The 224648-nt window shown below is 66.5% G+C and carries 205 protein-coding genes, 1 tRNA gene, 1 other RNA gene, 1 pseudogene and 2 riboswitches (2 of these 210 only partly in view); of the genes and pseudogenes, 88 read left to right on the top strand and 120 right to left on the bottom strand.

The genetic code is table 11. The features are described from left to right. A protein-coding gene (locus LQK81_RS08140) for a phytanoyl-CoA dioxygenase family protein (protein WP_230805211.1) crosses the window boundary here: on the bottom strand, window positions 1-889 show its 5' portion. It extends 176 nt beyond the left edge of the window; only the first 889 of its 1065 coding nucleotides appear in the window; it begins with the start codon at window positions 887-889; the stop codon falls past the left edge of the window. A 456-nt stretch (window positions 890-1345) separates the two neighbouring features. Between LQK81_RS08140 and LQK81_RS08135 the strand changes: the two genes are divergently transcribed. Continuing rightward, window positions 1346-2356 carry a DUF2865 domain-containing protein gene (locus tag LQK81_RS08135; protein ID WP_230805209.1) on the top strand — a complete coding sequence of 337 codons (1011 nt, stop codon included), beginning with the start codon at window positions 1346-1348 and terminating at the stop codon, window positions 2354-2356. Between the two features lie 21 nt (window positions 2357-2377). On the opposite strand, the gene bluB is transcribed toward LQK81_RS08135, so the two are convergent. The 4 genes from bluB to LQK81_RS08115 all read right to left on the bottom strand — a co-directional run bounded on the left by bluB (window position 2378) and on the right by LQK81_RS08115 (window position 7614). Then, window positions 2378-3064 (bottom strand): 5,6-dimethylbenzimidazole synthase, encoded by a 687-nt coding sequence (gene bluB, locus LQK81_RS08130; RefSeq protein ID WP_230805208.1) that lies wholly within the window; start codon window positions 3062-3064, stop codon window positions 2378-2380. A 46-nt stretch (window positions 3065-3110) separates the two neighbouring features. Further along, a riboswitch (cobalamin riboswitch) is annotated at window positions 3111-3342 on the bottom strand. Window positions 3343-3431: 89 nt separating this feature from the next. Beyond that, on the bottom strand, window positions 3432-4931 hold the full coding sequence (locus LQK81_RS08125) for a diguanylate cyclase domain-containing protein (protein WP_230805204.1): 1500 nt from the start codon (window positions 4929-4931) through the stop codon (window positions 3432-3434). A gap of 176 nt (window positions 4932-5107) precedes the next feature. After that, the gene (locus tag LQK81_RS08120; RefSeq protein ID WP_230805192.1) at window positions 5108-5926 is read right to left on the bottom strand and encodes a TolB family protein; all 819 of its coding nucleotides are present in this window, start codon (window positions 5924-5926) and stop codon (window positions 5108-5110) included. A gap of 8 nt (window positions 5927-5934) precedes the next feature. Beyond that, window positions 5935-7614, bottom strand: coding sequence for an NAD+ synthase (locus LQK81_RS08115; protein WP_230805190.1), 1680 nt, complete (start codon window positions 7612-7614; stop codon window positions 5935-5937). A gap of 243 nt (window positions 7615-7857) precedes the next feature. Between LQK81_RS08115 and LQK81_RS08110 the strand changes: the two genes are divergently transcribed. Continuing rightward, window positions 7858-9786 carry an LTA synthase family protein gene (locus tag LQK81_RS08110; protein ID WP_230805188.1) on the top strand — a complete coding sequence of 643 codons (1929 nt, stop codon included), beginning with the start codon at window positions 7858-7860 and terminating at the stop codon, window positions 9784-9786. 145 nt (window positions 9787-9931) lie between these two features. Here LQK81_RS08110 and LQK81_RS08105 read toward each other — a convergent pair whose 3' ends face one another. The 10 genes from LQK81_RS08105 to LQK81_RS08060 form a co-directional block, all read right to left on the bottom strand. Further along, on the bottom strand, window positions 9932-10279 hold the full coding sequence (locus tag LQK81_RS08105; RefSeq protein ID WP_230805186.1) for an RcnB family protein: 348 nt from the start codon (window positions 10277-10279) through the stop codon (window positions 9932-9934). A 133-nt stretch (window positions 10280-10412) separates the two neighbouring features. Further along, window positions 10413-12032, bottom strand: a complete 1620-nt coding sequence (locus LQK81_RS08100) for a glycoside hydrolase family 43 protein (RefSeq protein ID WP_230805184.1) — start codon at window positions 12030-12032, stop codon at window positions 10413-10415. Between the two features lie 103 nt (window positions 12033-12135). Next, on the bottom strand, window positions 12136-13167 hold the full coding sequence (gene mgrA, locus LQK81_RS08095; protein WP_230805182.1) for an L-glyceraldehyde 3-phosphate reductase: 1032 nt from the start codon (window positions 13165-13167) through the stop codon (window positions 12136-12138). Between the two features lie 83 nt (window positions 13168-13250). Next, window positions 13251-14468, bottom strand: a complete 1218-nt coding sequence (locus LQK81_RS08090) for a Gfo/Idh/MocA family protein (protein WP_230805181.1) — start codon at window positions 14466-14468, stop codon at window positions 13251-13253. Between the two features lie 11 nt (window positions 14469-14479). After that, a complete protein-coding gene (locus LQK81_RS08085) occupies window positions 14480-15241 on the bottom strand; it encodes a sugar phosphate isomerase/epimerase family protein (RefSeq protein WP_230805179.1) in 762 nt (253 codons plus the stop codon). Between the two features lie 49 nt (window positions 15242-15290). Continuing rightward, complete coding sequence (locus LQK81_RS08080) at window positions 15291-17762, bottom strand: beta-mannosidase (protein WP_230805178.1); 2472 nt, start codon at window positions 17760-17762, stop codon at window positions 15291-15293. A 216-nt stretch (window positions 17763-17978) separates the two neighbouring features. Further along, window positions 17979-19067 (bottom strand): ABC transporter ATP-binding protein, encoded by a 1089-nt coding sequence (locus LQK81_RS08075; RefSeq protein WP_230805176.1) that lies wholly within the window; start codon window positions 19065-19067, stop codon window positions 17979-17981. A 4-nt stretch (window positions 19068-19071) separates the two neighbouring features. Next, window positions 19072-20013: a carbohydrate ABC transporter permease gene (locus LQK81_RS08070; protein ID WP_442967088.1), complete on the bottom strand. Its 942-nt coding sequence runs from the start codon at window positions 20011-20013 to the stop codon at window positions 19072-19074. Further along, complete coding sequence (locus LQK81_RS08065; protein WP_230805174.1) at window positions 20006-20935, bottom strand: carbohydrate ABC transporter permease; 930 nt, start codon at window positions 20933-20935, stop codon at window positions 20006-20008. Before LQK81_RS08065 ends, LQK81_RS08070 begins: the two co-directional genes overlap by 8 nt. Before the next feature lie 109 nt (window positions 20936-21044). Further along, a complete protein-coding gene (locus LQK81_RS08060; RefSeq protein WP_230805172.1) occupies window positions 21045-22280 on the bottom strand; it encodes an ABC transporter substrate-binding protein in 1236 nt (411 codons plus the stop codon). 409 nt (window positions 22281-22689) lie between these two features. On the opposite strand from LQK81_RS08060, the gene LQK81_RS08055 reads away from it, so the two are divergent. Beyond that, entirely contained in the window at window positions 22690-23724 is a 1035-nt protein-coding gene (locus LQK81_RS08055) for a LacI family transcriptional regulator (protein ID WP_230805170.1), read from the top strand. Window positions 23725-24005: 281 nt separating this feature from the next. On the opposite strand, the gene gndA is transcribed toward LQK81_RS08055, so the two are convergent. From gndA to ccoG, 5 genes are all read right to left on the bottom strand, one after another. Then, entirely contained in the window at window positions 24006-25442 is a 1437-nt protein-coding gene (gene gndA / locus LQK81_RS08050; protein ID WP_230805167.1) for an NADP-dependent phosphogluconate dehydrogenase, read from the bottom strand. 180 nt (window positions 25443-25622) lie between these two features. Beyond that, a complete protein-coding gene (gene ccoS, locus LQK81_RS08045) occupies window positions 25623-25799 on the bottom strand; it encodes a cbb3-type cytochrome oxidase assembly protein CcoS (protein ID WP_230805164.1) in 177 nt (58 codons plus the stop codon). Further along, the gene (locus LQK81_RS08040) at window positions 25796-28096 is read right to left on the bottom strand and encodes a heavy metal translocating P-type ATPase (protein ID WP_230805163.1); all 2301 of its coding nucleotides are present in this window, start codon (window positions 28094-28096) and stop codon (window positions 25796-25798) included. Before LQK81_RS08040 ends, ccoS (LQK81_RS08045) begins: the two co-directional genes overlap by 4 nt. Beyond that, window positions 28093-28596 carry a FixH family protein gene (locus LQK81_RS08035; protein WP_230805161.1) on the bottom strand — a complete coding sequence of 168 codons (504 nt, stop codon included), beginning with the start codon at window positions 28594-28596 and terminating at the stop codon, window positions 28093-28095. Before LQK81_RS08035 ends, LQK81_RS08040 begins: the two co-directional genes overlap by 4 nt. After that, entirely contained in the window at window positions 28593-30176 is a 1584-nt protein-coding gene (gene ccoG, locus LQK81_RS08030) for a cytochrome c oxidase accessory protein CcoG (RefSeq protein ID WP_230805158.1), read from the bottom strand. Before ccoG ends, LQK81_RS08035 begins: the two co-directional genes overlap by 4 nt. A gap of 138 nt (window positions 30177-30314) precedes the next feature. On the opposite strand from ccoG, the gene LQK81_RS08025 reads away from it, so the two are divergent. The 4 genes from LQK81_RS08025 to LQK81_RS08010 all read left to right on the top strand — a co-directional run bounded on the left by LQK81_RS08025 (window position 30315) and on the right by LQK81_RS08010 (window position 31773). Next, window positions 30315-30743 (top strand): SRPBCC family protein, encoded by a 429-nt coding sequence (locus LQK81_RS08025; protein WP_230805148.1) that lies wholly within the window; start codon window positions 30315-30317, stop codon window positions 30741-30743. Beyond that, window positions 30743-31099, top strand: coding sequence for a VOC family protein (locus tag LQK81_RS08020; RefSeq protein ID WP_230805146.1), 357 nt, complete (start codon window positions 30743-30745; stop codon window positions 31097-31099). The genes LQK81_RS08025 and LQK81_RS08020 overlap by 1 nt, the downstream gene beginning before the upstream one ends. A 69-nt stretch (window positions 31100-31168) precedes the next feature. Continuing rightward, window positions 31169-31363, top strand: a complete 195-nt coding sequence (locus LQK81_RS08015) for a hypothetical protein (RefSeq protein ID WP_230805144.1) — start codon at window positions 31169-31171, stop codon at window positions 31361-31363. A 2-nt stretch (window positions 31364-31365) separates the two neighbouring features. Continuing rightward, entirely contained in the window at window positions 31366-31773 is a 408-nt protein-coding gene (locus LQK81_RS08010) for a type II toxin-antitoxin system VapC family toxin (protein WP_230805142.1), read from the top strand. A gap of 14 nt (window positions 31774-31787) precedes the next feature. Here the strand turns inward: LQK81_RS08010 and ccoP (LQK81_RS08005) are convergent, their stop codons facing one another. Genes ccoP (LQK81_RS08005) through ccoN (LQK81_RS07990) form a run of 4 tightly spaced genes read right to left on the bottom strand, consistent with a single transcriptional unit; the run spans window position 31788 to window position 35227 of the window. Continuing rightward, on the bottom strand, window positions 31788-32666 hold the full coding sequence (gene ccoP / locus LQK81_RS08005; protein ID WP_230805140.1) for a cytochrome-c oxidase, cbb3-type subunit III: 879 nt from the start codon (window positions 32664-32666) through the stop codon (window positions 31788-31790). A 4-nt stretch (window positions 32667-32670) separates the two neighbouring features. Next, complete coding sequence (locus LQK81_RS08000) at window positions 32671-32823, bottom strand: cbb3-type cytochrome c oxidase subunit 3 (protein WP_183798153.1); 153 nt, start codon at window positions 32821-32823, stop codon at window positions 32671-32673. 12 nt (window positions 32824-32835) lie between these two features. Beyond that, window positions 32836-33567, bottom strand: coding sequence for a cytochrome-c oxidase, cbb3-type subunit II (ccoO, locus tag LQK81_RS07995; protein WP_230805138.1), 732 nt, complete (start codon window positions 33565-33567; stop codon window positions 32836-32838). A 13-nt stretch (window positions 33568-33580) separates the two neighbouring features. Continuing rightward, the gene (gene ccoN, locus LQK81_RS07990) at window positions 33581-35227 is read right to left on the bottom strand and encodes a cytochrome-c oxidase, cbb3-type subunit I (protein WP_230805136.1); all 1647 of its coding nucleotides are present in this window, start codon (window positions 35225-35227) and stop codon (window positions 33581-33583) included. 181 nt (window positions 35228-35408) lie between these two features. Between ccoN (LQK81_RS07990) and LQK81_RS07985 the strand changes: the two genes are divergently transcribed. Continuing rightward, a complete protein-coding gene (locus LQK81_RS07985; protein ID WP_230805134.1) occupies window positions 35409-35900 on the top strand; it encodes a hemerythrin domain-containing protein in 492 nt (163 codons plus the stop codon). Window positions 35901-35915: 15 nt separating this feature from the next. Here LQK81_RS07985 and LQK81_RS07980 read toward each other — a convergent pair whose 3' ends face one another. The 6 genes from LQK81_RS07980 to LQK81_RS07955 all read right to left on the bottom strand — a co-directional run bounded on the left by LQK81_RS07980 (window position 35916) and on the right by LQK81_RS07955 (window position 41569). Continuing rightward, on the bottom strand, window positions 35916-36860 hold the full coding sequence (locus tag LQK81_RS07980; RefSeq protein WP_230805132.1) for a lipid A biosynthesis lauroyl acyltransferase: 945 nt from the start codon (window positions 36858-36860) through the stop codon (window positions 35916-35918). A 5-nt stretch (window positions 36861-36865) separates the two neighbouring features. Next, a complete protein-coding gene (locus LQK81_RS07975) occupies window positions 36866-37894 on the bottom strand; it encodes a zinc-binding dehydrogenase (protein ID WP_230805130.1) in 1029 nt (342 codons plus the stop codon). A gap of 261 nt (window positions 37895-38155) precedes the next feature. Next, on the bottom strand, window positions 38156-39442 hold the full coding sequence (locus tag LQK81_RS07970) for a beta-ketoacyl-ACP synthase (RefSeq protein WP_230805129.1): 1287 nt from the start codon (window positions 39440-39442) through the stop codon (window positions 38156-38158). Window positions 39443-39454: 12 nt separating this feature from the next. Continuing rightward, window positions 39455-40657: a beta-ketoacyl-ACP synthase gene (locus LQK81_RS07965; protein WP_230805128.1), complete on the bottom strand. Its 1203-nt coding sequence runs from the start codon at window positions 40655-40657 to the stop codon at window positions 39455-39457. Then, entirely contained in the window at window positions 40654-41160 is a 507-nt protein-coding gene (locus LQK81_RS07960; protein WP_230805126.1) for a 3-hydroxyacyl-ACP dehydratase FabZ family protein, read from the bottom strand. The genes LQK81_RS07965 and LQK81_RS07960 overlap by 4 nt, the downstream gene beginning before the upstream one ends. 130 nt (window positions 41161-41290) lie before the next feature. After that, window positions 41291-41569, bottom strand: a complete 279-nt coding sequence (locus tag LQK81_RS07955; RefSeq protein WP_112599500.1) for an acyl carrier protein — start codon at window positions 41567-41569, stop codon at window positions 41291-41293. A gap of 334 nt (window positions 41570-41903) precedes the next feature. Between LQK81_RS07955 and LQK81_RS07950 the strand changes: the two genes are divergently transcribed. Next, window positions 41904-42629 carry a Crp/Fnr family transcriptional regulator gene (locus tag LQK81_RS07950; RefSeq protein WP_230805124.1) on the top strand — a complete coding sequence of 242 codons (726 nt, stop codon included), beginning with the start codon at window positions 41904-41906 and terminating at the stop codon, window positions 42627-42629. Between the two features lie 90 nt (window positions 42630-42719). Here LQK81_RS07950 and LQK81_RS07945 read toward each other — a convergent pair whose 3' ends face one another. Further along, window positions 42720-43475, bottom strand: a complete 756-nt coding sequence (locus LQK81_RS07945) for an SDR family NAD(P)-dependent oxidoreductase (RefSeq protein ID WP_230805122.1) — start codon at window positions 43473-43475, stop codon at window positions 42720-42722. Window positions 43476-43623: 148 nt separating this feature from the next. Between LQK81_RS07945 and LQK81_RS07940 the strand changes: the two genes are divergently transcribed. Continuing rightward, the gene (locus LQK81_RS07940) at window positions 43624-44238 is read left to right on the top strand and encodes a TetR/AcrR family transcriptional regulator (RefSeq protein WP_230805120.1); all 615 of its coding nucleotides are present in this window, start codon (window positions 43624-43626) and stop codon (window positions 44236-44238) included. A 267-nt stretch (window positions 44239-44505) separates the two neighbouring features. On the opposite strand, the gene cbiB is transcribed toward LQK81_RS07940, so the two are convergent. From cbiB to LQK81_RS07915, 5 genes are read right to left on the bottom strand one after another with little or no spacing between them, the layout of a single operon-like run. Then, complete coding sequence (gene cbiB / locus LQK81_RS07935) at window positions 44506-45486, bottom strand: adenosylcobinamide-phosphate synthase CbiB (RefSeq protein ID WP_230805118.1); 981 nt, start codon at window positions 45484-45486, stop codon at window positions 44506-44508. A gap of 16 nt (window positions 45487-45502) precedes the next feature. Then, on the bottom strand, window positions 45503-46555 hold the full coding sequence (gene cobD / locus LQK81_RS07930; RefSeq protein WP_230805116.1) for a threonine-phosphate decarboxylase CobD: 1053 nt from the start codon (window positions 46553-46555) through the stop codon (window positions 45503-45505). Then, a complete protein-coding gene (locus LQK81_RS07925) occupies window positions 46552-47859 on the bottom strand; it encodes a cobyrinate a,c-diamide synthase (RefSeq protein WP_230805105.1) in 1308 nt (435 codons plus the stop codon). The genes cobD and LQK81_RS07925 overlap by 4 nt, the downstream gene beginning before the upstream one ends. Further along, a complete protein-coding gene (gene cobA / locus LQK81_RS07920; RefSeq protein WP_230805103.1) occupies window positions 47856-48698 on the bottom strand; it encodes a uroporphyrinogen-III C-methyltransferase in 843 nt (280 codons plus the stop codon). Before cobA ends, LQK81_RS07925 begins: the two co-directional genes overlap by 4 nt. Beyond that, a complete protein-coding gene (locus LQK81_RS07915; RefSeq protein ID WP_230805101.1) occupies window positions 48698-49174 on the bottom strand; it encodes a cobalamin biosynthesis protein in 477 nt (158 codons plus the stop codon). The genes cobA and LQK81_RS07915 overlap by 1 nt, the downstream gene beginning before the upstream one ends. A gap of 381 nt (window positions 49175-49555) precedes the next feature. Between LQK81_RS07915 and LQK81_RS07910 the strand changes: the two genes are divergently transcribed. Next, complete coding sequence (locus LQK81_RS07910) at window positions 49556-50341, top strand: TSUP family transporter (protein WP_230805099.1); 786 nt, start codon at window positions 49556-49558, stop codon at window positions 50339-50341. A gap of 22 nt (window positions 50342-50363) precedes the next feature. On the opposite strand, the gene cobO is transcribed toward LQK81_RS07910, so the two are convergent. The 9 genes from cobO to LQK81_RS07865 all read right to left on the bottom strand — a co-directional run bounded on the left by cobO (window position 50364) and on the right by LQK81_RS07865 (window position 62389). Beyond that, window positions 50364-50975: a cob(I)yrinic acid a,c-diamide adenosyltransferase gene (gene cobO / locus LQK81_RS07905; protein WP_230805624.1), complete on the bottom strand. Its 612-nt coding sequence runs from the start codon at window positions 50973-50975 to the stop codon at window positions 50364-50366. Window positions 50976-51036: 61 nt separating this feature from the next. Then, entirely contained in the window at window positions 51037-51180 is a 144-nt protein-coding gene (locus LQK81_RS07900) for a GFA family protein (protein ID WP_230805097.1), read from the bottom strand. After that, the gene (gene cobN, locus LQK81_RS07895; protein WP_230805095.1) at window positions 51177-55532 is read right to left on the bottom strand and encodes a cobaltochelatase subunit CobN; all 4356 of its coding nucleotides are present in this window, start codon (window positions 55530-55532) and stop codon (window positions 51177-51179) included. The genes LQK81_RS07900 and cobN overlap by 4 nt, the downstream gene beginning before the upstream one ends. 299 nt (window positions 55533-55831) lie before the next feature. After that, complete coding sequence (gene cobW, locus LQK81_RS07890) at window positions 55832-56884, bottom strand: cobalamin biosynthesis protein CobW (RefSeq protein ID WP_230805093.1); 1053 nt, start codon at window positions 56882-56884, stop codon at window positions 55832-55834. A 4-nt stretch (window positions 56885-56888) separates the two neighbouring features. Beyond that, a complete protein-coding gene (cobU, locus tag LQK81_RS07885) occupies window positions 56889-57416 on the bottom strand; it encodes a bifunctional adenosylcobinamide kinase/adenosylcobinamide-phosphate guanylyltransferase (RefSeq protein WP_230805092.1) in 528 nt (175 codons plus the stop codon). Then, complete coding sequence (locus LQK81_RS07880) at window positions 57416-58216, bottom strand: CbtA family protein (RefSeq protein WP_230805090.1); 801 nt, start codon at window positions 58214-58216, stop codon at window positions 57416-57418. The genes cobU and LQK81_RS07880 overlap by 1 nt, the downstream gene beginning before the upstream one ends. A 12-nt stretch (window positions 58217-58228) precedes the next feature. Next, entirely contained in the window at window positions 58229-58405 is a 177-nt protein-coding gene (locus tag LQK81_RS07875) for a CbtB domain-containing protein (protein WP_230805088.1), read from the bottom strand. A gap of 44 nt (window positions 58406-58449) precedes the next feature. Next, window positions 58450-58766: riboswitch (cobalamin riboswitch) on the bottom strand. Window positions 58767-58864: 98 nt separating this feature from the next. Then, window positions 58865-60745 (bottom strand): peptidoglycan-binding domain-containing protein, encoded by a 1881-nt coding sequence (locus LQK81_RS07870; RefSeq protein ID WP_230805086.1) that lies wholly within the window; start codon window positions 60743-60745, stop codon window positions 58865-58867. 156 nt (window positions 60746-60901) lie between these two features. Beyond that, window positions 60902-62389 (bottom strand): cobyric acid synthase, encoded by a 1488-nt coding sequence (locus tag LQK81_RS07865; protein WP_230805083.1) that lies wholly within the window; start codon window positions 62387-62389, stop codon window positions 60902-60904. Window positions 62390-62616: 227 nt separating this feature from the next. Between LQK81_RS07865 and LQK81_RS07860 the strand changes: the two genes are divergently transcribed. The 6 genes from LQK81_RS07860 (at window position 62617) to LQK81_RS07835 (ending at window position 68602) form a co-directional block, all read left to right on the top strand. Then, window positions 62617-62760 carry a hypothetical protein gene (locus tag LQK81_RS07860; protein WP_230805081.1) on the top strand — a complete coding sequence of 48 codons (144 nt, stop codon included), beginning with the start codon at window positions 62617-62619 and terminating at the stop codon, window positions 62758-62760. A gap of 766 nt (window positions 62761-63526) precedes the next feature. Next, entirely contained in the window at window positions 63527-64525 is a 999-nt protein-coding gene (locus LQK81_RS07855; protein ID WP_230805079.1) for an ABC transporter substrate-binding protein, read from the top strand. Between the two features lie 264 nt (window positions 64526-64789). Next, complete coding sequence (locus tag LQK81_RS07850; RefSeq protein ID WP_230805077.1) at window positions 64790-65698, top strand: ABC transporter permease; 909 nt, start codon at window positions 64790-64792, stop codon at window positions 65696-65698. After that, window positions 65691-66740, top strand: coding sequence for a quaternary amine ABC transporter ATP-binding protein (locus LQK81_RS07845; RefSeq protein ID WP_230805075.1), 1050 nt, complete (start codon window positions 65691-65693; stop codon window positions 66738-66740). The genes LQK81_RS07850 and LQK81_RS07845 overlap by 8 nt, the downstream gene beginning before the upstream one ends. Before the next feature lie 331 nt (window positions 66741-67071). Further along, complete coding sequence (gene bmt, locus LQK81_RS07840; protein ID WP_230805073.1) at window positions 67072-68091, top strand: betaine--homocysteine S-methyltransferase; 1020 nt, start codon at window positions 67072-67074, stop codon at window positions 68089-68091. Between the two features lie 169 nt (window positions 68092-68260). After that, window positions 68261-68602 carry a hypothetical protein gene (locus LQK81_RS07835; RefSeq protein WP_230805071.1) on the top strand — a complete coding sequence of 114 codons (342 nt, stop codon included), beginning with the start codon at window positions 68261-68263 and terminating at the stop codon, window positions 68600-68602. Between the two features lie 38 nt (window positions 68603-68640). Here the strand turns inward: LQK81_RS07835 and LQK81_RS07830 are convergent, their stop codons facing one another. The 3 genes from LQK81_RS07830 to LQK81_RS07820 form a co-directional block, all read right to left on the bottom strand. After that, window positions 68641-69381, bottom strand: a complete 741-nt coding sequence (locus LQK81_RS07830) for a phosphodiester glycosidase family protein (RefSeq protein WP_230805069.1) — start codon at window positions 69379-69381, stop codon at window positions 68641-68643. Window positions 69382-69443: 62 nt separating this feature from the next. Continuing rightward, entirely contained in the window at window positions 69444-70139 is a 696-nt protein-coding gene (locus LQK81_RS07825; protein ID WP_230805067.1) for a ferredoxin, read from the bottom strand. Between the two features lie 107 nt (window positions 70140-70246). Continuing rightward, window positions 70247-71821: a trimethylamine methyltransferase family protein gene (locus LQK81_RS07820; RefSeq protein WP_230805065.1), complete on the bottom strand. Its 1575-nt coding sequence runs from the start codon at window positions 71819-71821 to the stop codon at window positions 70247-70249. Between the two features lie 305 nt (window positions 71822-72126). On the opposite strand from LQK81_RS07820, the gene LQK81_RS07815 reads away from it, so the two are divergent. After that, window positions 72127-72825: a corrinoid protein gene (locus LQK81_RS07815; RefSeq protein ID WP_230805063.1), complete on the top strand. Its 699-nt coding sequence runs from the start codon at window positions 72127-72129 to the stop codon at window positions 72823-72825. A gap of 68 nt (window positions 72826-72893) precedes the next feature. On the opposite strand, the gene LQK81_RS07810 is transcribed toward LQK81_RS07815, so the two are convergent. Then, window positions 72894-73052 carry an entericidin gene (locus LQK81_RS07810; protein WP_183798228.1) on the bottom strand — a complete coding sequence of 53 codons (159 nt, stop codon included), beginning with the start codon at window positions 73050-73052 and terminating at the stop codon, window positions 72894-72896. Between the two features lie 17 nt (window positions 73053-73069). Between LQK81_RS07810 and LQK81_RS07805 the strand changes: the two genes are divergently transcribed. The 9 genes from LQK81_RS07805 (at window position 73070) to LQK81_RS07765 (ending at window position 83405) form a co-directional block, all read left to right on the top strand. Then, window positions 73070-73729: a DUF1638 domain-containing protein gene (locus LQK81_RS07805; RefSeq protein ID WP_230805061.1), complete on the top strand. Its 660-nt coding sequence runs from the start codon at window positions 73070-73072 to the stop codon at window positions 73727-73729. A 136-nt stretch (window positions 73730-73865) separates the two neighbouring features. Then, complete coding sequence (locus tag LQK81_RS07800) at window positions 73866-74696, top strand: formyl transferase (protein WP_230805059.1); 831 nt, start codon at window positions 73866-73868, stop codon at window positions 74694-74696. Between the two features lie 179 nt (window positions 74697-74875). After that, window positions 74876-75178, top strand: a complete 303-nt coding sequence (locus LQK81_RS07795) for a virulence factor (RefSeq protein WP_230805057.1) — start codon at window positions 74876-74878, stop codon at window positions 75176-75178. Then, window positions 75171-75746, top strand: a complete 576-nt coding sequence (locus tag LQK81_RS07790) for a methylenetetrahydrofolate reductase C-terminal domain-containing protein (RefSeq protein WP_230805056.1) — start codon at window positions 75171-75173, stop codon at window positions 75744-75746. Before LQK81_RS07795 ends, LQK81_RS07790 begins: the two co-directional genes overlap by 8 nt. A gap of 3 nt (window positions 75747-75749) precedes the next feature. After that, the gene (locus tag LQK81_RS07785) at window positions 75750-76844 is read left to right on the top strand and encodes a methylenetetrahydrofolate reductase (protein ID WP_230805054.1); all 1095 of its coding nucleotides are present in this window, start codon (window positions 75750-75752) and stop codon (window positions 76842-76844) included. 85 nt (window positions 76845-76929) lie between these two features. Further along, on the top strand, window positions 76930-77892 hold the full coding sequence (locus tag LQK81_RS07780; protein WP_230805052.1) for a methyltetrahydrofolate cobalamin methyltransferase: 963 nt from the start codon (window positions 76930-76932) through the stop codon (window positions 77890-77892). A gap of 5 nt (window positions 77893-77897) precedes the next feature. Next, window positions 77898-78245, top strand: coding sequence for a hypothetical protein (locus LQK81_RS07775; RefSeq protein WP_230805051.1), 348 nt, complete (start codon window positions 77898-77900; stop codon window positions 78243-78245). A 196-nt stretch (window positions 78246-78441) separates the two neighbouring features. Then, window positions 78442-80478, top strand: coding sequence for an ASKHA domain-containing protein (locus tag LQK81_RS07770; protein WP_230805050.1), 2037 nt, complete (start codon window positions 78442-78444; stop codon window positions 80476-80478). Between the two features lie 182 nt (window positions 80479-80660). After that, entirely contained in the window at window positions 80661-83405 is a 2745-nt protein-coding gene (locus LQK81_RS07765; protein WP_230805049.1) for a cation-transporting P-type ATPase, read from the top strand. 9 nt (window positions 83406-83414) lie between these two features. Here LQK81_RS07765 and LQK81_RS07760 read toward each other — a convergent pair whose 3' ends face one another. Next, window positions 83415-84335: a LysR family transcriptional regulator gene (locus tag LQK81_RS07760; protein ID WP_230805048.1), complete on the bottom strand. Its 921-nt coding sequence runs from the start codon at window positions 84333-84335 to the stop codon at window positions 83415-83417. Window positions 84336-84451: 116 nt separating this feature from the next. On the opposite strand from LQK81_RS07760, the gene LQK81_RS07755 reads away from it, so the two are divergent. Beyond that, window positions 84452-84658: a hypothetical protein gene (locus LQK81_RS07755; RefSeq protein ID WP_230805047.1), complete on the top strand. Its 207-nt coding sequence runs from the start codon at window positions 84452-84454 to the stop codon at window positions 84656-84658. Between the two features lie 105 nt (window positions 84659-84763). Then, window positions 84764-84994: a hypothetical protein gene (locus LQK81_RS07750; RefSeq protein WP_230805046.1), complete on the top strand. Its 231-nt coding sequence runs from the start codon at window positions 84764-84766 to the stop codon at window positions 84992-84994. A 114-nt stretch (window positions 84995-85108) separates the two neighbouring features. Here the strand turns inward: LQK81_RS07750 and LQK81_RS07745 are convergent, their stop codons facing one another. Beyond that, complete coding sequence (locus LQK81_RS07745; RefSeq protein WP_230805045.1) at window positions 85109-85735, bottom strand: GNAT family N-acetyltransferase; 627 nt, start codon at window positions 85733-85735, stop codon at window positions 85109-85111. A 287-nt stretch (window positions 85736-86022) separates the two neighbouring features. On the opposite strand from LQK81_RS07745, the gene LQK81_RS07740 reads away from it, so the two are divergent. Continuing rightward, entirely contained in the window at window positions 86023-87036 is a 1014-nt protein-coding gene (locus tag LQK81_RS07740) for a GlxA family transcriptional regulator (protein WP_230805043.1), read from the top strand. A gap of 62 nt (window positions 87037-87098) precedes the next feature. Here LQK81_RS07740 and LQK81_RS07735 read toward each other — a convergent pair whose 3' ends face one another. The 6 genes from LQK81_RS07735 to LQK81_RS07710 form a co-directional block, all read right to left on the bottom strand. After that, window positions 87099-88421 (bottom strand): GGDEF domain-containing response regulator, encoded by a 1323-nt coding sequence (locus tag LQK81_RS07735; RefSeq protein ID WP_230805041.1) that lies wholly within the window; start codon window positions 88419-88421, stop codon window positions 87099-87101. A gap of 107 nt (window positions 88422-88528) precedes the next feature. Then, the gene (locus LQK81_RS07730) at window positions 88529-89356 is read right to left on the bottom strand and encodes a response regulator (protein ID WP_230805039.1); all 828 of its coding nucleotides are present in this window, start codon (window positions 89354-89356) and stop codon (window positions 88529-88531) included. A 326-nt stretch (window positions 89357-89682) separates the two neighbouring features. Further along, window positions 89683-89946: a hypothetical protein gene (locus tag LQK81_RS07725; protein ID WP_230805037.1), complete on the bottom strand. Its 264-nt coding sequence runs from the start codon at window positions 89944-89946 to the stop codon at window positions 89683-89685. A gap of 129 nt (window positions 89947-90075) precedes the next feature. Then, entirely contained in the window at window positions 90076-92577 is a 2502-nt protein-coding gene (locus LQK81_RS07720; RefSeq protein WP_230805035.1) for a mechanosensitive ion channel family protein, read from the bottom strand. Between the two features lie 153 nt (window positions 92578-92730). Continuing rightward, window positions 92731-93291: a DUF924 family protein gene (locus LQK81_RS07715; protein ID WP_230805033.1), complete on the bottom strand. Its 561-nt coding sequence runs from the start codon at window positions 93289-93291 to the stop codon at window positions 92731-92733. 127 nt (window positions 93292-93418) lie between these two features. Next, a complete protein-coding gene (locus tag LQK81_RS07710; protein ID WP_230805031.1) occupies window positions 93419-94909 on the bottom strand; it encodes a transglycosylase SLT domain-containing protein in 1491 nt (496 codons plus the stop codon). A 202-nt stretch (window positions 94910-95111) separates the two neighbouring features. Here LQK81_RS07710 and LQK81_RS07705 point away from each other — a divergent pair, with 202 nt between their 5' ends. Beyond that, window positions 95112-95549: an OsmC family protein gene (locus LQK81_RS07705; RefSeq protein WP_230805029.1), complete on the top strand. Its 438-nt coding sequence runs from the start codon at window positions 95112-95114 to the stop codon at window positions 95547-95549. 41 nt (window positions 95550-95590) lie between these two features. Here the strand turns inward: LQK81_RS07705 and LQK81_RS07700 are convergent, their stop codons facing one another. Further along, entirely contained in the window at window positions 95591-96163 is a 573-nt protein-coding gene (locus tag LQK81_RS07700; RefSeq protein ID WP_230805028.1) for a DUF1349 domain-containing protein, read from the bottom strand. Window positions 96164-96478: 315 nt separating this feature from the next. Here LQK81_RS07700 and ccoN (LQK81_RS07695) point away from each other — a divergent pair, with 315 nt between their 5' ends. The 7 genes from ccoN (LQK81_RS07695) to ccoS (LQK81_RS07665) are packed head-to-tail and all read left to right on the top strand — an operon-like array spanning window position 96479 to window position 101183. Further along, window positions 96479-98137, top strand: a complete 1659-nt coding sequence (ccoN, locus tag LQK81_RS07695) for a cytochrome-c oxidase, cbb3-type subunit I (protein WP_230805026.1) — start codon at window positions 96479-96481, stop codon at window positions 98135-98137. Window positions 98138-98140: 3 nt separating this feature from the next. After that, the gene (gene ccoO / locus LQK81_RS07690; protein WP_230805024.1) at window positions 98141-98872 is read left to right on the top strand and encodes a cytochrome-c oxidase, cbb3-type subunit II; all 732 of its coding nucleotides are present in this window, start codon (window positions 98141-98143) and stop codon (window positions 98870-98872) included. A gap of 4 nt (window positions 98873-98876) precedes the next feature. Then, entirely contained in the window at window positions 98877-99047 is a 171-nt protein-coding gene (locus tag LQK81_RS07685) for a cbb3-type cytochrome c oxidase subunit 3 (protein WP_230805022.1), read from the top strand. Next, complete coding sequence (ccoP, locus tag LQK81_RS07680; RefSeq protein WP_230805021.1) at window positions 99038-99940, top strand: cytochrome-c oxidase, cbb3-type subunit III; 903 nt, start codon at window positions 99038-99040, stop codon at window positions 99938-99940. The genes LQK81_RS07685 and ccoP (LQK81_RS07680) overlap by 10 nt, the downstream gene beginning before the upstream one ends. Continuing rightward, on the top strand, window positions 99937-100125 hold the full coding sequence (locus LQK81_RS07675) for a hypothetical protein (protein WP_230805019.1): 189 nt from the start codon (window positions 99937-99939) through the stop codon (window positions 100123-100125). Before ccoP (LQK81_RS07680) ends, LQK81_RS07675 begins: the two co-directional genes overlap by 4 nt. 40 nt (window positions 100126-100165) lie before the next feature. Further along, a complete protein-coding gene (locus LQK81_RS07670; RefSeq protein WP_230805017.1) occupies window positions 100166-100954 on the top strand; it encodes a DUF2189 domain-containing protein in 789 nt (262 codons plus the stop codon). 46 nt (window positions 100955-101000) lie between these two features. Next, window positions 101001-101183, top strand: a complete 183-nt coding sequence (ccoS, locus tag LQK81_RS07665; protein WP_230805015.1) for a cbb3-type cytochrome oxidase assembly protein CcoS — start codon at window positions 101001-101003, stop codon at window positions 101181-101183. Window positions 101184-101220: 37 nt separating this feature from the next. Here the strand turns inward: ccoS (LQK81_RS07665) and LQK81_RS07660 are convergent, their stop codons facing one another. The 3 genes from LQK81_RS07660 to LQK81_RS07650 form a co-directional block, all read right to left on the bottom strand. Then, window positions 101221-101877 carry a methionine ABC transporter permease gene (locus LQK81_RS07660; RefSeq protein WP_230805013.1) on the bottom strand — a complete coding sequence of 219 codons (657 nt, stop codon included), beginning with the start codon at window positions 101875-101877 and terminating at the stop codon, window positions 101221-101223. Then, window positions 101858-102958, bottom strand: a complete 1101-nt coding sequence (locus tag LQK81_RS07655) for a methionine ABC transporter ATP-binding protein (protein WP_230805011.1) — start codon at window positions 102956-102958, stop codon at window positions 101858-101860. The genes LQK81_RS07660 and LQK81_RS07655 overlap by 20 nt, the downstream gene beginning before the upstream one ends. 87 nt (window positions 102959-103045) lie before the next feature. Continuing rightward, window positions 103046-103897, bottom strand: a complete 852-nt coding sequence (locus LQK81_RS07650) for a MetQ/NlpA family ABC transporter substrate-binding protein (RefSeq protein ID WP_230805009.1) — start codon at window positions 103895-103897, stop codon at window positions 103046-103048. Window positions 103898-104281: 384 nt separating this feature from the next. Between LQK81_RS07650 and LQK81_RS07645 the strand changes: the two genes are divergently transcribed. Further along, window positions 104282-106075 (top strand): ABC transporter ATP-binding protein/permease, encoded by a 1794-nt coding sequence (locus tag LQK81_RS07645; RefSeq protein ID WP_230805007.1) that lies wholly within the window; start codon window positions 104282-104284, stop codon window positions 106073-106075. Window positions 106076-106102: 27 nt separating this feature from the next. On the opposite strand, the gene LQK81_RS07640 is transcribed toward LQK81_RS07645, so the two are convergent. After that, the gene (locus LQK81_RS07640) at window positions 106103-106564 is read right to left on the bottom strand and encodes an Lrp/AsnC family transcriptional regulator (protein WP_230805005.1); all 462 of its coding nucleotides are present in this window, start codon (window positions 106562-106564) and stop codon (window positions 106103-106105) included. Window positions 106565-106688: 124 nt separating this feature from the next. Here LQK81_RS07640 and alr point away from each other — a divergent pair, with 124 nt between their 5' ends. From alr to LQK81_RS07625, 3 genes are all read left to right on the top strand, one after another. Further along, window positions 106689-107825 carry an alanine racemase gene (alr, locus tag LQK81_RS07635; RefSeq protein WP_230805003.1) on the top strand — a complete coding sequence of 379 codons (1137 nt, stop codon included), beginning with the start codon at window positions 106689-106691 and terminating at the stop codon, window positions 107823-107825. 47 nt (window positions 107826-107872) lie between these two features. Beyond that, complete coding sequence (locus LQK81_RS07630; RefSeq protein WP_230805002.1) at window positions 107873-109123, top strand: D-amino acid dehydrogenase; 1251 nt, start codon at window positions 107873-107875, stop codon at window positions 109121-109123. Window positions 109124-109210: 87 nt separating this feature from the next. Beyond that, window positions 109211-109675, top strand: coding sequence for a hypothetical protein (locus tag LQK81_RS07625; RefSeq protein WP_230805001.1), 465 nt, complete (start codon window positions 109211-109213; stop codon window positions 109673-109675). Window positions 109676-109980: 305 nt separating this feature from the next. Here the strand turns inward: LQK81_RS07625 and LQK81_RS07620 are convergent, their stop codons facing one another. The 3 genes from LQK81_RS07620 to LQK81_RS07610 are packed head-to-tail and all read right to left on the bottom strand — an operon-like array spanning window position 109981 to window position 112067. Then, window positions 109981-110697, bottom strand: a complete 717-nt coding sequence (locus tag LQK81_RS07620; protein WP_230804999.1) for a DUF6065 family protein — start codon at window positions 110695-110697, stop codon at window positions 109981-109983. A 48-nt stretch (window positions 110698-110745) separates the two neighbouring features. Beyond that, window positions 110746-111528, bottom strand: coding sequence for a hypothetical protein (locus tag LQK81_RS07615; protein WP_230804997.1), 783 nt, complete (start codon window positions 111526-111528; stop codon window positions 110746-110748). Next, window positions 111525-112067: an RNA polymerase sigma factor gene (locus LQK81_RS07610; protein ID WP_230804996.1), complete on the bottom strand. Its 543-nt coding sequence runs from the start codon at window positions 112065-112067 to the stop codon at window positions 111525-111527. The genes LQK81_RS07615 and LQK81_RS07610 overlap by 4 nt, the downstream gene beginning before the upstream one ends. 105 nt (window positions 112068-112172) lie before the next feature. On the opposite strand from LQK81_RS07610, the gene LQK81_RS07605 reads away from it, so the two are divergent. Beyond that, window positions 112173-113567, top strand: coding sequence for a S8 family serine peptidase (locus tag LQK81_RS07605; protein ID WP_230804995.1), 1395 nt, complete (start codon window positions 112173-112175; stop codon window positions 113565-113567). Between the two features lie 95 nt (window positions 113568-113662). On the opposite strand, the gene LQK81_RS07600 is transcribed toward LQK81_RS07605, so the two are convergent. Both LQK81_RS07600 and LQK81_RS07595 read right to left on the bottom strand, forming a co-directional pair. Then, complete coding sequence (locus LQK81_RS07600) at window positions 113663-116857, bottom strand: efflux RND transporter permease subunit (protein ID WP_230804994.1); 3195 nt, start codon at window positions 116855-116857, stop codon at window positions 113663-113665. A gap of 3 nt (window positions 116858-116860) precedes the next feature. Further along, the gene (locus tag LQK81_RS07595; RefSeq protein WP_442967087.1) at window positions 116861-117985 is read right to left on the bottom strand and encodes an efflux RND transporter periplasmic adaptor subunit; all 1125 of its coding nucleotides are present in this window, start codon (window positions 117983-117985) and stop codon (window positions 116861-116863) included. Window positions 117986-118216: 231 nt separating this feature from the next. On the opposite strand from LQK81_RS07595, the gene LQK81_RS07590 reads away from it, so the two are divergent. Further along, entirely contained in the window at window positions 118217-118573 is a 357-nt protein-coding gene (locus tag LQK81_RS07590) for a YbaN family protein (RefSeq protein ID WP_230805620.1), read from the top strand. A gap of 94 nt (window positions 118574-118667) precedes the next feature. Next, window positions 118668-119855, top strand: coding sequence for an L-2-hydroxyglutarate oxidase (lhgO, locus tag LQK81_RS07585; RefSeq protein ID WP_230804993.1), 1188 nt, complete (start codon window positions 118668-118670; stop codon window positions 119853-119855). On the opposite strand, the gene LQK81_RS07580 is transcribed toward lhgO, so the two are convergent. Both LQK81_RS07580 and LQK81_RS07575 read right to left on the bottom strand, forming a co-directional pair. Continuing rightward, a complete protein-coding gene (locus LQK81_RS07580) occupies window positions 119856-121805 on the bottom strand; it encodes a pyrroloquinoline quinone-dependent dehydrogenase (RefSeq protein WP_230804992.1) in 1950 nt (649 codons plus the stop codon). It lies immediately after the preceding gene. A 29-nt stretch (window positions 121806-121834) separates the two neighbouring features. Then, window positions 121835-122197, bottom strand: a complete 363-nt coding sequence (locus LQK81_RS07575; protein WP_230804991.1) for a hypothetical protein — start codon at window positions 122195-122197, stop codon at window positions 121835-121837. Window positions 122198-122442: 245 nt separating this feature from the next. Here LQK81_RS07575 and LQK81_RS07570 point away from each other — a divergent pair, with 245 nt between their 5' ends. Both LQK81_RS07570 and LQK81_RS07565 read left to right on the top strand, forming a co-directional pair. After that, window positions 122443-123609 carry a calcium:proton antiporter gene (locus tag LQK81_RS07570; RefSeq protein WP_442967100.1) on the top strand — a complete coding sequence of 389 codons (1167 nt, stop codon included), beginning with the start codon at window positions 122443-122445 and terminating at the stop codon, window positions 123607-123609. 51 nt (window positions 123610-123660) lie between these two features. Further along, complete coding sequence (locus tag LQK81_RS07565; protein WP_230804990.1) at window positions 123661-124251, top strand: DedA family protein; 591 nt, start codon at window positions 123661-123663, stop codon at window positions 124249-124251. Between the two features lie 12 nt (window positions 124252-124263). Here the strand turns inward: LQK81_RS07565 and LQK81_RS07560 are convergent, their stop codons facing one another. From LQK81_RS07560 to LQK81_RS07545, 4 genes are all read right to left on the bottom strand, one after another. Further along, complete coding sequence (locus LQK81_RS07560; protein ID WP_230804988.1) at window positions 124264-125124, bottom strand: shikimate dehydrogenase; 861 nt, start codon at window positions 125122-125124, stop codon at window positions 124264-124266. A 59-nt stretch (window positions 125125-125183) separates the two neighbouring features. Beyond that, a complete protein-coding gene (locus LQK81_RS07555) occupies window positions 125184-126200 on the bottom strand; it encodes a TRAP transporter substrate-binding protein (RefSeq protein WP_230804986.1) in 1017 nt (338 codons plus the stop codon). Between the two features lie 75 nt (window positions 126201-126275). Beyond that, the gene (locus LQK81_RS07550) at window positions 126276-127556 is read right to left on the bottom strand and encodes a TRAP transporter large permease subunit (protein ID WP_230804984.1); all 1281 of its coding nucleotides are present in this window, start codon (window positions 127554-127556) and stop codon (window positions 126276-126278) included. A 10-nt stretch (window positions 127557-127566) separates the two neighbouring features. After that, entirely contained in the window at window positions 127567-128130 is a 564-nt protein-coding gene (locus tag LQK81_RS07545) for a TRAP transporter small permease (protein WP_230804983.1), read from the bottom strand. Window positions 128131-128396: 266 nt separating this feature from the next. Between LQK81_RS07545 and LQK81_RS07540 the strand changes: the two genes are divergently transcribed. Further along, window positions 128397-129044 carry a TetR/AcrR family transcriptional regulator gene (locus LQK81_RS07540; RefSeq protein WP_230804981.1) on the top strand — a complete coding sequence of 216 codons (648 nt, stop codon included), beginning with the start codon at window positions 128397-128399 and terminating at the stop codon, window positions 129042-129044. A gap of 88 nt (window positions 129045-129132) precedes the next feature. Here LQK81_RS07540 and LQK81_RS07535 read toward each other — a convergent pair whose 3' ends face one another. Continuing rightward, window positions 129133-130131 (bottom strand): ABC transporter permease, encoded by a 999-nt coding sequence (locus LQK81_RS07535; RefSeq protein ID WP_230804979.1) that lies wholly within the window; start codon window positions 130129-130131, stop codon window positions 129133-129135. A 49-nt stretch (window positions 130132-130180) separates the two neighbouring features. Next, window positions 130181-130969 (bottom strand): ATP-binding cassette domain-containing protein, encoded by a 789-nt coding sequence (locus tag LQK81_RS07530; protein WP_230804977.1) that lies wholly within the window; start codon window positions 130967-130969, stop codon window positions 130181-130183. A gap of 505 nt (window positions 130970-131474) precedes the next feature. On the opposite strand from LQK81_RS07530, the gene LQK81_RS07525 reads away from it, so the two are divergent. Both LQK81_RS07525 and LQK81_RS07520 read left to right on the top strand, forming a co-directional pair. Further along, complete coding sequence (locus LQK81_RS07525; protein ID WP_230804975.1) at window positions 131475-132467, top strand: substrate-binding domain-containing protein; 993 nt, start codon at window positions 131475-131477, stop codon at window positions 132465-132467. Between the two features lie 152 nt (window positions 132468-132619). Further along, window positions 132620-133510 carry an NAD-dependent epimerase/dehydratase family protein gene (locus tag LQK81_RS07520; RefSeq protein ID WP_230804973.1) on the top strand — a complete coding sequence of 297 codons (891 nt, stop codon included), beginning with the start codon at window positions 132620-132622 and terminating at the stop codon, window positions 133508-133510. A gap of 179 nt (window positions 133511-133689) precedes the next feature. Here LQK81_RS07520 and LQK81_RS07515 read toward each other — a convergent pair whose 3' ends face one another. Together LQK81_RS07515 and LQK81_RS26330 are read right to left on the bottom strand one after the other, a co-directional pair. After that, window positions 133690-134214, bottom strand: coding sequence for a BA14K family protein (locus LQK81_RS07515; RefSeq protein ID WP_230804971.1), 525 nt, complete (start codon window positions 134212-134214; stop codon window positions 133690-133692). Between the two features lie 152 nt (window positions 134215-134366). Beyond that, on the bottom strand, window positions 134367-135254 hold the full coding sequence (locus tag LQK81_RS26330; RefSeq protein WP_330166538.1) for a calcium-binding protein: 888 nt from the start codon (window positions 135252-135254) through the stop codon (window positions 134367-134369). A gap of 396 nt (window positions 135255-135650) precedes the next feature. Between LQK81_RS26330 and gltS the strand changes: the two genes are divergently transcribed. Both gltS and LQK81_RS07495 read left to right on the top strand, forming a co-directional pair. Continuing rightward, window positions 135651-136856, top strand: coding sequence for a sodium/glutamate symporter (gene gltS / locus LQK81_RS07500; protein ID WP_230804970.1), 1206 nt, complete (start codon window positions 135651-135653; stop codon window positions 136854-136856). 45 nt (window positions 136857-136901) lie between these two features. Beyond that, a complete protein-coding gene (locus LQK81_RS07495; RefSeq protein ID WP_230804967.1) occupies window positions 136902-137198 on the top strand; it encodes a DUF2934 domain-containing protein in 297 nt (98 codons plus the stop codon). Between the two features lie 71 nt (window positions 137199-137269). On the opposite strand, the gene LQK81_RS07490 is transcribed toward LQK81_RS07495, so the two are convergent. Together LQK81_RS07490 and LQK81_RS07485 are read right to left on the bottom strand one after the other, a co-directional pair. Further along, entirely contained in the window at window positions 137270-138436 is a 1167-nt protein-coding gene (locus tag LQK81_RS07490) for an N-acetylneuraminate epimerase (RefSeq protein WP_230804965.1), read from the bottom strand. A 57-nt stretch (window positions 138437-138493) separates the two neighbouring features. After that, window positions 138494-140032 carry a putative N-acetylmannosamine-6-phosphate 2-epimerase gene (locus tag LQK81_RS07485; RefSeq protein ID WP_230804963.1) on the bottom strand — a complete coding sequence of 513 codons (1539 nt, stop codon included), beginning with the start codon at window positions 140030-140032 and terminating at the stop codon, window positions 138494-138496. A 236-nt stretch (window positions 140033-140268) separates the two neighbouring features. On the opposite strand from LQK81_RS07485, the gene LQK81_RS07480 reads away from it, so the two are divergent. The 7 genes from LQK81_RS07480 to LQK81_RS07450 all read left to right on the top strand — a co-directional run bounded on the left by LQK81_RS07480 (window position 140269) and on the right by LQK81_RS07450 (window position 147452). Beyond that, window positions 140269-141000 carry a FadR/GntR family transcriptional regulator gene (locus LQK81_RS07480; RefSeq protein ID WP_230804961.1) on the top strand — a complete coding sequence of 244 codons (732 nt, stop codon included), beginning with the start codon at window positions 140269-140271 and terminating at the stop codon, window positions 140998-141000. Then, window positions 140997-142583 (top strand): ABC transporter substrate-binding protein, encoded by a 1587-nt coding sequence (locus LQK81_RS07475; RefSeq protein WP_230804959.1) that lies wholly within the window; start codon window positions 140997-140999, stop codon window positions 142581-142583. The genes LQK81_RS07480 and LQK81_RS07475 overlap by 4 nt, the downstream gene beginning before the upstream one ends. 88 nt (window positions 142584-142671) lie before the next feature. Continuing rightward, window positions 142672-143631, top strand: a complete 960-nt coding sequence (locus LQK81_RS07470) for an ABC transporter permease (RefSeq protein WP_230804957.1) — start codon at window positions 142672-142674, stop codon at window positions 143629-143631. A gap of 1 nt (window position 143632) precedes the next feature. Beyond that, window positions 143633-144511, top strand: a complete 879-nt coding sequence (locus LQK81_RS07465) for an ABC transporter permease (protein ID WP_230804955.1) — start codon at window positions 143633-143635, stop codon at window positions 144509-144511. A gap of 21 nt (window positions 144512-144532) precedes the next feature. Beyond that, complete coding sequence (locus LQK81_RS07460; protein ID WP_230804953.1) at window positions 144533-145450, top strand: dihydrodipicolinate synthase family protein; 918 nt, start codon at window positions 144533-144535, stop codon at window positions 145448-145450. A gap of 8 nt (window positions 145451-145458) precedes the next feature. Then, entirely contained in the window at window positions 145459-146475 is a 1017-nt protein-coding gene (locus tag LQK81_RS07455) for an ABC transporter ATP-binding protein (protein ID WP_230804951.1), read from the top strand. Further along, window positions 146472-147452, top strand: a complete 981-nt coding sequence (locus LQK81_RS07450) for an ABC transporter ATP-binding protein (RefSeq protein WP_230804950.1) — start codon at window positions 146472-146474, stop codon at window positions 147450-147452. The genes LQK81_RS07455 and LQK81_RS07450 overlap by 4 nt, the downstream gene beginning before the upstream one ends. Before the next feature lie 151 nt (window positions 147453-147603). Here LQK81_RS07450 and LQK81_RS07445 read toward each other — a convergent pair whose 3' ends face one another. After that, on the bottom strand, window positions 147604-148593 hold the full coding sequence (locus LQK81_RS07445) for a Gfo/Idh/MocA family protein (RefSeq protein ID WP_230804948.1): 990 nt from the start codon (window positions 148591-148593) through the stop codon (window positions 147604-147606). Between the two features lie 2 nt (window positions 148594-148595). Next, entirely contained in the window at window positions 148596-149576 is a 981-nt protein-coding gene (locus tag LQK81_RS07440; RefSeq protein ID WP_230804947.1) for a Gfo/Idh/MocA family protein, read from the bottom strand. Between the two features lie 386 nt (window positions 149577-149962). Here LQK81_RS07440 and LQK81_RS07435 point away from each other — a divergent pair, with 386 nt between their 5' ends. Next, window positions 149963-151024: a GlxA family transcriptional regulator gene (locus tag LQK81_RS07435; RefSeq protein WP_442967086.1), complete on the top strand. Its 1062-nt coding sequence runs from the start codon at window positions 149963-149965 to the stop codon at window positions 151022-151024. Between the two features lie 163 nt (window positions 151025-151187). On the opposite strand, the gene LQK81_RS07430 is transcribed toward LQK81_RS07435, so the two are convergent. The 4 genes from LQK81_RS07430 to LQK81_RS07415 all read right to left on the bottom strand — a co-directional run bounded on the left by LQK81_RS07430 (window position 151188) and on the right by LQK81_RS07415 (window position 154345). Then, window positions 151188-151263: transfer RNA gene (locus LQK81_RS07430), tRNA-Lys, on the bottom strand. 207 nt (window positions 151264-151470) lie between these two features. Beyond that, window positions 151471-152385, bottom strand: a complete 915-nt coding sequence (locus LQK81_RS07425; protein WP_230804945.1) for a PhzF family phenazine biosynthesis protein — start codon at window positions 152383-152385, stop codon at window positions 151471-151473. 113 nt (window positions 152386-152498) lie between these two features. Further along, a complete protein-coding gene (locus tag LQK81_RS07420) occupies window positions 152499-153242 on the bottom strand; it encodes an NUDIX hydrolase (protein ID WP_230804943.1) in 744 nt (247 codons plus the stop codon). After that, the gene (locus LQK81_RS07415; RefSeq protein ID WP_230804941.1) at window positions 153242-154345 is read right to left on the bottom strand and encodes an endonuclease/exonuclease/phosphatase family protein; all 1104 of its coding nucleotides are present in this window, start codon (window positions 154343-154345) and stop codon (window positions 153242-153244) included. The genes LQK81_RS07420 and LQK81_RS07415 overlap by 1 nt, the downstream gene beginning before the upstream one ends. Before the next feature lie 200 nt (window positions 154346-154545). Between LQK81_RS07415 and LQK81_RS07410 the strand changes: the two genes are divergently transcribed. After that, window positions 154546-156159, top strand: coding sequence for a hypothetical protein (locus LQK81_RS07410; RefSeq protein WP_230804939.1), 1614 nt, complete (start codon window positions 154546-154548; stop codon window positions 156157-156159). Window positions 156160-156186: 27 nt separating this feature from the next. On the opposite strand, the gene LQK81_RS07405 is transcribed toward LQK81_RS07410, so the two are convergent. From LQK81_RS07405 to LQK81_RS07380, 6 genes are all read right to left on the bottom strand, one after another. Continuing rightward, entirely contained in the window at window positions 156187-157212 is a 1026-nt protein-coding gene (locus tag LQK81_RS07405; RefSeq protein ID WP_230804937.1) for an ABC transporter ATP-binding protein, read from the bottom strand. Then, window positions 157200-158891, bottom strand: a complete 1692-nt coding sequence (locus tag LQK81_RS07400) for an ABC transporter permease (protein WP_230804935.1) — start codon at window positions 158889-158891, stop codon at window positions 157200-157202. Before LQK81_RS07400 ends, LQK81_RS07405 begins: the two co-directional genes overlap by 13 nt. 6 nt (window positions 158892-158897) lie before the next feature. After that, on the bottom strand, window positions 158898-159878 hold the full coding sequence (locus LQK81_RS07395) for an ABC transporter substrate-binding protein (RefSeq protein WP_230804933.1): 981 nt from the start codon (window positions 159876-159878) through the stop codon (window positions 158898-158900). A gap of 137 nt (window positions 159879-160015) precedes the next feature. Further along, the gene (locus LQK81_RS07390) at window positions 160016-161242 is read right to left on the bottom strand and encodes an aminotransferase-like domain-containing protein (protein ID WP_230804931.1); all 1227 of its coding nucleotides are present in this window, start codon (window positions 161240-161242) and stop codon (window positions 160016-160018) included. A 166-nt stretch (window positions 161243-161408) separates the two neighbouring features. Beyond that, a complete protein-coding gene (locus LQK81_RS07385) occupies window positions 161409-163967 on the bottom strand; it encodes a sensor domain-containing protein (RefSeq protein ID WP_230804929.1) in 2559 nt (852 codons plus the stop codon). 121 nt (window positions 163968-164088) lie between these two features. Continuing rightward, a complete protein-coding gene (locus LQK81_RS07380) occupies window positions 164089-164643 on the bottom strand; it encodes an alpha/beta hydrolase (RefSeq protein ID WP_230804928.1) in 555 nt (184 codons plus the stop codon). 182 nt (window positions 164644-164825) lie between these two features. Between LQK81_RS07380 and LQK81_RS07375 the strand changes: the two genes are divergently transcribed. Further along, entirely contained in the window at window positions 164826-165626 is an 801-nt protein-coding gene (locus LQK81_RS07375; RefSeq protein WP_230804927.1) for a DUF2189 domain-containing protein, read from the top strand. A gap of 629 nt (window positions 165627-166255) precedes the next feature. Here the strand turns inward: LQK81_RS07375 and LQK81_RS07370 are convergent. From LQK81_RS07370 to LQK81_RS07350, 5 genes are all read right to left on the bottom strand, one after another. After that, window positions 166256-166612, bottom strand: a complete 357-nt coding sequence (locus LQK81_RS07370; protein WP_230804926.1) for a hypothetical protein — start codon at window positions 166610-166612, stop codon at window positions 166256-166258. A 74-nt stretch (window positions 166613-166686) separates the two neighbouring features. Further along, a complete protein-coding gene (locus LQK81_RS07365) occupies window positions 166687-167340 on the bottom strand; it encodes a L,D-transpeptidase (protein WP_412178818.1) in 654 nt (217 codons plus the stop codon). A 41-nt stretch (window positions 167341-167381) separates the two neighbouring features. Beyond that, window positions 167382-168287: an ABC transporter substrate-binding protein gene (locus tag LQK81_RS07360; protein WP_269064786.1), complete on the bottom strand. Its 906-nt coding sequence runs from the start codon at window positions 168285-168287 to the stop codon at window positions 167382-167384. Window positions 168288-168647: 360 nt separating this feature from the next. Continuing rightward, entirely contained in the window at window positions 168648-169667 is a 1020-nt protein-coding gene (gene ilvC / locus LQK81_RS07355; protein ID WP_230804923.1) for a ketol-acid reductoisomerase, read from the bottom strand. Between the two features lie 45 nt (window positions 169668-169712). Continuing rightward, complete coding sequence (locus LQK81_RS07350; protein ID WP_230804922.1) at window positions 169713-170399, bottom strand: TetR/AcrR family transcriptional regulator C-terminal domain-containing protein; 687 nt, start codon at window positions 170397-170399, stop codon at window positions 169713-169715. 448 nt (window positions 170400-170847) lie between these two features. Between LQK81_RS07350 and LQK81_RS07345 the strand changes: the two genes are divergently transcribed. Both LQK81_RS07345 and LQK81_RS07340 read left to right on the top strand, forming a co-directional pair. Next, window positions 170848-171231, top strand: a complete 384-nt coding sequence (locus tag LQK81_RS07345; RefSeq protein ID WP_230804920.1) for a hypothetical protein — start codon at window positions 170848-170850, stop codon at window positions 171229-171231. A gap of 301 nt (window positions 171232-171532) precedes the next feature. Then, window positions 171533-171742 carry a cold-shock protein gene (locus LQK81_RS07340; RefSeq protein WP_230804918.1) on the top strand — a complete coding sequence of 70 codons (210 nt, stop codon included), beginning with the start codon at window positions 171533-171535 and terminating at the stop codon, window positions 171740-171742. Between the two features lie 111 nt (window positions 171743-171853). Here LQK81_RS07340 and LQK81_RS07335 read toward each other — a convergent pair whose 3' ends face one another. Next, on the bottom strand, window positions 171854-173176 hold the full coding sequence (locus LQK81_RS07335) for an NAD(P)/FAD-dependent oxidoreductase (protein ID WP_230804916.1): 1323 nt from the start codon (window positions 173174-173176) through the stop codon (window positions 171854-171856). Window positions 173177-173315: 139 nt separating this feature from the next. Next, window positions 173316-173732, bottom strand: a complete 417-nt coding sequence (locus tag LQK81_RS07330; RefSeq protein ID WP_230804914.1) for a winged helix-turn-helix transcriptional regulator — start codon at window positions 173730-173732, stop codon at window positions 173316-173318. Window positions 173733-173880: 148 nt separating this feature from the next. On the opposite strand from LQK81_RS07330, the gene LQK81_RS07325 reads away from it, so the two are divergent. Next, window positions 173881-174768 (top strand): SDR family oxidoreductase, encoded by an 888-nt coding sequence (locus LQK81_RS07325; RefSeq protein WP_230804912.1) that lies wholly within the window; start codon window positions 173881-173883, stop codon window positions 174766-174768. Window positions 174769-174837: 69 nt separating this feature from the next. Here the strand turns inward: LQK81_RS07325 and LQK81_RS07320 are convergent, their stop codons facing one another. After that, on the bottom strand, window positions 174838-175590 hold the full coding sequence (locus LQK81_RS07320) for a pyridoxine 5'-phosphate synthase (RefSeq protein ID WP_230804910.1): 753 nt from the start codon (window positions 175588-175590) through the stop codon (window positions 174838-174840). 272 nt (window positions 175591-175862) lie between these two features. Here LQK81_RS07320 and LQK81_RS07315 point away from each other — a divergent pair, with 272 nt between their 5' ends. After that, window positions 175863-176969, top strand: a complete 1107-nt coding sequence (locus tag LQK81_RS07315; protein ID WP_230804908.1) for a hypothetical protein — start codon at window positions 175863-175865, stop codon at window positions 176967-176969. A gap of 211 nt (window positions 176970-177180) precedes the next feature. After that, window positions 177181-177855: a MerR family transcriptional regulator gene (locus LQK81_RS07310; protein ID WP_230804906.1), complete on the top strand. Its 675-nt coding sequence runs from the start codon at window positions 177181-177183 to the stop codon at window positions 177853-177855. A gap of 50 nt (window positions 177856-177905) precedes the next feature. Here LQK81_RS07310 and LQK81_RS07305 read toward each other — a convergent pair whose 3' ends face one another. Next, window positions 177906-179033 carry an ATP-dependent DNA helicase gene (locus tag LQK81_RS07305; RefSeq protein WP_230804903.1) on the bottom strand — a complete coding sequence of 376 codons (1128 nt, stop codon included), beginning with the start codon at window positions 179031-179033 and terminating at the stop codon, window positions 177906-177908. Window positions 179034-179239: 206 nt separating this feature from the next. Here LQK81_RS07305 and LQK81_RS07300 point away from each other — a divergent pair, with 206 nt between their 5' ends. From LQK81_RS07300 to ligD, 3 genes are all read left to right on the top strand, one after another. Continuing rightward, entirely contained in the window at window positions 179240-180325 is a 1086-nt protein-coding gene (locus LQK81_RS07300) for an AbrB family transcriptional regulator (protein WP_442967085.1), read from the top strand. 157 nt (window positions 180326-180482) lie between these two features. Then, entirely contained in the window at window positions 180483-181373 is an 891-nt protein-coding gene (ku, locus tag LQK81_RS07295) for a non-homologous end joining protein Ku (RefSeq protein ID WP_230804899.1), read from the top strand. A gap of 3 nt (window positions 181374-181376) precedes the next feature. Then, the gene (ligD, locus tag LQK81_RS07290) at window positions 181377-183992 is read left to right on the top strand and encodes a DNA ligase D (protein ID WP_230804897.1); all 2616 of its coding nucleotides are present in this window, start codon (window positions 181377-181379) and stop codon (window positions 183990-183992) included. Between the two features lie 36 nt (window positions 183993-184028). On the opposite strand, the gene ku (LQK81_RS07285) is transcribed toward ligD, so the two are convergent. After that, window positions 184029-184838: a non-homologous end joining protein Ku gene (gene ku, locus LQK81_RS07285; RefSeq protein ID WP_230804896.1), complete on the bottom strand. Its 810-nt coding sequence runs from the start codon at window positions 184836-184838 to the stop codon at window positions 184029-184031. A 599-nt stretch (window positions 184839-185437) separates the two neighbouring features. On the opposite strand from ku (LQK81_RS07285), the pseudogene LQK81_RS07280 reads away from it, so the two are divergent. Then, window positions 185438-185701 (top strand): annotated as a pseudogene (locus LQK81_RS07280) (anti-sigma factor family protein); the annotation flags it as partial. Window positions 185702-185714: 13 nt separating this feature from the next. On the opposite strand, the gene LQK81_RS07275 reads toward LQK81_RS07280, so the two are convergent. Further along, window positions 185715-186308, bottom strand: a complete 594-nt coding sequence (locus tag LQK81_RS07275) for a LysE family translocator (RefSeq protein WP_230804894.1) — start codon at window positions 186306-186308, stop codon at window positions 185715-185717. Between the two features lie 121 nt (window positions 186309-186429). Between LQK81_RS07275 and LQK81_RS07270 the strand changes: the two genes are divergently transcribed. The 3 genes from LQK81_RS07270 (at window position 186430) to LQK81_RS07260 (ending at window position 189091) form a co-directional block, all read left to right on the top strand. Continuing rightward, window positions 186430-187275 (top strand): aldo/keto reductase, encoded by an 846-nt coding sequence (locus LQK81_RS07270; RefSeq protein ID WP_230804892.1) that lies wholly within the window; start codon window positions 186430-186432, stop codon window positions 187273-187275. A gap of 62 nt (window positions 187276-187337) precedes the next feature. Next, on the top strand, window positions 187338-188612 hold the full coding sequence (locus LQK81_RS07265) for a DoxX-like family protein (RefSeq protein WP_230804890.1): 1275 nt from the start codon (window positions 187338-187340) through the stop codon (window positions 188610-188612). Further along, window positions 188609-189091, top strand: coding sequence for a DUF2269 family protein (locus LQK81_RS07260; RefSeq protein ID WP_230804889.1), 483 nt, complete (start codon window positions 188609-188611; stop codon window positions 189089-189091). The genes LQK81_RS07265 and LQK81_RS07260 overlap by 4 nt, the downstream gene beginning before the upstream one ends. 9 nt (window positions 189092-189100) lie before the next feature. On the opposite strand, the gene ilvN is transcribed toward LQK81_RS07260, so the two are convergent. Beyond that, window positions 189101-189673, bottom strand: coding sequence for an acetolactate synthase small subunit (gene ilvN, locus LQK81_RS07255; RefSeq protein ID WP_230804886.1), 573 nt, complete (start codon window positions 189671-189673; stop codon window positions 189101-189103). A 22-nt stretch (window positions 189674-189695) separates the two neighbouring features. Beyond that, window positions 189696-191474: an acetolactate synthase 3 large subunit gene (locus LQK81_RS07250; protein WP_230804877.1), complete on the bottom strand. Its 1779-nt coding sequence runs from the start codon at window positions 191472-191474 to the stop codon at window positions 189696-189698. 399 nt (window positions 191475-191873) lie between these two features. On the opposite strand from LQK81_RS07250, the gene LQK81_RS07245 reads away from it, so the two are divergent. Continuing rightward, window positions 191874-193928 carry an ATP-binding protein gene (locus LQK81_RS07245; RefSeq protein ID WP_230805614.1) on the top strand — a complete coding sequence of 685 codons (2055 nt, stop codon included), beginning with the start codon at window positions 191874-191876 and terminating at the stop codon, window positions 193926-193928. Window positions 193929-194080: 152 nt separating this feature from the next. On the opposite strand, the gene miaA is transcribed toward LQK81_RS07245, so the two are convergent. Next, the gene (miaA, locus tag LQK81_RS07240; protein ID WP_230804876.1) at window positions 194081-194995 is read right to left on the bottom strand and encodes a tRNA (adenosine(37)-N6)-dimethylallyltransferase MiaA; all 915 of its coding nucleotides are present in this window, start codon (window positions 194993-194995) and stop codon (window positions 194081-194083) included. Between miaA and serB the strand changes: the two genes are divergently transcribed. Together serB and LQK81_RS07230 are read left to right on the top strand one after the other, a co-directional pair. Then, window positions 194994-195896 carry a phosphoserine phosphatase SerB gene (gene serB / locus LQK81_RS07235; RefSeq protein ID WP_230804865.1) on the top strand — a complete coding sequence of 301 codons (903 nt, stop codon included), beginning with the start codon at window positions 194994-194996 and terminating at the stop codon, window positions 195894-195896. The genes miaA and serB overlap by 2 nt on opposite strands. Further along, window positions 195893-196477, top strand: a complete 585-nt coding sequence (locus tag LQK81_RS07230; protein WP_230804863.1) for a GNAT family N-acetyltransferase — start codon at window positions 195893-195895, stop codon at window positions 196475-196477. Before serB ends, LQK81_RS07230 begins: the two co-directional genes overlap by 4 nt. A gap of 251 nt (window positions 196478-196728) precedes the next feature. On the opposite strand, the gene LQK81_RS07225 is transcribed toward LQK81_RS07230, so the two are convergent. From LQK81_RS07225 to LQK81_RS07190, 8 genes are all read right to left on the bottom strand, one after another. Further along, entirely contained in the window at window positions 196729-198345 is a 1617-nt protein-coding gene (locus LQK81_RS07225) for a DegQ family serine endoprotease (RefSeq protein WP_442967084.1), read from the bottom strand. A gap of 225 nt (window positions 198346-198570) precedes the next feature. Then, on the bottom strand, window positions 198571-198756 hold the full coding sequence (locus tag LQK81_RS07220) for a DUF2065 domain-containing protein (protein ID WP_230804862.1): 186 nt from the start codon (window positions 198754-198756) through the stop codon (window positions 198571-198573). Between the two features lie 11 nt (window positions 198757-198767). Then, a complete protein-coding gene (gene hflC / locus LQK81_RS07215; protein WP_230804860.1) occupies window positions 198768-199706 on the bottom strand; it encodes a protease modulator HflC in 939 nt (312 codons plus the stop codon). Further along, window positions 199706-200842, bottom strand: a complete 1137-nt coding sequence (gene hflK / locus LQK81_RS07210) for an FtsH protease activity modulator HflK (RefSeq protein WP_230804858.1) — start codon at window positions 200840-200842, stop codon at window positions 199706-199708. The genes hflC and hflK overlap by 1 nt, the downstream gene beginning before the upstream one ends. A gap of 169 nt (window positions 200843-201011) precedes the next feature. After that, window positions 201012-201533, bottom strand: coding sequence for a dihydrofolate reductase (locus LQK81_RS07205; RefSeq protein WP_230804856.1), 522 nt, complete (start codon window positions 201531-201533; stop codon window positions 201012-201014). Between the two features lie 29 nt (window positions 201534-201562). Continuing rightward, complete coding sequence (locus tag LQK81_RS07200; protein WP_230804854.1) at window positions 201563-202150, bottom strand: glutathione S-transferase family protein; 588 nt, start codon at window positions 202148-202150, stop codon at window positions 201563-201565. A 66-nt stretch (window positions 202151-202216) separates the two neighbouring features. After that, window positions 202217-203011 (bottom strand): thymidylate synthase, encoded by a 795-nt coding sequence (locus LQK81_RS07195; RefSeq protein ID WP_230804852.1) that lies wholly within the window; start codon window positions 203009-203011, stop codon window positions 202217-202219. A 134-nt stretch (window positions 203012-203145) separates the two neighbouring features. After that, entirely contained in the window at window positions 203146-203457 is a 312-nt protein-coding gene (locus LQK81_RS07190) for a DUF2853 family protein (RefSeq protein WP_230804850.1), read from the bottom strand. 181 nt (window positions 203458-203638) lie between these two features. On the opposite strand from LQK81_RS07190, the gene ssrA reads away from it, so the two are divergent. The 5 genes from ssrA to LQK81_RS07170 all read left to right on the top strand — a co-directional run bounded on the left by ssrA (window position 203639) and on the right by LQK81_RS07170 (window position 205262). Next, window positions 203639-203997: a transfer-messenger RNA gene (gene ssrA, locus LQK81_RS07185) on the top strand. Window positions 203998-204195: 198 nt separating this feature from the next. Then, entirely contained in the window at window positions 204196-204720 is a 525-nt protein-coding gene (locus LQK81_RS07180; RefSeq protein WP_230804848.1) for an SspB family protein, read from the top strand. Window positions 204721-204730: 10 nt separating this feature from the next. Next, a complete protein-coding gene (locus LQK81_RS07175) occupies window positions 204731-204916 on the top strand; it encodes a DUF4169 family protein (protein WP_230804847.1) in 186 nt (61 codons plus the stop codon). Beyond that, window positions 204913-205041 carry a hypothetical protein gene (locus LQK81_RS26225; protein WP_269064742.1) on the top strand — a complete coding sequence of 43 codons (129 nt, stop codon included), beginning with the start codon at window positions 204913-204915 and terminating at the stop codon, window positions 205039-205041. Before LQK81_RS07175 ends, LQK81_RS26225 begins: the two co-directional genes overlap by 4 nt. Further along, complete coding sequence (locus tag LQK81_RS07170) at window positions 205038-205262, top strand: ribbon-helix-helix domain-containing protein (protein ID WP_230804846.1); 225 nt, start codon at window positions 205038-205040, stop codon at window positions 205260-205262. The genes LQK81_RS26225 and LQK81_RS07170 overlap by 4 nt, the downstream gene beginning before the upstream one ends. A 38-nt stretch (window positions 205263-205300) precedes the next feature. On the opposite strand, the gene LQK81_RS07165 is transcribed toward LQK81_RS07170, so the two are convergent. Together LQK81_RS07165 and LQK81_RS07160 are read right to left on the bottom strand one after the other, a co-directional pair. Beyond that, a complete protein-coding gene (locus tag LQK81_RS07165; RefSeq protein ID WP_230804845.1) occupies window positions 205301-209032 on the bottom strand; it encodes an AsmA family protein in 3732 nt (1243 codons plus the stop codon). 131 nt (window positions 209033-209163) lie between these two features. Beyond that, window positions 209164-210576, bottom strand: a complete 1413-nt coding sequence (locus LQK81_RS07160) for an FAD-binding oxidoreductase (protein WP_230804844.1) — start codon at window positions 210574-210576, stop codon at window positions 209164-209166. A 167-nt stretch (window positions 210577-210743) separates the two neighbouring features. Here LQK81_RS07160 and LQK81_RS07155 point away from each other — a divergent pair, with 167 nt between their 5' ends. Further along, window positions 210744-210977, top strand: coding sequence for a hypothetical protein (locus tag LQK81_RS07155; RefSeq protein ID WP_230804843.1), 234 nt, complete (start codon window positions 210744-210746; stop codon window positions 210975-210977). Window positions 210978-211058: 81 nt separating this feature from the next. Here LQK81_RS07155 and LQK81_RS07150 read toward each other — a convergent pair whose 3' ends face one another. The 3 genes from LQK81_RS07150 to LQK81_RS07140 all read right to left on the bottom strand — a co-directional run bounded on the left by LQK81_RS07150 (window position 211059) and on the right by LQK81_RS07140 (window position 217312). Further along, the gene (locus LQK81_RS07150; RefSeq protein WP_230804842.1) at window positions 211059-212756 is read right to left on the bottom strand and encodes an MJ1477/TM1410 family putative glycoside hydrolase; all 1698 of its coding nucleotides are present in this window, start codon (window positions 212754-212756) and stop codon (window positions 211059-211061) included. A gap of 180 nt (window positions 212757-212936) precedes the next feature. Next, window positions 212937-216125: an efflux RND transporter permease subunit gene (locus LQK81_RS07145; protein WP_230804841.1), complete on the bottom strand. Its 3189-nt coding sequence runs from the start codon at window positions 216123-216125 to the stop codon at window positions 212937-212939. Next, on the bottom strand, window positions 216125-217312 hold the full coding sequence (locus LQK81_RS07140) for an efflux RND transporter periplasmic adaptor subunit (protein ID WP_230804840.1): 1188 nt from the start codon (window positions 217310-217312) through the stop codon (window positions 216125-216127). The genes LQK81_RS07145 and LQK81_RS07140 overlap by 1 nt, the downstream gene beginning before the upstream one ends. A gap of 265 nt (window positions 217313-217577) precedes the next feature. Here LQK81_RS07140 and LQK81_RS07135 point away from each other — a divergent pair, with 265 nt between their 5' ends. The 4 genes from LQK81_RS07135 (at window position 217578) to LQK81_RS07120 (ending at window position 222578) form a co-directional block, all read left to right on the top strand. Then, complete coding sequence (locus LQK81_RS07135) at window positions 217578-218396, top strand: cyclase family protein (protein WP_230804838.1); 819 nt, start codon at window positions 217578-217580, stop codon at window positions 218394-218396. A 75-nt stretch (window positions 218397-218471) separates the two neighbouring features. Then, a complete protein-coding gene (locus LQK81_RS07130; RefSeq protein ID WP_230804836.1) occupies window positions 218472-218879 on the top strand; it encodes a carboxymuconolactone decarboxylase family protein in 408 nt (135 codons plus the stop codon). 213 nt (window positions 218880-219092) lie between these two features. Next, window positions 219093-219779, top strand: coding sequence for a L,D-transpeptidase (locus LQK81_RS07125; protein WP_230804834.1), 687 nt, complete (start codon window positions 219093-219095; stop codon window positions 219777-219779). A gap of 105 nt (window positions 219780-219884) precedes the next feature. Then, the gene (locus tag LQK81_RS07120) at window positions 219885-222578 is read left to right on the top strand and encodes an ATP-dependent helicase (RefSeq protein ID WP_230804832.1); all 2694 of its coding nucleotides are present in this window, start codon (window positions 219885-219887) and stop codon (window positions 222576-222578) included. A gap of 121 nt (window positions 222579-222699) precedes the next feature. On the opposite strand, the gene LQK81_RS07115 is transcribed toward LQK81_RS07120, so the two are convergent. Next, window positions 222700-223536 carry a hypothetical protein gene (locus tag LQK81_RS07115; RefSeq protein ID WP_230804830.1) on the bottom strand — a complete coding sequence of 279 codons (837 nt, stop codon included), beginning with the start codon at window positions 223534-223536 and terminating at the stop codon, window positions 222700-222702. A gap of 253 nt (window positions 223537-223789) precedes the next feature. Here LQK81_RS07115 and LQK81_RS07110 point away from each other — a divergent pair, with 253 nt between their 5' ends. Next, on the top strand, window positions 223790-224224 hold the full coding sequence (locus tag LQK81_RS07110; RefSeq protein ID WP_230804828.1) for a hypothetical protein: 435 nt from the start codon (window positions 223790-223792) through the stop codon (window positions 224222-224224). A gap of 267 nt (window positions 224225-224491) precedes the next feature. Here the strand turns inward: LQK81_RS07110 and LQK81_RS07105 are convergent, their stop codons facing one another. Further along, a protein-coding gene (locus LQK81_RS07105) for a DUF2778 domain-containing protein (protein ID WP_230804826.1) crosses the window boundary here: on the bottom strand, window positions 224492-224648 show its 3' portion. The gene runs 962 nt beyond the window's last position; only the last 157 of its 1119 coding nucleotides appear in the window; its start codon lies beyond the right edge, outside the window; its stop codon occupies window positions 224492-224494.

Raw genomic sequence — 224648 nt, 5'->3', positions numbered from 1 at the left:
GCAGGAACGGGTTGCGGCGCAGCGAACCGTAGATCTCGATGCGCGTCGTCTGCTTGTAGCTCGGGCAGCGAGCGTGGAAGCCATGGGTGTCGGCGACGATCAGCGTATTGGCCTTCACCACCATCTTCACCGGCTGGCCGTAGCCGAGCGCGGTCAGTTCGTGCGGCATGACGCGCAGCGAGCCGCGGGCGGAATACTTGTTCTCGATCGTATCGGCGCTTTCGCTGATGCGCTGCTCCCAGAGAAGCCGCTGCGGCGTGATCTTGTGCGAGCCGGGCACGTAGGAGAACGGCCCGTCCTCCTCGCCGACGTCCTTCAAAAACAGCCACGCCTTCGCGGTCGGCTGGAAAGTGTCGCTGTGGAGCGCGGTCTGCGGATCGGCGGACGCTTCCTTCGACGGCGTCGAGGCGAGCGCCATCACCACCTGCACCACCAGCAGCGGCTGGCCGTCGCTGGAGGAGACGTAGCGCAGAAGATTGGTCATGCGCGGGTCGTTGCGCGCCGCTTTGAAGCCCGGCAGGCGTTCCACGTCGCTGTCGTCGATCAGCGCGCGCCGCGTGACCGTCGTTCCCTGCAGCATGTCGTAACGGTCGAAGTCGCTGTTTTCCAGCTCCGACGTCACCTGCGCGAACACCTCCGGCGGCAGGAAGTTCTCGATCTTCACGAAGCCGTTCTCGTCGTATTCGCGCCGCTGCTCGGCCGTCACCAGCCGCGCCAGCGACTTGCGCCGCCAGTCGGCCATGTCCATGGCGATCGACACCCGCTTTGCATGGAGGCCCATCCTGTTCAGGGTCTTGCTGCCGATGATCGGATTGTCCGCGAAGGACTTGGCCCCCGAGGCGAGCTGAAGCGCATAGAACGGACTGAGCAGAACGGAGGAAAGGCGCATGCGGGAACCTATGGTGCTTTCGACGGAATGGCGGCGCCGGAAGGCGGGCGAAATGACCCGCCCCAGGGCCGCCGCAGCCAGCAATTTGCTACACCATGGGCACGGCGATAGCAATTCCGGCGCATAAAACATGAAAGACAAATTCAACTATAATTGACGTTAATCACTTTTCGACGAGCACATTGCTCATTCGCCCCCCGAAGCTATGATCGATAGCGGGTTTGCCCGGCAGGAGCGCCGAGCTGCGGCGGAACGTCCGATTGCCGTCCGAAACCGGAACCGAGGGGCCGATTCGGCGTTACCCGAGCCGCGAGAGGAAACGCGACAGGAGTTGACGACGTGCCGTGGGGATGGGGGAGAGTGGCGTTTCGGGCTGTTGCGACGGTCCTGCCGATTGCCTTGGCGATCGCCTTGCCGCACGCGCAGGCCCGAGCCCAGACGGCGGAACAGTCCCCGATGGCCGAATTCTGCAGCGATCTCCGGTCACAGCTTGCAAGCCTGCCGCGCGTGATCGACAGCGCAGAGCAGGTACGCAGCTATTCGAGCGCAATCGCCCGGCAGAACATGGAGCTTCGCCGGGCGAGAGGCGACCTTCGCCGGCTCGGCTGCAGCAACGGCAGCGTCACCGTCTTCGGCGGCCAGAACGCCGGCGCCTGTGCCTCGATCATCTCCACGATCAACCAGATGGACCGCAACCTCCAGGTCCTGATGAAGAAGCGCAACGAGATGTCGTTTGTCGGCGGCGATCCGGCCGAACGCGGCCGCATTCTGGCTGAACTGTCGGAGAACGGCTGCGGGCAGGCCGTCGCGCTCGGGGCATCCACGGAGGCCGGTTTGGCCCTGGAGGGCGGCGATCTTCCGGAGGCCGACGATCCGTATGCGGCGATGCCGACGACGTTCGACAACTGGGGCGCAGCGCCGCAGGAGGGTCCCTTGCGGACGGTGTGCGTGCGCACCTGCGACGGCGGCTTCTTCCCGATATCGTCCGCCGCCACCCCGCTCGACTTCCGCCGCGACCAGCGGACCTGTTCGATGATGTGCCCGCAGACGGAGACGGAACTCTTCTACCAGCCGCTGCAGTCGCCGGGCAGCGGCGACATGATCTCGACGCTGACCGGCCGACCCTATTCCGCCCTGCCGAATGCCTATGCCTACCAGAGCCGCGACCGGTCCGCCGACAAGGCCTGCGGCTGCGACCTTGCGGGCTACCACCGCAGGATGGCCGGCGCCGGCGCCGGCAACGTGCCCGACGCGACCGCCGGCGCGGCGCCGGGCACGACCCGAAAGAACGTGGGCTCGGTCACGACGATCCGCATGCATCCCGTCACGAGCGTCACGGCCTCCGAGAAGGTTGTCATCGAGCGGCCCTACGATCCGGTGAAGGACAAGGTGCGGATGGTCGGGCCGAGCTTCCTGCCCGACGACCAGCCGGCGCTGGACCTGCGCAATCCCGCCGGGACGAACTGAACCGCCGATCCGCTGCAGGTGTCAGCGCCGCTGGCCCCACCGGTCGGCAAACACCAGATCCTCGAGCGGCAGCCGCTGCCGCCAGCCCTTCACCGCCAGTTCCGGCTCCTCGTAGAGCGCGTCGACGAAGCCGAGGCACAGCCAGGCGACGATCTCGATCCGCTCGGGAATGCCGAGAAGCGCGCGGATATCGGCATCGTGGAAGATGCTGACCCAGCCGACGCCGACGCCTTCCGCCCGCGCCGCAAGCCACAGGTTCTGCACCGCGCAGACCGTCGAATAGACGTCCATGCGCGGATTGTGCGTGCGCCCGAGAACGACGCTGCCGGCCCGGTCGGGATCGCAGGTGACGCAGAGGCTGACCGGCGCCTTGAGGATCCCCTCGAGCTTCAGCGTGCGGTAGCGTTCCTGCCGCTCGCCGGAAAAGAGTACGGCGGCCTCTTCGTTGGCACGCTGGAACGCGAGGTGCGCGCCGGCGCGCACCTGCGGGTCGCGGATGACGATGAAACTCCAGGGCTGCATGAAGCCGACCGACGGCGCGTTGTGGGCAGCTCCCAGCAGGCGCTCCAGCAGATCGTCCGGCAAGGGGTCGGCGAGGAACTGGTCGCGCACGTCGCGACGCGTCTCGATGGCGCGGTAGACGGCCGCCCGTTCGGCCGGCGTGAAAGGCTGGACGGGAACAGGCTCGTCCCGCTTGAAAGGTCGCATCGTCAACTCCCCAACAATGCTTGCGACCCCTCCGCCGTCCGCGCGGACAGGTCCGTTGCGCCAGGCCGGTCTTCTGACTCCGGTTCGTCCGGCCGGGCCCACCTTCCCGATCCTTCGACCAGTGGCGATCTGGCGAGGGTCCCTCCCTCGCGGCCTTGCCGTCCCCGTCACAGCGTTGGGCACGTTCCGGCTTCAGGATCCGGACGTCGTCCGCAGCCCCACCGGATTCCCGATTCTCCCCGGCTCTCTCCCGGGGCACCTGGCAGAGACATTTGCACACGCCGCAGGCCGCGACGCAAGGGCTGCGAGCGACAGGCCGACGGCGTTTGCCGGACAGTGCCATGGGGATATTGGTGGCAACGCTCGTTCAGGCGGCCTCGATGTCCGAAGCCGCATCGGCGGCGCGGGCCACGCCGTATTGTGCACGATTGCGGCCGGCATTCTTCGCCGCATAGAGGGCCGCGTCGGCGGCGAGCATGATCGCATGCGGCGTCCGGCCGTGCTCGGGAAAGGCGCCGATGCCCGCGCTGCCGCCGAGCTGGAGCAACTGTCCCTCGAAGGGCACGGGGACCTGCGCGTCGCGCACGAAGCTTTCCGCAAGCGGAAGGGTGTCCTCCCGGTCGGCGATATCAGGCAGCAGGACGGCGAACTCGTCGCCGCCGAGACGAGCAACGACGCCGCGGTCGCCGATCCGGGCCATGAACCGGGCGGCCATGGCCCGCAGCACCTCGTCGCCGGCCGCGTGGCCGTGCCGGTCGTTGACCGCCTTGAACCGGTCGAGGTCGATGGCGATGATCGAGAACGGCCTCTGCCCCTTTGCGGAAAGGTCGTTGACCGCGAGGTCGAACCCGGAACGGCTGAGCACGCCGGTCAGCGCGTCGTGGCGGGCCAGATGGGCGTTCTTCGCCTCGCTGCGCTCGAGCGCGCGCACGAGCGAGGAGAACTTGAGCGCGCCGAACCCCATCACCACGACGAAGATCGCGATCAGCGCGGCGATGTGCGGCACCGCCATGGTCCAGACGAACGATCCCGGGCGGTTGGGGTGCCAGGAGGCCACCATCGGGTTATAAGCGTCGCCGCCCACGCCGGTCGTCAGCAGGTTGTCGTCGTCGGTCGTAATCGGCGAGAAGCCGAGGCCGGTGAGCCCCAGGCGCCGCTCCGAATCCGCCAGCATGGCGGCCGTGATCGGCTTCACGGTGATCATCAGGACCGGGCTCCGGCGATCGTCGGGAATGAACAGCCGCCGCGGCACCACCGCCTGCACCACGACGATGCTCATCACCTGCTCGATCACGCGCATGCCCGTGGCGCTGATCTGGGGCACGCCGCCATGGCTGGCGCTGGCGTTCGACATCGACTTCGCCACGATCCAGCCGTCGCGGGTGCGCCGCAAGGCGGCGTAGTAGTTCTCCGTGGCCCGCTTCACGAGATCGCTCATCCAGTAGCGGACGCCGTCGGCCTCCTCGCCCGGCACGACGATCCCGTTGTGCATGGCAAGGACCGTCTCTCCCGATGGCCGCGCGAAGACGAGCCAGGAAAAGCCGGACTCGCGCCACAGCCAGTCCCTCAGGTCGCGCCGGATGAAGTCCTCGCCGAGCCGCCCGTTGGCAAGTTCGTCGAAACTCTTGTCCCAGACCGACAAGCCGCTCTGGTAGAGCACCACCTGTTCGATCTGGTTGCGGAACTCGCTCTTGACCAGGGTCTTTTCGGTTTCGGCGACGAAATCGTTCGCCTGGCGGATGGAATAGTCGAGGACCAGGAAATTGGCGCTGGCGAACAGGAGGACAATCACCGCCGATGCGATGCCGATCCCCAGTCTGACACCCCCCCGGGGCGTGGCCGGAACGCCGGCCCCTGCATTCGCCATGTCGATCCCCATTGACAGGCTAGCGGCCGTTCGCCGCGTTGTTCTTGGCAGGGACGTTATTGCGCAAGCAGGAATATTCACTTAACCGGACTGGTATCCAAACAATTAACCCGTGCAAATCTGGGGATTTTTCAGGCCGAAAAGACCGTGCGGCGGCGGCACGCAAAGACGGAAACCTACGGCGCGTAGCGGACGAAGGCGAACTGCGATCCGTCGGGCGACCAGTTGGGGACGTTCATCGTCCCCTGCCCGCCAAAGAGCTCGAACAGGACCCGGTCGTTGCGCCCGTCCGCATCCATCATCCGGATCCGGACCTGGTGGTCGCGCGGGTGGTCGAAGACATCGCCGTCGTAAGACAGCACCAGCAGGGCGCAGCCGTCCGGCGTCGGATGGGCGAACCAGTCGCCGAAGGGGCTGTCGGTGATCCGGGCAAGCTCCGTCCCGTCCGGCCGGATCCGCCAGATCTGCATGCGCCCGCTGCGGCTCGAATTGAAATAGATCCAGCCGTCGCAGGACCAGTCCGGCCCGTCGTTGCGCCCCTCGCCGAAGGTCAGCCGCGTCTCCTCGCCGCCCTCGACCGGGATCGTGTAGATGTCGAAGACGTCGTCGCGGATGCCGCAGTAGCAGACCCTGCTGCCGTCCGGCGACCAGCCGTGCCAGTAGGAGGACTGCCGCGGCGTCGCCAGCCGCGGCGTGCCGCCGTCCGCCGGCAGGATGTAGATCGCCGCACGACCGAACTCGGTCTTGTCGGTGACGGCGAGCCACTTCCCGTCCGGCGAGAGCCCGTGGTCGTTGTTGCACCGCACGGCAAAGCCCGTGTCGATGCGCGAAGGCGCACCGCCGTCGAGCGGCAGGCGATAGACCAGGCCGTCGCCGTTGATGACCAGAGAGCGTCCGTCGCGCGCAAAGTTCGGCGCCTCCACGAGCTGCTCGGTCTGCCAGACCACGCGGGCCTGCCCGCTCGCAACGTCGTAGATCTCGACCGAACTGCGCACGCCTGCCCCTATCGGTCGCGGAAACGGTTGGTGATCGGGTAGCGCCGGTCGCGGCCGAAGTTCTTCTTCGTGATCTTCACGCCCGGCGCCGACTGCCGGCGCTTGTATTCGGCGATGTAGAGCAGGTGCTCGACGCGGTGCACGGTCGCTTCGTCATGGCCGCGCGCGACGATCTCCTCCGTCCCCATTTCGTTCTCGACCAGGCATTCCAGGATATCGTCCAGCACCGGATAGGGCGGCAGCGAATCCTGGTCGGTCTGGTTCGGCCGCAATTCGGCCGAAGGCGCCTTGTCGATGATGTTGCGCGGGATCACCTCGCCTGAAGGCCCGAGCGCGCCCGGCGGCACCGTCGTGTTCCGCCAGCGCGACAGCGCATAGACCTGCATCTTGTAGAGGTCCTTGATCGGATTGAAACCGCCGTTCATGTCGCCGTAGAGGGTGGCGTAGCCGACCGACATTTCCGACTTGTTGCCCGTGGTGACCACCATCGAGCCGAACTTGTTGGAGATCGCCATCAGGATCGTGCCGCGCGTGCGGCTCTGGAGGTTCTCTTCGGTGATGCCGGCTTCGGTGCCCTCGAACATGTCCGAGAGCGCGTCGAGGAAGCCCGTCACCGGCGCCTCGATCGGCACGATGTCGTAGCGGCAGCCGAGCGCCTTGGCGCAGGCTGCGGCATCCTTCAGCGATTCCTCGGAGGTATAGCGGTAGGGCAGCATCACGCAGCGCACGCGCTCCTCGCCGAGCGCATCGACGGCGATCGCCGCACAGATCGCCGAATCGATGCCGCCGGAAAGGCCGAGAACCACGTTCTTGAAGCCGTTCTTGTTGACGTAGTCGCGAAAGCCCAGCATGCAGGCGCGGTAGTCCGCCTCCTCGCGCTCCGGGATCTTCGACATCGGTCCGCCGTCGCAGAACCAGTCGCCGTCCGCGTTCTTCTTCCAGGTGACGAGCGCGATCGTCTCCTCGAACTGGCTCATCTGGAAGGCCAGCGTCTTGTCGGCATTGAGCCCGAAGCTCGCGCCGTCGAAGACCAGTTCGTCCTGACCGCCGAGCTGGTTGGCGAAGACGAGCGGCAGGCCGGTCTCGATCACCTGCTTCAGCGCCACCTGGTGGCGCACGTCGACCTTGCCGCGATAGTAGGGCGAACCGTTCGGCACCAGCAGGATCTCCGCCCCGCTCTCGGCCAGAGTCTCGCAGACGCCGAGGTCGTTCCAGATCTCCTCGCAGATGGGAATGCCGAGCCTGACGCCGCGGAAATTGACCGGCCCCGGCATGGCGCCCTCGACGAAGACGCGCTTCTCGTCGAACTCGCCATAGTTCGGAAGATCGAGCTTGTCGCGATAGACGAGGATCCGCCCGCCGTCGAGGACGGCCACGGAATTGTGCCGCCCCGCCTCACCCTGCCGGGGAAAGCCGACGACGACGCCCGGCCCGCCATCGGCGGTATCCTCGGCAAGCGTCTCCACCGCCTTGTGGCACGCCTTCAGGAAGGCCGGCTTCAGCACCAGGTCCTCCGGCGGATAGCCGGAAATGAAGAGCTCCGTCAGAAGCAGGAGGTCGGCCCCTTGCGCAGCGGCATCCGCCCGGGCCGCGCGCGCCTTGGCGAGGTTGCCGGCAACATCGCCCACCGTCGGGTTGAGCTGGCCGACCGCAATTCGAAGCGTGGTCCTGTCGCTTTGTCCGTTCATGTCGATCCTCGATCCGCATCGTCCGAAGTTCATTCGGCCAAGGCTGTTCTTTAGATGATGACGGGCGGTTTGAAAATGAAGGGATTTTCGATTTGCCGCGCGCGGACGGCGACCGCGTCCAGAGGGAGCACGCGGCGTGCCCGCCCGGGGCGGCTATCCCCACACAACGGGCATTCATCCCCTGTTCAAGATCACAACGATATGACAATTGAGCGAAAGTTTTATGACATTTCGGAGTAGCGCGTGAGAACCTCAGCCCCGGCCGTTTCGGTGACAGCAGTGCAAGAGACGGTCGTTTCCGAGGTCGCGGACGCGCGCCGCCTTGCGATTGCAGCGGCCGCCGTCCGCTCAATCGCGCTGACCTTCATCTTCGCCTTCGTCACCGTTGCCGCGGTCGAACTGATCACGCGCCAGTCCACCGGCGCCACGTTCACCTTCCTCACCACCCTGGCGCAGCCGGGCTGGACCACCTGCGGCCTGTTCTTCCTGGCGCTCCTGGCGCTCGACGGCCTGATCGGCCGCCGGCACAAGGCGATCCTGATCCTCGGGCCGCTCGCCATCCTGCTGGCGCTGACCTCCGAGCAGAAGCAGATCTTCCTGACCGACCCGCTCTATCCGACGGACCTCCTGTTCGGCCGCCAGATCATGGAACTGATGCCGGCGCTGGTCCGCGACCGGCCCTGGACTGCCGTCGGGATCGTCGTCGGGGCGATCGCGGCGGCCGGCGCCCTGATCTCCCTGTGGGTCTTCGCCTGGAAGCGTTTCCGACAACTGACCTTGACGCAGCGGGCGCTCAGGCTGGCGCTCGCCGTTCCGCTGCTGGCCGGCTTCGGCTCCATCCTCGACTACAACCAGTATTCCCCGGTGCGCGATCGCCTGCAGGTCTTCCCGATCATGTGGGACCAGACGGAGAACTACCGCCACAACGGCTTCATGCTCGCCTTCGCCATCAACGTACCGATGGCGAACGTGAAGGCGCCCGCCGGCTATTCCGCCGACGCGATCGACCACATCAACCAGGAACCGCTGCCGGCCGGCACCAGCCACCGCGGCAAGCCGGACGTCATCGTGGTGATGAGCGAATCGCTCTGGGATCCGACCCGGCTGTCGAACGTCAAGCTCAGCCCCGATCCGATGCCGCTCATCCGCAAGAGCGAATCCGGGGCGATCTTCTCGCCGGAATTCGGCGGCCTGACGGCGAATGTCGAGTTCGAGGCGCTGACCGGTTTCTCGAACGCCTTCCTGCCGACCGGCAGCATTCCCTACCAGCAGTATGTGCGCGACCCGATCCCGTCACTGGCGACCTTCTTCCGCGGCGAGGGCTACACGGCCCGCGCGATCCACCCCTTCGCCGGCTGGTTCTGGAACCGCACCTCCGTCTACAAGTCCTTCGGCTTCGAGACCTTCAAGACCGAAGAGACGATGCCGCCCATGACCAAGCGCGGGATCTTCGCCTCCGACGAGGACCTGACCCGCGAGATCATCCGCCAGGCCGATGCCCAGCAGGACCCGTTCTTCTTCTTCACCGTCACCCTGCAGGGCCATGGCCCCTACGAGGCCAACCGCTACGCGAAGAACACGATCAAGGTCGAAGGCAGCCTTCCCTATGCCGACAACCAGATCCTTTCGACCTATGCGCAGGGCGTCAAGGAAGCCGACGACAGCCTGAAGATGCTGATGGACTGGGCGAAGAACCGCGACCGCGAGACGATCATCGTAGTCTTCGGCGACCACCTCCCACCGCTCAACACGGTCTACACCTCCACCGGCTACATGAACAACATCACGGCCGAGCGCCGCGGCCCGGTCGAGCAGATGAAGCGCGAGCACGAGACGCCCCTCGTCGTCTGGTCGAACAAGACCGGCGTCAGGGAGGAGATCGGCACGATCAGCCCTGCGCTGCTGCCCTATCACATCCTCAAGGAAGCCGGTTACGAACATCCCTACTACACCGGCTTCCTCGGCCGGGTGCAGGAGCGCTACGACATCATCGACCGCTACCAGCTGATCCGCGGCGACGGCAACGCCACGACCGATTGGTCGCGCAAGAAGACCATCGACCCGCTGGTCCGCGACTACCGCTTCCTGCAGCACGACATCATGTTCGGCAAGCGCCGCGGCCTGGACCGCTTCTTCCCCGCCCACGCCGGCGTGGTCGGCGCCGCAAGCTGACCGGTATCGGCACGGCGGCGAGGTCGGCCTCGCTGCCGGATCGACCTATCTCTGTGCAGGGTCATGCCGGCCGTCCCGGGAGGGCTCCACCGGGAATCGAAAAGGGCGGCCCGAGCCGCCCCTCCCTCTTGCATGTTCAGACCGTTCAGTTCGCCGCGACCAGTCCGACGATCAGGCCGGTCGCGGCGCCGATCAGCAGGAACTGGTTGTCGACCCGTACCCACTGCTCGCCACGGCGCGGCGCATGCAGGTGGTGGCGGCGGTAGTCGCGGGCGTTGATGATCTGCCGCCTTTCTGCGCGCGACAGCTTGTTGCCCTTCGCCCAGTGACGCTTGCGGACGACCGTCCGCTTCTCGACCACCACCTTCTTGTGCACCACGCGCTTGTCGACATGGTGATGCTGGGCCGGATACCGGTTGTCACGGGCCTCCGCCACCGAGAAGGACGTGGCGAGAACCGAGGTCGCGATCAGGGCTGCAAAGAGCTTTTTCATGGGTGTCTCCTTTCGTCTGGACACCCCCTTGATACGGCTCGGCCGATGAACGGAAACTGAAAATAAGATTAAACTTATGTAATGTAATCAGCCATTTACGAGCAAGAAATAGAGTAGAGAACAAACATGATACCTACCCGTTGGCCGCCCCGCCCCGATACGTGAAGCGCTCGAAATCGGCGACTTGCGCGCGACCGGACGTGTCGAAGGCGAACATGCCGGCAAAGGCACCGGTGAAGGACCCGTGCTCGCCGCGCCCGCCCTCGTCCGACACCACGCCTGCATCCAGCACCGGACCGATCTCGTTCCAGCCGCCGTCGGCCGGCCGCCAGAAGAACTGCAGATCGTTTCCCCGCACGTCCATCGAGAGCGCGACGGCACCCTCGCCGACCGGCACGCCGCCGGCGAGAGGAAACACCAGCCGCCCGTTCACATGGTCGCCCGGGCAGGACAGGATGGTCAGGACGCGCCCGAGGGTCTCATGCAACGTCAGCCCGAGCGCGTGAAACTTGTGGCGGTTGTAGTAGTGCACGAGGCCAGCGACCTGCTGGTAGCTGTCCGGCCGGAACGCCAGCACCGTCTCGGCGGAAAAATCGTGGTGTTCCTGCCGCCGGGCCACGAGCGAGTGCTCGAACCAGCTGCCGATGCTTTCGCGGCCGAACAGCCGCAGGAAGCCGGGACGCTCGACAAGCGAGAACAGCCGCTCCGGCTTCGGTGTGCGCAGCCACTGGAAATCGTCCGGCAGCGCCGCCTCGTCGAAGCGATAGGCGACCTCGGACGCCCGCCCCGCGGCCGACGTCGCGAACGGTGCGGCCACCTCGACCTTCGGCACCGGCCCGCCGCCTTCGAGATAGAGCCAGTCGTCGTCGCGCCAGACGCATTTCTGGATCGCCGTCTCTCGCCCCAGCGTGCAACGCCCCTTCGGTGGCAGCGGACGCCCGGTCAAATGCGTGTGATAGGCCTGCCCGTCGGGCGTCTCGACATATTGGCCGTGCCCGGCCCGCTGCAGTTCCGCCTCCGGATGGTCCTTCGACGTGATCAGGTGCACGTCCGGGTGCATCTCGTAGGGCCCGTCGATGGTCCGCGAGCGGGCCATGGTGACGGCGTGGTCGTAGCCGGTGCCGCCCTCGGCCGTCGTCAGGTAGTACCAGCCGTTGCGCTTGAAGAGATGCGGCCCCTCGACCAGCCCGAGCGGACTTCCGGCGAAGATGTTCCTCGCCGGCCCGACAAGGCGCCTTTCCGCCGGATCCCACGCCTGCAGCAGGATGCCGTCGAAGGCGGGCGACTTCGGCATGCCGCCGTAGCTCTCAGTGCGGTGGTTCCACTGCATGTTGAGAAACCACTTGCGCCCGTCGTCGTCATGGAACAGCGACGGATCGAAGCCCGAGGAGTTCACGTACACCGGATCGGACCAGTCCGCGTCGATCGACGGCGCCGTGACGATGTAGTTGTGCGCGTCCTTGAAGTTCCCGTCGAAGCGCTTGACGTCGGTGTAGACCAGCCAGAACTGCCCATCGGCATGGGAGAGGCAGGGCGCCCAGACGCCGCAGCTGTCGGGATTGCCGCGCATGTCGAGCTGGCTCGCCCGCTCCAGCGGCCGGCGCACCAGCCGCCAGCTCACCAGGTCGCGAGAATGGTGGATCTGCACACCCGGATACCATTCGAAGGTGGAAGTGGCGATGTAATAGTCCTCGCCGACGCGGCAGATCGACGGATCCGGATTGAAGCCCGGCAGGATCGGATTGCGGATCACGTGGTTCTCCTCCCCGGCAGGCAACATGCGGCCTGCTGTACGTACATCAGAAATGTCCTTGAAAGAGGCCGCCCGACCTGCACCGGGCGGCCTCTCGGTTCCGTCAGACCAGCTCGGCCGAGCGCGTCCACAGATTGATGTCCGCCTCGCGGGCGTAGGTGTCGATTTCCCCCAACTCCTCGGCGGTGAAGTCGGGCCGGTCCAGCGCCCTGACGCAATCGACGATCTGCGCGGCGCGGCTCGCCCCGATCAGCGCCGAGGTGATCCGGCCGCCGCGCAGCACCCAGGCGATCGCCATCTGCGCCAGCGTCTGGCCGCGACGCTCGGCGATCGCGTTCAGCTTGCGGATGTTCTCGATCGTCTCCGGCCGGATGAAGTCCTTCTTCAGGAAATGGTTCTGCGCCGCCCGGCTGTCGCCGGGGATGCCGGACAGGTACTTCGTCGTCAGCATGCCCTGCGCCAAAGGCGAGAACACGATCGAGCCGATGCCGAGTTCCTCCAGCGTATCCACGAGCCCGTCCGTCTCGATCCAGCGGTTGAGCATCGAATAGCTCGGCTGGTGGATCAGGCAGGGCGTGCCGAGCGCCTTCAGGATCGCCGCCGCCTCGCGCGTGCGCTGCGAATTGTAGGACGAGATGCCGACATAGAGCGCGCGCCCCGAGCGGACGATATGGTCGAGCGCGGCGCAGGTCTCCTCGAGCGGCGTCTCCGGATCGAAGCGGTGCGAATAGAAGATGTCGACATAGTCGAGCCCCATCCGCTTCAGGCTCTGGTCGCAGGAGGCGATCAGGTACTTGCGGCTGCCCCACTCGCCGTAGGGGCCGGGCCACATGTCGTATCCCGCCTTGGACGAGACGATCAGTTCGTCGCGCAAACCGGAAAACTCCGTGCGCAGGATCTCGCCGAATGCGGTCTCCGCCGAACCGGGCGGCGGGCCGTAATTGTTGGCGAGGTCGAAATGGGTGATGCCGAGATCGAAGGCGGTGCGACACATCTCGACCTTGCGCTCATGCGGCGTATCGCCGCCGAAATTGTGCCACAGGCCGAGCGAGATCGCCGGCAGCTTCAGGCCGGAGCGTCCGAGGCGGTTGTATTTCATGGTCTCGTAGCGGTTTTCCGCGGGCTGCCAGGCCATGGCTGTCCTCCATTTCATGTCTTGGGCGGGAATGGATACTCCCGCCCGTGTCGTTACCGCAAGATGCAGACTTGGCAGCCCGGCTATTCCGCCGCCGCTTCGACGGCCGGCGCGGCGACGTCGGCGCGAAGGAGCGCACGCGCCTCCTCGATGCCGAGCGCTTCCGGCTGGGTGCAGGTGGTGACGATGTCGATCGCCCGCCCCTCCTCCGCAGAGCGCAGGATCGCCGTCAGCACGTCGATCGTATGCAGCGAACGGTCGAGCGAGCAGCGATAATCGCGCCCGGTCGCGACCGCCGCCATCATGTCGGCAAGCCCGATACCGCGGTAGTTCGCCTGCACGCCCCAGTCGAAGGTGTAGTTCTTCGCCGTCAGCGGATGATCCCAGACCTCGACCGCCTTCGGCTCGCGGTCCATGCCCGCAACCTCGACCGCGCCCCCGAAGAAATTCGGATCCGGCACGAAGATCGCACCCTCGGTGCCGTAGAGCTCCATGTTCTGGTGGCGGTGCGCCCACACGTCCCAGCTGCTCATCAGGGAGATCTGCGCGCCGTTTTCGAACTCGAGCACCGCATGGATGTTCGTCGCAACGATCACCGGCACCTTCTCGCCGGCACGCGGACCATTGCCGATCGTCCGCTCCTCCCGCGCCTTGTTGGCGAGCGCCACCACGCGTTTGACCGGTCCGACGAGGTTGACGAGGTTGTTGACGTAGTAGGGTCCCATGTCGAGGATCGGCCCGCCGCCCGGCGCGAAGAAGAAGTCCGGGTTGGGATGCCAGCTCTCCATGCCCGGGCCGAGCACATGCGCCGTACCCGACATGATCTTGCCGATGCTGCCGCTGTCGATCAGATGGCGGGCAAACTGATGGGAACCGCCGAGATAGGTATCCGGCGCCGATCCCACCTTCAGGCCTTTTGCCTCGGCGATGCGGCGCAGGTCCTCGCCCTGCTCCAGCGTCAGCACGAAGGGCTTCTCCGAATAGACGTGCTTGCCCGCCTGCAGCGCACGCCGTGAGACGGGATAGTGCGCCTCCGGCACCGTCAGGTTGACGACGACGTCGACGGCGGGGTTCGACAGGAGATCGTCGATCTCCTGCGCGGCCACGCCGAATTCCTCCGACCGGGCCTTCGACGCCGCCGGTTTGATGTCGGCGCAGGCGACGAGCCTCAGGTTCCGGTAGAGCGGGATCAGCTTGAAATAGGCCCCGGAGATGTTCCCGCAGCCGATGATGCCGACGCCGTACTCTTCCGTCCCGTGTTGCTGGGTCCCGTGTTGCTGAGTCCCGGATTGTTGGGTCATGGTGTCCATCCTCAGAATGCCTTGATCGTTGCGATGGACCGTTCGGCGAGCCGCTTCAGGTCCTTCGGATTGTCGTGCTCGACGATGAAGTACCGCGCCGTGGTTCCCGCCAGCACCTTCATCAGTTCGCCCCAGGGCAGCGTGCCGTGGCCGACGTCCGCCCATCCGTCCTCTTCCGCGTTCTCGCCCGCCGGTGCGATGTCCTTGACGTGGACGGACGTGATCCGGTCGGCATACTTCCTGATCCATGCCACCGGATCGGCGCCGCCGCGAACGATCCAGGCGATGTCGGCCTCCCAGGAGAGATCCGGCCCGCCGGCGAAGATGTGATCCTGCGGAAAGCTGCCGTCCGGCAGCGCGACGAACTCGAAATCGTGGTTGTGCCAGCCGAAATCGAGCCCGGCCTTGCGGTAGGGCACAGACGCCTTCTGCAGCCGCTCGCCGAAGGCGCGCCAGCCTGTCGCGTCGCTCGGGCGATCCTCCGGCATCAGATAGGGGCAATAGATCGCCTTGATGCCGAGCGTGCGGGCGATTTCCAGCACCCGTTCGGGCTCGTTCTCCAGCATATCGATGCCGAAATGGGCTGTCGGCATGGCGAGCCCGTTCCGGTCGAGCTCGGCCTTGGTCGAGGCGATCGCGGCGCTGTCGAGCGCGGCGTAGAGCGCACCGTATCCCTCCACCTGGCTGTAGCCCGCCTGCGAGACGAGGCGGAACACGTCCGAGAAGGGCTGGAAGTTGCGGGCGCTATAGAGCTGGAAGCTGACTTTCTGCACTGGGTTTGCTCCTGGGAATGGCACGCGGGGACGCGGCACAGGTTGAAGTCTAGCCGTCCGAACCGGACTGGCAGGAATGAAGATCCAAGGCGTGGAAGGCGGGCCTCTCGCCGGCCGCCAGCGGCTGCGCGGGCGAAAAGACCAGCCGCTTCTCCTCGCCGGCGAGAAGATCGAAGGCATTGTCGGACCAGCGCCCTGCAACGTTCGCCTCGACCATCACATGAAGGGCCAGCCCCCGCGCGGAGACGGTGACGTCGAAGGATTCGTCCGCGCCCGGCGCGGCGGCGAGCGCCAGGCCGGACGGCGTAAGGTCGAGCGCCTTGTAGGGCACCGGCGCATGGTGTCCGCTGCCGCTCATCCCGTTCGAGGCCTGGAACGACCAGAACAGCAGCGCGTCCTGCGGTATGTCGCCCGCATCGATCGAAAGAAGCGTCTCCGCCCGGTCGGGTCCGCAGGTCCCCGAAACGGTCCGGAAGGCGCTCGCCTCTCCGGAAAGGCTGACCAGCCGGCTCGCAAACGACACCTCGACCGCCTCTGACGTGTCGTTCACCACCGAGACATCGATGCGCTTGCCGTCCTTCGACGGGATGGCGGCGACGGCCACCGGCTGGAAGAAGCGACGCGCCATGTAGTGCATCGCCTTCCATCCCCCGCCGTGGTCGAGGCTCGACCAGGAGGCGACCGGCCAGGTGTCGTTGAGCTGCCAGTAGAGCGTGCCCATGCAATGGGGTTTGAGCGAGCGCCAGTATTCGACCGCGGTGCGGATCGCGAGCCCCTGCTGGATCTGGCTCAGATAGACGAAGCCCGGGAAATCCTTCGGGAAACGGAAGCTGCGGAACATGGTCGCCGCGATCCGCTCGTTGCCGCCGGCGTTCTTCTGGTGCCACTCCATCACCGGCGAGGCGATGTTGAGGTCGCTATCTGCGGCAAACGTCCGGATTGCCGGCATCGACGTGTAGGACTGGAACCCGAACTCCGAGCAGAAGCGCGGCCGGACGCTGCGATAGTCCTCGAACGGCTTGTTCTCGTGCCAGACCGACCAGTAGTGCATGTCGCCCGAACCATCGGCATGCCAGGCGTCGCCGAAATCGAGAGGGCCCGAGGCCGGGCTCGACGGCCACCAGGTCGCGCCCGGCGCGGCCTTCTTCAGCGCCAGCTCGATCGTGCGGTTCAGCCGGTCGTAGGAGACCAGGTAGCGGTCGCGATCCCTGCGCGAGACGTCGAACCAGCCAAGCGCGCCGACGAGTTCGTTGTCGCCGCACCAGAGCACGATCGAGGGATGCGACGACAGCCGGCGCACCTGGTAGTCGACCTCGGCGGCCACGTTGTCGAGGAATTCCGGCGTCGAGGGATAGAGGTTGCAGGCGAACATGAAATCCTGCCAGACCATCAGCCCCATCTCGTCGCAGAGATCGTAGAACCAGTCGGGCTCATAGAAGCCGCCCCCCCAGACGCGGATCATGTTCATGTTGGCATCGACGGCCGACTGCAGCAGGTCGCGCACGCCTTCGCGGGTGACACGGGAAAAGAGCGCATCCGCGGGGATCCAGTTGGCGCCGCGGCAGAAAATCTCGCGGCCGTTGATCCGCAGGGCGAAACGGCTCCCCGCCTCGTCCCGGTCGGTCAGGTGCTCGACCCGGCGGAAGCCGACGGTGCGCGACACCGTCTCCGTCGGCGTCTCCACCGTGACCCGCGACAATGGCTGCCCGCCGCTTCCGGCCGGCCACCAGAGGTCCGGATCGCCGACGTGGAAGAGATGCGTCAGCACCGTCTCGCCGGCATTGACGCCGATGTCGAGCCGCACCCGCTCGCCGTCGAGCGAGAAATGCACCGGCAGGATGCCCGGCTCCTCGGCATGGAAGGTAGCGGTGACGTAGAGATCGACCGAACCATCGGCATGATGGAACTGCCGCGTGGTCACGTGCTCGATGCGCGCAATCTCCAGCTTGCGCAGCACGATCGGCTCGTAGATGCCGAGCGGGGCGATCGCGAGGTTCCAGTCCCAGCCGAAATGGCATTGCGGCTTGCGCAGCATGTTGCCGTTGGCGATCGGCGAATTGCCTTCGTGCCAGGGCACGAAGAAGGGCTGTTCCGCCTGCCGGGCCGCCGCTGCCGCCACCGCCGAGTGGATGACGACACGGACGTGGTTCTCGCCGGCCTTCAGCGCCTCGGTCACGTCGGGCCGGTAGCGGCGGAAGCAGTTGTCGATATCCTGCACCAGAACGCCGTTCATATAGACGGAAGCCACCGTGTCGATGCTGCCGATGTCGAGATACCAGCCTGCCTCCAGCATCTCCGGCTGCACCAGGAAGGTCCGCTCCATCACCCAGTCGGCCTCCGCCACCCAGCGCGCCTCCAGCTCGTTGCGGCCGACATAGGGGTCGGCGACGATCCCGGCGGCCATCAGCGCCGAATGCACGTCGCCGGGCACGGCCATGGGCGCCGCATGCTCGCCGGAAAGCGTTGCAAGCCGCCAGGTGCCGGAGAGGTCGATGGATGTGATGTCGGGTCTTACGCTCATCGGTTGGGTCTCGAAGTCCAGCTTTCAGAGAGGCAGTCTGCCCCTCACCCTAGCCCTCTCCCCGCAAGCAGGGAGAGGGAACGTGCCACGCGCACCATCTCAACGTGGCCGAAACGGTGCGGCCTGTGCCCTTCTCCCCGCCTGCGGGGAGAAGGTGCCGGCAGGCGGATGAGGGGCCGAGAGCCAAACGCAACCTCGGTCGCCTCCCCGTAACCCTCAGATCCGCTCTTCCGTCGCAGCATCGAACAGCGAGGCGAGCGTCATATCGAACGTCAGTCGCACTTTCGTGCCGGGGTTGAAGCGGCGCGAGCCGGCGGTCCGCACGGCCATCGTATGCCCCGCATGCTTCAGCCAAAGCAGGTTGTCCGCCCCCATCGGCTCCTCGATGTCGACCACAGCCTCGTGCAACTCTCCGCCCGCTGCCGCCTCGTCCACCGCCACATGCTCAGGCCGCACGCCGAGGACCACCTTGCGGCCGGGCGCGAGCGCCTCGCCGGCCCTGTAGCCGTGAAGCGAGAACGTGACGCCGTCGGCCGCGAAAACGGGCTTGCCGTCCGCGCCGGCGGCGATCTCGCCCTTCAAAAAGTTCATCGACGGCGAGCCGATGAAGCCGGCAACGAACATGTTATCAGGCGCGTTGTAGATCGTGTTCGGATCGGCGAGCTGCTGGATCACCCCGCCCTTCATGATCGCGATGCGATCGGCGAGCGTCAGCGCCTCGATCTGGTCGTGCGTCACATAGATCATGGTGTTCTTCAGCGACTGGTGCAGCCGCTTGATCTCGACGCGCAGCTCCGAGCGCAGCTTGGCGTCGAGGTTGGAGAGCGGCTCGTCGAACAGGAAGACGTCAACGTCGCGCACCAGCGCCCGCCCGATCGCCACGCGCTGGCGCTGGCCGCCGGAAAGCTCCGACGGCTTTCGTTTCAGAAGCGGTGCGATCTGCAGGATCTCGGCGGCGCGCGCCACCCGCTTGTCGATCTCACCCTGCGGCATCTTCGCCACCTTCAGGCCGAAGGAGAGGTTCTTCTCCACCGTCATCTGGGGATAGAGCGCATAGGACTGGAACACCATGCCGATGCCGCGGTCCTTCGGCTCGTCCCAGGTGACGTTGCGGCCGTTGATGAAGATCTGCCCGTCGGTGATGTCAAGCAGGCCGGCGATGCAGTTGAGCAGGGTCGACTTGCCGCATCCCGACGAGCCGAGCAGCACGAGAAACTCGCCCTCCTGGATATCGAGATTGAGCTGGTCGAGGACGGTGACCTGGCCGAAGCTCAGTCTGAGGTCTTTGACGGAAACGCTGGTCATGCGCTTAGCCTTTCACGGCGCCGGCGGCGATGCCGCGGACGAACAGCCGGCCGGAGACGAAGTAGACGAGGAGCGGAACGGCGCCCGTCAGGATCGTCGCGGCCATGTTGACGTTGTATTCCTTCACTCCCTGGACGGAGTTGACGATGTTGTTGAGCTGCACCGTCATCGGGTAGTATTCGGGCCTTGTGAACACGACGCCGAAGAGGAAGTCGTTCCAGATGCCGGTGACCTGCAGGATCATCGCCACGACGAAGATCGGCAGCGACATCGGCACCATGATCTTGAAATAGATCCCCCAGAACCCGGCGCCATCGACGCGCGCTGCCTTGAACAATTCCTCCGGCAGGCCGGCGAAATAGTTGCGGAACAGAAGGGTCAGGATCGGCATGCCGAAGATCGTGTGCACGATGACGAGGCCGGAGAGCGAGCCGTAGAGCCCGATTTCGCGCAGCACGATCACGATCGGATAGAGCATCACCTGGTAGGGGATGAAGGCGCCGACGATCAGGATCGTGAAGAAGATGTCCGCGCCCTTGAAGCGCCAGTTGGACAGCGCATAGCCGTTGATCGAGGCGACCGCGATCGAGATGATCGTCGACGGCACGGTGATCATCACCGAATTCCAGAAGCCGCGCGACAGCCCGTCGCAGTTCAGCCCCGTGCAGGCGCTCGACCAGGCCTTCACCCAGGGCTCGAAGGTGATCTCCAGCGGCGGCGAGAAGATGTTGCCGACGCGGATCTCCGGCATGCCCTTCAGCGAAGTGACGATCATCACGTAGAGCGGCAGGAGATAATAGGCCGCGGCAACGAACAGCGTGCCGTAGACGACGATGGTGCGGGTCGACACCAGCCGGCGGGGCTTCGCGCCCCTCGGCCCGGCCTCCCACGCGGCGGGCACCTCCGACAGGTGGGCGGTCTTCTTCAGTTGGCCACGATCAGACACGCTTGCGCCCTCCCGAAAATTCCAGATAGGCCCAGGGCACGATGATGATCGCAACCGTGATCAGCATCATGGTGGAGGCGGCAAAACCCTGGCCGAGGTTCTGCGCCTGGAACATGTAGTCGTAGACGTATTTCGCCGGCACCTCCGAGGCGATGCCCGGGCCGCCGCTGGTCTGGGCGACGACGAGGTCGTAGACGCGGACGATGCCGCTCGCGATGATGACGAGCGTGGTGACGAAGACGGGCCGCATCATCGGGATGACGACGAACAGATAGGTCTTCCACATCGGGATCCCGTCCACCCGCGACGCCTTCCAGATGTCCTCGTCGATGCCGCGCAGGCCGGCCAGCATCAGGCACATGACGAGCCCGGTCCCCTGCCAGAGTGCGGCGATCAGGATGCCGTAGATGACGATGCTGGAATTGTAGAGCGGATCGAAGGAGAAGCCGGCCCAGCCCATGGCGCGCACCACCGACTGGACGCCGTGCTCGGGGTTCAGCAGCCATTGCCAGACGAGCCCGGTGACGATGAAGGACAGTGCGAAGGGATAGAGAAAGATCGTCCGGAACGTGTTCTCGAAGCGGATCTTCTGGTCCATCAGCGCGGCCAGCACGAAGCCGATCACCATGCTGAAGATCAGCGAGAAGATGCCGTAGATCGCGAGATTCTCGATCGACACGAGCCAGCGGGGCGCCGCCCACAGGCGCTCGTACTGGTCGAGGCCAACGAACTTGAGGCGCGGCAGGAGCTTCGAGCTCGTGAACGAATAGAGCACCGTCCAGAGTGTGCCGCCGAGAAAGACGACCACGGCGGTCAGCATCATCGGGATGGATGCGATCTTGGCACTGAGGTTGCGCGTCAGGCGGCCCGGCCGCCCGGGATGCGCGCGAGTGGTCGCTCGACCCGTCGCTTGTCCCGTCATGGGTGTCTCCTCTCCGGTCCTGCCTCTCTTCGCCGCGGCACGGCAGCGTTGCCGTGCCGCCGGCCCCGTCCGGAGACCGGAGCCGGCGGCGTCAGCGCGAACAGGCCGATCAGTCGGCTGTCGCGATGATTTCGGCGAAGCGCTTCTGGGCGTCTTCCGGCGACATCGTCGCGCTGGCGAAGAATTCGGAGAATAGGTCCTCCTTCTGCTTCTGGCTGTCGGCCGAGAGCAACTGGTCGGTCCACTGGATGACGTTGCCCTTGGCCAGGATGTCGAGGCCCTTCTTCATGCAGTCGTTGGCGGCGGCGAGATCGACGTCGCCGCGCACCGGCAGCGAACCCTTCTTCAGGTTGAAGGCGACCTGCGCCTTGGGATCGACCAGCGTCTCGGCCAGCACCTCCTGCGCCTTGGATTTCGCCTCGTCATCGAGCTGCGGGAAATAGAAGGCATCGCCGCCGGTGGCGATCACCTCGGTCACGCCGAGCCCGGGCAGGCAGCTGTAGTCCTCGCCGGCCTTCAGGCCCGCCAGCTGGAATTCGCCCTGCGCCCAGTCGCCCATGATCTGGCCGCCGGCCTTGCCGGTGATGACCATGTTGGTCGCCTGGTTCCAGTCCTGGACGTTGGTGCCCCTGGACATCCGCCGCGCATCGTCGGCCGCCTTGAAGACCTTGGCCATCTCCGGACCGGCGGCGACCTCGGCGTTCTTCTCGCCAAACACCTGCAGGAACACATCCTTGCCGGCGAGCGCCAGCATCAGGACGTCGAAGGCGCCGTTCGCCTGCCAGGCCTGCCCGCCGACGGCGAGCGGCACGATCCCCGCCTCCTGCAGCGCCGGCGCGGCCGCGACGAGTTCGTCCCAGTTCTTCGGCACGGGGATGCCGGCCTTCTCGAACGCGGCGTTCGACAGCCACAGCCACTGCCAGGAATGGATGTTGATCGGCGCGCAATAGATCTTGCCGTCGATGGTGCAGGAATCGAGCAGGCTCGCCGGCCGGATGATCTCCTTCCAGTTGCCCCGCTCGGCGACATCCGTCAGGTCGCGCATCAGGCCTTCCTGGACGAGCTCCTCGGCCTGCCGGCCGTGGTTGAACTGCGTGGCGCCCATCGGGTCGCCGCCGGTGATGCGGCTGACCATGATCGGCCGCGCCGTGCCGCCGGCACCGGCGATGGCGCCATCCACCCATTTGTTGCCGGTGGCGTCGAAGGCCTTGGCCAGCTCGGCGACCGCCGCGGCCTCCCCGCCGGACGTCCACCAATGCGTCACCTCCAGGTCCGTCGCATGGCTCGCTGCGACCGGAAGCGCGACAGTCGCCGCCAGACCGGCAATCGCGGAACGGATTTTCATGAGTCTCCTCCCTCACTGAAACGTTGCAGTAAAAACGTAGAGCAAACGTTTTGCCCGCGCAACCCGCCGCCGCGAGAATCCGCAGAATTCGTACCTGGACGGCTGGGCGCCGGAATGCCGAAACGCAAAGAAATTCGCATAACCTCTTGTATACTTGCCACTATTGGCGCCAATGACGGCTATCATGAACACACATTTTGCGCAATCGAGCCCGCAATCGCCGCACGGCATGGACACCGTCGAACAACCGAGGCGAGCCGGAAAGCCGTTCCCCAGCTTCACAAACCGCCAGATTACGTCTCGACAATAGAACTGTATCGTTTCAGTATGAAGGCATCATCGAAGCAGGAGTGGCCACCGGTTCGCAGGCGTGGTAACCGGCCGATGGCAGAAGGGATTGCACACGGGCATGGACAGGATCACCAGGGAGCGGGCCGGCGGCACCCCGTCCGGCCAGCAAAGGCCGACGCTGAAGACCATCGCCTTCATGACCGGGCTCGGCATCACCACGGTGTCGCGCGCCTTGAAGGATGCGCCGGACATCAGCCACGAGACGAAGGAGCGCGTCCGCCTCGTCGCCAGCCAGATCGGCTACCAGCCGAACCGCGCCGGCGTGCGGCTCAGGACCGGCAAGACCAACGTCATTAGCCTCGTCCTCAGCCTCGAGGAGGAGATCATGGGCCTGACGAGCCCGCTGGTGGCCGGCATCTCGGAAATCCTCGGCGCCACCCCCTATCACCTCGTCGTGACGCCCTACCGCACCGCCAACAATCCGCTCGACCCGATCCGCTACATCCTCGAGACGGGCGCTGCGGACGGCGTCATCATCTCGCGCACCGAACCGCGCGACGCCCGGGTCGCGCTGATGATGGAGCGCAACCTCCCCTTCGTCACCCACGGCCGCACGGTGATGGGCCTGGAGCATCCGTTCCACGACTTCGACAACGAGCGCTTCGCCTACGAGGCCGTCAAGCGGCTGGTCGAGCGCGGCCGCCGCCACCTGATGCTGCTGGAGCCGCCGCCGCACCTGACCTTCAACGTCCACATGCGCACCGGCTTCGAGCGTGCGGTGCGCGATTTCGGCGCCTCGATCTATCCGTTCAGCGAGGTCAACCTCGATTCCGGCCTGCCGGAGATCCGTTCGGCCTGCGAACGGGTGATGCGGGCACCCGACGCGCCGGACGGCATCGTCTCCGGCTCAGGTTCCGGCGCGGTCGCCCTGATCGCCGCCGTCGAAAGCAGCGGTCGCCGGGTTGGCCACGACATCGACATCGTCTCCAAGGAGCCGAGCACCTTCCTGCAATGGCTGCGGCCGGAGATCATGACCATGCGCGAGGACATCCGCCTCGCCGGCCGCGAACTCGCCAGCGCCGTCATCGGCCGCATCAACGGCCGCCCGGCAAGCGAACTGCAGACGCTGAGCTATCCGATCCCGACGGACTGAGCGGGATCGGTCGAACGAACTGCGCGCCATGCGAGAAACGTCATCCTCGGGCTTGTTCCGAGGATCTGGATCGGCAGCCCAAGCCCACGACTTCAATGGATTAGACGGAAACCTGCGGAAAGGTGGTCAGATCCTCGGCACAAGGCCGAGGATGACGTCTGCCATGTCGGAGCATGCCCCGGGAGACCCGGCACACAACAAAAAAGGCCGGCGCGAACGCCGGCCCCTTGCATGTCTTCGGCCGATCTTGCGACCGGCCACCTCGGTCTCCATCGCCGCGATCAGGCGCCGGCGACGAGGCCGCTGCCCCAGGGGCCGTGGTGGTTGTCGGCACCGTCGACGCGGTCGAAGCCGTGCGCGCCGAAGAAGTCGCGCTGGGCCTGGATCATGTTGGCCGTGCCGCGGCCGCGGCGGTAGCTGTCGAAGTAGCCGAGCGCCGAAGCGAGTGCCGGAACCGGAAGGCCGGCGAGAACGGCGGCCGAGACGACGCGGCGCAGTGCACCGTCAGTTTCCTTGACCATGGCGGAGAAGGCGGGCGTGACGATCAGGTTCGCCGCGTCCGGTGCCGCGGTGAAAGCGGACGTGATCTCGTCGAGGAACTGCGAGCGGATGATACAGCCGGCGCGCCAGATCTTGGCGATGACCGGCATCGGCAGGTTCCAGCCGAACTCCTTCGAGGCAGCCGACATGACGGCGAAACCCTGCGCATAGGCGCCGATCTTGCCGGCGAGCAGCGCGCTTTCGAGATCCTTGATGAAGGCGTCGCGGTCGGACACCGACAGCGCCGAGAGGCCGGGCAGGCCAAGGGTCTTCTCGGCCGCCTCGCGCTCGTCCTTCATCGACGACAGGCTGCGGGCGGCGACCGCCGCCTCGATCGCCGTCGCCGGCACGCCCATGTTCTGCGCCTCGATGACCGACCACTTGCCGGTGCCCTTCTGGCCGGCCTTGTCGAGGATCATGTCGACGATCGGCTTGCCGGTCAAAGGATCGGCGGTTTCCAGAACGGTGCCGGAGATCTCGATCAGGTAGGAGTTCAGGCGGCCCTTGTTCCAGGTGTCGAACACCTTGCCGATCTCGGTGGCGCTCATGTTCAGGCCATCGCGCAGGATGCCGTAAATCTCGGCGATCATCTGCATGTCGGCATATTCGATGCCGTTGTGGATCGTCTTGACGAAGTGGCCGGCGCCGTTCTCGCCGAGCCAGGCGACGCAGGGCTCGTCATTGTACTTCGCCGCGATCGAGGTCAGCACCTTCTCCACGCGCTTCCAGCTGTCCTCGGTGCCGCCGACCATGATCGACGGGCCGTGGCGCGCACCTTCCTCGCCGCCGGATACGCCCATGCCGATGAAGGTCAGGCCACTGTCCTTGAGCGCGTCGAAGCGACGCATCGTGTCGCGGAAGTTGGCGTTGCCGGCATCGATCATGATGTCGTTCTTTTCCAGGAACGGCTTCAGCAGTTCCATCTGCTGGTCGACCGGATCACCCGCCTTGATCATGATGATGATCGGGCGCGGCGGGCGGATGGCGGCGACGAACGCCTCGATGGTCTCGCAGGGGACGATCTGGTCCTTGAGGTCGCCCGCCTCCTCGTAGAATTCCCGGGTGCGCTCGGGCGTGCGGTTGAAGACCGCGATCTTGTTGCCTTTCTCGGCAATGTTGAGCGCCAGGTTCGACCCCATAACGCCGAGACCGATCAAACCGATTTCCGCCTGTGCCACGTTCTTACCTCCGTCTGGAATGGTGCTTTGCCGGACGGCCGCAAAGGTCGAGGGCGCTGCATGAAATGTCTTTGCCCGCAGCGGAACAGGAACAAGCCGCTCCACTTTCGGCAGGCGGCTGTTTTGGCATTCAAATCGATTTACGACAAGCCGTTGTTTGGTAACAATCGCGCATGGCAGCTACCCGCCATGCGCACCCGGCGAGCCGCGCTTGGTCCCGTCTTCGTCGTCGAGCACGCGCCAGGCCGCGCCGTCGAGGTCGTCATACTGGCCGTTGCGGATCGACCAGAGGAAGGCGCCGAGGCCGAGGCCGCCGAGAAAGAGCGCGATCGGGATGAGATAGATCAGCGTGCTCATGCCGGGCTCGCCATGCCCGAGGCCGGCTTCGGCGCGGCCGCATCCTGCCGCAGCGCCGGTGTCGGGCCGCGCAGCCTGAGCGAGTTCGCCACGACGATGATCGACGAGGTCGACATCGCCACGGCCGCGATCAGCGGGGTCGCATGGCCGAGGATCGCCACTGGCACGGCGATGACGTTGTAGCCGATCGCAAGCGCGAAGTTCTGCCGGATCAGCCTGCCGGCCCGCTTCGAGGTCTCGATCGCGAAGGAGACGGCGTCCAGCCCATCGCGCAGGAAGACGAGGTCGGCGGCCTGCCGGCCGATGTCGGCGGCCGTCGCCGGCGCCATCGACACATGCGCCGCCGAAAGGGCCGGCGCATCGTTGATGCCGTCGCCCACCATCAGCACCCTTGCGCCTGCCGCAGCACTTTCCCGCACCGCCTCGGTCTTGTCGCGCGGCGCGAGCCCCGCCCGCCAGCGGCTGACGCCGAGCTGGGCCGCAACCCGCTCCACGGCCGCCGCACGGTCGCCGGACAGAATGTCGACCTCGATCCCGTCCTTGCGCAACCGGGCGACGGTTTCGCGGGCGGCAGGTCGCAGCCGGTCCTCGAACCGGAAGGTTTCGATCACGGCGCCGTCGAGCGACAGAACCACTTCCGAAGCGGAAGAACCGTCGTCTGCCGGCTCGTCGCCGCTGCAGGCAAAAGCGCGGTTTCCAAGCCGCCAGGTCCCCTCCGGCGTCACCGCCTCGAGGCCACGGCCCGGGATTTCCGTCACCGGCCCGAACTGCGGCACCGGCCCGACATGCGCAGCCGCGAGTGCGGCCGACAGCGGGTGGCGGGAATGAGCGGCAAGGGCTGCGGCGACGGCGAATGCCTGGTCACCCTTCAGGGTGCCCGGCCGACCGGCAGCCTCCCGCCCGATCAGGCGCGGCGCGCCCATGGTGAGTGTCCCCGTCTTGTCGAAGACCACGGCATCGATCTCGGCGAGCCGCTCCATCGCCGAACCGTCCTTGACCATGATGCCGCTGGCAAACAGGCGTCCCGCCGCCACCACCTGCACGACCGGCACGGCGAGGCCGAGCGCGCAGGGGCAGGTGATGATCAGGACGGCGACGGCGACCAGCATCGCATGCTTCCAGTCGCCGTCGGCAAAACCCCAGCTGAGGAAGGAGATCAGCGCCAGCAGATGCACCACCGGCGAATAGTAGGACGCCGCCCGGTCGGCGATGCGCCGATAGCGCGCGCGCCCGCCCTCGGCCGCTTCCATCAGGCCGATGACCTCGGCCAGGAACGAATCCCGCGCCACCGCCACGGCCTCGACCACGAGTGCGCCTGTGAGGTTCATCACGCCGGCCTCGAGCATGCTGCCGGGCTTGGCCGTGACCGGCGCGCTCTCGCCGCTGACGAGCGAACGGTCGACATCGCTCATGCCGGCTATGACGCGGGCGTCGACGGCGAGCCGTTCGCCGGCTGCGACCGACAGCCGGTCGCCGACGGCGATTTCCTCGACGGGACGATATTCGCGCCCTCCGTCGTCCTTGACCACCATCGCGCCGCGCGGCGAAAGCCGGGCAAGGCTGGTGATCGCCGAACGCGCCCGGTCGCGCATGACATGGTCCAGCGTGCGGCCGATCAAGAGGAAGAACAGCAGAGTCACCGTGGCGTCGAACCAGGCATGTTCGCCGTGATGGATCGTCTCCCACAGCGAGACGAAATAGGAGAGCGTCACCGCCAGCGAGATCGGCACGTCCATGTTGGTCCGCCCGTGCTTCAATGCACCCCAGGCGGAGCGGAAGAAGAAGCGCCCGGCATAGATCAGCACCGGCCCGGCGATCAGCGCCGAGATCCAATGGAACAGGTCGCGCGTGGATGCCTCCGCGCCCGACCAGACCGAGACCGACAGCAGCATGATGTTCATCGCCGCAAAGCCCGAGACGGCGACGGCGCGGATCAGTTCGTTGCGCAGCGCGTCGTCGGCGGCGATCGGCGCGGTGAACAGATGGGCGGCATAGCCGGTTCTGGCCATGGCGGCGGGGATCGTCTGCGGATCGAAGCCCTCGACATCGCGCCAGCGCACCGACACGCGCCGGGCGGTCAGGTTGACGCGGGCGCTTTCGATCGACGGCATGCCGGAGAGCACACCCTCGATCGTGGTGATGCAGGCACCGCAGTGGACGCCGGGAACGCTGAGATCGCTCTGGCGCAGCCCCTCGCCCAGGTCGCGGGCGGCCAGCCGCATCTCCTCGGAAGACGGCAGCGTGCCGCCTGAGGCAGCCTCGATCGCGCCTTCGGTACCGGGTGCGCAGCAGCTCATGGCCTGCCTCCTGCGACGACCGTGCGGATCGTCTGGTGAAAGATCGGCTGCCCGCCCCGAACGCTCGCGATGTCCGCGATCCATTGGCCGGCAGGCAGTGTCCGTTCCGCAGAGTAGGTTCCCTCCTCTTCGGCGACAAGCGTCAGCCTGAAATCTTCCCGCTCGTCGGTGGGGCGCTTGAAGGTGACGGTCACGGCATCGGCTGCGACCGGCCGGCCCGCGGCATCGTGGAGCCGGTAGCTGACGCGGCCGTCGGCGATGACAAGCGCGCCGGCAAGGCCGCTCTCGGCAAACGCCTTCGCCTTCTCCACCTTGCCGTTGAACTCCTGGCTCGCGACATAGGTGTTCTGCACCACAAGCCCGCTCCAGCTGCTGACAGCGTTCCAGGCCATGATGAGGTTGACGGTGATGATAGTGCAGAAGAACAGCAGCATCACCCCCAGCATGTGCCAGCCGGTAAAGCGGAAGCCGGGCTCGTCTGTCTTTACAGGCGGGGTCATCTTGCACCTCCGGGCACGTTGAAATGGGCGTCATAGGTACCGCGCTCGCCGCCCGCCCGGTCCTCGGCGATCAGGCGGAAGCCGTCGCCGGCCTCGGCGCCGAAATCCCTGGGCAGCGTCACGAACACCTTCACCGCGGTCACCTTGTCGGGCTGGACCGGGATGTCGAAGCTGCGCCCGTCGCCGTCAGGCAGGCCGGAAATGCGCATGGTCGCATGCGGCAGGCCCTCGATCGAAAGCGTGATGGTGCGCGGTTCGGGGATCATGTTCAAAAGCTTCACCTCGTAGCCGTTGCGGATCGACCCGTCCGATTCGACGACGAACTGCGGATTGCGGTCATGGATGACGTTGAGCCCCAGCCGGTCGCGCGAGACCAGCGCGAACACGAGACCGAGACCGGCGAGCGTCCATATGACCAGATAGAAGACCGTGCGCAGCCGGAAGATGACGCGCCAGTCGAAATGCCGCACCTTCTCCGAGAAATTCCCGTCCGGCTTGCGCACGCGCGCCGGATCGATCGGCCCGGCGCCGTCCCCGGTGGCCAGCGCCATGTTGGCGCTGTAGTCCGAAAGCGTCGCGTAGGCGATCAGCCCCCTCTCCCTGCCGAGCTTGTCCATCACCCCGTCGCAGGCATCGATGCAGAGCGCGCAGGTGATGCATTCCAGCTGCTGCCCGTCGCGAATGTCGATGCCCATGGGACAGACGGCCACGCAGGCGTTGCAGTCGACGCAATCGCCGACGCTCTCCCCCGCCGCCGCAGCCTTCTTGGCATGGCGCGAGCGCGGTTCGCCGCGCCAGTCGTTGTAGGTGACGACCAGCGAGTTCTCGTCCACCATCGCCGCCTGGATGCGCGGCCATGGACACATGTAGGTGCAGACCTGTTCGCGCATCAGGCCGCCGAAGACATAGGTCGTCGCCGTCAGCACGGCCACGGTGATGTAGGCGACGGGCTGCGCCTGAAGGGTGACGAAGCTTGAAAGCAGCTTCGGCGCATCGGCGAAGTAGAAGATCCAGGCACCGCCCGTCGCCACCGCGATCGCGAGCCAGATGGCATGCTTGGCGATGCGCTTGCGGATCTTGTCGAAGGTCCACGGGCCGGCGTCGAGCTTCATGCGTGCGTTGCGGTCGCCTTCGATCGCCCGCTCGACGACGAGGAAGAGATCGACCCAGACCGTCTGCGGACAGGCATAGCCGCACCAGGCCCGCCCGATCGCCGAGGTGACGAGGAACAGGCCGAAGCCCGCCATCACCAGCAACCCCGCCACGAAGAAGAACTCCTGCGGCCAGATTTCGATGAAGAAGAAATAGAACCGCCGGCCGGCGAGGTCGACCAGCACCGCCTGGTCCGGCGCATGCGCGCCGCGATCCCAGCGGATCCACGGGGTCAGGTAGTAGATGCCGAGCGTGATCAGCATCACGATCCACTTGAAGCGACGGAATCGCCCTTCGGCCCGTTTCGGGAAGATCTTCTTCCGCTTTTCATAGAGCGGCTTGCGCACCTTGGCGGAGTTGACCGCCTCGGCGTCCAGCCGCTCGACTGCGGCATCCTGTGAGGGTTCAAGGGCGTTGTAGATGTTCATCGATGCATCGTCTCCACGCCCTGTTTGTGCGCCGCAGTGCCGTTCCGTTCCTTGACTTAAGTCAAAGATCGGGGTTGCCGGGCGCCCTGCCGGATGCGACAAAACAGCCGCCGTGACGGCGCAGAGGAGGTGCTGACGATGACCACGATGCCAGCCCGGATCGTCCACGTTTCGATCGCGCGGAACTGGTCGGAGGTCTATGACTTTGCCGCAAGGCCGGAAAACATGCCGCTCTGGGCATCCGGGCTGGCCGCGGGACTGACGCCCGACGGCGATGACTGGATCGCCGACGGCGGGCCTGTCGGCAACGTCCGGGTCCGCTTTGCCGAAGACAACGGCTTCGGCGTGATCGACCACAGCGTGACGATGGAAGACGGCCTCGTCGTCCGGAACGCCCTGCGGGTGGTGCCGAACGGCGACGGTGCGGAGGTGATGTTCACCCTGCTCCGGCTGCCCGGCATAGACGATGTGGCCTTCGAGGCCGATGCGGCCCATGTGGCGCGCGACCTGCGGACGCTGAAGGCATTGCTGGAGAAACCGGAGCAGGAGAAACAGGGAGAGAACTGATGGCCGCCGCCGGCAAGGACCGCAAGATCGACTACATCGAATTCAACGTCGCCGATATCGCCCGCGCGAAAGCCTTCTACGGCTCCGCCTTCGGCTGGACCTTCACCGACTACGGACCGGAGTATTGCGAGTTCCAGGACGGCCGTCTGACCGGCGGCTTCACGACGCTGGCGCCGGTGATGGCCACCGGCGGGCCGCTGGTCATCCTCTTCGCCGACGATCTCGAAGCCACCCTCGCCCGCGTGGAAACGGCCGGCGGCCGCATCGTCAAGCCGATCTTCACCTTCCCGGGCGGACGCCGGTTCCAGTTCGCCGATCCGGACGGGTACGAGCTGGGCGTGTGGTCGGACCGCTAGGGCCAGTTCTGGATGGTCTTCACGCGCGGCAACTTGTAAGGTGTCCGACAAAATCTGGAGCAAGCAGTCATGGGTGCCAACGCGAAGCACGATCAGAACCTGCCAAAGCCGCGGAGCGGATCCGACGTTCCGCGCAAGGCGGCCGCAGGGGCATCGGAGCGGGTCCGGCGCCTCCATGCGATCCTGAAGGCGACGGAGCAAGATCGTCGCCGTCTATCGGAAGAAGAAGTGTTGCGGCAGATCGCTGACGTCCGTGGCGACTGAGAATGCCGCAACGCGTCTATGTCGACAGCAATATCTTCATCTACCTGATCGATGGCGATGACGATACGCGCCGCCGGGCGCTGTTGGCGCTGGAGGAACTCGACCGGCAGAACGCGAACCTGTTCACATCCGAACTGACGATCGCCGAGTGCACTATCGCGCCGATCAGGGACCGGCGGCCGGACATCGTTTCGGCCTTTCACGGCCTGCTCGAAGATCCGAAGATCGTGGAACTGGCGCCGATAACCCGCGACACGCTGGGGCTGGCCGCGAATATGGCCGCCGGACTTCGATTGAAGCTGCCGGACGCCATCCACGTCGCCACTGCCGAAGCCCTCTCCTGCGGCGTCTTCCTGACGAACGACCGGGGCATTCGCGCCCCGGCCGGCATCGAAATCCGCCATATCTAGCTGAAAGGGGCCGGCTATTCGCCGCCGCCCAGCGAATGCACGAAGACGGCGAGCTGCTTGATCGTCGGTTCGCCGAGCCGCGGCAGCCAGGCGGGCATGACCCCGTGCTTCGGAGCGCGGACCTGGTTGGCGATCGCCTCCTCGCCCTCGCCCTTCAGCCAGATCGCGTCGGCCAGGTCCGGAGCGCCCATCTCGCGATTGCCCCTTGCGTCGTCGCCGTGGCACGAGGCGCAGTTGTCGGCGAAGATCTGCTTGCCCGGCTCGACCATGACCGCATCGTGCGGCACGCCGGTGAGGCTCACCACATAGGCGGAAACCTGCTTGATCTCTTCGGGCTGCAGCATGTCGGCGAAGGCCGGCATCTCGGAGACATGGGTCTCGGCGTCGCCTTCGAAGCGAACGCCGTGGGCGATCGTGTGGTAGATCTGGTCGACGCTGCCGCCCCAGATCCACTCGTCGTCGTTCAGGTTCGGGAAGCCCGCCGAGCCGGCAGCACCCGAACCGTGGCACTGCACGCAGTTGACCTTGAAGGCGGCGGCCCCGCCGGCGATCGCGAACTGCGACAGCTCCGGATCGGCGACGATGTCGGCGAGCGGCGCGGACGCGATCCGGTCCACGTAGACCATCTGCGCGGCCCTGGCCGCCTCCAGGTCCTTGGCCACGTCGGCGCGGCTGGAATAGCCGAGAACGCCGCGGGTTGCCTCCGTCAGCATCGGCCAGGCCGGATAGGCGATCATGTAGCCGATCCCCCAGACGATGGTCGCGTAGAAGGTCCAGACCCACCAGCGCGGCATCGGATTGTTCAGTTCGCGGATACCGTCCCATTCATGACCGGTGGTCTCGACGCCGGAGATCTCGTCAATGTGCTTTTCAGCACCATGCTTGTCAGCCATGGTGTCAGTCCTCCTTGAGAGGGATTTGCGCGGCATTCTCGGCGGCCTTGCGTCCGCTGGGCCGGAAGGTGAAAAGGATGACACCGACGAAGAAGATCGCCATGGCGAGCAGTCCCCAGACGTCGGCGAAGTGCCGCATGGCCGTGTAGGTTTCCATGGTCCGCCTCCCTTACCGGTAGCCGCTGGCGTCGTCATAGGTGGAGAAGTCCACCAGCGTGCCGAGCATCTGCAGATAGGCCACCAGCGCATCCATCTCGGTCAGCTTCTGCGGGTCGCCGTCGAAATCGCCCACCTTGGCCTTCGGATAGCGCTCCAGCAGCCCGGACGTATCCGCGTTCGGATCCGCCTGCGCTTTGAGGTCCGCCTCCGCGTTCTCGATCATCGCATCGTCGTAGGGAACGTTCACGGCGCGGTTCGCCTTGAGGTTCATCGACACGTCGGAAATCCGAAGCGGCGTCGTCTTCAGGAAGGCGTAGCTCGGCATGACCGATTCCGGGACGACCGAGCGCGGCTCAATCAGGTGCTGCACGTGCCATTCGTTCGAGTAGCGGTCGCCGACGCGGGCCAGGTCCGGCCCGGTGCGCTTCGACCCCCATTGGAAGGAATGGTCGTACATGCTTTCGGCAGCGAGCGAGTAGTGACCGTATCGCTCGACCTCGTCCCGGAACGGCCGGATCATCTGGCTGTGACAGACGTAGCAGCCTTCGCGGATGTAGATGTCGCGGCCGGCGAGTTCCAGCGGCGAATAGGGCCGCATGCCCTCCACCTTCTCGATGGTGTTCTCGAGGTAGAAGAGCGGCGCGATCTCGACGATGCCGCCGACCGTGACCACGGCGAGCGAGGCGACCAGCAGCAGCGTTGCGTTTCTCTCCAGAACGGAGTGCTTGTTCAGTATCGACATGGATCAACGCTCCTTATTCGGCAGGCTGCAGGGTTGCTTCGCCCGCAGGCCGGGTGCTGCCCATCGAGACCTCGTCGCGCAGCCGCCCGCGAATGGTCTGATAGACGTTCCATGCCATGACCAGGCCACCGGCGAGGTAGAGAACGCCGCCAAGCGTGCGGATGACATAGTAGGGGAACATCGCCAGCACGGTTTCGGCGAAGGAATAGACCAGGAAGCCCTGATCGTCGTATTCGCGCCACATCAGGCCCTGCTGGATGCCGGCAACCCACATGGCGGCGGCGTAGAGCACGATGCCGAGGGTGGCGAGCCAGAAGTGCCAGCTGACCATGTTGACCGAATAGAGCCGTTCGCGATTCCATAGTTTCGGCGCGAGATAGTAGACGGCGGCGAACGAGATCATGCCGTTCCAGCCGAGTGCGCCGGCATGGACGTGGCCGATAGTCCAGTCGGTATAGTGCGACAGCGAGTTGACCGCCTTGATCGACAGCATCGGTCCCTCGAAGGTCGCCATGCCGTAGAAGGCGATGGCTGCCACCATCATGCGGATGATCGGATCGGTGCGTACCTTGTCCCATGCGCCGGACAGGGTCATCAGGCCGTTGATCATGCCACCCCAGGAAGGCATCCACAGCACGATCGAAAACACCATGCCGAGCGTTTGCGCCCAGTCGGGCACGGCCGTGTAGTGCAGGTGGTGCGGACCGGCCCAGATGTAGAGGAAGATGATCGACCAGAAGTGGACGATGGACAGGCGGTAGGAGTAGACCGGACGCCCCGCCTGCTTCGGGACGAAATAATACATCATCGCCAGGAACGGGATGGTCAGGAAGAAGGCCACGGCGTTGTGGCCGTACCACCACTGCGTCACCGCATCCTGCACGCCGGCGAAGGCCGAATAACTCTTGACGCCGAGGAACGACACCGGGATCGCCAGGTTGTTGATGACGTGCAGCATGGCGATGGTGACGATGAAGGAGAGGTAGAACCAGTTCGCCACATAGATATGCGGCTCCTTGCGCCTCAGGACAGTGCCAAGGAAGACGACGAGATAGGCGACCCAGACGATCGTCAGCCACAGGTCGACATACCACTCGGGCTCCGCATATTCGCGGCTCTGGGTGATGCCCAGCAGATAGCCGGTCGCAGCCATGACGATGAACAACTGATAGCCCCAGAAGACGAACCAGCCGAGATCGCCGCCGAACAGGCGCGCCCGCGACGTGCGCTGGACGACGTAGAACGAGGTCGCGATCAGGGCGTTGCCGCCGAAGGCGAAGATCACCGCCGAGGTATGGAGCGGCCGCAGGCGGCCGAAATTCAGGTAGGGTTCCAGATTGAGATCGGGAAACGCCAGCTGGGCAGCGATGACGACGCCGACCAGGAACCCGACGACGCCCCAGAAGACGGTGGCGATGACGCCGTATTTGACGACCTCGTCGAAGTAGGGGCTGGCATCGCCCTTCGCAAGGCTGCTGTCGCCCGGCACCCGATAGGGCGCGAAGGAAATGCGCCTGATCATGACCACCGTGCCGGCGAGCAGCACGAAGAACAGGACCCACATATGGGCCTGGAACAGGTTGTCGTGGGCGAAGGCTGCGCCGAGCAGCGCAAAGAACGCGCCGACGGCCAGGAGCCCTGTCTCTAATCCGTACTTCATCGTTGGCATCCCCAACCAGACATGCGTTGCGAGCAGCGGGGACGGACACGAATCCGCACCCTGCGATCGGATCACTGCTCGCAGATGCAGCAAGACTTGGCCTTGACGTAGATCAAGGAGAAGCAGGGGGCGCAGGCGCATCAATGCGCCAGGCTGCGGTCACTCAGGGAGAAATAACGCGATGACGCTGGAAAACGGGGAACAGAACAGGGTGTGCCACCTTCTTTCCGCCATGCCCGGCGACACCGTGTCGCTCGACTGGCTGGCGGGCGCCCATCGCGAGCAGCTCCTTCTCTGCGACGCGCTGGAGGAGATCGCCGACAGCCTGCCGGCAAGCGTGAACCGGCAAAAGTGCATCTATGCGGCCATGGTGCTGGGCCCGCTGATCCACGGGCTGCATCGCTACGAGGAGGAGGTGCTCTTCCCTCACCTGACGGCGCGGACGAAAGGCAATCCGCTGCTCGCCGAGACGCTGAAGCGGCTGAAATTCGAACATTGCGAGGACGAGTGTTTCGCAGAGGAGCTCGTCGATACGCTCCTGAAGCTCGGCAGCGGCGCACCGGACGTCAACATCGAGGCCGCCGGCTACATGCTGCGCGGCTTCTTCGAGACGATCCGCCGCCATATCGCCTTCGAGCGCGACCACCTGCTGCGTGGGCTTCACGACGCCTGACGAAGGCGCTCGCCGTCAGGCCTTGACGTGCTTGACGGTCTTCTTGATGTCCCAGCGGTCGTGGTACCAGAGCCACTGGCCCGGATACTCCCGCACCCATTGCTCGACCTTGTCGTTCAGCTTCTGCGCCGTCGCGTCGACGTCGACGGCTCCGTCCGCGCGGCGCGGGATCTCCATCGCCGGTTCCAGCTCGAGCCGGAAACGGTTGTCCGGCAGGCGGATGCAGCGCGCCGGATAGACCTCGCAGTCGAACTGGCGGACCAGCTTGGCGAGCAGCGGATTGGTCTGTACCGGACGGCCGAAGAAGGTCGTCGACAGGCCCTTGCGGTATTTCTGGTCCACCAGCACACCGACCGGCTCGCCGGCGTCGAGCTTGCGGGCGAGCGTGAACGACGAACCTGCATGCGAAGGCACCAGATTGCCCATCCGCGCACGGCGGAACTCGAATACCTTCTCGGCGATATAGGGATTGTTGGGCGGGCGGAACAGCACCGTCACCTCGATGCCAAAGGCCGCACCCGCCACCGGCAGCATCTCGAAATTGCCGGTATGGCCGGTGAAGACGATGAACGGCCGCCGGTTCTCGTAGAGATCGATGAAGATCGGCACGCCCTCGACCTCGACGCGTCCGACCTTGTCGCTGAACGGGTCGAAATCGAACAGGCGGTCGAGGAAGACGTATTCCGCCGCCATCCGCCCCATGTTGCCCCAGCTGTCCATCGCGATCGTGGCAAGCTCGGCCTCGGACTTCTCGGGAAATGCATTGCGCAGGTTGGTCAGCATCAGCTGATGCCGGCGCGTCTTCGGTCCGACGAAACGGCCGAAGCGGTCGGCGGCGTTCATCGCGCCGTCGGCCGGAAACAGCTTCAGGACGTTGAGCAGCCCGAACACGAACTGGGCCACCAGCCACTGCTCGAAATTGCGCAGCGCGAGCACGACGCGGGTGATCAGCTTGCGCACGATCGTCAGTCCAGCCTGAGCACGATCTTGCCGAAGATCTGGCGCGATTCCATCCGCTCCAGGGCGGTTGCGATCCCGTCGAAGGTCACCTCGGTATCGATCACCGGATGGACGATGCCGCGCGCCATCTTCTGCATGGCGTTGGCCATGTTCTCCATGCGGCAGCCGAAGGAGCCGAGCAGCTTCAGCTGCTGCTGGAACAGCATCATCAGGTTCATCTCGGTCGAAACGCCCGACGTCGAGCCGCAGGTGACGAGGCGGCCGCCGCGCTTCAGGCAGAGCATCGAGCCGGCCCAGGTGTCCTTGCCGACATGCTCGAAGACGACGTCTACGCCCTTCTTTTTCGTCAGCTTGCGCACGACACCCTCGAAGCGGTCCTCGCGATAGTTGATGACATGGTCGGCGCCGAGCGCCTTCGCCTTCTCGATCTTGTCGTTGGAGCCGACGGTGGTGATGACGGTGCAGCCGATCTTCTTGGCCAGCTGAATGGCCGCCGTGCCGATGCCCGAGCCGCCGGCATGGACGAGGATCGTCTCGCCCGGCTCGAGTTTCGCATTGTCGAACAGCATGTGCTCGACCGTGCCGAAGGTGACGGGCGCAAGGGCCGCAGCGACCGCATCGATGCCGGGCGGCGCGGGAACGAGCTGGCGGGCGGGGATGTTGATCTTTTCCTGCGCGAAGCCGTCGAGATGGAAGCCGTGCACGCCGCCGACGTGTTCGCAGAGGTTGTCGCGCCCCTCGCGGCAGGGCTTGCACAGCCCACAGATGCGCGCACCATAGACCGAGACCAGCTGCCCCGGCAGGACGTTTGCAACGCCCGGGCCGATCTGGTCGACGACGCCGGCGGCCTCCGCACCGATCACAAGCGGCATCTTGCGCTTGGCGAACGCCATGCCGCGCCAACCCCACACATCGATATGGTTCAGCGCCACCGCCTTGACGCGAAGCGTCACCTCGCCCGGACCGGGGGCTTCCGGCTCCGGAATGTCGGTCAGTTCGAGCTTGCGGTCGTCGAGTAGCTGCAATGCGCGCATTTTTCCGTCCTTCGCCGCAGTCGCGGCATGATGCTCATGGGCGGCGTCAGGTGGCACCGGCAGGCGCGGCCATCGCCGTCGTTCGGCGCCAACCGCCCGTTCGGCCGGCTACGCCGCGTTTCGGATCGTTCCTCTAGCGCATGCCCCAAAGAATCGGAACACCTTTTGCGAGAGAACGGCAGGCGGCACGGTCCCCTCGCACGTTCGCCCTCCGGTGTCAGCCCGAGGCGGACATCGGCCCGCCTCTCCGCTTCCGTTTCGTCAGGCCGGCTCCGCCGTCATCACCAGGCTGGCGTTCTGGCCGCCGAAACCGAAGGAATTCGACAGCACGGCCGAGACCTGCTTGTCGCGCTTCACGTTTGGCACGACGTCGAGAACGATGGTCGGGTCGGGGTTCTGGTAGTTGATCGTCGGCGGCAGCGTGCCGGTCAGCATCGTCTGCAGCGAGAACACCGCCTCGATCGCGCCGGCCGCCGTCAGCGTGTGACCGATCATCGACTTGTTGGAGGAGACCGGGATCTTCGCAAGCCCCTCCCCGAACACGGTCGACATGGAGAGATACTCCATCTTGTCGTTTTCCGGCGTCGAGGTGCCGTGGGCGTTGATGTAGCCGATGCCGTCCTCCGCGATGCCGGCATCCTCCAGCGCCGCCCGGATCGTCGCGATCGCCGGTCCGCCGTCCGGCGAAGACCGGGTGCGATGGAAATGGTCGGCCTTCTCGCCGCAGCCCTTCATGATGCCGAGCACGCGGGCGCCGCGGGCGATCGCCGATTCCAGCGATTCCAGCACCAGCGTCGCAGCCCCTTCCGCGATCACGAAGCCGTCGCGATCCTTGGTGAACGGCTTGGAGGCCTTCTGCGGCGGGTCGTTCTGGGTCGAGAGCGCCGACAGCAGCGCAAAGCGGATCAGCGCCTCGGCGGTGACCGAACCGTCGGTGCCGACGGTCAGCGCCCGCTCGGTGCGGCCTTGGCGGATCGCCTCGACGCCGAGCTGGATCGCGGTCGCACCGGAAGCACAAGCGGTCGACAGCGTCACCGGCAGGCCGCGCGTGCCGAAGCGGTCGGCAAGCCGCTCGGAGATCGCACCGAACAGCCAGGCCTCGTAGAGCGCCGGATCGGGCTTGTCGCGCAACACCGTCAGGAAGCGGTCATAGGCATCACCCGGGCGCTGCGAGGCCGGCGCGCGGTCGGCGAGCGCGAAGCGTGCGCTCCATTCCGGCTCGATCGGCGGTGCGGCCAGGAACAGCGGTCCGCCGAAATCACCCGACAGGCCAGCCTGCGCCAGCGCTTCCTCGGTCGTCTCGCGGGCGTAGAAATAGGAACGCTCGACCGGATTCTCGGCCGGCAGCTCGACGAAATCAACCGTGCCGGCGATCCGCGTGTTGAGCCCGTCGACGGGAAAGCGGCTGATGCCGTGAATGCCGGAAACGCCGCCCGAAAGCGCCGTCCAGTTGTCCTTCAACCCCTGGCCGAGCGAGGTGATGACGCCCATGCCGGTGACGGCGACGATCGGGCGTCCGAGATGATCCCTGTAGGCTGCCTTGGTCATGCGCCCGTCCTCTTACTTCTCTGCCTTCAGGATGGCGACGCCCTCGCCGCGGTGATGGCCGACCGTGGTGACGATCGCGGTCTCGGCGGCCCGGTCCATCCCGCTCTCACCCGCCGGATCGAAAGCCGGCACCTTCGCCCCGCTCGCAAGCGCGAGACCCGCGAGCGCGAGACCCAGCGGGAACTGGCTCTCCAGCGCATGGCCGGTCACGCCGGCATAACCGCGCACCGGAGCGTTCGGGAAGCGGCCTTCCAGCCAGGTCTTTTCGCGGGTCGACAGATCGTTGATGCCCGACGCGCCGGAGAAGACGACGGTTGCCCCGTCCTCGCCGCCCGCCCGCTCGGCGAGCGCATCGAGGCGGCGTTCCAGCCGCCCGTCGTCGCGGCTGCCGCGGTCGCCGCCGATATCCTCGATCGTGGCATAGATGCGCGCGCCGCGCGCCTCGGCATGCGCCCGCTGCTCCAGCACCAGGAAGGCGCCGGCCGAACCGGAAATGATGCCGCCGCCCGCCTCGGGATCGCGCGACCACAGCGGCGTCCAGCCGCCGGTCGCATGCGCGCCGAGCGCCTCGTAGAGCAGGATCACGTCCGGCCGCTCGGCAACGAAGCCGCCGCCGACGAGCGTATGCGTCGACTGGCCGGCGCGGATGCGCGAAAACGCCGTCTCGATGGCGCTGATGCCGGCGGCCTCCTCACCCATGAAGGTGCGCGAGGAGCCGGTGACCTTGTGCACGATCGAGATATTGCCGGCCATCAGGTTGGAGAGCTGGGCGAGAAACAGCGTCGGGCGCAGTTCGGTGGTCAGCTTCTCGTTCAGGAGCTGTTCGCGGTCGTTGCGCTTCAGCCCCTCGTCGACGATCAGGGAATCGACGTTGATGTCGCGCTCGCCGCCGCCGGCCGCCACGATCATGTCCATCGTGCCGCAGGCCTCGGCATCCTCCTTCAGCCCGGCATCGTCGAGCGCCAGGCCGGCGGTGAAGACGCCGAGCCGCTGCCAGTTCTCCATCTGCCGCTGGTCGCCGCGCTTGGCGATCTGCTGCGACCAGTCGATCTCCGGCATCGGATGGACCGGATAGGGCGAAAAGCGCTCCGCCTCGATCTTCAGTTCCGGGGCGCTCCCGGCCTTGAGCAGCGCGATATGCGGCTCGGTGCCGACACCCTGGCAGGTGACGATGCCGATGCCGGTAATGACGACGTCGTTCGGCGCCTTCGTCATGCGTCTGTTCCTCTTGAATTGCCCGTTGCGGCGCCTGATGCGGCAAGGGCGTCCACAAGGCCGAGTTCCTCGGCCCGCTTGCGCACGATATCGCCGAGCGGCGCTTCGCTGAACGGCACGGTGCGCAGCTTCAGTTGCGCGTCGCAGACCTTCTTTCCGCCGGACGTGATCCTCGCCTTGGTGACGGCGAAGCCCGAGCCGTCGTGCTCCAGCACCGCCTCGATGTCGAGCACGGCGTCGGGTTCGACGAAAGTGCGCATCTTGGCGCCGTCGACCGACATCAGGAACGGCATGGCGGCGAAGTTGGTGGCGGCAAGGACCAGAAAGCCCGAGGCCTGCGCCATCGTCTCGATCAGGAGCACGCCCGGAACCAGCGGCATGCCGGGAAAATGTCCTTCGAAGACCGGGCTTTTGGAAGGAACGACGGAGCGCGCCGTCAGCGTCTTGCGCTCGGCGTCCACCGTTTCCACCCGGTCGATCATCTGGAAATATTCAAGCAGCATCGAATACCTATCTTGCGGCCGGGTTACCTCGATGTAACCGGGGTCCGGAACGTGAAAGGCCTGCCAGGTCCGGCAGGCCGTCAGCGCCCGAAAACGGGATGCGGATGGCCGCGTGCTGCGGCCCCGGCCTTTACGCCTTGGCGGCGCGCAGTTCGTCGATCTTGGCGCAGAGGTTCTTCAGCACGAAGTATTCCTCGGTCGCCACCTTGCCTTCGTTGACGTCCTGCGTCCACTGTTCGAGCGGGATCTTGATGCCGAACTCCTTGTCGATCGCAAAGACGATGTCGAGGAAGTCGAGGCTGTCGATGCCGAGATCGTCGATCGTGTGGCTCTCGGGCTTGATGGTTTCGCGATCAATCTCGCTGGTTTCCGCGATGATGTCGGCAACCTTGTCAAATGTAGCTGTCACGCCAGTACCTCTTAAAATCCTTTGTTGCGCGATCCTATAAGTAAATTGGGCGGAATTGCCAATGGGCTGTTCCGGGCGCGCTGCAAATTGGCTGTGGCCTGTTGCCCGAACGTCGACCGCCTTGCACTTGCGGCAAAACTCTGCCGAAATCTGCAGCAGACGCATCGCGAATTGATTTCGATCAAGTCGAACCACCCGAATTCGACTTAACAATCGTCAATAGCAGCCCGAGTGGCAGCGAGGGCGGAAGAGGTAACAATGTCGCATTGTCTCCCTTTCGATTCTCGTCCACTGGTGAGCCATGGCAACTCGATGTCAGGAAAAGGCGATTTCGATGGACATGCAGCGCAGTGATATTCACAGCTCCGACGTTCCCGTCGTCTGCCGTGCCTGCGAGGCGCGCCACGGCGGCGCGTGCGGCGCGCTCTCGGCCCAGGAACTGGGGGAACTGAGCAAGCACTCCAGCCGCAGGCGCCTGCAGGCCGGCACCGAGGTCGTCGGCCAGGGCGAGGATTTGTCGACCTGCGCCAACATCATGCGCGGCGTCGTCAAGCTCACCCGGATGATGCCGGACGGCCGCCAGCAGATCGTCGGTCTCCAGTTCGCCCCCGATTTCCTCGGCCGCCCCTTCGCCGCCGAGAGCCCGCACAGCGCGGAAGCGGCGACGGATGCGGAGATCTGCACCTTCCCGCGCCACCTGCTGGAACGCATGGTGGCCCGCTCGCCGGATCTGGAACACCGGCTGCACCAGCAGGTGCTGAAGGAACTGGACGAGGCGCGCGACTGGATGCTGACGCTCGGCCGCAAGAACGCGCAGGAAAAGGTGGCAAGCTTCCTGTTCCTGATCGCCACGCACTATGATCCGGAAACCGTCGACGGCTCCGCCTTCGACCTGCCGCTGTCGCGCGCCGACATTGCCGATTTCCTCGGCCTGACGATCGAGACCGTCAGCCGCCAGTTCACCAAACTGCGCAAGGAAGGCGTCATCCGCATCGAGAACAACCGGCACGTCACGGTGCCCGACGTCGAGCGCCTGCAGCAGTTCGCCGGCATCGACTGAGCTGGCTGCGACGGCACGCCAGCCCAGATACGCTCGCCATCCCCCCAAGCGGTTCTGGCGGACGCCCTCGCGGGCGCCCGCCCTTGAGCGCTACACCTGCAGGCCGCCGGCCACGTCGATCACGCCGCCCGTGATGTAGCCGCCGTTCGGTCCCGCCAGGAAGCAGACGGTGGCCGACACCTCCTCGAGCGTCGCGATCCGGCGGATCGGATGCAGGTCCATGACCGCGTCGGGCAGCTTGTCGCGCACTTCGGCCGCCATGTCGGTCGGCATGATGCCGGGCTGGACGACGTTGACCGTGATGTTGCGTCCGCCGAGGTCGCGGGCGACGCCCCGCGCATATCCGGCGATGGCCGCCTTGGTTCCGGAATAGTCAGCGACGCCGGCGAACGGGACGCGGCTGCCCAGCAGGGAGCCGATGAAGATGATCCGGCCGCCGTCCGGCAGCACCGGCGCCGCCGCGCGCGTGGTCGCCACTGCGCCCATGACGTTGACCTGCCACTGGCGATCGAGATTGACCGTGTCGAGTTCGGGGTCGTCGACCGTCCTGCCCTGCACGGCGATCGCCGCATTGTTGACGAGGATGTCGAGCCTGCCGAAATGCGCCGCCACCGTCTCGACCAGCGGTTTGGCCGCCCCCATGTCCGCCTGGTCGCTGCGGATCGCGAGGGCCATGACCCCTTTCGCCTTCAGCTTCCCGACCACGGCTTCGGCCTTGTCGGCCGACGCGACGTAGCTGATCGCCACATCCGCCCCCTGGTCGGCAAGTGCCTCCGCCACGGCAGCGCCGAGCCCGCGCGAGCCTCCAGTCACGAGCGCGACCTTGCCTTTCAATATGTTCGACATGAGCGAATCCCTTCCATCGCCATCGGGCGCCGCTGCGAGCGATATGCCCGTTTTAATAATGATCGTTACGATAACGATCGGTATGAAATTTGACCCACATCGTCAAGTGGTTTAATAACGGTCATTATGAAAAGACGGGATCGGACATATGGGGCGTCATCGCGAATTTGACGTGGAGAAAGCGCTGGATGCCGCGCTGTGCGTCTTCTGGCGCAAGGGCTACGAGGGCGCCTCCTACACCGACCTGACCGAGGCCACGGGTGTGGAGCGACCCGCCCTCTATTCGGCATTCGGCAACAAGGAAGCGCTCTTCCGCCAGGCCCTGGATCGCTATTGCGAGCGGTACTTCGACTACCTGCCCGAAGCGCTCGACCGACCGACGGCCCGGGACGTCGCGGCGCGCATCCTCTACGGTGCGCTCGATCTCAACACCCGCTACCCCGATCACACCGGGTGCCTCGTCATCAACGGGGCGTTGGCCGGATCGGATGAGGCGGAACCCGTGCGACAGACATTGATAGAAGCACGCGCGGTCGCCGAGACGCAGCTTCGTGAACGCTTCGAACGGGCAAGGGCCGAAGGCGACCTGCCGCAGACGGCGAGGCCCGAGGCCCTTGCGGCATTCCTGATGGCCGTCACGCATGGCATGGCGGTTCAGGCCAAGGCCGGCTTCAGCCGCGACAGGCTGGAAGCCGTCGCCGAACAGGCGTTGTCCGCCTGGCCTGCCGGCAGTTCCGAGATTTCCGGGACCTCAAGAGCCTAGAGTCTGTCCGGGCTAGATTGCAGCATTCTGTTGGCTCAAACGGAGTCGGATGGTCGCCCGGCTGGCGCGTGTCGTAGCCCAAGCATACGGCCAAGCCAGCCGGGCGATCAGCCGGCCCGTTTCAGCCAACCCGAAGGGCCGGGCATCTTTCCGTAGGGATCAACGGCGATCGGCTCGGACAGACCCTGTGGTATGCCCTTCGCCAATCGCCGTTGCCCCAACGAAAACCTGCTCCGGCAGAATGCTGCAATCTAGCCCGGACAGACTCTAGACGATCGCCGCCAGGGCCGCACCGGCAAGTGCAAATAGCACCAGCGCATCGCAGGCGCGGTTGAACACCGCGATCCCGCGGCGGATATCGTCCGGCGTCGCGGCGGTGCGCCCGGCCGCGTTCATCATCGGCTCGTCCACCCGCACGCCGCCATAGACGCGCGGGCCGGCAAGCCCGAGCCCGAGCGCGCCCGCCATCGCCGCCTCCGGCCAGCCCGAATTGGGCGAGCGGTGCAGGCCGCTGTCGCGCAAGGCCAGGTCGAGCGCCGCCCGCGCCGCCCACCCGCCGATCGCCACCCGGGCGCCCAGGGCGATGAGCACGATGGAGAGCCGCGCCGCCGGCCAGTTGGCAAGGTCGTCAAGCCTGGCGGCGGCCCAGCCGAACTCCAGGTATTTCGCGTTCCGGTGGCCGATCATCGAATCGGCCGTGTTGAGCATCTTGTAGGCCAGCAGTCCCGGCAGCCCCAGCAGCGCATACCAGAGTGCGGGCGCCACGACGCCGTCGGAAAAGTTCTCCGCAAGGCTCTCGATCGCCGCCCGGCAGACCGCCGGTTCGTCCAGCGTCGCCGGATCGCGGCCGACGATCATCGACACCGCCCGCCGCCCGCCCGCGAGCCCGTCTTGCCGCAGCCCGTCCGCCACCGCGCCCACATGGTCGGCGAGGCTCTTCTGGGCAAGGAACAGCGCGACGACGGCCGCTTCGAGGACGAGCCCGGGCCAGCCGAGCAGGCCCAGAAGGCCGTGGATCACCGATCCGGCCAGCATGCTCGCGGCCAGGAGCGCGCCGATCGCCACCGCACCGTTGAAACGCCGCGTCTCCGGCGTCATCCGCTTGGCGTTGAACAACCGGTCGACGAAGGAGATGGCCCGCCCGAACACCACAACGGGATGCGGCAGCCGCTCCCAGAGCTTCGGCGGATCGCCGACGATGCGGTCGATCACCAGGGCGGCGGCGAGGACGATCAGCGTGAGGGTCATGGATGAAGCCCTTCGCTCAGGCGCCGGGCCGCGCGGGCACGCCGGCCAAAGCCGGGGCCGGGGCTTGGGTCAGGGCCTGTGTCAGGGCCTGGGCCAGGCGACGATCGGCGTTCTCATCCGGGGCAAGCCCGAAGCGCAGCCAGGTCCGCTCATAGGCGAACGGCCGCACGAGCACATGCTGCCGGCACAGCGCCTCGTGGACGTCCGCGGCCCGCGGATGCGAGACAAGCGAGAACAGCGCCGTTCCGCCGACGACATCGAGCCCGGCTTGCCGCAGCACCGTATCCAGCGCCACCTTGCGCTCCGCGATAGACTGCCGGATCGGCGCACAGTCGCCTGCCATCAGGCGCGTCGCTATCGTCAGGGCCGGCCCGGAGACCGCCCAGGGACCGAGCCACTCGGAAAAATCCGCCAGCAGACCCGCCTCGCCCAGGACGAAGCCCAGCCGCAGGCCGGCAAGGCCGAAGAACTTGCCGAAGGAACGGAACACCACCAGCCCCGGCGCGGCACCCGCATGGGCCGCAAGCGAAGCCCCGGGCACCATGTCGCCGAAAGCCTCGTCCACCACCAGCGTGCCGCCCGACCGCGCCAGCCGCTCGCGCGCAAGCAAGAGCTCCTCCGGCCGATGCAGGCGACCGTCGGGATTGTTGGGGTTGACCGCCACCACGAGCCCGTGGTCGTCACGGACACCGTCGAGCGTGCCGATTTCATCCACCGCGCATCCTGCCGCGCGCAGCACGCGCGCATATTCGCCGTAGGTCGGAGACAGGATGGCGACGCGCCGGCCCGCGGGCACCAGCCGCGGCAGCAACTGGATCGCCGCCTGCGTTCCAGGAACCGGCAGCGGCGGGCACCTGCCGGCGCCGTAGTAGCGGGCGGCCGCCTGCCGCGTCTCGTCGAGCCTTCCCCGATCCGGCAGGCGGTGCCAGGCAGCAGCGTCGACCGGCGGCAGCGCCACCGGCCGCGGATTGATGCCTGTGGACAGGTCCAGCCACTCCTCCGGCCGCCCGCCATGACGCTCGGCCGCCGCCGAAATGCCGCCGCCGTGCTGGATCGGCGCCTCGGTCATCGTCTCTCCTCCGCAAGGTCGATCACGTGCATGTAGGAGCCGGCGACGTTGTCCCGGCGCAGGCCCGCGACGCCGAGATCCTGCCCCGTCGCGTCAGCCACCGAGAACAGCCGATCCGCCTCGCCCTCGCGCGCCACGGTCGAATAGTGGAACTCATGCGCGGTCATCGCATGGCTGAAGCCCGACCCCGGAAGCGGGCTCAGCCGCCGGTAGCCGAGTTGGCGCCGGCGCTCAGAAAAACTGGTGACGAGCGGCAGCAGGCCGAGCATGCGGTGCCGGTTTCCCTCCGCATCGATCAGCCCCTCGCCCAGCACCATGTAGCCCCCGCATTCGCCGTAGATCCGCACGCCGCGCCCGGCCGCAGCGCGCAGGCCGTCACGGAAATGTCCGGCATCGGCCAGGCGGGCGCCGTGCAGTTCGGGATAACCGCCGGGCAGGAACACCGCATCGCACCCCGCCTGCGGCGCCTCGTCGGCGAGCGGCGAGAAAAAGGAGATCTCCGCGCCCTGCCCGGACCACCCGGCGAGCAAATGCGGGTAGATGAAGGCAAAGGCGTTGTCGCGGGCGACCGCGATGCGCCGGCCGAGCGGCGGCAGGCGCGCCACATCGCCCACGGCGGCCGACACCCCGCCCTGCCCGGCCATGGCCAGCAAAGCTTCAAGGTCGACGCTGCGGCGAACGGTCTCCGCTGCTCGCCCGACAAACGCCTCCAGCCCCGCATGCTCGCCGGCCTGCACCAGTCCGAGATGGCGCTCGGGAAGGGCCAGCGCGGGATCGTGCCGGATCGCGCCAAAGATGGCGATGCCCGCCTTCTCCAGCGCCGATCGCAGCATCGCCTCATGGCGCTCGCTGCCGACCTTGTTCAGGATCACGCCGCCGACGTGAACGTCGTCGCGGAAGCGGATATAGCCCTGCACGAGGGCGGCGACCGAGTGCGACAGCCGGCTGCAATCGACGACCAGCACCACGGGCAGTTCGAGCATCGCAGCGAGGTCGGCCGGCGCGCCGTTGCCGTCGGCGGCCCCGTCGAACAGCCCCATCATCGCCTCGACGAGGAGCAACCGGTCGCCGCGCTGCTGTCCAGCGGCATTGTCGACCATAAGGCCCGGCCGCATCGCCCAGGGATCGTAGTTCAGGCAGACCGACCGGGCGGCGGCAGTATGGAAGGCGGGATCGATGTAGTCGGGACCGGCCTTGCCCGGCGAGAGCGCGACGCCCGCGTCCGACAGTGCCCGCAGAAGGCCGAGCGTGACCGTCGTCTTGCCCGAGCCGGAAGCCGGGGCTGCGATCATCAGCCCGCTCATGCGGGGTCCTTCAGCGTGCGGGCGCCGAGCGGATCGGGCACCAGCACCCTGCCCTCGCGCAGCGCACCGAGCCAGTCGAGCGAGCCGCGCAGCCGGACGACCTCGCCGACCACGACGATCGCCGGCGGCTCCAGCCCGGCGGCCGCCGCGTCGGCTTCCGAACGCGAAAGCGTTGTCTCCAGCACGGCCTGCCCGGCGGTTGCGGCATTGCAGACAAAGGCCATGGGCTCGTCCGGCGAACGGCCGGCTGCGATCAGCTTTGCCGAAATCTGGCCGATGTGCTTCATCGCCATGTACATGACGATCACCGGCGAGCCGGCGGCGATCGCCGCCCAGTCGATGCGATCGGGCACGACGCCCGAGGAATCGTGCCCGGTCAGGAATGTCACCGCATGGTTCACCTCGCGATGCGTCACCGGGATCCCGGCATAGGCGAGCCCGCCGATGCCGGCGGTGATGCCCGGCACCACGCGGAAGGCGATCCTGTGCTCGACCAGCGTCAGCGCCTCCTCGCCGCCGCGGCCGAACACGAACGGGTCGCCCCCCTTCAGCCGCAGGACGCGCTTGCCGGCCCGTGCGAGTTCAACCAGTCGGAGCGAGATGTCGCGCTGCTTCGGCGAGGGCTTGCCGCCGCGCTTGCCGGCGAACTCGATCGCAGCGTCGGGCCTTACGAACCGCAGGCAATCGGCGTTGACGAGCGCGTCGTGCACGATGACGTCGGCCTGACGCAAGCCGTGCACGGCCAGCATCGTCAGCAGCCCGGCGTCGCCCGGACCGGCGCCGACGAGCCAGACGCTGCCGGGCTCCAGTTCGGGCAGGGAGGAAAACAGCGCATCCATCAGCCGGCCCTCACCCCAATCGAAGCGGCGGATTCATTGCCTGAGGAAACTTTCGCAATCGGTTGAAAAGATTCCGCGATCGCAGCGGTCGCATGCACAGAGCGCACCTTTGGCACGACCAGCCGCGCACCGGCGCCGGCCGCGGCAAGCGCTGCGGCCTCGGCAACGCCATGGCATCCGGTATGGCGGAAGACGATATCCGAGGGATTGGCGAGCCGCGGGGTCTCGGCCTCGAGCCTTGTTGCATCGAAGGTGCGGAACGGAACGTCGAAGTGCCGGGCCGCAGCCAGCATCGCCGGCTCCCCGGCCCGGGTATCGAGAGAGGCGATCAGCACCAGACGGCGATCCTGCCCGGCGGCGTGCAGCGCCTCCTCGGCCAGACCGATCACCTCAGCCGCAGCCGTTCCGCGCTCGCAGCCAAGACCCAGCACCAGCAAGCGTGTCGCACCGTCGTTCACCTGCACCGCCTGCGTCATCCCGCTGTCCTCGTTCCCCCTGGACATGCGCGGTGCGGGTGATCCGTCTCGGCAGCCCCGGATCTGGCCCCTTCGAAGGTCGGCCGCTCCAGGCACCTGTCCGGCCCGACAAAGGGGCACCGCCGCATGTCCGACCTGTTTACCGAAGCGGCATTTCCCGGTCAAACGGGTTTGCGCCGTCGGATGGAACGGAAGCGGCATGGTCGTGGAAATCGACCGCCAAAGAGGGGCGGCCGGTTGCGTGCCTGAGCCCCCCTGCGGAACGGACGACGCGCGGGCCGATGGCCACGGCTTTTCGCGCCCATCGCTTTCGGCTTTGCATTTGCCGGCCGGTTCTGACAAGGAGAGCCGTTCCTTTCTCCAGCCTGCCCGGACTCCCACGTGGTCGACGTCACACTGCAGATTCTTCTCCTCCTGTTCCTCGCAGCCTTTGTCGCCGGCTTCATCGATGCCATCGCCGGCGGCGGCGGCATGATCACGATCCCCGCCATGCTGATCGCCGGGATCCCGCCGCTGGAAGCGCTGGGCACCAACAAGCTGCAGTCGCTGTTCGGATCCGGCTCCGCCACGGTCGCCTATGCCGGCGCCGGCCATGTCGAGGTCCGGCGCCAATTGCCGATGGCCGCGCTGGCCGCGATCGGCGCGGCGTTCGGCGCAGCCCTCGCCACCGTCATCCCCGGCGAGGCGCTGCGGGCGGTCTTGCCCTTCCTGCTCCTCGGCATTGCGCTCTATTTCGCGCTGAAGCCGAGCATCGGCGACGTCGACAAGCATCGCCGCCTGTCGGAATTGGCCTTCACCCTGTCGGTAGTGCCGCTGATCGGCTTCTACGACGGCGTCTTCGGCCCCGGCACCGGCTCGTTCTTCATGCTCGCCTTTGTCTCGCTCGCAGGCTTCGGCATCCTCAAGGCGACGGCCAACACCAAGTTTCTGAACTTCGGCTCCAATGCCGGCGCCTTCGCCTTCTTCCTCGGCTATGGCGTCGTGCTCTGGAAGGTCGGAATCACCATGGGCATCGGCCAGTTCCTCGGCGCACAGGTCGGCTCCCGCTTCGCCATGCGAAAAGGCGCAAGGATCATCAAGCCGCTGCTGGTCGTCACCAGCATCGCGCTCGCGCTCCGCCTCCTGGCCGACCCCGCCAATCCGCTGCGCGCCTGGCTGGGCTTCTAGCCGGCCGGCATCGCGGGCCCGATCAGAATTCGACGCCGATCTGGGCCTTGATGCCGGAGCGGAACGGATGCTTGACGAGCTCCATCTCGGTGACGAGGTCGGCGATCTCGATCAGTTCGTCCTTGGCATTGCGCCCGGTCAGGACGACATGCGTCATGTGCGGCTTCTGCGCCTGCAGGAACGCCACGACCTCGTTGACGTCGATGTAGTCGTAGCGCAGCGCGATGTTGATCTCGTCGAGCAGCACCATCGAATTGCGCTCGTCGAGGATCAGTTCCTTCGCCTTCTCCCAGGCCTTCTGCGCCATGGCGACGTCGCGCGCCCGGTCCTGCGTCTCCCAGGTGAAGCCCTCGCCAAGCGTGTAAAACTGGCAGAGATCGGAGAAATGCGTCTCGATCAGCTCGCGCTCGCCGGTCTTCATCGCGCCCTTGATGAACTGCACGACGGCCGACGGCTTGCCATGGGCGATGTGCCGGAAGATCATGCCGAAGCCTGCGGTCGACTTGCCCTTGCCCTTGCCGGTATGGACGATGACCAGGCCCTTCTCGTCCGTCTTGGTGGCCATGATTTTCTCGCGGGCCTGCTTCTTCTTGGCCATCTTCTCCGAATGGCGCGCGAGTTCGGCCTCGGTCATGCCGGCCTCGTTGCCCACCTCTTTGACAGTGTCGGTATCGGTATCGCTCATGGCGTGCTCCTCAATTCTCGGGTTTCGGCATCGTCACCGGCGAGGACGTCGCCCGCCGGCAGCTTTCGCAATGGCAATGGCCGGTGCGGATGATCGGGCCAGAAACCATAAAACGCACCGACCTGCACAGGCAGCGTCCGGAAAGCCCGCTCATGACGCCCTCCTCCTGCCGGCGATCTCCTCCAGCGCGAACCGCGCCGAGTTCGAACGCGGCGACCACAGCCGGCGGTCGATCGCCTCGACCAGCCGGTCCGACATCTCCTTCAGCGCTGCGGGGTTCTTCTCGGCCAGGAAGGCGCGCACGCGCTCGTCGAGAAGATAGGCCGTGTAGACCGCCTCGAAATGATGGTCCTTCACCGCTCCCGTGGTCGCGGCGAAGGCGAACATGAAGTCGACGGTCGCGGCAAGCTCGAAGGCGCCCTTGTAGCCATGGCGCATCATGCCGTCGATCCACTTCGGATTGACGACGCGGGCGCGCACGACGCGGCCGATCTCGTCCTCGAGCGTGCGCACCACCGGCTTCTCCGGCCGCGAATGGTCGTTGTGGTAGACGACAGGCTGCGATCCCGTCAGGTGCGCGACCGCGGCCGCCATGCCGCCCTCGAACTGATAGTATTCGTCGCTGTCGAGCAGGTCGTGCTCGCGGTTGTCCTGGTTCTGGACGATCGCCTGCAGGCTCTTCATCCGCGCCTCCAGCCGGTCGCGGCTGGAAACGTCCTCGCCCTCGCCGGCATAGGCATGTGCGCCCCAGGCGAGCCAGGCCTCGGCAAGGTCGCCCCGGTCCTGCCAGAGCCCCTCGTCCATCATCGTCTGCAGCCCGGCGCCGTAAGTGCCGGGTTTGGCCCCGAAGACACGGTAGCCGGCCATGGCCTGCGCCTCGCTTTCGCTGGCGCCGTCGGTGGCAAGGGCTGCCGCCTCGGCCCGCATACGCGCTGCGATCGGATTGTCCTCGCCGTCCTCGTCCAGCGCCCCGATAGCGCGCACGGCCCGGTCGAACAGCGCGATCTGTTCGGGAAAGGCGTCGCGGAAGAAGCCGGAGATGCGCAGTGTGACGTCGACGCGCGGCCGGCGCAAAAGCGCGGGAGGGATGATCTCGTAGCCGGTCACCCGCCTTGAGACCGTGTCCCACACGGGCTTCGCGCCGATCAGTGCCAGCGCCTGGGCGATGTCGTCCCCGCCGGTGCGCATGTTCGCGGTGCCCCAGGCGGTGATGCCGAACGAGGTCGGCCATTCGCCATGATCCTGCGCATAGCGCGTCACCAGCAGTTCCGCCGACTTCCTGCCCAGCTCCCACGCCGCCGGCGTCGGCACGGCGCGGCTGTCGACGGAATAGAAGTTGCGCCCCGTCGGCAGCACGTCCGGACGCCCGCGCGTCGGCGCGCCGGACGGGCCGGGCTCGACGAAGCGGCCGGAGAGCCCGCGCATCAGCGCCGTCATCTCCGCTTCGCCGCAGGCTTCGATGGCGGGGCCGATCGACCGTCCAACCTGGTCCAGCACCGCCTGCGTCGCCTCCCAGCCATCCGGGCAAGGCAAGTCACCGGAAACGAGCTTCGTCGCCAGCAGTTCGATACGCTCCACGGTGTCGCCGACCGAGCGCCACGGGGCGTCGGTCTGCGAAGCCAGGATCTCCGGCCTCGGCCCCGTCCACGGATCGGAGGGTAAGCAGTCGAGCGGGTCAAATGTCGTGTGCGGGGGGCTACCCCCCTCTGCCCTGCCGGGCATCTCCCCCTCGAGGGGGGAGATCGATGGGGCGAGGCCCCGCCCATCACCAGCGTGGCCGTCAACCGCCGTGTCCGCACCAACCGCGTCACCACGCCCACTGCCATCCGCATGGACCACCGCCATTCGCCCGGTACCGATCTCCCCCCTTGGGGGGGAGATACCCGGCAGGGCAGAGGGGGCTGCATCCCGTGTGGCAGCGATGTCGACAGCCGAACCACCACCCAGCGCATCCGCCGCGATCGCGCGCTGCAGGCTGGCGTCGCCGCCTTCGCCGAGCCCGCGCGGCACCCGCGCCAGCGCCAGCGTCAGGTCGGTCAGGAGCCGGCCCGATGGCGACACCCCGAAGACGTGCAGGCCGTCGCGGATCTGCATCTCCTTCAGGTCGCAGAGATAGGCGTCGAGTTTCTGCAGCGCCGCCTCCTCCCCGTCGGACCGGGCAATGCCGGCATCCTGGTCTAGGCCGATGTCGCGGACGAGGTCGAGGATCTGCCGGCTCAGGAGCCGCAGCCGCCGCGGATCGCCGCCCGAGGCGTCGTAGTATTCGTCCACCAGCGCCTCGAGGTCCTTCAGCGGCCCGTAGGTCTCCGCCCGCGTCAGGGGCGGCGTCAGGTGGTCGATGATGACGGCGGCGGAGCGGCGCTTGGCTTGCGTGCCCTCGCCCGGATCGTTGACGATGAAGGGATAGAGATGCGGCACCGGACCGAAGACGGCCTCCGGATAGCAGGCCTCCGACAGCGCCAGCGCCTTGCCCGGCAGCCATTCGAGGTTGCCGTGCTTGCCGACATGGACGATCGCATGGACGCCGCAGACCGCCCGCAGATAGGCGTAGAAGGCGAAATAGCCGTGCGGCGGCACGAGGTCCGGCGAATGATAGGTTTCCTTCGGGTCGATGTTGTAGCCGCGCGCCGGCTGGATGCCGACCAGCGTCCCGCCGAAACGGCAGAGCGGCAGCGCGAAAACGTCGCCGGCCACGAAGGGATCCGCCTCCGGCGCGCCCCAGCGGGCTGTCACCTCACCCTGAATCGCCCTGGGAAGAGACGCAAAGAAACGCTTGTATTGATTCAGCGAAATCGTCTCGCGGATCTCGCGTCCATCGTTCGCCGCATTGGTCGGCCCCGCCATCAGGTGCGCGATCAGCGCATCGCCGTCGGCAGGCAGGTCGGCGACCGCATAGCCGTCCGCCTGCATCTTTCGCAGTATCTCGAGCGTGCCCGCCGGCGTGTCCAGCCCGACGCCGTTGCCGAGCCGGCCGTCACGGTTCGGATAGTTCGCCATCACCAGCGCGACGCGGCGCTCGCCAGCCCCTGCCCGCCGCAGCCGCGCCCAGTTGGCCGCCAGCCGGGCCGAAAAGCGGATCCGGTCCTCGACCGGCTCGAGGCTTACGATGTTCGTCTCGACCTCGGCGTCCCAGCGGGCGGCCGCCTTGAACGAGACGGCCCGCGCCAGTATCCGCCCGTCCACCTCCGGCAGCGATACGTTCATGCCGAGGTCGCGCGCCGTCAAGCCCTGGCCCGACGCCTGCCAGGCCTCGCGGGAGGAGCCGGAAAAGATCACCTGCAACACCTGCGCGCCGGTTTCGTCCAGCACCGTCGGCCTGCGGTTGCTACCGGGTGCGGAGACGGCGAAGCTCGTCGCGTTGAGCACCGCCTCCGGCCGCGCGGCGGCAAACGCCGTCCGCACGATCTCGATCGAAGCCGGGTCCTTGAGGCTGGAGACGAAGACCGGCAGCGCCCGCACGCCCTCGGCCGCCAGCGCCTCGATCAGAAGCTCCACCGGCCGCGTCTCGCCGCTCTGCACATAGGCGCGGTAGAAGCAGATGGCGACGGTCGGGGGTTCGGCGGCCGCGTCCGCAGCCACGCGCCCCGCCGCAGCACTCGACTGTTCTTGCGCGAAATTACCCCCCTCTGCCCTGCCGGGCATCTCCCCCTCAGGGGGGGAGATCGGATGGTGCGCGTGTCCAGCCACAAACGCAGCGTTGCTTGCCGCGAACGCGGCCTCGGATAGGGACGATGCGGGCAGCGGCTCGCCGATCTCCCCCCCTGAGGGGGAGATGCCCGGCAGGGCAGAGGGGGGTGCCGGGCTCGCAACGATTGCGTCCGAATGCCCCTCATCCGCCCTTCGGGCACCTTCTCCCCGCAAGCGGGGAGAAGGAAAGTCGGCACCTGCCGCTTCCGCCCCCTCTCCCCGTTCACGGGGTGAGGGGCAAACCTTGTTCCATGTCGCGAAATCGACCACGCCCCGCCCCGGCCACCAGATGCCGGCCTTTTCCAGCGGCGCCGGTGCCTCGGGCTTGTCGCCGCCGAAGACGAGCGCATCGGCATAGGCGAGGAAGCGGGCGGCGTTCTCCGCGCCCCCCTCGGTGAGATAGGCCCAGAGCCGCAGCCGGTCCTCGTCCGCGATCCGGTTGAACGGTACCAGTCCCTCGTCCGACCGGTCATCGCCGGGCAGCGCCACGATGGCGATGCCGTGTGCCACCGCCGTGGCATGGAGCGCCTCCAGCACGTAGCGGAAATAGCTGGCGCCGCCGAGCGCGCGCACGACGATCAGCTTCGCATGCCGCGCCGTGCGCTCGACATAGGTATCGACCGACATCGGATGGGCCAGCGAGGCGAGGCTTGCGAGCCTCAGCCGGGCCCGCGCCTGCCGGCCGCGATGGGCGGCGGCGATCGACGCCAGTTCCGTATCGGCCGCCGACAGGAACAGGACGTCGCCCGGCGACTGGCCGAGATCGACCGCCTCCTTGCCGTCGGCGATGGTGCCCTTCTGGGCTAGCAGCAGATGCATGACGGCTCTCCGCTTCGGCGCGGCAGGTTACACCCACCTCTCGTCTGCAGGCCCTCTCCCCGACAGACAAGGTTGTCACGTCTGAGTTGCCGCAGGCGCAGCAAACGCCCTCTTCTCCCCATCGGGGAGAAGGTGGCCCGCAGGGCCGGATGAGAAGGTGGCGCGAGGCGCCAGGGCGTGCCCCAAGCCTCCCTCATCGCCTCGCATCCGCTCGGCACTTCTCTCCGCCCAGGAGAAGAGAGAGCAGCCGGTCGCCGAGCTTGGTCCCGGCGACGCCCCTGTTCCGCAGACACGACCGCTCAGCCCGCGGCAGCGGCGATCGCAGCGCGCACGGCCTGCTCGTCCATGTCGTGCAGGCCTATGACGACGAGGCGGGTGCCACGGGTCTCGCCGGGCGCCCAGGCGCGCTCGAAATACTGGTCGATCCGGCTGCCGACGGCCTGGACCAGAAGCCGCATCGGCTTGCCCGGAACGTCGGCGAAACCTTTGACGCGCAGCACGTCATGCTCGGCGATGACGCCCTTCAGCCGCTCCACGAAACCGGTCGGATCGGCGACCGGGCCGAGTTCGACGACGAAGCTGTCGAACTCGTCGTGGTCGTGTTCCTCGCCGTTCTCGTGCTCCAGCTCATGATGCGACTTGCGGTTCTTGATATCGTCCTCGGTACCGACGCCGAGGCCGAGCAGCACGGCGGCGGCGACGTCGCCATTCCTCGCCTCGATCATCGCCGGCTTGCGGGCGGTGCGGGAGGCCACTTCGTCGCGCACCGTCTTCAACCCGGCCGCGTCGATCAGATCGGTCTTGTTCAGAACGATCAGGTCGGCCGCCGTCAGTTGGTCCTCGAACAGTTCCTCCAGCGGGCTCTCGTGGTCGAGGTTGTCGTCCTCGACGCGCAGCGCATCCACCCGGTCGTGGTCGTCGGCGAAACGGCCGGCGGCGACCGCGGCGCTGTCGACGACGGTGATGACGCCGTCGACCGTCACCTGCGTCTTGATCTCCGGCCAGTTGAAGGCGGCAACGAGCGGCTGCGGCAGCGCCAGGCCCGAGGTCTCGATGACGATGTGATCGGGGCGGTTGTCGCGCTCCAGAAGCTTCGACATGGTCGGAATGAAATCGTCGGCGACGGTGCAGCAGATGCAGCCATTGGTGAGTTCGATGATGTCGTCCTCGCTGCAGGCCTCCGCGCCGCAACCCTTGAGCACGTCGCCATCGACGCCGAGGTCGCCGAATTCGTTGATGATCAGCGCGATCCGCTTGCCGTTCGCGTTCTGCAGCAGGTTGCGGATCATCGTCGTCTTGCCCGCGCCGAGGAAGCCGGTGATGACGGTAGCGGGGATCTTTTGCTGGAGCATGGGCTCAACCCTTCATTTTCAGCGGCAGGCCTGCCGCGACAAGATAGACTTCGGAGGCAAGCTGCGCCACCTGCTGGTGCAGCCTGCCGGCGTGATCGCGGAATTCGCGCGCCATCTGGTTGTCCGGAACGATCCCGAGCCCGACCTCGTTGGAGACGAACACGAGGCGGCCGGGTGCGGTGACGATGGAGGCCGCGAGATCGTCGAAGGCTGCCGCCATATCGTGCTTTTCGAGCATCAGGTTCGTCACCCACAGCGTCAGGCAATCGACGAGCAGCACCCGGTCCTCGCGCGCCGTGTCGTTGATGCGTTCCGGCAGCGCCAGCGGCTCCTCGTGCGTCACCCAGCCATGGCTGCCGCGCTGGGCCTTGTGCTGGTCGATGCGCGCGCGCATCTCCTCGTCCCAGGCACGGCCGGTGGCGATATAGTGCTTGGACAGGCCGCTTTCTGCGGCCAGCCTCTCGGCGAATGCGGATTTTCCGGAACGCGCACCGCCCAGAACCAGGACGGCTCCGGGCGATGTCGTTTTCATCAGGCTGCCTTTGCTGCGACCTTTTCGGAAACGCCGATCTTCTCGTTGGCGAAGCCGAGCGAAAGCCCGAGCACGACCCAGAAGAACAGCGTGGTTGCGAGCGCCGCCACGGCGAACTCCGCGCCGAGCACGGCCGGCACGTTGCTGGCGATATCGGCAGGCTGCGGCGCGCCATAGACCTGCGGGGCGCCGATCAGGACGATGCCCGCGACCTTCGCCGCAATCCCGTCCTTCAGGATCAGCAGGTAGAGCCCCACGGCCGAAAGCACCACGGTCGCAACCCACCAGACCTGCCTGTCGCCGAGGTCGGCGGCCGGGAAGCCCGGAAGCTCCGGCGGCAGGCCGATGGCCGGCAGGAGATGCACGGCAAGCCAGCCGGCAGCGCCCCACAGCGCCCCGTTGGCGACCGTGATCGCATTGCCGGTCACAAGGCTCACGCCCGCCAACAGCAGCGCGAAACCCGCTCCGGTGACGAGGTTTGCGAGCAGCGTGCCGGAGAAGCGGCTCATGCCGAACATGATGCCGCCGTCCTCGTGCTCGCCCTCATGGGCATGGGCCACCGAGATGGGCGAGAAATAGGCGGCCACCTCCGACATCGTAGCGCCGATGCCGAGCGCGGAATGCTCGTGCGACGCGTCCGGCTGGGCCTCGGCGCCGGGGGCGGCAGGCTCTTCGTCGCCGCCCTCGAATTCCTCGGCATGCAGGATCAGCGGAATGACGCGCGCCTCCTGGGCGACCGTCATCAGGGCACCGGAGAACAGCCCGGCCACCAGAGCGGCCAGGAGATATTTGACGATCATGACATCTGCTCCTTAGTGGCAGGGAAAGCCGTAGGAGTGGCGGGTGTCGTGCGCGGTGTCGTGCAGGACGGACGAATTGGCGAGGCCTGCGCCGAACACCAAGAATCCGCCGAGCAGAAGCGCTACGAGACCGGCATAGAGACGATCGTTGAGAGAAAGGGAAACAGAAGAAACGTTAGATGCAGCCATGACAACCTCCGTGCTGGCAACGGGGAAAATCCCCAGGTCGGGCACGATGCCCTCATTGGCCGGCAGGTCTCCTGGCTCGCGGCGTCGGGCGCGAATTGCGCCTGCGGCCCACCCTCGCCTTCCCGGGTGATGCGCGACATGAAAGGCGGACGATTCGTAGACATAGAGGCGTCCAGACCCCGGTTCATCATGCCGCCACCCAGTGGCTTTGCCGGTTGATCAAACCGGCTGGATTGGCCTCGCCACTCTACAGTCGCGGGGTCGGCCGTGATTGGAGCGCCCTGATTGGGTCCACCCCGTCACGTTCCCATTTAAGCGCCCGTCCATCACTGGACCGACGCACCTTCCAATAGTGGCGATGATTATGCCTGCAGGCACCGGAAGTCAATTGGCAGGAAACGGCGTCCGCCGCGCCGAATGCGTCGTCGCGGCGGCTGTTCGTTCAGGTCGGCTGGCCGCTCAGTAGCCCGGCCCGCTGATCGTCAGGTCGCTGCCGGGGCCATAGCCGCCCCCGACCGGCCCCTCGTAAACGCCGCCGACCAGACCTTCGCGGTAATAGCCGTCGACCGGGCCTTCGTAGACGCCATAGCCGTCATTGTAGTAGCGGTCGCGGCGGGCGCGCTGGCGATCGACGTATTCGCGGCTGCGGGCCTCGGCGAAGCGCGCCGACTGGCGCAATTCGCGATACTGCTTGCGCGTCAGGTAGCCGTCGCCGGCATAGCCGGCCGAGCGCTGCCAGGAGGCGATCGCCGCCCGCGTGCGCGGACCGTATACGCCGTCCGCCCCGCCGGTGCCGTAGCCGAGCGCGTTCAGCCAGCGCTGCGACTGGGCGCGTGCGGCCGGATCGAGATAGGCCTCGCGCACGTCCGAAGGCGTCTGGAAGACCTTTGGCTGCTGCGAAGGCGCAGGCTGCGTCTGGCGAACGAGCGGCTCCGTCCCGGCGCCGAGCGGCGCAGCCGTTGCGGCGGGAGCGTTGATGGCCGGCTCCCGCGCGGCGACGTCACCTGCGGGCTCTTCGCCGCCCGTGGCCTTGCCACCCTTCTCAAGCGCGGCAAGGCGCTGGCGCGCCTCATCGGCAAAGCGGCCCTGCGGGAATTCGCGCAGGTAGTTCTCGAAAGCCTGCGGCCGGCCGTTCAGCACAGCGCGACTCCAGCTGTTGTCCTCGCGACGGGCCAGTCGCTCGGCCTGCCCGTCCCCGGCTTCGTCCCCATCCATGCCCCCGCCGACGGGCGCGGCTGCGACCGCATCCGCGTCCCTGTCCGGGCCGCTGTCGGGATCGGCCGCAGGGCTCGCGATCGCATTCTCGTCGTCGGTCGGCAGCGCCTCGGTGTCGAGCGCGTCGGCGACGCTGCCCTCGGCGACCGGCGGCGCGGCGGACGGCTGCGCCGCCTGCTGTTCCGCTCTCGTGCGCTCGGCCTCAGTCGCCTCCGCCTTGGCTTTCTCGGCGGCGGCATCCGCCCTCGCCTGTGCTTCCCTCGCCTGTGTTTCTCTAGCCTGCGCTTCCCTCGCCTGTGCTTCCGCAGTCGCCCGGGCTTCCTCCTCGGCCTTTGCCTTCTCGGCTTCAGCCGCGGCGATTGCGCGCTCGCGTTCGGCAGCCGCCTGCTCCGCCTCGACCTTGGCCCGCGCGGCGGCCGCATCGGCGCGCGCCTTTGCCTCGGCCGCAGCCTTCGCTTCCTCTTCCGCCTTCAGCCGGGCCAGCTCGGCCTTGGCCTGCTGCTCCGCCTTGAGCCTTTCAGCCTCGGCCGCCTCCTCGGCGCGCTTGCGTTCGGCCTCGGCCCGCTGCCGTTCCGCCTCGGCCTTCGCCGCGGCAACCCGCTTCGCCTCGGCCTCCGCGCGCGCCTGTTCTTCCTTGCGCTGCCGCTCGGCCTCTGCCACGCGCTTCGCCTCGGCCTCGGCGGCCAGCCGTTCCTCTTCCGCCCGCTGCTCCTCGGCGGCGACCCTGGCCTCCTGCTCGGCCTTCAGCCGCGCGGCCTCGTCGGCCTTGCGGGCAGCCGCGGCCTTTTCCTTCTCCGAGGCGGCGCCGGTGTCGGTGGCTGCGGAATCCTGGGGCTTGCCGTCGTCCGCACCAGCGGTGCTGGCAACGCCCCTCGCGTTCAGTTCGGCCAATCGGAGACGGGCCATCGAGGCGAAGGTGCCGTTCGGATAGTCCTTCAGATAGGCCTCGTAGCCTGCCGGATCGCTGCTGGAGGAGACCTTCTGCCAAAGGGAAAACTCGGTCTCCCAGCGCTTGCTGGCGCTGACGGCCGGCTTCGTCTCGGCCGCCTGCACAGCCGGTCCGCCCGCGATCGCAAGCCCGATCAGCCCCGCCCATCCGAGTTTCGCAAAACGGCCACTGGTCATTCGACATTCCCTTTCGATCGCATGCGGCATCCCCCCGTCAGATAGCGGCAGGGCGATGCCACTCAAGGTCTTTGCATCGGATTCTGGCGCAACTTTGGTGGTAACCTTAACCGATGAAGATGACGAAACGGCTTCGCCATCCGCCCGGAAAACGTCTCAGCCGCCCCGATTAATCGGGGTGATCCGATCACTTTCCATCAGCCGCGAAAGCCACGCGTGATCCAGCACCGCTTCGAGTTCGGCGGCCACGCCGTCGAGTGCCGCGTCCACCGCACCCCGGTAGTCGAAGCCGCCGCCGGCGATCCCGAACTCCGCAAGCAACCGGCTTCGGAAGGCGTCGCTCGCCATGAAGCCGTGCAGGTATGTGCCGAACACCCGGCCGTCCGCCGAGGTCGCCCCGTCCGCCCTGCCGTCGATCATAATGGGTGGACGAGCGCAGTCGGGGCCGGTGGTCCTGCCGAGATGGATCTCGTAGCCTTCCAGCGGCACGTCGTAGCTGAGCGACCGCGCGCGGCTGTTGCGCACCGTCTTCTCCGGCGCCATCTCGGTCTCGACGTCGAGCAGGCCGAGGCCGTCGACCGCGCGCTCGCCACCCTCGATGCCGAGCGGGTCGCGCACGGACCGGCCGAGCATCTGGTAGCCGCCGCAGATGCCGATGATGCGTCCGCCGCGCCGGTGATGCAGGGCGAGATCATGGTCCCACCCCTGCGCGCGGAAATCCTTCAGGTCGGCGATGGTGGCCTTCGAGCCCGGCAGGATGACGAGGCCGGCATCGGCCGGCAGCCGCTCGCCGGGGCGGACGAAGACGAGCTCGACGTCCGGCTCCTGCGCCAGCGGATCGAGATCGTCGAAATTGGCGATGCGCGGCAGTACCGGCACCGCCACTTTCAGTGCTCCGGGCCGGCCGGAAGCCAGCCGTTCCAGCACCACCGAATCTTCCGGCGGCAGTTGCCGGGCGTGTTTCAGCCAGGGCACGACGCCGAGACAGGGCCAGCCGGTATGCTGCCCGATCGCCGCAATCCCGTCGTCGAACAGGGTGACGTCGCCGCGAAACTTGTTGATCAGGTAGCCCGATACCATCGCCCGGTCTTCCGGCGGCAGGATCGCCTTCGTGCCGACCAGCGACGCGATCACCCCGCCGCGGTCGATATCGCCGACGAGCACGACCGGAACGTTCGCCCGCGTGGCAAAGCCCATGTTGGCGATGTCGCCGGCGCGCAGGTTGATCTCGGCCGGCGAACCGGCCCCTTCGACGACGACGAGATCGGCGCCGGCGCAGACGCTTTCGAAGCTCTCCATCACCGCGTCCATCAACCGTGGCTTGAGCACCTGGTAGTCGCGCCCCTTCGCCTGGCCGAACACCCGGCCCTGCACGATGATCTGGCTGCCGGTGTCGGATTGCGGCTTCAGCAGCACCGGATTCATGTGCACCGACGAAGGCGTGCGCGCCGCCATCGCCTGCAGCCACTGCGCCCGCCCGATCTCGCCGCCGTCATCGGAAACGGCCGCGTTGTTCGACATGTTCTGCGGCTTGAACGGCCGCACCTTCAGTCCACGATTGGAGGCGATCCGGCAGAGCCCTGCGACCAGTACCGTTTTTCCGACATCGGAGCCGGTTCCCTGCAGCATGATTTTTCGCGTCATGCCCCTTCCCTAGCATCGCGCCGGAGCACCGCAAAGCCCTGAAAGCGCCGCGATGCCGACGCAATCGGGCGGCGGCCCGGCGCCCTGCGACGAAAGTGCTAATATGCATATCCCGTTTGCGACATCCGATGGCGGCGGCGATCGCGATTCCGTTTCCGTCCGGGCCTATATCGCAGCTATCGGAGCAGCGGAAAATACCGCTGCCGGAAACCCCAAGGACAAAGACCATGCTGTTCATCTTCAGCAAGCCCAATTTCGTTCAGATCGCCTGGAACGGCAAGGCTCCCGAGCGCCAGTCGCGCGTGCGCAACCTCGTCGCCGATGCGCCCCTCGGCCCGCTCAGCATCGTGCGGACGCGCAACGTCGGCTGAGGCCGCCCCGACGGGCTGCTGACAGTACAAATGACCGGCGCCCCTTTGCGCAAGCGGGGGCGTTTTTCTTTGCCTGGACGAAGATGGGACTGCAGCAACGCGAAAAGGCCGCGGATCGCCCAGCGGACGCTCCACGGCCGGTCCGAAACGCGGACGACACCGGATGAACGCACCGGCGGAAGATCGACCCCGGTACGCACTACCTGATCCCGGGGACCGGCAGGAACAATGCCTGCCGCACGCCGATTGATAGCCTGACATCGTTACCGGATCGTTATCGTGAGCCTGACAAGACGCAATTTGCGCGCTTTTGGCGCTCCGGCGAAGAAATTTTTATGAAATCTGTCTGCGCCGTATTCAGGACAGCTCTCGCCCCGATCCGGCGACCGGCATATCCGCTTGCGACCGCAGGAATATCAACGATGCCCAGCCGTGGGCAAAAGCTCAATCATCGGCCGCAGTTCTGCCGCAATTGCGGCATCCGCATGGGTCGCGGCAGGCCACGAACGGCCCTCCATCCCGCCTCGGCGGTTGATTTCCTTGTCGGAATCCTTACGCTGCCTCCAGCGACGAAATAGGGCTCTCGCGGCGACAGGTTCCGCCGCCGGCCATCAAGAACCAGTGTCGCTGCACGCAGGGGATCGACTTGCCTGACGCGGTTCTTCGCCTCTGCCTGCCGAACGTAATCGATCGGGCAGCCAGGTGTTGCAGTGCCCTGACACGCCCCGGATGAATTGCTGCCTTCAGACTGGGAGATAAGAAGATCATGAAGAAGCTGCTCGCTTCAACCGTCCTCGCCGCCGGCCTCTATGCCGGCGCAGGTACGGCGCAGGCTGCCGATTGCGGCAGCGTATCGATCGCCGAGATGAACTGGGCTTCTGCCGGCGTCGCCGCCTATGTCGACAAGATCATCCTCGAAAACGGCTACGGCTGCACGGTGACGCTCGTCACAGGCGACACCATGCCCACCTTCACCTCCATGAACGAGAAGGGCGAACCCGACGTCGCCCCCGAGTTCTGGGTCAATTCGGTCCGCACCTCGCTCGACGCGGCAATCGCCGAAGGCCGCCTGATCCAGGCCGCACCGCTGCTGTCGGAAGGCGGCGTCGAGGGCTGGTGGATCCCGAAGTTCCTCGCCGACGCCCACCCCGACATCAAGTCGGTGCAGGACGCGCTCAAGCATCCCGAACTCTTCCCGGCTCCCGAGGACCCGTCCAAGGCCGCGGTGCATAATTGCCCGTCCGGCTGGAACTGCCAGGTGTCCACCGCCAACCTCTATAACGCGCTGAACGCCAAGGATGCCGGCTTCGACCTCGTCGACACCGGCTCGGCCGCCGGCCTCGACGGCTCGATCGCCAACGCCTTCGAGAAGAAGACCGGCTGGCTCGGCTACTACTGGGCGCCCACGGCCATTCTCGGCAAATACGAGATGACCAAGCTCTCCTTCGGCGTCGAACACGACAAGAAGGAATGGGACGCCTGCACCGCGATCCCCGACTGCCCGAGCCCTAAGGTCAACGCCTATCCGGTCTCCGACGTCTACACCGTCGTGACCAAGGCCTTCGCCGACAAGGCCGGCGTCACCATGGACTACATGAAGACGCGCCAGTGGGACAACCAGACGGTCGGCAAGGTTCTCGCCTGGATGGGCGACAACCAGGGCACGAACGAGGACGCCGCCAAGTATTTCCTGGAGACCTACCCCGAGATGTGGACCAAATGGGTTTCCCCGGAGGTCGCCGAGAAGGTCAAGGCGTCCCTCTGACCCGCTCACTGACGGAGGGCCGACGGCGAATGCCGGCGGCCCTTTTTCGTCGCTGCAGGTGGAAGACCGGCTGTGCGGATGCTGCCCGCAATTGCGACCGGAGAAAAAGCAAGGTCGCAAACAGCACAGGCCGATGCGCCGCTTCGTGTGAAAAAGACAAGGATAACGAAAAGCCGGTGCGCATAAGCACAAGAACAATCCCGAGGAAGGTTGTGCCCTGGTGCGATCAACGGGAAGCGCAACCGGCGGAACAAGGGGATTGATATGGCACTGTGCGACTACTTGCCGGCGATGCTTTGCAAGTTTCCCGCGCTCAGCGACTCGACGATCCGTGCGGGACGCAAGACGATCGACGACGGCTTCAAGGCCTTCGTGCGCTCCTACAGCGACCTCATCGACACCGCCGTGCAACCGCTGCAGGTGTTCCTGAACTTTCTGGAGCGCCTGTTCGTCACCTCGCCCTGGCCGATCATCCTGATCGTGATGCTGGTGATCGTCTACCTCGGCAGCCGCAGCGTGAAGGTCACGATCGGCACCGCGCTCGCCATGTACTTCATCGGCCTGTTCGGCCTCTGGAACGACGCGATGGTGACGCTGGCGATGACCACCGTCTGCACGATCTTCGCGGTCCTGCTCGGAATCCCGATCGGCATCCTGATGGCGCGCTTCGACCGGGTGCAGGCCACCGTCAATCCCGTCCTCGACGTCATGCAGACGATGCCGAGCTTCGTCTACCTCATCCCCGTCGTCATGATCTTCGGCATCGGCAAGGTGCCGGGCATGATCGCCGTCGTCATCTACGCCGTCCCGCCGATGATCCGGCTCACCAATCTCGGCATCCGCCTGGTCGACAAGGAGGTGCTGGAAGCGGCCGACGCCTTCGGTTCCTCGGGCTGGCAGAAGCTGAAGAATGTCCAGATCCCGCTCGCACTGCCGACCATCATGGCCGGCATCAACCAGACGATCATGATGTCGCTGGCCATGGTCGTCGTCGCCTCGATGGTGGGCGTCGGCGGGCTCGGCAAGAACGTGCTCGGCGCCATCAACAACCAGTTCTTCACCGTCGGCTTCCTCAACGGCTTCGCACTCGTCGCGATCGCCATCATTTTCGACCGTACCAGCCAGGCCTTTGGCAAGCGCCTGCAGAAGCATTCGGAGGTAATCCATGGCTAGTCACGCCATCGAAGTCAGAAACCTGTACAAGATCTTCGGCCCGCGCGGCGCGGATTACATCGACCAGGTCAAGTCCGGCCTGTCGAAGACCGACCTGAATGCACAGTACGGCCACGTGCTCGGCCTGCAGGACATCAACATCGCCATGCCGGCCGGCGGCGTCATGGTGGTCATGGGCCTGTCGGGCTCGGGCAAGTCGACCCTGATCCGCCACATCAACCGGCTGATCGAGCCGACCTCCGGCGAGGTGCTCTACGACGGCGTCGACGTCTGTCGGATGAACGAGCGCGACCTGCGCGAATTCCGCCGCCACAAGACGGCGATGGTGTTCCAGAAGTTCGCGCTCCTGCCGCACCGCACGGTCGTCGAAAACACCGTCTACGGGCTGGAGATCCAGGGCATTCCCGCTGCCGAAAGCGAGAAGCGCGCCCGCTACTGGATCGACCGCGTCGGCCTTTCCGGTTTCGAGAACCACTACCCGAACCAGCTTTCCGGCGGCATGCAGCAGCGTGTCGGCCTCGCCCGCGCGCTGACCAACGACGCCGAGATCCTGTTGATGGACGAGGCCTATTCGGCGCTCGACCCGCTGATCCGCGTCGATATGCAGACAGTCCTGCTCGACCTGCAGAAGGAACTGAAGAAGACCGTCGTCTTCATCACCCACGACCTCGACGAGGCGCTCAGGCTCGGCGACAAGATCGCCATCCTGCGCGACGGCCGCGTCGTCCAGCAGGGCACCGGCCAGGAGATCGTGCTGAATCCGGCCGACGACTACATCACCGCCTTCGTCAAGGAAGTGAACCGCGGCCGCGTCATCAATGTCGAGACGATCATGAAGCCGCTCGCCGGCAATCCGCAAGGCATGCCGATCGCGATGGGCACCGTGCTGGAAGCCGCGGCCCGCGCGATGACCACGGCAGACCAGTCCGTCGCCCACGTGGTCGACGAGGCCGGCCGGCCCGCCGGCACGCTCGCCCTCGACACGATCATCGCGGCCATGGTGACGCCCACCGGCCACGGCGAGACGCCGCAGGCGGCCTGAACGCCCGCAGAGGACGTATCAAGGCATGGGCTTGCGGGGCGCTGGAAGATCTCGCCTGCCTCCGGTAGCCGCCGGATCACGCGTCAGCGTAGGGGGGCAGACGGGAGCGGCGGGGCTTCCCTCCCTTGTCGGAGAGATGATCGGAGAGCACGCGCCGTTACACCAGCCTGCGGCCCGCCTCTTTCCTGCGGGATGCACCCCATCGCCGCCTTCATTGCTTGCGCGGACATAAAGAAATCTTTATATCCGGATGCAAGCATAGCCTCACGCCGACATGACAATGTGCCTTCGACCGCCCGCCGGTCCGGGGACGGACGGGAAAGTTGAACCGATGACGACCGAAAACAACGCGCTCGCAACGCTGCTCGCCGAAAAGCCCTTCCTGCTCGCCGACGGTGCCACCGGCACCTCGCTGTTCGCCATGGGCCTGGAGGCCGGCGAGGCGCCGGAGCTCTGGAACGAGGCGAAGCCCGAGAACATCACGAAGCTGCATCAGGATTTCGTCGATGCTGGTGCCGACATCATCCTGACCAACACCTTCGGCGGCACGCGTCACCGCCTCAAGCTGCACCATGCGCAGGATCGCGTCTTCGACCTCAACAAGAAGGCCGCCGAGATCGCCCGCGCCGTCGCCGGGAAGGCACCGCGCAAGGTGATCGTCGCAGGCTCCGTCGGCCCGACCGGCGAATTGCTGGTACCGCTCGGCGGGCTGACCTACGAGGATGCCGTCGCAGCCTTCGCCGAGCAGATCGAGGGCCTGAAGGCCGGCGGCGCCGATGTCGCCTGGATCGAGACCATGTCCTCGCCCGAAGAAATCCGCGCCGCCGCCGAGGCCGCCGTCAAGGTCGGCCTGCCCTTCGTCTATACCGGTTCGTTCGACACCGCCGGCAAGACGATGATGGGCCTGCATCCGAAGGACATCCACGGCGTTGCCGGCGACATCGGCACGGGCCCGCTCGCCGTCGGCGCCAATTGCGGCGTCGGCGCCTCCGACATCCTCTCCTCGCTGCTCGACATGACCGGCGCCGATCCGTCCGCGACCGTCGTCGTCAAGGGCAATTGCGGCATCCCGGAATATCGCGGCGCCGAAATCCACTATTCCGGTACGCCGCCGCTGATGGCGGAATATGCAAGGCTCGCCCGCGACGCCGGCGCCCGCATCATCGGCGGCTGCTGCGGCACCTCCTGCGAGCACCTCGCCGCCATGCGCCAGGCGCTCGACGCCCACGAGCCGCGCCAGCGCCCGACGCTGGAGACGATCGTCGACGTCATCGGCCCGCTTCGCAACAAGACCGCCAGCGAAAGCGCCGCGGCCCCCGCCCGCGAACGCGGCCGCCGCGGCAGGGGCTGAGCATCGCCGGCGACCGCCCTTCTCCCCGTTCACGGGGAGAAGGTGCCGGCAGGCGGATGAGGGGCCGTTGAAGCCAGGCCGAGCATCGCCCGCCATACAGCACAACTTGCACGCCCCCTCGCCCTCCACTATCCGGGATACCCACAGAGATTCGCTGGAGACCGAGCCGATGAACGCAGCCGCCTTTCCCGACCGGGACACGATCGCAGAGAAGATTTCCGCGCTCGGTGAGGCCGACCAGTCGTTCCTCGTCCTGCTCATGGAAAATCCGCAGCAGGACGAAAACCTGCTGGCAGGGCTCGATCTCCATCTCGCCAGGGCAGCCGAGGGGCGGTTCCTGAACTCGCTGAAGCTGGAAAAGCTCGGCGAATGGCTCGGCAATACGGCCCCCGCACGACTGCAGGTGCGGCTGATGGAGGCCGCGCGCTCGAGCCAGCACGCCGCCCACCAGGCCTTCCGCATCGGCCTGACCCGCTCGGGCGGCCTCGAAAGGGCCTATCCCAAGGCCTGAGCGTCCGGCACCCGAGCCTCCCGGGCCCGGAATCCGCATCAATAGGGCAGCCCGCCCGTCACGGCGATCACCGTGCCCATGCGCGAGAACCGGTCGTTGCGCCGGACCTCGGGCGCATAGAGGCTGGAAATGCTGCCGTCGAGAAAGAGGGCGTCCCGGCAGCCCAGCGCATCGCGAAAGAGCGTGGCGAAGTCGTGGAAGCGCACGGCCCCGCGCGAGATCGCAAACGCCACGCGTCCGTCCGGCAGGATGCCGACACCGTTGCGCACGTAGAGGCTGTCGCTATCCGGCAGGAAGCGCGGGTGGATGCGGCCGTCCTCGACCAGCATCGGTCCCGACTGCGTGGCGAACTGCACCTCCGGCCGTGCCCGCGCAAAGGCCTCCGTCTCCATCACCGCCGCCGTACCCTTGCCGACGAAGAACACCCCGTTCGGCTTGAGAAAGAAGTTCCCCTCGCCCGCCTCACGGTTCAGCGGATGGCGCTCGCGCCCGTATTCGACGAGCAGCCCGACCGGCGAATAGCCGGGGTGATACATCCCGCCGTTCATCCCGAAGACCAGAAACTCCCGGTCCTCGCGCAGGATGTCGCGCACCGCCCAGTAGGTCAGCGGCTCCTTCGCACCCTCTGCCGCCCCATAGACGCGGATCGTCTCACGCGCCGGATCGAAGCGGCAGACGATGTAGCTGTCGGCAAGATGGAGGACCTCCTCGCAGGCGGCCGAAGCCGAGCCTGCGACGAGCGACGAGGCGGCGAGCGCGAGGCCGAACAGACGCTTCATAGTTATCGAACTCCGGGATCGAATCGACAAATAGCCTCGCATCGGCGCGCCTCTGTCGCAAATCACAGCCCAAGCGCCGCCATGTGGAAGCGCAGTTGATCGTCGCAGTAGCGATACCCCTCGCCGATGGGACAGGCGGCGCGGGCGAGGCAACCGGCCGTCATGCAGCCGTCCCGGCCGGCGTTGGTCCGCACATGGCCGCGGCAGGCCGGAACGTCGAAGCCCGCAGCCGTCACAGCCCCGGCGGGACAGGGGCTAAGGCAGGGCCGGTCGCGGCAGGTATCGCACGGATGCGGCCCCGGCCCGGCCTCGGCTTCGGCATGGAGCGCATGAGCAAAGCCGAGCGCGGCGCGATAGCCGTGCCAGAGCCCGTAGACCGGATGGATCAGGATGCCGAGCGGCGAGGCCCGCAGGCCCTCTGCCCGCATCGCCCATTGCTGGAACGGCTGCCAGGGCGGGTCGGAGGGATAATAGGCTGCAGCTCCCCATCCGGCGGCAAGCGGCCCGACCACCGCCTTCGACCACGCATCGAGCGGATCGCGGCCGCCCCGATCCGGTGCCTCGTCCTGCCAGGCGCGGAAATGCGGCCAGATCGAGCTTCCGACATTGCCGATCAGCGCGACGCTCGCCGCCCAGCGGCCGTCCGGCAGGATCGGCGCCGCGTCAGGTTCGGCAAAATTCACGACGCCGCGCAAAAAAAGACCGTGCGGCTCGAAAGCCGCACGGATCGTTGTGCTGGTGGGGCGTCCCGCCGTCATTTCGGCTTCGGCCCCTGCAGTTCGTAGTGCGGTCGCCAGACCTCCTTCTGGATCATGTCCGCCACCGCCGATGCTCCGCCTTGCTCCCTGGCGCGTTCGGGAGCCTTTCAGGTGAAGGCGTCGGGCATCGAATCCTTGCGCTTGGCCATGTATTCCAGCAACGCCTCGTCGATCGCCGGATCGAGATAGGGTGCCTCGTAGTTTTCCAGCCAGGTGCGGCAGAGCGCGTTGGCGCGCTGCTCGATGCGCTTGCTGCCCTCGATCTCCCACTGCTCGAACGAGTTGTTGTCGGCAAGCGGCGAGCGGTAGAACGCGGTCTGGAAGTTCGCCTGCGTATGTGCGCAGCCGAGATAGTGGCTGCCGGGACCGACCTCGCGGATCGCGTCGAGCGCCTGCGCATCGGCGGAGAGATCGATGCCCTCGGCCATCTTCTGCATCATGCCGAGCTGGTCCTGGTCGATCATGAACTTCTCATAGGACGACACCAGGCCGCCCTCCAGCCAGCCGGCCGCATGCAGCACGAAATTGGTGCCGGCGAGCAGCGTCATGTTCAGCGTGTTGGCGCTCTCGTGTGCCGCCTGCGCATCCGGAACCTTGGAGCCGCAGAGCGAACCGCCGGTACGGAACGGCAGTCCGAGACGGCGGGCGAGCTGGGCCGCACCATAGGAGACCAGCGACGGCTCCGGCGTACCGAAGGTGGGCGCGCCCGACTGCATCGAGATCGAGGCGGCGAACGTGCCGAACAGCACCGGCGAGCCGGCCCGGATCAGCTGCGTGAAGGCGGCCCCTGCCAGCACCTCGGCGAGAATCTGCGTCAGCGTGCCCGCGACCGTCACCGGGCTCATCGCGCCGGACAGGATGAAGGGCGAGACGACCGAGGCCTGGTTGTGGCGCGCATAGACCTTCAGCGCACCCACCATGGTCTCGTCGAAGACCATCGGCGAGTTGGCGTTGATCAGGTTCAGCGTCACCGTATTCTTCTCGACGAAGTCCTCGCCGAAGACGAGCTTCGCCATGGCGATCGTGTCCTCGGCGCGTTCGGGCGCGGTCACCGAGCCCATGAACGGCTTGTCGGAATATTTGATGTGGCTGTAGACCATGTCGAGGTGACGCTTGTTCACCGGGATGTCGACCGGCTCGCAGACCGTGCCGCCCGACGAATGCATGGACGGCGCCATGTAGGCGAGCTTCACGAAGTTGCGGAAGTCCTCGATCGTTGCATAGCGGCGGTTGCCCTCGAGGTCGCGCACGAAGGGAGGGCCGTAGACGGGGGCGAAGACGGTCGCCTTGCCGCCGATCTCGGCGCTGCGCACCGGATTGCGGGCGTGCCAGGTAAAGGTCTTCGGAGCCGTCTTCAGGAGTTCGCGGCAGAGGCCCTTGGGGAAATGCACCCGCTCGCCCCGGATCTCGCAGCCGGCATCCTTCCACAGCGCGAGCGCCTCGGCGTCGTCGCGGAACTCGATGCCGATCTCTTCCAGCACCGTGTCGGCATTGCGTTCGATCAGTTGCAGGCCTTCCTCGTCCAGCACCTCGTACTCGCGGATCTTGCGGGTGATGTAGGGCAAGGACGGGCCGGGGCCACCGCCGGAGCGCGATGCGCGGCGGGCCGCTGCTCCGCGTCCTTCGCCGCGTGCGCGGCGACCGCCGCCTTCACCTTCCGGCTGCTCTGTCGTCAAACTCATGTCCGTATTTCCTCAAGTTTTGAACGGCGCTCCGTCGCCTGATGCTCATATGCTACCAAGCGATCGACTCGGGACGGGTCGAAATGCGCCAACGGCTGGCGCAGGGGAGACACCGCCCGGGCATCCAGTCGCCCCTTTGATTTGCCCTGTCAATGCCGGTCTTCAGCCGTTACCATGATCCTGTTCGCGCCGTCGCTTTTTGCTCTGCGCGACGTCGCTTTCGAAATCGGATTTTAACGGCAACATCGCTAACACTGGACTGCCCGGCCCGTGCCTGCCGTGCCACTGGAGACGAGGAGACACTCATGGCAGACGACGAAATCATTCTCGCCGACCTCTCCGACGAAGAGCTCGTGCAGCAGATGCACGACGATCTCTACGACGGCCTGAAGGAAGAGATCGAGGAAGGAACCAACATTCTCCTCGAACGCGGCTGGACGCCCTACGACATCCTGACCCAGGCGCTGGTCGAGGGCATGCGCATCGTCGGCATCGATTTCCGCGACGGCATCCTCTTCGTCCCCGAAGTGCTTCTCTCCGCCAACGCCATGAAGGCCGGCATGTTCATCCTCCGCCCGCTGCTCGCCGAGACCGGCGCGCCGAAGCTCGGCAAGATGGTGATCGGCACCGTCAAGGGCGACATCCACGATATCGGCAAGAACCTCGTCGGCATGATGATGGAGGGTGCGGGCTTCGACGTCGTCGACCTCGGCATCAACAACCCGGTCGAGAACTACCTCGAAGCGATCGAGCGCGAGCAGCCGGACATCCTCGGCATGTCAGCGCTGTTGACGACGACCATGCCCTACATGAAGGTCGTGATCGACACGCTGAAGGAAAAGGGCCTGCGCGACGACTACGTCGTCCTCGTCGGCGGCGCGCCACTGAACGAGGAATTCGGCAAGGCCGTCGGCGCCGACGCCTACTGCCGCGATGCGGCCGTGGCCGTGGAGACGGCCAAGGACTTCATGAAGCGCAAGCACAACATGATGGCCGGCGCCTGAGCCGAACGCGGACAGGAAAAGGCGGCGCCCGCTTGCGCAGGCGCCGCCTCGATCTCATATGCCGATGGTTACTGGGCTGCCCGGGCGACATCCCTGCCCGCAGCCTCCGTGGCGTTGACGGTGTTGGCCGTGTCCTGGCCGATCCCGCGGATGGTATTGCCGCATGCGGAAAGCGACGCGAGCGCTGCGAGTACGAGGCTGATCTTGGACAGGGTCTTGATGGTCATGGTCGGAGTTCCTCTCGATGGATGCGAACACAAATGAAGTATGGGACGACAATTCCCCGCTTCAACGCGCGAGCGACGAAAAAGTTCGCGTGATCGCCTGCGGCGCCATTGCGCGCGAGGTGATCGCCATCTGCAAGGCCAACCGCCTCGATCATATCGACCTGCAATGTCTGCCCGCCATCTGGCACGCCTATCCGGAGAAGATCACCCCGGGCGTCGAGCAGGCGATCGCGGAGGCCCGCGCGGAAGGCATCGAGCGGATCTTCGTCGGCTATGCCGACTGCGGCACCGGCGGGCTGCTCGATGCGCTCTGCGCGCGGGAAGGCGTCCGGCGCATCGAAGGCCCGCACTGTTACTCCTTCTTCGCCGGCAACGAGGCGTTTGCGCGCAACGACGACGACGTCACCTCCTTCTTCCTCACCGATTTCCTCGCCCGCCAGTTCGAGGCCTTCGTCGTCGAGCCGCTCGGCCTCGACCGCCATCCGCAACTGTTGCCGATGTACTTCGGCAACTACCGCAAGCTCGTCTATCTCTCGCAGGTCGAGGACGAGGCCCTGCAGGAGAAGGCGCGGCAGGCGGCCGACTTTCTCGGCCTCGCATACGAGTACCGCTTCACCGGCTACGGCGACCTCTCTCCGGCCCTGACCGGGCTCGGGAATTCCTCCACCGACACCTGACAACCGCCTTCACAGCTTGTGAAAGGTGAAATCCTGTGCGCACAGCGTGCACGAATTCAAAAGGTCCTGACGCTATGGTCCGCACGGCAGGATCCCGCCGGTCGGCGGCGGGGCGACGTGGGACGGCGGGGCAGGCATGACGGACATCGATGGACAGGCCGGAGCGACGGACAGGACGCCGGCCAGAACGCAAGCCAGCGCGACGGGACCGGTCGTCGTCCTCACCCAGGGCGGGCCGAACCCTGAAATCCTCATCAATGCGCTGAAACGCCACGTCCCCGAACTCGTCGTCATCGAAGAGAAGCCGGAATCGAAGAAGGACATGCTGCGCCTGAAGGCGCGCCGTCTCGGCTGGGCCACCGCATTCGGCCAGATGGCGACGATGGCGGCCTCGAAATTCGGCAAGCCGCTCGCCCGCCGTCGCGCCGCGGCGATCGTCCGCGAATACGGCGCCGATCCCCGCCCCGACCCGGCGCTGCGCCGCCTCTCCGTCGACAGCGCCAACAGCGAGGCGTTCCCTCGCGCGCTCGACGAGCTGAAACCGGCCGTCCTCTTCCTCGTCAGCTGCCGGATGCTGAAGCCTTCGACCCTTGCGGCGATCTCCTGCCCGGTGCTCAATTTCCACGCCGGCATCAATCCGCAGTATCGCGGCCAGCAGGGCGGTTACTGGGCGCGGGTGATGGGCGACGAGGCGAATTTCGGCGCGACCGTCCACCTGGTCGATGCAGGCGTCGATACCGGCGGCGTGATCGGCCAGGTCCGCGTGACGCCCACCCGCAAGGACACGCTGCACACCTATCCGCTGCTCCTGACCGCAGCCGGCACCGATATCGCCGTCCGCGCCGTGACCGACGCGCTTGCCGGCGCGCTGCGGCCAGTGGAGGCGACGCAGGCGCCGTCCCGCCAATGGTATCACCCGACGCTCTGGAGCTGGCTGTGGACCGGGATGACGCGCGGGATCTGGTGATCCCGGGCCGAAGCCCCGGCCAAAGTCCCTGCCAGTACGCCTGCCCGCCGTCCTTGCCCATGCGCAAACAGAGCAGGCCCGCGCGAATCCCACGTCGTTTTTGAGCGATGCCCGGTCGTGGCGAGCGCAGCCAGCGGGCTTTGCAGCAAGCATTGTCGAAACCGAGGAGTACCTTCACCATGGCAGACCGCATCATCGTCTATTGGCGCGACATCCCCGCCCAGGTCATCATCAAGCAGGGTCGCAGGACGGCCAAGCGCGAGCTGTCGCTGCGCTTCACCGAGGCGATCGACATGTGCGCCATGCGCACCGGCGCCGCCGAGACCGACGACTACCTCGCCGAATGGCGCAAGGCTGATCCGGTGCCGGTTTCCGACGAACTGGAGGCCGAGGCCGACAAGGCGGCAGCCGAGCTCGAGGCGGCCTACGATCGCGAACGGCTGGTGGCGCTGGTCAAGGCCGGGGGCCGCGACGATGGCTGACCCCAAGCCCGGCAACGCCGCGCCCGCGCAGAAGGCCGCCACCGGCGCCTATACGCCGGCCGGGGTCTCGCCGAACCGCCGTTCCCGGCACAAATATACGGTCCGGCTCTGGGCGGTTCGCCATTCGCGCTTCTTCGAGTGGTTCTACAATCGCTTCGCCGCAGCCTTCCTGCTGCTCGATCCGCTCTGGCGGCTGTTCGGCTACCAGCGCGTCGAGCGCCCGGTCACCTTCGTCGAGCGCCATGTGAAGGGCTTTTTGTTCGACTGTCGCATGTGCGGCCAGTGCGTTCTGTCGTCGACCGGCATGTCGTGCCCGATGAACTGTCCCAAGCAGTTGCGCAACGGCCCCTGCGGCGGCGTGCGGGCCAACGGCAATTGCGAGGTCGAGCCGGACATGCCCTGCGTCTGGGTGCAGGCCTGGAAGGGATCGCAGAACATGGCGAAGGGAAATGCCATCATGAACGTGCAGAAGCCGGTGAACCAGTCGCTGCGCGAGACATCCTCCTGGCTGCGCGTCACCGCCGAGGCCGCGGCGGCCCGCGAGGCTGCGAGCGGAAAGGACGCCTGATCCATGGCCCATTTCGACGAAAACCCGCTCGGCCCCCACCTGCCGCTCGATCCCCTGCCCGGCCATTCCTCCCTCGGCCGGCTGGAACGCGTGCTCCGGCGCGGCGAATTCGCCGTCACAGCCGAGCTGAATCCGCCCGACAGCGCCAATCCGGAAGACGTCTACGAACGCGCCGCGATCTTCGACGGCTGGGTGGACGGCATCAACGCGGTCGATGCGTCGGGCGCCAACTGCCACATGTCCTCGGTCGGCATCTGCGCGCTTCTAACCCGCATGGGCTATGCGCCGATCATGCAGATCGCCTGCCGCGACAAGAACCGCATCGCCATCCAGGGCGACGTGCTGGGTGCTGCCGCCATGGGCGTGTGCAACATCATGTGCCTGACCGGCGACGGGGTGCAGGCCGGCGACCAGCCGGGCGCCAAGCCGGTCTTCGACCTCGACTGCATGTCGCTGCTCGAGACGGTGCGGATCATGCGCGACAATGCGAAATTCCTCTCTGGCCGCAAGCTGACGACGCCGCCGAAGGTCTTCCTCGGCGCCGCCATCAACCCCTTTGCGCCCCCCTACGACTTCCGCCCCTATCGCCTCGCCAAGAAGATCGAGGCCGGCGCCCAGTTCGTGCAGAGCCAGTACTGCTTCGACGTGCCGATGTTCCGCGAATACATGAAGAAGGTCCGCGACCTCGGCCTGCACGAGAAATGCTACATCCTCGTCGGCGTCGGCCCGATGGCCTCGGCCCGGACGGCCAAGTGGATCCGGTCCAACGTGCCCGGCATCCACATCCCCGACAGCATCATCGCCCGCCTGGAGGGCGCGCAGGACCAGAAGAAGGAAGGCAAGCAGCTCTGCATCGACATCATCAACGAGGTGAAGGAGATCGAGGGCGTGTCCGGCATCCACGTCATGGCCTACCGCCAGGAGGAATACGTGGCCGAGATCGTCCACGAATCCGGCGTGCTCAAGGGCCGCAAGCCCTGGACGCGCGAGCCGAACCCGGTCGACCAGCTGGTGGCCGAGCGCATCGAGGAGGTGCGCGAGGGCAAGGAACAGAACCAGCAGGAAATGGCCGAAATCGCCGCTCACCACCCGCATTGATCGAGGCGGGCGTCCTGCGGCGCGCCACCTTGTAACCCGAAAATTCGCGCGATAGCCTGTCGCCCACGTCACCAGAGGAAATTTCATGACCCGCACCATCGTCGCTTCCGCCACCCGCGAGATCGTCATCGGCTTCGACCAGCCGTTCTGCGTCATCGGCGAGCGGATCAATCCGACCGGCCGCAAGAAGCTGGCAGCCGAGATGGTGGAAGGCAATTTCGACACCGTCATCAAGGATGCGCTGGAGCAGGTCGCAGCCGGCGCTACGATGCTCGACGTCAATGCGGGCGTCACCGCCGTCAACCCGAACGAGACCGAGCCGCCGCTTCTCGTCAAGACGCTGGAGATCGTCCAGGGCCTTGTCGACGTGCCGCTGTCGATCGACAGTTCCGTCACCGCCGCGATCGAGGCCGGCCTCAAGGTCGCCAAGGGCCGGCCGCTGGTCAACTCGGTCACCGGCGAGGAGGAGAAGCTCGAGGCGATCCTGCCGCTGGTCAAGAAGTACGACGTGCCGGTCGTTGCCATCTCCAACGACGAGACCGGCATCTCGATGGACCCCGACGTCCGCTTCGCCGTCGCCAAGAAGATCGTCGAGCGCGCCATGGACCACGGCATCAAGCCGCATGACATCGTCGTCGATCCGCTGGTCATGCCGATCGGGGCGCTGGGCGACGCCGGCCGCCAGGTCTTCCAGCTGCTCTATCGCCTGCGCCACGAACTGAAGGTCAACACCACCTGCGGACTCTCCAACATCTCCTTCGGCCTGCCGCACCGCCACGGCATCAATGCCGGCTTCATCCCGATGGTGATCGGCGCCGGCATGACGAGCGCCATCATGAACCCCTGCCGCCCGCAGGAAATGGAGGCCGTGCGCGCCGCCAACGTGCTCAACGGCACCGACGCCAACTGCACCAACTGGATCATGACCTACCGCGACCACAAGCCCGCCGAAGCCGGCGCCACGGCATCGGCATCCCCTGCCCCGGCCGCCGGCGGCCGCCGCGGCGGCCGGGCCGCCCGCGCCGGCACGGGCGCTTCCCGGGAGTGACCCTCATGACCCCGCGCCGCCTTCGCAAGGACGCCTCCACGCTCTGGTTCGAAGCCCCCTTCGTCATGGCGATGCGGATCCACGACATGCAGATGGCGGCGCTGACCGGCAGGTCGCAGGACACCGCCGAGATGAACCGCATGATTTCGGAAAAGGTGGTGGCCACGGCCGAAAGCGCTGTGGCCGTCAACATGGCGGTCTCGCGCGCAGCCTTCGGTGCGGCGATGCAGATGATGACCGGCGGCCGCCCCTCGGTCGAAAAGGCCGGCGAGGCCATCGCAGCGGCCGCCCTCAAGCCCTATGGCAAGCGCGTGCGCGCCAACGCCCGACGCCTGCCGAAGAAGAAATCCTGAACCTTGCAGGCAGGCCGGCGGGATGGCATCCGGAAATGATGCTGGCGGATCTTTCCATGTCGGGATTGGACAACTATCAGGCTGCATTCCGGTGCAGTCTGCACATTTGCGTGACACGCCGGTCCAGAACCGATGCGGGCCCGATGAAAGACCGAATACCATGCGCTACGAAGGCACGTCCGAGAACGAGAGCAACATGAGCGAAGCCGCGCAGACCGATCCCCTGGTTCTGTTCATGCCGTCGGGCAAGCGCGGCCGCTTCCCGGTGGGCACGCCGATCCTCGACGCCGCCCGCAAGCTCGGCGTCTACGTCGAGAGCGTCTGCGGCGGCCGGGCCACCTGCGGGCGCTGTCAGATCGAGGTGCAGGAAGGCAGCTTCGCCAAGCACAAGATCGTCTCCTCGCTCGACCACATTTCGCCGGTCGGGCCGAAGGAAAAGCGTTATGCCGAGGTTCGCACCATTCCCGAGGGGCGCCGGCTCTCCTGCTCGGCCCAGATCCTCGGCGATCTCGTCATCGACGTGCCGCAGGATACCGTCGTCAATGCCCAGGTGATCCGCAAGGCCGCGACCGACCGGACCTTCGACCGCAACCCGGCGATCCAGCTCTGCTATGTAGAGGTCGACGAGCCCGACATGCACAAGCCGCTCGGCGATCTCGACCGGCTGAATGCCATGCTGGAAAAGGATTGGGGTTTCAAGAACATCCTCGTCGCCCAGCATCTCTTGCCGGAAGTGCAGAAGATCCTGCGCAAGGGCAACTGGGGCGTGACCGCCGCGATCCACCGCGACATCGAGGGATCACGCCCGAACCTGATCGCATTGTGGCCCGGTCTGCACAACGAGGGTTACGGGATAGCCTGCGACATCGGCTCGACCACCATCGCCATGCATCTGGTGTCGCTGCTATCGGGCCGTGTCGTCGCCTCGTCGGGCACGTCGAACCCGCAGATCCGCTTCGGCGAAGACCTGATGAGCCGCGTATCCTACGTGATGATGAACCCGGACGGGCGCGAGGCCATGACGAAAGCCGTGCGCCAGGCGATCAACGAGCTGACGGTCAAGGTCTGCACGGAGGGCGGCGTCGATCCGAACGACATCCTCGACGCCGTCTTCGTCGCCAATCCGATCATGCACCACCTGTTCCTCGGCATCGATCCGACCGAACTCGGCCAGGCGCCGTTCGCGCTCGCGGTTTCCGGCGCGGTCCACACCTGGTCGCGCGAGATCGACCTTGCCATCAATCACGGCGCCCGCGTCTATCTCCTGCCCTGCATCGCCGGCCATGTCGGCGCGGACGCTGCCGGTGCGACGCTGGCCGAGGGGCCGCACCGCCAGGACAAGATGATGCTGCTCGTCGACGTCGGCACCAATGCCGAGATCGTGCTTGGCAACCGGCAGCGCGTCGTCGCCGCTTCGTCCCCCACGGGGCCTGCCTTCGAAGGCGCCGAGATCTCGTCGGGCCAGCGCGCCGCCCCCGGTGCGATCGAGCGCGTGCGCATCGACCCCGAGACGCTCGAGCCGCGCTTCAGGGTGATCGGCGTCGACAAGTGGTCCGACGAGGATGGCTTTGCCGAGGCCGCGGCGTCCGTCGGCGTCACCGGCATCTGCGGCTCGGCGATCATCGAGGTCGTGGCCGAGATGTACCTGTCGGGCATCATTTCCGAGGACGGCGTCGTCGATGGCGCGATGGCGGCGAAAAGCCCGCGCATCATCCAGAACGGCCGCACCTTCTCCTACCTGTTGCATGACGGCGAGCCGCGCATCACGGTGACGCAGAACGACATTCGCGCGATCCAGCTCGCCAAGGCGGCGCTCTATGCGGGCATCAAGCTCCTGATGGAGAAGCAGGGTATCGACCATGTCGACACGATCTGCTTTGCCGGGGCCTTCGGCACGTTCATCGATCCGAAATACGCCATGGTGCTGGGCCTGATCCCCGACTGCGACCTTTCCGACGTCAAGGCGGTTGGCAACGCCGCCGGCACCGGCGCGCTGATGGCATTGCTCAACCGCGGCCACCGCCGCGAGATCGAGCATCTCGTCAGCCGGATCGAGAAGATCGAGACGGCGCTGGAAGGCAATTTCCAGCAGCTCTTCGTCAATGCCATGGCGATGCCGAACAAGGTCGATGCCTTCCCGAACCTTTCAACCGTCGTCACCCTGCCCGAGCGCAAGGCTCCGTCCGACGACGGCGAAGGCGGCGGCCGCCGCAGGCGCCGCAGCCGGGAATAGGCCACCGGGGACGGTTTCCGGCCCGCAATCCGCTCTGACCTGTATGGCCGATGACGCATTGCTGATCGGCCCAAGCTTGACGTGCATCAAGTCGGGATCGCTATACTCGTGATAGGCCTCGGGAAATCGCGCCGCGTCTCCTGCCGGACGCCGCCGCCCGAAAGCTTGCACGGAGGACCGGGATGAACGTTCGCACGGCCGTTTCGGACGAAAACCGGGGCGCCGAGGCCGCGCAGCCGGTCGCCTGGCATGCCCTGCCCACAGATGCGGCGCTCGCGCGGCTCGGAACCTCCGACGAGGGCCTCTCCGCCGACGAGGCGAAGCGGCGGCTCGAACGCTACGGGCCGAACCAGCTTCCCGCCCCCTCGCCGCGCCATCCCCTGCTGCGCTTCCTCGCCCAGTTCAACAACACCCTGATCTATTTCCTGCTGTCGGCCGCCATCGTCGCCGCGATCATCGGCCATGTCGTCGATGCGGCCGTCATCGTCGGCGTCGTCCTCGTCAACGCGATCGTCGGCTTCATCCAGGAGGGGCGCGCCGAAGAGGCGCTGAACGCCATCCGCGACATGATCGCACCCCATGCCCGCGTCCTGCGCGGCGGCCGACAACATGACATCGATGCCCGCGCCATCGTTCCCGGCGACGTCGTCCTGATGGAGGCGGGCGACAAGGCGCCGGCCGATATCCGCCTGCTGCGCGCCCGCAGCCTGAAGGTCGACGAGGCGATCCTGACCGGCGAATCCGTACCGGCGGAAAAGGAGGAACGACCGGCCGGGACGGACGCCGCCCTCGGCGACCGCCACTCCATGGTCTTCTCCGGCACGCTGCTGGCCACCGGACAGGCGACCGGCATCGTCGTCGCGACGGGGGCCGGGACCGAGATCGGCCGCATCTCGACGATGATCGGCGGGATCCGGACGCTGGAAACCCCGCTGCTCGTGCAGATCAACCGCTTCGGCCGGATCTTCACCCTTGTCGCGATGACGACCGCGGTGGCGCTGATGGCGTTTGCCATGCTGGTCCATGCCTACCCCTGGGCCGATGCGCTGATGATCGTCGTGGCGTTGGCCGTCGGCGTCGTGCCCGAAGGGCTGCCGGCGGTGATCACCATCACGCTTGCGATCGGCGTGCGGCGGATGGCCCGGCGCAATGCCGTCGTCCGCCGCCTGCCCGCCGTCGAGACGCTCGGCGCGGTCTCGGTGATCTGCTCCGACAAGACCGGGACCCTGACGAAGAACGAAATGACCGCCCGGCGGATCGCCACGTCGGGGCGGGAAAGCCTCGTTGCCGGCGCCGGCTATGCCCCTGAGGGCGCCATCGGCGAAGGCGATACGCCGCCGAACCGGTCAGAGACGGAACTGGTGCGCGCCGCCCTCCTGTGCAACGACGCGCAACTGGTCGAGGCCGATGGCCGCTGGTCCGTGCTCGGCGACCCGATGGAGGGCGCACTGGTGACGCTCGCCATGAAGGCCGGCCTGCAACCGGAGACGGAGCGGTCGAACCGGGCCCGGATCGACGAGATCCCCTTCGACGCCCGGCACCGCTTCATGGCCACCCTCAACCGCGATCCCGCCGGCGGCGGCCGCATCTTCGTCAAGGGCGCGCCGGAGCGCGTGCTCGCCATGTGCGCCCGACAGGCCGGAGGCGATGCCGGCGCAACGGAGATGGACCTCGACGCCGCCTACTGGCGCAAGCGGATCGCTGCAGCAGCAGCCAATGGCGAGCGGGTCCTGGGCTTTGCGGCAGCCACAGCACCCGCAGCGCTGGAACGGCTCACCTTCGAGGACGTCGAGACGGGCCTCATCTTCCTCGGCATCGTCGGTTTCATCGACCCACCGCGCGAAGAGGCGATGGCAGCGGCGGCCGACTGCCGCTCCGCCGGCATCGCGGTCAAGATGATCACCGGCGACCACGTCGACACCGCCGCCGCGATCGCGCGCCAGCTCGCCATCGCCGACGATCCGAAGGCGATGACCGGGGCGGAGATCGACGCCGTTGCCGACGCCGAACTCGGCGCGGTCGTCGAGGCGGTCAGCGTCTTCGCCCGCACCAGTCCGGAGCACAAGCTGCGCATCGTCCGCGCCCTCCAGAACAACGGCCATGTCGTCGCCATGACCGGCGACGGCGTCAACGACGCGCCCTCGCTGAAGCAGGCCGACGTCGGCATCGCCATGGGCCGCAAGGGCACCGAAGCGGCCAAGGAGGCTGCGGAAATGGTGCTGGTCGACGACAACTTCGCCTCGATCGTCGCCGCCGTCCACGAGGGCCGGACCGTTTTCGACAATATCCGCAAGGTCATCTCCTGGACCGTCCCCACCAATGGCGGCGAGACCATCTGCGTGGTGCTGGCCATCCTCCTCGGCCTGTCCCTGCCGATGTCGCCGGTCCAGATCCTCTGGATCAACATGATCCTGACGGTCACGCTCGGCCTCGTGCTGGCCTTCGAGCCGACCGAACCGAACGTGATGCGCCGGCCGCCGCGCGGCCGCAACGCGCCGCTGGTCACCGGCTTCCTCGCATGGCGGATCCTGTTCGTCTCGATCCTCTTCACCATCGGCGTGTTCGGCATCTTCGAATATGCGATGCGCTCGGGCCAGGGCGAGCGGGTGGCGCGCACCATGGTGGTCAATACGCTGGTGGTGATGGAGATCTTCTATCTCTTCAATGTGCGCTATCTGCACATGACGTCGTTCAATCTGAAGGGCGTGCTCGGCACCCCGGCCGTGCTGGGCGCGATTGGCGTGGTCGTCGCAGCACAACTCGCCTTCACCTATGCCCCGTTCATGCACGCCCTGTTCGACAGCGCGCCGGTCGCGATCGGCGACGGCGTCCTCATCATCGCCATCGGCATCGTGACGATGCTGGTGCTGGAGGCGGAGAAGGCGCTGATGCGGCGCATGGGCGCCCTCCGTCCCGTCGACAGCTGATCCGGTCCGTCAGCAGGCGACGGGCAGGAGCGCCTCCTTGGGGCTGCGTTCGAAGCGGGCAAAGGCCGCGCGGACATAGTCTGCGACCGCCTTCACCGGCGCGTCGGCATCCTCGCCGATGACGAGGCCGATCGTGTAGTGGCCGAGGTCGGGCAGCCCGTCCTTCTCGCCGAGCGCCACCATGTCGTCCTGCACGAGGAAACGGGCGAGCGGCGCGACTGCGAGATCGGCGCGGATCGCCGCCCGCTGGCCCATGTGATGGGCGCAGAAATAGGCGACGCGGAACTCGCGGCCCGACCTTGCCAGTTCCTCGAGCGCCCGGGCCCGCCAGATGCACCCCTCCTCCCAGACCGACACCGGCAGCGGATGCTTCGTGTGCGCGGTGCCGCAGTTCTTCGCCGCCCAGACGAGTTGCTCCTTCATCAGGATCTCGCCCGGAACCGGCGTGGTGTTGTCCGGCGAATTGAAGATCGCGAGATCCAGCCGCCGCTCGGCGACGGCACGGCGCAGGCTGGAGCTCGATTCGATCGACACGTTGACGGCGATCGAGGGATAGGTCTCGGCAAACCGGCGCAGCACCTCCGGCAGGATCAGTTCGCCGACGTCGTCCGGCGCGCCGAGCCGCACGACCCCGTTCATCTCCGGCATCATGAAGCGCGAGACCGCCTCGTTGCTGAGCGTGAGCAGCCGGCGGGCATAGGAGAGCAGCACTTCGCCATGGTGGGTGAGCGTGACCGAACGGGCGTCGCGCCGGAACAGCGTGCAGCCCAGCATCTCCTCCAGCTTCTTGATCTGCATCGAGACCGCCGAGGGCGTCCGGTGCACCGTCTCCGCCGCCGTGGTGAAGTTCCCGGTCTCGGCGATGGCGACGAAGGTCCTGAGAATGTCGAGTTCCAGCAAGGGCAGCGGCTGCCTCGGCATCACGTTCATGGCATCCTCCTAATTCAGAATTACTGATCGATAGCTTCATTTCATTTCGTTTGATTGAACACCCCTTCGGCGCGATAGTCAATCCAACGAAACCGGATCCGGAAAGGATGGGTGTCATGACAGACCGCAAATCACACACAGATGCCGCTCCGTTCGCCATTCGCGCCGTCGGCAGGGGCTTTGCGCTCCATATCCGCCAGTTCCTCGACGCCCGGGCGGCCCGCCGCCTTCGCCGCCGCGCCGAGCGTGAAATGGAAATGCTGCCGCCGGAACTGCAGCGCGACGTCGGTTGGCCGGGACGCCGTTCCCATGACGGAATCTGATGCATTGCATCAAATATATTCGATTGATTGATGAATAAGGCCGCGACATGATGATCATCAAGGTCGCGACCTTTCGAACCTCCCAAGATCGAAAGGACCCTCGAAATGCATACGTCCATCTCACATCTTCACGGCGGCTCGCTCGCAAGGCGCGTGTCCGGAGCTGAAACCCTGTCGTCGTTCCGGCGCTTGGCCGGTCGCGTTGCAGACGCCTGGCGTCATCATCGCGAGGAACTCGAACTGGAAAACCTCCCGTTCGACCTGCGCAAGGACATCGGCTTTCCGGCCACCGACGAAGCAACCGACATCGCCTCGGTCATCAGGAAGACGCGATGAGAGAATGCTATCCGGCGATGCCCCAGTCGCCGCGACCTCCCAGGACGACGACCCACTGTCGCCGGATATGAAATCGCCGAGGCGGTTTTGGTCCGGCGATTTTTTTAGCCTTCGCTACGCCATGTGCCGGCCGAGGCGAAGGGCTCCGCCCCGCAGGATCGGTACCTGCGGCGCGGCATCGGCCGGCAGGATCCCGACGAGTCGCGGATCGTCGAACACCTCCACCATCCGCTCATAGGGCACGAAGCCGGAGCGCACGTAGAAATCCAGGGCCTGTGGGCTGTCGAGGCTGCAGGTGTGCACCCAGAAGCGTGAAACCGGCTTCGACCACGCGTTTTCGATCGCCTGGTTCATCAGCCAGCGCCCCGCCCCGCGTCCGATCATCGCCTTCGTCAGCCCGAAGAAGGTCAGTTCGCATTGCCCCTCCTCGCGAAAATCGAGCTCCATCAGGCCCTCCGCCCGTCCGCCCGCCATCACCGCGCGCACTTCCACGGCCGGATCATGCAGGATCTCCGCCAGCGCGCCCTCGGCAAGCGACAGCCGCGAACTCCACAGCCAGTCCGTGCCGATCCGCCGATAGAGGTCGCGGTACCAGTCGAGATCCGGCTCCCGGACGAGGGCGAGCGTCAGCCCCTCCGGCTCGGCGGCATTTCCGGTCGGCGTGGGGGAAAGCATCTCCAGACAGGTGACCGCCGCCACCAGTTTTCCGGGTGCCACTTTCGAGTATCCGTCGGCGAGCATCGTCTTCTCCTCTGTATCGTCTTTTCTTAACGCCTGCGCCGGCCCGTTCAAGCGTCTTTCGCAACTTCGGGCCCGTCCCCTGCCGCCGCCCCGGAGCAGAATGCCGTGTCGCAAATTTCGCACGCCCGTCCCGAGGCCGCGTTCAGGCGAGAAAACCCTCAAACGCTTGGAACACGAATGGTTACGCAGGGCTTCACAGTCGCACCAATCCATGCAAATGTCGCAATCAGGCAAGCTAGACGACCGGCTTCGGGAGACGCTTGCGAAAAACCAGAGCGGAACTCCCCATGACCAAGACAGCAGCCAAAAAGCGTTCGCTTGTTTTCTTCCTCGTGCCCAATTTCTCCATGCTGCCGTTCTCGGCCGCGATCGAGGCGTTGCGCATCGCCAACCGCATGCTGGGCTACGAGGCCTATAGCTGGCGCCTGTCATCGACGGACGGCCAGCAGGTGCTGTCTTCCAGCGGCATCGGCCTCGAGGTCAATTCCTCGCTGGCCGACGAGCGCAAGTTTCTCGGCGGGGAGAATCGCCCCTCCATGGTGCTCGTCTGTTCGGGCATCTACGTCGAGGATTTCCGCAACAAGTCGGTGAATGCCTGGCTGCGCGAAGCCTATAATCGCGGCGTGGCGATCGGTTCGCTCTGTACCGGCGCGCATGTCCTGGCCCAGGCCGGGCTGCTCACCGGCAAGCGCTGTGCGATCCACTGGGAGAACCTGCCAGGCTTCGCCGAGGCCTATCCCCAGGCCGAGGTCTATGCCGACCTCTACGAGATCGACGGCAACATCTATACCTGCGCCGGCGGCACCGCCTCGCTGGACATGATGCTCAACCTGATCGACCAGGATTTCGGCGAGAACCTCGTCAACAGCATCTGCGAGCAGGCTCTGACCGACCGCGTCCGCGGCCCGCACGATCGCCAGCGCCTGCCGCTGCGCGCCCGCCTCGGCGTGCAGAACGCCAAGGTGCTCTCGATCATCGAACTGATGGAAAACAATCTCTCCGAGCCGCTGTCGCTGCTGGAGATCGCCGAGAGCGCCGACCTCTCCCGTCGCCAGATCGAACGCCTCTTCCGGCAGGAGATGGGGCGTTCGCCCGCCCGCTACTATCTCGAAATCCGCCTCGACCGCGCCCGCCACCTTCTGGTGCAGTCGTCGATGCCGGTCGTCGAGGTCGCCGTTGCCTGCGGCTTCGTCTCCGCCTCGCACTTCTCCAAGTGCTACCGCGAACTCTACAACCGCTCACCCCAGCAGGAGCGCGCCGACCGCAAGCTGATGCTTCCGGCCGCAGTCGCGGCACGCTAAGCGTTCCCGGGCACGCCGAGCGTCCCTGACGGCGGAAAGCCGGCCCCTGTGACGGGCCGGCGCTAACCCGCCAGCGCCGGCTGCAACGAGCGCTCGGAGAACACCCGGTTCCGCCCGGCATGCTTGGCCATGTAGAGGAACTGGTCGGCCGCGTTCAGATAGTTGTCGAAGACCTCGTCGCCTTCGATGGCGGCCACCCCGATCGAAACGGTGATCGTCAGCGGTTCCCCGTCGGCCTCGATCGGGGTGGCCGCCAGTTCCTCGCGCAGCATGTCGCACCGCGCCACCGCGTCGGCCACGCCGACCCCGTCGAAGATCATGCCGAATTCCTCGCCGCCCAGCCGGGCCAGCAGGCAGTTTCCGCGGAGCCGCGCCTTGAGGCGCTTCGAGACCGCCTTCAGGACGACATCGCCGACCTCGTGGCCATAGGTATCGTTCAGCCGCTTGAAGTGGTCGATATCGACGATCGCGATCGAGGCTTTCGCGCCGCGGCGCATGGCCTGGCTGACGATCCTCTGCCCCGCCTCGAAGAAATAGCGGCGATTGTAGACATCGGTGAGGTAGTCGCGCGATGCCAGAAGGGTCAGCGCCTGGAACTGCTTGTGCAGCGCCGCCAGATGCAGCATCCGGGCGATGAAATCCTCGTCGCAGAACGGCCTGAGGATGAACTCGTCGCCGCCCGCCTTCAGGAACCGCGCCCCCGTCGCATCCTGCCCCCGGCTCGACAGGCCGACGATGCGCACGCTCATCGGCGAATAGTGGCGGCGGATCTCGCCGAGCAGCAGCACGCCGTCGCAGCCCGGCTGGTCGAGATCGACGAGGACGATGTCGGTGTCGCGGGCTTCGTCGAGCAGGTCCAGCGTCCGTTCGGCGCCCTCCGCCTTCTGCAACTGGAAGCGCTGCCTGGACAGCAGCGCCGCCTCCAGCGCCAGGCTGCCCGGCTCCGGCGAGACGAGCAGCACCTTCGTCCGTTCGCTCGCAAGAATGCGGTCGACGCCGACGATCACCTGCTGCAACGCCGAGGGGCTGTCCTTCATGACATAGTCGAGTGCACCCTTGGCGAGCGCGCCCTCGCGCATCGACTGACCAAAGGAGGCGCTGAAGACGATCGGCCGGATGCCGCGCGAGACCAGGAGGTCGAGCGCCTCGCAGTCGGGCGAGCCCGGCAGGGTCAGGTCGACGATGGCAAGGGCGAACGGCTCCGTGCCGGCATCGACGGCGGCCCTCAGCGCATCCATGTTCTCGCAATGGGTGACCCGGACCCCGAGTTCCGTCTCCAGCCGGAACCGCAAGGCGGTGGAGAACATCCGCGAATCTTCGACGATCAGGACGGATCGGCCGAAATGGCGCAGAAACGCAGCCTGTCGTTGCGAATTCCGGTCCACTTCAAACCCCTTCCCCACGCGCCTTCATTACATCGTTCCGGGTTTATCAAGCGGTTAACTCCCGGAAACTATCTCACCTTACGTAAGCCTCTTGTCTCGGACCGCTGTCACGCGGCCTTGCGTCCGTTCGCCTTGCGGATCTGCGTCAGCGTGTCGAGGTTCTGGTTGACCCGGCAATAGAACTCCTCGTCGATGAACGGCCGCAGCATGAAATCATTGCCGCCGGCCTTGAGGAAACGCGCCGACAGCATCCGGTCCGTCGACGAGGAAACCCCGATGATGCGAAGCTGGTGCGAGCCCATGAACGACCTGATCCGCCGGGTGAGCTCGAAGCCGTCGATGTCGGGCATGTTGTAGTCGGTGACCATCAGGCCGATATCCGGATTGGCCTGCAGGATGGCGAGCGCCGCAGCCCCGCTCTCGGCCGTGCTGACACGGAAGTTGTAGCGCTTCAGCCGGGTCGACAGCAGCGCCCGCGCCGTCGGGCTGTCGTCGACGATCAGCACGTGGTGATCGTGGTTGGTCAGGAAGCGGCAGACGGATTCGGCCAGCATGTCGACGGCGAACACGTTGTCCTTGATGATGTAGTCGACGATCTCCTTCGACATCAGGTGGTCCCGCGTCTGCTGGTGGAACATGCCGGTAAAGACGATCGTCGGCACGCTGAGATCGATCAGGTAGTTGAGCGCCTCGCCGTTCTCTGCGCCCGGCAGGTTGATGTTGGAGATGGCGAGCGTGATCGGATCGGAAGAGCGCTCGTAGGTCTCCTCCAGTTGCAGAAAATCGCGGCAGAGCTCGACCTGGATGCCGAACAGCTCCTTCAGCCGTGCGCCGATCATGGAGGTGAAGACGTTGGAGTCCTCGACGAGCAGGATGCGGTGATGGGAAAGCGACGCGCCGGCGTACTGCATACCGGAGATACCGATGAATGACATCTTATGCCTTCTGACATGAGGGTTTCGCGTGCCGCCTGCAGTCGCCATTCGGCGGGGCGGCATCGGACCTGCACATGGTCCCGTCCGAAGGGATCATCCACTCTCCGGTCAACACCGAAACGATAGGAAGCGCGCTTTGAGAAAGCGTTAAGACGCCAGGCGCCGACATGCAGATGATTTACAAAAGGTTGACGGCACAGACGAAGTCTGGCCACAGGCCGAGATGACGGCGAGGACGGCCGACAGCCGCAGGAGACATGCGGCAGGAAGGACGCTGCAGAGGCGTGCGGCGGCGGTTCCGGCGCGCCGCTGCCCCGATCCGGCAGCTACTTGACGACGGCCGATCCGCCGCTGATCTCGACCGTCTCGTCGCCGTTCAGCGCGACGCGGTCGCCGTTCGGCAGCGTGACGAAGCAGCCCGACGGGCAGACCGATTCGGTCGCTCCGGCGCCCAGCGCCAGTTCCGTCCGCTTGCCGTTCTCGACGATCGTCACGACCACCGAATCGCCATCCTTGTTGGTGATGGACGCCGCAAAAGCCGGCGCGGCAACCGTCGTCGACATCAGCAGCATCGTTACAAGCATTCGCATCATTCATGCCCGGCGCCGAACGCCGCCCCTGTTACAACCCCGTGAGGAGCCTAGCCTCACCCCCGGGTCTTTGCACAAGTTTTATGACGCGTACACTGAATATGGCGTGAATGGGGCATTCATCGTCCGTCAGCCCGTCTCGTCGGCGCCCTCCTCGACCGGCTTCGGCGCCGGTTTGCGTGACGGTACGGGCCTGAGCGCCACGTCCTCCTTGGCATTGTCGATCATGGCGGCGAGAAGGCGGGCGCTCTCCGGATCCATGGTCACCGGCACCGTCGGCGCCGCCGGTCCCGCCAGCGCGATGTCGTCCTGGCGCAGCCGCTCCAGGATCGCCGTGCGCAGTTCCGTCTTGATCACGCCGGCGTCCAGGACGTCGGCGACGAAGGCCCTGAGCTCGAAATCGAGCGTGGTCGCCGAAAAGCCGAGGAACGTGACCGAGGGCTCGGGATTGCGCAGCACCGGCTGCGTCGCCGCCACCTCCAGCAGCAGTTCGGTCACCTGGCGCGGATCGTTGCCGGAGAACACGCTGACGGGGATCTCGATGCGGCCGAGCTTGTTGCGGTGCGTCCAGTTGCCCACCTGCCCGTTGATCAGGACCGAATTCGGCACGATGATCGTCTGGCGCTGGAACGTTTCGATCTCGGTCGCGCGCACGGAGATGCGCTTGACGAAACCTTCCGTCGTGCCCGCCACGACCCAGTCGCCGACCTTGAACGGCCGCTCGGCCAGAAGGATCAGGCCGGAGACGAAGTTCGACACGATGTTCTGCAGGCCGAAACCGATACCGAGCGAGAGGGCACCGGCGACCAGCGCAAGGCTGGAGAGGTTGATGCCCGCCGCCGAGATGCCGATCAGCCCGGCAAGGCCGACGCCGGCATAGCCGACCGCCGTCCGCACCGAGTTGCGCACACCCGGATCGACATGGCTGCGCACCATGATGGTGCCGTCGAGCCAGCGCTGGAACCAGCGCGTGACCACCAGGCCGAGCACGAACAGCAGCACGCCGGCGAGAATGCCGATGAGCGAGATGGAGATGCTTCCGACCCGGATCTCGGTGAAGATCTGGTAGGCCCAGCTCTCGATGTCGCCCAGCTGGAACCCCCACTGCAGCAGGATTCCCGGCAGGCCGAGCAGGAGCACGATCAGGTAGATGCCGAGGCTCGCCGCCAACCCGGCCTGGTCCAGCGTCACCTCGCCCAGCTGATAGCGCTCCGCCATGCGTTGACCAAGATAGGTCCGCGCGAACGCGCCCTGCGTGCCGATGGCCCGGCCGGAGAGGATACCGATATACATCGTCACCAGGATCGCGCCGGTGACCACGATCTGGGCGGCGACGAACCGCGCCAGCCCGACATAGCCGATCACCGCCATGGCGATCAGGCCGAAGCCGGTCAGCATCAGCAGCATGGACAGCGTCCGCGGCCATGGCCGCCCCCGGGTGGCCGGATCCTCACCCTCGCGCAGCATCGGCCGGATGAACGAGATCCAGATCAGGATCATGCCGATGACGATGGAGGCGATCATGCTCTTGGCGACGGTCAGGACGACGGCGGAGCCGAGCGCCACGCTGACGGTGCCGAGGAAATAGTCGAGCGAATTGGCGAGCGCCATTGCGAAGATCGACCGCTCCAGCCGCCGCGCGCCATCGTTGGAGACATTGACGAGCCGCCATTCCGGCCGGTTCGGGGCGAGCACGGCGCGGGCCAGCGCCGAGACGAAGTAGAGACCGACGCAGACCCCGAACAGCGTCGAGACCATCGGCGCGATATCCGGCCGCAGCACGTTGAAGCTGGAGAGCAGCGAATAGCACGCGAACGCGAATGCGCCGACGGCCAGGGTCGGGATCATGATCGACCAGTAGGCGACCATCAGCCGGGTGATGTAGTGCGGCTTCTCGATCATCTTGTTGCGCTGGATGATCGGGCCGGCCAGACGATAGCCGACGGAATAGAGGACGAGGCCGACGACGAGCGAAAGCGAAATCGCAGCCAGCAGCGATTCCCGCTTGAAATTCCACACGAAACGCGCCCAGCCGCCGACCGTGCGCTGCAGGTCCGCCCCTTCGTTCGCGCCGGCGCCGATGGCCTCCTCCAGCACCTCCGGCGTGATCTTGGTGCGCTCCAGCAGCGTCTCGGTGAACAGCGTGCGGCGCATTTCGGTGATCTCGTTCGACAGTTGCGTCGTCTCGATCGAGAGCTCCTCGGCACTGCCCGTCAGCGCGTTGATGGCGGCCCGCTCGTCCGAAAGCCGGGCGCGTTCCTCCTTGATCACCTCGGATTCGGCCGGCTGCCCCTCGGCCGGCACCGGCCCGATCTCGTCGAGCCTGGCCTTGATCTGATTGAAGCGTTCCCGGGTCGAGACCGAGGCCTCGAGCGCGAAGCGGCCGAGTTGCTCGACCTCCAGCCTGAGTTCGCCGAGCCGGACCCCGTTCTCCCGCGCCGCCTCGATCTTGACGCGCAGGTCCGCCAACTGCTGGCGCGCCTGCTCCAGCCTCTTGTTCGCTGCCGCGATCGGGTTGGACGGCGTCGACACCTCGGCTGCCGGCGCCGGATCCTGCGCAATCGCGATGGCAGGCAGGAGCAGCGGCACGATCGCAAGCAGGGCGAAAAGGGCGCGTTTGAGTGTCGTCACGGACGGTCCTTGCTACATCTGGCGCCCGCGATAGTCGAAACGATCGCGTGCGAAATCAACGTCTGGCTGATGCACCGGGGCCTTGCCCGGGGTGCGGGAGATTCGGCGCGCAAATTATTGCGCGACCCGGGCGAAGTGAAGGCAGGATTTTCGTCAGAAGCCGGATCCCGGAATGGCGAGGTAGTCGAGTTCCTCCGAGGTCGATTCCCGCCCAAAATAGGCGTTGCGATGAGGAAAGCGGCCGAAGTCGCGGATAACGGCGTGGTGGCGCAGCGCATAGTCGAGGTAGAGCCTGTCGCCGAGCGACTTGAACAGGGCGACCGAGCGGTCCTGGTCGGCCAGGTCTTCCGAATGCTCGAAGGGCAGGTAGAAGAAGTGCCGGTGGCCGAAGACGACCTTGGTATCCGCGCCGGCCGCAAGCGCCAGCCGGGCCTCGCGCAAGGCGAGCCAGTCGGTTGCAAAGGCGAGCGGCGAACCGCGGTACATGTTGCGCGGAAACTGGTCGAGAACGATCACGGTCGCAAGCCGCGCCTCCGGCGTCTCCCGCCAGGCATCCGGCACATGCCGCGACAGCGCCAGATGCGTCGCCGCAAAGCGCAGGCGGATATGGGCGTCGAGTTGCGGCGGGGGCGAGAACCAGTGTTCCGGGTTCAGGAGTTCGCACCAGAACTCGACGACTTCCGCCGGCTCCGCCACGTCGCTGTCAGACCGCATTTCATCCTCCTGCCATCCTTGCGGGCGGCCATGCTGCTTGCGGCAGGCCGCCTTTCGACGCCTCTGCCACGGTTGCCTGCCCGTCATCCGACCATAGCGCATATCCTGTGACAGGAGAAAGCGGCCGTCATTCGGCCGCCTCTCCGGTCCCGGCACCGGCGGTCGTCGCGCCGATCTGCTCCTTCACCTCCAACCGGTCTTCGGTTCGCTCGGAAAGCATCCTGTAGGCGATGTAGTATTTGTAGATGTTGGCGACGTACTGGACGGTCTCCCGGCCGACGATCGAGGAGGCGGCGTTTTCGACATTGCCGAACCAGATGTCCGGATCGAGACCCAGCTCTTCGGCCTTCCTGCGGAACTTCCTCAGATTGCCCGGACCCGCATTATAGGCGGCGAAGGCGAACAACTGCCGGTCGGTCGGCGCCAGCCCCACGTCTGCGATATAGGTTTCGATCAAGTGGCGCAGGTATTTCGCGCCCGCCTCGACGTTGCGGTCCGCATCCTCCGCGATGCCGGAGATCCCGATCGCCTTGTCGCGCGCGGTCGACGGCAGCAGTTGCATGATGCCCACCGCCCCGCGCGGGCTGCGGCGGCTCTGGTCTAGCTGCGATTCCTGGTAGCCCTGCGCGGCAAGCATGAGGTAGTCGAACGCATAGGTGTCGCCATGGCGCTGGAAGATCTCGACCAGTCGCCGGAAGCGCTCGACATCTGCGGGCGCATAGGCCCGCCGCACGATCTTGTCGCTCTTGTAATACCGGTTGCGCAGCAGGTTTCCGAACGTGGTCCCGATCTTGTGGTCGGCCACGAAGGCGTCGAGCCTGGCCTTCAGCAGCGGGCTGTTCTTGCGGATCGCCCAGGCGATCCGGCCTTCGTCCGCGATAACGATGTCGTCGCGCACCGTCAGGTCGGTGAACACGCCCGACCAGATCGCCGCCTTGTGCGCATCCACGATCGTCCATGGCAGCAGCCCGGCATTGACCATCTCCATCAGGTCTTCGTCCTCGAGGTTTTCGTCGGCCTCGCCGATCCCGATCTCCAGCTGGCCGCCGGCCTTGCGCGCGACGTTCAACGCCTCGAGGTGTTCGCGGTAGCTGCTGCTCGCGCGGACGTCGATGGGCCTGCCGCCGAGATCGTCGAGCGTCTTCACCGCAGGCGAACCCGGCCCCGTCACCAGGATTTCCCTGGCATCGCCGTACAGGGGCGCCGTGAAATCGACCAGCTTCAGCCGCTCGTCGGTGATCGTCAGGTTGGCCATGACGATGTCGCCATATCCCTGGACCAGCGCATCCAGCAGCCTGTCGCGCGGTGTCGGAAGGAAGATCACCCGGACGCGGTCAAGCTCCTTCTTCGTCCCCTTGTTGATCTGTTCCTCGAGCGCGCGGCCATACTCCACCGCGGTGCCCAACTCCTTCCCGGCGTCGATGAAATAGATCGTCTTGCTGAACGGCACCAGCACGCGCACGAGTTGCCGTTTCGCCATCTCGTCGTAGTCGATGAGATGTGGCTCGGTCGATGTCTTGAGCGTGGCCGTATCGCCGGCCGCCATCCCCGTTTGCAGGAAAATCGCGGCAAGCGCCAGAAATGTCGTCCGCGTGCGCCGGAAGAATACATACCCCATCTGTGCCCCGTCCCTGTGCCCGCGGATCAGCGCGCCATGGCGCCGCTCACCGCAACCCTGAACGCGACCATCATACGCTGTATCGCGCATTTGGAACATGGCCCGTCGGCGCCGGCCGTCACGGCAGAGGCGGACTTCCAGAACCTCCCCTTGCCAGCGTCGGCCGATGCGCCTATCTCCGGTCGGACGGCGGAGGATGGGGATGACGGCAGTGCCCGAACCGAAACTCAGGACCAGGATCGCCGGCGCCACGGCCAGCCTCGGCCGCACCGGTTTCCCGCATGTCACCTCGGCGACCCGCGGCACGCTCGACATCGTCACCGGCCCCTCCCAGCCCGGCTTCAATCCGATCGACCTGCTCTACGCGTCGCTGGCGTCGTGCTTCGCCATGAGCGCGCGCATCGCCGCCAGCCAGCTCGGCGTGCTCGGCCGTATCGGCGAGATCACGGTATCTGTTGCCGGCGAGAAGGCGAGCGAAGGGCCCAACCGCGTTCGGGAACTCACGATCGCATTCACCGTCACCGGCGACATCGACGCCCGGACCCGCGAGAAGATCGTCGGCATCGCGGAGGAGATCTGCACGGTCAGCAACACCCTGCGCCACAATCCTGAGATCACGACGACGATCTCGGCGGGCTGACGCGAAGGACAAGGAACCGGCCGGCACCGCCCCCTCTCCCTTCAATCGTGCAGGGCGCGCGCGATCGGCGGCCCGACCTCGAAATCGGAGAACACCGCCTCGAACCCCTCGCGCTCCGGCGAGCAGGCGGTCACGCCGACAAAAGCAGAAGCCGTCGGAAACGGGCATAGCCGCGCCATCTGCCACGGCGTGTCGCCGAACCGGAACTGCACCCGCACCGCATCGTCATGCCGGGTCAGGCGGACCGACAGCGGCGCCTCGGGAGAAACGCCGTGCAGCGGAATGACCGACCAGTCCGAGATCCCGCGCGTGACGACGACGCTGAAATGCATCAGCCTGTCGGTGAACTCGATGCCGCACTTGATCCAGTTCGCCGCGTCGAGGCGCAGCATCAGGCCGGCCTGGTCGTACAGTTCCTCGTAGCGCCCGGAAACGGTCACGGACGCGGTGAAGTCGCCCTCGACCGGCGTCAGGAAGGCGTGCCCGCTGTCGCGCTCGAAGCCGTAGAAGGTCTTCCGCCAGAAATCGGTCGCACCATCCGTGCGCAGGGCAAGGCGCCGCGCATCGCCGCTCCACGCCTTCGGCTCGTTCAGCCAGAAAAACGTCGCCTCCATGTCCGGTTCTCCGTCGTTTCGCCCGACGTCAATCTGTCCCGGCGAGGCATGCCCGTTCAAGGGGCAATGTTCACCGGTCGAGAGCCCTGCCCCATCGGCCGGGAAAAAGCGTCAGTACGCCGCACAATCTCTGGTTTATCAAACCGCAAATCCGATTGATGAACGGCGAAAAATATGCAACGATCAGTACGTTAGCGACCGCCCGGGACGGCGGCCATTCATACGGTTGTAAAAGACCTGAGTAACAACGCAGTCTTATCCTGCAGGCCATGAGGTGATCCGGCGCGAGGCGGATCGCCCCGTTCGGGGGACGGCATGATTGCACAGCTGACAGCCTTGGAACGCACCTATGCCGCGATCATCCTGGTCGTGATCATGTGCGTCGGCGTGGCCATGGCGGTCGTCGGGCGTGGCGACCTGTTCGCCGTCCACGGCTGGATCATTGCGGCCTACGCAATGGCGGTGATGGTGGTGCTGCTGCGCGACATCGACGCGCCCGAGCCCTGGGAAGAACACTTCCGCGAATATTACGACGATCCGACCAAGGTCGGCATCATCCTGTCGCTGATCTGGGGCGTCATCGCCATGGCGATCGGCGTCTGGGTGGCCTCCCTGCTTGCCTGGCCGGACCTGACCTTCGACGCCGCCTGGGCGAGCTTCGGCCGGCTGCGACCGGTGCACACGAGCGGCGTCATCTTCGGCTTCGGCGGCAACGCCCTGATCGCCACCTCGTTCCACGTGCTGCAGCGAACCACGCGCGCGCGCCTGCCCGACCAGCTGAGCCCCTGGTTCGTGCTGCTCGGCTACAATCTCTTCTGCGTGCTCGCCGCCACCGGCTACCTCATGGGCATGACCCAGTCGAAGGAATATGCCGAGCCGGAGTGGTATGCCGACCTGTGGCTGGTGGTCGTCTGGGTCGTCTACTTCGCGATCTACATTCGCACCCTGGCGCGTCGGCGCGAGCCGCATATCTACGTCGCCAACTGGTACTACATGGCCTTCATCCTGGTGGTGGCCATCCTCCACATCGTCAACAACCTCGCCGTCCCCGTCTCGATCGGCCATGCCAAGAGCTACTCGCTGTTCTCGGGCGTGCAGGACGCGATGACGCAATGGTGGTACGGGCACAATGCGGTGGCCTTCTTCCTGACCTCGGGCTTCCTCGGCATGATGTATTACTACCTGCCGAAGCGCGCCGGGCGGCCGATCTATTCCTACCGGATGTCGATCATCAGCTTCTGGGGCATCACCTTCATGTATATGTGGGCGGGCTCCCACCACCTGCACTACACCGCCCTGCCCCATTGGGTGCAGACGCTCGGCATGGTCTTCTCGCTGGTGCTTCTGGTCCCCTCATGGGCCTCGGCCGGCAACGCGCTTCTGACGCTGAACGGCGCCTGGCACAAGGTGCGCGACGATGCAGTCCTGCGCTTCATGATGCTGGCCGCCATCTTCTACGGCATCACCACCTTCGAGGGCTCGTTCATGGCGATCCGCGCCGTCAACTCGCTCTCGCACTATACCGACTGGACCGTGGGCCATGTGCACGTCGGCGCGCTCGGCTGGGTCGCCATGATCACCTTCGGCTCGCTCTATGCCCTGGTTCCGTGGATGTGGAAGCGGCCGGCACTCTATTCGGCCCGGTTGGTCGAGGTCCATTTCTGGTTGGCGCTGGCGGGAACCGTCGTCTACGTCTTCGCCATGTGGAACTCCGGCATCATCCAGGGGCTGATGTGGCGCACCTATGACCCGAACGGCACGCTCACCTATTCCTTCCTCGACACGCTGGTCGCCATGCACCCGTACTACATCGCCCGCGCATTCGGCGGACTGCTGTTCCTCACGGGCATCGTCATCGCCTTCTACAATATCTGGATGACGATCACGCTGCCGGCGCCGGTCGACGAGGGTGCGGCCTCCGACCTGCCGGTCGAGCCGCCCGCGCCGCGGGCCTGGGCACAGGCGGGGGAATAGCCGATGTTCAATTTCCACTACCGGCTCGAACGCAACGCCATGGGCCTCGTGGCCGCGATCATCGTCGTCGCCTCCATCGGCGGCCTGATCGAGATCGCGCCGCTGTTCACCATCGACGAGACGGTGGAGGACGCGCCCGACATGCGCGTTTACACGCCGCTCGAGCTCGCCGGCCGCAACATCTACGTCCGCGAGGGCTGCTATGCCTGTCATTCACAGATGATCCGCACCCTGCGCGACGAGGTCGAGCGCTACGGCCCCTATTCGCTGGCGGTCGAATCCAAGTACGACCACCCGATGCTCTGGGGCTCCAAGCGCACCGGGCCCGACATCGCCCGCCTCGGCGGGAAATATTCCAACGAATGGCATGTCGCCCATCTCTACAATCCCCGCGACCTCGTGCCGGAATCGAAGATGCCCGCCTATCGCTGGCTGCTGCGCAACGCGCTCAAGATCGACGACCTCGGCGAGCACCTGGCGGCGATGCGGGCCGTCGGCGTCCCCTATACCGACGAGATGATCGCCAACGCCACCGCCGACGCCTACGGGCAGGCCAATCCCGACAGCGGCCAGGCCTCCGGGGTGACCGAACGATACGGCGATGCGACCAATCTCAGCCTGTTCGACGGAAAGCCGGGCACGCTCACCGAAATGGATGCCATCGTTGCCTACCTGCAGATCCTCGGGAAACTGACGGATGCGGCAAAGCAGGCCGAACAGGCCAGGGTGGAGTAGCGCCATGTTCGATCACGACACCATCGTCGGCTTCTCCAAGTCCTTCGGACTTCTCTATCTCGTCGCCATGTCGATCGGCGTGGTGATCTATGCCTTCTGGCCGGCGAACAAGAAGCAGTTCGAGCGGGCAGCGGAGTCAGTCGTTTCGGACGATGAGGACCGGCCATGGCTGTAGGCGAACGCGACCCCGTCACCGGGCACATGACGACTGGCCACGAGTGGAACGGCATCAAGGAACTGCACACGCCGGTTCCCAGGCCCGTCTGGTTCTTCCTGATCGCGTTCACGCTCTTCGGCGTGGTCTGGTCGCTGCTGATGCCAAGCTGGCCCTACGGCACCGGCTATTTCGGCGGCTGGCTGGGGATCGACCAGAAGCGCACGGTGGCGAAGCGCCTGGACGAGGGCGCGGCCGAGCGCGCGGCCTGGGCGGCGCGCATCGAGAGCGAAGACTATTCGGCCATCCTTGCCGACGCGGAGCTGATGCCGATCGTGAGCGAGACCGGCCACACGCTGTTCGGCGACAATTGCGCCGCCTGCCATGGCGTCGGCGGCGGCGGCAACGGCGGCTACCCGAACATCGTCGCCGCCCCCACCCTGTGGGGAGACGACCCGGCGACGATCGCCGAGACCATCCGCGTCGGCATCAACGGCGCCGATCCGGAAACACGCATCTCGCAGATGATGGCCTTCGGGCGCGACCAGGCGCTGGAACGGCCGGCGATCCTGCAACTCGTCACCTATGTCCGCTCGCTGTCCGGGCTGGAGGAACAGACGGAGGCGAACACGGCGGCGATCGAGGCTGGCCGCGAGCTGTTCGCGCAGAACTGCGTCGCCTGCCACGGCGAGGATGCCAAGGGGTTGAAGGAGGTTGGCGCGCCGGATCTCACCGACCATTTCTGGATCTACGGTTCCGGCCGCGAGGCGGTCTACCAGTCGGTCTATGGCGGCCGGCAGGGCCATATGCCGAGCTGGGGGCTGCGCCTGTCGCCGCTCGACATCAAGATCCTGGCGCTCTACGTGGCCGACCTGAGGGAGCAGCAGCATGCCGCTGGTGGCGACGGAACATGAGTGCGCCGGCCTTGCGGCCGCGCACGGTGGCGCTTGCGCTCGCAGGGGCGGCCGTCGCGCTGCTGCTCGTCGCCAACGCCCACCTCGTCTATGTCGCGGTGCTCTCCCAGCCCGATTGCGTGCCGCACCTGAAGACGGAAGCGCACGCCGCCGGCACCTATCGCGCCGCCCGCTCGTCATGCTGAAGACGATCGCCCGATCAGGGCCTTGCAGGAGGAAGTTGACATGAGGATGCCTCAAACCGTCCCTCCGCTCGCAAGGGCCGTCGACCGCAACCGCAATCTGCCCGCGTCCCGCGCCTTCTCCTGGCTGGCGCAGGGCTGGCGGGATCTGTGGACCCAGCCGCTGCCGAGCCTGATCTACGGGCTGGGCGTGGCGGCCGTGTCGATCATCATCGTCGGCGGCCTCTATTATTTCGGCTACGATTATGCGCTCTTCCCTGCGCTGGCCGGCTTCTTCGTCGTCGGCCCGGTCCTGGCCGCCGGCCTCTACGAAAAGAGCCGCCGGCTCGAGGAGGGCCTGCCCGTCTCGTTGTCGGTGATGATCCGCCCGAAACCCGGCACCGGCCAGCACGTGCTCTTCGTCGGCGCCGTGCTGTGCGGGCTGATGCTCCTGTGGATGCGCGCGGCGGTGATCCTCTATGCGCTGTTCGTCGGCTGGCAACCGTTCCAGGGGCTCGACCATGTGGTGCCCATGCTGTTCGGCAGCACGATGGGCCTGGCCTTGCTCGGATTCGGCACGGCGGTCGGTGCCCTCTTCGCCGCCTTTGCCTTCGCCATCAGCGTCTTCGGCGTGCCCATGGTCGTCGACCGGGACGTCGACGCCTTCACCGCCATGGGCACCAGCATCTCGCTTGCCTGGAACAACCTGCCGGTCATGCTGACCTGGGGCGCCATCGTTCTGGTGCTGACGGCGGCGAGCCTGCTGACCGGCATGCTCGGCTTCGTCATCACCTTTCCGCTCCTCGGCCATGCCACCTGGCATGCCTACCAGGCGATCAAGGACCGGGATTGAGACGCCCGCAGCGAGCGGCCGCCGCCCCCGCGCGAAAGGCAAGGACATGAGCGCCTTCTACTATCTGATCCCGGTCTCTCTGCTGCTCGGCACCGCCGGCCTTGCGCTGTTCCTCTGGTCGATGCGCAACAACCAGTACGAGGATCTGGACGGCGCCTCCGAACGTATCCTCTATGACGAGGACGTCCCCGCCCCGCTGCGGGGCAAGGGCACATCCGGCACGCACTGACGCGCGCCGTATCCCCTGCGACGCCGGCAATCCCCGGTCAGTTCTTGTGATCCAGCCGCGCCACCAAAAGGTCCCCGACCCACTGGATGAGGCAGACGAGCACGATCAGCACGGCCACGACGGCCACCATCACCGTGGTCTCGAAGCGCTGGTAGCCGTAGCGGATCGCCAGGTCGCCGAGACCGCCCGCCCCGATCGCACCCGCCATCGCGGATGCGCCGATCAGCGTGATCAGCGTCACGGTGAAGCCGGCGACGAGGCTTGGCAACGCCTCCGGCACCAGCACCTCGCGGATGATCGTCCAGCGGTTGCCGCCCATGGCGCGCACGGCCTCGATCAGGCCGCGATCGACTTCGCGCAGGGAGACCTCCGCGATCCGCGCAAAGTAGGGCGTCGCCGCGATCGCCAGCGGCACGATCGCCGCCCACATGCCGATCGCCGTGCCGACGATGAACCGCGTCACCGGGATCAGCGCCACCAGCAGGATGATGAACGGGACGGAGCGGAAGCCGTTGACGATCGCGCCGAGGACGAGGTTGACCGCCCGGTTTTCGGCGATCCCGCCCTTGGCGGTCGCCACCAGCGCCAGCCCCAGCGGCAGCCCGGCGACCAGCGAGATCGCGCCCGAGGCCACGGTCATGACGACCGTCTCCCAGAACGAGCGGATGAACAGCTCAAGCATGACCGGCGACATGGCCGAAGACCTCCACTTTGGCGCCGCGGCGCTCGAGATAGGCGATGGCCTGCGCAGCAGTGCCGGCCGTGGACGGGATACCGAGGAAGAACCGCGCGACCGGCTGGCCCTGGATATCGTCGATGCCGCCATGGATCAGCCGGAAGCCGCCCGAAAGCTCGGCCGACAGCCCGGACAGCAGCGTGGCCGCCTCCGGCCCCGAAAGATCGACGCCGAGGATCGTCTCGCCGGCACCCGTCTGGGCGGCACTGGCCGGCCCGGGCAAGAGCCGTGCTGCGACGGACTGCGGCAGCCCCGGCCGGACGCCGGCCAGGAGGTTCTGCGTCGTTTCCGTCTGCGGATCGGCGAAGACCGACCAGACAGGCCCCTCCTCCACGATCACCCCGGCATCGATGACCGCGACCCGGTCGGCGATCGTGCGGATCACCTCCATTTCGTGGGTGATGAGCAGGATGGTGAGGCCCAGTCTGGCGTTGATATCCTTCAGAAGCTCCAGGATCGACGCCGTCGTCTCCGGGTCGAGCGCCGAGGTCGCCTCGTCGGAGAGCAGCAATGCCGGGCCGGCTGCGAGCGCGCGGGCAATGCCGACGCGCTGCTTCTGGCCGCCGGAAAGCGCTGCCGGATAGCTCTTCGCCTTGCCGGAAAGGCCCACCAGGTCGAGAAGTTCGGCGGCCCGCGCCAGCCTCTTCTCCCGGTTCCAGCCGCCGATCTTCAGCGGCAGGGCGACGTTCTCCTCGACCGTCTTGGCCGACAACAGGTTGAAATGCTGGAAGATCATGCCGATGCGGCGGCGCACCGGCTGCAGTTCCGGCTCGCTCAGGCCGGTGATCTCGCGCCCTTCGATCCTGATCGAGCCGCTGTCCGGCCGCTCCAGCCCGTTCAGGCAACGGATCAGCGTCGACTTGCCGGCACCGCTGCGGCCGATCAGGCCGAGGATCTCGCCCTTGCGCACCGTCAGCGATACGCCGTCGATCGCCGGGGTCTCGCCGAAATGCCGGCGCACGTCGGTCAACTGTACGACCGCTTCCTGGCCGTTGCCGCTCTCTGCCGCCGGTCCGGCCGACAGGGTCTGGGAAGACATGGATATTCCTTTCTGCCATCCGCATGGCACGACGGCCCGCGGGCGGGCCGCAGGCCGTCGGATGTTCAACCGCAAGGGCGGTTCAGGTCAATAAGCGGCGGTACCGGTGCCCTTGTAGACACGGTCGAATTCCGCCTTGACCGTATCGTTCTGGTAGGAGGAGACGAGCATCTTCACCCACGGCGCGCTCTGGTCGGCCTCGCGTACGGCGATGAAGTTGCGGTAGGGATTGTCGGCGATCTTCTCCTGGGCGATGCGGTTCTCCACCGTCAGGCCGCTCTTCAGCGCCCAGTCGGTGTTGACGACGGCGGCATCGAGATCGTCCACCGAGCGGCCGACGATGCCCGCGTCGAGTTCCTTGATCTCGACCTTCTTCGGGTTCTCGGCAATGTCGGCGATCGTCGCCAGGATGCTGGCCCCCTCCCTGAGCTTGATCACGCCCTGGTCCTGCAGGACCAGCAGCGCACGGCCCTCGTTGGACGGATCGTTCGGCACGCCGATGACGGCGCCCTCGCCGATGTCGGCGACGCTGGCGAGCTTCTTGGAGTAGACGCCGATCGGCCAGACGGCGGTGTAGCCGGCAACCACGATCTTGTATCCGTGCGCCTGGATCTGGTTCTCCAGGTACGGCCCGTGCTGGAAGGCGTTGGCGTCGATCTCGCCGCGCTCAAGCGCCTCGTTCGGCTGGGTATAGTCGTTGAAGGTGACGACCTCGACGGTCAGCCCCTGCTTCTCGGCCTCTGCGGCCACGACGCGCCAGATGTCCTCGTCTTCGCCACTCATGATGCCGACCTTGACCGTCGTCTTGTCTTCGGCGGACGCCGGCCCCGGCATCGCCGACGAAAGCAAGACTGCCGCCGTGGCGGCGAAAAGCGCCGACAGCCCGGCGCGGCGGGTGACATGAAGACGATCGAGGGCTTGGGAGAGGACGTTGGTCATGATCTTCCTGCTTTCGCTGGTGGTGCGGGCCCTTGGGAGGATCGCCCGCTTGTTTCGCCTTCGTTAGATCGCAAATGCCCACACATAAGGCAACGTCCGGTCGTTTCTTAGGCAGATGGCCTGCGGAAATAGCTTTCGCCCGGAAGTGTTTTCAAGGGAATTTTCCACCATTCCGGTGGATTTCGTGGATGCGGTCCGCATGAAGGGGTCGGACACGGGCCGTAGCCCTCGCCCCATCACAAGTCACAACGATGCGTCATCACAAGTCAGAACGATGCGTCCAGCCGGCCTTGCCGTTTGCCGTCGACGGTGTTCCAGTATCCGGACCGCCCCTTCCTCGCAGGCGAGTCTGGGCGGCGTGCCCCTGCAAGGAAGGAATGCAAGATGGCCAGCGTCACCGCACGGAACGGCAGCGCCACCCCGCCGGTGGCGGAAGAAAGCCTCTGGAAGCAGCTGGCGGTGATCCGGCGCATCTTCCAGGCCTCGCCCGTCTTCAAGACATTGCTCGTCATCTCCGCCGGCAGCTTCCTCGTGGTCGTCTTCACCGCCCTCGGCCAGATCGTCCTCAACCAGTGGAACCAGCCCTTCTACGATGCCATCGAACGACGCAATCTCGATGCCTTCTTCCACCAGCTCCAGATCTTCGCCGCCATTGCCGGCGGCATGCTGCTCCTCAACATATCCCAGCAATGGCTGAACCAGCGCTTCCGGCTTAAGCTGCGCGAAGGGCTGACCCGCGACCTGATCTGCGAATGGATGCTGCCGCGCCGCGCCTTCCGCCTGGCCAATGCAGGGGCGATCGGCGTCAATCCCGACCAGCGCATGCAGGAGGACGCCGGACACCTCGCCGACCTGACCACCGACCTCGCCTTCGGCCTGCTGCAGTCGTCGATCCTTCTCGTCTCCTTCGTCGGCGTCCTGTGGTCGCTCTCGGAAGGCTTCGCATTTCACATCGGCGGCCGGGTCTTCGACATTCCCGGCTATATGGTATGGGCGGCCATCATCTATGCCGGCTCCGCCTCCTGGCTCAGCTGGCGCGTCGGCCGCCCGCTGATCGCGCTCAACAGCGAGCGCTACAATCGCGAGGCCGCCCTACGCTTCACCATGATGCGGGTGAACGAGCACATCGATTCCATCTCGCTGGCGGGCGGGGAGACCGGCGAGCGGCAGAAGCTGGAAAACGACCTCGGCTCCGTGCTCACGGCGATGCGCAACATCTTCCGGGCGCAGATCAACCTCTCCTGGGTGGTCGACAGCTATGGCTGGGTCACGGTGGTGGCGCCGATCCTCGTCGCCGCCCCTGTCTATTTCTCGGGGCACATCAGCTTCGGTGGGCTGATGATGGCGGTGGGCGCGTTCAACCAGGTGCATTCGTCGCTGCGCTGGTTCGTCGCCAATATCGGCGCGATCACCGACTGGCGCGCGACCCTGCACCGCGTCACCGCCTTCCGCAGCGCCCTTCTGGAGACCGACGCGCTGAACGAGGCGGAGGGCCACATCGAGTTCGTCCTCAACGACGCCAACCACATGACCATCGACCGGCTCGACGTCGTCTCGCCCAGCGGGCGCACGCGCCTGGAGGAGCCGCACGTCGAGATCAAGGCCGGCGAACGGGTCGTGATCACCGCCGATCCGGGCATCGGCAAGACGCTGCTGTTCCGTGCGATGGCGGGGCTCTGGCCACTCGGCAGCGGTCGGGTCGGCCTGCCGAAGGACCAATCGATCACCTTCCTGCCACGCACGCCCTACATGCCGCCGGGCAAGCTCAGGGAAGTCCTGTCCTACCCCCACGGCAACACCTTCAGCGACGAGGACCTGGCCGACGCGCTGTCCAGGGTCGGGCTGCAGCGCATGGTGCCGATGCTCGATACCGAGGCCCGCTGGGACCGGGAACTGAGCGACGACGACGAGCGCCTGCTGGCCTTTGCCCGCATCCTGCTGCACCGGCCGCGCTGGATCGTGATGGACGAGGTGCTGGAGGCGATGGAGCCGCAATGCCTTCGCCGCGTGCTCGCCATTCTCCAGGACGATCTGGAGGACGCGACCGTGATCAGCATCGGTCGCCCGGTCCCGGAACGAAACCTGTTCTCCCGCAGGCTGCAGCTGATCAAGGATACGAGGCCCGCCGAACGGCTGGCGGCGCGGCCCGACAAGAGCCTGGAGGGCACCACGGCCTGAACGCCGCCTGCGCCTCAGGCCGCCGCGTCAACGCGGCGGCAGGCGCGTCGACAGGATGTTGCGGATGGAAAAGCTCGAATGGATGCGCAGGACGCCCGGCAGCTTCGCCAGGATCTCCTTGTGGATCCTCTCGAATTCGCCGGCACTTTCCACCTCCACCCGCAGCAGATAGTCCGATCCGCCGGTCATCAGATAGCACTCCTGGATTTCCGGGTGCCGGCGCACCGCGTTCTCGAAGCGGTTCAGGTGTTCCTCCGTCTGCCGCTCCAGCGTGATGTTGATGATCACCGCGATCGGGCTCTCGCCTTCCGCGCTGCTGATCAGCGCCGTATAGCCGCGGATCACGCCAGATTGTTCCAGCAGGCCGATGCGCCGCAGGCAGGCCGAGGGCGACAGCCCCACCTCCTGCGCCAGCTTCGCATTGGTGATGCGCGCGTCCAGCCGCAGGAGCCGGATGATGTTGCGGTCGATCGCGTCCAGGCCCTTCATGCAGTTTCTCTCAATCGTTCGGATAAAATTCGATGAACTGGCCAGAATTGAAATATCAGAGCGACAATTCGAAGAAAAGTGCCCGATCGTTTCAATAATTTCAGGAGGAAGCTGGAGTCGGGCCGTGAACACACATTCCATCGCAACCATCAATCGCGCCATCGGGGCCCTCGGCCGGGACGGCGCTCCAGGCACCCTGTCGATCGACCTCGATGCCCTGCGGGAGAACTACCGCTATCTTTGCGCGCGCACCGCCCCGGTGCCGGTCGCAGCCGTCGTCAAGGCGAACGCCTACGGCCTCGACGTCGCCCGCGTCGCGCCGGTGCTCCGCGATGCCGGATGCCGCGACTTCTTCGTCGCCCATGTCGCGGAAGCCCACCGCCTCCGGCAATTCGTCGACGGCGCCCGCATCTTCGTCCTCAACGGCCTGCAGCCCGGCGCCGAGGAAGGCTGCGCCGATTCCGGCATCGTCCCGGTACTCAATTCCCTCGAGCAGGCTCGCAACTGGGCACAGACGGCAGCGATGCGCGGCCATAGCCTTCCCGCTGTGCTGCAGGTCGACACCGGCATGTCGCGGCTCGGCCTGCCGCCGGAAGAGGCGTCGGCGCTTGCCGCCGACGGCGCCCTGCGCGACCGGCTCGACCTTCTGTTTCTGATGAGCCACCTTGCCAGCGGCGACGCGTCCGGGGACGTCCAGAACAGCGACCAACTCGCCGCCATGAGGCAGGCCTCCGCCCTCTTCCCCGGCCTTCCGCTCTGCTTCGCCAATTCCGGCGGCGTCTTCCTCGGCGCCGATTTCCACGGGGCGCTGGCGCGCTCCGGCATCGCCCTCTATGGCGGTATGCCGACGGATGCGATCGACAACCCGATGAAGCCGGTGGTCCGGCTCGACGTGCGCGTGATCCAGACCCGCACCGTGCCTGCCGGCACCCACGTCGGCTATGGCGGTGCGCATGTGACGACAGAAGAGACCCGGCTTGCGACGATTGCCGCCGGCTATGCCGACGGCCTGCCGCGCAGCCTCGGGCACAGGGGAGCGGCCTATTTCGACGGCGTTCGCCTGCCGATCGTCGGGCGCGTGTCGATGGACAGCATCACCCTCGACATCGGCGCCCTGCCCGCCGGCACGCTGAGGCTCGGAAGCCTGGTGGAACTGATCGGCCCGCACCAGACGCTGGAGGCGATCGCCGCCGACGCCGGCACCATCTCCTACGAGATCCTCACCTCGCTCGGCGATCGCTATCACCGCGACTATCGCTGACATCGCATCCGCATTCCGTACACGCATCCGCATCTGATGGGGCAAGCATGAAGATCACCATTCTCGGCGCCGGTGTCATCGGCGTGACCTCCGCCTATTATCTAGCAAGAGCCGGCCACGAGGTGACCGTCCTCGAGCGCCAGCCCGGGCCGGCGCTGGAGACGAGCTTTGCCAATGCCGGCGAGATCTCGCCGGGCTATGCCTCGCCCTGGGCGGCCCCCGGCATCCCGCAGAAGGCGGTCAAGTGGCTGTTCATGAAGCACGCGCCGCTGATCATCCGGCCGATGGCGGATGCCGCCACCTGGCGCTGGATGATGGCGATGCTCGCAAACTGCACGAGCGCGCGCTACGCGACCAACAAGGGCCGGATGGTGCGGCTTGCCGAATACAGCCGCGACTGCCTGATCGCGCTCAGGCAGGAGACCGGCATCGCCTATGACCACCGCACGCAGGGCACGCTGCAACTGTTCCGCACGCAGAAGCAGCTCGACGGCATCGGCAAGGACGTCGAGGTATTGCGCGCCGACGGCGTGCCCTACGAGGTGCTGGATCCCGCCGGCTGCATCAAGGCCGAGCCGGGGCTTGCCGGGGTGAAGGAGAAGATCGTCGGCGGCCTGCGGCTCCCCAACGACGAGACCGGCGACTGCTTCAAGTTCACCAACAGCCTGCAGGACCATGCCGAAGCCCTCGGCGTCACCTTCCGCTACGGCGTCGACATCCGCGGCCTGAAGCACACCGGCGACCGGATCACCGGCGTCGTGACCGCCGACGGCTTCGTCCAGTCCGACCTGTTCGTCGTGGCGCTCGGCAGTTACACGCCGGCGATACTGAAGCCGCTCGGGCTGACGGCGCCGATCTATCCGGTCAAGGGCTACTCGATCACCGTGCCGATCGTCGACGAGAGCCGCGCCCCGGTCTCCACCATCATGGACGAGACCTACAAGATCGCCATCACGAGGCTCGGCGACCGCATCCGCGTCGGCGGCATGGCCGAGATCGCCGGCTTCAGCGACGACCTGCCGCAGGCCCGCCGCGCCACGCTTGCGCATTCCGTCGAGGATCTCTTCGGCGGCGCCGGCGACCAGTCCAAGGCCACCTTCTGGTCCGGCCTGCGGCCGATGACGCCCGACGGCACTCCGATCATCGGCGCCACCCGATTCTCGAACCTCTACCTCAATTCCGGCCACGGCACCCTCGGCTGGACCATGGCCTGCGGCTCCGGCCGCGTGCTCGCCGACCTCATAAGCGGCCGCGAGCCGGGCATCGAGACGTCAGACCTCGGGCCTGGCCGATACTGAGGACAAGCGGCGGCCGCGGCCGTCCGGCCAGGACGACGCGGTAACCGGGGCCGCGAGACCGCCTGCCCGCCCCCCGCGCCCGACAGCGTGGGAGACGGCAGGGCAACCCTCCCGGGCTGCCAGGCAGGCGACCACCGTCAATCGTCGCTCGACGAATTCGACGAATTCGACGAAGAATTCGAGCTCGAATTGCTCGAGGAGTTCGATGAACTGTTCGAGTTCGAATTGCTGGAGGAGTTGGAGGAACGGTTCGAACTCGAATTGCTCGAAGAGTTGGACGAGCGGTTGGAGCTCGAATTGCTCGAGGAATTCGAGCTCTTGTTGGAGCTGGAATTGGAGTTCGAGTTCGAACTCGAATTGGAGTTGGAATTCGAGCTGGAGTTCGAGTTCGAGTTGGAGCTCGAATTGGAGTTCGAATTCGAGCTGGAGTTCGAACTCTTGTTGGAGTTGGAGTTGGAATTCGAGTTGCGCGACGAGTTCGAGGAACTGTTGCTGTCGCGCCGCGAGTTCCAGCCGCTCTTGCGATCGTCGTCGCGATCGCCTCTCGCATAGGTGGCCTTGTTGTTGCGGGTGATCCTCTCGAGGAAACGGGCGACCGGATCATCGGCAACCGCGGATACTGGCGCGGCGGTACCGACCAGCAGAAACGCACTCAATACGGCAATCAGCTTCTTCATGTCTTTACTCCATCGTCTTCAGCAGCCCTTTCGGCTGCCATGGAGAAACGTGCGCCGCCGGAAACTATTCCCAACAAATACAAATATTTTCAATTAGTTACGACAAGAACCCGAGACAAACGGGTTCGTCGCCGCTGCGCGTGGCAGCGGCGAGCGGAGGCGCAGGCCGAAGGCATCCTTTCAGCGCTGGGCGCGGGCGAACCTACGGTACCAGCCGTCCGCGGCGAGCGTCTTCCGGAAGATGTTCTGGCGGACCGCGCCTTCCTCCTCGGTCTCGGTGCGGATCTCGCCCGCCAGATCGGTCGTCTCCCGCCGGAACGGGATGACCTGGACGATGGGCGTGCCCCGTTCCAGCACATGCAGGCCGTCCTCGCCGGTGGCGAAGAAGGGGAAATGGATCTCCGACTGATAGGTATCGGTGTCGACGACGCCGGCGACGACCTCGAAAATCCCGTTGGGGCGGTTGAGCGGCGGCACGAACAGGCAACTCCAGCCGGGCGGGGTGCGGATCGTCCAGAAATTGTGGAACTTGCACGGCGGCAGCGGTTCGCGCGGATTGCCGGCGACCTGATGGGAGGCATGGTTGCTGACCAGCGTCCGGTCGAGATCCCAGCCGCAATCCACCTGCCTGCCGCCGTCCGAAATCTCCATGCGCACGGTGCCGGCCAGCCCGATCACCCAGCCGGCGGCCATGGCGTCGAGAAACGGCATGCAGCGCTTGACGGTCAGCCCGCTGTTGGTGGGCGACACCTGCTGCTCGGTCACGGCAGGCAGCTTGCGGAACCAGTCCGGCAGCGCCGTCTTGGCGCGCACCGGCAGCGGGATCACCCCTTCGTCTTCCTTGCGGCAGAGAAAGGTCAGTTTGGGTTGCGTCTTCCGCAGGAGCGTGAGTGCCATCGCTGTTCTCCTCTTGGCTTCATCGAGAAGAACGTGGTCGCGACCGGACTATTCCCCGTCTCCGGTAATATTTTCGACGTCGCCGGAAAGGGCCGTGCGTTCCTCGTCCGCAGACAGGGGCGCGCCGGCGTGGATCGACGCGAGATAGGCATCGATCGTCTCCTGCGACGACGCCGGCACATAGCCGTCGGCGGGCTGCTGCGACGTCAGCGCAAGCTGCGGCAGCCACGCGCCGTCCCGCCGGCAGGCGATGGTGAGCGTGCTGTTTCCCCGGTCGGTCAACTGGTACTCGCGGCAGAGTTCGCCGCGCTCGTCGCGAAACGTCGACACCACGTGCAGCACGGCGCCGCCGCCGAGCGGTACGTCCATGCCGGAGGACTGGCCGTCGAGTGCGGCGGCGAGGTCCTGGTGCGCATCCGGGGCGGCGTTGTCCGTGCTGCGGCCGATGGCAAACCCGGCCACGCCGGCAACGACGGCGACAAGGCCCGCAGCGACCTGCATGAACCATCTCTGCGGTTCCGGTCGCCTCCGTTGCGGATGCAGGGCAACCACATTGTCCGGCGCACCGGTCTGTTCGTCCGGGCCGGTTCCGCCCTCCGCACGCTCGACCATGCGCGCCACGGCTTCGGCCAGACGAGGGGGAACCTCGTCGTCGATCAGCGGCTTCAGTGCATCGGCGACCGTGCGGCGGGTATCGAGGAAAACCGCCAGACGGGCCGCCAGGCCATCGTCTGCCGCAAGCGCCGTCTCCAATTGTGCACTCGTCGCCTCGTCCAGTTCGCCATCGGCGAACGCCATCAAGGTCTCGTCGTCGAAGTCCTCTCTCGTCATGCCATGCCGCCTTTCGTACCGGACGAACGTTCGTCGCCGGCATCTATTCCCGTCAGCCGGGCAAGATTTTTCCGCGCCCGGGCAATTCGGCTCATGACCGTGCCGATCGGGATCGAGAGCACCTCGGCCGTCTCGCGGTAGCTGAGGTCCTCCACGCACACCAGCACCAGCACTTCCCGCTGCTCCTCCGGCAGCTTCATCAGCGCCGCCGTCACCTCGAGCAAATCCAGGCGCGCATGGGATACGACCTGCCCGTCCGGCCCGGGAATATCGCCCGCCTCGTCCAGCTCCTGGTGCGGACCCGCCGTCTTCGCGCGCCTGAGGTGGTCGATCCAGAGATTGCGCAGGATCCGGAACATCCAGGCATCGAAGCGGCTTTCGGGGGAAAAACTGCCGGCCGAGCGGATCGCCCGTTCGCAGGCCGCCTGGACCAGATCGTCCGCAAGCTCGGGCGAACGGCAAAGCGAGATCGCAAACCGCCTGAGATTGGGCAGGAAAGCGACCAGCCTTTGCGGCACTGTACGCGTGTCGTCAATCATGCGAAACCTTTGCCATGGCGGGGAATAACCTGTCGAGTCAAACGTCTGGAATGGACAGACGCCCGGGATGCGGGCTCCCACGACCTTCTGCATCGGAGATTGAACGTGCTGCAGCTCTTCACATGCCATGCCAGGTTTTCTCTGGCGCTCTGCCTCGGCCTCGCCGTCGTCGTTGCGACGCCGCCGCTTCAGGAGACCGGCCTTGTCGCAGGCACATCCGTTGCGATGGCCGATGACGACGACGGCGGGGACGACGACGGCGGCAGCCGGGGTTCCGGCGGATACGGGAGCCGCAGCGGTGGCGATCGCGACATGATCCGGCGTGTGAACCCGTCATTCCGCTGGCCCTGGCAACGGGCGAAACGCGAACCGGCGCGCCGCGCCCCGGTCCGCCGCCAGGCGGAACTTCCCTCCCGTGCCCCCAACGAGATCGTGGCCATCGGCCTGGATGAGGCGTCGATCGCCAGCCTGGAGCAGGAAGGCTACGTCGTCGACAGCCGCACCGGGATCGCCCTGACCGGCAGCGAGATGGTCCGGCTCATCGTGCCGCGAGGCGTCACGCTCGATGCCGCCCGTCAGGCGGTCGCCGCCAGGAGTGCGTCGGCCGCGGTGGATTTCAACCACTACTATCAGCCCCAGTCGCTCGTCAGCCCCCCATGCGCCGACTGCAGGCTGATGCGTGACATGGTCGGCTGGCCGGCGGCCGGGGAAGAACGTGCCGGCACCTGCCCGGCATTGCCGCGCATCGGGCTCGTCGATACGGCGATCAATGCCGACCACGCGGCCTTTGCAGATGGCCGGCTGGAGGTGCTGCGGCTCGACGACGCGGAGCGGCCGAAATCGGGCGAACAGCATGGAACGGCCGTCGCCGCCCTTCTCGTCGGCGGCGCGGGCAGCCGCGTGCCCGGCCTCCTGCCGGCGTCGGAACTGGTCGCCGTGGATGCCTTCCAGCGGTTCCGCAAGACGGCCGATATCGCCAATGTCTTCGATCTCGTCCGGGCGCTGGATCTTCTGCTCGCCCGCGACGTCAGGGTCGTCAACCTCAGCCTGTCGGGACCGCCCAACCTGCTTCTGGAAAAGGCGGTGCAGGCCGCGATCGAAAAGGACGCGATCCTGGTGGCGGCCGCCGGAAACAAGGGGCCGAACGCCAAGCCGGTCTATCCGGCCGCCTATCCGGGCGTCATTGCCGTGACCGCCGTCGACAGTGCGCGAAAGCCCTACCGCCGCGCCGTTCGCGGCGAGCATATCGACATCGCGGCGCCGGGGGTCGGCGTCTGGACGGCGGCATCGGTGTCCGGGGTGCGCCAGAAGAGCGGGACCTCCTTCGCAGCACCTTTCGTGACCGCCGCAGCCGCCGTCCTGCTCGCAGCCAGACCGGAGCTGACGCTGCCCGAGCTCGAGGCGGAGCTTGCGAATTCGGCCGAGGACATCGGCACGCCGGGCAAGGACGCCATCTATGGCTGGGGACTGCTGAACGTCAGGACGCTTTGCAGCCGGTAGCACCTTGGAGACGGCACCACGACCGGCGCCGACAGGATGATCGCCGCACGGTCTCTCCCTCCACCTGACCGCCCGGATCGAAGCGGGCGCAGCCGCTACTGTGCTGCCTGTTCGCCATCGGGCGGCGTCGGGTGTTCCCTCGTCTCGGCCGCCTGAGCCCGCGCGCTGCCGATGCCGGCGAAGCGGTGGGCGCGCTCGCGTAGCCACTGGAAGGTGACGTAGAGGGCGGGGATCAGGAAGATGCCGACCAGCGAGGCGGCCAGCATGCCGCCGGCAACACCGGTACCGACGGCCCGGCGGCTGAGCATGCCCGCCCCCGTTGCCGTCACCAGCGGAATCAGCCCGACGATGAAGGCGAAGCTCGTCATCATCACTGCGCGGAAGCGGGCGCGCGCGCCGTCGATCGCCGCATCGACGATGGTCTCGCCCTTCTCCCGCCGGAACTTCGCGAATTCGACGATCAGGATCGCGTTCTTCGAGGCGAGCGCGATGAGGACGACGAGGCCGATCTGCGCGTAGATGTCGAAGGACAGCCCCGTCACGAGGATCGAAACCAGCGCGCCGACGACGCCGACGACGACCGACAGCAGCACCGGCACCGGGATCGTCCAGCTCTCGTAGAGCGCCACCAGGAAGAGGTAGGCGAAGAGCACGGCGAGGGCCAGGATCACCGGCGTCTTGCCGGCCGCTTCCAGTTCCTGCAGCGCCGTGCCGGTCCACTCGAAGCTGTAGCCTGCCGGCAGCGTCGCAGCCGAAATGGCCTCCATCGCGGCGATCGCCTGCCCGGAGGAAACGCCCGGCGCCGGCTGGCCGTTCAGCGTGATCGAGCGGTAGTTGTTGTAGCGCACGATCGACTGCGGGCCGACGATGTAGTCGACGCTGGCGACCGAGGCCACCGGCACCATATCGCCGGAGGCATTGCGCACATGCAGGCGGTTGATGTCGTTGACCGAGCGCCGGTCGGCCTGCGAGGCCTGCATCGTCACCCGCCAGCTGCGGCCGTAGAGATTGAAGTCGTTGATGTAGTAGGATCCGAGCGTGCCCTGCAGCGTGGCGAACAGGTCGCTGACCGAGACGCCGAGCGCCTGCAGCCGGTCGCGGTCGAGGTTGAGGTAGAGCTGCGGCGTCGTCGCCGAATAGGTGGTGAAGGTCGGCCCCAGGAGCGGGTTCTGGTTGGCGGCGATGATCAGCCCGCCCGCCGTCGCGGCAAGCTCGGCCGGCGGCCGCCCCTGCAGGTCGAGAAGCTGGTATTCGAAGCCGGATCCGGTGCCGAGCCCCATGATCGGCGGCAGGTTGAAGGCGAAGATCTGCGCCTCGCGGATCGTCGATCCCTTCATCATGGTCGTCTTCACTGCCGCATCGACCGAGGCCGCAGCCGAGGTCCGCTCGGCAAACGGCTTCATGGTGACGACGGCGAAGCCGCTGTTGGACTTGGCGAGCCCGTCGAGGAAGCTGTAGCCGGTGACCGTGATGACGTCGGCGACGCCTTCGATCTCCGACAGCATCCCCTCGACCCGCTTGACCACCGCATCCGTGCGGTTGAAGGACGCCCCTTCCGGGAGCCGGATCTCGGTGAAATAGGCGCCCTGGTCCTCGGCCGGCAGGAAGCCGGTCGGCACGACCCGGAACAGCCAGCCGGCAGACGCCGCGGCGACCGCCAGAAGCACCAGTCCGATGACGACCCGCCGGGCCACATGGCCGGCGACGAAGGCATAGCCGTCCCGGCCCTTGTCGATGCCGCGCGAGATATAGCCGAGGATGCCGCGCTTCGGCCCGTGGTGCGGCTTGAGCAGGATGGCGCAGAGCGCCGGGCTCAATGTCAGGGCGTTGATCGCCGACAGCACCATCGACACCGAGACGGCGACGGCGAACTGCTGGAACAGCTGCCCGCTGAGGCCGGGGATGAAGGCGACGGGAACGAAGACCGAGAGCAGCACCAGCGTGATGGCGACGATCGCGCCGGTGATCTCGCCCATGGCGAGCCGGGCCGCCTCCGCCGCCCCCATGCCGGGGTTCTCCTCCATTACCCGCTCGACGTTCTCCACGACCACGATCGCATCGTCGACGACGATGCCGATCGCCAGCACCAGCGCCAGCAGCGAGACGGTGTTGAGCGAAAAGCCGAGCGCCAGGATGACGGCGAAGGTGCCGATCAGGGCGACCGGAACGGCGATCAGCGGGATCAGCGCCGCCCGCCAGCTGCCGAGGAACAGGAACACGACGATGATGACGAGCACGAAGGCCTCGATCAGCGTGTGCTCGACGTTTTCGACGCTCGCCTCGACGAACTGGCCGGTGTCGTAGGACACCGAATAGGTCAGCCCCTCCGGAAAATTGTGCGACAGCCGCTCCATCGCCTCGTTGACGCCGCGCGCGGCCGCCAGCGCATTGGCGCCGGGCGCCTGGTAGGTGCCGATCATCGCCACCGGCCGGCCATTGAAGCGCGCGCTCGAATCGGCGCTCGCCGCACCGAGCTGCACATCGGCCACGTCGCGCACGCGCACGAACGAACCGTCCGCCTCGGCGCGCAGCACGATGTCCATGAACTGCGACGGATCGGTCAGGCGCCCCTGGGTCTGCAGGTTCAGCTGGAACAGCGGGTCGTCGGTCATCGGCTGGGCGCCGATGCGGCCGATCGCGGCCTGGACGTTCTGCGCCCTGAGCGCCGCGATGACGTCCGTTGGCGTCAGCTTCAGGCTCGTCAGGCGGTCGACGTTGAGGACGATCCGCATCGAATAGTCCTCGGCACCGAACAGCGACGCGTCGCCGACGCCGGGAACGCGCTTGATCGTGTCGAGCACGTTGATGGTCGCGTAGTTCGACAGGAAGAGGTTGTCGAAGTCCTTCCCCTCCTCGCCGTAGATCGTGATCACCTGCATCAGCGCCGAGGATTTCTTGCGCACGCTGACGCCGGACTGCTGCACTTCCGAAGGCAGGCCGGCCTCTGCCAGCGACACCCGGTTCTGCACGTTGACGGTGGCGATGTCGGGATCGGTGCCGACGGCGAAGGTGACGGTGAGGTTGTAGGACCCGTCCGCGCCGCTGGTGGATTTCATGTAGATCATGTCGTCGACGCCGACGACCTTGCTCTCGATCGGCTGGGCCACCGTCGCCTCGACGACGTCGGCGCCGGCACCCGAATAGCTCGCCGTGACGCTGACCTGCGGCGGAACGATGTCGGGGAACTGCGCCACCGGCAGCTGCGTCATCGCGATCAGGCCGGCGAGCGTCAGGACGATGGAAATGACCGCGGCGAAGCGCGGGCGATCGATGAAGATTTCAGAGATCATCGCTCAGCCACCCGCTGCCGGAGCCGGAGCCGCATCCACCACCATTCCCGGCCGGACCTTGCCGATGCCGTCGGTGATGACCCTGTCTCCTTCCTTCAGCCCGGAGGCCACGACCGACTGCCCCCGCGAGGACCGCGCAATGTCGATCCGCCGGAGCTCGACCTTGGAATCGGCGCCGACCAGCATCACGAAGGCGCCCTGCTGGTCGCGCTGCACCGCCTGCTGCGGGACCACGAGGACGTCCTGCTCGTTGGACTGCTCCAGCTCGACGCGCACCAGCGTGCCGTCGAGCAGGAGACCGTCGGAGTTGGCGAATTCGGCCCGCACCGTCACGGTATCCGTGCCTTGCGAGACATTGCTGGAAACGAAATCGATCGTCCCCTTTTCGGGGTATTCGGTGCCGTTCGGCAGGACGATGCGAACATTGGCGCCGGCGCTGATCTGGCCGGCGCGCACCTGCTCGCGATAGGTCATGTAGAGCGCGGTCGCGACCGAGAATTCGGCATAGATCGGGTCGAGACGCGTCAGCGTCGTGAGCGCGCCGGCCTCCGGCCCGACCAGCGCGCCGACATCCACCGTCGAAAGCCCCACCACGCCGTCGAAGGGTGCCGTGATCTTCGTATAGGAGAGGTTCAGCGCCGCCTGCTCCCTGCTGCCGCTGAGCCGGACGAGGTCCGCCTCGGTCTTCTTCACCTGCGCATTGGCGATGTCGACCTGCGACTGCGGCACCGTATTGCTGGCCAGCAGCCGGTTGGAGCGGTTGAACTCGATCACCGCCAGGTCGCGTTGCGCCTCGGCGGCCTGAATCTGGCCATCGATCTCCTGCACCGCCGCCTGGTAGGAGCCGTCCTCCACCTCGTAGAGAACGGTTCCGGCCGTCACCTTCTGCCCTTCGGTGAAGTTCCGCTTCTCGAGAAACCCGGAAACCCGGGCCCTGATGTCGACCTTCTGGATCGCCACCAGCCGTCCGGTGAGATCGACGCTCTCACGCAGGTCCATGATCTTGGCCGGCGCGACGACGACAGCCGGCGCCGGTGCCCCGGCGGGCGCCTGCGCCTGGGCAACAGACAGCGCCATGCAGGAAAGACTGAGGAAAGCGATGCTCGTGGCAATTCCCGGAACTCGCATGCGACACCCTCCTGCACGACACGAACATGTTTTCCCGTTGCGGCGACAGACTAGTCACTGGCCGGCGACTTGGGAACCCATCCCCTTGTCAACCCACACGTTTTCCGTGCACGGTCGCGAAACCGTCCCGGGATGCGGCTTTCCTGCAACTGTCGGCTTTGCCGCAACCGTGGTATCAACGCCGCCGATCAGTCACCGACCCAGCCCCGCGGAAACCCGATGAAACAACCCCTGCGCATCCTCTGCCTCTGCCTCGGCTGGCTCATGGTCGCAGTCGGCGTCGTCGGCATCTTCCTGCCGCTGCTGCCGACCACGCCCTTCCTGCTGGTGGCCGCCGGTCTCTTCGCCCGCTCCTCGCCGCGATTCGAGACCTGGCTCCTGGACCATCGCGTCTTCGGCGACCCCATCCGCCGCTGGCGGGAGAACGGCGCGATCGCTCCGCGCGCCAAGGCGATGGCGGTGGCCATGATCGCGGCCAGCTTCGCCGTGTTCCTCTATGCCCGCGCCCCCGCCGGTTCGACGGCTGCGATCGTCGCCGCCTTCATGGCGCTCCCGGTCCTCTTCATCCTCACCCGCCCCAACGCCTGATCCGGTCTGTCGGCATCCGCCGAAGGGCGGCTCTCGCATGCGGCCGCGTTTCGGATATGCTGCCGTCAAGGCGGACCGGAGGAACTGGCAGCACATGCAATACGACTACTGCGTCATCGGCGGCGGCATCGTCGGCCTGGCAACGGCGATGCGGCTCCTGCAGCGGCATCCGGGCGCGAGCCTTATTCTTCTGGAGAAGGAGGACAGCCTCGGCCGGCACCAGACCGGCCACAACAGCGGCGTGATCCATGCCGGCATCTATTATCCGCCCGGAAGCCTCAAGGCCGAGCTCTGCCGCAAGGGCGCCGAGGCAACGAAGGCGTTCTGCAGCGAGCACGGCATCCCCTTCGACGTCTGCGGCAAGCTGCTGGTCGCCACCAGCCCCCTGGAAGTCAAGCGGATGGAGGCGCTGTTCGAGCGCTCGAAATCGAATGCGATCGAGGTGAGACAGGTCGGCCAGGGCGAACTGCGCGAGCGCGAACCGGCCATCACCGGGCTCGGTGCGCTGCTCGTGCCCTCGACCGGGATCGTCGGCTACGGCGAGGTCTGCCGCGCGATGGGCCGCGTCATTGCGGCACTCGGCGGCGAGTTGCGCCTTTCCACGCGCGTCACCGCCATCTCCGAGGCCGTCGACGCCGTCACCATCGCTTCGGAGGGATCGAGCTGGCAAGCGCGAAAGCTCGTCGTCTGCGCCGGCCTCCAGTCGGATCGGCTGGCAATGCTCGCCGGCCTGCCGATCGACCACCGCATCGTCCCCTTCCGCGGCGAATACTACCGGCTGCCGGCCGAAAAGAACGGCATTGTTCGCCACCTGATCTATCCGATCCCCGATCCCGACCTGCCCTTCCTCGGGATCCATCTGACGCGGATGATCGACGGCAGCGTCACCGTCGGCCCGAACGCCGTCATCGGCTTTGCCCGCGAAGGCTACCCGCGCCTGTCGCTCGCCCCGAAGGACGTCGCCGACTACGTCGCCTTTCCGGGCTTCTGGAAGACCGTGCTGAAGAACCGGAAATCGGCCCTGTCGGAGCTGCGTAACTCGCTGTGGAAGCGCGGATACCTGGAGGAATGCCGAAAATACTGCCCCGGCCTGTCGCTCTCCGACCTGCTTCCCCATGCCGCCGGCATCCGCGCGCAGGCGGTCAGGCGCGACGGCACGCTGGTGCACGACTTCCTGTTTGCCGGCACCGACCGCATGCTGCACGTCTGCAACGCCCCCTCGCCGGCCGCGACCTCCGCCATCCCGATCGCCGACATGATCGTCGACCGGCTGTCGGCGTGATCAGTCGGGCAGGCTGAAGGCGACGATCTGGTCGCTGACCTTCGGCGTCAGGATCGAGTTTCCGCCCGCCGCCCAGACCACATATTGCTTGCCCTTGTATGCGTAGACCGCCGGCAGGGCGACGGCCGGCGCGTCCACCAGCGCCTTCCAGAGCACCTTGCCGGTCCTGATGTCGAGCGCCCGGACGCGCGAATCCATCGAGGCGCCGATGAAGACCAGCCCGCTGGCGGTGATGACGGGTCCGCCGATGGTGATCGAGCCCCAGGATTCGGGCATGTAGAAGCCGAAGCGCTGCACCTGGCCGAAGGGGACGTCCCAGAGCTGGGCGCCGGTCTTCAGGTCATAGGCCGCGATCGAGCCATAGGGCGGCTTCCAGCAGGGCATGCCGAGCGGGTTGAGGAAGGTCAGCAGCTGGATGCCGTAGGGCGCGCCGCTCATCGGAAAGAAGCCGCCGGTCTCCGAACCCGCCTTGGCCGCGGCGTCGTAGTCCGAGCGCGGGATCAGCTTGTAGATCTGGACGGCGCTCGAATAGTTCACCACGAAGATGCCGCTTCTCGGATCGACCGCCCCGCCGCCCCATTCGACGCCGCCGATCGTGCCGGGATAGACGAGCGAGCCTTCGAGGCTCGGCGGCGTGAACCGCCCCTCGTCGCGCAGCCGTGCCGCCGTCCGGCTGCAATAGCCGAAGCTGACCGCATCCGCGAGCGTGGAGACACCCGGCCAGGTATCCGCCACCACCGCCTCGGGCAGCGCGACATAGGGCTGGGTCGGAGCGGCCTTCTCGCCGGGGATGGTCGATGCCGGCACCGGCCGCTCCTCGATCGGATAGACAGGCTCTCCGGTCTCCCGGTTCAGCACGTAGAGGAAGCCCTGCTTGGAGGTCTGCACCAGCGCCGGAATCGTCTGCTCGTCCTTCTGGATGTCGACGAGCGTCGGCGCGGAATTCGTGTCGAGGTCCCAGAGATCGTGATGGACGAGCTGGCGGCTCCAGACCACTTCGCCCGTCTCCGCCCGCAGCGCCGTCACCGAGGTCGCGAGCGGAACCGGCTCCAGCCGGTTGCCGCCGAAGAAATTGGGGCTCGGTGAACTGACCGGCAGGTAGAGCAGCCCCCGCTCGGTATCGACAGACATGCTCGCCCAGACGTTTCCGGTGCCGCTCTGCGCCGCTGCCGCAGGGGCCAGCGCATGGAACGTCCAGCGCAGGGCGCCGGTGCGGGCATCGAGCGCAAAGACGGTGCCGGGCGGCGCCTGTGCCTCGGCCCAGTCCTTGCCGGCCCAGCCGACGAACAGAAGATCGCCATGGACCGTCGGCGGCTGCAGGATCGACAGCGGCCACCTGGCGTTCTCGACGTTCCACTGGTCGATATCGACGATGCCGCCATTGCCGAAATCGGCGCAGGCCTTGCCGGTGTCGGCGTCGACCGCATGCAGCTTGGCGTCCATCGTGCCGATGTAGACGCGCTTCTGGCACGGCTGGTCGGCGACCGGCGACGCCGCCTGCCAGTAGGCGACGCCGCGGTTCTTCAGGTCGGGCTGCGTCAGCGCCTCCAGCACCGCCTTGCTCTCATAGGTCCATTTCACCCGGCCCGTGTCCGGCTCGAGCGCGAAGATGCGGTAGAACGGCGTGCCGAGGTAGAGCGTGTCGTTGACGAAGAGCGGCGTGGCCGACCACACCGTCGGCGGCGTGGCGGCGCCGGCCGCCGCACTGTCGGGGCGGATGTGAAACCCGCCGGGCGGCGGCCCGCCGGAGGAGACGTCGCCGGTATGGACCTCCCAGGCGACCCTGAGATCGCCGACGTTCTTCGGAGTGATCTGCGTCAGCGGCGAATATTTCTGCGCCGCCAGGTCGCCGTTGAAGGTGGACCATGTGGCGTCCTGCGCTCGCGCCGCACCTCCGGCACAGGCGACGAGGACGGCCGACAAAGCGATCTGGCGTAGAAGCTGTCTCATGCACGGCACCGGGCTGGAGCTTCGGGAAATCAGGCGGAATAGGGATTTCTGCGCATTGCGAACATCGCCAGCCAGCCGATCAGGCAGACCGCCATCGCGATCAGGAGCGGCAGGGTGTCGAGGAGATAGGCGGCAAAGCCGGTACCGAGCACGCCGACGAGACAGCCGAAGATGAGAAAACCCCTCAGCCCCCGCCCGCCGGACCCGGCTGCCAGCACGAGCGCGGCAACGAGGATGATCGCCGAGGAGGCCACGACCAGAAGCGCGCCGGCCGTTCCCGTGACGCTGCTGTCCGGCTCCAGAAGGCTGACCGGCATGAGGTAGTTGTAGACCGAGATCGCAAGACCCACTGCGGCTGCGATCGCGATCAGTCCTGCCCCTGCACGCCGCATAAGCTTCCCCCAAAGCCCGATGAGATCGGAAAATTACCATACTCGCCGCTGGCGGACCACCCCTTCACCGTGTATCCCTTTGGAGGGGCAATCGCGCCGCGAAGGTCGACCGGCCGGAGCGGGCGTGACGCGGCGCAGGCGGAGGTTGACCGCGCCGGACGGCCTCAGCAGAATGGCGCGCAAATCCCAGTCACGGCAACCCTGTCACGAAGGACCGGCTGCTCATCATGAGCGATCCCGACACCATGGACCCGGTCGACGCCGCCGTCCGCAAGGAGCGGGCAGGCATGGCCGGCCTTTTCCGCAGGGAACGCGCCCTGCCCGTCGCGGCACTGACCACGCTGGCCTTCGCCGCCTATGGTGACCGCCTCTCCTCCGGCCTGGCCAACCCGGTCCTGCTGGCGGTGCTCTTCGCCTGGCTCTTCGGCGTCATCCTCACGGCCGCACTCTCGGTCGTCCGGCATGCCGACGAACTGGCCGAACGCCTGGGCGAGCCCTATGGCACGCTCATCCTGACGCTGACGATCACCGCGATCGAGGTCGTCGCCATCTCCGCCGTGATGTTCCACGGCGACAACAACCCGACGCTTGTGCGCGACACGCTCTTTGCCGTCGTCATGATCATCCTCAACGGCATGGTCGGCCTGTCGCTGCTCCTGGGCGCCTGGCGCCGGCCGCAACAGCGCCACAACCTGCAGGGCGCCAATGCCTATCTCGGCCTGATCGTGCCGCTGGCGACCTTGAGCCTGATCCTGCCGGAATACGAGCCGTCGCCGTCGGGCCCTGCGATCTCCAGCGCACACCAGGCCGTCCTCGTCGTCATGTCGATCGCCCTCTACGTCGCCTTCCTCGTGCTGCAGACAGGCCGGCACAAGCTCTTCTTCACCAACGGCCGCCAGTCGCACGCCGCCGGCCCCGCATCTGCCCCCGGGCCTGCCCCCGCGCACCGGTCCTCCGGTCAGCCGCTGATCCGGCACGCGGCACTTCTCTTCGCCTACATGGTGCCGGTCGTCTATCTGGTCGATCACCTGGCAAGACCGATCGACTACGTCATCGAGACCCTGCGCGCGCCGGTGGCGCTCGGCGGCGTCGTCATGGCCGTCCTCGTCGCCACGCCCGAGGCCATCAGCGCCGTGCGCGCGGCGGTCGCCGACCATCTGCAGCGCTCGGTCAACATCTTTCTGGGCTCGGTGCTCTCCACGATCGGGCTGACGGTGCCCGCCATGCTCGCGATCAGCCATCTCAGCGGTCATTCCATCGTGCTCGGCCTCGGCCGCGCAGAGACGGTCATGCTGGTGCTCACCCTCGCCGTCAGCATGATCACCTTCGCCAGCGGGCGGACCAACGTGATGCAGGGTTTCGTGCACCTGATGCTCTTCGTCACCTATCTGCTCCTGGTCGCCGAAGGATGACCGTGCGATGGGTATGCTGCCGCACCTGATCCTCCCGCGGAGAACCGGAAATTGTCCATCGAAGTCCTGATCGAACGATACGGTGCGCTGGCCGTCTTTCTCGGCGCCGGACTGGAAGGCGAGACGGCGGTCATCCTCGGCGGCGTCCTGGCGCACCGTGCTCTGCTGCCGTTCTGGTCGGTCGCGGTGGCGGCCACGCTCGGCTCCTTCCTCGCCGACCAGATATTCTTCTTCGCCGGCCGCCACATGCGGTCCAACCGGTTCGTCGGCAGGATGCTGGCAAAGCCGGCCGTAGCCTCTGTCCAGCACCTTTTGGAGCGCCACCCGACCGGCTTCGTCTTCGCCTTCCGCTTCATCTACGGCCTGCGCACGATCAGCCCGATCGCGATCGGCACGACGCAGATCCCGACGGCGAAGTTCATGCTCCTGAATGCCGTCGCCGCGGCCGTCTGGGGACCGCTGTTCACGGCGATCGGCTATTTCTTCGGCCAGGGCGTGGAGGAGCTGTTCGGGCGACTGCCGCTGCCGCACCATCTGGTGGCAGCAGTGATCGTCCCCTGTGCGCTGCTGCTGGCCCTCGGCCTCGTCTTCCGCCGGCGCATCGCCAGGCTGTATCATGGCATCGCCGGCCGGCAGGGCTGACCGGGAAGCCCGTCAGGCTGTCATCGCGCGAAAATGCGCCAGCATCCGCTCCGCGCTGGGTTCGAGCCCGGTGAACAGGCGAAACGCCCCCACCGCCTGGAACACTGCCATGCCGCCGCCGTCGAGCGCCCGGCAACCGCGCAGCCGCGCTGCCTTCAACAGCGCCGTCTCCAGCGGAAAATAGACGATCTCGGCGACCCAGTGACGTGGCTCGAGCAGGGAAGCCTCCAGCGGCAGGCCGGGATATTTCGCCATGCCGGTCGGCGTGGCGTGCACCAGTCCGGAGGCGGATCCCATCGCCGCTTCGAGGTCGGTGCCGGTCTCGATCCGAGCCTCGGGGAAGATCGCGGCCATGCCGAAAGCGAGCTCTTCGGCCCGCTCCCGCTCGCGATCGAACACGAAAAGCGAACGCGCGCCCATGGAAAGAATGGCATAGGCGGTCGCGACACCCGCACCGCCTGCGCCCAGTTGCACGACCGCGCCGAGGTCGGCGCCGGGCAGGCCGCGGCGGAAACTCTCGGCAAAGCCCCACCAGTCGGTGTTGTGGCCGTAGCGTCGCCCGTTCTTCAGGACGACGGTATTGACCGCACGCAGGTCCCGCGCCTCGCCCGAAAGCTCGTCGAGATAGGGGATGACCGCCTGCTTGCAGGGATGGGTTATGTTGAGGCCGCCGAGCCCCCGGGCCTCGGCATCGGCCAGAAGCTGCGGCAGGTCGTCGGCCGAAGCGCCGATCTCGTTCAGATCGATCAGTTCGTATTCGTAGGCGAGCCCCTGCGCGGAGCCTTCCCGCATATGCATCGCCGGCGTCAGCGACGCCTGGATACCGGCGCCTATCAGGCCGGCCCTGAACGGTTTCAGCAGTGTCTCGGCCATCTGGCTGCCTTCATCGCAAAAGAGCCGGCCCGCGGTCCGCCTGCGGGCCGGCAGCGGCCTCAGTTGCCGCGAACGGTTTCCAGTTCCTTGAACAGTGCCGCGACGGTCTCCGGACCGATCTCGGCGCTGAACTTGTCGATCAGCGGCTTGACCGCGTCACGCAGCTTCTGCGTCTCCTCCGGCGAAAGCTCGTCCACCTGCATGCCCGTCGCCCTGATGTCGGCGATGGCCTTGGCGTCGAACTCGCGCGAGACCTGGCGCTGGTAGTCGCGCGCCTCGTTCGCGGCAGCCTGGAAGACGGCCTTCTCCTCGTCGTTGAGGCCGTCCCAGAACTTCTTGCTGACGAGCACGATCTGCGGATTGTACTGGTGCCGCGTCACCGTCATGTACTTCTGCACCTCGTAGAACTTGGCATTGATGATGTTGGCGGCCGGGTTCTCCTGGCCGTCCACCGTTCCGGTCTCGAGCGCGGTGTAGAGTTCGGTATAGGGCAGCGGTACGGCATTGGCGCCGAGCGCGTTGAACAGTTCGATCGGGATCGGCGACTGGATCGTGCGGATCTTCAGGCCCTGGATATCCTCCAGCTTCGTCACCGCATGGCGGTTGTTGGTCAGGTTGCGGAAGCCGAGCTCCCAGTAGCCGAGCCCGACCAGCCCGGTATCGGGCAGAAGCTCCATCAGGCCCGTACCGAAGGCGCCGTCCATGATCTTGTCGGCCTCCTCGCCGCTGCCGAACAGGAACGGCAGGTCGACCGCGCCGAACTGCTTGACGTTGCTGGCGAGGATGCCGGCGTTGAGCACCGTCATCTCGATCACGCCGCCCTGCAGGGCCGAGACCGTCTGCACGTCGCCGCCGAGCACGCCGCCCGGAAACAGCTTCACCTCGATCTTGCCGCCGCTCTTTTCGGCGACCAGCTCGGCGAACTTCTCCATGCCGGTGACCTGCGGATGGCCCTTGTTGTTGGCTGAGGCGAACTTCAGCTGGTGCTCGCGAATCTCGGCCGCAGCCGGCGAACCGGCCAGGATCGCGATCGGCAAGGCAACGCCGAGCGCGACTTTCATCAACCTGTTGAACATGCTTTCCTCCCAAGTATGGCCCAGCGCCCCGCTGGTGCCGGTTGAATGTCCGCCAGATGCGGACGCGACCAGTCCCTAGCGCCCGAACCAGGCAGCCGGCACGGTCACCAGCTGCGGGAACAGGACGAGCAGGAAAAGGACGATGAGTTCGGCGATCAGGAACGGCATGACGCCCTTCATCAGCTGTTCCATCTTCAGCTTCGACACGCCGCAGACGACGTTGAGCACCGTGCCCACCGGCGGCGTGATCAGCCCGATCGAATTGTTGATGATGAAGATAACGCCGAAATAGACCGGATCGATGCCCGCCTGCTTGATGATCGGCATCAGGACCGGCGTCATGATCAGGATGGTCGGCGTCATGTCCATCGCGGTCCCGACGGCCACCACCAGCACCATGATCGCAATGAGAAGCAGCGTCTGGTTGTCCATCAGCGGCTCGAGCAGCCTGGCCAGTTCGCCGGGAACGTCCGCAACCGTGATCAGCCAGGCCGATACCGCCGCGCAGGCGACCAGGAACATCACGACCGCGGTGATCTTGGCGGCAGACACGAACACCTCGAAGAGCTTCGACGGCGGCAATTCGCGGTAGATCACCATCGACACGAACAGCGAGTAGACGGCGGCCACGACGCCGGCCTCGGTCGGCGTGAAGACGCCGAACTTGAGTCCGACGATGATGATCAGCGGCAGTATCAGAGCCCAGATGCTTTCCACGAAGGCCTTCCAGCGGACCGCGGCACCCTGCCGCGGCGGTAGCTGGAACTGATCCTTGCGCGACACGATCAGCCAGGTGACGCAGAGCGCCGCCGCGATCAGAAGCCCCGGAAAGATGCCGGCGAGGAAGAGCTTGGTGATCGAGACGCCGCCGACCACGCCGTAGAGGATGAAGCCGATCGACGGCGGAATGATCGGCGCGATGATCGAGGCGGACGCCAGCAGGCCGCCAGCCCGTGCCGGATCGTGGCCGGATTTCATCATCATCGGCAGCAGCAGCGCCCCAAGCGCGGCCGCGTCGGCCACGGCCGAGCCGGAAAGGCTTGCCATGACGCAGGCGGCGAAAATCGCGACGAAGCCTAGCCCGCCGCGGATATGGCCGACCATGACCATCGCCAGGTTGACGATGCGGCGCGACAGGCCGCCGACATTCATCACCTCGCCTGCCAGCATGAAGAACGGCACCGCCATCAGCGGAAAGCTGTCCGCGCCGTTCAGCACGTTCTGCGCGACGATCTGCGCGTCGAACAGGCCGAGATACATCATCAGCGCGACGCCGCTGATGATCAGGGCGAAGGCGATCGGAACGCCGAGCGCCATGGGACCAAGCAGGGCGCCAAGAAAGATCGTGACCGTCATCGCGCCGCCCTCAGTGCTTCATCGCGGGATTGGAGAGTTCGGGCGTGGCATGGGCGACGTGCCCCGCCTCGTCCTCGCTCTCCTGGACCATCCCGCCGGCCCGGACGTCCAGCCGCCCGGTGAGGATCGCAAACATGTCCCAGAGCACGATCAGGGCGGCCGGAATGCCGAAGGCGAGGCCGGCCCCGTAGAAGAGGCCCATGGAGATGCCGGTGGCGGGCGCGGAGACGTGCCAGTTGATCAGCGTCTGCGTCCAGCTTCCGCTGATCATCAGCCATGTGGCCCACAGCACCAGCGCCTGACCGACGAGTGCTGCGAGCCGGGCACCCGCCGGCGGCAGCCGCGTAAGCAGCGCATCCATGCCGAGATGGGCATGCTCGCGCATCGCGACGACGGCGCCCAGGAAGGTCAGCCACACGAAGCACATGCGCGAGAGTTCTTCGGAGTAGGTGATGCCGGTGTTGAAGGCGTAGCGCAGCACCACATTGCCGAAGACGAGGATCACCATCGTCAGGAGCAGGAGTGCGATCGCCGCCTTCAACACGAAGAAGCAGAAATCGATTGTCTTGGCCATTAATCCTCCCCAGGCGTATGGCGCCTCGCGACTTCACGGCACTGCGGCCGGGACGGTCCCGAGAATGCACCCGCGCTGGCCACTCCTCCAAGCTTTCATGCGCTTCGTCAAAAATGTACGAACTAGTTAGGAAGTCAAGCGGCAAGTCTTGAAACAAGACGTGAGGCTCAATAGAAATTGGGGAAGGACCGGGAGGAGAGTCTCGTCCGGCGGAACGGGACGGCGAAAATGCCTTTCCGAACAGAACTTTGGAGGAAGACGGCGAAATGGCTCCGCGATCGGCGAACGGCAGGAAGAATGATCCGCAAAGGACGCGCGAGGACATCCTGATCGTCGCCACCGAGGAATTCGCGACCCACGGGCTGGCGGGAGCGCGGGTGGACGCCATCGCCGAGCGCACCCGCACCTCCAAGCGCATGATCTACTACTACTTCGGAAGCAAGGAGGGCCTGTACCTTTCCGTGCTCGAACGCTCCTACCGCAAGATCCGCACGCTCGAGGCCGACCTCCGCCTGTCCGACCTCGAGCCGGAGGACGCGCTGAGGACGCTGATCTCCACCACGTTCGAGCACGACGAGGCGAACCCGGACTTCGTCCGGCTGGTTAGCATCGAGAACATCCACCACGCAGCCCACATGCTGCGGTCCGAGGCGATCCGCGACCTCAACGTCTCCGTCATCGAGACGATCGCCGGCATCCTCGAACGGGGCCACGCCAGCGGCGCCTTTCGCCGCAAGGCCGATCCGATCGACGTGCACATGCTGATCAGCGCCTTCTGCTTCTTCCGCGTCTCCAACCGCTACACCTTCGGCACGATCTTCCGGCGCGACCTCTCGGAGAAGGAAACGATGACGCGCCACAAGGGGATGATCGCCGACGCCGTGATCAGCTACCTGAAGGACCCCGCCGGCTGATGTTCCCGCCGACGCATCGGCACGCCTGCACCTGCGGCCCATCCGCCTGCCCGTAGCACTGCGGAATGCCGCGCAGGCCCCGCCTCGCCTACTCGCTCTGCCGGAAATTGCGGATCCGGTCGAACAGGACGGCCAGGATCGTCGCCCCGCCGATGAAGGTTCCCTGCCAGAAGGCGTTGATGCCGAGCAGGCCGAGGCTATTGCGGATCACCTCGATCAGTGCCGCCCCGACCAGCGCGCCGAGCGCCGTTCCCGCCCCGCCGGCGAGGTTGGCGCCGCCGATGACCGCCGCGGCGATCACCTGCAACTCCATCCCCGCGCCGATATTGGTGGTGACGGCACCGAGCCAGCCGGTCTGGATGATGCCGGCGATCCCCGCCGACAGCGCCGAGATCATGTAGACCGCGACCTTGATCCGCTTGACCGGCACGCCGGTGAGCGTGGCGGCGTGCTCGTTGCCGCCGATGGCGAAGAGATAGCGCCCGAAGCGCGTCCAGCGCAGCACGAAGCCTGTCAGGAGCGCCAGCACGATCATGTAGAGCACCGGATTGGCGATGCCGAACAGCCAGGCGCCGCCGCCGAGCGCGAGCAGCTTGTCGTGGTCGGGACCGAACTGGAAGACCACGGTATTGTTGGAGGCGACCATCGCCAGACTTCGCGCCACCGACAGCATGCCGAGCGTGACGACGAAGGGCGGAAAGCCGAGATAGGCGATCAGCACGCCGTTGAACGCCCCGATCGCGAGCGCCGTTGCGACCGAGGCGGCGATGCCGACCTCGATGCTGTAGCCCGCATTCATCACCACGGCCAGGATCATGCTGCACAGGCACAGCACCGAGCCGACCGACAGGTCGATGCCCCCGGTGATGATGACCAGCGTCATGCCCAACGCGATGATGGCGACGAAGGTGACGTTGCGGGTGATGTTGTAGAGGTTCTTCGAGGTCGCAAACGCGTCGGTCGCAAAGGACAGGAAGACGCAGGCGAGGATGACGGCCACCAGCACCCAGAAGGTCTGGTGCCCGAGGATGGACGCCCATACGGTCTTCTGCTTCTGCTCGATGGTCTGGTCTAGAGTAACAGCCATCCGCCACCTCGTGTCCCTGCTCCGGTTTCTGCCCCGGGCGAGCGGTTCATCATACCATTTCGATGGCGCCGGTGATCAGCCCGGTCACCTCTTCCGGCGAACTGCGGGCGATCGGCTTGTCCGCCACCTTCCGCCCCCGCCGCATCACCACGACGCGATCGGCGACCGAAAAGACGTCGGGCATGCGGTGGCTGATCAGGATCACCGCGATGCCCCGGTCGCGCAGGTGCCGGATGTGGTTCAGCACTTCGGCCACCTGGCGCACGGAGATCGCCGCGGTCGGCTCGTCCATCAGCACGATCCGGGCCTTCGACAGCATGGTCCGCGCGATCGCCACCGCCTGGCGCTGCCCGCCGGACATCTGCCGGACCACGTCACGCGGCCGCGTTTCGGATTTCAGCTCGCGGAACAGCGCGCCCGCATGCTGATACATCGAGCGGTAGTCGAGAACGCTGAGGGGGCCGATGCCGCGGCGCAGCTCGCGGCCGAGGAAGACATTGGCCGCCGCCGTCAGGTTGTCGCAGAGCGCTAGGTCCTGGTGGACGATCTCGATGCCGTGCCGGCGCGCGTCCAGCGGCTTGTGCAGCACGATCTCCTGCCCCTCCAGCGCCATCGTGCCGCTGCTCGGCCGGAAGTTGCCGGCGATCATCTTCACCAGCGTCGACTTGCCGGCGCCGTTATCGCCCATCAGCCCGAGCACCTCGCCCGCCTGAAGCGAAAACGACACGTCGTTGACGGCCTGGATGGCCCCGAAATGCTTGGAGATATTGGTGAGCTCGAGTGCGGCCACCAGCGGACTTCCTCCCGGAAACTGGAGCTCGCCGACTGGCCGGATCATCGCGTCCCGGACGGCCTGGCGATCTCGCCTCCTGCGTTCCTCCCCGGAAGCGATCGGCATATTTACGCAAACGGCTGCAAAACCGTCAATGACGTACGTCGCGCAACGGCCTCCGGCACGAAATTTTTATAGTATGACAAATACGAGTTGACGCCCGAAGCCGGCGGGTGATTAGCTGTGGCAGGAGGAGAACCTGCCGATCCCTGTGACCGGCCCCGTGGGCAAGGTCGGGCGGCATTTCATCGCGGACCTGCTCGATACGCCGCATTGCCGAAGTGCGCATTCGCACGCCCTTTCGACATAGCCAGTCGCCAGTGTCTCGACTGGATGGACAACTGCAAGGCGAAGGCCCCGCTGGGCCGGCGCCCGCGCCAAGACCTCGAAATGCTCATTGACCTGGCCCGGCGATACGAGCGCTCGAAGACCGACCCTCGCATCCTCTGGTACCCGGATCGATCGCCCGGCGGGCACGTCAGACCCGCCTGTTTCAACGGGAGGAAGACAGATGAGGAAAGCATTGTTGCTTGCAGTCGCGGCGCTGGCGCTTGCAGCCAGTCAGGCCGGGGCACAGGAAAAGAAGCAGCTGGTGATCGTGGTGAAGGGGCTCGACAACCCGTTCTTCGAGGCGATCAACCAGGGCTGCCAGAAGTGGAACAACGAAAACGCCAGTTCCGAATACGAGTGCTTCTACACCGGACCGGCCTCGACCTCGGACGAGGCGGGCGAAGCACAGATCGTCCAGGACATGCTCGGCAAGGCCAGCACCGTTGCCATCGCGATCTCGCCTTCGAACGCGAAGCTGATCGCCCAGACGATCAAGACTGCCAACCCGACCGTCCCCGTCATGACGCTCGACGCCGACCTCGCCGCCGAGGACTCCGCGCTCCGCAAGACCTATCTCGGCACCGACAACTACCTGATGGGCTTCCGCATCGGCGAATACATCAAGAAGGGCAAGCCGGACGGCGGCAAGATCTGCACGATCGAGGGCAATCCGGGCGCCGACAACATCCTGCGCCGGGCCCAGGGCATGCGCGACGCGCTGACCGGCCAGAAGGGGCTGGCCGAACTGAAGGGCGAAGGCGGTTGGACGGAAGTCGCCGGTTGCCCGGTCTTCACCAATGACGACGGAGCCAAGGGCGTGCAGGCGATGACCGACATCCTTGCCGCCAACCCCGATCTGGACGCCTTCGGCATCATGGGCGGCTGGCCGCTGTTCGGCGCCCCGCAGCCCTATCGCGACCTGTTCAAGCCCATGGCCGACAAGATCGCAGCCAACGAGTTCGTCATCGGCGCGGCGGACACGATCGGCGAGGAAGTGGCGATCGCCAAGGAGGGTCTCGTCACGGCGCTGGTCGGGCAGCGGCCGTTCGAGATGGGTTACAAGGCGCCGTCGGTGATGATCGACCTGATCGAGGGCAAGACGGTGGAGGACCCGGTCTTCACCGGCCTCGACGAATGCACCAAGGACACGGCCGATACCTGCATCCAGAAATAGCGCCCTTTCGGGGCGTCGCGCCTGCGGCGCCCCGATCTTGCCGCTTGCCCTCGGCGCAATTTTGCTCTCCTGTGGCGGCGGGCGCGGGCAGCGCCGCATGAGGAGATGGCCGGCCTCGGAAGCCGGCGCAGGAAACGGGACGGAGAAAGTCGATGGCGAAGCGGGTCATGTTCACCGGCGGAAGCGGCAAGGCGGGACGGCACGTCGTCCGCTACCTCGTCGACAAGGGCTACCAGGTCCTGAACCTCGACAATCGACCGCTCGACAATCCGAGCGTGCGCACGCTGATCACGGATATCACCGACAGCGGCCAGGTCTTCAACGCGCTGTCGAGCTATATGGGCCTGCACGAGTTCGACCCGTCGCTGCGGCCACAACCCGTCGACGCCGTCGTGCACTTCGCCGCGATCCCGCGCATCATGATCACGCCCGACAACGAGCTTTTCCGCATCAACGCGCTCGGCACCTACAACGTGATCGAGGCGGCCGTGAAGCTCGGCATCCGCAAGGTCGTGATCGCCTCCAGCGAAACGACCTACGGCCTCGTCTTCGCCAACGAACCGCGCGACCCCGCCTATTTCCCCCTGGACGAGGACTACGACGTCGATCCGATGGACAGCTACGCGCTCTCCAAGGTCGTCAACGAGAAGACCGCCCGCGCCTTCGCGCTCAGGAGCGGCATCGACATCTACGCGCTGCGGATCGGCAACGTGATCGAACCGAACGAATACGAACTGTTTCCGAAGTGGTTCGCCGATCCCGGCTTCCGCAAGCGCATCGCCTGGAGCTACGTCGACGCGCGCGACCTCGGCCAGATCACCGCGCGCGCGATCGAGACCGACGGGCTGGGCTACCAGGTCTTCAATGCCGTCAACGACGACACCTCCTCCGACCTGCCGACCCGCGAACTCCTCGACCGTTTCTATCCCGGCGTGCCGCTAAGGCGCGAACTCGGCGAGTTCGAGACGCTTTTGTCCAACAGCAAGGCGAAGGAAATGCTGGGCTTCCGCCCCGAGCACAGCTGGCGGAACTATGTGAGCTAGGCCGGACCACTTTCCGCGCCACGGCGGCCTAATCCCCGCCCGTTGCGGCGGCCATCTGCGTCAAGGACCGATCATGATTGCTCACGCGACTTCAACGAGTCGCGTGATTTCTCTCATGCGATGGCTGAAGCGGGCCGTACCACTGGCGAATGCCCTGCCCGTCATCTCGCCGGTCGTCGTCAGTAGGGCGAGACGCAGATCCGCCGCGGGCCGTAATAGGGCTGGAACGTGTTGTCATAGGCCCGGTAGGAGCGGTAGCGTGCGTAGCACCAGCTGACATGACCGTTGCCGCCATAGTAGCGTGGCGCGTAGTAGCGCGGTTGCGCGGCCAGTCCCCCGATGATCGCTCCGGCGGCAAAACCGCCGAGAGCCGCGCCGAAGTCGTCATAGCCGCGATAATAGCCGCCCCCGTAGTACGGGCGATAGTAGCCCCCGTAATAGGGACGATAATAGCGCCCGTAGGACGGTCGGTAATAGCGGCCGTTATAGGAACCGTAGCGGCGGCCATAGCGGTAGCCGTCGTTGCGCCAGCGATCGCCGCCACCGCGCCAATGCCGGTTGCCGTAACCGCGCCCCCTGTCCCTGACCTGAATGATATCGGAAGCGTCTATCCGGGGAGCGGAAAACGAGGGAAACGCCTGCGCCGGCAGCACGCCCGAAACGGCCGTCGCCAGTGAAAGCCCAATGATTGCGAGCATCTTCATGTGCGTCACCTTGCCTTTCGAAAAGGCAAACGCATCATACGGCAATTTGTGCCGCCGCAGCACGCAGGTCACGACATTGTGAAGGCCGGATGCCCGGCCGGGCGAGAGGCAGCGGGCGCAATCTCACGCGCCCGCCGTCGATCGCGGTCCATTCAGAGAATGAAATCGCCCTTGGTCAACGACATGCTGGGGTCGAGGGCGATCGAGAAGTCCGCCTTGCCGTCGCCGTTGACGTCGCCATAGACATAGGTATCGCCCGACTTCTTCTGGAAGCGAAGCTCGCCCGCCTTCTCGTGGAAATCGTCGTTGCCGATGAACTTGAACGCCTGGTTTCCGCCGGCCTTGCTGTTGGCGTCGATCGCCTTCAGGTCGATCTTGTCGCCCTGGGAGCGGCTGAAATCGTAGATCTTGTCGCGCCCCGAGGCTCCGACCGTGCTGTCCTTCGTCGATGTGAACACGAACGTGTCGGCCCCGGAGCCGCCATAGAGCTTGTCTGCCCCTGCCCCGCCGTAAAGCTTGTCCTTGCCGCCGTCGCCCTTGAGCGTATCGTTGCCGTTGCCGCCATAGAGCTTGTCCGCACCGGAACCACCGGAGATATTGTCGTTGCCGTTGTAGCCATAGAGCGTGTCGTTGCCGGCGCCGCCCCAGAAGACGTCGCCACGTCCGGTCGCCTTGATGACGTCGTTCCCGGCCAGGACGGCGTCGATGAATTTCGCCGTGCTGCCGCTTTCGACGGCCGCCGACACGGCCTTGGCGGAAATCTTCAGGCCGGTGGCTGCCACGAGCGCGACGCCGTCGGACACGACCTTGAAGGACGTGATCGTCCCGGCGGTGGCGCCATACACATAGCCGTCGACATACTCGTACTTCAGACCCTTGCCGCCGAACGTCATGTAGTTCTTGGAATCGTCGAAGAACTTCAGGGTGGTCGAGGTCGCCTTCTCGTCGTCGTAGTCGAGCAAGGTTTCAAGCTTCAGGGACACGAACTCCCGGAAGCTCGCCTTGCCATTGTTGAAACCCTTGATCGTGAACTTGCTCATTGTTGCACTCCGCCTATCCGCTTATTCGCTCATTCGCTTATAGAAAGATTCCACCGATGGATGCAACCGGCGGCAGTACGGGCCGTGCCCTGATTTCGGACAGGCCTAACCGGCGGTTAAGCTAAAAGGCGCACACCGTCGCAACGATCCTGTGACAGCCCGCAAGCCGGCCGTATCGGGCGATGTTCCGGATAAGCAACGCGAATTCAAGGACAGGACGGCTCCCACCTCTTACGGCCTCGAGCGGCAGCGCAAGGCCGGAAGGAACCGCAATCGCTTGGCGGCACCGGCCCTTCGCTTCACCGTCGCCTAGACCTGAGACCCGTCCCGGTGTAACTCTGGCGAGTGCGAGGCAAGCCGGTCATGTGATGCCGGCCATCGGGAGACGACCGACGGATGACGACGATCCAGATACCGGGTTTCGTGACCTTCACCATCGCCATTATCGTGTTCTTCGTCGGTTCCAGCCTCAACAGGATCCTGACCCCGCTGAAGCGCTGGAACATCCCCGAAGCCGTAACCGGCGGACTGGTGGCGGCACTGCTGACGCTTGCCGCCTACCGCTTCTTCGGTGCCGAGATTGCGTTCGATCTCGCCGCCCGCGACATGCTGCTCCTCTATTTCTTCACCGGCATCGGCCTGAACGCCCGCTTCAGCGATCTCAGGGCCGGCGGCAAGCCGCTCGTCATCCTGCTGGTGCTGACCCTGACCTACCTTCTCCTGCAGAACCTGATCGCGGTCGGAAGCTCGACCTTGATGGGGCTGCCGGAAGGTATCGCCACGCTGCTCGGCTCGGTCTCGCTGATCGGTGGCCACGGCACCACGATCGCCTGGGCCCCGCTGATCGCCGCCCGCTTCGGCCTCGGCAACGCCCTGGAGATCGGCATCGCCTCGGCGACGCTCGGCCTCGTCATCGCCAGCCTCGTCGGCGGCCCGGTCGCCCGCGTCCTGATCAGTCGCCATCATCTGAGCGGTCAGCCGGCCGAGCCGCCGAGCATCGGCCTGCCCGACGCGCCGGCAACGGAACGCGAAAGCAGCATCAACCATGTCAACCTGCTGCGGACGGTGCTCGTCCTCAACGTCGCGATCCTGATCGGCTTCGCGCTCGACGAGATCGTTGCGGAGACGGGGATCAAGCTGCCGCTCTTCGTCGTCTGCCTGCTGGTCGCCATCGTCATGACCAACACCATCCCCCGCCTCTTCCCGCACATGTTCTGGCCGTCCCGATCGCGCTCGCTTGCGCTCGTCTCCGACCTGTCGCTGAACATCTTCCTCGCCATGTCGCTGATGAGCATGCAGCTCTGGACGCTCGGCGGCCTCGGGCCGGCGCTCGTCATCGTCCTCGGCATCCAGACGATCGTGGCCGTGCTCTACATGATCTTCATCGTGTTCCCGGCCATGGGCCGCGACTACCAGGCCGCCGTCATCTCGGCCGGCTTCAGCGGCATCAGCCTCGGCGCCACGCCGACGGCGATCGCCAACATGACCGCCGTCACCAAGGCCCACGGCCCCGCGCCCACGGCCTTCATCATTCTGCCGCTCGTCTCTGCTTTCTTCATCGACATCGCCAACGCGCTCGTCATCGGCTTCATGGTCCGATAGCGCAGCGCCCACGGGCGAATCCTGAGCCAATCCGGAGGGATCGTCATGCAAGACCGCGAACAGAAGATCCGCGAACGCGCCTACGAGATCTGGGACCGCGAAGGCCGGCCGCTCGGCCGCGAGCTCGAGCACTGGGCCCAGGCGGAACGCGAGGTGGCCGAGCGTGAACTGGCCGCCCGCGAGATCGACCGGGGCGCAGGCGAGATCGAGGGCGACGACCTGCCGAGCCTCCAGGCCCTCCGCGAGGCCGCCCGGCAACATGCAGACACCTATATCGTCAAGACGGACCTGGAAGACGCCGACCAGCGCGAAGCCGCTCCCGGGACCCGCGAGCAGCCCTGACCGTCACACGCCGAGCCCATGGCGGAAAGATGGCTTCCCGCCATGGTCGAACGGTACAGTTCTCGACCGCCTCAGTTCTCGACCGCCAGTGTCTGCCCGTCCCACCGGAGCAGGAAGACTTCGGTGCGCGGCTTGCCCTCGCCGTCCTCGCCTCCGACGACGAGAACGCCGCCGGGCACGGCAAACGAGGCGCCGTAGGCCAGTCCGCGCGGCAGCTTGCCCACCGGCCGCCAGCCGCTGCCGTCGAAGGCATAGACCTCGTCGCGCCAGCCTTTCGTCAGCCCGTCATGGGCGAACCACTTTCCCGCCGCCGCATTGGCCTGCGCGCCCTTGAAGTTCGCGCCACCGGCGACGAGGACGTCGTTGCCGGCAACACCGGCATAGGCGCCCGCCACCCCTTCCTGCGGCTCGGAAGCGGAGACGGCCGGCAGGTCGGCGAGCTTCTCCCAGGACGCCTCCGCCCCTTCGACCTGCACCAGCTTGACTTCGGGCGTGCGCAGGCCCGGCTTGATCTCGCCGCTGATCACCATGAACCGGTCCCCGCCCTGGGCGACCACGGCGGGATCGCAGTTGGGCAGGAACGGATTGTCGCCCAGCGTGCCCCAACTGTTGCCGGCAGGGTCGTAGACCAGCACCTTGTCGTTCCAGCGATAGTCCTTCGGCTGCATGCCCATGTAGCCGTCGACGAGCGTCTTGAAGCCTGCCGGATCCTTGTCCTTGTCGATGGCGCTCACGTCGGCCAGGTACTTGTCGAACAGGTCCTTGTTGTAGCCGCCGACGATGGCGATGCGCCCGCCGTCGAGCGCCAACGCCTTCGCGCCCGAGAGGCCGGCGGGTGTGCGCGTATCCAGCTTCGACCAGGTGTCCGCCTCGGTGTCGTAGGCATAGGCTGTGTCGAAGATGATCGGCGAGCTGGCGGCGGCATCCGGTTTGCCGTTGCCGCTGAAGGTCAGGATCGTCTTGCCCGAGACCGCCACGGCCGCGCCGTTCGTCGCCGGCCCGGTGAAGGCCGCGCGCTTCACCCAGCCCTTCCCCGGATCGGCGAGGTCGAGTGCGTAGAAATCGGTTCCGGCCGAGCCGAGCCCGACATAGGCCACATCGCCGACGCGCGCAGCGACGCCGTTCTTGACGGCGACGGGCAGGTCCGGCCAGGTCTCAGCGGCCATGGCGGCACCGGTCGATAGCGCGATGGCCGCAACGCCGGCCGCCAGCCGTTTTCCAAGGGTCACTCCAGGCATTCATCGTCTCCTCTCCATCGGTCGGCAAGGTCTGGGAAGCGTCACGGCCGGCCCGCGTCATGGCGCAGTGGCCATGTCGGCCACGCCGATGATGCCGGCATCGGCGCCGAGCTCGGCGGCCGCAAGGACGGGCACGACCGCTTCCGGATGAACGGCGAGTGCATCGCGCAGCAGGTCGAGGAAGCCCTCGGCAAGGCCGACGCCGCCGCCGATCACGATACATTCGGGGTCCACGACGGCCTGCAGGCCGGCGATGGCGGCCGCGAGCCGGCCCGCCGCCTCGCGCAAGGTCTCCCGCGCCCAGCCTTCGCCGGTATGGGCGGCCGCAAACACAGCGCGGGCGTCGCCGGCATGGCCACGGCGCCCGGCGGCCTGGGCAATCCCGAACCCGGATGCCAGCGTTTCCAGACGAACGGGGCCGGTTGCCGTATCGATCGGTACCTGCCCGAGACTGCCGGCAATACCGCGCGCGCCACGGAGCAGCCGGCCGCCGAGGACGATGCCGCCACCGATGCCGCTGGAGACCGTCAGGAACGCCATGTCACGACCCTTGCCTGCGCCGAAGCGATACTCTCCCCAGGCAGCCGCCTGCGCATCGTTGACGGCCAGAACGGGGGTGCCGAGCGCGGCGCCGAGCGCATCGGCCAGCGAAAACCCCTGCGGTATCGCGAGCGTACCGGGATTGAGCGCCGACCAGACGTTGCCGTCGATGCGGCCGGTCACCGCCGCCGCGGCGCGCTCATAGCGGCCGTCCCAGCCTCGGGCCAGATCGATGACCGCGGCGATCCAGTCTCCGCTGCCCACGCCCGCCGGTGTCGGCACGACGCGACGTTCGAGGACGGCTTCTCCCTGCACCAGGGCGGCAAGCGTCTTGGTGCCGCCGATGTCGAAGGCGAGCACCGGTGCCGTGGCGCGCGCTGCCCCCTCCACCGCCTGCCTGAACCAGTCGCCGATGTGTTCCGGACGCGTGATCGCCGATCCGACGACCACGGCATCGGCGCCGGCCCGGATCGCCGCCGCCGCCAGTTCCGGACTGTTGTAGCGTCCTTCCGCAAACACCGGCGCCCCCAGGCGGGCGCAGCGCCGCACGAGCTCGAGGTCCGGCTCCTTTGGCGTCGGCGCGTCGCCGGCATAGCCGGACATGGTGGTTCCCACAATGTCGGCCCCCGCCGCAAGGGCGGCACGAGCCTCGGCTTCGGTCGAGATGTCGGCCATCGCCAGCCGGCCGCGACGCTTGATTTCGGCAAGCAGGGCGGCAACCGGCACCGGGCGCGGCCTGTCCGTCGCATCGACGGCGACGATGACAGCGCCGGCCTCGCAAAGGTCCACGACGTCGCTCAGGAACGGCGTGATCCGTACCGCGCTGTCTTCGAGGTCGCGCTTGACGAGGCCGATCACCGGCAGCCGGCTCGCCTGCGCGACCGCGGCCACGTTGGCGCCGCCCTCGATGCGCAGCCCGGCGGCCCCGGAGGCTTCGGCGGCGTGCGCATAGGCGACGACCGATGCGACGGTGTCGAACGGGCCGTCGGGAACCGGCTGGCAGGAGATGACGAGCCTGCCCCGCAGACCTTCGATGATATCGCGTCCGGCGTTCATGGCGGACCTCCCCTGTTCAAGTCGCTGAAAACGCGGATCGTCTGCCGACGCTGCAACGAATCCGGGCCGCGACACGCCCGGAGCGCGATTTCCCGTTCGCGAATGCGAGCATTTCGGGTATCTCCGGGCAAGCTGCAGTTATTGGCAATTTCAATATCCGATTGACAGATATCCTACAAGTGGATAAATATCCGCCCACTGTCTTTTCGGAGTCATGAAGGCAACCGGAGACGAAGATGAACGTGAAGTCGATCAAGCCCCTGAAGCGCGCGCCCCTCCTGCATGTATCGGTGCAGGAAAGCCTGCGTGCCTATATCGAGGACAACCGCCTCGATCCCGGCGCGCCGCTGCCGCCCGAAGGAGAGCTCGCCAGCCAGCTGGGCGTGAGCCGCAACTCGGTGCGCGAGGGTATCAAGGCGCTGGAGTCTGTGGGCGTGCTGGAGTCGCGCCGCGGCATCGGCGTCTTCGTCAAGGCCTTTTCGTTCGAGCCCCTGCTGGAAAACCTGGCCTATGGCCTGGGCGGCGCGCTGAAGCAGATCGAGGAGGTCATCAGCATCCGCCGCACCCTGGAGGTCGGCCTGATCGACCGGACGCTCGCGCTGATCGGCCCGGACGACATCCGCGAACTGCGCGAGACCTGCGACAAGATGAAAAAACGTGCCGAGCGGGGCGAGAGCTTCCCCGACGAGGACCGGCACTTCCACCAGTTGCTGTTCCGCTGCCAGAACAACGAGGTGCTGCTGCGCCTGCTCGAGGTCTTCTGGCTGGCCTTCTACAAGGCGTCCGACTTCGTCAACCTCGACAATGCCGATCCGATGCGGACCTGGCGCGACCATGCCGCGATCGTCGATGCGGTCGAGGCGCGCGACCCCGTGGCCGCCAGGGACCGGCTCGACAAGCACTACGCCGGCATCAACCGGGTGATCGCACAAAGCAAGACCATCACACCTGTAGGGAGGACTACATGAACCTGAAGACCACGATTTCGGCGCTCGCCCTGTCGGCAGCGCTTTTCGGCGGCCTCGCCGCCACGACAACGCCGGCATTTGCCGACGGCGGCACCATCACCGGCGGCTTCGACGTCGGTCCCGGCGGCTTCCAGGGCAATTTCAACCCGCTCGCGGCGACCAGCGGCTTCACCTGGCTCGTCACCTATTTCGAACCGCTGGTCATCTACGACGACAAGCTCGAAAAGGTCGTGGGTGCGCTGGCCGACACCTACGAGATCAGCGACGACCAGAAGACCTATACCTTCAAGCTCGCCGACACCAAGTGGCATGACGGCAAGCCCTTCACCGCCAAGGACGTCAAGTTCACCATCGATCTGGCCAAGAACGACAAGGCAGGTTCGGTCTTCGCAGCCCGTCTCGGCGCCATCCAGTCCGTCGAGACGCCCGACGACCGCACTGTCGTGATCACGCTGTCGGCGGCGACGCCCAGCATGCTCGACACCCTCACCAAGCTCATGGTGCTGCCCGAGCATGCGCTGTCCTCCATCCCGGTCGAGCAGATCGCCAAGAACGCCTGGTGGTCGAGCTCGCCGATCGGCACCGGTCCGTTCAAGTTCACCAAATATGTCGCCGACCAGTATGTCGAGCTCGCCGCCAATCCGGACTACCGCGGCGGCAAGCCTGCGGCCGAGAAGCTGATCAACCGCTATTTCGCCGATCCGGCCGCGGCCATCGCCGCCCTGCGCTCGGGCGAGATCCAGTTCACCTATGTCGACTCCAACGACGTCTCCACCTTCAAGGACGACAGTGCCTTCCGGGTGATCGAGGGCGACTCCTATGTCGTCAACTATGTCGGCTTCAACCAGGAAGTTCCGCTGTGGAAGGACCTGAAGGTCCGCCAGGCCTTCATGCACGCCATCAACCGCGACGCCATCATCCAGAGCCTCTATGGCGGAGCCGCCAAGCCGGCCAACTGCGTCTATGTCGCCGATCGCCTGGTGCCGCAGGGTATCGATCCCTACGGCTACGATCCCGAGAAGGCCAAGCAGCTGCTGGCCGAGGCCGGCTGGGACAAGATCAACGGCGACAAGCCGATCACCATCCTGACCTACTACACCTCGCCGCTCGTGGCCAACGTGCTCGCCGCCATGCAGGCCATGCTCGGCCAGGTCGGCATCAATATCGTGCCGCGCGCCGTCGATACCCCGACCTACAACTCGATCGTCTACCAGCAGTCGGGCAATGCCGGCGAGTTTCCGCTGATCTTCGCCGGACTGCAGAACGGCCCCGACGCGTCCAACATCAACATCGGCCTGAACGAGAAGCAGATCCCGCCGGCCGGCGCCAACCTCATGCGCATCCGCATGCCGGAGGTAACCGACGCCCTCGACGCGGCACTGGCGGAGACGGACGCCAGCAAGCACGACGCCCGCTACCAGGACGTCTGCAAGGCCACCAACGCCAACCTGCCGTGGGGCACCATGTGGGTCGCCAACCGCTACGGCGTCGCCTCGACGAAGCTGAACGACTTCGTCTGGACGCCTGCGCCGGCCGGCGGTCCCTACCAGGCCCATCCCGAGAAGTGGGTGATCGCCGAATAGGCCAATTTCCTCCCCGGGGTGGCCGTCCCATCGGTCACCCCCATTTTTCGGACGTTCCGGAACTCCCTGGAAAGGGTGCTGACCACCTATGCTTCGCTACTGTCTCCATCGCCTGGTGATCGGGCTCGGCATGCTGCTCGCGCTGACCGTGCTGATATTCGTGCTGTTGCAGCTGACGCCCGGCGACCCGATCGACGCCTATATCGATCCCAACGTCGCCATGACGAAGGAGGCGATGGACGCCTTGCGGGCGCGGCTCGGCCTCGACCAGCCCCTGCCCGTCCAGTATCTCGCCTGGCTGTCGCAGGCCGTGCAGGGCAATCTCGGCCATTCGCTGCAGCGCTTCAACGAGACCGTGGCCGGCCTGATCATTTCGCGCATCGGCCCGACCCTGCTGCTGATGGGCGCAGGCCTCGCGATCGCCATCGTCGTCGGCATCGCCGCCGGCATCCTCAGCGCCGTGCGCCGCAATTCTCTGCCGGACTATTCCTTCTCGGTGCTGGCGCTGCTCGGCATCTCGAGCCCGGCGTTCCTGACGGCGCTTTTGGGGCTCTACGTCTTTTCCGTGCGGCTGAAATGGGCGCCCTCCGGCGGCATGCTGACGCCCGCGACCGAGTTCTCGCTCGCCGATCTGCTGCACCATCTGATCCTGCCGGCGGTCGTGCTGTCGATCGGCCATGCGGCGCTGATCATGCGCTACATGCGCGCTTCCATGCTCGAGGTCCTGAACCAGGACTATGTGCGCACGGCGCGGGCGAAGGGCATCAAGGAATTCTGGGTCGTCACCAAGCATGCGCTGCGCAACGCGCTGCTGCCGGTCGTCACCCTGATCGGCTCGACCATCGGGCTTGCCGTCGGCGGCGCCATCTTCATCGAGAGCGTCTTCAACTGGCCGGGCATGGGCCTGCTGCTCATCAGCGCGGTGGAGACCCGCGACTATCCCGTCATCATGGGGGCGACGCTGGTCATCGGCGCTTGCGTCATCATCGTCAACATCCTGACCGACCTTGCCTATGCGGTCATCGACCCGCGCATCGAGGTGGCCTGACATGAGCCTGTTCGCCCTCTCCTCCTCCTCCTCCGGCCCGCTGGCCCGCGCCACCAGCCGTTTCACCCAGAACAACGCCGCCCTGTTCGGGGTCGTCCTGCTCGTCCCCCTGCTCCTGGCTGTCCTGACCTATCCTCTCTGGCTCCCCTACAAGCCGAACGACATCGATCTTCTGGCCATGAACGCCGGGCCGTCCTGGAAGCACTGGTTCGGCACCGACGGGGTCGGCCGCGACGTGCTCGCCCGCACGCTCGAAGGCGGCCGCATCTCGCTCATGGTCGCCGTCTCCTCGGTCGTGCTGTCGACGGCGATCGGCTTTCTCGTCGGCGCGATCTCGGCCTTCGGCGGCCGCTGGGCCGATGCGCTTGCCATGCGCTCCGTCGATCTCGCCATGACGCTGCCCCCGGTCATCTTCCTGCTGGTGCTCGCCTCCATCGTTGGCTCCGGCATCTGGACGACCGTCGTCGTCATCGCGCTCCTGTCATGGCCGGTGCTGTCGCGGATGATCCGAGCCCGCCTGCTGGAACTGCGCGAACGCGAATTCGTCATGGCCTCGCGCGGCATGGGCGCCGGCATCGGCCATCTGCTGTTCCGCCACGGCCTGCCCAATTCGATCGACATCCTGGTCGTCTACGCCACCCTGCAGGTCGCCAACGCGATCCTGCTCGAGGCCGGGCTGTCGTTCCTCGGCCTCGGCGTGCCGCCGCCGGCGGCAAGCTGGGGCAACATGCTGAACGCGGCGCGCTCCACGGCGGTCCTCGAACAGTTCCCCTGGCAATGGCTGTTTCCCGGCGGCGCCCTCGTGCTCGCGGTCCTTGCCATCAACTTCATCGGCGACGGCCTGAGGGATGCCTTCGACCCCCGATCCGAACTCAACTAACCCCTGGAAGAGAAGCAAACCATGTCCAAATTCTTCGGTGTCGTTCCTCCCGTCGTCACCCCCCTTAACGAGGATTTCTCGGTCGACTACGCCTCCTACACCCGCGTCCTCGAACATCTGATCGATAACGGCTGCCATGGCCTGTTCGCGCTCGGATCGACCAGCGAGGTGGTGTTCTACGACGATGCGGAACGTCGCAAGATCCTCGAGCACACCGTCAAGGTCGCCAATGGCCGCGTGCCGGTCATCGCCGGCGTCATCGACCCGACGACCGATCGCGTCATCCGTCATGCCCGCACCGCCAGGGACGTCGGCGCCGACGCCGTCGTCGTCACCGCTCCCTTCTACACCATCACCAGCCAGGCCGAGACGATCGACCATTTCCGCATGATCCGCGACGCGGTCGACATTCCCCTGATCGCCTACGACATTCCGGTCTGCGTCCACGCCAAGCTCGCCCGCCAGACCGTGGTGACGCTCGCCAACGAGGGCACGATCATCGGCCTGAAGGATTCTTCCGGCGACGACGGCAACTTCCGCTACGCGCTGAGCGACCTTTCCGGCAACAAGGACGTGTTCCTGATGACCGGCTCGGAAATCGTCGTCGACAGCGCCCTGCACATGGGCGCGCACGGCGTCGTCCCCGGGCTCGCCAATGTCGATCCGGCCGGCTACGTCCGCCTCTGGGACCATGCCAAGCGCGGCGACTGGGACGCCGCCCGCAAGGAGCAGGAGCGCCTGTGCCGCCTGTTCGAGATCGTCTGGGTCGCAGCCGGCCGCGTCAGCGGCGGGGCAACGGGCGTCGGCGGCTTCAAGACCGCGATGCGCAGCCTGGGCATCATCTCCACCAATGTCATGGCGCGTCCGCGCGCGCCGCTCAACGATGCCGAGGCGCGCAAGGTCGACGAGATCCTGCGTTCGACCGGCCTGCTCGACTGAGGATACCGATGGCACCCGAACCCATTCTCCAGATCGAGGGCCTCAGGACCGTCTTTCGCGTACGCGGGAGGGAGATCGCCGCCGTCAACGGAATCGATCTCGTCGTCCATCCCGGCGAGACGGTGGCGCTGGTCGGCGAATCGGGTTCGGGCAAGTCGGTGACGAGCCTGTCGGTCATGCGGCTCCTGGCCCGCAAGATCGGCTCGATCGATGCCGGCTCGATCCGCTTCCGCGGCAAGGACGGCAAGGTCAAGGACCTTGTCGCGCTGAGCGAGGAAGAGATGCGCCATGTCCGCGGCAACGACATCGGCATGGTCTTCCAGGAGCCGATGACGAGCCTCAACCCGGTCTACACGGTCGGCGACCAGATATCGGAATCGCTGCGCGTCCACCGCGGCACCGGCCGGCGCGAGGCGCTGGAAGCCGCCATCGCCCTGCTGGAGAAGGTCGGCATTCCGGACGCCCGTCGCCGCGCCGGGCAATATCCGCACGAGATGTCGGGCGGCATGCGCCAGCGCGTCACCATCGCCATGGCGCTCGCCTGCGACCCGACGCTGCTCATCGCCGACGAGCCGACCACCGCCCTCGACGTCACCATCCAGGCGCAGATCCTCGACCTCATGCAGAAGCTGCAGCGCGAGCGCAGCATGGGCATGCTGTTCGTGACCCACAATCTCGGCGTCGTCGCCGAGATCGCCCATCGCGTCGTGGTCATGTATGCCGGCCGCATCGTGGAGACCGGCGCCGTCGCCGAGGTCTTCCGAAAACCCCGCCATCCCTACACGATGGGATTGCTCAATTCGATGCCGCGTCTCGGCAAGGCGACCGCGATGAAGCGCAGCGGCGAGAAACTGCCGGCCATTTCCGGCATGGTGCCAAGTCTTGCCGAGCTGCCGGCCGGCTGCGCCTTCGCGCCCCGCTGTCCCTTCGCGATCGATGCCTGCCGCGCCGCCGTGCCGGAGCTTGCCGCCGTCGACGAGGGCCATGGCAGCCGCTGCATCCGCTGGCAGGAGATCACTGCATGACCACCGCCCCCCTCCTCGCCGTTCGCGGCCTCGCCAAGCACTACCAGACGCGCGGCGCCACGCTGAAGATCCTGCAGGACATTTCCTTCGACATCGCCAAAGGCGAAGTGGTCGGGCTCGTCGGCGAATCCGGCAGCGGCAAGACCACCATCGGCCGCTCCGTGCTGAGGCTCATCGAGCCGACCGCGGGCGAGGTCGTCTTCGACGGCACCGATCTGACGGGGCTTTCGCCCGGCGAAATGCGCCGCCGCCGCCCGCGCATGCAATATATCTTCCAGGACCCCTACGCCTCGCTGTCGCCGCGCATGACCATCGGCGAGATCCTCACCGAGGGCCTGAAGATCCAGAAGATCGGCACCAGGGCCGAACGGCTGCAGCGGGCCCAGAAGGCGCTGGAGCAGGTCGAACTGCCGCCGGACGCCATCGACCGCTACGCGCACGAGTTCTCCGGCGGCCAGCGCCAACGCATCGGGATCGCCCGAGCGCTGACGCTCGCGCCTGACTTCATCGTCGCCGACGAGCCGGTCTCGGCGCTGGACGTGTCGATCCAGGCACAGGTGGTCAACCTCCTGCGCGACCTGCAGCAGCGGCTCGGGCTCACCATGCTGTTCATCTCGCACGACCTTGCGGTGGTCGAATATATCTGCGACCGCGTCATCGTGCTCTATCTCGGCCGCATCATGGAGATCGCCACGGCCGAGGATCTCTATGCCCGGCCCCAGCACCCCTATACCCGGGCGCTGATGTCGGCGATCCCCTCACCCGACCCCGAGGCCAAAAAGCAGCGCCAGATCCTGAAGGGCGACATTCCGAGCCCCGCCAACCCGCCGAGCGGCTGCGTCTTCCGCACGCGCTGTCCGAATGCGCTCGACGCCTGCGCTGCCGCCGTGCCGGACCTGCGCGAGGTAGCACCGGGTCATTTCAAGGCCTGCATCCGCGACGACCTGGAGGGCAGCCTCGCGCCGCCCGGCGCCTGATCCCTTCGCGTGGAGCCGGCCTCCGGGCGGATGGCTATCCCGCCTCCCAAGGCAAACGAACGGCCTCGCCGCCCGCCCGGGGCAGCGGGGCTGTTCGTTTCGCGATCTTCATGGTGGAGAGAGGGGCCGCGCAGGAGGACGGCGGCCGCGTTCAGCTTTCGACGGCCACCTCGCAGCGCTCGCGCGAGGCCTTGAAGGCCGCCTCGATGCAGGCCACCACATGCAGCCCGTCCGCCCCGGTCACGGGCGGGATCGTACCGTGGACGATGGCGTCGACGAAAGCCTGCCACTGGCGGACGAGCCCGCGACCGGCGACGTCCTGCTCGATCGATTGCTCCACCGGCTGCCACGTCAGCGCCCGACCGAGCGTGACGCCCTTGAAGAAGTCGACGCTCAGAACGCCCTTGTCGAAGATCAGTTCGTCCCCCGAGATGAAGGCGCCGTCGGCATAGCCGATGCTGGCCACCTGGCCTGCCGCCCCGTCGCCAAAACGAAGGAGCAGCAGGGCCGCGTCGTCGGCCTTCTGCTGATGGAAGCTGGTGGCGGTGATGGCGCTGACATGGGTGGCGCGCTGCCCGGCAAAGGCCAGCAGCCGGTCGAGCGCATGGATGCCGGCGGTGAACAGCATGCCGCCGCCGGTCGCCGGGTCGAGATGCCAGTCGCGGCGGTTGCCCTCCATCCAGAGCTTGATCATGCGGCTCGAGCCGTAGCGCATCCGCCCGAGCCCGCCATCCTCGATCAGCCCGCGGGCGGCGAGATATGGCAGGGTGAAGCGCATCGTATGGCCCGGCATCAGCACCACGCCCGCCTCCTGCGCTGCGGCGAGAATCGCCCGGCATTCGGCGACCGTCGGCGCCAGCGGCTTTTCGACCATGAGGTGCTTGCCCGCCCGCGCGCAGGCGATCGCGGCCTCGGTGTGCAGGTGATGCGGCAGCGCCACCACCACCGCATCGACATCCGGGTCGGCGAGGAGGTCGTGATAGTCGGCATAGCCCTTGCCACCGAATTCGGCGGTGAAGGCCGCAAGCCCGTCTGCGTCGTTGCGGCATGCGGCCACCAGCCTCGCTCCCTTGACGGATCGAAGCGCTGTTGCGTGCGCTGCGCCGAAGTGCCCGGCGCCGATGATGCCAATGCCCAACATGCTCACTCTCCCCTGTTTCCGGCCATAGCGTAGCAACGATCGATGATGTCCATCGCCCGCCAGAGATCACCGAGCGTGACCGCCGGCGTCAGTCCGCCTCTCAGGCGATCGATCGTGTCGGCCATCATGTCGTCGTAGCGGCGGGCCACGGGCGTGGCGGCAAGTTCGCGCGAGCCGCCGTCGTCCAGTGTGGCGACGTGCAGGCGGCCGTCGCGGTCGGCGACGCTCGCATTGCCGGCATTGACCCGCCATTCGAAGAGACCCTGCGTCATCGAGGCATGGGTGTAGCCCGCCTCCACCGTCCCGACGCTCCCGTCGGCCGCTCGCAGCACGACGAGCGCGTAGTCCTCGGCCGGCGTGCCATGCAGTTGCCGGCCGAAAGCGACGTGCTCGACCTCGACCGCCTGTTCGCCGCACAGGTTGAGGAAGGCGTTGATGCCGTGAATGCCGAGGTTGCGCAATGCTCCACCGCCGCTGACGGCAGGATCCAGCACCCAGGCCACGCCGTCGTCGAGATAGCGCTGCGGCGGACCGTTGATCAGCCGGAAATGCGAATGCGAGATCTGCCCTAGCCGGTCCGCCGCGCGCAGCACGGCAACCTCCCGCAGGACCGGGCTGAAGCGGTGGGCCAGCGCCACGGAGACGAAAGCCCCGTGCGCCGCCGCGAGCTCGGCCACCGGCTTCAGCACCGCACCCGAGACGCCGACCGGCTTCTCGATCAGCATCGGCACGCCCTCAAGGATGAAACGTCGCGCCAGTTCGGCCATTTCGCCCGGGCGCCCCATCACGACGGCCAGGTCGGGCTTCAGGGCCAGGGCCGCCTCGACGCTTTGCGCCGCCTGCCCGCCGAACCGGGCGGAGAATGCGGCGGCACGGGCCGGATCGCCGTCCCACGCCCCGACGATCTCCGCGCCCGCCTCCTGCGCCGCATGGGCATGCATCTCCGCATGCCAGTGCCCGACACCAAAGAAAACCAGCCGCATTGCACGATCTCTCCCAAGCCATTTGACGGATATCCTACAAGTGAACATAGACTGGTTTGACCGAAGCGCGCAAGGCCGGAGAGCCACCCCGCGCCGCCGATTTCGCAAAGAAGCTCGGCGGTTGCCGGGCGGGAAGCTCGTTCGGAAGCCGAACCGGACAGTGCCGTCCGGGCCTGCCGCTTCAGGATCAATATCCAGTCGATCCATTGATCAAATCGGCCCCGTATGATCCACTTCCCTGACAACCGGCGTTTTGGACCGTGGAATTGGACGTTCCAATGCGCCCCAAAGGGATCCATAATTGCGGCGCCGTCGCGCCACCCGGTCTATGTCTTGTCCCGGCCGGGACGAACGCGGTCGAGATGTCCGAGGAGCAAGTGCAGCCCGTGAATGTGAATGGTATCGGTTATGTCGTCGCCGAAGGCGGGCGGGATCGCAGCGCGCCTGCACCGTCGGAGAAGCGGTTGAAGGTCGGCTTCCTCCTGGCCCGGCAGTTCACGATGAGCGCGTTCGCCCTCTTCGTCGACACGCTCAGGCTCGCCAGCGACGTCGACGACAAATCAGGCCGGTTGTTGTGCGACTGGGAGGTGGTGAGCCCGAGCACGCATCTGATCCGCTCCAGCTGCGGCATCCAGGTCGCTCCGACGGCAAGCCTCGGCGATCCGGAACGTTTCGACTACATCGTCGTCATCGGCGGCCTTCTCGGCGTCGAGGAGCCGCTGTCCCATGAGGCGATGCGCTTTCTGCAGCGCGCCTCCCAGAAGGGCGTCAATCTGATCGGCGTCTGCACCGGCAGCTTCATCCTCGCGCAGGCGGGGATGCTTGCCGGCAAGGAAGCCTGCGTGAGCTGGCTGCATCATTCCGAGTTCAAGGCGCGCTTTCCGAAGATCCGGCTGACCTCGCAGCGCATCTTCGTCGAGGACGGGAAGGTGACGACCTGCGCCGGCGGAAGCGCCGTCGCCGATCTGGCCGCCCTTCTCGTCCGGCGTCATGTCGGCGAGGTGGCGGAACGCAATGCCATGGAGATCCTCCATCTCGACCGCCGCAGGGAGGGCTCGAACCTGCAGAGCCGCACGCCGATCGCCCTGCCCGTTCACAGCGACGACCGCATTCGTGCCGCGCTGCTGTGCATGGAGGAAAACATCGACGACCGATGGGACATCGAGAAGATCGCCGGCCATGTGGGCCTGTCCCGACGGCAGCTGGAGCGGATCTTTCGAAGCAAGACCGGCATCTCGCCGGCCTCCGCCTACGAGAAGGTCTGCATGAAGAAGGCGGCGCTGCTGGTCGAACGGACCTCCAAGTCGATGATCGAAATCGCCCTGGATGTCGGTTTTGCGAGCAGCTCCCACTTCTGCAGACGTTTCCGCGCCAATTTCGGCATCACCCCCAAGCAGCTTCGCGACAGAATGCGCAACCGCAACGAGACGACGGCCGCAACCGGGTGACATGTGCAGGCGGGTCGGCTGTACGCCAGATGATCGATGCGCGGTGGGTGCCTGTGCAGGTCCGGGCCAAGGGAATCAGGCGAACGGCGTGCGACTGTCCCAAAAGTCTCACGCGGAAACCCGCCCAAGGGCGGAGACCATATCATTGAAGTCAAAGAGTTTTTGGTGGGTGATCACGGGCTCGAACCGTGGACCCGCTGATTAAGAGTCAGCTGCTCTACCAACTGAGCTAATCACCCGTCCAGGACCGCGTCGCTGCGGTCTGGAGGGGCGTATAATGGCCTTCGCGAACCTTGTCTAGCCATCGGCGGAAATTTTCTTTCAATCGCTGCGATTTTTCCCGGGATGGGCGGGCGGACCCCGGCCGGCTGCACCCGCGGCCAGGTACAATCGATGGCATGGAATCGATAAAGCATTGAAATTTATCGAACAACGGACGGCGCAAGCTAGATATCGAGCAGACCTGCGGCAAGGCGGATCGCCTGGCCGCCGATGCGCGCGCCGGATATCTGCCCGGCGGCGATGTCGAGATGCAGGTGGACGATCGAGGGCCGGCCCATCTCCACCCCCTGCTCCACCAGCATCGGATGATGGCCGTCGACGAGCTGGTCGAAGAACTGGATCGCGCCCGAAAGGGCCGCCACCGCCGAGCCTGTCGCCGGATCCTCGATCCCCCTGTCGGACGAGAACATCCGGGCATGGAAACGGGCCAGATGGTTGACCGCGCCGCGACAATAGAGATAGGCGGAGGCGAGCCGGCCCTCGGCGAAGGGAACGCAGCGCTGCCAGAGCACGGGATCGAACTCCGCCTCGGACGCTGCCGCGAGATCATGGACCGGCACCAGCACGAAGGCGACGCCGGCGCTCCACAGCGAGGGAACGTGGTTTTCGAACCCAATCTGGCTAACCTTAAGCCCGAAGGCGTCGGCGAGCGCCTGTCGGTCGAGGGCGGCGTCGAGCCGCACCGACTTGCGCGGCAGGTCGAACTCGGCGAAGGCCGCCCCGCTTTCGGGAAGCTTCACCGCGCAGCGCACAGGGCCGACGTTCTCCTCCAGCACGCAGACCAGGTCGTGCGGCCGGCCCGTCTCGCCATTCAGGCTCTCGGCGATCGCGACCGCGGCTCCGACCGTCGGGTGCCCGGCAAAGGGCAGTTCGTGCACCGGCGTGAAGATCCGCAGTTGCGCCGTGTGCGCGGGATTCTGCGCCCGCCTGACGAACACCGTCTCCGACAGGTTGAACTCGCCGGCGATCGCCTGCATGGCCGCATCGTCCAGCCCATCGGCATCGAACACGACGGCCAGCGGATTGCCGGCCAGCCTGCGGTCGGTGAAAACGTCATAGACGGCGTATCGACGCGACACGGCCTGCTCCTTCGCACGATCGTCCCGACCCGCAACCTGCACGACGCCCCCGCGCCGGGCAAGCGCAAATCATCCCCGTCTTCCTCATCCTGTCCTTCTCATCCCAGTCCCCCTCACCCCTGGCGCTTGTCGAACAGCCAGGCGAGCACGGGCGGCATGAAGGCGGCATAGGCGTGGCGGGCCGGATCGCTGTCGAAGATGGCGACGGCCCCGTCGATCTCCTGTTCGGCGTCGGTGCGCATGTGACAGTCGATGACGGCGAGAAGCTCCGCGGCCGTCGCGGCAAAGCGATAGGGACGGAAGATCGTGATGATGCGGTCCAAATGAAGGGCGTGCAGGCCGGGATCGGCGACGGCCCGGCGCAGGTCCAGCCCCGTCTCCTCGGCCACCTCGCGCACCATGTTGGCCTCCAGGTCGCAGATGCCGTCGACGACGTCGTTTTCGTCGAGCGAGCCGGCGGCGCAATAGACCTTGCCCGGATTGGCGGTGTGCTGCGACATCCGGATCGCGATCACCGCGCCGTCCGACGACACGATCACCGGCAGGCCGAACAGGTGGTGGCCGACCACATTCGGCCTGCTCTTGCGCCACAGGAGAAAGGTGGAGAAGGAGACCGGATGCGCCGTCGTGCGGATACCCGCCTCCGAGATCGAGACGTCGCCCTGCAACAGCATCTGGCCGTCGAAGAGGGCGGGATTGGCGGCGATCTCCGTGCGCCAGTTGTCCCGGATCGCCCCTTCCCGACCGGCAATAAAGGGATGCGGTGCCCGGGAGACGCGGATCTCGATGCGCTCGATCGGAAAGATCGCCCCCTCGGGCGGCCAGGCAGCGGGGGTCTCCTCGATGGAACGGTTCATCACACGTCCAGGGTCATGACGACGGGGCAATGGTCGGAGGCTTTCGGCCGGTCCCAGCCGATGCGGGGGTAGCGCTCCACCTCCTGCCCGGGCGGAAAGACGGTGCGATAGGGCTGTCCGGCACGGATGATCTCCGGCACCCGCTGCTGGTTGCGGCGCGCCAGCGCGGGCGACAGCAGGATATAGTCGAGTTGGCAGAGATGCCGGTCCTGCGGCCCCATGTTGTGGTAGAGCGTCCAGCGGTCGTCCTCGGGGCGCTTCTCGACCGGGTTCTCGGCAAAGCCGTCGCGGGTGAAGACGTCGAGCGCGCTCCTGTCCTCCACCACCCGGCGGAAGGTGTAGCCGTTGCGCCGGTCGCCCTCGACGACGAGCCGCTCCTGATAGTCGTTCATGTCGCCGCAGATGGCGAACTGCTTGCTGGCGGTGCCGCCGACGCCGAAGCGATCCTCGATGATGCGGCGAACCGCCCGCGCCTCGGCGGTGCGCAACGCCATGGTCGAGGAGCGCCCGTCCAACCCCTCGCGACCCGGTCCCATCGACTTCAGGTGCACGACGTAGAGCGTCAGCGGGCGGCCGCCGATCCGCAGGTCGAGCTCCAGGCAGTCGCGCTTGAAGATGCGGTCGGTCGGCAGGAGCGGGGCAAGCTCCGGCGCGTGCAGGTCGAAGTCTGAGAAGGTCACGCCGGCATGGCTGCGCACGTCGACGCACTCGATCTTCTGGCCGTCGCGCGTCTGCTCGCGCATCAGGACGGCCACGTCGATGCCGCGCTTGTCGTTGCCCTCGATCAGGTAGCGTTGCCGATAGCCGTTGCCGACCATCTTGAACAGGTAGCCGTATTCGAAGGCCTGCAGCGATTCCATGTTGTCGACTTCCTGCAGGCAGAGCACGTCCGCATCCGCATCCGCGATCGCCAGCGCCGACTGCTGGCGGGCATCGTCGGCAAGCGAGATCGCACGCGCCTCCTCCAGCCGCTGGAATTCGGCCTCGGAGCGGATGCTGAACAGCCGCAGCACCCGGTCCTGCCGGGTCTGGTTGCGAAATCCGGTGAAATCGAACCGGGACAGCAGGTTCTCGACGTTGAAGGTGGCAAGGCGAAGGGACATCGGGCACTCAACCATTGAATCGACAAGGAGTTTAACGATCGCCGGGCCGTTGGGAAGCGATTAAATCGTCTCTGGAGACAGGGGCGAGCCGTTACGGACAGACAGGCGGCGGGCAAAAAGCGGCTTGTCTGCCGGGCGCTGCGGCACCATGATCGGCGCCGGAATCGACGCTGCGATTCAGCGACCGGGGGAGGATCGGAATGCGGGCGACGACGATTGCGGCGCGCTTTCTGGTCGCCGGCCTCTTCGCCGTGCTTCTGTCGGTGGCGGGCCCGGCCCGCGCCGACAGTTCCTATATCGCCGATCCCGGCGAGGCGGCGCGCGCCTTCGACGCCCTCGTCGCCGAAACGGGCGGCAAACCCCACATGCACGCGCTGGAACTCTCCGACCGGCGCCTGACCATCGACACCCTCGGCAAGCGCCCGGGCGAGATGGACGAATGGCAGATCGGCCGGGTAACGCGACTGTTCCTGGAGTTCGAGACGATCGTCGGCCCCCGTCCGGTCCGCTCGGCGGGCCTCGTCGGCGACACCGATAGCGGCTTCTTCGACCGCAGCGAGATCGCGCTGGAAAAGGTGCCGGAGGTCGCGGCCAGCGCCATCGCCTATGCCAGGCTGGACGAGGAAGCCCATGTCCAGTCGATCGAGATATCCCGCCAGGTCGAGATCCTTCCCAGGCCCGCCTATGGCGACATCCGCTGGTCCATCTACGTGACCTCGGGGCGCGAGAGCGCGATCGTGCGCACCGACGCCGCCGGCAACATTATTGGCGCCGACCTCGCCAACACCAACCGCGCCCGCAACATGGACCTGCTCGGCGACGGCGACTGGCCGCACAAGGAGGCCAGGGACGCGCTTTTCGCCGTCTTCGGCGACCAGCGGCGCCTGCGCGATGTCACCGTGCGGCCGCGCGCGATCTCCGTCACCGCGGATCACCCGGATGCCCCCGGCCGCAAGGAAGACTACAACTGGACGATCTCCGGCGTCACCCGCTCGCCGCTGCTCTCGCCGCTGATGCATGGTGCGAGCGAAGACGAGCTGTTCTCGCTGCAGGAGGTCGATTTCACCGCGCTCGCCCGCATCCGCGCCATCGCCCGCAACGCCTGGGGCCACGAGAGCGCGAAACTCGACTACATGACGCTCCGGCGCGTCGGCGAAACGACGGGAAAGCCGGAACTGCGCTGGATCGTCACCTTCACCGAACTCGGCACGAAGGCGGGCGAGGCCACCGGCTCGGGGAACGTCGAGGTCACGCCGGACGGCACGGTGCGCAAGGTCGCCCTCCCCGCCGGCCGCGCTTCGGCCGCGGACTGGCTGGCGCCGGCCTCGATCTCGGCGACGCTTGGACAGTTGGGCAGGGACTTCGGCCCCGGCGGCCGCTTCGCGGAAATCGTCTTCGACGCCGATAAGGCCCGCATCCTCGGCGAGGATCCGGCGCACCCCGGCGCCATGGCGGGCTTCGAGGCCGATGCGGCCGGCCTGTCGCGCACCCGCAGGCTGATGCCCTGGGACGAGCAGTTTCGCAAGGAACGCCTGTTCGACCTGAAGGCCCTGACCGTCTTCACGGATGGCGACGGTCTCGCCGACTTCACGGCGCGCACCTACCGGCGGCTGCAGGCGGACGAGGAAAGCATGCCGCAGGTCCGCTACGCCTTTGCCATCGGCCAGATCATGGGACCCGACGGGACCTACATGGTCCCCTCGCCCGATGGTCGCCCGACGCTGCAGGTGCGGCTGGAGAACGCCGACGGCAGCCGGATCGGGCGCGTCGTCTATGACAGTTCGGGCCGGGAGATCGACGTGCGCATGCCCTGATCTGTTCGGCAGGAGCATTGGCAGCACTCACAGGCTCCAGCCGCGCTCGACCGAAAACACCGCCATGGAGCCGGGCGCAAGGCGCTCGTCGGAATAGGCCTTCAGCAGCGAACCGTCGGCGAGCGCCAGCGTCAGCGCGTGGCGCTCGCCGGTGAACACGCAGTCGCGCACCTGAAGCGCGATGCCGTCCGCAGCCGGGCGGACATGCTCGGGGCGGATCAGGACGTCGCGCAGGTCTCCCCCCGCCTCGCCGAGAAGCAGAGCATGGCAGGCGGCGCGGTCCAGGCTCCGCTCCCGCCCCGCGCCGACCGGCAGCGACAGGATGCTGCCCTGCCCGATCAGCCCGCCGACCACCTTTCCCTCCGGACGCGCATAGATCTCGTTCGGCGCGGCGACCTGCAAGAGCCGCCCCTCCGACATCACCGCGATCTCGGTCGCAAGCGCCATCGCTTCGGCCTGGTCGTGCGTCACATAGATCATCGTCGCCCCCGAGCGGGCGTGGAAATCGCGGAAGGTCTCCTCCATCGCCGCACGCAGGTGCCTGTCGAGATTGGCGAGCGGTTCGTCGAGAAGCACCACGTCCGGCGACGTCACCAGGCAGCGCGCCAGCGCCACGCGCTGCCGCTGACCGCCGGACAGCGCCGCCGGCCGCCGCTCGGCAAGGTCGGCAAGGCGCACGACGTCGAGCGCCTCCATCGTCTTGCGGCGCAGCTTCTCGCCCTTCACGCCGCGCAGCTTCAGCGGGTAGCCGACGTTCTGGGCCACCGTCATGTGCGGCCAGAGCGCGTAGGACTGGAACACCATGGCCATGTTCCGCCGTTCCGGCGGCAACGCCCCCTCGGCCGTGGAGATCACCCGCTCGCCGAGCACGATCGAACCGTCGCTCGGCTGCTCGAAGCCGGCGATCATGCGCAGCAGCGTCGTCTTCCCGCAGCCGGACGGGCCGAGCAGCGCCAGGAAGCCGCCGTCGCGCACGGTGAGCGAGACGCCGTTCACCGCCGCGCGCCCGCCGTCATAGGCCTTCGAAAGGTGATTGAGGATCAGCGTCGCCACGGCAGCACTCCGTCCGGCAGGTAGCGCGCAAGGACCTCGAGCAGCGCCATGAGCGCGACGATCATGGCGACGACCAGGACCGACAGCGCCGATGCCAGGTCGGAACTGCCGCTGTCGTCGAGATTGAAGATCGCCACCCCCAGCGTCTGCGTCCCGGCCGACCACAGCAGCGCCGAGACGGTCAGTTCGTTGCAGGCGATCAGGAAGACGAGGACGACGGACGCGCCCGCCGCCGGCGCCATGATCGGCAGCAGGATGTCGCGCATGCGCCGGCCAAGACCGGCACCGGACAGCCGTGCCGCCTCCTCCAGCGCCGGGTCGATCTGGCGGAAGGCGCTGAGCACGGGCTTCAGGCTGACGGCAAAGAAGCTGGAGAGATAGGCGATCAGGATGATCCAGATCGTACCGTAGAGCGAAAAGCCGAGCCCCGGCAGCGGCGCTGCGAAGAGCAGGATGAAGGCGACCGCGAGCACGATCCCGGGCAGCGCATAGGGGATCTCGATCAGCACCAGCAGGAACGCCATCGCCGCCCCCTTGCGGTGCAGGAGCAGGTAGGCTGTGGCGAAGGAGAGCACGAGCAGTCCGAGTGCCGCAGTGGCGGCGAGAAACGCCGAATTGCCGAAGGCGGTCACGGTCACGCTCTGGCGAAACAGGATCTCGCCATAGGCGCGCAGCGAGACGGTCTCAGTCGTTAGCGGCACGCCATAGGCCGGAACCAGCGAGCTCGCCACCAGCGCGGCGAAGGGGGCTGCGAGGATGACGAGGAGCACGAGCCACAGCCCGGCCTCGACCGGCGCGCGCCAGGGGCCGAGCGCGAAGACCGGCGAGGCGCCCGAAAGCCCGATCGTGCGATAATCCCGCCCCGACAGCGCCCGCTGCTGGACGGCGAGCCCGGCAGCGCAGATCGCAGCCATCAGCAGCGACAGTGCGGCGAGATCGGCGAAGGTCTGCGAGCCGAAGCTTGCCAGCCGGCTGTAGACGAGCGTCGGCAGCGTCAGGATCGAGGCGGGAATGCCGAGGATCGCCGGGATGCCGAAATTGCCGACCCCGGAGACGAAGGCGATCGAGGCGCCGGCGATCAGCCCCGGCAGCGCCAGCGGCAGCACGATGTCGCGCAGCACCCGGCGAGGCGCCGCCCCGGACAGCCGCGCCGCCTCGACGACGTCGCGCGGGATGGCGGCCAACCCCGCCTGCATCGCCAGGAACACCAGCGGCGCGTGCTGGACGCCCAGAAGCAGCGCGATCCCGCCGATCGAATAGAGCGGTTGCGGCGTGCCGAGCGGCGGGGCGATGCCGAGCGTCTTCAGCAGCGGGCTCGCCGGCCCCGACATCTCGACCCAGGCAAGGGCGGTGATCTGCGGCGGCATCATCATCGGCAGCATGAAGCAGAAGCCGAGCAGGCGCTTTCGCCGGATGTCGGAGAGCGACGTCGCAAGCGCAAAGGCAGCACCGAGCGCGACCGAAACGAACATGCCGAGCACGGAGGTGGAAAGCGTGTTGGCGAAGGCCCGCCAGGTGCCGGTCTCCAGAAGCACCGGCGGCAGGCCGCTCCTGAACGTGGCGGCCAGCCCTGCATAGGCCAGCCGGCCGAGCGGCACGGCACTCAGGAGAAGGATGACGAGGAAGACTGAGGCGAACAGCCAGCCGGGCTGGCTGTTCGCATGCGGCAGGCGGCGCATCCAGGATCAGTTGGTGCCGAAGATGTCCGAGAACGACTTGATGTCGCTTTCGCTGGTCTTCAGCGCCGCGGCTGCATCCAGCGGCAGCACCTTGATCGTTTCGCGCGCCGGGAAACCTTCCGGCATGGCGACGCCGTTGCGGGCGGGGATGTAGCCGAGCCTGGTCGAAACCTGCTGGCCGTCCTCGGAGAGAACGAAGTCGACGAACTTCTTCGCGTTCTCCTCGTTCTTGGTACCGCCAAGGATCGCCACCGGCTCGGTGACGGCGGAGACGCCTTCGGCGGGGAAGACGAACGCGATCGGCGCGCCCTTGGCCTTCTCGCGGATCGCCATGTAGTCGACCAGCATGCCATAGACCTTCTCGCCGGTGGCGACGGCCTTCAGCACGCCGCCATTGCCGCCGGATGCCGCAGCCCCGTTCTGCTGCAGCGCCTTGTAGTAGTCCCAGCCGTAGCCTTCCAGGCCGGACAGCACCTGCGCATGGATCAGCGCCGCACCCGAGGTGAGCGGGCTCGGCATCATGACGAGGTTCTTCGCCTCCGCCTTCGTCAGGTCCTTCCAGCCTTCCGGCTTCATGCCGGCGCCGGTGTTGTAGACGATGCCGGTGGTGATCAGCTTGGTCGAATAGTAGGCGCCGTCCGCATCGTAGAGCGTCGCGTCGAAATGGGCGGCTTCCGGGGACTTGTAGGCGAGCAGCTGGCCGGATTCCTTCATCCGCTGCAGCGTCACCGTGTCGGCGATGAGGAGCACGTCGGCCACCGGGTTGCCGGCCTCGATCTCGGCCATCAGCTTGGCCATCAGCTTGGTGGTGCCGTCACGGACCCACTCGACCTCGATGCCCGGGTTCTTGGCCTTGAAGGCGTCAACGGTCGCCTGTGCGTCCTCGTTCGGCTGGCTGGTATAGAGCACGAGATCGGCGGCGTTTGCCGTCGTGGCGAGGAAGGTGGCGGCGGCGAGCGCTGCGAGGGTGGAAACAAGCGTCTTCATCGGAACATCCCCTGTTGGAATGTGCCGAGGCTTTAGTCATGTCGCTTAACAGAGATGTGACAGGCGCCGCGATCAGCGGCCCCTGTCGGAGTTCGTCCCTGAACCGCCTTCCGGCGGGGCGTCGGTCCGGTTTCGCCTCAGGCGGCACCGGTCTCCTCGCGGATCAGCGCGCCGAGGCGGGAGATGCCTTCGTCGATCGTCTTCTCGTCGGCACAGGAAAACGAGATGCGGAAGGTGTTGGCGCCGCTGCCGTCGGCGTGGAACGCCTTGCCGGGCACGAAGGCGACCTTCTTCTTCTCGATCGCCTTGGCAAGAAGGCTCGCGCCGTCCTGCCCCTCCGGCAGCGTCACCCAGATGAACATGCCGCCTTCCGGCCTGGTCCAGCGCACGCCCTCGGGCATGTACCTGGCCAGCGCCTGCAGCATCGCATCGCGGCGCTTGCTGTAGGCCGACTTGATCTTCGCCACCTGCGCCTCGAAGCCGCGCTCGGCGACGTGGGCGATCGCCATCTGGTTGATCGTCGAGGAGTGCAGGTCGGCAGCCTGCTTCATCAGCACCAGCTTGCGGATAATGTCGTGATTAGCGACGACGAAGCCGACCCGCAGGCCCGGCGCCAGCGTCTTGGAGAAGCTGCCGCAATAGATGGTGCGGGTGTGGTTGATGTCGCCGCCCTTGCGGGCCAGCTCCAGTGCCAGGATCGGCGGGATCGGCTCGCCGTCATAGCGCAGCGACTGGTAGGCGGCATCCTCGATGATGGCGATGTCGAGCTCGTCGGCAAGGTCGATCAGCTTCTCGCGCCCGGCCCGGTCGACGGTTTCGCCGGTCGGATTGCAGAAATCGGCCGAGAGATAGGCGAATTTCACCTTGCCGCCCGCCGCCTGCGCCGCCTTGCGATAGGAATCCGGCGTGCGGTTGCCGGAGAGCGTCAGCTGGTCGTAGGTCGACTCGTAGGCATTGAAGGCCTGCAGCGCGCCGAGATAGGTCGGCCACGTCACGAGCGCGGTGTCGCCCGGCGACAGGAACAGCTTGCCGAGATAATCCAGTCCCTGCTGCGAGCCGGACACGATGAAGACGTTGTCGGCGGTGCAGGCGACGCCGAGCTTGCCCATCTCGGCGACGAGCCATTCGCGCAGCGGCTTGTAGCCCTCGCTGACCGAATACTGCAGGGCCGCGCTCACGGCTGCGCCGGAGAAGATGTCCGCATAGGCCGCCTTGAAGTCCTGGTCGGGAAACAGCGCCGGATCGGGAATGCCGCCGGCAAACGATATGATGTCCGGGCGGTCCAGGAGTTTCAGCAGTTCGCGGATTTCCGACGCCTTCATCCGGGATGAACGCGTGGCAAAGATATCTTCCCAATTCAGCATGGGGGTTTCCTCGGAATTTTGTAGTTCGGGAGAGGAACACGCCGGCCAATTTAAGTCAACGTTACTGACCTAAAATCCTTCTCCCCGCGCTGGCCGTACCACCGCCGGCCCGGTGCGGCAAGCAGAACCTTCCGATCCCCGGGCCAATGCGAGATGGCCCCGCCCCCTACCAGGAGCGCGTCAGCCGTTCCGGCAGGTCCGCCGCCGCCTCCTGCACCTCGCGCCAGCGCTCGGAGCGGATGAAATCGACGATCTCCAGCGCCGGCATCGGTCGCGCCAGCGCGTAGCCCTGGAGCAGGTCGCAGCCCATCTCCTGCAGCAGCCGCACATGCGCCGCCGTCTCGACCCCTTCCGCCGTCACGGTGATGTCCAGCGAGCGGCCGATCTCGATGATCGTGCCGACGAGGCGCCGCTGCGCCTGCGACCGCACGATCGGCTTGACCAGCTGGCGATCGATCTTCAGCCGGCGCGGCAGGAGCTTCATCAGGCTGACGATCGAGGCATGTCCCGTACCGAAGTCGTCGACCTCGATATCGATGCCGAGCTTGCGGATCTCCGCCAGGCTTTCGAGGATCTTCGGATCGCAGTCGTCGAGGAAGATCGATTCCAGCAGTTCGAACGACAGCCGTCCGGCCTGCAGCGGCAGCGCCCGCAGCGAGGCGCAGAGATCGGGGTCCTGCAGCCGGCGCGAGGAGACGTTGACCGAGAGCTTCGGCACGACGACGCCCTGCATGTCCCAGGCGGCGAGGTCGAATAGCGCCCGCTCCAGGATCTGCCGGTCGATCGCGCCGACGGCATTGATGTCCTCGGCAATCGGCAGGAACGCGGCCGGAGCCAGAATGCCCCGTTCGGGATGGTCCCAGCGCGCCAGCGTCTCGACACCGGCCACCTCCAGCGTCCGGGCGCAGAATTGCGGCTGGTAGTAGGGCAGGAAGCGGCGCTGCTCGAGGCTTGCCATGATCTCGTCGGCGGTCTTCTTGCTGACGATGATCTGCGCCTGGAACTCGCTGGTGAAGAACTCGTGCCGGCTGCGCCCCTTGTTCTTGGCGCGGTAGAGCGCGAGGTCCGCATTGATCAGGAGCTGCCGGCCGTCGATCAGGGGTCCCGCCGCGCTGGCGATGCCGATGCTCGCGCCGAAGCGGCAGACATGGCCCTCGAAGGTGACCGGCTGGCGCATCGCCGTGACGATCCGCTCGGCAAGGTCGCCAAGATTGCGCTTTTCCGGCCCGCAGACCAGGAACACGAACTCGTCGCCGCCGATGCGGGCGACGAAATCCTGCGGCCCCATATGTGCGCGAAGCACGCGCGCCGCATGCGTCAGCATGCCGTCGCCGGCGCTGTGGCCGAGTGTGTCGTTGATCTCCTTGAAGCGGTCGAGGTCGATGTGGAGGATCGACAGGCGCGTGCCGGTCGCAGCCGCGCGGATCGCCCGCTCCTCCAGCGCCACGTCGAGATAGCGGCGATTGGGAAGCTGCGTCAGGTGATCGTGCAGGGCATTGTGCTGAAGCCGCGCCTGCGCTTCCTCCAGTGCTGCGCTGCGGGCCTCGGCGAGGTCCTTGGCACGCTGCAGTTCCTGCTGCAGCAGCACGTCCTCGGTCACGTCCCAGTTGGCGCCCACCAGCCGCGGCACCCCGTCGGCATCGACGAAGGTGACCCCGCGCGAACGGATGTGGCGGATCTCGTCCTCGCCGCGGACGATGCGGAAGGCCTGGCTGTACTCCGCGCCGCTTTCGATCGCCTTTGCGACCACCGCGCTTGCGTGGTCGCGGTCGGCCGGGTGGATGGAATCCTCCCAGTCCGTCCGCCCGATCGCGCCCGTCGTCTTGCCGTAGATCTGGCGAATGCGCTCGTCCCAGGCGACGGTCTTGTCGTGCAGGTTCGATTCGAACACGCCGATGCGCGAGATGTCGAGCGCCAGTTCCAGCCGCCGGGACAGTTGCGCCATCCTCTCCTCGGCCTTCCGGCGCCCGGTGATGTCGGTGTCGGTGCCGGCAATGCGCGACGGCCTGCCGTCGGGACCGTATTCGACGACAGCGCCGCGGCTTTCGATCCAGACCCAGTGCCCGTCGCGATGGCGCTCGCGGTAGGAGAAGACGTTGAAGACCGCTTCCGCCGATTCCTGCCGCTCGATCTCGACAAGCACGCGCGCGCGATCGTCGGGATGGACGTTCTGGATCCATGTCTCCAGCGTCCCGTCCACCGCCTCGTCCGGCGCCATGCCGCGGATGGCCTTCCACTGACGGGAGTAGAACAGCTCGCCCCTGGCGAAGTCGTGGTCCCACACCCCCTGCCCCGCGCTCTCCAGCGCATGGTTCCAGCGGCTCTCGCGATCGGCAAGGTCGAGTTCCCGGCGCTTGCGCTCGTCGATGTCGATGATCTGCAGCAGGAAGGCCGGCGCATCGGCGCGGCCGACGTCGAGGATCGACAGGAGACACCAGAAGGCGCTGCCGTCCAGTCGCCGGATCCGCATCTCGCGTGGCTTTTCGATGTCGCCCGTCGGGCTGGCCGCCGGCAGCGCAAGGGCGACGTCGTCAAAGGCGATCCGGTCCAGCGGCGGGAGGTCTTCGACACCGGCGACGGCGAACATGCGGAGCAGCGCAGGGTTGGCCGATACGAACCGCAAGCCGGCGTCGATCGTTCCCATGCCGAACGGCGAATGGCGGAAGGCCGTCTCTTCCGGACGGTCGGCGGCGGATATCGTGTTCGCAGATCGGGATGGCCCCATAGACGCGTCGCCTACTCGCACTAACTCAGGCCAACCGTATATGGGAATTCGATGAAGTTCCAATTAATGCCGGTCGTGCCGTGTCGGCACATCGCCAGATCCGGCGCCCGGCATAGCCGGATCAGGGCTTCAGCCGGCTCAGGAACTGGGCGAACACCATGCCGCCTTCCGGCCAGGGACCGTGCCCGGAATCGGCGTTGATATGGCCGGATTCGCCCGCATCGACGATCAGCGAGCCCCAGGCGTTGGCGATGTCGTCGGCGTGGTCGTAGGACCCGAACGGATCGTTCCGGCTGGCCACCACCAGCGAGGGAAACGGCAGCGGGTCGCGCGGATAGGGGCCGAAGGTCATCAGGTGCTTCGGCCGGATATCCGGATTGGCGACGTCGGGGGGCGCCACCAGGAAGGCGCCGGCGATCCTGTGCCCGACGATCGGCACGGCATGGATGGTCGTCGCCACGCCGAGCGAATGGGCGACGATGACGACCGGCTTCGTTGCCGCCTCGACCTCCGCGACCAGGCGGCCGACCCAGTCCTCGCGCACCGGCTTCGACCATTCCGCCTGCTCGACGCGCCGCGCGCTCGAAAGCTTCGACTGCCAGCGGGTCTGCCAGTGGTCGGGGCCGGAATTGGTGTAGCCGGGGACGATCAGGATCTCTGCTTCGGATGCTTTCATGGTGAGGCGATGTGCGTTCGTCGACGCGCCGTGTCAAGGGCCGCCGCCGAGGATCGCGTCGAAAGGCAGGACAATCGCCCGCAACGATGCTATCTTCTGCCGATCCAGGGTACCGCCGTGCGGTGGTTCAAGGTCCTGCCCTCGACGGCCCTTTCGGTTCCAACCGGCAAGGAGGACTGAGCATGGCCACATTTCACGTGATGTCGGACGCCGAGCACGCGGTCGCCCATCCCCAGATCAACAAGATCACCATCGGCCAGGTCTGGGACGCCTTTCTCCTGGGCATCGACGACTTTCGCGAACAGCCCTCGCACTACGTATTCCTCTGCCTGCTGTTTCCGCTCTCCGGCATCATCCTGATGATCTGGAGCTCGGGCGCCAATCTCATGCCGATCATGTTTCCGCTGACGGCGGGTTTCGCGCTGCTCGGCCCCCTGCTCGCCGTCGGCCTGTACGAGATCAGCCGCCGGCGCGAGGCGGGGCTCGACACCTCCTGGCGCCACGCCTTCGAGGTGCGCCACTCCCCGGCCCTGCCGGCGATCATCGTGGTCGGCCTCATGCTCCTGACGCTGTTCGTCGCCTGGCTTCTCGTCGCCGACCGGCTCTATGTCAGCCTCTTCGGTCCCGAGCAGCCGCAGTCGTTTTCGAGCTTCATCCAGCAGGTGCTCGGAACGCGCGCGGGCTGGACGCTGATCGTCGCGGGCCATGCCATCGGCTTCTGCTTCGCAGCCGTGGTCCTGGCGACGACCGTCGTCGCCTTCCCGCTCCTGCTCGACCGCGACGTCGGCGCCGTCTCCGCCGTCGAGACCTCGCTCAGGGCAACAATCGCCAATCCCATTCCGGTCGCCTTCTGGGGCTTCATCGTCGCGGTCTGCATGATGATCGGATCGATCCCGGTCTTCGCCGGCCTCGCCGTGATGATGCCGATCCTCGGCCACGCCACCTGGCATCTCTATCGCAAGCTGGTCGTCCCGGCGAAGTAGCGGATCGGGACGCAACAAAGCAGATTCTCGTAGCGCCCGGCCGCATCGCGGAGGGCGCTGCAAGACTTCAACTCTTGCGGACAAGGCATTGAATCGATTCCCTTCCGGGCATCGGCATGATTGATTTCAAGAAGGAAGCGCGGGAACAGTCCGGAAAGCGGAAGCCCACTCCGATGGCGTCGGCGAACAGCCACCTCGCCACCGATTGGCGATCGAAGCGCCGTCCGGAAGCGCAGCCAAACGGCACGGCGCACGAAACAGCTTCGCCAGCAGCCGCCGGCGGCGCCTTCATCGCTCGGCAGTCGCCCGAGAGGCGATCTACCGGGCCCTTCCTTCGCCGTACAGGCTCGCCAGGATCAGCGCGGCGATCACGCTCAGGATCGCCAAGTCGAACCATGCGAAATGATACACCAAGGTTGTCATCGCACTCTCCTCCCTGATCGTGAAACGACGAGAGGAAGTATGTGACAAAACTGTAACTATTTCAATCAGCGATATCGGCGGACGCGCCGCTGCCAAGCCAGGTTGCCGCGGAAGGCCCGGCAAGACGCCACAAAACGTGGCGTCCATCGAAGCCCCCTCGCATCAGTTGCCCCGGTCGAGCGGCTCGCGCTCTTGAAGCGGGGCCGCTAGCCCGCCTCGGCCGGCGCCGGCGCCACTCCCGTTGCCGCGGCCGTTGCGGGCGTTACCGACCTCACCGAACCGCTGCTGTCGATGAGGCAGGTGAACCTGCTGCCGGCCGCATCGAGATCGACGCGGTAGTTGGTCGCGTCGAGCTGGCTCGAGCTCGTGGGCAGGATCCTGCTGCTGTCGACGCCGGATGGCCCGGCTGCGGCGCTGGCGCACATCAGTTGCAGGTCGGCAGGCGCCGTGCCCAGGCTGGTCCGCGCCATGTCCTGCGGCGCCGGCGTCGACGACTGGCAACCGCCGAGCAAACCCGCCGAGGCCAGCACCAGCCAGCCGAATGTGATCCCCCTTGCATCCATCCCCGACACGTCCTCTCTTTTCGCTGTGGCGGCCAGTCCGCCAGGCTCATGTCCACGTTTCCCGGTGCGCCACGTCACACGCCCTTGTAGAGCGCCGCCCCCTGCATCAGCACGATCACCTTGGCTCCGACATCGACGCGGCCATAGAGGTCGATCACGTCCTCGTTGTTCAGCCGGATGCAGCCGGAGGAGACGTCGAGGCCGATCGTCCACGGCTCGATCGTGCCGTGGATGCGGTAGATCGTGTCGCTGTTGCCGACATAGAGATAAAGCGCGCGCGGGCCGAGCGGGTTGTCCGGCCGCCCGCCGGGCATGCCGGCTGCCCACTTCGCCGCATTGGGGTCGCGCGCCACCATTTCCGGCGGCGGCGTCCAGGTCGGATTCTCCGCCTTGCGCCCGACGCGGACGATGCCGGCCCAGCCGAAGCCCTCGCGCCCGACGCCGATGCCGTAGCGGATCGCCTGCCCGCCCGGCTGCACGAGGTAGAGGAAGTGCTGGTTGCCGTCGATGATGATCGTGCCGGGCGCCTCGGCCGTGCGGAACGGCACGACCTGCCGGCGGAAGGCCTCCGGCAATTGCTTGTTGCGGGCGTAGAGCTGGCGCGCCTTCTTCTTGTCGTAGTCGACCCACTTGCCCGTGCGCGCATCGTAGATCTGCGTCTCGGCCAGCGCCACGAGCGGCCCGAGGCAAAGGCTGGCGGCCGCAAGCACCAGTCCGAAGCGGCGCATCTTCCCGACGATCGTGCCGCGCTGGCCATCTGTTCCCATCGTCATGGCTTGCCCCACCCTTCGACGCGCGCAGCGTTCTGCTCGACCCATTTCCTCGCATATTCGAGCGGCTCCTGGCGCTCGACCCCGAGTGCGTAGCTCATCTGCGTCACCTCTTCGGGGGTGAAGTCCACCTTCTCCAGGAACTGCGCGACCTCCGGCCGTTCCTTGGCAAAGGCCGTCGCGTAGCCGATCTGGAAATGCGCCGCATCCCAGGCGGTCGTGGCGTTCGACTTGCTAATCCAGAGCGGGTCCTGCGCCGATACCAGGTTCCATTTCGCCGGATCGTGCGCAGGCTCCTCCAGCCGCTCGATGTCGTGCAGCTCGAAGACGTGGTGCGGCGCGTAGCAATAGAACACCATCGGCTGGTCGGTCGCGACCGCCGCGTCGACGGCCGCCATCGCCACGTCCTCCTCCACCTCGACGAGGCTCAGGTTCTTCTCATAGCCGTAGCTCCGGGCGCGCACCCGCTCGATCCCGGTGGAGAGCCAGGTCGGGGCGCCGATCCAGATCTCCCCCTGCCCGTCGCCGTCCGTGTCCAGCACTTTCGTCTTTTCCGGATCGCCGAGATCGGTGACCGACTTGAACGTGGCCGCCGCCGCAGGCGTCGCGCACAGGCCCTGCCAGGCGGTGATGCGATGGTCCGCAAGCTTCACCGCCCCCTTCCCGTCGACGTATTTCTTGACCAGGTCGTCGAAATTGGGCCGCCAGATCTCCGGCTGGATGTCGACCGCCCCCGTCTCGAGACCGACGAACGAATTCATCGTCCCCATCGGCTTGACCTCCACCTGAAGGCCGAAATCCTTCTCGATGCCGACCTTGAGGATGTTGGCGGTGGCCTGCCCGGAGGGCCAGTTGGGCGCCGAGATGGCCAGGTCGGCCGCTTGTGCCGGCTGGGCCGCGAGCAGGCCCGCAAGAACGGCCGGCGCAAGAAGGCGCGATGCATTTCGCTTCACGGTGCATTCCTCCCTCGTTCCAAGAAGAACAGGCATTCAAGAAAGAACGGCATGCATGCGAAAGGGTCGTCTGTCGTGGAATTGTCGCTGCAACGCTCCGAAAGGTCGAAGCGCCCTCTCCAGCAGCGGGTCCGCATTTCGCCCGGGAGGATGCACCAGCTTGCTCGGCCGCGTCAACTTGCCGTTGCCAAATTTTGACAGGTGCGAAAAACAGAAGCCGGGCAGATGCCCGGCTTCCATGACGTTTCAGCCAGCCTGCGACCGAAGCCGTTCCCGGCCCGGACGCGTTGGCAGCCGATCAGGTGACAGCGATCAGTTGACAGCCTTGTCGACCAGCTTGTTCTTGCCGATCCACGGCATCATGCCGCGCAGCTTGGCGCCGACTTCCTCGATCTGGTGGGCGTCGTTGACGCGGCGGATGCCCTTGAAGCGGGCGGCGCCGGAGCGATATTCCTGCATCCAGTCCGAGGTGAACTTGCCGGTCTGGATGTCCTTCAGGACGCGCTTCATCTCCGCCTTGGTCTCGTCGGTGATGATGCGCGGGCCGGTGACGTATTCGCCCCACTCGGCGGTGTTCGAGATCGAGTAGTTCATGTTGGCGATGCCGCCTTCATAGATCAGGTCGACGATCAGCTTCACTTCGTGCAGGCATTCGAAATAGGCCATTTCCGGCGCGTAGCCCGCTTCCACCAGCGTCTCGAAGCCGGCGCGGATCAGTTCGACCAGGCCGCCGCAGAGAACGACCTGCTCGCCGAAGAGGTCGGTTTCGCACTCTTCCTTGAAGTTGGTCTCGATGATGCCCGAACGGCCGCCGCCGACGCCGCAGGCGTAGGAGAGCGCGAGATCGAGCGCGTTGCCGGAAGCGTTCTGGTGAACGGCGACGAGGCAGGGAACGCCGCCGCCCTTCTGGTATTCGCCGCGCACCGTGTGGCCCGGGCCCTTCGGCGCGATCATGACGACGTCGACCGAGGCCTTCGGTTCGATCAGGCCGAAATGGACATTGAGGCCGTGGGCAAACGCGATCGCAGCACCGTCGCGGATGTTGCCGGCGATCTCGGCCTTGTAGATGTCGGCCTGCAGTTCGTCCGGCGTCGCCATCATCATCAGGTCGGCCCACTTGGCGGCTTCGGCCACCGTCATGACCTTGAAGCCGTCGGCCTCGGCCTTCTTGATCGTCGGCGAGCCCGCCTTGAGCGCGATCACGACGTTCTTGGCGCCGGAATCCTTCAGGTTGAGGGCGTGGGCACGGCCCTGCGAGCCGTAGCCGATGATGGCGACGTTCTTCGCCTTGATGAGGTTGAGATCGGCATCACGATCATAATAGACGCGCATCGATGTTTCCTTCCCTTGCTTGTCAAACGGTCTCGGTCGGCCGCCCTATGCGTCCGCCATTGCTCCCACGCCGTAGAGGGTCAGGAAGGACGCTGCCGCCCTCTCCGCCCGCCCAGCGAATTCCTTCTTCAGCGCCGCAGGATCGAAGCCCAGCAGCATGCGCAGGTGCGCATCGGTCACGATCAGCCCGTAGAGCGTGCCATAGGCCTCGTCCGCATCGTCGAACGCAAGAAGCCCTGCCTTGCGCCCGGCTTCCAGCAGCATGGTCGCGCGCCGGCCGATCTGCCGCCGCCCCCGCTCCTCGAGAAGCCGCCCGAGCGTCGGCCCGGACCCGCGCGCGCCGCGCATGGCGGTCCTGCCGACCGTCTGCCCGATCGCCAGCCGGTTCAGCGCCAGCGAGACGTCGCCCGAGAGCACATCGAGCAGATCGAGGGCAAAGGCCGCCAGGTGCTTGCGCAGGCCGTCCGTCGTCAGCGTCTCGGCCCCGACCTCGACGGTGCGCACCTTGCCGGCCTGGTAGGATATCATCGCCGACAGCAGCCCGTCGCGATCGCCGAACCATTTGTAGAGCGATTCCTTCGAGCAATTGGCCGCCCGCGCGACACCGGCCGTCGTCACCGCCTTCTCGCCGCCGTCGACAAGCAGCTTGAGCGCGCTTTCCAGCACAGCGTTCTGGCGCTCGCTCAAGCCCGCCCTCTCCGCCTTCGCCCGGTTTTCGTCGACGATCTGCACGCCTGCTCCCTCGGCAATCCGCCCGGTCCAAGCCCGAACGAATGCGTACCGTACGGTACGGTTCGGCGCCGTTCTATGCCGATCGCAAACCGGGGTCAACAGATTTTTGAGGAACGAGAGCGCAGGGCAGACCGCAATCGAAGCGGAGGCGGCGCGATTCTTCCGGAAAACGCGCAGGACCGGCAAGCGAGAAAGCTGAACGGGAGATGAATTTGCGGCTTAAGAGCAAACATCAACCGATTGAATTGAAACATTATTCTTGAAAGCCGGGATCCGGGCGCGCTTTCGCGCATCATTTTTCTCTTCCCAAGACATTTCAACTCGATAGAATTGGTGAGGCCGCTCATGAACGACAGTGGTCATCACGCGGCAACACAGGACATGTTTTATCGCCTTTTACTGCCGCTGCAGGAGTAAGCAGCCAGCCCCGACGCCAAGGAGACAGAAAATGATGAATTTCCTGCCTGACCTTCACGAAGGACACGCTCCGATCACCCTGCAACATCTCTTTCGCGATGCGATCGATACCTTCTACGACTGGAAGACGGACGAACCCGAGCCTTCCGTCATGCACGAGGGAACGCTGATCCCGATCAGCACCGTTTTCGAGGCCATGCGCGGATGCACCGACATTGTGCCCAAGAGCGTTATGGAAATGGTGGCCGAACGGCTGACCAAACGCTGGGACGGAGACGGTCCGCTGGACGTCATGACATTCTCCACCGCCGCCCGGATCATGGGCGTGCTGATCCGCAAGCGCCGCCGTCAGGAAGGCGAGGCACAGGCGGTTTTCGTCGAAGCCTCGCGCCTCACGCCGCCGTCGCTTCACTGAGGGCTGCGTCCGCCATCGACACGGTCGCCGCGCTCCTGCCGGGCGCGGCAATTGCCGCCGCGGCGCCGCTTGAAAGGCGGTTTCACGTGCCGATTTGGGACGGATGGCAGCCTTGCAGCATATCTTGACCTCATCGGGCGAAGCACTTATCTTGCGCCGCATCGAGATTTGAACGACGACTTTTGCTTTTGCGCTCCGGCGCAGTTTGACGAACTTCCCCTTCAAATTCGACTAAGACCGGATTTTCGGCTCAAAGGCCGGGTATCCACCTAAAAGACGCCGGAGAAAAAAGGGTTTCGTCATGGCAACAGGTACCGTTAAATGGTTCAACACCACCAAGGGCTACGGCTTCATCGCTCCCGACAATGGTGAACCGGATGTATTCGTGCACATCTCGGCCGTACAGCGCGCAGGCCTCGCAGGCCTCGACGAAGGCCAGAAGGTCAGCTACGAGCTCGTCCGCGATCGCAAGTCGGGCAAGATGTCTGCAGACCAGCTGCAGGCAGCCTGAGCATAGCCGGTTCCGCCGGCAGTCACGCCTGTGGCTGCAGCGACAGGGATCAGAGGAAAGGCCGGCAATCGCCGGCCTTTTTTCGTTGGTGGATTTTGCCGGGACAATGCCTCAGCCGGCCGCCTCCCGGTCGCGGGAAGTCGGTCCTTCGGCCACGGGCCTGTGGGCCTCGCGCTCGGGGATCGTCTCCCTCTGCGTGATCAGGCGGGCGCTGTGCTGGCCGCTCAGGTAGGTCCACAGCCAGCTCCAGGCGACGGCGAAGCGGCTGCGCGTTCCGATCAGGAAATAGATGTGGGCGATGCCCCAGAGCCACCAGGCCAATGCGCCCTTCATCCTGAAACGGCCGAGTTCGATGATGGCGGCACGCCGGCCGATCGTGGCCAGGCTGCCCTGGTGGCGATAGCGGAACGGCCCCGGCGAAGGCTTGCCGGCGAGCCGCGCCCGGATCAGGCGGGCGAGATAGGCACCCTGCTGCTTGGCCGCCGGCGCAATCCCCGGCACCGGCTTTCCGCCCTCCTGCGTCACCGCGGCCGTGTCGCCGATCACGAAGACGTCCGGCAGGCCGGGCGCCGACAGGTCCGGCGACACGATCGCCCGCCCTGCCCTGTCGGCGGGAATGCCGAGCCAGCGCGCCGCCGGCGAGGCCTGCACGCCTGCGGCCCAGACGATCGTGCGCGCGGGCACGAAGGCATCACCGATCGTCACGCCGTCCGCCGTGCACGATGTCACCGGCACGCCGGTGCGCACCTCCACGCCCAGCTTCTCCAGCGAGCGGCGCGCATAGTCGGACAAGGGCTCGCCGAAGCCGGCGAGGATGCGCGGGCCGGCCTCCACCAGCATGACCCTGGCCTGCCGGGTGTCGACATGGCGGAACTCGCCGGGCAGCGTGCGCTGCGCGAGTTCGGCGATGATGCCGGCGAGTTCCACGCCCGTCGGGCCGGCGCCGATGATCACGAAGGTCAAGAGTGCCGCGCGCTCGGCGGCATCGGTCGAAAGTTCGGCGCGTTCGAAGGCGAGCAGCAGCCGGCGCCGGATCGTCGTCGCATCCTCCAGCGTCTTCAGGCCTGGCGCGTACGGCTCCCATTCGTCATGGCCGAAATAGGCATGCGTCGCGCCGGTCGCGAGCACGAGCGTATCGTAGGCGACGGCGCCGCCGCTGGCGAGGCTGACCGTCTTCGCGGCCGGATCGACGCCGACCACCTGGTCAAGCAGCGTCGTGACCTCCGGACGGTTGCGATAGAGATGCCGGATCGGCCAGGCGACCTCCGACGTCGCCAGCACCGTGGTCGCGACCTGGTAGAGCAGCGGCTGGAACAGGTGATGGTTCCTGCGGTCGATCAGCGTGATCCGGACGGGCGCGCCCTTCAGGGCATTGACGAGCTGAAGGCCGCCGAAGCCGCCACCGACGACGACCAGATGATGAAGGCTTTGCATGGCTTTATCCTGTTTCGTTCATGTCGGACCGTGCGTGCGCGCCCTACAATCTGGGCATTCGGCGGGAGGCGCACAATGGCCGTCTCGACATGCGTGCCCTGCGCTGCCGGCACGCGTCACAGGCAGTCGTCACAAGGTTCTAGCGTCCCTTGCCGTCCTGCGCGTCATAGGCGCTGCGAGCCTGCCGGATTGTGGCGTGATTGGCCTGCGACCACTGCACCAGCCCCCGCACCGGCGTCAGCAGCGAATGCCCGAGATCGGTTAGCCGGTATTCGACGCTGGGCGGGAGCGTCGGATAGACCGTGCGAACCAGATAGCCGTCGCGCTGCAGGTCGCGCAGCGTCTGCGTCAGCATCCGCTGCGAGATGTCGGGGATGAAGCGGCGCAATTGCGAAAAGCGCATCGGCCCGTCGGCGAGCGCCAGAAGCATCAGCGAGTTCCATTTTCCGCCGATATGGTCGAGCACGTCGCGGACCGGGCAATCGTCCATCGACATGGCCACGCCGTCGATGACGAGCACCCTCTCGCCCTCGATCCTGCTCGCAATCTTGTTCATCGCGGTTCCCTCCAGGTAACCAGTGGAGCCAAAACTGCCTCCTTTACAAGGTCCGTCCCCTGGTCGATGAGTGACGCACTCTCTTTTTGAGACCATATTCCGGACAGATACCATCGTTTCGTCCGGACGCCAACGAAAGGAAGCAGCCATGTCGAACAATCTCCTCATCACCGGCGCCTCCGGCCAACTCGGCCGCATCGTGCTCGATCAGGTTCTCGCATCGGGCAAGGTGGCGCCGACCTCGGTTATCGCCGCCTCGCGCGACCCCGCAAAGCTCGCCGACTATGCCGCAAGGGGTGTTACCGTGCGCAAGGCCGATTTCGACGATCCCGCATCGCTGCCGGCCGCATTCGCCGGCGCCGACAGGGTCCTGATCATCTCGACCGATGCGCTGGGCGAACCCGGCAAGCGCCTTGCCCAGCATGTCGCCGCGGTCGAGGCGGCGGTCAAAGCCGGGGCAAAGCGCATTCTCTACACCTCGTTGCCGCAGCCGGACGATTCGGCGGTCACCTTCGCCGGCGACCATCTCGGCACGGAGAACGCCATCAAGGCGAGCGGGGTCCCCTACACGATCTTCCGCAACGGCTGGTATATGGAAAACCTGTTCATGGCCCTGCCACATGCGCTGCAGGCCGGCCAGTGGTTCAGCGCCGCCGGCGACGGCAGGATCGCCCATGTCGCCCGCCGGGACGTCGGCGCGGCGATCGCCGTCGGCCTGCTCGCCGCCGATGGGGAGAGCCGCATCTACACGCTCACCGGGGCCGTGGCCCACACCACCGAGGAAATCGCCGCAGCCGCGTCGCGGGCAACCGGCCGGCCGCTCCAGGTCGTCCACGTCACCGACGAACAGCTCGCCGAAGGGCTGAAGGCCGCGGGACTGCCGGAGGCCGTGGTGCCCACCGTCGTCTCCTTCGACACCAACACGCGCGAAGGCAAGATCGCCATGGCGACAGGCGACGTCGAGGAATTGACGGGCCGCAAGTCCCTGAGTCTCGGCGCATTTCTCGCCGAGAACGCCAAGGCGCTCACGGCCTGAGAGGAACGCCCCGGCATGTTGCCCCCGCAGGCCGCGCCAGCCGCGGCCTGCAACCGGATCGGGCAGAAGCTAGACCGGCTGCCCGCAGGCTCGGCAGAAGCGCCGTACCGTCTCGGCCATTCCGTATTCCAGCGCATCGGCGGTGAGCCCGTGACCGATGGAGACCTCGGCGAGCGCCGGGATGCGGGCGGCGAGCGCCGGCAGGTTGGCAACGGTCAGGTCGTGCCCGGCATTGACGCCGAGGCCCAGTTCGGAGGCGATATCGGCCGTCGCGCCGAGCGCCTCGACCAGCAAGGCCGCCCGGGCGGGATCGTCATGGCAGCCACCATACGGACCGGTATAGAGCTCGATGCGATCCGCGCCCACGGCCCGGGCGATCGTCAGCGCCTCGCGGTCGGGCTCGGCGTCGGCAAACAGCGAGACGCGCAGGCCCAGCCCCTTGAGCCGGCCGACCACCTTCTCCAGCAGGCCGCGGTCCTTGCGGAAATCCCAGCCGTGATCGGAGGTCGCCTGCGCGGGATCGTCCGGCACGAGCGTCACCTGTTCGGGACGGTGCTCCTCGATGAGACGCAGGAAGCCCTCCTCCGGATAGCCCTCCATGTTGAATTCGGCCTCCGGAAACGCGCTGTCGATCAGCGAGCGGATCGGCCCGAGATCGGTGAAGCGGATGTGCCGCTGGTCCGGCCGCGGATGCACCGTCAGCCCGCTGGCGCCGGCCGCGAGCGCGATCTTTCCGAGGCCCGGAACGCTCGGCCACGGCAGGTCCCGGCGGTTGCGCAGCATCGCGATCGCATTCAGATTGACCGACAGTTTCGCAGGCATCGCAGTATCTTTCCCGTTGTCTTCGACAAGCTCTAGCCTGTTGCCGCCCGTCGTTCAATCGGGCCGATCCGGCCCCGCGCACCTCTCCTGAAGCGCAAGCGTGGCGACGCCGACCCTGCGGGACCGCAATAACGTGTGATTTTCGGCTGCCGGCCGCTTGCCGCCCTATCAGAATCAACGGTAGGGTCCCAAGCTGGCGAAAGGTGAGCCTTGATCACCTTGGGGAACATGCGGGGCGGACGATCAGGGATGATCGCAACGGGACATTGGCATTGAACAGCGCAGCGCAGGCGGCTGTCATCAGGGCGCACGTGGACGAGATCCTCTCCAGCAGGACCTTCGCGCGCTCCGGGCGTCTGCGCGCTTTTCTCGACTATGTCGTCGAATGCGCCCTCGCCGGCAAGGCCGGCCAGTTGAAGGGCTATACGATCGGCATCGACGTGTTCGGCCGACCCGTCGGCTTCGACGCCGGCAGCGATCCGATCGTCCGCGTTCAGGCCGGCAAGCTCAGGAAGCTGCTCGATCAGTATTATGACGTGGAGGGCGCGCGCGCGCCGCTGCGCATCCGCATTCCGCTCGGCAGCTACGCCCCGCAGATCGCCTGGGAAAGACGCAGCCCTTCACAGGCCGGCGCGAGCCTGGCCGCAGCCGCCGCTCCCGCGCCCGATCCGGTGCCACAGGCCCGCAGGCGGCGAAATCTCACGCGCGGCACCTGGCGGCCCGCCCCCATATCCTCGCACCTCGCTTTGTTCACGCTCCTGCCGATGCTGCTGCTCGCCCCGGCCCCGCATTCCGGCGTGGCGATTACTGCGATTGCGAATACCCGCATCCATGTCGAGAAGGCACGCGCCACCATCGGCCTCGGCGGCCGGATTCCGGTCGTCGGTATCGAACGCTGCTGGCCGGGAACCGGCATCTGCCGCCAGCTCGCCGACGCCATAGAGAAGGCGATCGGCTATTACAGGACCGTCCAGCTTGGCGACAGCCGCAAGAGCGGCGACGGCGACCCGCTCGCCTACCGGATCCGCATCGAGGCGCAGGGCAATGGCGAGACGATGTATGCGCGGCTCATCCATGCCCAGAGCGGCCTGACGGTGCATGCCGAGCAATTCCGCGCCGCAGACCTGAACGAGGCCACGATCAGCTACGAGGCCTTCACCTTTGCCGGCCGCATCCTGTCGGCGAACGGCCGCATCTATCTCCATGCGCAGCGGCTCGGCGCCGCCAGCCCGACGATGCGCTGTCTGCAGGAAGCCGACCGCCGGCGCGAGCCCGGTTCCGACTGCCTGCATCTTCCCCTGATGCAGGCCTCGACGGGCCCGGAGACGACCGACCAGCCCTCCACGGACAGGCTCCCGCCCCTGGCCCGCGCGCTCTGAAGAGCCCGGCGCCGTTTTGGATACATCCCTAGATATAGGGGTATTCAAACCACTCCACCCAGCGCTAGTCTTTTTTGCCCGGATTCGCCACGTGCGCTCCGGAACAGGGGAATGGAGCGCGGGTTCGGGAAATGTCGCACATCTTGGCGCTCGAACCTGCGAACAGCGAGGGATGTGTGCTAATGTCGACACTTTCATGCGGGTGGTTGCCGTGACGATCAGCGAAACCAGAAAGACCACTGCCGCCGGTGAACGTGCCATTCGCTTCCTGCCGTCCGCCCCCCTGCCGGAGGACCTGCCGGAAGGCCGGCTCGCCATTGCCGACATGGCAAACGCCTTCGGGGTCACCCACCGGACGCTGCACTTCTACGAGGAAAAGGGCCTGCTCAGCGCCACGCGCGTCGGGCCCATGCGCGTCTACGGCCCGCAGGAGATCCAGCAGATGGCGGTGGTCAACACCTGCCGCGAGACCGGCATGCCGGTGGCTGCGATCCAGGAGCTTCTCGAGGCGCTTTGCGACGCCGGCAGCCAGCAGGAGGCGGACGCCATCTTCCGCGGCGCCATGATCGCCCGCAAGCGCGAACTGACCGCGCAACAGTCGACGATCCGCCGCCAGATGCAGCAGATCGGCGAGATGCTCGAATTCAGCGCCGGCCAGGAAATCGAGCTGAACGACAACACCCGCCCGGAAGCGCTGTCGGACCAGGAACTGCGGTGCTTGACGCTGATGGCCGAGGGTTATCCGACCACCCGGATCGCCCGTGCGCTGGAGGTCGATCCCGGCCAGGTGCAGGGGATGGAGAAGGAGATCATCCGCAAGTTCGCCAGCAACAACCGCTTTCAGGCGGTGGCGAAGGCGGTGCTTCTCGGCATCATCGGGCACTGATCGAAGAGCCTGCCGCGCGACAGCTCGGCCTGCACCTTTCTCAGGCGCCGTCAGCGCACGATGGTCAGCGTCTCCGCCGCGCGCGTGATCGCCGTATAGAGCCAGCGTTCGCGCGTATCGCGGAACGCCCAGCTCTCGTCGAACAGCACCACATTGTCCCACTGCGAACCCTGCGCCTTGTGGACGGTGAGCGCATATCCGTAGTCGAACTCGTCATAGCGCTTGCGCGTCGACCAGGGGATCTCTTCCTCGAGATTCTCAAAGGCGGCCTTCAGGAGCTTGATCTTCGCAGCCCCCCTGTCCATGTCGTCGTCCTCGGGCCGGATCATCAGGTTGATGCCCGGCTTCACCGTCTCCTTGGACGAGGTCATCACCTGCCAGAGCGATCCGTTCAGAAGGCCCTTGGCCGGGTCGTTGCGCAGGCAGACGAGCTTGTCGCCCGATTGCGGATACTCCGTCGTAAAGCCCTTCAATTCGCGGAGGCGGACGTTGTAGCGCCGCCGTGTCCTGTTGGTTCCGACCAGGACCTGGTCGGCGTCGAGCACGAGCGGCTGGGTCACGTCCCCCTTCCCGATCACCTTGGCGGTGCCCCAGTCGCCGTGCATGATCTCCTTGCCTTCGCGCACATGCATGGCGAGCTGGATGATCGGATTGTCGCGGGCCTGGCGGTGAATGTCGGTCAGAAGGAAATCCGGTTCCTGGCTGGTGAAGAAGCCGCCTCCCGAAACCGGCGGCAGCTGGCCGGGATCGCCGAGCACGAGGATGGGCGTCCCGAAGCTCATCAGGTCCTTGCCGAGCGCCTCGTCCACCATGGAGCATTCGTCGACGATGATCAGCGCCGCCTTCGCGACCGGGCTCTGGCGGTTGATCGAGAACATCGGCGCGATCGACGTCTTGCCGGTCTCCTCGTCGGAGACCTCCTCCTCGCCGCGGGGACGGTAGATCAGCGAATGGATCGTCCGGGCGTTGCTGGCCCCCTTCGAGCGCAGCACCTGGGCGGCCTTGCCGGTGAAAGCGGCGAACAGCACCTCCCCGTCGACATGCTCGGCGAAATGGCGGGCGAGCGTCGTCTTGCCCGTGCCTGCATAGCCGAACAGGCGGAACAGCGGCGAGCGCCCTTCCTTCAGCCAGCGCGAGACGGCCTTGAGTGCCTCATCCTGTTGCGGTGCGAATTCCATGCGCCGACTTGGCAGGATTCGACCCTCGGACGCAAGGAAAAGCGGTACCTCGTCATGAACGGGACCGGCATTCCGGGCTATGAGGACAGTTCCCGCACGTCACCCAGCCCCTGCATGCTGCATTTTTCAATGGCGCGTTGCAGCATTTGTTCGTAAGGAGACGCCATGATTGTCGCGATCGACATCTGCATCGTGGAATGCCCCCTGTGAAAGACAAGTCCCAGCATCCGGATGACCCTGAAGCCCGATCCGGAATCGGCCTGCTTCGCAAACCCGTGCAATGGCTGGTCCTGTTCGTCCTTTCCGCTCCGCTTGCGGTGTTCTTCGAGATCGCCGGCATCCCCGCCGGGCTGATGATGGGCCCGATGTTCGCAGGCGTCGTCGTCGCGATCAACGGCGGCACGATCCGGCTGCCGCGCGTCTGCTTCTTCGGCGTGCAGGTCGTGCTGGCCATGATGATCGCCGGCATGGTGTCGCCGAACCTGATCGACACCTTCCTCAGCCGCTGGCCCATCTTCCTGGCGATCGTGCTTTCGGTGATCGCGATGAGCACGCTGAGCGGCTGGGTGATCGCCCGCATGGGCATCCTCCCGGGAACGACGGCGATCTGGGGGTCGTCGGCCGGTGCGGCGTCGACCATGCTCGTCATGGGCGGCGCCTACGGCGCCGACATCCGCCTCGTCGCCTTCATGCAATATCTGCGGGTGGTGTTCGTCGCCACCCTCGCCACGCTGATCGGCCATTTCGGCGGCCACCAGGCGATGGCCGAGCGCCTGCCGTTCTTCGGCCCGTTCGATCTCCAGGCCTTCGCGCTGACGCTTGGCATCGGCGTCGGCGCCGGCATTCTCGGCCGGCTCCTGCGGATACCGGCCGGCAGCTTCCTGACGCCTTTCGGCGTCGGCGCCCTGCTGAGCCTGACCGGGACGATCCATGTCGAGCTGCCGCCCTGGCTATTGGCGACCGCCTTCGCGCTGCTCGGCTGGAGCATCGGGCTCGGCTTCACGCGCTCGATCCTGCTGCACGCCCGCCGCGCCTTCGTCCCCACCGTCGTCTCGATCGTCGTGCTCCTGGCCTTCTCCGGCCTGCTCGCCTACCTGCTGGTGATCTGGCTCGGGATCGATCCGATGACCGCCTATCTCGCCACCAGCCCCGGCGGCCTCGATTCCATTGCCGTCATCGCCGCCTCCAGCAATGTCGATCTCTCCTTCGTCATGGCCCTGCAGACGGCGCGGCTGGTGATCATCACGCTGATCGGCCCGCTGATCGCCCGCTTCGTCGCCGACCGCACCTGACGGCGCGGCCGCGCGCGAATCACCGCTGCCACGCAATTCACCTGATTTTCCCTCGCCTTCAGGGTAGAGTGTCGGGAACAAAGAAAAATCGCCTGCGTTCAATTTCCTTGCTGCCCCTTTCCCGCCGGTCCTCCTGCCGGCTTCGAGGACATCGCACATGGCACCGCGCGCGCAATGGAAAGGCTTTCTGAAGTTCGGCGAGGTCGTCTGCCCCGTCGCGCTCTACACGGCCGCCTCCACCTCCGACCGCATCGCCTTCCATACCGTCAACCGCGACACCGGCAATCGCGTCCGCCGCGAGTTCGTCGATAGCGTCACCGGCGAGCCGGTCGGGCGCGACGACCAGGTGAAGGGCTACGAGGTCGGCACGGACGACTACATCGTGCTGGAGCCGGAGGAAGTGGCGGCCGCGATCCCCGAAAGCGACAAGACGCTGGCCGTCGAGGCCTTCGTGCCGCTGGCGGAGGTCGACGACCTCTATTTCGACAAGCCCTACTACCTCGCTCCGGCCGAACGCATGGCCGACGAGGCCTATGCGCTGATCCGCGACGCGCTGGAGAAGCGGCAGTCCGCCGCCATTGCGCAGGCCGTGCTCTTCCGGCGCATGCGCACGGTGCTGATCCGGCCGCAGGGCGACGGGATGATCGCCACCACCTTGAACTTCGACTACGAGATCCGGCCGGCGAAGGACGCGTTTTCCGACATTGCCCCGTTGAAGATCAAGGGCGAGATGCTCGACCTCGCCAGACACATCATCGGCACGAAGAAAGGCACGTTCGATCCGGCTGGCTTCCACGACCGCTACGAGGAGGCGGTGGCGGAACTGGTGAAGGCGAAGATCGAGGGCCGGACGATCGCGCCCCGCAAGGAGCCGAAGCGCGAGAAGGTCACCGACCTGATGGAAGCGCTCCGCCAGAGCGCCGCACTCGGCAGCAAGCCGGATCAGCCGGCAAAGGGCGGATCGAAGACGGCGGCCGGGAGCGCAGGCAAGACGGGAGCCGCGGCTGCCGCGAGGAAGGCGCCGGCGGCGCGGCGCAAGGCCGGATGACCGATGGCGCTCGAAACCTATCGCCGCAAGCGCAACTTCGACAAGACCTCCGAGCCGCGGGGCGGCAGGGCGAAGGCCGGCGGCGCCGGCTTCGTCATCCAGAAGCATGACGCACGCCGGCTGCACTACGATTTCCGGCTGGAGATGGACGGCGTGCTGAAGAGTTGGGCCGTGACGCGCGGCCCGAGCCTCGTTCCCGGCGAGAAGCGGCTGGCGGTGCATGTCGAGGATCACCCGCTCGAATACGGCGGCTTCGAGGGCACCATCCCGAAGGGCGAATATGGCGGCGGCACGGTGATCGTCTGGGACCGCGGCACCTGGGAACCGCTGGAGGATCCGCACCGGGGCTACGCCAAGGGCCACCTCGAATTCGCGCTCCACGGCGAGAAACTGCACGGCCTCTGGCATCTCGTGCGCATGGAAGGCAAGCCCGGCGAGCGCCGGGAAAACTGGCTGCTCATCAAGGGCGAGGACGACGACGCCCGCAACGAAGGCGATCCCGACATCCTCGAGGAGCGGCCGGAATCGGTCAAGACCGGCCGCCTCATCGCCGATGTCGCAGGCGAAGAACCCGGCTGGTCGTCGAAGACGGGCCGGATCACGAAGAAGGCAGCGCGCAAGACCGGCAAGGCTGCGGCCGGCTCGGGGCAGACCGGCACGGACGACGCCGGGCCGGCGGCGATCGCGCCCGGTGATCCGACGAAGATCGAGGGCGCCCGGAAGGCACGACTGCCGGCCTTCGTGGAGCCGTCGCTGGCAACGCTCGCGACGAAGCCTCCGGCCGGCACGCGCTGGCTGCACGAGATCAAGTTCGACGGCTACCGGCTGCAGGCGCGCGTCGAGGCCGGCAAGGTCAAGCTCTTGACCCGCAGCGGGCTCGACTGGACGGACAGGTTCGGCAAGCAGGTCCTGTCGGCCTTCCGCGACCTGCCCGTCGGCAACGCGCTGATCGACGGCGAACTCGTCGTCGAAAGCGGCTCCGGCGCATCGGACTTCTCCGCCCTGCAGGCGGACCTCAGCGAGGGGCGAACCGACCGTTTCGTCTACTATGCCTTCGACCTCCTGCATCTCGACGGCTACGACCTGACGGCGGCGACGCTCGTCCGGCGCAAGGCCTTGCTGCGCACGATCGTTTCCTCCGAGACGGGCATGCTTCGCTACAGCGCCGACTTCGAGGACGACGGCGAGGTGCTCTTGAAGCACGCCTGCCGGCTGGGACTGGAAGGCATCGTCTCGAAGGTGGCCTGCGATCCCTACCGGTCCGGCCGCAGCAAGGGCTGGCTGAAAGCCAAGTGCGCCCTCAGCCAGGAATTCGTCATCGCCGGCTGGGTCCCCTCCTCGACCGCACGCAAGGCGGTCGGATCGCTCGTCCTCGGCGTCTACGACGGCGACCGGCTGGAGCACGTCGGCCGCGTCGGCACGGGCTTCAGCCATGCGCTCGCGCTCGACCTGGCAAGACGCCTCGAACGCCTGAAGGCCGATGCCAGCCCCTTTGCGGCGCCGCTCACCGCCGTCGAGGCCCGCGGCGCCCGCTTCGTGCGACCCGAACTGGTCGCAGAGGTCAAATTCCGGGCATGGACGGCCGACGGCCACCTGCGCCACGCCGCCTTCCGCGGCATCCGCGAAGACAAGTCGCCGAAGGACATCGTTCGCGAGACGGCCGCAACCGCTGCCGGAGGCAGAAACGGAAACGGAAACAAGAGGTCGACCATGTCGAAATCCGCCGCCAGACCGAATTCATCCGTGGAACTGACGCATCCCGACCGCGTCTACTGGCCGAAGGAGGGCGTCACCAAGGGAGGCCTTGCCGACTACTACGCCGAGGTCTGGCCCTTCATGGAGCCCTTCGTCGTCGGCCGGCCGCTGGCGCTGTTGCGCTGCCCGGACGGCATAGACGGCCAGCAGTTCTTCCAGAAGCATCCCTGGAAGGGGATCAACGAGCACATCACGCTCGTGGCCGATCCCAGGGAACCCGCCGAGGCGCCCTATATCGCGATCGGAGATTTCGACGGCCTGACCGGCCTCGTGCAGTCGGCGGCGCTCGAGATCCACCCCTGGGGAGGGACGACCGCCGACTGGGAAAAGCCCGACACCATCATCATGGACCTCGATCCCGGGCCGGGCGTGGCCTGGAGCGAGGTGATCGCGGCAGCCTTGGAGATCCGCGACCGGATGAAGGATCTGGGTCTTGCCACCTTCGTCAAGACCTCCGGCGGCAAAGGGCTTCATGTCGTCTCGCCGCTGAAGCCGAAGGCGGAATGGCCGGACGCGAAGGCCTTCACCAAGGATCTGGCCGACCGCATGGCCGCCGACAGCCCGGAGAAGTACGTCGCGACGATCGCCAAGGCCAAGCGGGGCGGCAAGATCCTGATCGACTACCTGCGCAACCAGCGCGGCCAGACCGCGGTCGCCCCCTACTCCACCCGGGCGCGGCCGGGCGCGCCGGTCTCGATGCCGCTCGCCTGGGACGAGCTCGACGCGGCCCTCGGCCCTGCCCATTTCACGGTCCTCAATGCAGGAAAGCGGCTCGCGGCGCTGTCGTCCGATCCCTGGGCCGATTTCCGCAAGTCCGCCGCCCCGCTTCCCGGCGCCGGTGCGCGCAAGGGGCGCGCCGCCTGACCGCGACCGGATCGACGGAAGCCTCCCGAAGGCCGGTCACGTCTTCTTCGGCTTGCGCTCGGCCGCCACGCTCTTTCGCAGCGCATCCATGATGTTGATGACATTGGAGGCGGCCGCCTGCGGCGCCTCCGCCTTCTCCCTCGTGGGCTTCCTGTGCCCCTTCTTCTTCGCCGCGATGATCTCCAGGAGCCTGTCCTGCACCGGGTCCTGCGCCATCTCCGGCGTCCATGGCCGCGTGTTCTCCTCGATGAAGGTCTCGGCGAGCGTCATCAGCTTCGCCTCCGTCTTCATCTTTTTCATCTCCTCGAAATAGGCGTCGGGCTGGCGCACTTCCTCGCCGTAGCGCAGCGTCCAGAGCACGATGCCCCGGTCCCGCGGTTCCAGCAGCACGGCGCGCTCGCGGCGGTACATCACGAGCCGCGAGATGCCGACCATCCTGCTTGCGGCCATCGCATCGCGGATGACGCTGAACGCCTCCTCGCCGACCGGGTCGTTCGGCGTCAGGTAATGCGGCTTGTCGAACCAGATCCAGTCGACGCTGTCGCGCGGCACGAAGGTCTCGATATCGATCGTGCGCGTGCTTTCGAGCGCGACCGCATCGAGTTCGTCGTCCTCGAGCAGGACGAACTCGCCCTCCCCGCGCTCGTATCCCTTCACCTCGTCGTCCTGGTCGACGGGCCTGCCGGTGACGGAATCGACGTATCGGCTGACGACGCGGTTCTGCGTGGCACGGTTTAGCGTATGGAACCGCACCTTCTCGTCCTCGCTCGTCGCCGGCGTCATCGCCACCGGGCAGGTGACGAGAGAGAGCTTCAGATAGCCTTTCCAGAAGATGCGCGTCGCCATGGCGTCCTTCCCGGTGAGCAGACCCTGTAGGCAGGAGGCGAAACGTGTTCCGCCTGCATTCGTTCCGCTTGCTAGAGTCTGTCTGGGCTAGATTGCAGCATTCTGTTGGCTCAAACGGAGTCGGATGGTTGCCCGGCTGGCGCGTGTCGTAGCCCAAGCATACGGCCAAGCCAGCCGGGCGATCAGCCGGCCCGTTTCAGCCAACCCGAAGGGCCGGGCATCTTTCCGTAGGGATCAACGGCGATCGGCTCGGACAGACCCTGTGGTATGCCCTTCGCCAATCGCCGTTGCCCCAACGAAAACCTGCTCCGGCAGAATGCTGCAATCTAGCCCGGACAGACTCTAGGCTCGACGGCAGAGCCTGCGCTCGCTGCCGCTTCATGGCAAGCCGCCAGCGCGACCGATGCGGGAATAAACCGCCGATCTCCTTTGTCTCATGTTTGTCCGATGTTTGTCCCCGTGAGCCGGGATCGGCCAATTCGCAACGAGGAACCGCTTCCATGAGAACGACGATGCTTGCAGCGGCCGCCACCGCCTAGGACTGCGTGGAGACGGCGCTGCAGCGGCGCGCGCAATGGCGCGGCGTCAACCTGCGCGCCCTCGTCGGCGGCCGGCTGGTTCCGGTGGCGGGAAAGCCCGGCGCGCTGCTGATGTACCAGAACTCGGCCGGCCGGCGGCTGACGATGCTGATCGGCCGCAACGACGAAAACAGCGAGACGAGTTTCCGCCTCGACGTGCAGGATCCCTTGCGCACCTTTTACTGGATTGACGGCCCGATCGGCTATGCCGTCACCGGCGAGATCTCCGCCGAGGCGCTTCGCGCCGTCGCCGACGAATGCTACCGGCAGATGGAAGACGCATGAGGCTGCGGCGGCCTCAGCGCAGCATCGGCCACAGGCTCGCCACCAGCAGCAGCGCCATCGTCACGTTGAAGGCGCGCAGCCTCGCCGGAACCGACAGCCATTCGCGCAGCACCGATCCGAATCCCGCCCAGGTCGAAACGCTCGGGAAGTTGACGAGGGCGAACGCCACCCCGACGAGAAGCACGCTCATCGTGTAGTGAGCAGGCTCGGTATAGGTCGCCATGGCCGAAACCGCCATCACCCACGCCTTGGGATTGACCCACTGGAACGCGGCCGCCTCCAGGAACGTCATCGGCCGCGCGCCGGCCTTGCGGTCGCTCAGGCTGTCGGAGGTGGCGATCTTCCAGGCGATCCAGACGAGGTAGCCGCCGCCCGCGAACTTCAGCGCCGTATAGAGGAGCGGAACGGCTTCCAGGAGCGCCCCGAGCCCGAACCCGACGCCGAGAAGCAGCGTCAGGAAGCCGGCGCCGATGCCGCACATGTGCGGAATGGTGCGGACGATGCCGAAATTCACGCCCGAGGCGAACAGCATCATGTTGTTCGGTCCCGGCGTGATGGAGGTGGTGAAAGCAAAAACGACGAGCGTCAGAAAGATTTCGAACGGCAAGACGCCCTCCGCGGCGCGTGTCATCTCCGCCCTTGATAGGCGATGCGCATGGAAGGACCAGCCAATTCTTGTCATACTGTCATTCGTCAGAGTGATGAATGCCCCTTCCCCGGAGAACGACATGAGCGCCAACCCGCACGAGATCACCTTTCCCGATGGTCGCAGCGTGCCCGCCCTCGGCCAGGGTACGTGGCACATGGGCGAGAACGGTGCTGCCGCGCCGGCCGAGATCCGCGCCCTGCAGGCCGGCATCGACCTCGGCATGACGCTGATCGACACCGCCGAGATGTATGCCGACGGCGGCTCGGAACAGGTGGTCGGGGAAGCGATCCGCGGCCGGCGCGACGACGTGTTTCTCGTCAGCAAGGTGCTGCCTTCCAATGCCAGTCGCCGGGGCACCGTCGCCGCCTGCGAGGCCAGCCTGAAGCGGCTCGGCACGGAGCGGATCGACCTCTATCTCCTGCACTGGCGCGGCCGCTTCCCGCTGGCCGACACGGTCGCGGCCTTCGAGGACCTGAAGGCGGCCGGCAAGATCGGCGCCTGGGGCGTCTCCAATTTCGACGTCGACGACATGGAGGAACTGCTTGCGGTCGAGAGTGGCGGCAACGTCGCGGCCAACCAGGTGCTCTACAATCCCGCCCGCCGCGGCGTCGAGTTCGATCTCCTGCCCTGGAGCGTGCAGCGCGGCATCGTCACCATGGCCTATTCGCCGCTCGACGAGGGCCGCCTCGTCCGCCACCCGGCGCTCGTCCGCATCGCCGGCAACCGCGGCGCCACCGCAGCCCAGGTCGCGCTCGCCTTCGTGCTCGCGCGGATCCAGATCGTCGCCATCCCGAAATCGTCCTCGCTCGAACGCGTGGCAGAAAACCGCAAGGCCGCAGACCTGAAGCTGGCGCCCGAGGACATGGCCACCCTCGACGCCGCCTTCCCGCCGCCGAAGCGGAAGACGCCGCTTGCGATGATCTGAACGACGGACAGGTCTGTCGCAACGCTTGTGCAGCGGAGCTGACAAACGCAATAGTCGTGCGCATGACCATCCTGATTCTCGGCGCAAACGGCTTTGTCGGTTCCGCGGTGCTCGCCCGGCTTGCCCGCGACGGCCACGTTCTTGCCGGCCTCGGCCGTGACATTGCGCACGCGAAAAACCGTTTCCCTTCAGTGCGCTGGCATCGCGCCGACCTGTCCGGCCTCAAGAGCGTGGAAGACTGGGCACCGTATTTCGACGGCGTCGAGGTTGTCGTCAATTGCGCCGGCGCGCTACAGGACGGACAGCGCGACGACGTTGTGGCCACGCAACGCGACGCCATGCTGGCGCTTTATCAGGCCGCGCGGAAAAGCGGTCTCCGGCTCGTGGTGCAGATCTCCGCCCGGACCGACCGCGGACAAGGCCTGCCCTTCCTCTCGACGAAGGCCGAAGCGGACATGGCACTGGCCGCATCCGGCCTCGACCACGTCATCCTCCGCCCGGCGCTCGTGCTCGGCCGCAACGCCCATGGCGGCTCAGCGCTGCTGCGGGCGCTGGCCGCTCTGCCGTTCATCACGCCGCTGGCCTTTTCCGATCGCCGTGTCGAGACGGTCTCGGTCGAGGACGTGGCGGAATGCGTGCACGAGGCGATCGAGGGCAGATTGCCGTCCGGTACGGACGTCGATCTCGCAGCCGATGCGCCCGATCTCGGCAAGTTGGTCACCCTGCATCGCGCATGGCTCGGCCTGCCGCCTGCGAAGACCCTTGCCCTGCCCGACGCGATCGCAGCGCCGGTATCGCGGCTGGCGGACCTCGCCGGGCGCCTCGGCTGGCGCTCGCCCCTGCGCAGCACCGCCATGCAGGTCATGGCGGGCGGCATTGCGGCCGGCGAAACCAGGGTCGACCGGCCGCTGTCGTCGGCGCGCGAAACGCTCGCCCGCCACCCTGCCGGCGTGCAGGACCTGTGGTTTGCAAGGCTCTATCTCGCCAAGCCGGTTCTCATCGTCACGCTCGCCCTGTTCTGGATCCTCTCCGGGCTCGTGCCCTTCCTCGACCTCGGCCGTGCGGCCGCCCATTTCGCGCCGTTCATGCCGCAGGCGGCGGCACTCGGCCTGACGGCCGCGACCTCGCTCCTCGATATCGTGCTGGGGCTGCTGCTGCTCTGGCGGCCGACCGCGCGCATCGCCCTCGTCGGCCAGGCTGCGCTGGCCCTCGCCTATCTCGCCGGCGGCACCCTGCTCGAACCGGCGCTCTGGCTCGATCCGCTCGGCCCCTACGTCAAGGTGCTGCCGGCCCTCGCCCTCACCCTGACCACCCTTGCACTGCTGGACGAACGATGATCGAAGCCGAACTCGTCTACCGCATGCTGCACGTGATCGGCGCGACCGTGCTGTTCGGCACCGGCGCCGGCATCGCCTTCTTCATGGTCATGGCAGGCCGCAGCGGCCAGCCGGAGCTGATCGCCCATGTGGCAGGAACGGTGGTGATCGCCGACACCATCTTCACGGCAACGGCCGTCGTGGCTCAGCCGCTGACCGGCTATCTGCTCGCCCGCGAAATCGGCTGGTCGCTGAGCGAAGGCTGGATCGCCGTGTCGCTGATGCTCTACGTCTTCACCGGTCTCTTCTGGCTGCCTGTCGTCTGGATCCAGATCCGGCTGCGCGACATCGCCAGGGTGGCGGCAGCCGACGGGACGCCGTTGCCGCCGGGATGGCACAGGCTCTACCGCATCTGGTTCGCCTGCGGCTTTCCCGCCTTCCTGTCCGTGCTCGGCATCCTCTGGCTGATGCTGGAGAAGCCCGACATCAGCCTGTTCTGATGCAGCAGCCTACATCCCTTGCGGGCCGCGGTTCATCGCGGCGATGCCGGTGCGGCAGACCTCGATCAGGCCGAGCGGCTTCATGATGGCGATGAACTGATCGATCTTCGAGACCTTGCCGGTGATCTCGAAGACGAAGTGCTCGGTGTTGGCGTCGATGACGGAGGCGCGGAAGGCGTCGGCGAGCCTGAGCGCCTCGACCCGGTGATCGCCGGTGCCCGACACCTTCACCAGCGCCAGTTCGCGCTCCAGCGGCCGCTCGTGGCCGAGGTCCCTGGCGCGCACGGTCAGATCGACGACGCGGTGCACCGGCACGATCCGTTCCAGCTGCGCCTTGATCTGCTCGAGCACGTGCGGCGTGCCGCGGGTGACGATGGTGATCCGCGACAGGTGCGCCTGGTGCTCGGTCTCCGACACCGTCAGGCTCTCGATGTTGTAGCCGCGGCCGGAGAACAGGCCGATGACCCGGGCAAGCACGCCCGGCTCGTTGTCGACGAGCACCGAAAGCGTGTGGTTTTCCGAAACCTGGGTCTCGGGAGCGATGAAATAGGCCGAACCGGTCGGCTGAAGATGTGCGTTCATGGTCTTCTCTCCTCCGGTGTCTCTAGACCAGCTGCCGGCCCTTGGCGTCGATCGCGTTCGCGACCGCCTCGTCCGTCGCCTCGTCGGGCAGAAGCATCTCGTTATGCGCCTTGCCGGACGGGATCATCGGGAAGCAGTTGGCGAGGTTGGCGACGCGGCAATCGAAGATCACCGGCTTCTTGACCGAAATCATCTCCTCGATCGCCCCATCGAGATCGCCGGGCTTGTCGCAGCGCAGGCCGACGGCGCCATAGGCCTCGGCAAGCTTGACGAAATCAGGCATCGCCTCGGTATAGGAGTGCGACAGGCGGTTGCCGTGCAGCAGCTGCTGCCACTGGCGCACCATGCCCATGTACTGGTTGTTGAGGATGAAGATCTTGATCGGCGCGTCGTGCTGGATCGCAGCCGACATCTCCTGGATGCACATCTGGATCGAGGCGTCGCCGGCAATGTCGATGACGAGCGCGTCCGGATGGGCGATCTGCACGCCGAGCGCTGCCGGCAGGCCGTAGCCCATCGTGCCGAGGCCGCCCGAGGTCATCCAGCGGTTGGGCTGCTCGAAGCCGAAGAACTGCGCCGCCCACATCTGGTGCTGGCCGACCTCGGTGGTGATGTAGGTGTCGCGATGCTTGGTCAGCTCGTAGAGCCGCTGGATTGCGTATTGCGGCATGATGACGTCGTCGCTCGGCTTGTAGGCCAGCGAGTTGCGCGCCCGCCACCGGGCGATCGAGGCCCACCAGTCGGAAAGATGCTCCTTGCCCGCCTGCTTCGAGGTGGCGCGCCAGAGTCGGACCATGTCCTCCAGGACCCGGCCGACGTCGCCCAGGATCGGGATGTCGACGCGGACGTTCTTGTTGATCGAGGACGGATCGATGTCGATGTGGATCTTCTTGGAATTCGGCGAGAACGCGTTCAGCCGCCCGGTGATGCGGTCGTCGAAGCGGGCGCCGATGCAGACCATGACGTCGCAATCGTGCATCGCGAGGTTCGCCTCGTAGGTGCCGTGCATGCCGAGCATGCCGAGCCAGCTCTTGCCGGACGCCGGATAGGCGCCGAGGCCCATCAGCGTCGAGGTGATCGGAAAGCCCGTCAGCTCGACCAGTTCGCGCAACAGGTGCGAGGCTTCCGGCCCAGAATTGACGACGCCGCCGCCGGAATAGATGACCGGCCGCTTCGCGCCCTGCATCAACTCGACCGCCTCCTTGATCCGCGCGAGGTCCCCCTGGACCTTCGGCGCGTAGGCATGCTGCGCCGGCGCGGCGGACGGGGCGACATAGGTGCCGGTGGCGAACTGGATATCCTTCGGGATGTCGACGACAACAGGGCCGGGCCGGCCGCTCTGGGCGACGCGGAAGGCCTCGTGGATGACGCGCGCAAGATCGTTGACGTCCTTGACCAGCCAGTTGTGCTTGGTGCACGGCCGGGTGATGCCGACGGTGTCGCATTCCTGGAACGCATCCGAGCCGATCAGCGAGGTCGGAACCTGTCCGGAGAGGCAGACGAGCGGGATGGAATCCATCAGCGCATCCTGAAGCGGCGTCACCGCATTGGTGGCGCCGGGGCCCGAGGTCACCAGCATGACGCCGACCTTGCCGGTGGAGCGCGCATAGCCCTCGGCCGCATGGCCGGCCCCCTGCTCGTGGCGAACGAGGATGTGCTGGATGTCCTCCTGCTGGAAGATCTCGTCATAGATCGGCAGGACTGCGCCGCCCGGATAGCCGAAGATATGTTGGACGCCGTTGTCTTTCAGCGCCTGCAGGACGATCTCGGCGCCCGTCATCTGGTTCTCAGTTGCACTCATCGGAATGTTTCCGTCCGTAGCTCGTGTTTTGAAAATGTGATTAGCGAAATCGGGGGCATAAAAAAAGGCCCCGTGTGGAGCCTGCTTACCGCGCATGGGAGCTTTCGCCCGGTGGTTACACCACCTTGCCCATGCGCCATCCCACCACAAGAATCTTCGCGACGTTCGAAATCATGGGGCGGATTGATAGACGCTAAAGCACAGGCCGTCAATCAGTTATCCACGTCGCCCGTTCTCCTGCTGGGCCGCGGCCGCCGGCGATGGATTGCCGCATGCGGGCGTGCGGCCGCGAAACGCATTGTTAAGCGGCGGCTGTTAATCGTTTAGCCACTGCTGTTATTCCCCCGGCAAACGGACCCGGAGTGCTTCGATTTGCGGAACACCGATTTTCACCATTCGATGGCGGCCGGCGAACAGGAACGGCGCGACGAGGAAGCACCCGGCAACCGCCTTCTCGGGCGGGTCGTCGCCTGCAGCGGATCGCGCGCGACGATCAGCGCCGTTGCCGAGGCCGGCGAAACCGCGCTCACCGAACTCTGGTCCGTCGGCCGGCTGATCTCCATCTCCGTCGGCGACAACCGGGTCGTGGCGCTCGTCTATGCGATGGGCACCGACCAGCAGACCTGGTCCATCGGCGGCGACACCGTCTTCCATGTCGAGGTGGAATTGCTGGGCGAGGTCCACATGGGCCCGGACGGCCGCGAGGAATTCTCCGCCGGCATCACCCGCTATCCCTATCTCGGCGCGATCGCCCACCGCATCCGCGCCGCCGACCTCGCCCGCGTCTACGACACCGGGCTGAACGACGTCTGCGTGATCGGCAAGCTGACGCAGGACGAAACGCTCGACGCGACGATCCACGTACCCTCGATGCTGGCCAAGCACTTCGCCATCGTCGGCACCACCGGCGTCGGCAAGTCGACCGCGGTCACGCTGCTTCTGCACAAGGCGATCCAGGCTGATCCGAAGCTGCGCGTCCTCATCCTCGACCCGCACAACGAATTCGCCGCCGCCTTCCCCGATCATTCCGTCGTCATCGAGACGGATACGCTCGACCTGCCCTTCTGGCTGTTCCGGCTGGACGAGTTCTCGGAAGTCATCTTCCGCGGCCGCCCGGCCGTGCCCGAGGAACTGGACGTCTTGCGCGACCTGATCCCGGAGGCGAAGAAGGCCTTCCGCGGCTCGGGCGAATCGAGCCTCATGCGCCGCGGCAACGAGAAGAGCTCGATCACCGCCGACACGCCGGTGCCCTACCGCATCGCCGACCTGCTGGCGCTCGTCGACGAACGCATCGGCCGGCTCGAGGGCCGCTCGGAAAAGCCCTACCTTCGCTCGCTGAAGGTCAAGGTCATGTCGGCGATCAACGACCCGCGCTACCATTTCATGTTCTCCTCGAACACGATCACCGATACCATCCTCGACACGATCGCGCGGATTTTCCGCATCCCCGGCGAAGGCAAGCCGATCACCACCTTCCAGCTCGCCGGCATTCCTTCCGAAGTGGTCAATTCCGTCGCCTCCGTGCTCTGCCGCATGGCCTTCGAGATCGGGCTGTGGAGCAGCGGCGGCGTGCACATGCTGGTCGTCTGCGAGGAAGCGCACCGCTACGTTCCGGCCGATGCCGGGCTCGGCTTCCTGCCGACCCGCCAGGCGATCGCCCGCATCGCCAAGGAAGGCCGGAAGTACGGCGTCTCGCTCGGCATCATCACACAGCGCCCGGGCGAGCTCGACCCGACGATCCTGTCGCAGTGCTCGACCGTCTTCGCCATGCGACTGGCCAACGACCAGGACCAGGAGATCATCCGCTCCGCGATCCCCAACTCGTCGTCGTCAACCACGAGCTTCATCTCCTCGATCGGCAATGGCGAGGCGATCGCCTTCGGCGAGGCCGTGACCGTGCCGATGCGCATGAAATTCACCCGCGTGCAGGAAAACCGCCTGCCGAAGGCGAACGGCATCACCGTCAAGGCCAGCGACGATACGCCCGACAGCGTCGACCTGCGCTCCATCGTCGGCCGCATGCGCTCCGTCTCCGGCCCGGACATCTCCGCCTTCCAGAATTCCGTCCTGAGCGCCGAGACCGAATTCGCGCAACGCCAGGCGGCGGAATACGACGCCCCGCGCACCGGTGCCGACGATGGCGGGGCCTGGAGCGACCCGCAGCCATCCGCCCGCGAGCTCCCGCTCGATCCGCCCTCGGCCGGTCCCGCAGGAATAGAGCCCTACCGGCCGGAAATGCTGCCGCGCATGCAGGAGGGGCCGAGCCCCCTGTCGGCGCATGACCGTTTCGAGGCGCTGCGGCGCGAATTGAACGAGCAGGCGGGCGACCGGGCCGCACAGGCCCGGCAACCGCAACGCCCGGCCTTCGGCGAGGGCGGCGGCGAGATCCGCAAGGAAGGGTCGATCCGGGAGCAATTGCTGAAGAAGCCGCTGAGCAGCCTGCTGCGAAAGTGATCCGGGGCGTCCGGCCCTGCCCCGGCACGGCTGCGGGCGACAGATCGGTCGTGCCGCTCGCCCGGAAGCGGCATTGAACCCGTGCGGCACATTACTGGCCCAGCGTTTGCTGCCCGCGCCGCCGAACGATCGGCGGCGGTTCGGGCCGGTCGTCAGCCGAAGGCGGTCGAAAGGGCGTCGGTCCTGATCCAGCTTTCGTCCATCTGGTTGCGGAACCACGTCATCTGCCGCTTGGCATATTGCCGGGTCGCCGCAGCACCGCGCTCGATCGTCTCGGCCTCGCTCATCTCCCCAGCCAGGAGCGCTGCGATCTGCGGCACGCCGATCGCCTTCATTACCGGCATCTCCGGCGGCAGGCCGAGTGCCAGCAGCGCGCGCACCTCCTCGACGGCGCCCAGGCGCAGCATCTGCGCGAAGCGCCTGTCGATGCGCGCATGCAGCAGGCTGCGCTCCGGCAGGACGACGAGCTTCAGCGCGCGGGCGGGATCGACGATCGCCGGCCCCGCCGCCGACTGGAACGCCCGGATCGAGCGGCCGCTAACGTCGAGGATTTCCAGCGCCCGCAGGATGCGCTGCCCGTCTGCCGGCCGGATCGTTCCGGCGGTCTGCGGGTCGCGCCGCGCAAGTTCGCCATGCAGCGCCGGCGCGCCCTCCTCGGCCAGCCGCGCCCGCAAGGCGTCGCGGACGCCGGCCGGGATCGACGGCATGTCCGAAAGCCCGCCCGTCAGCGCCTTGAAATAGAGGCCGGTTCCGCCGACAAAGACCGGCAGCCTTCCCTTGGCGCGCAGCTCCTGCGTCACCTCGGCCGCCTCCCGCAGCCAGGCGCCGCTGGAATAGGCCTGCCCGGCCGGCACATGGCCGTAGAGCCGGTGCTCGATGCCGCCCATATCCTCCGGCTGCGGCCGCGCGGTCAGGACGTTCAGCGTGTCGTAGACCTGCATGCTGTCGGCATTGACGACGCCGCCGCCGTGCCTGGCGGCGAGCCGGACCGCGAGAGCGGACTTGCCGCTCGCGGTCGGGCCGGTTATCAGGATGGCGCCAGTCTCAGCTTCAGGAATTCTCGTCATGGCTCTCGTTGCCACGCTTATCGCCAATCCGTCAAATCCGGTCCTTGAAGCTGCGCTCGGCGAGCGGGCCGCGGACGCGGTCGCAGCCTCCGGCCTCTACTGGCTCGCCGACGGCATCGCCTGCGACATCCCGCTTCGCGACGGCACCGACGAGGCGGTAGCACGCCGGCAACTGGCCGCCGCCATCGGCACGGCCCCGGTCGACCTCGTCGTCCAGGAGGCCGAGACACGGCGCAAGAGGCTTCTGATCGCCGACATGGATTCGACCATGATCGGCCAGGAATGCATCGACGAGCTGGCCGCCGAAGTCGGCCTCAAGGACGAGGTCTCCGCGATCACCGCCCGCGCCATGAACGGCGAGATCGCCTTCGAACCGGCGCTGCGCGAGCGCGTGGCGCTGTTGAAGGGCCTGCCGCTCTCGGTGGTCGACGACGTCATCGAAAAGCGCATCACACTCACCCCCGGCGGCCCCGAACTGATCGCCACCATGAAGGAGAACGGCCATTATACCGCGCTGGTCTCCGGCGGCTTCACCGTCTTTACGAGTCGCATCGCGGCACAGCTCGGCTTCGACGAGAACCGTGCCAACGTGCTGCTGGAGGACGGCGGACGGCTGAACGGGGAGGTCCGCGAACCGATCCTCGGCAAGCAGGCGAAGGTCGACGCGCTGGAGGACATCTGCGCCCGGCTCGGCATCTCCACCGAAGAGGCCATGGCCGTCGGCGACGGCGCCAACGATCTCGGCATGCTGCATCGCTCCGGCGCCGGCGTCGCCCTCCATGCCAAGCCGGCGGTGGCGGCCGAGGCCCGGATCCGCATCGATCATGGCGACCTGACCGCCCTGCTCTACATCCAGGGCTACCGCAAGGCCGACTTCGTCTCGCCCGCCCGGATCGCATGAGCACGGCGATCCTCAGGACGGAGCGGCTGCGGATCCGCAACTGGGTCGAGACCGACCGCGATCTCTTTCACGAGATCAATTCCGATGCGGAGGTGATGGCCTATTTCCCCTTCCGCCGCAGCCGTCCCCAGTCCGACGCCCTGTTCGACAAGCTCCGGAACGCCATCGGCGAAACCGGGTTCGGCTTCTTCGCGATCGCGCTTGCCGAGAACGACCGCCCGCTCGGCTTCTGCGGCCTCGCCCGCACCGATCTCGAACCCATCCTGCCGGACGGCACCGTCGAGATCGGCTGGCGCCTGGCGCGGCCGCACTGGGGCAAGGGTTACGTGACCGAAGCGGCGGCCGGGCTGCTCGATCACGGCTTCGAAAGCTGCGGCCTCGAGGAGATCGTCTCCTTCGCGGTTGCCGGCAATGTCCGCTCGACGGCCGTGATGAGCCGCATCGGCATGCGGCCCGACCCCGCCCGCGACTTCGACCACCCGCGCGTCCCCGCCAGCCACCCCCACCTCGTCCGCCACGCCTTCTACGCGATCACCCGCGCGCAGTGGCAGGGGCGAAAGGCAGCGTCAGGCGGACGTTGAATCGGGATGCGAAGTCGGTGAATCGATTTCGGCGACTGTCCGGACAAGCCACGGAAAAAACTGAAAAAATCCATTCCCCCGCGCTAAATCTTCATTCCGCGCGAGACGCAAAACACCCCTCCGGCTGCCCCTCTTCTTCCGTCATACCGGCCCCCGAGCCGGTATCCAGCCGCGTAAGTCCTTGCGCGAAAAGAGCCACGCGGCGCAGCGCCACGCCTGCAAGCGTGACGCGCGCACCCCGGCGTTGCGTCCTATTCGATGCGGACCGTGACGAAGCGCAAGGCGCCGGTCTTGTCGGCGAGCATCAGCAGCGCGTTGCGGCGGTCCTGCGATTTCAGCTCGCCGATGCGCTTGCTCACATCCTCGGGCGAGGACACGGCCTCCTGGCCGATCTCGACGATCACGTCGCCCGGCTGGACCCGCCGTTCGGCGGCAGCCGAGGCCCCGTCGACGGCGGTGACCACCACGCCCTTGACCGTATCGGCGATCGAGAAGGACTTGCGCGTCGCCTCGTCGAGCGCGCCGAGCGTCATGCCGAGAACGACGGGGGCCGCAGGCTGCGCCTGCCCGGGGGCCGCCTGGTCCTCCGGCTTCGCATCCGGCGTGGCCTTGGCTTCCGCGATCTTCTCGCCATCCTCCAGCCGGCCGAGGGTCACCTTGACGGTGACCTCCTTGTCGTCGCGGATCACCACCACGTCGACGGCCTTGCCGACCGGGCTTTCGGCCACCGCCCGCGGCAGGTCGCGCATCTCGACCACGTCCTTGCCGTCGAAACGGATGATCACGTCGCCCGTCTTCAGCACGCCGTTGTCCACCGGCCCGCCCTTGATGACGCCGGCCACCAGCGCCCCCTTCGCATCGGCCATGCCGAGGCTCTCGGCGATTTCGTCGGTCACCGGCTGGATGCGCACGCCGAGCCAGCCGCGGCGGGTCTCGCCGAATTCGCGCAACTGCCCGATCACGTTCTGCGCCAGTTCCGTCGGCACCGAGAAGCCGATGCCGATCGAGCCGCCCGACGGCGATATGATCGCCGTGTTGATGCCGATCACTTCGCCCTTCATGTTGAACAGCGGCCCGCCGGAATTGCCGCGGTTGATCGCGGCATCGGTCTGGATGAAGTTGTCGTAGGGCCCGGCATTGATGTTGCGGCCGCGCGCCGAGATGATGCCGACCGTCACCGAGCCGCCAAGGCCGAACGGGTTACCGATCGCCATCACCCAGTCGCCGATGCGCATCTGGCGGCTATCGCCGAAGGGCACCGCCACCAGCGGGTCCTTCGGTTCGACCTTCAGCAGCGCCAGGTCGGTCTTGCTGTCGACGCCGACGAGCGTGGCCTTCAGCTTCGAGCCGTCGGCGAAGTTCGCCTCGATGTCGTCGGCCCCCTCGATCACGTGGTTGTTGGTGACGATGAAGCCGGCCGGATCGATGACGAAGCCGGAGCCCAGCGAATTGACGGTGCGCGGCGCGTTGCCGCCCTCGCCTTCCTGGCCCTTGAAAAAGTCGTCGAAGAGGTCCTGGAACGGCGAGCCCTCCGGCACCTGCGGCGTCGGCGCGTCGTCGTCGGCCTTGACGTTCTGCGAGGTCGAGATGTTGACGACCGCGCCGAGCAGGCGTTCGGCGAGATCTGCGACCGACTCCGGCCCCTGCGGCGACTGCAGCGGCGCCATCGCCGGCGGCTGGATCGCGCCGCCCGGCGGCGGCGGTGCCGGCGTTCCGGCCGGAGGCGTCGGCTGCACAGCACCTTGCGGTGCGATCTGCGCCTGTGCATGCGCGGCCGCGAACGGCAGCGCCGTGCCCGCGACGAGCACCGAAAGCGCCGTCGCCAGCACCCGCGTGCCGTAGTGTCGTGACCTGCTGCTCGATGCCATCTGCGCTGTCCTTTCGCTTCGCTGGACCCTCAATCATCGCCATGGATGCGGCGGAATTGGGGATATTGGAACCGCCGGACCGCGGCCGTCCAGCCGTCGTCCGTTAAATCTTCGTGATCGGCCCGCGATCAGGCCGCAGCCCCTGCCGGACAGATGCGCCGGTGGGGCGGCATCCCGCAATCGCACCGCCCGCCTTATCCACAAGGCACTCCACCAGGCACGCGCCTAGCCCCGGATCAGCCAGACGAGGCCGACGCCGAGCGCGATGGAACCGAGGCCGAAGAGGCGCAGTTGCGCCTCCGGGACCGTCGGCAGCAGCGCCGCCATTCGCTTCAAGGACGAAGGGGCCAGTGCGTACACCAGCCCCTCGATCACCAGAAAGAATGCGAACCCCGTCAGCAAATCCGCCATGGTCCTGCGGATCACTCCGCCGGCGGGGGAGCCGCCGGTGCAGCAGGCGCCGGAGCGCCGGCTGCGGCAGCGCCGCCGTTGACGTCGCCGAAGTAACGGAAGAACTCCGAATCCGGCGACAGCACCAGCGTCGTGTCGGAGACGCCGAGGCTCTGCCGGTAGGCCTCCATCGAACGGTAGAAGCCGAAGAAGCCCGGATCGCGTTCGAAGGCCTCGCCGAAGACGCGGTTGCGTTCGGCGTCGCCCTGGCCCCGGATGATCTCCGATTCGCGGCGGGCCTCGGCCACGATCTCGACGACCTGGCGGTCGGCGATGGCGCGGCGGGTCTGGCCCTGCTCGTTACCGCGGGCGCGGATGAGCTCGGCCTCGGCGAGACGCTCGGCCTTCATGCGCTCGAAGGTCTGCTGCGAGACTTCCTGCGTCAGGTCGGTGCGGCGGATCCTGACGTCGGAGATCGTCAGACCGAGGTTTTCCGCATCCGGCGTCAGTTCGTTGCGCACTTCACGCATCATCGAGGCGCGCTCTTCCGACAGGGCGGCCTCGAAACCGCGCAGACCGTAGACGCGGCGCAGCGCTGCGTCGAGACGCGTGCGAAGCCGCGCCTCGGCCGCATCGCGGTCGGCCGAGACGGCCTCGCGGAAGCGGCGCGCATCGCTGATGTGATAGACGACGAAGGCATCGACTTCATAGAACTTGCCGCCCGAAACCTGGACGCGGATGTTGTCCAGGTCGAAGCGCAGCGCCTGATCGGAAACGTAGGTCACGCGGTCGGCGTCCATGAAGGCGAAGGGCAGCTTGAAATAGATGCCCGGCTCGGTCTTCACCGACTGGATCTCGCCGAAGCGGACGACGATCGCCTGCTCGCGGGCATTGACGATGAACACCGACGAATAGACGAGGAACAGGACGACGGCGATGCCGACGAGGATGGCTGGCAAACGGCTTCCCATCACTGCGTACCTCCCTGTCCCTGGCCCTGGATCTGACCCTGCGCCTGGCCCGGCGGAGTTCTGCTGAGCTCGTTGAGCGGAAGGAAGGGCACGACGCCCTGGCCACCCTGCTTTTCGTCGATGACGACGGTCTTGGAGCCCTTCAGGACGCCCTCCATGGTTTCAAGGAACATGCGCTGGCGGGTCACGTCGGGTGCCAGCCGGTACTGGTCGTAGATCGAGATGAAGCGCTGCGCCTCGCCTTCCGCCTCGTTGACGACGCGGTTCTTGTAGGCGGCCGCCTCTTCGCGGATCTGCGCGGCCTGACCGCGGGCAAGACCGAGCTTTTGGTTGGAGTACTGGTTCGCCTCTTCGACGAAACGGTCCTCGTCCTGCTCGGCGCGCTGCACTTCGTCGAACGCGTCGGCCACTTCGCGCGGCGGGGCCGCATCCTCGATCGCGACGGTGTTGACGGAGATGCCGGCGCCGTACCCGTCCATCGTCGCCTGGATCGTCGCCTTTACGGCTTCCGCGATCGCCTGGCGGTTGTCGCGGAAGATGTCCTGGGCGGGCCTGCGGCCGACGACCTCGCGCATCGCGCTTTCGGACACCTGCTGCAAGGTGGAGGACGGGTTTTCGAGATTGAACAGATAGGCGCGCGGATCGGTGACCGAATAGAGCACCGAGAACTGCACGTTGACGATGTTCTGGTCGCCGGACAGCATCAGGCCGCTGTCCTCGGCGTTCACCGAGGCGCCCTTGCGGCCGATGTTCTGCTGCTGCTCGGTGATCGTCACCATCTCGACGGTTTCAAACGGCCAGAAATGGAAGTGCAGGCCGGGCATGGAGACCTCGTCCTTCGGCTTGCCGAAACGCAGTTCGACGCCGCGCTCGTCCGGCTGGACGGTGTAGATCGAGTTCATCAGCCAGAACACGCCGATCAGCAGTGCCGCGATGACGAAGATGCCGCCGTTGAAGCCACCGGGAACCACGTTCTTCAGCTGGTCCTGTCCGCGCCGGATGATCTCCTCGAGATCCGGCGGACCGCCACTGCCGTTGCCGCGGGGGCGGTTCGGTCCCTGCCCCCATGGTCCCTGATTGTTGCCGCCGCCGCCCCCCCAAGGGCCGCCGCCGCCATTCTGATTGCTCCAGGGCATCAATACCTCTTTCTCTGGAATCTCCCGCTCTCATGCGGCACGGCAGTGCCGCGGTCACATGATGTGAACCCGTTATATGTATCCCCCATGCGGCTTTCAACGGAGGCGGCCCAACTTCCGGCGCAGATGCGGCAAAATAGTTCGTGAACAGGGCTTTAGAAGGCTAAAATCACGTCGAATTCCGCCGCGCATAGGTCAGGAAGTGCATCCGGTGGCTATCCTTCTCCCCTTGCGGGATCTCCTCCTCGGTCACGACCTCGAAGACCTCGGGATCGATCGCGGGGAAACGGGTGTCGCCCTCGACCTCGGCCTGCACTTCCGTGACATGGATGGCATCGGCCTCCGCGATGGTCTGGCGGTAGATGTCGCCGCCGCCGATGATGCAGATCTCGTCGGCGGCGAGCGCCTGCGCCTCGCGCCGGGCATAGACCAGCGCCTCGTCCACCGAGCGGGCCACGATGATGCCGTCGGGGCGGAAGGCGGTGTCGCGCGTGACGACGATGTTCGGCCGTCCCGGCAGCGGCCGGCCGATCGACTGGTAAGTCCGCCGACCCATTACCACCGGCTTTCCGATCGTCAGCCGCCTGAAACGCTTCAGGTCCGACGGCAGCCGCCACGGCAGGTCGCCGTCGCGCCCGATCACGCCATTCAGCGCCGCGGCCACCACCAGGACGATCTTCGGCTCACTCATGCCCGCACCTCTTGCCATGCCGGTTCATGCTATCCATTCTCCCGCGCCTGCGCGCGGGCCAGCGCCGGGCGCCCCGCCATGCGGCCAATATAGGCGTCGACGGCCGGGCTGTCCGGCAGGATGCCGCGGAACCACATCAGCGAGCTTGAAAGGATCACGTCGACCGCGCAGGGCTGTTCGCCGATGAGGTAGGGCTGGCGCGCCAGCGTCGCGATGAAGCGCTCCGCCATCGCCTGGTAGAGGCGCGCGGCCTCCGCATTGCTCGCTGTCCAGCCGCTCATGTGCCCGATCGCCGCGGGCTCGGCGACGCCCGAATAGTAGGAGAGCCAGGAAAGATACGGCCCGCGCTCCGGCGTGCCGATGTCCCGCCCCATCTCGCAGCCGGGGAAGAGATCCGTCAGGTAGAGCGCGATCGCCGTCGATTCGGTCACCACCGTGCCGTTGTGGATCAGCGCCGGCACCTGGCCGTGCGGATGCGGATTGTCCGGATCGGGCCCGCCGGAGCCGTCGGCGCGACGGATATTGACGAGGCGGATGTCGTAGTCCGCCTCCAGTTCCTCCAGCAGCCAGAGCATGCGAAACGAGCGCGACTGCCGCGCATGCACGAGCGTGAGCATGGTATCCTCCCTTTGCCGGCCAAAAGCGCTCCAGAGTCCGGGACCCGGAGCCGCCCCGGACTGCGACTAGACCGCGATCGGCGCCTTGATGCTCGCGTCGGCCTCGTAGCCCACGAGCTCGAAATCCTCGTACCGGAAGGCAAAGAGATCCTTCACCGCCGGGTTGAGCTTCATGAACGGCAGCGGCTTCGGCGTGCGCCCGAGCTGCCGTTCGGCCTGCTCGAAATGGTTCGAATAGATATGTGCATCGCCCAGCGTATGGACGAAATCCCCCGGCAACAGATCGGTCACCTGCGCCACCATCATCGTCAGCAGCGCATAGGAGGCGATGTTGAACGGCACGCCGAGGAAGATATCGGCCGAGCGCTGGTAGAGCTGGCAGGAGAGACGGCCGTCGCCGACATAGAACTGGAACAAGCAATGGCAGGGCGGCAGCGCCATCTCGTCGACGAGCGCCGGGTTCCAGGCGGAGACGATATGGCGGCGCGAGTGCGGGTTCTTGCGGATGCTGTCGACGACGGCTGCGATCTGGTCGATGTGACGCCCGTCCGGCGCCGGCCAGGAGCGCCACTGGTAGCCGTAGACCGGCCCCAGGTCGCCGTTCTCGTCGGCCCATTCGTCCCAGATGGTGACGCCGTTGTCGCGCAGATAGGCGACATTGGTGTCTCCCTGCAGGAACCACAGCAGTTCGTGGATGATCGAGCGCAGATGCAGCTTCTTCGTCGTAAGCACCGGGAAGCCCTCCGACAGGTCGAAGCGCATCTGGTGGCCGAAGACCGAGCGCGTGCCCGTGCCGGTCCTGTCGGAACGGTTCGTGCCGTTCGTCATCACGTGGCTGAGAAGGTCGAGATACTGCTTCATGGGTCGGTCGCCGATTCTGGTGTCGCTCCTAATCTAGGGCGAGCGCGGCCTGCGACCAACGGCAAAAGGGAAGTTTCCAGTTCTTTTGGGCCTGCCGGCCAGGACCGGCCGGCAGGCGACCTGAAAGGCCCGGCTCAGGCGAGCGCGCCGAGCTTGTCCAGTTCCTTGGCGGTGAGATAGTAGAAGGTGACGCGCGACTTCGTGCGGTCGTCGGCCATGGCGGCACAGACCTTCTCCACGGCCTTGTCGGCGGCGTCGCCGGTCACGCCGAGCTTCTTGCCGCACCATTTTTCCTTCACCCGATCCAGTTCCTCAGGGTCCGAGCAGGAGACGAGCGAGGAATCGCGGTTGCGCAACGCGATCCCCAGGTGACTGACGATCTTCTTCACGACGGCCTCGTCGGCGCCACTGTCATACTTGCGAACATCTGCCAGATAGTCGGTCATGCTGTCTCCTCTGTCAGTTGGCCCGGCAGGCCGGGTCGATATGAGAGCAATCCGATGTGTGAATGGATTCATTGCTCTAGGGTCAACGGCGGCAGTGTTTCACGCAAAGATGGCAAGTCAAGCGCAATCCCGCGCGCAAGCCGGTTTTCAACCGTCCGGCTGCCTCAAAAAATGTCACAAAGACCTTTTCTTGGGCCCCGGAAGCGCCTATATCTCTGCTGCTGCCTCGTGCAGCTATGGCAATAAACGGGCGGTGTAATAAACCCATTGGACCCGGGGGCGGTACCCGGCGCCTCCACCAAAAACCGATCTTTCGCGGATCGGCTTTTGATGGGGGCGAAATAGGATCGACAAGGGCGTAAAGATCGACTTTTTGCTCGGCATTGTACCACCGTTATCGGGCTAAAATTGTAGTTGCAAACGACAACTATGCTGAAGCACGTCTCGCTGCCTAACGGCGGTGCGACACTTCAAATCAAGCCCTTGCGGGTAGCACCGTAAGGCGGGGTCCGAAGGCACCTGGCAACAGAAGCCTTCACCTTCTCCCCTCTTTCGAAATGGTTTATAGCTGTCATTCGGGATGACTCGCAGCAGGCGAACGCGCAGGCGCGTGCCGGAGGAATGCTGGAGGAATAACCGGCCGGAAACGGCCGATCGCGTTTGACGCCGGCGCCGGTTTTCGGCAAAAGGCAAAAAAATGCGAACAGACATGTGAAACAGCAGGAAAGACGGGCTCTGATGGCGCAAGACCACATCCGCTACGACATACTCGCCCAGGACGCGCTTCGCAGCGTCATCCGCAAAGTCTTGAGCGAAGTGGCGGCAACGGGCCACCTCCCCGGCGATCATCATTTCTTCATCACCTTCCTCACCGGCGCGCCGGGCGTGCGCATCTCGCAGCACCTGAAGTCCAAGTATCCCGAGCAGATGACCATCGTCATCCAGCACCAGTTCTGGGAGCTGAAGGTCACCGAGAGCCTGTTCGAGATCGGCCTTTCCTTCTCCGACACGCCTGAAAAGCTCGTGATCCCCTTCAACGCCATTCGCGGCTTCTACGACCCCTCGGTCAGCTTCGAGCTCGAATTCGACGTCGCAGCCGGCGAGGACGAGGAAGAGGACGAAGCCGATACCGCCGAGATCACCGCCTATCCGCTCGAGAAGGCCCCGGAAGGCAACGGCGAGACCGCAGCCACCGGCGACGACGGCGACAAGAAGCCCGGCGGTTCCGTCGTTTCGCTCGATTCCTTCCGCAAGAAGAACTGATGGAGGCGGCATGAGCGGCGACGTCGTCAATCTCCGCCAGTTCCGCAAGCAGAAGGCCCGCTCCGACAAGGAGCGACAGGCCGAACAGAACCGTATCGCCCACGGCCGCACCAAGGCGGAAAAGAACCTTACCCGCGCCCTGAACGACAAGGCCGAGAAGTCGCTGGATCAGGGACGGATCGAAAAGCCGGAATGACCGGAGCCGTAAAAGCGCCGCGCATCAGGGACTTGCGGCCTTTGCCTGGTTCGATCCGCGAACTCCCTGATCAGATCGAAAGCGGCCAGATCGAAGCCGGCCAGATCGAAAGCGAGACGCGGTGATCCGCAAGCATTCCGCCACCCTGCACGGCCACCGCACCAGCTTCAGCCTGGAGGAGCCATTCTGGCTGGAACTCAAGGCCATCGCCGCCACCCGGGAGATGGCGCTTGCCGAACTGCTCTGCGAAATCGACGACGCCCGCCCGCCGGGCAGCAACCTGTCCTCTGCATTGCGCGTCTATGTGCTCGACACGCTGAAGCGGAAGGGCGATCCCCACGGCTGAGGCGAGTTCGGCACGGCCCGCGCAGGCACGGCGGGCCCTCAATTCACCCCGGGAAGCGAATCGAAATTGAGGCGTTGGCCGCTGACCGGCGGCAACGGCTCGCGCACGACGCCCTCCTCGGGAGCGACACGGAATCCGCCCTCGGGCTCGGCCTGCTGCCGCCTCTCCGCGGCCTGCTTCTCCGCGGCCCGGCGCTCCGCCTCCAGCCTCGCGCGCTCCGCAGCCCGCTGGCGTTCGATCTCCAGCCGCGCCGCCTCGCGCCGGCGCTCCTCCTCCAGCATCTGCAGGCGCATGGCTTCGGCCAGCGCCGCCCTCTGCTCGGCGCGCGAGCGATAGAGCGCCGCCTCGCGGCGCAGCCGCTGCTTTTCCAGCATGCTCGACTGCAATATCTCCACCCGCCGCCGCTCGCGCTCGAAGCGACGGAGCGAGAGGTAGTTGGTCAGCGGCTGCGCATCCAGGCGCACCCGCGGCGCGGCAAGCGGCCCCTCGAAGACGAGCGCCACTTCGGGCTCGCCGCCGGTCATCGCCTCCTCGCCGGCCCGCAGGCGCATCAGGAGTTGGCCCTGCAAGGTCCGCTCGGCCAGGCCGATCTCGGCGGCACCGTTGAAGTTCGCCGCCCCGTCGGCGCCTGTGATCGTATCGGCCCGCACCCGGCCCGAAGCGATCGTGAACGGGATGTTGACGGTGCCGAGCGAGACGTCGCCGCCGAGCGCCTGCTCGCGCGCGATCGCCTCGACGCTGCCGACGCCGATCTCGCCGTCGATCGCGTCCGCCGCAGAAAGGATCGCAGCGAAACCGCCGCTCTTGATCCCCCGCAGCCGCAAGTCCTCGAGTTGCGCCTCGCCCGAGCCGCTCGCCGCCGATACCATGTCGGCGATGCTCGCGCCGGAAGCGTCCAGCGCCAGGTTCACGAAGGCCTTGCCCTCTGCCACCGGTCCGCCCTCGCCGCTCCAGACGAGCTGCGAAAGCGCCGCACCCGCGAGCGTCACCCGCGCCTCCAGAAGACCGTTGGCTCCGGCATTCGCCAGTTTCAGCCGGCCGCCGACCCTGCCGCCGAGCCAGTCGCCGCCGATTTCCTCCAGCGCCAGGTCGCCGCCGGTCCAGGCGAGCCTCGCCGCGAAATTCTCGACCGGGCCATAGAGCCCCGTCCAGAACCGGCCGGCGGCAAGCCGCAGCCGGAAGTCGGCGTTCTCGCGTGCCGGGCTGCCGATCGCGGCACGGCTGAACCCGAGCCCCTCCAGGTCATCGACGGGACCGAGGACCGCTTCCGCAAGCCATCCGAGATCGACGGTGTCGAAGGTCAGGCTGCCCGTCCCCTTGGGGATCTCGGCCGACCGATCGAACACAAGCTCGCCCGAGACGCCGTTACGGTAGACCGTGCCCGCGATGTCGGCAAGGCGGACCGTGCCGGCGTCGACGATCGCCCTCGCCTTCAACGCCACCGGAAGGCCGGTGCCGGTCTGCGGCAGCACGATGTCGTTCATCATCAGATAGGGCTCGATGTCGCCGGCTTCGGCCGACAGGCCCAGCTCGCCCTGGAGGAAATGCTCCGCCGAAAGGTTCGCCGTTCCCTCCGCCGTGATGGAGGTGCCGGCCGTCGTAAAGGCAAAATCGAGATCGGCGGCCGCACCGGCTGCGGGCTGCGCGACCTTGATCGCGACGGTGCCGTCCGCCTCGCCGTCGAACGGCAGCGGCTGGAGGCCGAGTTGGCCGGCCAGCACCACCGTCCGCGGATTTGTGAGGGTCGCCTCGGCCTCGAAATTGCCGCCCGAGAGGAAGTCGCCGAATTCGCCGACGGAGGCCCGCGCCTCGACGCGCCCGCCATTGGCCGTTCCGGACAGGATCAGGCCGATCGGCCCGTTGCGGTTGCCCGGCAGGGCCAGCGTCATCTTCAGGTCGGCGTCGTCATAGTAGCCGGCGCTCGCGACGAGGCGCGCGAGAGCCGGATGCGCAGGCAGGTGCCGTTCGAGCATCTCCATGACCGGCCGCATCTGCTCTGCCCGCATCGACAGGTCCAGCCCCGCCGAGGGCAGGGCCAGCGTGCCGCCGAGTTGCCCCTTGACCGATACGGACGCACCGGCAACCGAGCCGATATCCAGCCGGCTGACGCTCAGGGCGCCGTCCTTCAGCGTCAGCAGCGCATCGACGGTGCGCGCCTCCTCGCCGAAGGCGGTGAACCGCTCGGCCTTCAGGTCGAGCGCGATCGAATGGCCAAGCAGCACGTCGGCGGAGGCCTCGCCAGCCACGAGCCCTGCCAGGGCCCGGAGCGTCTCGAGCTCGACCGCGTCGCCGCCGAGCTGGATCGAAAGGCTGGGCGCCTCGTCAGCCGGTGACAGGCGCTCGATCCGGCCCTTCAGCGTCGCGCCGCCGGCGGCGATTTCAAGGTTGTCGAAACGCTGGACCAGGTCGGTCAGCTGGACTTCCGCGGCAAAGCCCGCACTGCGCAGCCTGCGGATCTCGGGATCCACCGAACCGGCGACCCAGGCGGCAAAGCCGGACGGCTGATTCGAGGCCACCAGCAGGTCGCCGACGAAGGCGCGCGTGCCCTTGAGCGTCAGCCGCCCCTTCGCGTCCACGGTGGTGCGGCCGGGAAACTGCGCGGTGCCGCGCGCCACCGTCCAGCCGTCGCCGTCCGGCTCCACGTCGAGCATGACGTCGCGAATGGTGGTGTCGCCGACGACGATCGCCGGCAGCTTCAGGCTCGCCCGCCCCGGCACCTGCGGCACCGGTATGTCCGCCAGGATCGAAAGCAGCCCCTCCAGGCGCTGGCGCGCCGGGGTCTGCGCGTTCCGTCCCGTCTTGCCCTGCTCGCCGTTGCGGCCGATCCGGCTGACGTCGATCTGCTGGCCGTCGGCGATCAGCAGGAACTCCGGCTGCCTGCCGGTATCGAGCGTCGCCTCCCCGGTGACGAGATAGGGATCCGCCGGATCGCCGGCCTGGAGATTGTAACGGGGAACGCGCAGGCGGTCGTTGGAAAGCTCGAAGTCTCCGGCAACGCGGATCGGGTTCGCCACCGGCTTGCCGTCGGCCGCCGGCTTCTGCCCCAGCGCGAAGGTGCCCCGATACTGCGGCCGGAAATCGACGACCTCCAGGTCGCCGTCGAGATCGACGGCAAAGCCGATCTGGTCGGGGACGATGCGGGCCTTCATCTTCAGGATGCCGCGCTCGTCGGTCTGCCCGGTCGAGATCTGGAAGGCGCCGGCGTTACCGTCGAGCACGCCGCGGCCGTCGATCCGCCAGGGCCCGTTCAGCGAGCGGGCGGACATCCTGGCGTCGAGGGTGCTGATGCGGCGCGTGCGGCCGGCCTGTTCGTCGATGAACTCGATCTCGCCGCCGGTCACGGCCACGTTCTCGAGCACGACGGTCTTGGCCGGAATGTCGGACTTGCGCCCGCGCGCCCAGTCGAGCGTGCCGTCGGCCATCAGCTTCAGGCGGACCTTCGGCTCGTCGATGCGCATGTCGAAGATCAGCGCCTCGCCGCTCAGGAACGGCGCCAGCTCCGCATCCATCGAGAACCGGCGAATGGTGACGGCCGCATCGCCCTCGGCGTCCTCGCCGACGCGGACGTCGTGCAGGGTGACGGAGGGAAAGGGGATGAGCCTTGCATCCACCTTGCCGTGGACGACGACGGTGCGGCCGACGATGCGGCTCGCCTCGCGCTCGAAATCCTGCCGGAATCCCGTCCAGTCGATGAAATACGGGGCCAGCAGTGCGCCGAACAGCGCCAGCACGACCAGACCGCCAATCGCCAACATCACACGTGCGAGCACGCTGCCAATCCCGACACTACCGACACACGCTTGCCGCCGGGAGCGGGCCTACGTTCATGTCCATTTCCATACCCGGCGTATCTTCCGCCCTCGTATCCTCTACGACTATAGGCAGATGCTGGGCCCATGTCTCACCCCAAGCGAAAAATCTTTCCGGGGTTGAGGATGTTGTCGGGATCGAGCGCCCGCTTGATCTGCCGCATGACGTCCACCGCCTCGCCCAGCTCCCGCGGCAGGAAGGCCTGCTTGCCCTGGCCGATGCCGTGCTCGCCGGTGCAGGTGCCGTCCATCGACAGCGCCCGCGCGTTCAGCCGGCCGACGAAGGCCTCGACCTTCTGGATCTCGCCTGGGTCTTGGTCGTCGAAGACGACGCTGACGTGGAAATTGCCGTCGCCGGCGTGCCCGACGATCGGCGCCAGCAGGCCGTGCTGCTCGATGTCGGCCTCCGTCTCCGCCACGCAGTCGGCAAGCCGCGAGATCGGCACGCAGACGTCGGTGGCAAGCACCGCCGCACCGGCGCGCAAGGCCTTGGCGGCCCAGTAGACGTTGTGGCGTGCCTTCCAGAGCCGCGCCCGCTCGTCGGCATCCGCCGTCCACTGGAAGTCGCCGCCGCCGCATTCCGACGCGACCTCGCCGAACTGCCGCGATTGCAGAGCGACGCTCTCCTCGCTCCCGTGGAACTCGACGAACAGGGTCGGCTGCTCGGGCAGGCTGAGGCCGGAATAGGCGTTGCAGGCCTTGATCTGCAGCGTATTGACGAGCTCGATGCGGGCCACCGGAATGCCGAGCTGGATCGTCATGATCACCGCGTTGCAGGCATCCTTCAGCGTCGGGAACCCACAGATGCCGCCGGCGATCATCTCCGGGATGCCCTGCAAGCGCAGGGTGACGGAGGTGAGCACGCCGAGCGTGCCTTCCGAGCCGACATAGAGCCGCGTCAGGTCGTAGCCGGCCGACGACTTTCGTGCCCGCCTGGCCGTCCGGATCTCCTCGCCCCTGGCCGTCACGACACTCACCGCCAGCACGTTATCCTTCATCGTGCCGTAGCGGACCGCATTGGTGCCGGAAGCGCGCGTCGAGGCCATGCCGCCGATCGAGGCGTTCGCGCCCGGGTCGATCGGAAAGAACAGGCCGGTGTCGCGCAGATAGGCGTTCAGTTCCTCGCGCGTGATGCCGGGCTCCACCGTGCAATCGAGATCCTCGGCGTTCACTTCAAGAACGCGATTCATCCGACTGAAATCGATGGAGATGCCGCCATGCGGCGCGTTGACCTGCCCCTCCAGCGAAGACCCGGTGCCGAAGGGGATGACCGGAACCCTGTGCTCGGCGCAAAGCCGCACTGCGGTCGCCACGTCTTCCTTGCTCTGCGCGAACAGCACGCCGTCGGCCGGCTGCGCCGGAATATAGGTGGTCGTGTGGGCATGCTGCGCGCGGATCGCCTCCCCGGTCTGGAACCGGTCCCCGAAGACCTGCCGGAAGGCCGAGACCGCCGTTGCGATCGCCTCCTCGTTCCGCAACCCCGTCCTGATATCCGAAAGCGCCATGATCGTCCTCCGCTGCATGTCCGCCCGCCATATGGGCGACCCGCAGTGCTTCTGTCCAGAGCCGTTTCGCAAGCCCTCCACGCTGCCGCATGCTTATGTAATTAGTTTGTAATATACAACGCGATGGCGGATAATTGCAGCCGTTGATGGAAAGAGGAGCGCAAGCCATGAGCCAGCGCAGCGTCTGGACAATCATCGCCATCGTCATCCTTCTGGCGATCCTGACGGTCGGCTACCGGATCACCGGCGAAAGAGGGACGACCGAGACCACGGCCATGCCCCCGCCCCCGTCGAGCGAACAGACGGGATCGACGACCACGGGCACCACAGCGCCCGCGACCGACATGGCGGCGGAACCGAAACCGGTCGAGGGTACGCAGCAGCCGGCAACGGGCAACTGACATCGTCGCGATCCGCCATCTTACCACGGCGGGGTGCCCCACGCATTGCCGCGGGGGCTGCCCCGTTGACGCTCGATACGGTCAGAAGATCAGGAAATCCGCCGCCGTGAGGTCGAGGCCCGCCTCCAGTCGCGCGAACCGGACGGCGTCTCCCCTGCCCGAACCGTCGGCGTCATAGAAGAGATCGCCGCTCCGGCTGTGGTAGAAGACCCGGTCGCCCGCATCCTGCGCCTCCGCCCCGACGGCGAAAGCCGATCTTGCGAGTTGGCCGGTCTTCAGCGCCGCAAACACGTCGTCGTCGAGCAGGATGCGGTCCTGCGAGACGTCGAAATCGGCGATCCTGTCCACATTGCCCTTGCCCGGCTTCGTGTCGAAGACGAACTGGTCCCTCCCCGATCCGCCGGCAAGGCTGTCCTTTCCTGAACCGCCCTTGAGCCGGTCGTCGCCGCCGCCGCCGAGAAGCGTGTCGGCGCCGCTCCCGCCCGAAAGCGTGTCGTTGCCCGTGCCGCCGGAAAGCCTGTCGTCTCCGGAGCCGCCACTGAGCGTATCCTTGCCGGATCCACCGTTGAGGCGGTCGTCGCCGCTGCCGCCATAGAGGCGGTCGTTGCCGGCGCCGCCGAGCAGGTGATCCCTGCCGGCATTGCCGTAGAGCGTGTCGCTGCCGGCGCGCCCGTCCACCCGGTCGTTGCCGGAAAGCGCCTCGATCCTGTCGGCGAGCTTCGAGCCGCGCAGCGTGTCGGACCCGGCGGTCGGCCTGATATAGGCGGGATCGCCGTCATGGGTGCCGACCAGGCGGTCGAGATCGCGCTCAGGTGCCGCGAAGGGAACAAAGCCGTCCTCGAGCGCCAGCTTGTTGAACTGCGCGACCCGCTTGCTGCCATTGACATAGTCGACCGCGAAGACCGGCTTGTCGTTCTTGAGGAAATCCCGCTTGAGGATCGCGATCGTCTCCTCGTCCGGATCGAGCCGGTTGTTCTCGTCTGCGTCGCCGCCATAGTAGAGGTCCTCGACGCCGATGCCCCCGATCGCATCCAGATAGGCCGTCTTGCGCGCGGTGTCGGAGCCGAGATCGTTGATGATCCAGGCGCCGTTCTGCGGGATGACGAAGAAGTCCGGATTGGTCTCGCGCGCGTGCTCCGTCAGCGCGACGATGAAATCGACCATGCGCTGCGCCGCCTGCTTGACGTTCTTCGGATCGCCCGCCTCCCGGTCCCTGTCGGCGACTTCGGCGCCCCAGAAGTAGTAGCCGTCGACGATGTCGAGATAGGCCGCGTCGAAGCCGGCCTTGACGATGGCGTCGAGCTCGCCGGTCTTCCTGTCGTTGAAGATGATCTTCTGCCAGTCCGGATCCCAGTACCGGACCTTGCGTGATTCCGGCCAGTCCGGATTGAGCGGCCCGAGCCAGTCGGGCGCCTTGCCGGTCAATTTGTCGGGGGCATCGCCGCCCGTGGTCCACTCATCGCGCCAGTAGCCGCGGAAATCCGAAGCCTCGCCGATCGAGACGTAGGAGACGACGACCGACCGGCCGCCCATGCCGTCCTTCATGCGGGCGATCTCGTCATGCGAGAACCGGCCGGCAGTCGTGCCGTCGCGCGAAGCGTCGATCACCAGCAGGTCGTGGGTCGCCCGGGCGAGCAGGTCGGCCTTGGCCGCCTTGCCGTTCAGCCCCTGCAGGGCATAGCCCCAGTTGTCGACCGTGACGGTCCCCGTGGACGTCCTGAATTTCACCATTACACTGCCCGATCCCGTCTTGTCCTGCGCGCCCGACCGGCCCGCCATCAGGCGAGATCACGGCGGAGCGTTCCTGGGGATGAATACGACGCGAATGCTAACGGAATACGGCGTGCAACCGGCAAATGCAAAAAAGGTTGCCAAGATGTGAAGGGCATGGCCCGGCAGGCGGCCGACCCAGCGGAGATTCTTTCGGCGGCCGCGCAACGCCGTCCGCCGGCGCCTGCCTCACTCCGCGGCCTGCGCCGGCGGCGGCAGCAACTCGCGCCCCTCCGCCTCGATCGCCTTGGGCTTGAGGCCGGCAGCGGCCTCCATCTCGGTCCGCAGCCGCCGTTCCTCGTCCGCATGCGGCTTGGCGAAGCGCGCCATGGCGAGATAGGCGACCGGCGTCAGGTAGAGCGTGACGACGGCGGCAAGGCCGAGGCCGCCCACGAGCACCCAGCCAAGCGCGATGCGGGCTTCGGCACCCGCACCGCTCGCAAGGACCAGCGGCAGGGCGCCGACGACGGTCGCGATCATGGTCATCATCACCGGCCGCAGGCGGATGTTGGACGCGTTCTCGATCGCGCTGCGCACGTCCTGCCCGCGATCGCGCAACTGGTTGGCGAATTCGACGATTAGGATGCCGTTCTTGGCCATGATGCCGACGAGCAGGACCAGGCCGATCTGGCTGTAGATGTTCAGCGAGGTCCCCGTCAGGATCATGGCGAAGATGGCGCAGGCCAGCCCCAGCGGCACCGTCGTCATGATGATCAGCGCGCTGACGACGCTTTCGAACTGGGCGGCTAGGACGAGGAAGATGATGACGAGCGCGAAGCCGAAGGTGATGACCAGGCCGTTGGTGTTCTCGTCGAGCGTCGCGGCCTCGGCCATCGGGATGAGGCGGGAGCCCGGCGGCAGCAGCGGCTCGGCCATCTGCTCCACCATCGCCAGCGCATCGCCGAGCGCCAGCCCGCTCTTCAGCCCCGCCGAAAGCGAGACGGCCCGCAACTGCTGTTCGCGGGAGAGCTGCGGCGCCACCGCCTTTTCCTCCAGCGACGCGATCGACGACATCGGCACGATCTTGCCGTCGCCGGTCTTGAGGAAGATGTTTTCCAGGTCGGTCGGATCGTTCACCGGGTTCGTGGTGGACGAGATGACGACCGGATAGGCCTGCCCCTCCACATAGACGTCGACGATGCTCGTACCCTCGAGAATGGCCTTGAGCGCCGCCGAGAGCCCGTTGATATCGACGCCGAGGTCGGAGGCCCGCTCGCGGTCGATGGTGACGGAAAGCTGCGCTTGGTTCGCCTCGTAGTTCAGCCGCACATTCTCGAACCGGCCGCTGTCCTCGATCTGCCGGACAAGCTCGGCCGCCGCCCGTCCGAGCTTTTCGTAATTGTTGCCGACGAGCGCCACCTGCAGGCCGTTGCCGGCGCCACGGATGCCGAGGCTGTTGGGCTGGATGGCAAAGGCGCGCACCGAAGGCACCCCGGCCGCCGCCGCATTGATGTCGGCGACGATCTGCTGCTGGGTGCGTTCGCGTTCGCCCCAGGGGGCGAGCGTGAGCACCATGAAGCCGTTGTTGGTGGAACTGCCCTGCCCCGAGACGGAATAGATGTTGACGATCTCGCCCTTGTCGTAGAGCGGGCGCAGCCTGTCCTCGATCAGGCGCATCTGGTCCTGCGCGTATTCGAGCGAGACGCCCTGCGGCGCCTGGATGCGCATCATCACCAGCGAGCGGTCCTCGCTGGGGGTCAGTTCGGATTTCAGCGACAGGAACGATCCGGCGCCGAAGGCAGTGAACAGAAGCGCCACGGCGAAGACGACCATGGGCGCGTTGAGGCAGGCGTTCAGCGAGCTGCGATAGAAGCCGGCGCAGAGATCGCCGAACCGCCCGAGGATGCCGCCATGGCCATGTTCGACATTCTCCTTCGTCAGCATGCGCGAGGCGAGCATCGGGCACAGCGTCAGCGCGACGAAGCCCGACAGGAGCAGCGCGAAGGCGAGCACGAAGCCGAATTCGCGGAAGAGCCGGCCGGTCTGGCCCGGCAGGAAGGACAGCGGCACGAACACCGCGCACAGCGTCGCCGTGGTGGCGATGACGGCGAAGAACACCTCCAGCGTCCCGAGCACGGCGGCCGCCCGCGGGCCGAGCCCTTCGGTGCGGCGGCGCACGATGTTCTCCAGCACCACGATCGCGTCGTCCACGACGAGGCCGGTGGCCAATACGATCGCCAGCAGCGTCAGGATGTTGATCGAGAAGCCGGCGAGGTAGATCGCCGCGATGGTGCCGATCAGGGCAATCGGCATCGAGATCGTCGGAATGAGCGTCGCCCGCCAGTCGAGCAGGAAGAGATAGATCACCAGCGTCACGATGATCACCGCGACCGCGAGCGCGATCTCCACCTCGTGCAGCGCACCCTCGATGAAGACTGCGTCGTCGCTCGTCACCCTGAGTTCCGTGCCCTCGGGCAGGATCGCCTTCAACTGCTCGACGGTGGCGCGGATGCCCGCGGAAATGTCGAGCGTGTTCGACTGCGCCTGGCGGATGATGCCGAGCCCGATGCCCGGCTTTCCGTTCGAGCGCAGCGCCGTGGTGCCGTCATCGGGTCCCAGCGTGATCGTCGCGAGATCGCCGAGCCGGACGCGGTTCTGCAGCAGCAGGTTCTCGAAGTCCTCCGGCTTGGCAAGGTCCGCCGTCGCCCGCACGGTGATGTCCTGGTTCATGCTGGTGAGCGAACCGGCCGGCACGTCGAAGGAGGCCGTCGCCAGCGCATCGCGCAGGTCGGCGATGGTCAGCCCGCGGCTGGCGAGCTTTGCCTGGTCGATATCGACGCGGAAGACCTTCTCCTGCTCGCCCGAAACGTCCACGTCGGCGACGCCCTCGACGGCTGCGAGCCGGTCGGTGACCTCATTCTCGGCAAGAAGCGTCAGGTCCTCCATCGACAGGCGGTCGGAGGTGAGCGCCAGCCGCATGATCGGCTGGCTGTCGGCATCGGCCTTGACGACGCGCGGTTCCTCGGCGCCGTCGGGGATCTGGTTCGCCACCCGCCCCAGCGCGTCGCGCACGTCGTTGGCGGCCTGGCTGACATCGGTCGTGTCGGAAAACTGCAGGGTGACGCGGCTGCGCGCGAAGGACGACGAGGAGGAGATGTCCTTGATCCCCTGCACCCGCGACACCGCGCCCTCGATGACATCCGTCAGCTCGCGATCGACCGTCTCCGGCGAGGCGCCCTCGAATTCGGTGGAGATGCTGATGACCGGCTGGTCGACGGACGGCAGTTCGCGAATTTCCACGCCGTTGAAGGCGGCAAGCCCGGCCACGACGATCAGGGTGTTGACGACGAGCCCGAAGATCGGCCGGCGCACGAACAGCGCGGTGAAACCGCCCTGCCCGCCACGGATGTCGGTCGCTGCATCGTCCTTTGCCGCCATCACGTGCCCTCCGCGGCGGCGGGCTCGCGCGCCCTGTTTTCCGCCCCCATCACCTTGACATCGGCGTCGTCGCGCAGCCGCTGCAGGCCCTCGGTCGCCACGACCTCGTTCTCGGCGAGTTCGGCATCGACGAGCACCCGGTCGGGATTGCGCTGGATGATCTTCACCGGCACCTTCTGCGCCTTGTCGCCGGCGATCCGCCAGACGTAGGAGCCGTCGGCGCTCCACTGCAGCGCCAGCGGGTCGACGCTCGGATAGCGGTCGCCCTCGAAATGCATGCTGACGGAGAATGACATGCCGGCACGCAGAACGTCCTCGGGGTTGTCGATCCGCGCACGGATCCTCAGCGTGCGGCTCGCCTGGTCGATGCGGTTGTCGATCGCCTGGACCGAGCCGGTGAACACTTCGCCCGGCCGCGCGACCGCGGTGGCGGAAATCGGCCCGCCGACACGCACTTTTGTGGCAAATCGCTCCGGCACCCAGAAATCGACGAGAATGTCGGAACGGTCGTCGACCCGGGCGATCTCGCTCGAGGTCGTGACGTAGTCGCCGACATTGACGAGGATGATGCCGACCACGCCGTCGAAGGGCGCGTTGATGTCACGGCGGTGCAGGTCGAGTTCGGCCTTCTGCAGCGCCAGTTCCGCCGCCTTCAGCTCGTCGCGCGCGTCCTGGATCGCAACATCGGTGACGGCCGCGGCCGCCTTGAGGTTTTCGTAGCGCTTCAGCTTGTCTTCCGCCCGGTCGCGGGTCAGGCGCGCCTGGTCGGCGGCGATCCGCTGCTCGTCGTTGTCGAGGCGCGCCATCACCTGTCCCTGCGCCACCCGGTCGCCGGACTTCACGAGGACCTCGATGAGGTTGCCGGTGGAATAGGGCGTCACGATCACGGAGCGGACCGCCTCGCCGTCGCCGATCGCGTTCAGCCGGTCGTTGACGACCGCGAGTTCGACGGGCCTCGTCACGACGAGCGCCGGCCCGCCGAAGCCGCCGGCCTGGCGACGGCCGCCACCGCCCTGCCCCTGCCCGCCCTCGCCCGCATCGGCGGCCGGAGTCACCCAGGAAACGACCCCGTCAGGAATGCCTGCAGCCTTCAGGGTATCGGCTGCGCCGGGCGCGAGCCGTCCCCAGACGACGATGCCGACGCCAACGACGGCGAGGCTCACAAGCACTTGCTTCCAAACGCGCATCCAGAACTCCGGACATGACACGGCCATCCGCCTTCAGGGCGGTTCGCCGAACGGGCCAAGTATCATGCCTGTCCCATGAACCGGCAATGAAAGAATGCGATCATTACGCAATTGTAAGGATCGCGCGAAAATTCGTTCGCTACCGGTACCGGTTGCAGGATTCCGCTGTGCTGACGGCGCCCCGCCCGCTTGGTAGCCTTCGCATCGGCGAACCGGGTTCGCCTTGTTTTGGAGACGGTGTATCTTTTTCGAAAAGGGGACTGCGATGTGCAACGCTTGTGTGATCGAGACGGTCAGGAAGAACATGCTTTCCAGGCGCAACCTGTTTCGCGCCGCCGCTGCCGGAGCGGCCACGGCTGCCGTGGCGGCCACCGGTGCCCTCAGCCCGGCGCTTGCCGCCGCGCCGACCAAGGTGACGGACCTGACCCACGAACTCTATGAGGAATTTCCGACCTATTTCGGCCCGCAGCAGTTCTTCCGCGAGCAGAAGTTCAACTTCAAGGAACATTCGTTCAATCTCTTCGAACTGCGCTACGGCGAGCACACGGGCACGCATCTGGACGCGCCGCTGCATTTTTCCGCCGACGGCCTCTCGGTCGCAGAGATCCCGGTCGAGAACCTCGTCGTGCCGCTCGTCGTCATCGATATTCGCGAAAGGGCCGCGGCCGACCCGGACGCGCAGCTGACGCCCGACGACATCAAGGCCTGGACGGCGGCCAACGGCGACATCCCGGACAATGCCTGCGTCGCCCTGAACTCCGGCTGGGCGCAGCATCTCGGCACCGACAAGTTCCGCAACGCGGACGCCGACGGCAAGATGCACTTTCCCGGCCTCCACGCCGAGGCGGTCGAGGCCCTGCTGCAGACGAAGGCGGCCGGCATCGCCGTCGACACGCTCTCGCTCGACTACGGTCCCTCGCCGGATTTCGCCGCCCACAACATCTGGCTTCCGGCCGGCCGCTGGGGCCTCGAGGCCATCGCCAATCTCGACAGCCTGCCGGCAACGGGCGCCACGCTCGTCGTCGGCGCCCCCAAGGTGCGCGGCGGCACGGGCGGCCCGTCCCGCGTGATCGCCCTTGTCTGAGGTCTGGTCCGGATCGGCGGCCACCGCCGCCGGTCCGATCCGCATGAAAAGCCCGCATCGAAAGGAAGCGACGCCATGAGCACCGTCAAGCCCGCAGCCGACCTTGAAGCCGATCCGCGCGTCAAGGCCGTCTTCGACGACATCCGCGCCACGCGCAAATCCGACTTCATCAACAACATGTGGCGCTATCTCGCCTTCGACCCGGCACTGCTCGAAAGCACATGGCGCGACGTCAAGGCCGTCATGGCAACGCCTTCAGTGCTCGATCCGCTGGTCAAGGAGATGCTCTACATCGCCGTCTCGGCCACGAACGGATGCAGCTACTGCGTCCATTCCCACACGGCGGCGGCGAAGGCCAAGGGCATGGACGAGATCCAGCACGCCGAGCTTCTCTCGATCATCTCGCTGGCAGCAAGGACCAACCAGCTCGCCACCGCCCTGCAGGTCCCCGTCGACCGCGCCTTCGACGCAGACCGCAACTAGCCACGAGGCCGGATCCTGGAAGCAGCGTTGCCGAAGCGCACCACCGGCGCGCGGACATGCGCCTCCAGCCGGTTTTGGCGGACTGCTTCCCTTGATGCAGCGGCGTTCGCCGTGACAAAGATGTGATCGCAGTCCCGTCTTGCGTTCGCGCAGACAATCCCGTTACGGATTTCCGACCTCACGCCAACCATCCCTTGAAAGACCTGCACTAAAATGACGTTCACCTCCCGGAGATCGTTCCTGCTGACAGCAGCCTCGATGGCGCTGGCAGGCTGCTCCACCTCCCTGCCCGCCCGCAACGCGCCCGTCCCGGTCGCCCCCCGCCGCCCCATCATCCCGCCGAGCGACGCGGAATTGCAGGTCATGTACGGCCCGGTCGAGGACGGCGGCTTCCTGATCCCCGCGGTTCCCTTTCAGGAGATCGACCCGAAATTCTACCGCCAACGTGTAATCGACCCGACCGGCGAGCCGGCAGGCACCGTCGTCGTCGACACGCCCAACCGCTTCCTCTACGTCGTCGAACCCGGCGGCACGGCGATGCGCTACGGCGTCGGCATCGGCCGCGAAGGCTTCGCCTGGCAGGGCCAGGGCATCATCCACTGGCGCCAGCCCTGGCCGCGCTGGAAGCCGCCGAACGAGATGATCGCCCGGCAGCCGGAACTGGCCAGATATTCCATCGAGAACGGCGGCATGGAGCCGGGCCTGAAGAACCCGCTCGGTGCGCGTGCGCTCTACATTTTCCAGAACGGCCAGGACACGCTCTACCGCCTGCACGGCACCCGGGAATGGCGCTCGATCGGCAAGGCGGTCTCCTCAGGCTGCGTTCGCCTGATGAATCAGGACGTCATCGACCTCTATGGCCGTGTGAAGTACCACGCACCGATCGTCGTCTACCAGTAGGCGGCCCGTTTTCCTCCGATCCGGTCGCCCCGCAAGCCGCGGCGACCGGAATAAAAGAGGAACGCGCAACTGGCCTTTCGGTCCCGAATCACTACATTGGGCCGCATGATGAGCGGTTACGACGACATTCCCTTCTTCGACGACGACGATCCGGCGCTGAAGAAGACCCCTGCCCCGACACCCGGTTCCGGCAACAGGACCCCGGGCGGCAGTCCCGCAGGCGGCGGCATCGCCGCGCGCGCCATGGCCGCCCGCGACCAGCACCGCGTGCCCGACTATCTCTCCGGCCTGAACCCGGAGCAGCGCGAGGCGGTCGAGACGCTGGACGGCCCGGTGCTCGTCCTCGCCGGCGCCGGCACCGGCAAGACCCGCGTGCTGACGACCCGCATCGCCCATATTCTGGCGACCGGCCGCGCCTATCCCTCGCAGATCCTCGCCGTCACCTTCACCAACAAGGCCGCCCGCGAGATGAAGGAGCGCATCGGCCTGCTCGTCGGCGGCGCCGTCGAAGGCATGCCCTGGCTCGGAACCTTCCACTCGATCGGCGTCAAGCTCTTGCGCCGTCATGCCGAACTGGCCGGGCTGCGCTCCGACTTCACCATCCTCGACACCGACGACGTCGTCCGCCTGATCAAGCAGATCATCCAGGCCGAAGGGCTGGACGACAAGCGCTGGACGGCCAAGCAGTTCGCCGGCATGATCGACACCTGGAAGAACAAGGGGCTCGATCCGGCCCAGATCCCCGAAGGCGACGCCCGCGCCTTCGCCAACAGCAAGGGCCGCGAACTCTACGCCGCCTACCAGAACCGCCTGAAGACGCTGAACGCCTGCGACTTCGGCGACCTGCTGCTGCACCCGATCCGCATCCTGCGCACCAATCCGGACATCCTGAAGGACTACCACAACAAGTTCCGCTACATCCTCGTCGACGAGTACCAGGACACCAACACCGCCCAGTACATGTGGCTGCGGTTGCTGGCGCAACGGTCATCCGCGAGGAAAAACCCCTCCCCAACCCCTCCCCACGAGGGGGAGGGACAGGCCGCGCCGAATTCCGGGCCATGGGATGAAGTAGGCGCCTATCCGTCCGAAGGACGGCAAGGCCAAGCGGCCGTCGCGCCTGATGGCGCGCCCCCGCGGAGCGAGCCGCGCAGCGGCGACAGCGTGAGCGCAAACGAAAAGCAGCAGATAAATATCTGCTGCGTCGGCGACGACGACCAGTCGATCTATGGCTGGCGCGGCGCCGAGGTGGACAACATCCTGCGCTTCGAGAAGGATTTCCCCGGCGCCAAGGTCATCAAGCTGGAGCGCAACTACCGCTCCACCGCCCATATCCTGGGTGCCGCCGGCCACCTGATCGCCCACAACGAGGGCCGACTCGGCAAGACACTGTTCACCGACCGCCACGATCCGGAAGACGGCAAGGTCGTCGTCCACGCCGCCTGGGATTCGGAGGAGGAAGCCCGCGCCGTCGGCGAGACGATCGAGAGCCTGCAGCGGCCGGATAGGAACGGCCGGCGCCACAACCTCAACGACATGGCAATCCTGGTGCGCGCCTCCTTTCAGATGCGCGAATTCGAAGACCGTTTCGTCACCCTCGGCCTCAACTACCGCGTCATCGGCGGCCCGCGCTTCTACGAGCGGCTCGAGATCCGCGACGCCATGGCCTATTTCCGCCTCGTCTGCCAGCCGGCCGACGACCTTGCCTTCGAGCGCATCGTCAACACGCCCAAACGCGGTCTCGGCGACACCACGATCCGCAACCTGCACGACTATGCCCGCGCCCGCGACATCCCGATGCTGGCGGCAGCGAGCGACATCGTCGAGACCGACGAGCTGAAGCCGAAGGCGCGCAAGGCGCTGTTCGACGTCGTCGCCGACTTCAAGCGCTGGTCCGAACTGCTGGAGAACACCCCGCACACCGAGCTTGCCGAGCAGATCCTCGACGAGAGCGGCTACACGGCGATGTGGCAGAACGACAAGTCGGCGGAAGCCCCCGGACGACTGGAGAACCTGAAGGAACTGATCCGCTCGATGGAGCAGTTCGAAAGCATGCGCGGCTTCCTCGAGCACGTCTCGCTCGTCATGGACGCCGAGCAGAACGAGGACCTCGACGCCGTCTCGATCATGACGCTGCATTCGGCCAAGGGGCTGGAATTCGAGACGGTGTTCCTGCCCGGCTGGGAGGAAGGCCTGTTCCCGCACCAGCGCGCGCTCGACGAGGGCGGCCGCTCGGGGCTGGAGGAGGAGCGCCGCCTCGCCTATGTCGGCCTCACCCGCGCCAAGCGCAACTGCCACATCTGGTTCGTCTCCAACCGCCGCATCCACGGCCTCTGGCAGTCGACCATCCCCTCGCGCTTTCTCGACGAACTGCCCGAGGCCCATGTCGAGGTCGCCGAGAGCGAGCAATCCTATGGCGGCTACGGCGGGCGCGGCGGCTACGGCCAGTCGCGCTTCGACAAGCAGGAGCCGTTCCAGAACGCCTATTCCACCCCCGGCTGGCGCCGCGCCCAACAGAACAAGACCGATGCCACCCGCGACAACTGGGGCAGCCGCTCCGGCCACGCGGTCGAGCGCATCGGCTACGGCGAAAGCGGCCCGCGGGCACGCACCATCGAGGGCGAACTGGTCGCGAAGTCGACAACGACCGAGCCCTCGCGCTTCACGGTCGGCGACCGCGTCTTCCACCTGAAGTTCGGCAACGGCAACATCGCCTCGATCGAGGGCAACAAGCTCACCATCGACTTCGACCGCGCCGGCCAGAAGAAGGTGCTCGACGGGTTCGTGGAAAGGGTGTGAGGATACGCCGTTGGAGACGTATCCGGGTCAGCACGCGGCGTGGCCCGACTTGATGCTCGCCGCACCTTCCACTATCTTCATAGAGAGTTCGTTTGTGCCGGAGCCAACAATGTCCAAGCCTCTACCCCCGCTTTTCTAAAGCTGCCGCGAGCTTCTTCCTCGCCTTCTTCTCGAAGCGCTGAATTTCCTGCGGGCTCCAGCCGTGTTTGGGCTGTGTGACCGGGTTGGCGGATTTTGCTGCCGCGAAAAAGTCCTCGGCAGGCGGCACCAGATGCTTTCGGTCCTCATAGACAGCAAGCTTCAGAACAAGGGCGCTGAGTTTCTGGAGATATCTCCAGGAGACTGAATTTCGTTTTTCTCCAAGCGTAGACAGCGATATCTCGGCATATCCGTATGCATCAACGCCGGTTTCGATCGTCTTGATGAGCCCGCTCAGCTTGCGACCAACTTCAATCTTTGCAAACCCTTCGCTCGAAATCGCACCGCACATGCTGTCGAACAGCTCGCCATAGGTCAGGAACTGGCGGATGGCGTATATCTCTGCAGATTCCAGCCAGTGAATGAATTGCATCAGTTCATTGGAGTCGCCGTCCTTGGATGAGGCCATATTGAACCGGAAGTCGTCTGCACCGTTCACAAGCAAGTCCAACAGCTTATCGGCCTCTGTCGGACAGAACTTCTTCTCGAAGTCGCGCATCCAAATTCGCGCATCGAAAACATAGCGGACCTGCGCCGATCGGAATATTCGTCTTCCTTCAATCCCGGCACGCAATGCGTTAAACGCTTCACGACCAAGGTAGGCAATGCCGGCCAGGACCGCGGTGGAAATGCCGGCAATGATCGCGTCCGTGAGCTTGTCGGATACGGCGCTCTCCGATGCACCCAGCCCCATCGCCCCCGACACCCGCCCGATGAAATCGACATAGGCTGCGACAGCAGCTTTCAGCATATCCAGCATGGTTCCCTCCAGCACCCACCGCCGTTGACAGAACCGGATTGTGATCGGAACGCAACCAGTAGTAAAGAAGAGATATACATCCACCCATGGTTGCCAATGGATTCGTATCTGCGGCTCGACGGGGTCAAGCAGTGACCGGCGACGAAAATCTTCGATCGTGATTGGACATCCGCGCCCGGTGGGTTCACCCTTCCTCGGAGGGGCTGCATGAGCATTGGGGGAAGGAACATCCATCCTCAAATGGGAGTCCAAGATGAAGCATCAAACAGTAGAACAACTGCGGCTTGTTGCAGAAGTCGAGACCTTTCCGGCTCAGACCTTGACGCGCACCGAGCGCCTCGAGCGTTGGGCGGAACTCCTTGAGAAGAACCCGCATTGGCACTTGTCGACGCTGCGCCAGACGGAGCACCAGTCGCCGAGCGTCCGCAACGCCATGCGCGGCGACGGCTCGCCGATCTCGGTGGCCTTCGCCGATCCGGTGCTGCGCACGGCTGGCCTGGCCGACGACACCTATGGCGAGGCACGGCGGTTCTTCGAGCTGTCCGACGACGAACTGCACGAGGTCATCTGCTATTGCCACTACGGATCGGCCGTGAGTGCCGGAACGGCAGCGGCACAGATCCGGGCCGTGCTGGCACCGAAGCCCCTGGGCTTCTTTGCCGTGCTGCGCCGGCTGTTCATGGCATAGCGCCCTCATCGTCCGGGCGCGGGCGAAGCCCGTCCGGATACGGGATCGCATGCGGGCACGGCACCTGTGCGGGCAGGTCCGTGCGCGACGCTGCACATGCAGGCGCTTTCAACGCGTGAGCGTCGCCGGAAGAACGCAACGAGCCAGAAAGTTCCGCCGGCCCCGGCCATGTCCCGGCCGGCGGCGATGCTTGTCGGCGCAAAGAGCTGGAGCCGCATTGCGGGCGCCGCAGCGGGTTTCACCGATCTGCGAACGGCTCGGGCAACCTCAGATTCGTCTGCCGAACAGCGAAGCCAGCTTCGAACTGCCGATGCTGGGCACGACCACCAGCGTGTCGATCTCGCCCCGCTTGAAGGCGGCGAGGAAGCGCGGATAGTTCCTGAACGCCACGCAGCCATGCGAATTGCCGTTCGGGCCGAGCAGG

Origin of the sequence: Rhizobium sp. GN54 (assembly GCF_021026345.1) — a bacterium.
GTDB lineage: Bacteria > Pseudomonadota > Alphaproteobacteria > Rhizobiales > Rhizobiaceae > Mycoplana.
This window is presented reverse-complemented; position numbering and strand designations above follow the sequence as displayed.

What these genes read in the sequence shown, in the direction of transcription:
- LQK81_RS08135 (WP_230805209.1), top strand. Translation starts at nt 1,346, where the DNA reads ATGGCCGAATTCTGCAGCGATCTCCGGTCACAGCTTGCAAGCCTGCCG.
- bluB (WP_230805208.1), bottom strand. Translation starts at nt 3,064, where the DNA reads ATGCGACCTTTCAAGCGGGACGAGCCTGTTCCCGTCCAGCCTTTCACG.
- LQK81_RS08125 (WP_230805204.1), bottom strand. Translation starts at nt 4,931, where the DNA reads ATGGCGAATGCAGGGGCCGGCGTTCCGGCCACGCCCCGGGGGGGTGTC.
- LQK81_RS08115 (WP_230805190.1), bottom strand. Translation starts at nt 7,614, where the DNA reads ATGAACGGACAAAGCGACAGGACCACGCTTCGAATTGCGGTCGGCCAG.
- LQK81_RS08105 (WP_230805186.1), bottom strand. Translation starts at nt 10,279, where the DNA reads ATGAAAAAGCTCTTTGCAGCCCTGATCGCGACCTCGGTTCTCGCCACG.
- mgrA (WP_230805182.1), bottom strand. Translation starts at nt 13,167, where the DNA reads ATGGCCTGGCAGCCCGCGGAAAACCGCTACGAGACCATGAAATACAAC.
- LQK81_RS08090 (WP_230805181.1), bottom strand. Translation starts at nt 14,468, where the DNA reads ATGACCCAACAATCCGGGACTCAGCAACACGGGACCCAGCAACACGGG.
- LQK81_RS08080 (WP_230805178.1), bottom strand. Translation starts at nt 17,762, where the DNA reads ATGAGCGTAAGACCCGACATCACATCCATCGACCTCTCCGGCACCTGG.
- LQK81_RS08075 (WP_230805176.1), bottom strand. Translation starts at nt 19,067, where the DNA reads ATGACCAGCGTTTCCGTCAAAGACCTCAGACTGAGCTTCGGCCAGGTC.
- LQK81_RS08065 (WP_230805174.1), bottom strand. Translation starts at nt 20,935, where the DNA reads ATGACGGGACAAGCGACGGGTCGAGCGACCACTCGCGCGCATCCCGGG.
- LQK81_RS08060 (WP_230805172.1), bottom strand. Translation starts at nt 22,280, where the DNA reads ATGAAAATCCGTTCCGCGATTGCCGGTCTGGCGGCGACTGTCGCGCTT.
- LQK81_RS08055 (WP_230805170.1), top strand. Translation starts at nt 22,690, where the DNA reads ATGGACAGGATCACCAGGGAGCGGGCCGGCGGCACCCCGTCCGGCCAG.
- ccoS (WP_230805164.1), bottom strand. Translation starts at nt 25,799, where the DNA reads ATGAGCACGCTGATCTATCTCATCCCGATCGCGCTCTTTCTCGGCGGC.
- LQK81_RS08040 (WP_230805163.1), bottom strand. Translation starts at nt 28,096, where the DNA reads ATGAGCTGCTGCGCACCCGGTACCGAAGGCGCGATCGAGGCTGCCTCA.
- LQK81_RS08035 (WP_230805161.1), bottom strand. Translation starts at nt 28,596, where the DNA reads ATGACCCCGCCTGTAAAGACAGACGAGCCCGGCTTCCGCTTTACCGGC.
- ccoG (WP_230805158.1), bottom strand. Translation starts at nt 30,176, where the DNA reads ATGAACATCTACAACGCCCTTGAACCCTCACAGGATGCCGCAGTCGAG.
- LQK81_RS08025 (WP_230805148.1), top strand. Translation starts at nt 30,315, where the DNA reads ATGACCACGATGCCAGCCCGGATCGTCCACGTTTCGATCGCGCGGAAC.
- LQK81_RS08020 (WP_230805146.1), top strand. Translation starts at nt 30,743, where the DNA reads ATGGCCGCCGCCGGCAAGGACCGCAAGATCGACTACATCGAATTCAAC.
- LQK81_RS08015 (WP_230805144.1), top strand. Translation starts at nt 31,169, where the DNA reads ATGGGTGCCAACGCGAAGCACGATCAGAACCTGCCAAAGCCGCGGAGC.
- LQK81_RS08010 (WP_230805142.1), top strand. Translation starts at nt 31,366, where the DNA reads ATGCCGCAACGCGTCTATGTCGACAGCAATATCTTCATCTACCTGATC.
- ccoP (WP_230805140.1), bottom strand. Translation starts at nt 32,666, where the DNA reads ATGGCTGACAAGCATGGTGCTGAAAAGCACATTGACGAGATCTCCGGC.
- LQK81_RS08000 (WP_183798153.1), bottom strand. Translation starts at nt 32,823, where the DNA reads ATGGAAACCTACACGGCCATGCGGCACTTCGCCGACGTCTGGGGACTG.
- ccoO (WP_230805138.1), bottom strand. Translation starts at nt 33,567, where the DNA reads ATGTCGATACTGAACAAGCACTCCGTTCTGGAGAGAAACGCAACGCTG.
- ccoN (WP_230805136.1), bottom strand. Translation starts at nt 35,227, where the DNA reads ATGAAGTACGGATTAGAGACAGGGCTCCTGGCCGTCGGCGCGTTCTTT.
- LQK81_RS07985 (WP_230805134.1), top strand. Translation starts at nt 35,409, where the DNA reads ATGACGCTGGAAAACGGGGAACAGAACAGGGTGTGCCACCTTCTTTCC.
- LQK81_RS07975 (WP_230805130.1), bottom strand. Translation starts at nt 37,894, where the DNA reads ATGCGCGCATTGCAGCTACTCGACGACCGCAAGCTCGAACTGACCGAC.
- LQK81_RS07970 (WP_230805129.1), bottom strand. Translation starts at nt 39,442, where the DNA reads ATGACCAAGGCAGCCTACAGGGATCATCTCGGACGCCCGATCGTCGCC.
- LQK81_RS07965 (WP_230805128.1), bottom strand. Translation starts at nt 40,657, where the DNA reads ATGACGAAGGCGCCGAACGACGTCGTCATTACCGGCATCGGCATCGTC.
- LQK81_RS07960 (WP_230805126.1), bottom strand. Translation starts at nt 41,160, where the DNA reads ATGCTGCTTGAATATTTCCAGATGATCGACCGGGTGGAAACGGTGGAC.
- LQK81_RS07950 (WP_230805124.1), top strand. Translation starts at nt 41,904, where the DNA reads ATGGACATGCAGCGCAGTGATATTCACAGCTCCGACGTTCCCGTCGTC.
- LQK81_RS07945 (WP_230805122.1), bottom strand. Translation starts at nt 43,475, where the DNA reads ATGTCGAACATATTGAAAGGCAAGGTCGCGCTCGTGACTGGAGGCTCG.
- LQK81_RS07940 (WP_230805120.1), top strand. Translation starts at nt 43,624, where the DNA reads ATGGGGCGTCATCGCGAATTTGACGTGGAGAAAGCGCTGGATGCCGCG.
- cbiB (WP_230805118.1), bottom strand. Translation starts at nt 45,486, where the DNA reads ATGACCCTCACGCTGATCGTCCTCGCCGCCGCCCTGGTGATCGACCGC.
- cobD (WP_230805116.1), bottom strand. Translation starts at nt 46,555, where the DNA reads ATGACCGAGGCGCCGATCCAGCACGGCGGCGGCATTTCGGCGGCGGCC.
- LQK81_RS07925 (WP_230805105.1), bottom strand. Translation starts at nt 47,859, where the DNA reads ATGAGCGGGCTGATGATCGCAGCCCCGGCTTCCGGCTCGGGCAAGACG.
- cobA (WP_230805103.1), bottom strand. Translation starts at nt 48,698, where the DNA reads ATGGATGCGCTGTTTTCCTCCCTGCCCGAACTGGAGCCCGGCAGCGTC.
- LQK81_RS07915 (WP_230805101.1), bottom strand. Translation starts at nt 49,174, where the DNA reads ATGACGCAGGCGGTGCAGGTGAACGACGGTGCGACACGCTTGCTGGTG.
- cobO (WP_230805624.1), bottom strand. Translation starts at nt 50,975, where the DNA reads ATGACCGAGGCCGAACTCGCGCGCCATTCGGAGAAGATGGCCAAGAAG.
- LQK81_RS07900 (WP_230805097.1), bottom strand. Translation starts at nt 51,180, where the DNA reads ATGAGCGGGCTTTCCGGACGCTGCCTGTGCAGGTCGGTGCGTTTTATG.
- cobN (WP_230805095.1), bottom strand. Translation starts at nt 55,532, where the DNA reads ATGCATCTGCTGCTAGCCCAGAAGGGCACCATCGCCGACGGCAAGGAG.
- cobW (WP_230805093.1), bottom strand. Translation starts at nt 56,884, where the DNA reads ATGCTCCAGCAAAAGATCCCCGCTACCGTCATCACCGGCTTCCTCGGC.
- cobU (WP_230805092.1), bottom strand. Translation starts at nt 57,416, where the DNA reads ATGAAAACGACATCGCCCGGAGCCGTCCTGGTTCTGGGCGGTGCGCGT.
- LQK81_RS07880 (WP_230805090.1), bottom strand. Translation starts at nt 58,216, where the DNA reads ATGATCGTCAAATATCTCCTGGCCGCTCTGGTGGCCGGGCTGTTCTCC.
- LQK81_RS07875 (WP_230805088.1), bottom strand. Translation starts at nt 58,405, where the DNA reads ATGGCTGCATCTAACGTTTCTTCTGTTTCCCTTTCTCTCAACGATCGT.
- LQK81_RS07870 (WP_230805086.1), bottom strand. Translation starts at nt 60,745, where the DNA reads ATGACCAGTGGCCGTTTTGCGAAACTCGGATGGGCGGGGCTGATCGGG.
- LQK81_RS07865 (WP_230805083.1), bottom strand. Translation starts at nt 62,389, where the DNA reads ATGACGCGAAAAATCATGCTGCAGGGAACCGGCTCCGATGTCGGAAAA.
- LQK81_RS07860 (WP_230805081.1), top strand. Translation starts at nt 62,617, where the DNA reads ATGCTGTTCATCTTCAGCAAGCCCAATTTCGTTCAGATCGCCTGGAAC.
- LQK81_RS07855 (WP_230805079.1), top strand. Translation starts at nt 63,527, where the DNA reads ATGAAGAAGCTGCTCGCTTCAACCGTCCTCGCCGCCGGCCTCTATGCC.
- LQK81_RS07850 (WP_230805077.1), top strand. Translation starts at nt 64,790, where the DNA reads ATGGCACTGTGCGACTACTTGCCGGCGATGCTTTGCAAGTTTCCCGCG.
- LQK81_RS07845 (WP_230805075.1), top strand. Translation starts at nt 65,691, where the DNA reads ATGGCTAGTCACGCCATCGAAGTCAGAAACCTGTACAAGATCTTCGGC.
- bmt (WP_230805073.1), top strand. Translation starts at nt 67,072, where the DNA reads ATGACGACCGAAAACAACGCGCTCGCAACGCTGCTCGCCGAAAAGCCC.
- LQK81_RS07835 (WP_230805071.1), top strand. Translation starts at nt 68,261, where the DNA reads ATGAACGCAGCCGCCTTTCCCGACCGGGACACGATCGCAGAGAAGATT.
- LQK81_RS07830 (WP_230805069.1), bottom strand. Translation starts at nt 69,381, where the DNA reads ATGAAGCGTCTGTTCGGCCTCGCGCTCGCCGCCTCGTCGCTCGTCGCA.
- LQK81_RS07825 (WP_230805067.1), bottom strand. Translation starts at nt 70,139, where the DNA reads ATGACGGCGGGACGCCCCACCAGCACAACGATCCGTGCGGCTTTCGAG.
- LQK81_RS07820 (WP_230805065.1), bottom strand. Translation starts at nt 71,821, where the DNA reads ATGAGTTTGACGACAGAGCAGCCGGAAGGTGAAGGCGGCGGTCGCCGC.
- LQK81_RS07815 (WP_230805063.1), top strand. Translation starts at nt 72,127, where the DNA reads ATGGCAGACGACGAAATCATTCTCGCCGACCTCTCCGACGAAGAGCTC.
- LQK81_RS07810 (WP_183798228.1), bottom strand. Translation starts at nt 73,052, where the DNA reads ATGACCATCAAGACCCTGTCCAAGATCAGCCTCGTACTCGCAGCGCTC.
- LQK81_RS07805 (WP_230805061.1), top strand. Translation starts at nt 73,070, where the DNA reads ATGGATGCGAACACAAATGAAGTATGGGACGACAATTCCCCGCTTCAA.
- LQK81_RS07800 (WP_230805059.1), top strand. Translation starts at nt 73,866, where the DNA reads ATGACGGACATCGATGGACAGGCCGGAGCGACGGACAGGACGCCGGCC.
- LQK81_RS07795 (WP_230805057.1), top strand. Translation starts at nt 74,876, where the DNA reads ATGGCAGACCGCATCATCGTCTATTGGCGCGACATCCCCGCCCAGGTC.
- LQK81_RS07790 (WP_230805056.1), top strand. Translation starts at nt 75,171, where the DNA reads ATGGCTGACCCCAAGCCCGGCAACGCCGCGCCCGCGCAGAAGGCCGCC.
- LQK81_RS07785 (WP_230805054.1), top strand. Translation starts at nt 75,750, where the DNA reads ATGGCCCATTTCGACGAAAACCCGCTCGGCCCCCACCTGCCGCTCGAT.
- LQK81_RS07780 (WP_230805052.1), top strand. Translation starts at nt 76,930, where the DNA reads ATGACCCGCACCATCGTCGCTTCCGCCACCCGCGAGATCGTCATCGGC.
- LQK81_RS07775 (WP_230805051.1), top strand. Translation starts at nt 77,898, where the DNA reads ATGACCCCGCGCCGCCTTCGCAAGGACGCCTCCACGCTCTGGTTCGAA.
- LQK81_RS07770 (WP_230805050.1), top strand. Translation starts at nt 78,442, where the DNA reads ATGAGCGAAGCCGCGCAGACCGATCCCCTGGTTCTGTTCATGCCGTCG.
- LQK81_RS07765 (WP_230805049.1), top strand. Translation starts at nt 80,661, where the DNA reads ATGAACGTTCGCACGGCCGTTTCGGACGAAAACCGGGGCGCCGAGGCC.
- LQK81_RS07760 (WP_230805048.1), bottom strand. Translation starts at nt 84,335, where the DNA reads ATGAACGTGATGCCGAGGCAGCCGCTGCCCTTGCTGGAACTCGACATT.
- LQK81_RS07755 (WP_230805047.1), top strand. Translation starts at nt 84,452, where the DNA reads ATGACAGACCGCAAATCACACACAGATGCCGCTCCGTTCGCCATTCGC.
- LQK81_RS07750 (WP_230805046.1), top strand. Translation starts at nt 84,764, where the DNA reads ATGCATACGTCCATCTCACATCTTCACGGCGGCTCGCTCGCAAGGCGC.
- LQK81_RS07745 (WP_230805045.1), bottom strand. Translation starts at nt 85,735, where the DNA reads ATGCTCGCCGACGGATACTCGAAAGTGGCACCCGGAAAACTGGTGGCG.
- LQK81_RS07740 (WP_230805043.1), top strand. Translation starts at nt 86,023, where the DNA reads ATGACCAAGACAGCAGCCAAAAAGCGTTCGCTTGTTTTCTTCCTCGTG.
- LQK81_RS07730 (WP_230805039.1), bottom strand. Translation starts at nt 89,356, where the DNA reads ATGTCATTCATCGGTATCTCCGGTATGCAGTACGCCGGCGCGTCGCTT.
- LQK81_RS07725 (WP_230805037.1), bottom strand. Translation starts at nt 89,946, where the DNA reads ATGCGAATGCTTGTAACGATGCTGCTGATGTCGACGACGGTTGCCGCG.
- LQK81_RS07715 (WP_230805033.1), bottom strand. Translation starts at nt 93,291, where the DNA reads ATGCGGTCTGACAGCGACGTGGCGGAGCCGGCGGAAGTCGTCGAGTTC.
- LQK81_RS07710 (WP_230805031.1), bottom strand. Translation starts at nt 94,909, where the DNA reads ATGGGGTATGTATTCTTCCGGCGCACGCGGACGACATTTCTGGCGCTT.
- LQK81_RS07705 (WP_230805029.1), top strand. Translation starts at nt 95,112, where the DNA reads ATGACGGCAGTGCCCGAACCGAAACTCAGGACCAGGATCGCCGGCGCC.
- LQK81_RS07700 (WP_230805028.1), bottom strand. Translation starts at nt 96,163, where the DNA reads ATGGAGGCGACGTTTTTCTGGCTGAACGAGCCGAAGGCGTGGAGCGGC.
- ccoN (WP_230805026.1), top strand. Translation starts at nt 96,479, where the DNA reads ATGATTGCACAGCTGACAGCCTTGGAACGCACCTATGCCGCGATCATC.
- ccoO (WP_230805024.1), top strand. Translation starts at nt 98,141, where the DNA reads ATGTTCAATTTCCACTACCGGCTCGAACGCAACGCCATGGGCCTCGTG.
- LQK81_RS07685 (WP_230805022.1), top strand. Translation starts at nt 98,877, where the DNA reads ATGTTCGATCACGACACCATCGTCGGCTTCTCCAAGTCCTTCGGACTT.
- ccoP (WP_230805021.1), top strand. Translation starts at nt 99,038, where the DNA reads ATGGCTGTAGGCGAACGCGACCCCGTCACCGGGCACATGACGACTGGC.
- LQK81_RS07675 (WP_230805019.1), top strand. Translation starts at nt 99,937, where the DNA reads ATGAGTGCGCCGGCCTTGCGGCCGCGCACGGTGGCGCTTGCGCTCGCA.
- LQK81_RS07670 (WP_230805017.1), top strand. Translation starts at nt 100,166, where the DNA reads ATGAGGATGCCTCAAACCGTCCCTCCGCTCGCAAGGGCCGTCGACCGC.
- ccoS (WP_230805015.1), top strand. Translation starts at nt 101,001, where the DNA reads ATGAGCGCCTTCTACTATCTGATCCCGGTCTCTCTGCTGCTCGGCACC.
- LQK81_RS07660 (WP_230805013.1), bottom strand. Translation starts at nt 101,877, where the DNA reads ATGTCGCCGGTCATGCTTGAGCTGTTCATCCGCTCGTTCTGGGAGACG.
- LQK81_RS07655 (WP_230805011.1), bottom strand. Translation starts at nt 102,958, where the DNA reads ATGTCTTCCCAGACCCTGTCGGCCGGACCGGCGGCAGAGAGCGGCAAC.
- LQK81_RS07650 (WP_230805009.1), bottom strand. Translation starts at nt 103,897, where the DNA reads ATGACCAACGTCCTCTCCCAAGCCCTCGATCGTCTTCATGTCACCCGC.
- LQK81_RS07645 (WP_230805007.1), top strand. Translation starts at nt 104,282, where the DNA reads ATGGCCAGCGTCACCGCACGGAACGGCAGCGCCACCCCGCCGGTGGCG.
- LQK81_RS07640 (WP_230805005.1), bottom strand. Translation starts at nt 106,564, where the DNA reads ATGAAGGGCCTGGACGCGATCGACCGCAACATCATCCGGCTCCTGCGG.
- LQK81_RS07630 (WP_230805002.1), top strand. Translation starts at nt 107,873, where the DNA reads ATGAAGATCACCATTCTCGGCGCCGGTGTCATCGGCGTGACCTCCGCC.
- LQK81_RS07620 (WP_230804999.1), bottom strand. Translation starts at nt 110,697, where the DNA reads ATGGCACTCACGCTCCTGCGGAAGACGCAACCCAAACTGACCTTTCTC.
- LQK81_RS07615 (WP_230804997.1), bottom strand. Translation starts at nt 111,528, where the DNA reads ATGACGAGAGAGGACTTCGACGACGAGACCTTGATGGCGTTCGCCGAT.
- LQK81_RS07610 (WP_230804996.1), bottom strand. Translation starts at nt 112,067, where the DNA reads ATGATTGACGACACGCGTACAGTGCCGCAAAGGCTGGTCGCTTTCCTG.
- LQK81_RS07600 (WP_230804994.1), bottom strand. Translation starts at nt 116,857, where the DNA reads ATGATCTCTGAAATCTTCATCGATCGCCCGCGCTTCGCCGCGGTCATT.
- LQK81_RS07595 (WP_442967087.1), bottom strand. Translation starts at nt 117,985, where the DNA reads ATGCGAGTTCCGGGAATTGCCACGAGCATCGCTTTCCTCAGTCTTTCC.
- lhgO (WP_230804993.1), top strand. Translation starts at nt 118,668, where the DNA reads ATGCAATACGACTACTGCGTCATCGGCGGCGGCATCGTCGGCCTGGCA.
- LQK81_RS07580 (WP_230804992.1), bottom strand. Translation starts at nt 121,805, where the DNA reads ATGAGACAGCTTCTACGCCAGATCGCTTTGTCGGCCGTCCTCGTCGCC.
- LQK81_RS07575 (WP_230804991.1), bottom strand. Translation starts at nt 122,197, where the DNA reads ATGCGGCGTGCAGGGGCAGGACTGATCGCGATCGCAGCCGCAGTGGGT.
- LQK81_RS07570 (WP_442967100.1), top strand. Translation starts at nt 122,443, where the DNA reads ATGGACCCGGTCGACGCCGCCGTCCGCAAGGAGCGGGCAGGCATGGCC.
- LQK81_RS07560 (WP_230804988.1), bottom strand. Translation starts at nt 125,124, where the DNA reads ATGGCCGAGACACTGCTGAAACCGTTCAGGGCCGGCCTGATAGGCGCC.
- LQK81_RS07555 (WP_230804986.1), bottom strand. Translation starts at nt 126,200, where the DNA reads ATGTTCAACAGGTTGATGAAAGTCGCGCTCGGCGTTGCCTTGCCGATC.
- LQK81_RS07550 (WP_230804984.1), bottom strand. Translation starts at nt 127,556, where the DNA reads ATGACGGTCACGATCTTTCTTGGCGCCCTGCTTGGTCCCATGGCGCTC.
- LQK81_RS07545 (WP_230804983.1), bottom strand. Translation starts at nt 128,130, where the DNA reads ATGGCCAAGACAATCGATTTCTGCTTCTTCGTGTTGAAGGCGGCGATC.
- LQK81_RS07540 (WP_230804981.1), top strand. Translation starts at nt 128,397, where the DNA reads ATGGCTCCGCGATCGGCGAACGGCAGGAAGAATGATCCGCAAAGGACG.
- LQK81_RS07535 (WP_230804979.1), bottom strand. Translation starts at nt 130,131, where the DNA reads ATGGCTGTTACTCTAGACCAGACCATCGAGCAGAAGCAGAAGACCGTA.
- LQK81_RS07530 (WP_230804977.1), bottom strand. Translation starts at nt 130,969, where the DNA reads ATGATCCGGCCAGTCGGCGAGCTCCAGTTTCCGGGAGGAAGTCCGCTG.
- LQK81_RS07525 (WP_230804975.1), top strand. Translation starts at nt 131,475, where the DNA reads ATGAGGAAAGCATTGTTGCTTGCAGTCGCGGCGCTGGCGCTTGCAGCC.
- LQK81_RS07520 (WP_230804973.1), top strand. Translation starts at nt 132,620, where the DNA reads ATGGCGAAGCGGGTCATGTTCACCGGCGGAAGCGGCAAGGCGGGACGG.
- LQK81_RS07515 (WP_230804971.1), bottom strand. Translation starts at nt 134,214, where the DNA reads ATGAAGATGCTCGCAATCATTGGGCTTTCACTGGCGACGGCCGTTTCG.
- LQK81_RS26330 (WP_330166538.1), bottom strand. Translation starts at nt 135,254, where the DNA reads ATGAGCAAGTTCACGATCAAGGGTTTCAACAATGGCAAGGCGAGCTTC.
- gltS (WP_230804970.1), top strand. Translation starts at nt 135,651, where the DNA reads ATGACGACGATCCAGATACCGGGTTTCGTGACCTTCACCATCGCCATT.
- LQK81_RS07495 (WP_230804967.1), top strand. Translation starts at nt 136,902, where the DNA reads ATGCAAGACCGCGAACAGAAGATCCGCGAACGCGCCTACGAGATCTGG.
- LQK81_RS07490 (WP_230804965.1), bottom strand. Translation starts at nt 138,436, where the DNA reads ATGCCTGGAGTGACCCTTGGAAAACGGCTGGCGGCCGGCGTTGCGGCC.
- LQK81_RS07485 (WP_230804963.1), bottom strand. Translation starts at nt 140,032, where the DNA reads ATGAACGCCGGACGCGATATCATCGAAGGTCTGCGGGGCAGGCTCGTC.
- LQK81_RS07480 (WP_230804961.1), top strand. Translation starts at nt 140,269, where the DNA reads ATGAACGTGAAGTCGATCAAGCCCCTGAAGCGCGCGCCCCTCCTGCAT.
- LQK81_RS07475 (WP_230804959.1), top strand. Translation starts at nt 140,997, where the DNA reads ATGAACCTGAAGACCACGATTTCGGCGCTCGCCCTGTCGGCAGCGCTT.
- LQK81_RS07470 (WP_230804957.1), top strand. Translation starts at nt 142,672, where the DNA reads ATGCTTCGCTACTGTCTCCATCGCCTGGTGATCGGGCTCGGCATGCTG.
- LQK81_RS07465 (WP_230804955.1), top strand. Translation starts at nt 143,633, where the DNA reads ATGAGCCTGTTCGCCCTCTCCTCCTCCTCCTCCGGCCCGCTGGCCCGC.
- LQK81_RS07460 (WP_230804953.1), top strand. Translation starts at nt 144,533, where the DNA reads ATGTCCAAATTCTTCGGTGTCGTTCCTCCCGTCGTCACCCCCCTTAAC.
- LQK81_RS07455 (WP_230804951.1), top strand. Translation starts at nt 145,459, where the DNA reads ATGGCACCCGAACCCATTCTCCAGATCGAGGGCCTCAGGACCGTCTTT.
- LQK81_RS07450 (WP_230804950.1), top strand. Translation starts at nt 146,472, where the DNA reads ATGACCACCGCCCCCCTCCTCGCCGTTCGCGGCCTCGCCAAGCACTAC.
- LQK81_RS07445 (WP_230804948.1), bottom strand. Translation starts at nt 148,593, where the DNA reads ATGTTGGGCATTGGCATCATCGGCGCCGGGCACTTCGGCGCAGCGCAC.
- LQK81_RS07440 (WP_230804947.1), bottom strand. Translation starts at nt 149,576, where the DNA reads ATGCGGCTGGTTTTCTTTGGTGTCGGGCACTGGCATGCGGAGATGCAT.
- LQK81_RS07420 (WP_230804943.1), bottom strand. Translation starts at nt 153,242, where the DNA reads ATGAACCGTTCCATCGAGGAGACCCCCGCTGCCTGGCCGCCCGAGGGG.
- LQK81_RS07415 (WP_230804941.1), bottom strand. Translation starts at nt 154,345, where the DNA reads ATGTCCCTTCGCCTTGCCACCTTCAACGTCGAGAACCTGCTGTCCCGG.
- LQK81_RS07410 (WP_230804939.1), top strand. Translation starts at nt 154,546, where the DNA reads ATGCGGGCGACGACGATTGCGGCGCGCTTTCTGGTCGCCGGCCTCTTC.
- LQK81_RS07400 (WP_230804935.1), bottom strand. Translation starts at nt 158,891, where the DNA reads ATGCGCCGCCTGCCGCATGCGAACAGCCAGCCCGGCTGGCTGTTCGCC.
- LQK81_RS07395 (WP_230804933.1), bottom strand. Translation starts at nt 159,878, where the DNA reads ATGAAGACGCTTGTTTCCACCCTCGCAGCGCTCGCCGCCGCCACCTTC.
- LQK81_RS07390 (WP_230804931.1), bottom strand. Translation starts at nt 161,242, where the DNA reads ATGCTGAATTGGGAAGATATCTTTGCCACGCGTTCATCCCGGATGAAG.
- LQK81_RS07385 (WP_230804929.1), bottom strand. Translation starts at nt 163,967, where the DNA reads ATGGGGCCATCCCGATCTGCGAACACGATATCCGCCGCCGACCGTCCG.
- LQK81_RS07380 (WP_230804928.1), bottom strand. Translation starts at nt 164,643, where the DNA reads ATGAAAGCATCCGAAGCAGAGATCCTGATCGTCCCCGGCTACACCAAT.
- LQK81_RS07375 (WP_230804927.1), top strand. Translation starts at nt 164,826, where the DNA reads ATGGCCACATTTCACGTGATGTCGGACGCCGAGCACGCGGTCGCCCAT.
- LQK81_RS07370 (WP_230804926.1), bottom strand. Translation starts at nt 166,612, where the DNA reads ATGGATGCAAGGGGGATCACATTCGGCTGGCTGGTGCTGGCCTCGGCG.
- LQK81_RS07365 (WP_412178818.1), bottom strand. Translation starts at nt 167,340, where the DNA reads ATGCGCCGCTTCGGACTGGTGCTTGCGGCCGCCAGCCTTTGCCTCGGG.
- ilvC (WP_230804923.1), bottom strand. Translation starts at nt 169,667, where the DNA reads ATGCGCGTCTATTATGATCGTGATGCCGATCTCAACCTCATCAAGGCG.
- LQK81_RS07345 (WP_230804920.1), top strand. Translation starts at nt 170,848, where the DNA reads ATGATGAATTTCCTGCCTGACCTTCACGAAGGACACGCTCCGATCACC.
- LQK81_RS07340 (WP_230804918.1), top strand. Translation starts at nt 171,533, where the DNA reads ATGGCAACAGGTACCGTTAAATGGTTCAACACCACCAAGGGCTACGGC.
- LQK81_RS07335 (WP_230804916.1), bottom strand. Translation starts at nt 173,176, where the DNA reads ATGCAAAGCCTTCATCATCTGGTCGTCGTCGGTGGCGGCTTCGGCGGC.
- LQK81_RS07330 (WP_230804914.1), bottom strand. Translation starts at nt 173,732, where the DNA reads ATGAACAAGATTGCGAGCAGGATCGAGGGCGAGAGGGTGCTCGTCATC.
- LQK81_RS07325 (WP_230804912.1), top strand. Translation starts at nt 173,881, where the DNA reads ATGTCGAACAATCTCCTCATCACCGGCGCCTCCGGCCAACTCGGCCGC.
- LQK81_RS07320 (WP_230804910.1), bottom strand. Translation starts at nt 175,590, where the DNA reads ATGCCTGCGAAACTGTCGGTCAATCTGAATGCGATCGCGATGCTGCGC.
- LQK81_RS07305 (WP_230804903.1), bottom strand. Translation starts at nt 179,033, where the DNA reads ATGGAATTCGCACCGCAACAGGATGAGGCACTCAAGGCCGTCTCGCGC.
- ku (WP_230804899.1), top strand. Translation starts at nt 180,483, where the DNA reads ATGGCACCGCGCGCGCAATGGAAAGGCTTTCTGAAGTTCGGCGAGGTC.
- ligD (WP_230804897.1), top strand. Translation starts at nt 181,377, where the DNA reads ATGGCGCTCGAAACCTATCGCCGCAAGCGCAACTTCGACAAGACCTCC.
- ku (WP_230804896.1), bottom strand. Translation starts at nt 184,838, where the DNA reads ATGGCGACGCGCATCTTCTGGAAAGGCTATCTGAAGCTCTCTCTCGTC.
- LQK81_RS07270 (WP_230804892.1), top strand. Translation starts at nt 186,430, where the DNA reads ATGAGCGCCAACCCGCACGAGATCACCTTTCCCGATGGTCGCAGCGTG.
- LQK81_RS07265 (WP_230804890.1), top strand. Translation starts at nt 187,338, where the DNA reads ATGACCATCCTGATTCTCGGCGCAAACGGCTTTGTCGGTTCCGCGGTG.
- LQK81_RS07260 (WP_230804889.1), top strand. Translation starts at nt 188,609, where the DNA reads ATGATCGAAGCCGAACTCGTCTACCGCATGCTGCACGTGATCGGCGCG.
- ilvN (WP_230804886.1), bottom strand. Translation starts at nt 189,673, where the DNA reads ATGAACGCACATCTTCAGCCGACCGGTTCGGCCTATTTCATCGCTCCC.
- LQK81_RS07250 (WP_230804877.1), bottom strand. Translation starts at nt 191,474, where the DNA reads ATGAGTGCAACTGAGAACCAGATGACGGGCGCCGAGATCGTCCTGCAG.
- LQK81_RS07245 (WP_230805614.1), top strand. Translation starts at nt 191,874, where the DNA reads ATGGCGGCCGGCGAACAGGAACGGCGCGACGAGGAAGCACCCGGCAAC.
- serB (WP_230804865.1), top strand. Translation starts at nt 194,994, where the DNA reads ATGGCTCTCGTTGCCACGCTTATCGCCAATCCGTCAAATCCGGTCCTT.
- miaA (WP_230804876.1), bottom strand. Translation starts at nt 194,995, where the DNA reads ATGACGAGAATTCCTGAAGCTGAGACTGGCGCCATCCTGATAACCGGC.
- LQK81_RS07230 (WP_230804863.1), top strand. Translation starts at nt 195,893, where the DNA reads ATGAGCACGGCGATCCTCAGGACGGAGCGGCTGCGGATCCGCAACTGG.
- LQK81_RS07225 (WP_442967084.1), bottom strand. Translation starts at nt 198,345, where the DNA reads ATGGCATCGAGCAGCAGGTCACGACACTACGGCACGCGGGTGCTGGCG.
- LQK81_RS07220 (WP_230804862.1), bottom strand. Translation starts at nt 198,756, where the DNA reads ATGGCGGATTTGCTGACGGGGTTCGCATTCTTTCTGGTGATCGAGGGG.
- hflC (WP_230804860.1), bottom strand. Translation starts at nt 199,706, where the DNA reads ATGGGAAGCCGTTTGCCAGCCATCCTCGTCGGCATCGCCGTCGTCCTG.
- hflK (WP_230804858.1), bottom strand. Translation starts at nt 200,842, where the DNA reads ATGCCCTGGAGCAATCAGAATGGCGGCGGCGGCCCTTGGGGGGGCGGC.
- LQK81_RS07205 (WP_230804856.1), bottom strand. Translation starts at nt 201,533, where the DNA reads ATGAGTGAGCCGAAGATCGTCCTGGTGGTGGCCGCGGCGCTGAATGGC.
- LQK81_RS07200 (WP_230804854.1), bottom strand. Translation starts at nt 202,150, where the DNA reads ATGCTCACGCTCGTGCATGCGCGGCAGTCGCGCTCGTTTCGCATGCTC.
- LQK81_RS07195 (WP_230804852.1), bottom strand. Translation starts at nt 203,011, where the DNA reads ATGAAGCAGTATCTCGACCTTCTCAGCCACGTGATGACGAACGGCACG.
- LQK81_RS07190 (WP_230804850.1), bottom strand. Translation starts at nt 203,457, where the DNA reads ATGACCGACTATCTGGCAGATGTTCGCAAGTATGACAGTGGCGCCGAC.
- LQK81_RS07180 (WP_230804848.1), top strand. Translation starts at nt 204,196, where the DNA reads ATGGCGCAAGACCACATCCGCTACGACATACTCGCCCAGGACGCGCTT.
- LQK81_RS07175 (WP_230804847.1), top strand. Translation starts at nt 204,731, where the DNA reads ATGAGCGGCGACGTCGTCAATCTCCGCCAGTTCCGCAAGCAGAAGGCC.
- LQK81_RS26225 (WP_269064742.1), top strand. Translation starts at nt 204,913, where the DNA reads ATGACCGGAGCCGTAAAAGCGCCGCGCATCAGGGACTTGCGGCCTTTG.
- LQK81_RS07160 (WP_230804844.1), bottom strand. Translation starts at nt 210,576, where the DNA reads ATGGCGCTTTCGGATATCAGGACGGGGTTGCGGAACGAGGAGGCGATC.
- LQK81_RS07155 (WP_230804843.1), top strand. Translation starts at nt 210,744, where the DNA reads ATGAGCCAGCGCAGCGTCTGGACAATCATCGCCATCGTCATCCTTCTG.
- LQK81_RS07150 (WP_230804842.1), bottom strand. Translation starts at nt 212,756, where the DNA reads ATGGCGGGCCGGTCGGGCGCGCAGGACAAGACGGGATCGGGCAGTGTA.
- LQK81_RS07145 (WP_230804841.1), bottom strand. Translation starts at nt 216,125, where the DNA reads ATGGCGGCAAAGGACGATGCAGCGACCGACATCCGTGGCGGGCAGGGC.
- LQK81_RS07140 (WP_230804840.1), bottom strand. Translation starts at nt 217,312, where the DNA reads ATGCGCGTTTGGAAGCAAGTGCTTGTGAGCCTCGCCGTCGTTGGCGTC.
- LQK81_RS07135 (WP_230804838.1), top strand. Translation starts at nt 217,578, where the DNA reads ATGTGCAACGCTTGTGTGATCGAGACGGTCAGGAAGAACATGCTTTCC.
- LQK81_RS07130 (WP_230804836.1), top strand. Translation starts at nt 218,472, where the DNA reads ATGAGCACCGTCAAGCCCGCAGCCGACCTTGAAGCCGATCCGCGCGTC.
- LQK81_RS07125 (WP_230804834.1), top strand. Translation starts at nt 219,093, where the DNA reads ATGACGTTCACCTCCCGGAGATCGTTCCTGCTGACAGCAGCCTCGATG.
- LQK81_RS07120 (WP_230804832.1), top strand. Translation starts at nt 219,885, where the DNA reads ATGATGAGCGGTTACGACGACATTCCCTTCTTCGACGACGACGATCCG.
- LQK81_RS07115 (WP_230804830.1), bottom strand. Translation starts at nt 223,536, where the DNA reads ATGCTGGATATGCTGAAAGCTGCTGTCGCAGCCTATGTCGATTTCATC.
- LQK81_RS07110 (WP_230804828.1), top strand. Translation starts at nt 223,790, where the DNA reads ATGAAGCATCAAACAGTAGAACAACTGCGGCTTGTTGCAGAAGTCGAG.